Source organism: Sphingobacterium sp. Lzh-3 (assembly GCF_046764375.1).
Classification (GTDB): Bacteria; Bacteroidota; Bacteroidia; order Sphingobacteriales; family Sphingobacteriaceae; genus Sphingobacterium.
On sequence record NZ_CP177226.1, the window covers coordinates 2,133,502 to 2,364,187 of the forward strand.

Here is a 230,686-nt window from a genome sequence, read left to right on the forward strand (position 1 = left end):
GAGTATATTCCGGTCATGGTTGCTGAACATGAAATACCGTTAATTGTTGGGGCATACCAGATGGGGATTAGAGACTACGATGCTGAAAAGGCATTTGAAGCTGTTAAAAAAATGCAGACAACAAGTCCATTGAAATTTGAAGGCGGTTTTGCGGGTAATAGGGATTTGGATGTCTATTTAAAATATAAGTACGTTCCTTATGATTTGGGGCGGTTTTCCAATTCTATGGAATATAGTTTTGACGATTGGACAGTTGGGCAGTTTGCAAAATCGTTAGGAAAGGAACAGGAATATCGCTATTTCAATGATCGCGCAAACTGGTGGAAAAATGCGATAGATGTCAGTAGTGGCTATGCTCGGATGAAGGATTCAAAAGGAGAATGGTATAAAGATTTTGACCCTTTTAAATCGGGGGCTAACCATCATTATGTAGAAGGAAATGCATGGCAATTGACCTTTTTTGTGCCACAGGATATTCCTGGACTAGCTAAAATGATCGGCCAGGATGTGTTTTTAAAACGATTGGAATGGGGATTTCCAGAAAGTGAAAAATGGCGTTATAATGGCCCTAATGATCAATATTGGGATTATCCTGTTGTTCAGGGAAATCAGCAATCAATGCATTTCGCCTATATTTTTAATTGGTTGAATAAGCCCTGGTTGACACAAAAATGGAGCCGCTCCATAGGTGAACGCTATTATGGCCAAGGGGTTTCGAATGCTTATCTCGGCGATGAAGACCAAGGGCAAATGAGTGCTTGGTATATCATGAATGCTATTGGTTTATTTCAGATCGATGGCGGAACAAGGGTCAAACCAATTTATGAAATAGGAAGCCCACTCTTTGAGGAGGTTAAGATTAGATTGGATGGTAAATATGGAAGAGGTGAACAGTTTATTATCAAAGCGAAAAATGCAAATAAGAAAAATATGTATGTACAACGCGCAACGTTAAATGGAAAACCGCTCAATACCTTTTATTTTGATGCTTCCGAACTGCTAAAAGGAGGAGAGCTTGTCTTAGAAATGGGCGCTACACCGAATAAACAATGGGGACTGTATCAATAAAAAACATGTTTACTGCTGGATTAAAATAGAGCGAGTTGAACGATAACAATGATTTGTTAAAATTTGGTTAAACTTAGCGGCCCGATATAAGAAACTCGTTTTTGATGACGTTATATCAGTAGTTTCATAATTTAGGTTAATAATTGGTTAGTTAGTAAAAGCCTGAAGTTCCCCACTTCAGGCTTTTGTTGTTATTGGTCATCATAAATCTCTTTGCTTAACATGTATAGTTTTGCTAAATCCTATTAACAAACGTAAAATCATCGATATAACCAGTTGTAAGATTTGTAAATCTTTGCGATTATCTGTAGTATTGTAGGTACACGCTAAAATGAGCGGCCTATGGTGTTTGCTTGAATGAAAGCAATTAACAATGTCGTCTATCAAGATTATATGATCAAATCTATTCGTTTTTTACTTTTAGGATTATTTCTTTGGGAGAATGTTTCTGCCCAAAAGCTTCCTACAGACTATGTCAACCCGTTTATCGGTACCAGCAATTATGGAACAACTAATCCGGGTGCTCAGGTTCCCAACGGCTTGATGAATGTTTCTCCGTTTAATGTAATGGGATCATCACTTAATGCATTTGATAAGGATGCGAGATGGTGGTCTACTCCCTATGAACATAGCAACAGTTATTTTACAGGTTTTTCTCATGTTAATTTAAGTGGGGTAGGATGTCCAGACATGGGAAGTCTGTTGTTGATGCCAACCTCAGGTAAATTAGAGGTTTATTATCATCAATATGGAAGTACCTATACGCAGGAGGTTGCCCATCCGGGGTATTACAGCAATGTGTTAAAGAAATACGGTATCAAGGCCGAAGTTTCAGCGACAACCCGTGTAGGTGTTTCTAAATTTACTTTTCCAAAAGGACAGGCAAATATCCTGCTTAATTTGGGCGAAGGTTTAACAAATGAAACGGGAGCAACAGTTCGTTATGTAAGTGATACCGAAATAGAAGGTTCTAAGTTGTTGGGCTCTTTCTGTTACACGAACAATCAGGCTGTTTACCCGATCTTCTTTGTTATGCGAGTCAATAAAAAACCGTCAAAAAGAGGATATTGGAAATTCCAACGTGCCGGAGAAAAATGGGAAAACGATTGGAATAAAGATGCCGGAAAATATAAAATTTTTACGGACTATACCGATCAGCTTTCCGGCGATGATCTTGGCGCATATTTTAGTTTTGATGTCAAAGAAAATGAAAGCTTAGAAGTACAGCTTGCCGTATCATTTGTGAGCGTTGAGAATGCGCGTAAAAATCTAGATGCTGAACAAGCAGACTTTAGCTTTGAAAAAACACAAAAGCACGCAGCTTCGCTTTGGAACAATGCATTGTCAAAGATACAGGTAGAAGGCGGTACAGAGGACCAAAAAACAGTGTTCTATACGGCTTTATATCATGCTATGATTCATCCAAATATCTTGCAGGATGTAAACGGAGAATATCCGGCAATGGAAAGTCGGAAAACACTTGTTGCAGATCACAAGCGTTACACCGTGTTTTCGCTATGGGATACGTACCGAAATGTTCAGCCTTTAATGTCACTGGTTTATCCCGATAAGCAGGTGGGCATGATACGTTCCATGATCGATATTTATAAGGAAAGTGGTTGGATGCCCAAATGGGAGTTGTATAGCCGAGAAAGCTATACCATGGATGGCGATCCGGCAGTTCCAGTGATCGTTGATGCATGGATGAAAGGCATTCGGGATTTTGATATCAATACAGCTTATGAAGCGTTTCTGAAATCGGCAACGACTACGGACTCCACGAATAAAATTAGACCCGACAATGCGGACTATGTGAAGTATGGGTATGTTCCACTGCGCGATTCATTCGATAATTCGGTATCTCATGCCATAGAATATTATGTTGCCGATTGGAACTTAGCCCAACTGGCCGGTTCATTGGGGAAAACCAAAGATGCCCAGCTTTTTGCTAAGCGAGCGCAGGGATATAAACATTATTATTCTTCGGAGTATGGGACTTTCAGACCTATTCTTCCTAACGGCGAGTTTTTAAGTCCATTTAGCCCATTGATGGGCGCCAATTTTGAACCTAATCATGGTTTCCATGAAGGTAACGCTTGGAACTATAGTTTTGCCATACCATTTGATATACCTGGTTTGGTGAAATTGATAGGTGGAAAGCAAAAATTTGTGGATAGACTGCAGGCAACGTTTGATAAAGGGTATTTTGATGTTACCAACGAACCAGATATGCTGTATCCACATGTGTTTTCAGAAATCAAAGGAGAAGAGTGGCGTACCCAAAAACTGGTTAAAGAAATTCTGGAGAAACATTTTACAAACAGTCCCGGAGGTATACCAGGAAATGACGATACGGGAACAATGTCTACATGGGCTTTAATGAACATGATTGGAATCTATCCTTTTTGTCCAGGTAGACCAGATTATACCGTTGTAACACCTGTATTCGACAAAGTGACCATCCAACTCGATAAGAAATATTATCCAAACGGCGACAAAGTGACGATAAGACGTCAAAAAGCGGGTGCTGGTGATTATATCAAAAAGATCGTTATCGATGGAAAACCATTCAATGGATTTAAAATCAACCATCAGACTTTGGTCAACAGTAAAGATATTCTAATCGTTACTGGAAATAGATAATTAGGCAAACTAAATTGAAAAACTGATCTACACGATGAAATATATTAATTATGCGGTCTGTGCAGGCCTTTTGTCCTTAATTGGTTGCGCTTCAATAAAAAAGTCCAATGAGACTTCTTATGTAGAATATGTAAATCCTTTTATCGGAACGGATTTTACGGGCAATACATATCCTGGAGCACAGTCGCCTTTTGGGATGGTGCAGCTCAGCCCAGATAATGGACTACCTGGCTGGGACCGTATTTCCGGATACTTTTATCCCGACAGTACGATTTCCGGCTTTAGCCATACACATCTAAGTGGAACTGGTGCCGGCGACTTGTACGACATATCTTTCATGCCGGTTACCTTACCATATCATGAAGCTGCTGCTCCCTTAGGTATACATTCCAAATTTTCGCATAAAGACGAAAAGGCTCACGCCGGATACTATCAGGTAAAACTTACTGATTACGATATAAATGTGGAGCTGACAGCAACGGCACGCTGTGGTATTCAACGTTATACCTTTCCAAAAGCCGAGTCTGCTGTATTTTTAGACTTAAAGAAAGCAATGAATTGGGATGCTACCACGGATTCGCACATCGAAGTGGTTGATTCTGTCACTATTCGTGGTTATCGTTTTTCGGAGGGCTGGGCAAGAGGCCAACGCGTTTATTTTGAAACTCGGTTTTCTAAGCCTTTTATGGCCGTTCATATCGATAGTTCAGCAATATTATCCAGCGCTGATACAACGGCAAAAGGCGCAAAACGAATTGGTACAGCATTCAAAGCACGTTTTGATTTCAAGACAGCAGCTGGAGAACAAGTGACTTTAAGTACGGCCCTTTCGGGAGTAAGTATGGAAGGCGCTTCCAAGAACTTAAAGGCAGAAGTTCCAAAAGATGACTTTGATTATTATTTAAAGGAGGCCGAGCAAAATTGGAATCATGAATTGGGGAGGGTATCGATCGAGACCAAAGACAAAGAGGAGCAGGTTAAGTTCTATACAGCGTTATATCATTCCATGTTAGCACCGACGATTTTGGGTGATGTTGATGGTGCGTATATGGGGGCTGACCGGAAGGTACATCAGGCCGAAGGTTGGACTAATTATAGCACATTCTCACTTTGGGACACTTATAGAGCTTCCCATCCGTTATTTACCTATATCGACCCTAGCCGAGTAAATGATATGATTAAGTCCTTCATAGCCTTTTATGAACAGCACGGCCGATTACCGGTATGGAATATTTATGGGAGTGAAACGGATATGATGATTGGGAATCATGCCATTCCTGTCATTGTAGATGCATATTTAAAAGGAATTGGTGATTTTGATGCATCAAAAGCGTTAGAAGCCTGTGTTGCCACAGCTAATATTGACAATTACCGGGGTATAGGTCTGTATAAAAAGCTAGGCTATGTGCCTTATGATGTCAAAGATGAATACAATGCCGAAAACTGGTCCCTATCAAGAACACTTGAATATGCCTATGACGATCATTGCATCGCAATGATGGCCGATAAGATGGGAAAGAAAGAGATTGCGGGAACATTCTTTGCAAGAGCTCAAAATTATAAAAATGTGTATAATCCGGCTACTTCATTTATGCAACCTCGAGATAGCCATGGTAAGTTTATTACTCCATTTGATGCGGAGGAATATAGCGCGCATATCTGTGAAAGTAATGCATGGCAATATTTTTGGTCTGTACAACATGATATCCCTGGATTGATTAAACTCGTTGGTGGACAAGAGCGCTTTGGACAGAAGTTAGATAGCATGTTTACATTTCATCCTTCTGACACCAGCAAACTACCAATTTTTAGTACAGGAATGATTGGCCAATATGCACACGGTAACGAGCCAAGCCATCATGCAATCTATTTATTTAATGCGGTTGGACAGCCTTGGAAAACGCAGCAATATGCAGCGGAGGTAATGAACAAGCTTTACTTGAATACACCTTCTGGATTAAGTGGAAATGATGACTGCGGGCAGATGTCGGCTTGGTATGTATTCAGCTCATTGGGATTTTATCCTGTAGATCCCATAAGTGGAAAATACGAAATCGGTACACCTTTATTTGAAAAAGCTGAATTGAAGTTGTCCAATGGAAAGAAATTTACCGTGAAAGCTAAGCATGTCAGTAAATCCAATATTTATATACAAGCCATTACGATCGATGGTAAGCCTCTTGAAACAAGTTATATCACACATGAACAAATTATGTCCGGAGCGACATTGGTGCTAGAAATGGGCGAAAAACCGGGACCGGTATGGTACAAAAATAGATAGGGTCTATAGGTAGATGGAGTTTCTTATGTGAAACGCCCAAATAATTAAGAGAAGCCTCCAAATGAATATTTAATTATTTTAAAGGCTTTTTTATTTTGCCGGCAGAATTAAGCTTTTGTAAAAGTATGTCGTGCTACACCATGTTCCATTCGGGAAGAGCGCATAATTTGGGATATCTCCGACTATCGTCCAGCCACATTTTTGATACATAATATAAGCCGGGCTATCGGTTACAGTATCTAGTACCAGTAGTGTCTTATTTAGATCAATGGCTATATTTTCAATGTGTTGAAGTAAATTTTGTGCAATACCCATTCTTCGAAATTCAGTATGGACTAACATTTTGGCTACATCTGCACGATGTGTCTGATTTGATGGGAGGTCGATTTGCAGTTGAACAGTGCCTGCGATTCGATTTGTAAAAGTATTTTTAGCGACAATTAATACTGTTTTCTGTAGTTTGACTTTGCTCAGTACCTCAGTCCAAAATTTTCTTGCCTGCTCAACTGTTAGATCTTCCATAAAACCTACGGAGGCACCTCCTTGGACAATATTAAATGTCAGGTCTACTAGTTCGGAAATTAAGTTAATGCTAGATTCTTTGACTTCTTCAATGACAAAATCTGTATGGGAAATAGGTGAGGAACTCATGTGTTTGATTGGGGACGAGATATAGAAAAGGAATTGATCGCGATGTTATTAAGAAAAGACATTTTGGTCATGATCGGCTTGGCTCTTCTGGTGAGAATTATATTTAATAATCGTTACTCGTTGCGGGTGAAGGCATAATAGATGACGTATAACCAACCTAGTATTCCATGAATTAAAGCCCAAAGTATAGATTTGTTGCGATCCCATGAGGTGACAACGGCAATTACGGAACCGAGTCCAATACCCGATTGTGTGATCGTCTGTGTCGTTGATTTACTTATCTCTTGACTAAATGCGATATCCGCGATGAGAATAAAGAATATGAATAATGAGAGGTGCTTCATGACGACGCTATTGAGCTCCTCTTATTTTGAGTTCTTCATTGATTTCTTTTATTCTTTTAAAATTCAGAATAACAATGGGAGATAAGGCGAAAGGAATAGCCATTAATGCACTGAATCCTTTGCTAATTGAGGTGTAGATTCCCATGCCTAATAAGATCAAGAGCATGGCTGTGAGCATCCAAGTAATTACCTGAGCATTTTTTTTGTTGGTTTGAAGCTCTTCGTTGGTCATTCCGTTTAAAGGTCTATTATTCATATTTCGGTGGTTTATTCGCTCTAAGTTCCGTAATTCTTTTTAAGAAACAAAGTTTTCTGCGTTAAATGATGTGTGAATCTTGTTAAATATAGTCTTTTTCTTGTTTTTTTTAAAAAAGGGTTAATTAAATGGTAAAATAGTCGGTTTCGAAGGGTCTTTTTTCTTAATAACACAGCATAAGGTGATTTTTATGGATTCCGTTTTTTAAAAGAGCAACCTTTTCATCTTTCAGGGTAACGAACATTTTGTACAAAGTAGGTATAAGCGTATTGTTTTGAGCAAGTGGATTGTGCGGAAAATAACGAATCTTAAAACAAAGACCACGAATATTAAACGAAACGGAAAGACTGTTTTAAAAAGCTGTTATTTGTAAAAAAAAATCAAGAAATGAGAATGCTAGCTTTAATCTTTATGATATTTACCATGTGTTCCTGTAGGGGTAATTTGGAATCGGGGTACAACGAGAAAATGGCTAAGCTATTGCATAGCTGTCGAGAAAAAATGGATGAGAGCTATGGAAAATTGCTGGAAGGTGAATATGATGTCGACAAATCAGACTATTCTTATCCTATGAAATTGAATGAGGCACGCGCTTTGAGTAGTTACATAAAAGGAATAAAATGTGAAGCCTCTCAATTGGAATACAGTAAAACTGCCGAAAGTTTTCACATCGCTACAGTTGGTTACATGACAGAGATCGTTGATGGATATGGTGTTTTATTAATTAAATATATTGATGAACAGAAAAAAGGGGGTCGGAAAAGTCTGTTGCGGGAGATTACTGATGAAAAAGAGAAAATTGCAGCCTTAGCTGAGTCGTGTTTAGGACATCAAATAGCCTTCATGAATCAAGCTGGAATAAAAGTAGATAGTCAAACAGGAAAGTAGTTGAAATATATTTTAATTTTATAACAATGTTAACACTAAAAAATAAGTGGTATTTGCTTATCATTTTACCCATGATGGCATTGTCCTGTAAGAGCAAAATAGCTGCGCATCAGTCAATACCCCCGTATTCATTAGCTGATACTGTGAAACCCGATTGGTATCGCGAATACTATGGTCAGGTTGTGATGATCGACAATGATTTTGTGACTCAGAAAAATGGCAGTTATTTAATAGATCTTCCTTTGCAGATCGTCCCAGATTCCACTTACGTTTTCTTTTTGAGTACTAGAATTCCAGTGGAGTTACTAAAGAGGTCAACTGAATTCTATCCCGATCTTCAGCATTTTGTACTGATTGTCCCCGATTGGAGGTATTATGATGAGGTTGCCAAAGAAGCCTCGAAAAACGGAATGTGTATAGAACCTGCGACGACCAATTTTTATTATTCCATAAAAAGAGAGGATGGTGGGGTTAAAGTCGACAGCATCCGGCTTTCTGGCGAAGATAACGCGAGGTTCGATTTTGTTAAACCAATTTCCCCAAAAGGCATGCTTACCGTTTATCGAAGAGAAAGTTACGGATCGGTTTGTTGCCCACGTGACCCCAAATGGGATAATGTCGATAAAGATGAGCTCTTTCTACGTGATTTTGAACACCGCAGTCACCTGAATGTGACCAAAGGGAGGTATGTGCAGATGGAAGGGAAAGAAGGCGAAAAAAGTATCTATTATACCTTACCAGGATTATCTTCAGCACAGCGAATACAATTTTTAGTAGATAAATATGCGCAATGGATTGTCAATAAAGATATGGTGGCAGGGGCGTTTATGCCACAGTTATTTACACCGCAAATTGTACCTATGGTAACCGAAGGTTTTAACAAAATGAAAGAATTACCATAAAGTTAGCGATACCGCAATTTGGATGTTTCTGGAACAATATGTTGTTTTTTTGATGGAGATAAAGCTATTCTGTTAGCTTTATCTCGAACATTTTATCCCAGTTTTTACCGGTAACAAAGAAAGTGTTTGATCTTTTATTGTAGGCGATACCATTTAATACATCTAAATCCACATGTTGTGTTACATGTTCACGTAATTTAGATAGATCGACTAAAGCTTCCACTGTACCAGTTTTAGGGTCGATCCGTCCAATGACATCCTCCATAAAGAAATTTGCATAGATTTTTCCTTTTACCCATTCCATTTCATTGATTTGATCCACCATGGCTGTGTTCGTTGCTGCACGGATATAGTCCATTTTTGAGAAGTCATTTGGATTAAGCGTATAGATATAATCAGAACCATTGGACATGTATAAGTTTTTACCGTCAGAAGTTAAACCCCAGCCTTCCATTGGCTGAAAGTAAGGAAGTGTCTTAATAACAGAAAGGCTGTTTATATCGTATAGGTAGGCTAGATTGTTTTTATAAGTCAACTGATATAATTTTCCATTTAGTACGGTGGCACCTTCGCCAAAAATTGAATCATCCAATTCAATTTTTTTGATGGGCTGACCCGTTTTTGGATTAACAATGCGAACACTCGATTTACCCTTATTTCCGCTTGGACCAACCCCATTCCCGGTACTTTCGATCAAATTATCCCCATAAAACTCCAATCCTTGTGTGAAAGCTTTGATATCATGGGGGTAAATATTCACAATGCTATAGCTTAGCAAAAGCGGAGGAGTGGACGCGAATAGATCGATGTTGACTGAATTTTCTTCTCGTTTTCCATCACTAAATACGACAGCTTTAATAATCTGCTTGCCAAATTTCTCCTGTTTTAATGAAAAATGGAAAGGTTCATTTCCGATTACTTGACCAATCTTTTTATCGTTTATAGTGTAAATAACAGAGTCTATTTTCGGCGTTTTTTCGCTGTCCATCTTTAAGATCAGATCCTCGCCCTGCGAATAGCTCTGTTTAATGTTGTCAAAGGTAAATGTCGGATTTTCATCGGCATATTCGGGCTGAGAGCTTGAAGTTGTATTTGTATTGTTACTTTTATTTCCGGTACAACTGCCCAAAATGGTGCCAATAACGAAACAAATGAGGTAAGATTTTTTGTGCATTGATAGAGGGTGATTGATTAATTATCCGCTAATAAACTAGAAAACGAGTTGATTATAAATAGCTGTTGCTAATACTCGTTTCTCAAACTTAGATAAATTGTTTTTTATATGCAATTCAATTGCTGATCAATACAAAAGATAATTTGTCTTTGAAAAAAAAATGAACAATTCTATGCTAGCCGATTGTTATAAAGGTATGGAAAGATTATATTTTACTGGAACGAGCGGTATCCTTTTGCCTTACAAGAATAAAAGCTACTATCCTGAGGAGTTTCAGGATAAAAGTCGATTGGCTGTATATAGCTTATTATTTAATTCATTGGAAGTAAACAGCTCTTTTTATAAAATCCCCAGAGAAGAAACCGTCAGAAGATGGTCCGAAGAAACGACCGATAATTTTCGTTTTACGTTTAAACTATGGAAAGGAATTACACATCAAAAAGAACTCAAATTTGATCCACAGGATGTCGCCAGATTTCTATCCGTTATTGACGCTGTCGGCCAAAAGAAAGGGTGTTTGCTCATACAATTACCACCATTTTTTAAATTTGCTTCTATTGGATTGCTTGCTGAATTGCTGGATTGTATTGCTCAGAACAATAGAAGTGAAGGGTGGTCGATCTGTGTAGAATTTAGGGATCCCGTTTGGTATAGGGAAGAAACTTCTGAACTGTTAAAATCTTATAATATGAATCTGGTTATTCATGATAAGAATATGCAAGGTATGCGTCTTCAATACGCAGATGCAAATGCAAACATAATCTATATGCGATTCCATGGCCCAAATGGTGACTATAAAGGAAGCTATACGGACAACATATTGTTTGAATACAGCACCTATATTAACGACTGGATTGCAGAGGGAAAAGAAGTCTATACTTATTTTAATAATACAATCGGAGCGGCACTTTCTAATCTGAATACATTAGCCAAGTATATCACAGCGAGCAAAATATTTCCTGCTTAAAAAGTGTCTTTTTTAAAGTGTACTGCCACGGATATATTCAGTTCCCATGTAGCCGTCCCAGCCTTCATGTTCACGCATAATCCGCTGATAAGCTGCGGTCAATGCCTGAACCTTCGTAAATAAGGGAATACCTCTCCGGATGCAGTCGTGATCAGCGTAAGTCCCGGCATTATCGTACCATTGTAGCCACGCAAGTAATTCTTGTCTCTTCATAAGCGTTAATCTATCGAATAGTGTCTTATCTTTTAAGCTCATAAGCTGATAACGCCAATCCTTGCGATGCGATTCCATGGCTAGAATTTTTGGAAGCTGATGCGCTATGATCTGTTTAATAAGAGATTCCATAATTTGAAATTTTAGTTGTTAAAGATGAGTTGTGCGTGCGTATTCGAAAAGTCATTATATCTTCTTTTCATGTGGATTCGCAGGATTTCTTTATGTACATACGCGACAGCCTTTAATTTGGAAAGCTGCTGCACGCCATTTTCAATACATTTGCGATCTGTATAGTTTCCTTTTGGATCATGCCATTGCAGCCAATCAAGGAGTATTTCTCTTTCTAATTTCTCGAGTCTCTGATGTAAGCCGACTAATTCACTTTCCCGAAGTTGTTCGCGCCAGTCAGACCAGATCGGACCTGACACTATACCTCGCTTCTCTTTGAATTTGTTTTCCATATTTTACGTCGAATTTGAAGATCTAAAATTTGTTAGATGACTAGCTTACTGATAATAGCATTACCAAGTTTACTTTTCATAAATAGCTCAATTTGTTTCAGCAATTCTGGACTTACTTCGGGAACTCTTTCTAAATCTCGTATAAACCACTTCTGAATAACAGGCGTTTGTTTGGAACTTTGGTCAAATTTAACTAGTTCCGCTCGTGAGGATTTTCCAGCGGGATCGTAATATGACCACAGTACAATGAAAATCGTATTCGGATCTTCATCGGGATAGGGGGTATGAAAGCGAACGATGTCACCTACGTGTAAATCCTTATTGTCATATGCTGCGCTGTGTTCCATAAAAAGCGTTGTCTAAAACTGATATTCAAATATACTAAAAATATTAGTATTACAAATTTTTTGCTAAAAATTTTATACTTTATCTAAGAGGCCTTTGTTTTTTATAATTGGAGGCATGTCTTGGTGATTTGTGCTTTTACTCCGATTTAATTGTTTTTATGGCGTTGAATTTCAGTGTCTTATCTTGTAAGTGGAAAGGGTGGATAAATAGAAAGGGGAACTATTCGAAGGGAATTTTGTTAAGGCTGCGCACGGGATAATACCTAGGTAAAAAGTAGATGTGTTAGCGCGAGTTTTATGCTTCAGAACTTCACTTGTTGTAACATTCTTCTCAAAATTTCGGTAATTTGACTTTAAAGACATAATATGGCAACTCTACCTTATCAACTCCTTTATTCCATTGTGGGTCTTTAAAGAGTTGTGCACAAGAGAAATAAAGGTATCCATCTCCGCTGATGCCCATAGAATCGGGCCAAAGTATTCGGGAGTCCTGTACCAGGGTATTCACATTTCCATCAGGATTTAAATATTTAATACTATAATCTATTGACGATGTTAGGTAAATATTTCCATCAATGTCTGCTAGTAAGCCATGCGTGATTCCCACTTCTCCTTTGTCTTCCACTTTTGCCTCCAATTCTTGATCCGTCAGCCTTTTATTTGCTAAAAATTCTGTTGCAATACAATACAGATGGGTTTGATTGATCGGTTTGAAATATAAATATTTAAAATCGGGACTCAATGCTATGCCATTCACGTTGGAAGAAAAAGGCTTTCCATTTTCACTGCGCATTTCAATACCATTATAGCTTAATATTACATCAGGATCAGCCAGCGTAAAACGGCTTCCAGTTAAAGCCTTTCTAGTCTGTCCAGTTTTGAGGTCTAAAATAATGATGGCCGCTTGGCCGGGATCGGAGAGATAGGCTAAATTTCGCTTCTGGTCAATGCGCATATCATTTAGACCTGATTTGGTTTTATCAAGGTCGTCGAAACGATAAATATGCTCAATTTTATTTTTTTTTGTATCGATTTTTAACAATTTAAATTGGCCTTGAGTCGATTTTTCATCTTTTCCAAAAATTGATCCGGCAGAAGATGGTTTAGAATCCAATACCCAGAGATTGTCCTCGGTATCGACAAATATATCCTGGACATTTACAAAGTGGGAACTCTCTTTTCCTTTTAAATTCCATTCTTCATTTGGATAAGGAACAGGTTTTCCATTGATGATTTCAGTAAGTGCATACTGATAATTTTTCGCTTGTTTTGGGAAGGAAACAAATAATCGATTGTTGGATGTAACGCTCACACCGATCGGACGGTACGGACCTAAGGCTGCTGCGACCTCCAGTTTCGAAGCTGTAGTATTATTGATTTGTGCCAGCATAGTGAGAAAAAAGATGTGACAGAATAAAAAACTTAATATGAGCCGTGTTCGCATACTCTTGTTATTATTTAACCTAACTATATCGCTTTTGACTGTTCCCACTAAGTAATAAAGTGAGACTTTTAGCTTCCATATAGAGACCGCGCTCTCATAGAAGAACCTTCTATTCTCAATTATTGTTTGTCCTTTTCTCCAAATAATAATTTTTTACACTGATCAGCATGTCGTGCGACTAATGCCGATACGAATCCACGTGGATTTAATTTTCTGAGCGACTAGAAAAGTTGGGATAGGTCTCGGTGATTAAAAGTTGGTGATTTACGAACAAATTTCTTGCAAGAGTTTTTCAACTTCCTGGGCATGAGTGACCGTCATAAAATGTCCCGCACCCTTGATGATAAAGTTGGGCTTTACATTTTTGATGGGGATAATACGATCGCTACTACCGTGTATATGAATTAAATTGTCCGGAACCGAATTGTTTTTCCATTGTAGAATTTGATGTATTGCCCAGGCCATAAAGATTGGATCTGTATCCTTTAGGATTTGTTTTAGCAGTAAAGAATCTTCCTTGCGGCGTATACCAAAAAAATAATCCGACAGAAAGCTATGGGTCTTGAGCAATGAATTAGGGACAAACACGTTCAGCTTGAGTCTACCCGCTAATCGATACAGTATGGGTAATTCATGTCGTCCTTTGGCCGAAGCTAGCAGAATAACCCGTTGAACAGTTATAATTTTGGCAATTTCCATTGCAAGCATTCCGCCGAAAGAAAGCCCAATAAGGATGGGTTGCTCTGCGGTAATTTTAGCAGATATTCTTTTTGCATAAATAGATAGTGGTTCATTAGGATTTGGTGTAATCCAATCCAGATAGGTTATATCAAGCGAGCCAAAGTCTATCTTGCTGAATACACGTTGATCTACACCCAAACCGCTGATGACATATACTTTGGTTGCAGTGATTTTCATTTAAGCAAGTGTTTGTATCCATTTTTGGAGACAAGTTACTGAATTATCGCTCTAAAACAGGGGCAAAAAATTGATTTTCGAATCAATTTTTTGCCCCTGTTTTATAATATTGAATAACGTAATTTTAATCCACCTAATCGCGCGAGCTTACTAAGATAAGCTCGCCAAGCTCTTAGCTTCAAAAGTCGATAATTCGTTGTATTTTTCGGCTTGCACTTTCTTCACCCAATTGGGGTCTTGTAAGATGGCTCTGCCTACTGCTACAAGGTCGAAATCGCCACGTTCATAACGACGAACCAGTTCGTCCAGTGAGGCGGGAGAGGACCTGAACTCAGAATTTGTAAATACTTCACCAAAGTCTTTGTCAAGACCTACAGATCCAACCGTGATTGTGGGCTGTCCTGAAATCTTTTTGAGCCATCCAGCAAAATTTAAGTCACTGCCTTCAAATTCCGGCTCCCAATAACGACGTTGGCTTCCATGAAAAATGTCGACACCTGCATCGGTCAATGGTAGGATCCAATCTTCCATCGCTGCAGGGGTAGGAGCAAGCTTGGCTGTATAGTCCTGCTGTTTCCATTGTGATAAACGTAGAATAATCACAAAATCAGGTCCGACCGCTTTTCGCATTGCTTTTACGACCTCAACAGCGAATTTAGAACGCTCCTTAATTGTTTTTCCACCAAATTCGTCTGTTCTGTGGTTCATCCCTTCCCAGAAAAATTGGTCAATCAGATAACCATGGGCCCCGTGGATTTCAAAAGCATCAAAACCGAGGTCTTTTGCAGATTTTGCAGCGTCAGCATAAGCTTGTATTGTGGCCTCTATATCCGCTAATGTCATTGTATCTGGGCTTTCAAACGCAGCAGGCGGAGTCCATTGCATAGGGGTATAGCCAACATGCCATAGTTGAGGGGCTATTTTTCCGCCTTTTTCGTGCACAGCGTCGACGATATTTTTCCAGCCGTCCAATGCTTGGTCACCGTAAAAGTTTGGAATATCCTTTAAATTCTTTGATGAAGGTCTTTCAATAACTGTACCTTCCGTCAAAATTAAACCGACATCCCCCGCGGCACGACGCTCGTAATAACCCGCTACAGCGCTGTCGGGAACCCCATCCTTAGAAAATGCTCGCGTCATTGGCGCCATTACAAAACGGTTTTTGAGCGTTAAGTTTTTGTACTCAAATGGATTAAAAAGTGTTTGTATGCTCATTTTTCTTGTTTTAAATCGTGAATCTTCACAAAGATATTTTAAATAGTGTATATTTGTAACTATTATTGGTATAAACTAGTTACCTTTGCGTAACTATTTTGAATATATTCAAATGAAAAGGACTGAATTTAAAAGTTGTTCCTGCGCCATGCAGCGTTCTATGGCAATTTTAGGTACCCGATGGAAGCCTGTGATTATCTATACTTTGCGCGATCGAAAAGCCCGATTTGGTCAATTGGATGCGCTTATCGAAAACATTTCTCGGAAAGTCCTGACCAGTTCATTAAAAGAATTGGAAGAGGATGGTGTAATTTTGAGAGAAGAGTACAGGGAGCTTCCACCACGTGTAGAGTATTCTTTGACAGAAAAAGGCAAGGCATTAATACCTATTATGTGCCAATTGGCAAAATGGAATGAAGCCTACTACCAAGAGCCTGCGTCAACAGAATTGATCGCGTAGAAATTTTAATTTAAATACATAGATCTTGCTTCGCATTTACGTTAATCGCTGCCGAATACAATAGTATCGTCTCAACCCGTTTGGCTAGTACGTTTTCTATCACTTGCCAGCGCGGCATTGTTGATCACAATAAATGAAATTTTCATATTTATTTAAAATTTAAGTAATATTGAATTGTGAAAAACAAGGTAAACCAAGAATTTAGCAAGCAAGATTTTTTAAAATCTTTTCGAGAGGGCAGAAGGGATGGTTTACAGTTTCTGTACAAAACTTTCTATAGTCCAATGTGCTATTTTTTAGAAAAGATGAATCTTGATAAAGGTACCATCGAAGAAATAGTGCAGGATGTATTTTTAAAGCTTTGGGAGCGCCGGATTGATTTTGATCATGTTGAATCAATCCGTGGTTTTCTCTACACAAGCTGTAGAAACGCCGCTTTAAACATGATTCAACAAGAAAATCGGATTCAACAAAAAAACAGTTTTTATACGTCACAGGTTGATCTGGTCGATTTACCGATCAGCCATCAAATGATCTATATGGAAACGCTTCGAACGATCCATGATGCCATTGATACGCTGCCTGAGCAGTGTAAGCAAGTGATGCGTAAGTTGATTGTTGAAGATCTAAGCCCACAGGAAGCAGCAATCTCCTTAGGACTAACCACTAGTACGATCTACAATCAAAAGAAAAGGGGAATTGAACTTTTGAGATTAAGACTCAAGCCTGACCAGTTTTTTTGCCTACTTTTGCTTTTACTCTATTATTAGAAAATTTATACTTCTGATACATAGGTTTTTGTGAAAATATCTACCCTCTTTTTAGAGAAACGAAATCAAAATATTGTTTTAAGTATATAGAGCAATATGGAGCAATTACCCCAACATATCATTTATTTACTGAGCAAATCCAAGCTGGAAGGATTGCGCGATGACGAAAAATTGCAGTTGGACTTATGGAGGTCCGAAACGGATGCAAATAAGGGGCTATGTGATCTGATTGACAACAAAGTTCAAATGCAAGCGGATTTAGACGGGATAGCCCGTTATGATTGGGAGGAATCATTTGCCCTCTTTGAACAAGATTACCTCAATACCTCATACACTAAACCTTTTTATAAACGCATGTGGTCTTACGGTATTGCAGCAGTACTGATTGGATTATTGGTGTTATTTTTTATCCATAATCTTTCGGATACGGTATATCAGGAGACTCCGGATAAAGATATTCAACCCGCTCAAATGACGGGGGTAGTTCGTTTGAGAGATGGACATTCAATTTCGATGGTTCCCGGAGATACTTTATTATCGTTTGCTGCTCCCACGAAAAATAAATTCAGCCAGACGGATAGCTTATTCGCGGCAACACCCAAAGGGGGTAAAATGACCATGGTATTACCTGATGGAACCAAAGTGTGGATGAATGCGAAAACGCAGTTAGATTACTATGAAGTAGATAGCATGCGGGAAGTTCGTCTAGTGGGAGAGGCTTACTTCGAAGTTGCCAAGAAACATTTGCCATGGGGAGGTGAGGTCCCAAAACTGAAACCTTTCGTGGTGCAAGCAGGGAAGATCAATATCTCCGTATTAGGGACACATTTTTATGTGAAATCAACCAAGAATCTAGAAGACTTTAGAACGACATTATACGAAGGTAAAGTTCGGGTTCGACAGGGCGACAGGCAAATTATACTGTTGCCAGGGGAAGAATCTTATATCAAACTCGGGCAGATCGAACGACGAATAATTGATCTTGACGTGCGTAATGCATTGAAAGACGGATATTTTGTGTTCAATTCGGAGACTTTAGGGGTTATTATGGATGAGTTGGCATCCTGGTATAACATAGATGTCGTCTATCTCGATAACAAAATAAAATCGGAAAAATTTGAAGCGATGTTGTCGCGTAACAGCAGCCTGAAAGATATCATCAACGTACTGGAGAGCACAGGAAAAATTAAGTTTAAATTTAAAGGAAAGACCATTTATGTAGAAAAAACAACCTAAATGAAAAGAAGAAACCCTAAACGCTTGCAACATTTAGGGCTTCAGATCAAGTAATTCTAACTGTAACAGAATTTTAATTCTTAACCTAAAACAAATGTATAAAAATTATGCACAACTTGGTCGTGCCCTACACGATCAAACGCAACAAATGAAAAACAGCGATCGCCCAGATATTTGGGGTAGGCCGCAATGGAGGGGAAACATTATGCGCATATCGCTTACAACCATCATGATGTCTTGTTGTCTGCTTCATGTTGGAGCTAAAACGTATGGACAGGACATATCGATACATGAGAAATCAGTTTCATTGAGAAAGGTTTTTTCAGAGATCAATAAGCAGACCGGCTATTCTTATGTATGGGCAGCGACAACCATCGATCCAGATACAAAGGTTAACTTAACTGTTAAAAAAGAATCGTTGGGAAATGCACTTGGGAAGTTATTGGACGATTTGGATCTCGATTTTGAGATCAAGGGGAAGATTATTGTCGTACATGAGAAATCTCAACAAACACAACGTTCGATCGCTAATCAGTTAATGACGGTCAAAGGTTTTATTGTCGATTATAACAACAGACCGCTTCAAGGTGCAACCATTCGTGTTAAAGGTGTTCCAAAAGGGACCGTTACAGATCAAAATGGACATTTTGAAATTAACGGTGTTAGTTCAAATAGCTTTTTGGACATTACCATGGTCGGATTTGCTCCGCTTACGATTGCAGCTAAGTCCGATTTGAATAGGATTACCTTAAGAGCCTTGGATGAGCAGTTGCAGGAAGTGAACATTACGGTCAATACAGGATACCAAAAAATAAGCAAAGAAAGAGCAGCAGGTTCAATTGCGCAGGTCACTGCCAAAGACATGGAAGGGCGGCTCCAGCCTAATTTGCTGGATCGGATCGATGGATTGTTGCCAGGACTAAATTTGGTGCGAAATACCTCAAGTCCGCAGAATAATAAAAATAATCTGGGTATCGAGGTTCGCGGACGATCTACAATCAATGCGCAGGCTGCGCCTCTGATCGTTGTTGACGGTATGCCTTTTGAAGGCGACTTAACAGCAATCAATCCCAATGATATCGCTTCCATAACCGTTTTAAAAGATGCGTCGGCAGCCTCTATCTACGGCGTACGTTCATCCAATGGTGTCATTGTGATCACAACAAAAATAGGCTCCGCAGGTAAAACGAAGATCGACTATAGCAATACCCTTTCTTTTAGGGGACTTCCAAGCCGTAGCTATCTTAATCAGATGAGCAGTGCTGAACTGGTCAACTTTCAAAAAGAAATGTTTAATTATCGTTCGGGCGATTATGCTGTTATTGATCCTAGAAAAGCAATGAATGATGTGTATCGGATTTTGTACGATCGTAAAGGTGGCGTGATTTCGGAAGAAGAGATGGAAAAACGTCTGGATGTATACCGAAATCGTGACCGCTTCAGTCAAATGGATAAGTTTCTGAACACTACTCGATTCGATCAGCAACATAACCTGGCTGTTTCGGGAGGCTCCGATCGTTATACCTATCATTATTCCCTCAATTATACCCAACCAGGAGATTATAATAAAGGCCGTGCAACAAATAAGGAACTGGGATTCAGTCTGAAAAATAATTTTAAGTTTACCGATTGGTTTAGTTTACGCGCAAACGTATTAGGGAAAAATCAAAATAGAGAAGGCGATATTGGTTTTAATTTCTACGATAACTATATGGGGGGCAAGGCATCCTATTATCTTCTTGAGAATGAAAACGGTTCTCCGGCGCAATGGTATAATTCAAAATCGCAATTTGAGATTGATCGTTTGAATGCCATGGGACTGGAAGATGAAACTTATATTCCTTTAAAGCACGTAGCAGCGATTCATGAAAAATTTTATAATAAATACCTCAATTTAAATTTTGCTGCCAACTTTAAGCTACTTAAAGGGTTGGACTTCGATCTATCCTATCAAAGTGAAAGAACAGAAGGGTACAACGGAACTTTAAATAGGAAAAATTCCCAGTCCGTTGTAGGTATGGTCAATGACGCGACCCAAATTGGAAAGGACGGGTCAATCAAGCGCAATATTCCGCAGGGGGGACAATTTGCCGAACAACGTAACGATGTCAACAGCTATACCTTACGTGGTCAATTCAATTATCAATATAACAGTCGGGATAAACATGAAATTATAGCTATTGCAGGTGCTGAGCGCAGGCAAATTAACAATCGTTATACAAATATTTATAAATACGGGTACGATGAAAGCAGTTTAGTCTATAAGGGGATTAATGAAGAGCTTTTTGGTATTCAGATCCAAAATACACAGGCACTTTTTAATAGCTATACTATTTCGAAAAAAGAGACTGGATTTAAGGATCTAGTCGATAGATTTGTTTCCTTCTATGCTAATGGCTCTTATACCTATGATCGCAAGTTAACACTGAGTGGAAGTATTCGAATAGATCAATCCAATTTATTTGGTACGGATATCAAAACGCAATACAAACCTCTTTGGTCAATCGGTGCTTTGTATCATTTGCCAAAAATCAAATGGGAACCATTAGATCGTTGGGCTTTGCGAATGACCTATGGCGTTAACGGAAATGTGCCAAAAGATAACGGACCATATTTAATTTCAAGGGTGAATAACAATCTGAACTACTTTAATGGTGAAATGCAAGCCTACATTGATTCTCCGCCTAATCCATTGTTGCGATGGGAGCGAACAAAAGTATTCAATGTTGGCTTTGATTTCTCACTATTTAAAGATAGACTTACAGCTACCCTTGATATTTACAATAAGAAAACTTCTGATTTATTGGGGAATACGCCGTTGGATCCAACCTTGGGATGGGATATGGTGTTGCTTAATTATGCGGATATGCAGAATAGAGGGATCGAGTTGGGGCTGAATGGTAAGGTGATTCAACGTGAAAACTTCAGTTGGAACAGCACATTGAATTTTAGTTACAACAAAAATAAGATTACGAATCTCTATGTTGAACAGAACACGCCGTACTATTACTATTATGCTCCTCAAAATCGCGTTGGAATTCCAATGGGTAGTTTGTATAGTATAGACTATGCGGGATTAAATGATAAGGGGAGACCTTTAGCAAGAAAGGCCGACGGTAGTCTGGTCGAGACAACACAAAAATTGACGGTCGATGATTTAATCTATGAAGGTACGACTGTACCTCCCTACACTGTTTCTTTCAGAAATGGATTTCGATATAAAGATTTGACGCTTTCCTTTATGTTCATTTTCAATGGTGGTCATGTGATGCGGGGAGTTCATCCAGAGTTCCTGAGTAAATACGCGGAGCTTAACTACAATAGTAACTTCGACAAATTATGGTTGAATTATTGGAAGAACCCTGGTGATGAAAGTAACCCTGATATTGCTCCTGCATTTGTTTCTGCTGCTTCAGGCAATATTTCCGATATTTTCAATGCTGCACATAAATTTGTTCAGAAGGCTGACTATATTAAATTGCGCGATATTTCATTATCCTACAACCTGCCTGCACAATGGATTGCACCGACAAAACTTTCTTATGTGCGTCTAACAGGACAGGTATTGAATGCATGGCGTTGGGTCGCTAACAAGGATAATCTCGATCCCGAGGTTTGGGCTGGGTATAGTACGGTAACGAGTCCAAGTAGAGGTATACAAGCACCAATAATTTACAATTTAGGTGTATCTGTAGGATTTTAATAAGAAAATATCATGAGAAAAATATATATAGGATTGCTATTCGGGTTATTGACATTGAATAGCTGTAGTAAATATCTGGATATCAAACCAAAAGGTTTTACAATTCCAGAGAATCTGAATGATTACAAATTGCTGCTAAACGATCAATCTTTAGTAAGAGCTTCCGCTGTTTATCCGAACTATTTAGTAGATAATTTACAGTCCGGAGACCCTCAGGATGTACAATCAGCAGCAAGCTATGACTATTATGACTATGTGAAAAAACAACTCTATAGCTTTGCCCACGGTGCTATATTTGAAGATGGCCAGTATGATCCATACTGGGAATCGGCTTATAGCCATATATTCACTTACAATGTTGTTATTAATAATGTATTGGCAGCAACAGAGGGCTCCGAGGCAGAAAAGAAAAGGGTTTGGGCTGAGGCTAAGGTCGGTCGTGCATTTGAGTACCTTAGTCTAGTGAATATCTATGCCGCGCATTATAATCCTGCAAGTGCAACAAAAGATCTAGGGGTACCTTTGGTGCTGAAAGAGGATATCAATCAAAAATATGAGCGTGTGTCTGTTCAGGCGATCTATGATCAGGTAATTAGCGATCTTAATGATGCGCTGCCAAATTTAAGTACAGTGCAGTCAAATAGATTTCAGGCAGTGCGTTCAGTCGGCTTCTCTTTTCTAAGCCGTGTTTACCTCTATCAGGGAAAATACAAAGAGGCCCTTGAGAATGCAAAACAAGCACTTGCGGTCAATAAAACGCTCATCGATTATAGTTTATATACCAATAAGGATAAGACAACTTGGGGACGGGTTTGCCTAAAAACAGATAATTCTGTCCAATTTCCCGACTCCAGAACGAATACGGAGGCCGTATGGTCTCGGTTAGGAACAAGTTCCTTAGGTAGTCCGAATGCCGAATTTTATGCCTCTAAAGAGCTGATTGACACTTATGCAAAAGATTTGCCTGCAGGTGCAAAGGACAAACGTTATGAATTATTTTTCTGTCGCGATCAGGCTTCTTTAGGCGCTACTATTGTAAAATTTCCAGGGCGGGTTCTTTTTGCTCCATACGTCGAATTTAGTACTGGATTTAATACACCTGAATTGTTTTTGATTGCTGCAGAAGCAGCTGTTCGGACGGGGAATACAACAGAGGCACTAGGTTTCTTGAATACATTACGAAATAGTCGAATAGAGAATAATAAAGCGTTAACCTCAACGGATCCAAAAGTTGTTTTACAGACGGTACTTGACGAAAGACGTCGCGAAATGCCATTTATGGCATCCGATAGGCTGATTGACTTGAAACGACTCGCAATAGCAGACAATTTTAAAAAGTCAATCCAACATCCATTGGCAGGGAAAATTTTCGAAATGGAATCCACGGATGCCCGGATGATACTTCCAGTTCCGCCCAAGGTACTTTCGTTGAATCCCGGAATTCCTCAATACGAACGATAACAAAATTAGATGTAGACCGCTCATCCTAATCAATTTCTATCATCATAGAAATTGATTAGGATCTTAATAAAAAAAAATGAAAAAGATATTATTGACAGCACTGGCTTTTTCACAGTCGATGCTATTGCTTGCACAAGAACATATACAGTTTCAGAAGATCACTTTTGATCAGGCAAAGGAATTGGCCAAGCAGGAAAATAAGCTGATTTTCCTGGATGGATTTACCTCCTGGTGTGCTCCTTGTAAATGGATGGAAGGGAATGTGTTTTCACAGCCTGAAGTGGCTCGTTATTTTAACAGCAGGTTTATCAATACTAAATTTGACTGTGAGATAGGAGAGGGCGTAGATATTGCTAAATTATACCAAATCAGAAGTTTTCCTACTTATTTATTTTTAGATGGACAGGGAACATTAATCTATAGAACCCAGTCTCGTATGGAAGCCGATTTGTTCCTGAAACAGGCACAGCAAGCTAATGACCCTAATTTTCAGATCCCCAATTTGCGTAAATCGTATGATTTGGGTATGCGGGAATCGAATTTCCTGATCCGCTATATTAAAGTGATGGAACAAACCGATAATCAAGCGGCAAATGGAGCAAAAAAGGCATTGGACAGTGTAGCTACCGATGAATTTTTGAAGAGCCCAAATGGATGGGAGACCATAAAAATGATGGCACAAAGCCTGGATGATCGCTACGGTAAATTTTTTGAGTCGAACAAAGCCTATTTTAAAAGTATAGCGACGCCTGCAGATTTTGCAAAAAAGGAGGCCCAGCTGCTACGATATGCTATGTATGGCTATATTAGAGAGCATAAAGTAGATGAATTTAACGCAGGAGTAGCCTACTTTGAAGGGTTAAAAGATCCAGAACAAAAAATTGAAGCAGCATTATATAAAGTAGAGTGGACCGCAGCACATGGAACCGATAAGGAGTTTGTTGTCCTTACGAATACATTGAGGAAAGGCCTGCTCAAGAATGAAGATGAACGGCTGAGTTTTATTGCCCGCCGCAATGCCAATGCGAAGGGAACTGTTGCAAATCCAGTTATCCTAAAACAATGCTATGTGCTGGCTAAACAGGCCGTTGTATTGAATCCATCAAGTTATTCCAATCAAGGAACATTGGCTGATATTTGTATCGCATTAAAGAAAAAGAAAGAAGCCGTTCAGGCGGCAGAAGCTGCACGTGGCTTGGCTGAACTGGAAACTTCAAAAATTATTAAACTGGCCGATGCTCTTGTGGCGCGTGCTAAAGCACTGTAATTATCAACATGAAAAAAATAGCTACATCGTTATTCTTGGTTTTAAGTTGTCTTGGGACAGTATTCGCTCAAGGACAGCGTTTTCAATTAACAATAAAGGGGAAACAATTTCCCGCAAAATCTAAAGCATTTGTTCGCTACATCGTGGACAGAAAATTGACAATTGACTCTATTAATTTTGGTCCCAATGATGTTATCTATAAAGGGGAAATCATGGAACCAACGCAAGTGATGTTATTTTATTCCAAAGATGGAGCTTCCTTCTTTAATCGCAAAGGTGGACCGATGGAGCGTCTCACATTTTATGTAGACCCTCAGGAACCCAATACGCAAATCACCGTTCAAAGTCCTTTCGGGTCTTCACAGGTACAAGGCGGGAAACTGCAGGTAGCCTATAAGCAGTATCAAGACTATCTAAGCACCTATGAGAAGAAGCTCATGGTTCAGCAATCTAAAAGAGCTGATCTGTATCAAGCAAAAAATCGTGATGAAAATGCACTCAACCAAATTGGGCTAGAAATAGATAAGATCGAAACACAGCGTAAGAAGGCGCAACGAAATTTTATAGTCAATAATCCAGACAATTACTTCAGTTTATTGGCCTTGCAGGAAGTTGCTGGCTACGATGATAATGTGGTTACCACTGAACCTTTGTTTTTCAATTTGTCATCAAGATTAAGGCAGACTGCAATCGGGAAAAAATTAGAAGCAGATATTCAACTGGCAAAAAAGCTAGGAATTGGACAGCCAGCTTTAGATTTTGCACAAGTAACTCCTGAAGGTAAAGAGTTAAAACTCTCAGATTTTAAAGGTAAATACCTGCTATTGGATTTTTGGGCGTCATGGTGTGGTCCTTGCCGTGCTGAGAACCCTAATTTGGTTAAAGCTTATCAAAAGTTTAAGGGATCAAGATTTGAGATACTGGGTGTTTCACTAGATAAACCCGGGAAGAAAGATAACTGGATGAAAGCGATTGAACAAGATGGATTAACCTGGCCCCAGGTGTCGGATTTGAATGGCTGGCAAAATCAAGCCGCTCAATTGTACGGTATTCAGGCTATCCCGCAAAATTACCTCATCTCTCCCGAAGGTAAGATTGTTGGAATTAACTTAAAAGGAGTAAAGTTGATAGAAAAACTCGAAGAGCTCCTTAAATAAATTTAAGGAGGGGCAAGTCCCCCTCCTTAATTATGAACCTTTGATAGCTGTTATCGCTATGGGGTCAGTTTTCTGTTATAGCGCTGCTCTTTGGGGGGCTAAGGCAAAGGCTTGCAGCTTATTCGCCATTTCTCTGCTATTTCTCTGCTATTTCTTTGGTGTTTCTTTGGTGTTTCTTTGGTGTTTCTTTGGTGTTTCTTTGGTGTTTCTCTGCTGTTTCTTCGCTATTCCTTTGGGATTGCTAGGGGCCTGATTCGCTTATTCTTTGCTATTTCTTTGTCGTTTTATTGGTGTTTTATTGGTGTTTCTTTGCTTTCAAAGCAAAGAAAGGGTAAGCAAAAAGTCAATCCTATGCAAAGTAAAATGTACCTAGTACATAACATTAGTTGTGCAAAACCCACAAAAGGGAAATAGATTTTTAGCGGAATGCCGCTAGGAGGAAATTTGTTGCTTAAAGTCCGCTATTTTTTCCTTTAGACTATTGAGGTGTTCAGGACTGATTACGCCATTATCCTGATCAAAATTTTCGTAAAATTTGGGAAGCGAAAATGTTTCTTTAATGATTGCTCCAAACTGCGGGAAAAATTTCTGCGCTTCGGCCATCACATTTCCACCACCATAACCTCCTGGCGAAGTTGTCATAAGCAACATGGGTTTATCCTGGAAAACTTTAACATTTATTCTAGATGCCCAGTCAAATACATTTTTAAATGCTACGCTATAGGAGCGATTGTTCTCTGCGAGAGAGCAAATGATCATGTCACTGGAGGCTATATGATCTAGGAAAAGCTGTGCTTCCTGTGGGAATCCATTCTTTTCTAGGTCTACAGAAAAGACAGGCATGTTATAGTCATTCAGGTCGATCAAATTAATCTCGTGCCCCTGGAAGCTTTTGAGTACAAATTTGACCAATTGTTTGTTAATTGATGTGGAAGAATTACTCCCAGCGAATGCAAATATTTTCATGTTTTATCCTTTATGATTATCAGTTGTTTAAATTTAGTCAATTTCTCGAAACAATTAGAGATTTAGACTTGACTTGTCGTTTCTGATAGGTTTTGATTATATGGTATAATTTTTTGAAGTCCTCGCTATGCATATTTCGTTCATTTATTATCATGATTAAATTATCTGTTGCCTGAAGTTTTATGGTTCTGAATTTAAAATATTTTTTCTCCTTACTAAATAACTTTATGATATTAAACGGATTCCAAAAGTGATTCATATCAATCACTTTTTTTGTATATCTGGTTATATGACACATATTTAAATCCTTTCGATATAATCCACCTAAGTTTACTTTGGTAAGTGTATCTCCAGATATTTCGAAGTGCTCAAATCTCCAAACGCCTGTAAATATGATGAGCCCACAGCAAGTATCCCATATTATTCCTAACAGAGAAATAGAATACTTAGAAATTATTATTGGGAATATAGCAATACAACCAAAAAGAAGAATAAGTATAGGAAATGTATGATCACAGCGCAACTTGATATTCTTTTTATCCATGAGAAATTGCTGTTTTATTTTTCCGATTTAAAAATAGCGTATAATGGGATATCGTAATACCGGCCATCTTTCTTTAAATGTTGTTTTAACAGTGCCTCTTTTTTCATTCCTATTTTTTCCATGACTTTTCCCGATGCTGGATTATGGGGGAAGTAGGTCGCAAAGATTTTGTTAAAGTTTAATTCTTTAAACCCAAAATCAATGATTGCTTTTGCAGCTTCAGTGACATAACCTTTATTCCAGTAAGGAATAGCAATCCAGTATCCCAACTCAGCCTTATCCGAGCCTTCATCATGCAGACCAATAGCTCCGATCAGTTTTTTATCTTTATTTCGAATAGCAAAGGTGAATCCTTTACGATTGACAAATGCTTCTTCCGCTAATTTAAGCCAGTATTCAGCATCCTCCTTTCGGTAGGGATAGGGGATGTTCGATGTGAAGTCCGAATAGACCTTATCTTGCAGATAGTCTACAATCTGTGGAATATCAGTCGGGTCTATTGCGTTAAGAATAAGTCGTTCTGTCTCTAATTGTGGGAAATCTTTCATCTGATTAAGTCTTCAGTATGGCTAAAATGAAATTAGGGGTTATTTAGTTTTTATAAATGTAGGAAAGTTTTATGAGATTCTTTTACTAATATTTTTTCGGGTGTGATAACTATAAATTCCAGTAATAGTGATTAAGATCAAAGTTATCAATAAGCCTATATATACGTTGAAGAACATATGGACCAGTGTAAAACCAATGAGTCCAATTAGGATTTCTAAAAAAGCTTCCTTTATACGGGACGGAGGATTTGAGTTCTCAAGGTATCGGGTATACTCTTCTACAATTGGTCGATCGGTATCGGTCCAATCAAAATGCGATAGTTCTACAGAGGAGACCCAAATTGCTTGGACATATTCTAGCATGGCAACTTCGCCAGAAGAAAAGGTGCAGAGAACAGGATAGCGGCATAGTGCCAGATTTTTATGGCCTTGTTGCGTCATTTCTAAGGGCCTTCCGACAAGAACATCTATACTTAGCTCTTCCCTGATTTTGAGCGATAAATTTGCTTTCGTTGGCAGGTGGGATTCGGTTATGCGACCAGGAAATTCCCACTTTAAAGCATGCGTCGCCGATGGCGGGCGCTGACAAATGAGTACCTTATCGTCCTTCCTTATGATCGCACAAGTCAAATAATGCATAACGGTTTAAAGATAAACATTAGGAGCTAGATTCTTTACTTTCAATCTGATGACTTTCAAACAGCTCGATGCGGCCTTCAATAACCAATAAATAAAAGTTTTCAAAACAATCCTGATAGATCTTTTGTTCCAATGATTTTATTTCTTCAAAGAGATGTTCTTTCGCTACTGCAGCGTAACATAGCTCATTTTTTGATGTTGTTATCGTTTCTTGGCAAGGTGTATCGTGAAGCTGCTTGTACAGGTCGCCTAAATCTGAAATGTCTTCACTGCGGTGGTAGGAGGGATGAAACCATACCCAAAAGTCTTCTTGATTTTTATAGGGATGCGGTAATAATTGAACAGACGTATTTCTGAATAGATCTCCTGGATGCTTTTTATAACGGAAATGAGTGGCTGTGGTCTTTAAACTATTCATAAAGTTAATTTGTTTGTAGGTTTACAAAAAATAATTCAAGAATAAAGATGTCATCTTAAATATAGGTATTTTTTTTAATATTAAAAATTTACAGTTGACGTTAGCACTAATTAGATCGCGATATGATACATAATACCATAGTTACAAAGCTGCACTTGAGCTATTCCGCTAAAAAATGTAAATCGTATTCATTGTATGTTATCATCCCCAGAGCATTTTGATGAGAACGGATATTGTGAATACGAATAATCCGATATAGAATATGTTTGTCCCATGTTTTCTGTCATGATCTGAATAGGAAAATATCCGTTCGCCATTCGGTAGGCTCTTTCTGGAACTAAACAACATATAGCCGATTACAATTCCTAAAAGTCCACCTAGAAGAGCTGAAATATAGCCGAAAATAACCCAATACTTCTGCTGCGGTTCCGGTTCCCGTAGTTGCATGAGCCGTTCCTGTTTCAAAAGATCAAGCTTTTGCTGATCGATCTCTTTCCCTCTTTTTAATAGAATTTCTCTAGCCAGTGCGTAGTCTAATTTGTTCCATTCGTCGGGTTTTTGAAGAATTTCTAAGAGCTCTTGGTCGGAAAACTGATACAGATAATGGTCGTCTTCAACCAAGGGGAGAGACTGCATTTCCTGCTCTTCTAAAATAGATTCTGCATTTGCAAAATTGGCAGGATCTATTTGAATCTCATATTGAAATCCAACCGTGTTTCCAGAAAATGTAATATCCACAGGGGGTACATTATCTGCCAACCGCGTTGTTACACCTTTTTCCGAAAGTAGTTTATGACATTTTTGAGCTTCTTCTAAACTAGAGAACCTTTTTAACACGATATATGTATCCATGTGATCAATTATTTTTTAATCCCTGTATTTATGATCATTTGACAGTCCAATGTTGTATGCAATCTTGGCTATTTGCCGTAACACCGCAAAATCGGACGTGAATGGTTAAATAATGGATTAATTATGTAGTGTCTTTTTTGAATAAAGTTAATAAAGCCGGTTTGATACTCTTCAGCTTAAAGTAGTAAAATCAAATTCTATTTTATAGAAATAAAAATAGAATCCCAGCTAAAAGATGAAGAAACATTTGATTCATCACATTTTTGCTGGTATTCGTCACATTTTTCTGTTTTATGTTTTTAAAATAAATTTAATACTTTTGCAGCAATAGATCATTTGTGTTGTCATTTTTTAAAATTAAAGTCATGTAATGCATTGTCGATATTTAGGAAGAAAGTAAACAACGGGATGTACCCGATTTGTTTACCCTATACCTATGTCTTCAATTTTTTAATATGGATTTAAATTTTAAAAATGGAATCAACAAAATATGGTCGTACCTATCATTTCCCATTTTCGCCAGGGACAAGCAGCGACGATCGTTTTAATCAACATTATTGGAAGGATATACAATCTTTCCATAAACTGTTATTTACAGAAAAATTAGATGGTGAAAATAATTGCCTTTCACGGCGTGGAGTATTTGCACGATCCCATGCAGCTCCGACCACGTCGCCATGGACGGCTCAGCTTCGGGAGCATTGGTCTAGATTAAAAAACGATCTGGATGATTTAGAGTTTTTTGGTGAAAATCTTTATGCTGTGCATTCTATCGAATATGTGCAACTTGAGCACTATTATTATGTTTTTGCTGCTCGAATTAAAGATCAGTGGCTTTCATGGGAAGAAGTTACTTTTTATGCCAGTTTATTTGATTTGCCTACTGTGCCTGTTTTAAAACTCGAAATTGTAAAGGATTTGACTGAGTTAGAACTTCGGCGTTCAGTCGAAAATTTGGCCATGCAGTCTTCTAAATTTGGATCGGTTGACCCTAAAACTGGAGAAGCATGTACGATGGAAGGGTTAGTCTGCAGAAATGCTGATGCGTATACTGTCAGTGAATTTCAGCACAATGTTTTTAAATATGTTAGAAAAGGACATGTGCAGACCGACGAACATTGGACAAAATCATGGCGAAGAACAAAAATGATTTGGGAAAGGAGGGATTTCTAATGGAATGGACAATAGCAGTAAATAAGAATTGGTCGGCTTTAGGGAAGCAATTTTCTTGGGTCAGGGATATGGAACAGGTACAACAAGACCCTTTACATCATGCCGAAGGGAATGTCGCGATTCATACCCAAATGGTATTACAGCAGCTGGAAGGATTGCCTGAATACCGGAATCTGGATTATCAAAAGCAGGAGCTCCTCTGGGCTTCCGCTTTATTGCATGATGTCGAGAAGAGATCAACGACAATTGTCGCTGCAGATGGTCGTATCAGCTCTCCAAATCATGCCAAAAGAGGAGCACAGACCGCACGGGAGATTTTATTTCGTGATGTGGAGACCCCTTTTGCATTACGGGAGGAAATTGTCGCATTGGTACGCTATCATGGATTGCCATTGTGGTTGATGGAAAAAGTCGATCCAATGAAGAGCGCCTTGGAGGCGTCATTGAGTGTCAATATGGGCCAACTTAAGTTGTTGGCCGAAGCAGATGCTAAAGGAAGGTACTGTGCCGATTTGGATGCTTTGCTCTACGCATTGGATATGTTCGAACTGTATAGTAAAGAGATTGGCTGCTGGGATGCCACACGTTCTTTTTTGTCCGAAAATGCACGATTTACATATTTTAATGGAAACAATAGCTATGTTGATTATGTGCCTTTTGATACATTCAAATCCACCGTGACTGTACTTTCAGGTTTGCCGGGAATGGGAAAAGATTATCAGATTTTAGCGATGAATACTGACCTCCCTGTTATTAGTTTGGATGACATCAGACGCAAATATCGCATTGATCCTACTGATAAAAAGAGAAACGGATGGGTTGTACAGGAAGCAAAAGAGCAGGCAAAAAAATACTTACGCTGTGGACAGGATTTTATCTGGAATGCCACCAATATAACTTCCCAGATGCGAAAACAATTGATCGATCTTTTTGTCAGCTATCAAGCTTATGTGAAATTGTTATACGTTGAAAAACCCTATAAGATTTGGCGCGCGCAGAATAGCGATAGAGAGTACCCACTACCAGAAACTGTCTTGGATAAAATGCTTCATAATTTGGAAGTTCCCCAGTTAACAGAAGCCCATGAGGTTATCTATATTACCGCGTAGATGGTTTTTTACGGTTGAACCGCTAATATTTTTGAATTGATTTTAAGAATTAAATAAAGTACTAAATCTCAAAATTTTGCGTTTTTATAGCAAGGATATTTTCTGATGTAACCGTGTTAGATATAATAAATGCGAATCAGCCCACTTATATGGATAAGGGGCTGATTTTTTTAGACTACCTTTTTTGGGGAACGCCGATGTACAGCTACATTTTTAGTCGCTGTAGCAACAGAGCCATAAGCTCCTTTTCTTTGATATCGATGACATCTATATCGATCCAAAAAGATGCAGGTTTTGTTGATAGATTACGGTCAATAAAGCTTAATAAATGAATTAGACGGCTTGTTTTTTCTTTTTTTAGCGATGAAAGGTCATTTAGTTTTATAAAAATAGAATTTGTCCGATATAAACCAGTAACAAAATAATCGATATCCGTCCATGGGATTTGCTTCGGTTTCAATATGCTGTTGTTTAGTAATATATGCTCATCTATAATGAGTGCGGCCTCTCCTCTTCGATAGCGGTTTAACTGTTGTAGTTTAAGATAAAAAATCGATGCGGCCACGAGTACCCATATCGTCGAGGTTAGTTTAAAAATAAAATCATAGTATAACCAGGCATATAACCCAATGACTGCTGGAAGAAAACATAGCAGCATGCTAATGATAATTTTTCCTTTGCTAAAATTAATTTTGATCATTGCTTTCTCTTTTTTCAAAAAGTACAAACTCTGCAAAAAATGGAGCCTGCCATTTTCATCATAGCTCCAATCTGTTAATCATATTATTGGAGCACCTGTTATAAAGGTAGGGGGTAAAAGCCATTGAAACTATTCCGATTTATGAATCGTGCTTGTTGAATGATTATTCGTATTACTTGAATTTATCTTGTCATCCCTTCCGTATTGGCTTAATTGAAATGGTACCGCGTGTCTTTTTTTTGATAAAATGAATGAGTAGCTTTGTTTGTACAATAAATTGATGGACTGTTGGAAGAACTTAAAGAACATTTGAAGAAATTTATCGATATCGATCCGATTGAATTAGAGGAAATATTGAGTTACTTTAAGATGAAATCGGTCGCGAAAAAAGAAAACATACTGGAAGAAGGTCAGGTTTGCAAATATCATTTTTTTGTATTGAAAGGTGTTTTACGTAAATTCTTTGTCAATGAAAAAGGTGTTGAACAAACAACTGAATTCGCTATAGAAAATTGGTGGATGACAGATAATATGGCTTTCGAACATAAGCTTGTCACTTCGTTTTACATTCAGGCGGTGGAAAAGTCCGATGTGGTTTATATCAGCCAAGAAAATCAGGAAAAATTGCTCGCGGCATTTCCTGTCATGGAACGATATTTTCGCTTTGTGTACCAAAGAGCATATGCTGCGGCACAAATGCGGGTTAAGTACCTATTTTCGTTATCCAAAGAGGAATTTTACCATGATATGCGCCGTAAATATCCCCAATTTGTCCAACGTGTTCCGCAATACCTCATTGCCTCATACCTGGGGTTCACACCAGAATATTTAAGTGAAATCCGAAAAAAAATAAACTTCTGAAAAACCTGCTAAAATCTTACTGTAATTACAGGTTAATAGCATTGGTCCGAATCTGCAATACGGAAGGGTTGAATTTGAAATTGAATGTTGTGTTCGTTAGCATAATCTTTAGCTAATTTCTCGAATTTTTCCATTGCCTTTTCTTCCGAAACTGCAAAACAATGCAGGTTTAATTCCAGCGGTTTCTCAGAGGTTGCTGGATCGATGCGCAGTTGCTCAACTTCAGAGAGGACGACGGCAAAAGAAGTCTTACAGATCTCAACTTCTAAATGTGGCCCCATTAATTGAGATGAAATGCTATAATAAGAATCGTTATTTTGGATTTCTTCTTGAAAGGGGTCTAAATAGGTCGTAACAATAGATCGATAACCATATTTAGCATTACCAAAAAAGTGATCAATATATTCCTGTGCTTTTTCATATGTTGAGAAGACACCTTCCAGATTGGTGAATAAATCTGGATCTTCTTTTACTTCTTTTGAAACTACTGTATATACCTTAATGGGGTTGGTTGTCATATTTTATATGCTACTGTTTGTACATTAAGTAAAAGTAAGTTTTTCTGCAAAAAAACTAATTTAGACTTTTGTCTATGAGCGATTCTAAGATAAAATCCTCGTTTTAAAATAAAAAATTTCCTTTGTTAACTTTTAGCCTGTTTAGAGCAGGTGTTTGTGCTTTAAAGTTGTATATAATTTTCGTATTCTCCAAATTTTTTACTGATTGTTTTTATTTGCTTTTCCAATATAATATAAATTGCTCGTATAAGTACCTCAATGAACGAATTATCGCATTTTATTTGAAGTTTGTAGCATCTCTCCATATTTATGGGGGATTAGTTAGGTACCATCTCATTACTTTGGTATGATCAAATTCGTACTGTAAGCAGGTTGAGTCCACAGTGATTCCACTTTATAACTGTGCATTCACTGTGGATCCATATTACTTACATAGTAGGAGCATAGGGGTGTTGAACCTAATTTGTCCATACGCTATTATAGGTAGTAACCGAGGCCTATTTTGCATAATTTATCCGGAACATTGTTGTGTCCCTTATTTGACAGGTCATAAATAATTGGGCTTGACTGTGCTCGCTCTATGTTTGAATGAAATGATCTGTTTGTTATACTGATTCAAACGTTTTCGTAAATAAATCATATCATTTAATTCATTTCGCTTATATTAATTAATATATTGTTTGACTAAGTCAATTGAATCAATAGCCAATAAGTAAATAAAGTCCTATCCGGCTTGAAAGTTACACGTAGCACCGTCTACAGGTTTTCAATTTAGGAGGTCTCGATTTTGTTCTGATTGACGAACCAATGATGAATAAATAAACCGGGTTGATAGACCCAAGATTAAATTTTACAATGAAAAGAAATGCACTATTTAAATCTGTTTTAATGGCAGCTATGGTCAGCAATGCTGTCTTGTCGTATGCTCAGGCAGATAAAAGTAATGAGAAAGGTTGGACAAACCTTTTTGATGGAAAAACGCTAAATGGTTGGAAATCTGTTGGAGGAAAAGCTCCTTATTCTATAGAGGGAGATGCTATCGTAGGTCGAATGACAAAAGGTACGCCCAATTCTTTTTTAATCACGGAAAAAGAATATGGTGATTTCATATTGGAGCTGGATGTTAAACTTGAGGGTAATGAAACAAACTCAGGTATTCAGACCCGAAGCCATCTTGATCCAAAGGCTAACGATGGGCGCGGACGTATATATGGAAGGCAAGTAGAAATAGACCCCTCTGCCCGTGCATGGACAGGTGGAATCTATGATGAGGCGCGTCGTGGATGGATTTATCCACTCGATTTAAATGAAAATGCTAAAAAAGCTTATAAAGTAGAGGAATTCAATCATATTCGAATTGAAGCCATTGGTGATGAACTGCGCACTTGGATCAATGATATTCCTGTTGCTTATGTCGTTGATACGATCGATAGGTCTGGTTTTATCGGCTTGCAGGTGCATGGTATTCCACCTAAACTGGACGGAAAGAAAGTGTACTTTAAGAATATTAAAATAAAAACAACCGACCTCAAATCAAAAGGTTTTCCAAAAGATCTTTATATCGTGAACTTGAAGCCAAATGACTTGGCTGATGCTGAAAAGAAGAAGGGGGTTAAGCTTTTGTTTGACGGTAAAACCAATAAGGGCTGGCGGAGTATACATGGCGATAAATTTCCGGAACGTGGCTGGGAAGTTAAGGATGGACAAATGACTGTTCTGAAATCCGACGGTGGAGAATCAACCAATGGTGGTGATATCGTCACAAAAGATAAATACGCTGTGTTTGATCTTTCATTTGAATTTAAGCTTAGTCCGGGAGCAAATAGTGGCGTTAAGTATTTTGTGACTTTAAAAGAAAAATCAAAAGGATCTGCTATTGGTTTGGAATATCAGGTGCTGGATGATGCTTTACACCCTGACGCGAAGTTGGGACGCGATGGAAATCGTACGTTGGCATCGCTTTATGATCTCATTACGTCCAATCGTGATGATCGCGCACGTAGACCGATCGGTGAGTGGAATAGAGGTCGGGTTGTTGTTACAGCAGATAACAAAGTTGAACACTATTTAAATGGAATTAAGATGCTGTCTTATGAGCGGGGCTCAAAAGCGTTTAAAGACTTGGTTCAGATCAGCAAATATAAAGATTGGGAAAACTTTGGCGAAGCGAAGGAAGGTTTTATTCTTCTCCAGGACCACGGTGATCGTGTGTCATTTCGCAGTATCAAAATCAATACACCGAATTAAGCTTATCTCTTATGAATCATTATTTATCGCGCAGAAGCTTTGTTAAACAGTCTGTTATCGCTGCAGGAGCTGTGATGTTGTCTAATAGCGTCTTGGGAAATGTCAATTTGGCCAAGCCAAATGAGCGTGTCAATCTGGCCTGTGTAGGCTTGGGAAATAGGGCTGCCGACATCATTAAAGAGCTCTATAAAACAGGACTTTGTAATATTGTTGCGCTCTGTGATGTTGATCTTGGTGCGAAACATACGCAGGAAATTTTGGGAATGTTTCCCGATGCACCTAAGTTTAAGGATTTTCGGGTGATGTTTGACAAAATGGGAAATCAGATCGATGCTGTAAGTGTCGGGACTCCCGACTTCTCGCACTTTGCCATAACAATGCTTGCACTGGATTTGGGTAAACATGTTTACGTGGAAAAACCTATGGCGAGAACATTCCTAGAAGTTGAACTGATGGCAAATAAAGCCCGGAAAAACCCTAAACTTGCTACCCAAATGGGAAATCAGGGGCACTCCGAAGCCAATTACTTTCAGTTTAAAGCCTGGAAAGATGCCGGTATTATTAAGGATGTGACGCGCATTGATGCACACATGAATATGCCGCGTAGATGGCATGGCTGGGATGTGAATATGAAGGGTTTTCCTGCCGCTGAAATGGTGCCCGAAACATTAGATTGGGATCTTTGGCAAATGCAGACCATAGGCCATAATTATAATAAGGATTTTGTGAATGGTCAATGGCGCTGTTGGTATGATTTTGGAATGGGTGCATTGGGCGATTGGGGTGCACATATATTGGATACAGCGCATGAATTTTTAGATTTGGGGCTTCCGACAGAAGTGTCCGCGGTGAAGCTCGATGGGTATAATTCCTATTTTTTCCCCATGTCTTCGACCTTGAAATTTCATTTCCCAAAAAGGAAAAAGATGCCAGCTGTAGATATCAATTGGTATGATGGACTGGATAATTTGCCACCTATACCGGAAGGCTACGGTGTATCCGGACTGGATCCTAATATTCCTGCACCAAGTACAGGGAAATTGGAACCCGCCAAATTAAATCCTGGGAAAATTATCTATAGCAAGGATTTGATATTCAAAGGTGGTTCCCATGCCAGTACCTTGCAGATTATTCCCGAAGCGAAAGCTAAGGAAATGGAGTCTCGGTTACCGGAAGTGCCAAAATCACCGTCAAATCACTTTGCTAATTTCTTAAAAGGTTGTAAAGGCGAAGAAAAGACCCGCTCGGCTTTTGAAATTGCAGGTCCTCTGAGCCAAGTATTTTGTTTGGGTGTAATTGCACAACGCTTAAACAGCAAGTTGATCTTGAATACACAGACAAAAGAAGTGACGAATGATAAGTTTGCCAATGCACTCTTAGCTGGACCTCCACCTGCGAGAGGCTGGGAGCAGTATTATAAGATGTAATGGACCATTAACTGGGCATAGAAAGTAAAGGGCAATGTGAACATTGCCCTTTTTTTTTGAAATGAAAAGTCTTTCCTGAAATGTACGATTTGCCTGCTCTTTATATAAAAGAGCTGGAAAGTCGAAAAAAGCTGATAATCCTAAGCAAATTGAGACAAATCAGCGCTATTTTGATCAGTCCTAGTAGAAAGTAATTCTCCTCCCTTAGGTATATTTGTGATGCAGCAATTCAATTTTTAAACCTTAACGTCATGTATAAAGTATCCCTGCTCTTTATAAGCATTGTAGCATTGGTCCTTAATACCAATGGTCAAAATTTATCAACCCAATCTTTTCAGGCAACCCATCGGTATCTTAAAATTCCAATTAAAAATGGTGCTCCCAAACGTCATGTTGAGGTATGGCTGGGAAACGATAAAGTAAGGTGGTTTGATGTCGAACTGGCAGATAGTACCTATGATTGGATAGCCTATCTTGATATAGGGAAGTGGAAGGGACATCAGCTTAAGGTGGTAGCAAATACATCAGACAAAGAAATTCCTTTGTTTAATCCTATTGCACAGAGCGATACCGATGATAACGATAAGGTCTATGCTGAAGATCGAAGGGGACAATTTCATTTTTCGGCCAAGAGAGGTTGGTTGAACGATCCGAATGGTCTGGTCTTTTTTAATGGACAATATCACCTGTTTTTTCAACATAATCCCTATGGAACCAATTGGGGCAATATGCATTGGGGGCATGCCGTGTCCTCCGATCTGTTGCATTGGAAGGAATTGGGAGAGGCTTTATATCCAGACGAATCTGGCGTCATGTTTAGCGGTGGAGCTGTCGTGGATAGTAACAATACCGCTGGTTTTGGAAAAAATGGGGTAACAAACCCCATGATCCTGTTTTATACGGCTGCGGAGAAATCATGGGGACAGGGATTGGCATACAGCTTGGATGGTCAGAAATTTGAGAAAATGCCAAACCATATTTTGGATAAAATAACAGCAGGAAACCGAGATCCAAAAGTAATTTGGCATGCCCCCTCAAAGCAATGGGTTCTTGTACTTTATGTTGAAGAGGAACAGGAACAACACACGATGCAGATTTTTACCTCAAAGGATTTAAAAATATGGACATTTGCGAGCAAAATAAAAGGCGGGCGGGGTAATGACCGTTATTTATTTGAGTGTCCCGAATTCTTTGAATTGGCGGTAGACGGTAACCCGAACAATAAAAAATGGATTTTGACGGGGGCTAATAGCCAATATGCGATCGGAGAGTTTGATGGAAAATCTTTTCATCCTGAGATCGAACGCCTGTTTAGTCAATATGGTCGTGATTATTATGCCGCGCAAACTTTTAGCAATGAACCGAAGAAGCGACGCATTGAAATCGGCTGGTGGCGCGCACATACCAATCAAGGGAACTCCGCTTTTAATCAATCCATGAGTATTCCAATGGAACTCAAATTGAAAAGTACGGAAAAGGGTATTCGCCTTTTTCGGGAGCCGGTGACAGAATTGCAAAAATTAAGAAAAGAAAAACTCAGCATCAGCCGAAAGAAAATTAGTTCGAACGATTCAAGTTTGTTTCAGCAGTTCAACGCTGAAATTGCTGAATTGGATTTGGTCATCGATCCACAACAAGCCAAAAATATTCAGATCAATGTGCGGGGCCTGGCAATTAATTATAACGTTTCGACGGAAGAGCTCCTTGTTGATAATGTAAGGGCTCAAGTACCGCTGCGAAATAAAAAACTCGCATTGAAGTTGCTTGTAGATCGGACAGGACTCGAGCTTTTTGCACAAAATGGAGAAGTTTACATGCCCATAAATTATAATTTTGATCGGAATAATTTAACTTATGAACTCGTCACTTTTAATGGTGAAGCCGTATTGGAATCTGCTGACCTCTATGCGCTTGACAGTATATGGTTTAAATAAGACTTTTATGATATAGCGACAATGGAGAGACTGTTTCTCTCAATTCGGTAAGTTGATAAAAATGGTGCTGGAAGATTATACTTTTTGGTCATAAAAAAAGGTTTTCAAACGGGGAGAATGAAAACCTTAAATAACCAATTATAAACCTAAATTATGATGATACAAAGGTAAGTGTATTTCCTACACTATGCAAATTTATTTTAAAAAATAATTTAATCTTCTTTAAACAAGCTATTGGAAGTACCTATTTTTATAGGAGTAAACTGTATTTTTACCGAAAACGGACTGCCCGCTGTATTCTTTTTGCACGCTTTGGCTTCGTGGATTTTAAAAAGCATCAGTTGCAGACAATTAGCTATTTTAGAAGCATGGAAAATTTAGAAGTATGGATGCGTGGACCTATTGAAGGGGTTCCTGCTCTTCTCCAACCTGTTGCTCATACACTCTTGCAGGTTGAAGAAGATGTTTTAAAGTATACTGCACAACTATCTTCAGCCCAACTTTGGACAAAACCGGGGGGTAATGCCAGTATAGGTTTTCACCTGCAACATATTCGTGGGGTAATCGATCGCATGTTTACTTATGCCGAAAACAAATCCTTGTCGGATGAGCAATTTGACGACCTCCATAGGGAAGGTATAGAAAATAGCGATGTGAGCGTAACAGCGCTTGTAGAAAACTTACACCGACAGATTCAGCAATCTGTGCAAAAACTAGCGTTAATTGATCCGGAAACCTTGACGGAAGTGCGTTTTTTGGGTAGAAAACGAATTCCTACGACCTTGATTGGTTTGTTGTTCCACGCTGCCGAGCATGCACAGCGCCATGTTGGCCAATTACTGGTAACGGCACGATGTATCAATTAAAAACAAACTATATTTTTGTCCGCTAGAGGTTATGATTTTTGAACTTGTTGTAACTTTTCTCCCCATTTCCCAAGTTCTTGAATAATTGGTTTGAGTTCATAACCCAGCGCAGTCAGCTCATAGAGTACGCGTGCCGGTACCTCTGCATATACAGTACGTTTTAAAATGTGATCCTCTTCCAGCTTTCGCAATTGTAGGGTGAGCATACGTTCAGTGATACCTGGTAAACATCTTTTGATTTCAGAATACCGTAGCGCGCCATTGATGAGATAACAACAAATGGCTAGCGCCCATTGACCACCAATCACATTAGCGGCAAAGACTTCGGGGCAATTATGCTCAAGTTGCTTTTTATTTGAAAAGTTAGTGGAACTCGTCTTGATTTTAGTCATACGCACATTTTTTATAGTACCTAACATTGGGTTACAGATAGGGCAAAATAAGAATTATGTCGCTACTTTTAAATCACAGTCATGTCGTTTATTAAAATTGCCGCAATGAATTGGCTAGACCTGCTGACTTGTGCATAGATACATAAATAAAAATATGAAAACATTAATAGTCGTTATTCACCCTAATTTTGGGACCTCCCTCGTGAATAAAAGTTGGGTTGAGGCATTGCAAAACCAATCCGATCGTTATGATATCCATCAGTTGCATCAAGTCTATGCTGACGGTAAAATTGATGTCGTGGCTGAACAGCAGATGATGGAGAAATATGATAAAATTGTATTTCAATTCCCCTTTTATTGGTTTAACTGCCCGCCTTTTTTTAAGCAGTGGTTGGATGAGGTGCTTACCTACGGATGGGCTTACGGTAAAAAAAGTGGGTATAAACTGGAAGGAAAGAAAATCGCATTAGCGATTTCGGCTGGGATAGACGAGCAGGAGTATGGGGTTACGGGTAAGTATAAATATAGTATGGAGCAATTAACAAGTCCTTTTGAAATTACTTTTGACTATGTTAAAGCGAATTATCAAAAGCCTTTCGTCTTTTACGGAATAGAAAAAGAGTCATCCAAAGAATGGATAGCGCAAAGTGTTTCGCAGTATCTCAGTTTTTTGGAGCAGTTATAGTCAGTGAATCCATATGTCAACAAGGCTGCTCTCATGACTTCTTTTCCTGTTGGAGCGCGATACTGTGTTCATATTGATTCCTCGCCGAATTGTTAAGCTAAATATAAACAAATTATAAGATGCGCAATATTTTACACCTGAATTGGGTTGGCATTGGTCGTGATGTCGTAACCAAACCGCTATGGGGCACTGAGTGATTAAATTGTAAATTCGTATACTTGTAGAATTCCGGGAGGAATTCGCAATTTTTATAATCCCGCATAAAAATAAACAGCGTATAATATGCAGATACTTTTAGTAGAGGACGATCGCCGGATTAGCAGCTTTGTGGTGAAAGGTCTGGAAGAAATGGGGCACCAAGTCATTTTAGTTGAATCTGCGGAAGCTGCACGTGAATGGATCAATGCAGATTCTTTGGATATTATTGTACTTGATATCATGCTGCCCGGAATAGATGGTATCCAGTTTACGAAGATGGTCAGGTATCGAAAAAACCATATTCCGATATTGATTTTGAGCGCCTTAGGGGAGATTGAAGATAAGGTCGAGGCCTTGGAAAGTGGTGCCGATGACTATCTCGTCAAGCCTTTTTCCTTTAAGGAATTGGTGAGCCGTATAAAAGCCCTGGTACGTCGGGACAATTATAAAAACGTGCCAAAGGATAGCAGCGTAGAAATTCGTGATTTAAAAGTGGATCTTGAACGTTATGAAGTTCATAAGAATGGTAAAAATGTCGATCTCTCTCCCAAAGAGTTTAAACTATTTAAGTATCTGATCGAAAATCGGAATAAAACGCTTTCACGGACTGCAATCTTGCAGGCCGTTTGGGGAATCGATTTTGATAACAGCACCAATGTCGTCGATGTGTACGTTTCTTATCTAAGAGGTAAGGTTGATGAGGGGAGCGATACCTCCATTATCAAAACGGTGAAAGGAGTCGGTTATATGCTTACAACGGACTGACAATGAATTTAAAAATTAGGCTTACACTCTTTTCTACGCTGGTATTCACCATTATTTTTGGGCTTGCAACGCTAGTCATCTACTGGATATTTTATAATTCCTCGGAACGACATCTGATCAGTTCCCTCGAAAAAAATGCAAAAATAGCCGGCATTTATTACCTCGAGGCAGATGAGCAGAGTCCTCTAAAGCACCTGGAGTCCAAAAATCAATATGAAAGTTTGGTCAAGCGTGCGATGGTAGCTGTGTATAATGCCGAAGGAAAAGTAAGTTATGGCGGTATGCGTTTTGATAGTCGAATTAATAAGGATTTACTGAACCAGCTGAAAACAGACAAAACGATTTATTTTAAAACAGAAGATAGCTTTTATTTTGGTTTGTATTATCCAGATAATCAGGGCGATTTCTTTGTGTTTGTCAAAGAATCTAGTGCTGACTTTGATCATCAGTTGAATCGTTTGCTCATTACACTTGTCTTTGTTTTTCTCGTTGCATTGATCAGTATTGCCTTGCTGTCGGTTTGGTTGAGTAAATATGCTTATCTACCCATTCGTAAAGTGATCCAAGAAATTCAGCATAAGGATTTAAACACGATTCAGGAGCCTCTAACGACTATAAAAACGAAGGACGAACTACAAGATCTTATTGAAAGTTATAATGCGCTCCTACGTCGGATCAGTGAAAACATGATTATTAGAAAGAACTTTGTCAGTTATGTTTCACACGAGTTTCGAACACCTTTGGCGGGAATTTTGGGCTCAATGGAGGTCTTCGGTACAAAGGTCAGAAGTGAAGCAGAATATCATGAATTGGCCGAAACCATTACTGAGCATGTGAATTTTCTGAATCAGCTTATTGGTAATTTTCTATTGCTGACCGAAGATCAGGCCCTGAAACGTTCACTGGAAACCTTTCGCATAGACGAGATCGTATGGGATCTTGTTCCTAAGTTTTCGAGATCATTTGCCGTGCCATTGAAAATCGATATACAGGTAGAAGAACCACAATACTTTAATTTTCGCGGCAATAAGATGCTCGTCAGCCTGTCTATTTCCAATTTAATCGAAAATGCACTGAAATATGCAAATGGGCAGGAAGTTCTTGTCCGAATGACAGGTGTAAATGGCAGACTGTCTTTGCAAATCATAGACCATGGTATTGGTATCCCACAAGCCGAGCTGGAGTCTGTGAAACAGACTTTTTATCGAGGATCAAATGTTGGTAAAGTTAAGGGCAGCGGCATAGGTCTCTCTTTTGCGCAGATTGTATTTAAGGATCAAGGGGTAGACTTTGATATTCGTTCAAATGATCTAGGTACAACGGTATCCCTATTATTCCCCCAGTTCTAATCATTTTCTAATCCCTTCTAATCAAACTTTAATTTAACCTAAAGTTGCCTGTAATCCCTGTCATTTAGTTTTGTGGAAATTCAAAATTAAGTGAGAAAACTACATATTACATTATTTTTACTTCTTGGCCTGAATAGCAAGCTATTTTCGCAGGCGGCGGTTGAAAACCGTTTGCGAAAGGCGGAGATCGAGCAGGTATTCCTTGCTCATAACCTGACCTTAATGGCACAGCGTTTTCATATGCAGCAAGCCGAAGCTGCCGTGCTTCAGGCAAAGTTGTGGCCCAATCCAACGATTTCCATCTCCGAAGTCAATCTTTGGAAAAACCCTTCCAGCGAATCCTTTCCGGCACTGATCGGAAATTACGGTAAGTACCAGCAGGTAGCGGTCGAACTGGAACAGACCATCGAAATGGCTGGCAAACGAAAAAAAAGGGTGCAATTGCAGCTTCTTGAAAAAGAAAATGCCCAGCTCCAATTTGAGGAATTGCTGCGGAACCTAAAATATGATCTCCGGAGCCAATGTCTCGAATTGCAGATCCTGCAGGAAAAGGAGAAGTTATACAATAGTCAGGTGGATATCTTTCAGACGTTGACAAAATCATACCAAAATCAGTGGAAAGAAGGCAATGTAAGTGAGATGGACTATCTCAGGATTCAAAGCGAGTCTATCGCATTTGGTAACAAACTGAATGAAATCCAACAGGAAAAAATCACAAAAATGAATGAGGTTGCGCGCTATCTCGGAGACAAGGGGACCGCACTCACTATATCAGATACGATCGGCATACCGCATTTTCTCCAGAGAAAAACACAGGAGTGGAAAATGATGGCCCTCGACAATCGCAGCGACTATAAAATCATCCATAACGAATTGAAAAAAAGTGATGCTCAGCTGAAAATAGAAAAGGCCGAACGTATACCAGATTTGCAGGTTTCCATGAATTACGACCGTGGCGGAAATATCATGCGCGATTTTATAGGGCTTGGGGTTGCTATGGACCTTCCTCTGTTTAACCGAAACCAGGGGAATATCAAAATCGCTAAACTGGAGCTTGAGAAAAATAAAGTGGAAATCGAGCAATTTCGTATCGACATCGAACGGGAGATCGACTTCCTTTCGGAGCGGCTCAGCAACCTTGAAACGAGTTTGAAGACAACGGATATCGGCTTTGATGGTAAATTGGACGTAGCGCTAGAACGCTATGTGCGCAATTTCCAACAACGCAGACTGACCATCGTTGAATTTATAGATTTTATCAATAATTATATGGAAAACAAAGAATCAATATTGGAACGCAGGGCGAAATATCTTCAGTATAAGGAGGAACTGATGTACTTGATCGGAAAGGATATTATCTCATGAAAAGTAATTTTTTAACGCCATTGACACTGCTATCTATTTGTTTAGTGTGGAGCTGTCAGCCGGCGAAAAATGAAGAGCAGCCTATTCCTGCTGCTAAAGGCTTTTGTCTTAGCGCCGACTTTAAAAATCAAATCAAAATTGATTCAATACAGAGGCGAACGGTATTTGAACAGATCGCTTTAAATGGGGTCATTCAATACGATCAGGATGAACTTGCTGCGTTAAAGAGCCCTATACCCGGTATCGTGCAGTCTGTTTCGGTCAAGATGGGCGATTATGTAGAAAAAGGACAGGTTCTGGTATCGCTTAAAGGGACCTCGGTGAATGATTTAGGAAAGGAGCTGCGGGAACTGGAAAATAGCAAGCGGCTGACGGAGAGTAAATTGCTTAGCCTGCGTAGCCTGCTGAAAGATGGTATGGCTTCCCAGCGGGAGCTGGAAGAGATGGAAAGTGAATTGAAAGCCGTGCAGATTGGAATCCGCCATGTGAAAGCGAACATGAGTTTGCTGAATGGCTCCTCGGAAAATGGTGTGTTTTACATCCGTGCACCCAAAGCTGGCTATATCGTAGATAAAAAGGTGAGTCCTGGTATGACTGTTGGCGATGACGCCGATTTGTTGTCGGTCAGTAAACTGAATGAGGTGTGGGTTTCGGTCAATATCTATGCAAATAATTTACCTTTTGTCAAAAACGGGGCTCCTGTCAAGATCACTACACTGGCTTATAAAGGTGAAACTTTTGACGGTTATATTGATCAGGTAGCCAACTTCTTTGATCCGGAAGAACGTGTGGTCAAAGCGCGCGTAAAGTTGTTGAATAAAGACCTGAGATTGAAGCCGGGCATGAGCGTGGATGTGCTGGTCGAAAAGGCCGTTTCGGGACAGGAAGAGCGTATGCTGGCAATTCCGAAAGATGCCATTATCCTCCATAACAATCAGAATTTCGTTGTACGCTACAAAAATGACTGCGACTTGTCGGTTAAAGCAGTTGATATTGTCGCTGAGAATGAAACATATGCTTTTGTCAAATCTGGTGTGGCCGAGGGAGATCAGGTGCTGACCGAAAATGAGCTGATCGTATTTGATGAACTGATAAATAGATAGGATGAAGAAAGTTGTACAAAATATTGTTTCATTCTCATTGAAACATTCCTTGGTTGTCCTGTTTTTTACGCTGGCATTATTGTTCGGCGGTATATATGCCTACCTCCATACGCCGATAGAGGCTTTCCCCGATGTGACCAACACACGGGTTAGGATTATCACACAGTGGCCCGGACGCAGTGCTGAAGAAATAGAGAAGTTCGTTACACTGCCTGTTACAAAAGAAATGAATACCATTCCAAAGAAGACGGATGTAAGATCTATCTCTTTGTTTGGTCTATCTGTGGTAACAATTCAGTTTGAGGATGGGGTAGCGGATTTCTATGCGCAGCAATATGCGGGTAATAAGATGCGCTCCATTGATTTACCGGAAGGTGCTGAAAGCTCCATCGAACCACCATCTGGTGCGACAGGAGAAATTTTTCGTTATGTTATCAAGAGTAATCTTCCGATCAAGGAAGTCTCCGCTATTCAGGATTGGGTGATTGAACGGGAGCTTGTCGGTGTGCCCGGCGTGGCGGATGTCGTCAGTTTCGGGGGCGAGGAAAAGATCTACGAAATAAAGATCAATCCAACAGAATTGGCCAATTATAACCTATCGCCACTGGATGTTTATGAAGCCGTTTCGCGTTCGAATATCAATGTGGGGGGCGATGTGATCCAGAAAGGAAATCAAGCCTATGTTGTGCGTGGGGTAGGCCTATTGGATAAGATTGATGATATCGGTAATATTTTGATCAAGGTGGTCGGCAATACACCGATTTTAGTCAAGCATGTAGCCGAAATCGAACTGGGGGCAAAACCGCGACTTGGGCAGGTGGGACTCAACCAGGAAGATGATCTTGTCCAGGGAATCGTCATTATGCTCAGGGGAGAAAATCCATCTGCAGTTGTGACAAAGTTAAAAGAAAAAATAGCGGAGCTGAATGAACGTATTTTACCTGCAAATGTGAAGATTGAACCCGTTATTGATCGCACAAAACTGGTAAATAATACCGTGCATACGGTTTCCAAAAACCTGATAGAAGGGGTTCTTCTGGTTTCGATTATTGTCTTTATCTTTTTAAACAATTGGAAGACAACCTTTATCGTTGCATCGGTGATACCATTGGCCTTCCTATTTGCGATTATTTGTTTGAAAATACAGGGGCTCCCTGCAAATTTGATTTCCATGGGTGCATTGGACTTTGGATTGTTGCTCGAAGGAACGCTGGTCATCGTGGAGACTGTTTTTGTCTCTTTGGAAAAAGAGGCTCATCGGCTTGGGACGGAACGCTTTAATAAAATCTCCAAGCTAGGAATCATTAAGAAAAGTGCCGGCTCTGTAGCAGGCTATATCTTTTTTGCCCTACTGATCTTGATTGTCGCATTGACGCCGATTTTCTCTTTTCAAAAGGTGGAAGGAAAGATGTTCTCACCATTGGCTTTTACGCTCGGTTATGCCTTGTTGGGTTCCTTGATCCTGAGTTTGACCTATGTGCCCGCGATGTGTAAATACTTATTGAAAAAGAATATCAAAGAAGATGAGAATAAGATCACCAAGGTCAGCCGCAATGCCATTTTTAAAGGTTTTAGGAAAGCTTTCGACCATCCAAAATGGACATTGTCGATTTTTATTGCTGCTTTGCTCGTCTGTATTTTTCGGTTTAGCCATTATGGCTCAGAGTTTCTTCCGAAACTGAATGAAGGTGCAATTTATGTCCGCGCAACCTTACCCAATAGTGTCAACCTGGAGGAATCTGTGAAGCTGACCAAAACCATGAAAGCAAAATTGATGAAGCAGTTTGACGAGATTGATTTTATCATGACGCAAACAGGCCGCCCCAATGATGGTACAGATCCAACCGGTTTTTTCAATATTGAATTCAATATTGAATTGAAACCCGAAGGCGAGTGGAAAAGAAAGCTGTCAAAAGAGAAATTGATCGGTCAGATGCGGGATAGTCTACAGACTTTTCCGGGAATAAATTTTGGTTTTAGCCAGCCGATCCAGGATAATGTAGAGGAGTACGTAGCCGGAGTAAAAAGTCCGCTGGTCATCAAAATTTTTGGTGAGAATTTACAAGATTTAGAAAATAAAGCCAATAAGTTTGCCGAATCACTTAAAAAGGTGAACGGTATTACGGACATCAATGTTTTCAAAAATATCGGTTTGCCTGAACTAAGGATTCAGCTGCATGATTCAAAAATGGCCAAATATGGTGTTTCGACCAAGGATGTGCAATCTGTGATCGAAATGACTATTGGCGGGCAATCTGTGACACATTTCTATGAAAATGAGCGCATCTTTGATGTACGTCTCCGCTTCCAAAAATCGTATCGTGACAATCCTGAGAAGATCGGAAATATCATCATTCCGACGATGAATGATCAGAAAGTGCCGCTACGTGAGATCGCAACAATAGATTATCATACCGGCCCGGCATTTATTTACAGAGAGGGCAATTCCCGTTATATCGGTGTTGGCTTCAACATTGAAGGGCGGGATTTGGGAAGTACAATTACAGATGCAAAAAAACAAATAGAAAAAGATGTTAAATTGCCCAAATCTTATAAGGTCGTGTGGGCCGGAGAATTCGAAAGCAAAGAACGGGCTACAAAACAGCTGATGAATGTTGTGCCAATTTCTCTTATTTTGATTTTACTCTTGCTGTATGCCAATTTTGGCAACGTCAAAGATACGTTGATCTCTTCGCTGACACTGGCATTTGCTTTTATAGGCGGTTTTGTATCGCTGTGGGTTACTGGGACAACATTTGGAATTTCGGCGGGTATCGGATTTATTATTCTCTTTGGCGTAGCCACGATTGACGGCATTGTTTTAATAGGGATAATGAAAGATAATCTGTTGAATAAAATGAGCTTGAAACCCGCTATTTATGAAGCTGTAAAAAGCCGGATCAGACCCATCCTAATGATTGCGTTAATGGGGGCAATGGGACTGTTGCCGGCTGCACTTTCAAACGGAATGGGATCTGAAATCCAAAAACCCTTGGCTATTATGATTGTCGGCGGATTGATTATTTGTATGATTCTATCGTTTTCCGTACTGCCAATCGTTTTTTACTTCTCTTATAAAAAGGAGAGCCGCGATTAGTTACCCATTTTTAATTATTATATACGATACAAAGGTTGCCTGTCAGACAGTGCAACCTTTGTTATTTCTAATCTGCAGCTATACATTCCATAATAGTTGTCAAAATTTTATGCCGATAAACATGTATATATATCTTTTACATGCTATTTTTTGTAAATCTTGTTATAAATGTTGAACTTACATTTAAGTTACTGAAATCAAATTTCAAATTACAAAGCACTAATCTGAAGTTTTGCTGAAATAAGTTATAAATCTGTATTTAAAATTAGAAAGCCATTCTTCCGCTTTTTCTTGAGTTGTATTTACTAGAAAAGGTCAATATTAGGTCAGTGTTGATTAATTCATAAGAAGATTGACCTCGCTATTCCAAATAGATTTGTGATAAAGAAATATTAAAATAATACGCTATGGCACAATTTAAATGGGAAGGAATTTATCCTGCAATGTTATCACCATTTGATGAAAATGGAAATTTGGATTTTGATATGTTTGGTAAAAACATTGAAGCACAATTGGATGGAGGTGTTCACGGTTTGATTATCGCTGGATCATTGGGTGAAGCAAGTGTTTTGAGTACAGAAGAAAAGTATGATTTATTGACATATGCGTTGAAACTTGTTAATGGACGTGTACCGGTGTTGCTAAATATTGCCGAAAATACAACTGCTGCAGCGATCAAAGTAGCTCAGACCAGTGAAGAATTAGGCGCAGATGGTTTGATGTTATTGCCACCGATGCGCTATAGAGCTGATGATAGAGAAGCGGTCGCTTATTTTCGTGCTGTTGCGCAAAGCACCAAATTGCCAATCTTAATCTATAACAACCCTGTTGACTATAGTACTTATGTATCGCTTGATATGTTTGAGGAACTCTTATTGGAACCAAATATTCAGGCAGTGAAAGAGTCTACACGAGATTTAACAAATATCACGCGTTTGAAAAATCGTTTTGGTGATCGATTAAAGATTATGGCTGGTGTAGATACGTTGGGGCTTGAGTCCTTGATGTTAGGGGCTGATGGTTTAGTTGCTGGACTGGTCGACGCATTTCCAAGAGAAACTGTGGCCATGTACGATCTTGTAAAGGCTGGCGAGTACAGTAAAGCTGTAGAAATATACCGTTGGTTTATGCCTTTATTGGAATTGGATATTCATCCTAAATTGGTCCAATATATTAAATTGGCGGCGACAGCAGAAGGAATTTCAACACCTTATACACGCGCTCCCAGATTGCCATTGATCGGCGAGGAAGAACAACGTGTTAAAAAAATTATTGCAGATTCAATCGCAACTAGACCACAATTATAGGAATGCTTCTGAACTTTCTGGACGGAGGTTCAGAAAATTTCTTTTTTAGGACCGGGTAAAAATAGGCGAAAAGGACCTTCTTATTATATTTAAAGCCGCAAGGAATAAAGATATCAGGAAGGTTTTTATTGATTTTTGAAGATAGATACTTACAATAAAAACAAAAGGAATGGATAGAAACGAAAATGAGATTGATTACGTCGTAAAACAGGCGGAGGCTGGATTTCAGTTTCTTCAAAAAACTGATGTCATTGAACGGGCGGAATTGATGTATGCCATTGCCGCTGAAATTGAGGCATTGGGAGACATCCTGATTGAAACGGCCCATCTGGAAACGGCCCTTCCTTTGGGTAGACTGCAAGGTGAAAAAGCGAGAACGGTCAATCAATGGCGTCGATATGCCGATGCTGTGCGAACTGGTTTATACAGTGAAGCACGGATAGATCGTGACCCAAATGGTCAATTTGATTTACGGAAGTATAATAAAGGGCTTGGTCCTGTTGTGGTTTTTGGCGCAAGCAACTTTCCTTTTGCTTTTTCAACGGCAGGTGGGGATACAGCCAGTGCCATTGGTGCCGGCTGTTCGGTTATCGTAAAAGCACATCCCGCTCATCTTAAAACTTCGCAATTAATGGCTGACGCTATTGATCGGGCGATTTCAAAACAAGGAGCCCCAAGTGGCGTTTTTAATCATGTGTTGTCGGATTCATTTGCTGCTGGACAACAATTGGTCCGCCACAGATTCGTAAAAGCAGTCGCATTTACAGGTTCTTTCCGTGGCGGGAAAGCTTTATTTGACCTGGGCCAGTCAAGACCTGATCCTATTCCTGTATTTGCCGAAATGGGGAGCGTAAATCCGGTTTTTCTTTTACCGGACTACTTAGGGAATAATCTGGAACCTTTTGCTAAGCAGTATATTGCCTCATTGCTTTTAGGTGTTGGTCAATTTTGTACCAATCCAGGTGTTTTAGTAAGTATCGGCGGCGAACAGCTGGATCGACTTAAAGCGGAGTTGAAGAAGGAACTTCAAGCTGCCGCTACCGGCAAAATGCTGCACGCAGGAATATTGGATAGCTACAACCGTTTAAAAGGGGAAATGGTTCAATACGATGGTGTCAGTATATTGGAAGAAGGGCAGGATAATACAGCGCAAGATTTTGCGCAGGCCCTGCTTGCTGAGGCGGAAGCAAGCCAAGTTTTGGCTAATCCTAAGTTATTGGAAGAGGTTTTTGGACCTTTTGGGCTAATTATATCCTGTGCGGACCTCAATGAAATGAAAAATGTAATGGAGCAGCTCGAAGGACAGATAACCATCACTTTTGCGGCATCGGCGCAGGACATTCACGAATGCCAGGCACTCTTTTCAATTGCACAGGACAAATGCGGAAGGCTTTTGTTTCAGGGTATGCCAACTGGGGTTGAAGTACAGTATGCTATGCATCATGGCGGACCTTATCCGGCAACCACAGATGCGCGTTTTACTTCTGTCGGGCCCGATGCGGTAAAGCGCTTTATTCGCCCCATTAGTTTTCAAAATTGGCCAAATGAATTTTTGCCTAAAGAACTACAGGACGGAAACCCATTACAAATTGACCGTTTGGTCAACCAGCAATGGACTAAAGCATAATAGAAACAAATGACCATATAAACAAGTGATCAGAAATGAAGAAGACTTTTTTTTGCATTGATTCGCATACCTGTGGTTGTCCCGTGCGATTGGTGGCAGGAGGAACCCCATTATTACAGGGGAATTCCATGATGGAGCGCAGGTTGCATTTTATACGTGAGTACGATTGGATCCGTATGGGATTGATGTTTGAACCAAGAGGGCATGACATGATGAGCGGCAGTATGCTTTATCCGCCCTTTGATCCGCAAAATGATATTGGTGTCCTTTACATTGAAACCAGTGGTTGTCTGCCGATGTGTGGACATGGAACGATCGGTACGGTGACGATTGCCATTGAGGAAGGGCTCGTTCAACCTAAAGTTCCCGGAAAATTAAGGCTGGAAACTCCGGCTGGACTTGTACATATCGACTACGTCCAAGAGGGACTTAAGGTGAAAAGTGTAAAGCTTACGAACGTCAAGTCCTTTTTATATGCTGAAGCCTTAACGGTCGATTGCCCGGATCTAGGCAACATCAGCGTCGATGTTGCCTACGGTGGAAACTTCTACGGCATTATTGATCCGCAGACTAATTTTCAAGATATCAGTTCCTATTCAGCCAGCCAGCTCATTCATTATGGAAAAATAATCCGTCAGCTGCTGAACGAAAAATATTCTTTTGTTCATCAAGAAGATGCTAATATACATGGATTGACTCACATCCAATGGACAGGGGATCCTAAACTACCCAACTCGTCGGGACGCAATGCAGTACTGGTTGGCGACAATGCATTGGACCGTTCACCATGTGGTACAGGTACATCAGCCCGTATGGCGCAATGGTATGCTAAAGGGAAACTCAAGAAAGGGATGGAGTTTATACATGAAAGTTATATCGGTTCACAATTTACCGGTAAAATTGAGGCTGAAACAACCGTGGATGGCAAACCGGCCATTGTCCCATCCATCGAAGGCTGGGCACGGATAACAGGCTATAATACCATTTTTTTGGATGATGAGGATCCTTATTTTGGCGGTTTTCAGGTGATTTAATAGTTCAGGTGATTTAAAAAATTAATAAGACAAGAGCAACGTGAAAGAAAATAATAGAGGTACGGTTGTCGTCGTTGGTGCAGGAATTGCAGGACTTGCTTCCGCCTATTACCTTGTAAGAGACGGATGGGATGTGAAAATCCTCGAAAAAAATACCTTGGACAATAACTGTTCTTATGGCAATGCCGGCATGATTGTCCCCAGTCATTTTACGCCCTTGGCTGCCCCCGGTATTGTAGCGCAGGGGATAAAGTGGATGTTCAATAGTAAAAGCCCTTTTTATGTACGGCCTTCGCTAAATCCACGAATGATCAATTGGGGATTGAAGTTTTTAAAACATGCTAATCGCTCACACGTAGAACAGCATGCGACTGCAATACGTGATTTGAATCTCTACAGCAGCAGATTATATGATGAATTGGCGCAGGAGGAGGGGTTTGATTTTGAACTGAAGCAGAACGGGATCCTGATGATGTATAAATCCAAGGAAATGCAGCATGAAGAAATTGAATTGGCCCATCGTGCCCAGGATCTTGGACTTGATGTCGATATTCTGGAGGGGAATGCCGTTCAAGAACTGGAGCCTAATCTGAAGCTGGATGTTTTAGGTGCTATACTTTATCGCTGTGACGGAAAATTATATCCACCAAAGTTAATGCGGCAATTGATTCAATATTTGAAAGCCGCAGGCGTAGCTTTTTTCGAAGAAACTGAGGTCAGTAAATTTATAACAGCCGAAAATAAGGTGAAAGAGGCGATCAGCAACAAAGGGAGTTTTCAGGCGGATGCTTTTGTCTTGACTGGTGGCGCTTATTTGCCGCAGCTCACATCAAAGTTGCACGTAAATACACCGCTTATGCCGGGAAAAGGGTATTCCTTTATGTATCAACCCGAGAAAGAGAATACATTGAATCATGCGGCATTATTACTGGAGGCTCGTGTTGCTGTAACACCCATGAATGGCCAGATCCGATTCAGCGGTACGATGGAATTGGGACCAGCAAATGACAAAATTTATGAAAATCGTGTCCGCGGAATTGTGGAATCCATTCCAAAATATTATCCGGAATTGAAGGTCGATTACCCAAGCGAAAAAATATGGTATGGTTACAGACCCTGCTCGCCTGATGGATTGCCCTATCTGGGAAGATTGAAAAAATTTGATAATGTCCTAGTTGCCGGTGGGGGTGGTATGATGGGCTTGAGCTTGGGCCCTGCCTATGGGAAAGTTGTTGCAGATTTATTGGCAGGACAGAAAATAGAGTCTGAAATCGCTGGTTTTAGACCTGATCGTTTCGACTGATAAAATTATGCTGTAAACCAACACCCGAATTATGAATCGTTCTTTTTCTTTTATAGCTCCCAAAACATTGTTTTATGGACTGCTCTTTCTATTCCCGGTCTCCATGCATGCACAAAAGATGAAATTATACGACCATACAACTCCTATAGAGCCTTATATTGTACAATATGGGCATGATGTTGAGGCGATAAACTATTTTTATGGCCCTATGCCCAAAGGCTGGGGCAATCAGCGGGCTGCCGCTTCGCCCGAACAGTTAGCACGTCTTCAGCGTTTGGATAACGAATATTTGAACAAGCTGGACAAGTTCCCCTATGAAGAACTCGAAACATCGGGGCAGGTAGATTTTATCTTACTGAAGCGCAAACTAAAAAGTGATCTCCTTTCATTGAAAGAAGATGAGTCGAATTACAACCGATTATCCGTGTATTTACCTTTCGCACAGCGAATTTTTGCACTTGAAAAGGAACGCCGTAGGGGGAAGCGTCTGGCAGGAGAAGATGTCGCGAAAGAGCTGACGCTGGTTGCCGGCGAAATCGATCGGTCAATAGCTGCGCTTCAGGAAAAGACCAACATTCCTTATTCAGATGTTAACTTTCTGGTTGCCTTATTAAATTCACTGGACTTAAGGATCACCAGCACCTTCGATTTTTATAATGGATACGACCCTGAATTTACTTGGTGGGTACCGGCTATATTTCAGCAGGTGAAAGGCAAGCTCTCGGATTATAAGGAGAAATTGGCTGCAAAAAGTGATTGGAAAGTGTTTGATGACGGTAGTCAGATTGCTGGTTGGCCTATTGGGGAAAAAGAGATAAACCGAAGGCTCAAAGCAGAAATGATCAGTTATACAGCTGCCGATCTTTTAAAATTGGCTGACCAAGAGTTTAAATGGTGTGAGGTCGAGTTATTGAAAGCGAGCCGTGAAATGGGGTTCGGCGATGACTGGCGGGCTGCACAGGAAAAGGTTAAAAACTCCTACGTACCCATTGGAGAACAGCCGGAGCTCATCATGAGATTGTATAACGATGCACAGCAATTTATTGAACAAAATAAACTCATGACTATTCCTGAGCTGGCAGATGAGACTTGGGGCATGATCATGATGACACCTGAACGGCAACGAGTCAACCCCTTTTTTACAGGCGGACGGGAAATTAGCATATCCTATCCGACAAACACAATGGATCAGCAGGCGAAACTGATGAGTATGCGTGGCAATAATCCTTATTTCTCCCGTGGCACAGTCCAACATGAATTGATTCCTGGTCATCATCTTCAATATTTTATGAATAGGCGTTACAAGCCTTACCGCGAAGAGGCATTTAACACACCATTTTGGACGGAAGGATGGACATTGTACTGGGAATTGCTGCTGTATAGCAAGGGATTTGCAAAAACTCCGGAGGAGCGAATCGGGATGTTATTTTGGCGCATGCATCGCTGTGCAAGAATAACCTTTAGTATTAAATTTCATTTAGGGGAGTGGACGCCGCAGCAATGCATCGATTATCTCGTAAACCGCGTGGGATTTGAGTCGGCTAATGCGCACGGTGAAGTAAAGAGATCGTTTGAAGGTTCCTATGATCCTCTATATCAGCTGGCCTATCTCGTAGGCGGCTTGCAATTGATGCGTATCAAAGAGGAGGTCGTAGATCAAGGGAAAATGTCATTTGCTGCATTCCATGACCGTGTGATCAAAGAAAATTATCTACCGATGGAAATGTTGAGAGCGATTATCAAGGGCGAGAAGTTAACCCCCGATTATGAGACAAACTGGAAGTTTTATCATTTTAATAACTAGGTGTTTATGAGTGAGTCGAAACAAACTTTTCAAAAGTCTCTCGGGTTACTGGATGCCACTATGCTGGTGGTTGGAAGTATGATCGGTTCTGGGATTTTTATTGTATCTGCGGATATTGCGCGCAACACGGGGTCTGCAGGCTGGATGATGGTCGTATGGCTGATTTGTGGTTTTATGACTTTGACTGCAGCGTTGAGCTATGGTGAATTGAGTGCGATGTTTCCAAAGGCAGGAGGACAATACATTTACCTACGGGAGGCTTATGGGCCAGTGTTAAGTTTTGTATTTGGCTGGACATTTTTTGCCGTTATACAAACTGCGACTATAGCGGCTGTGGGGGTAGCTTTTGCGAAATTTACAGCCTATCTCTTCCCTTCTATGGATGAAGATGTTTACCTGCTAGAATGGTCAGATTATCGGGTATCGGCAGCGCAGCTGCTGGCAATTGCCGTCATTATTGTATTAACCTATATTAATTCAAGAGGCGTAAATAGCGGAAAGCGCGTACAGACATCCATCACATTGATCAAGATCGGGAGTCTGTTGCTCTTGTTGCTCTTTGGATTCCTGGCTTTGAAACATGAAGTTTGGACTTGGAACTGGGACAATATATCTCTTTGGTCAATGCGTCGTTTAAATACGGATGGAACGTATGCATCTTATGATGGATTTTCAGCAATGGGTGCTTTTTCTGCGGCTATGGTCGGTGCGCTCTTCAGCAGCGATTCCTGGCACTCATCTTCCGCAGTGGCTGGCGAAATTAAAAATCCACAACGTAATATCGGGTTGAGTCTTGCATTAGGGACTTTACTGGTTACCGTAATCTATCTCCTGACTAATTTGATGTACACTGGCATATTGCCTTTGGAAGTTATGGTCAATGCACCAAAAGACCGTGTAGCCATGAGTGTCGCTCAAGAAGTTTTTGGCCCTTTTGGGATTACTATTATAGCGATTATGATCATGATCAGCACCTTTGGCTGTAATAATGGGATTATCCTGGCAGGAGCGAGGGTGTATTATTCTATGGCCAAAGACGGTTTGTTTTTTAAAAGGGCGGGTAAGCTCAATGCGCATGCGGTACCTGCCTGGGCACTCTGGATACAATGTGTCGCTGCGTCAATATGGTGTTTAAGCGGAAAATATGGTGATTTATTGGACATGATTACCTGTGTGGTAGTCATATTTTATGTACTCGCGATTGCGGGTATTATTCGTCTCCGTATCACACGTCCAGATTTGAACAGACCCTATAAAGCATTTGGCTATCCTTTTCTTCCCGTTCTTTATATTCTGATGGGACTTGCTTTTATTGGGTTGATGGTCATTTTCAAACCTAATTATACCTGGCCAGGCATTATCATTGCACTATTGGGTATCCCGATCTATTATTTAATCAATCCTAAGCGAAGAAAGTATGAAGTTTCTTAGTACAGCGGTTTTGTTGTTGTCGGCACAGTTTCTGTTTGGTCAAGGAACTTTGGCAGATTATACACGTGCACAAAACTTAAAAAAACAATTGACCAACAAAATTGAAAATCTGCCCGGCCAATTTTATTGGAATGATAAGGGGGATCTCTTTTGGTATGATCGAAATACGTTGCAGGGAAAAGAGTATATTTTGGTCAATCCCCAGGCAAAAACAAAAGAACAGCTGTTTGATCTGACGAAAGTATTTTCGTTAGTGGATGAAAAACTGGGGCGGAAAATCGAAAATCGTATTATTTCCAATGATCAGATAAAATTGCTGGACGAGGATCAAGTGTCGCTCGATATCGCGGGCTACCTGTGGATCTGGAACCGCCGTTCCTCGCAATTGAGCCAGGGTGCTGCAAGTGGAAATAAAGATCGAAATACGCGCTATTGGGGGCAGCGTGAACAGGAAAATGCCTATAGGGAAGTTGAGTCTCCAGATAAAAAACATGTGGCATTTATCCGCAATAATAATGTATTCCTGGCAATAAAGGGAAATACAAACGAGGCGCGACAAATTACCTTTGATGGCAACACGGCAAATTATTACAGCAATGATATTCAATGGGCACCAGATAGTCGTAAACTGGCTACAGTAAAAACTCAAAAAATAGAGATCAGGCAACTGACGCTTATTGAATCTTCTCCTAAAGATCAGCTGCAGCCTAAAATTCAGACACGCGATTACGTGAAGCCCGGAGATGAGCTGGCGCAAAAACTACCTATTTTATATGATCTTGAAAAAGACCGACTGTCGGTGTTTGATGCTGCGCTCATACCAAATCAATTTTACCTTTCGGATCTTTCCTGGCGCGATGACAGCAGAGCATTTACCTTCGAGTATAACAAACGGGGGCATCAAGTCTATGGCGTCATGCAGATGGATGCAAATAGCGGTACCTCGAGTTTTCTGATTCAAGAGCAGAATAAGACCTTTATTGATTATAGCGGCAAGAAATACCGGGAAGATCTGGCCGATGGAAAGGAGATTGTATGGGCCTCTGAGCGTGATGGATGGAACCACCTGTATCTCTATGACGGAATTACTGGAAAAGTAAAAAGCCAGATAACGAAAGGAAACTGGGTTGTTCGGAAAGTTGTGCATGTTGATGCTGTAAAACGAAGGGTTATTTTCGAAGGCAGCGGAATGAATGCCGCAGAAGATCCCTATTTGGTCCACTATTACGCTATCGGTTTAGACGGAAAGGGCTTAAAACTGCTGACCGAAGAAAATGCAAATCATCAAGCTTTTTTCAATAAAGACTATTCGCAGTTTGTGGATACGTATTCCCGGGTCGATCAGCCGCCAATTTCAGTATTGCGCGACAAAAATGGCGGTATTGTCATGGAGTTGGAGAAAACAAACAGTAGTCTGCTCGAAACTACAGGGTGGCGTGCACCAGAGGTTTTTAAAGCGAAGGGACGTGATGGCGTAACGGATATCTGGGGGATTATTATTCGGCCGACGAATTTTGATCCCGCTAAAAGCTACCCTGTCATCGAATACATTTATGCGGGACCCCATAGTTCTTTCGTGCCAAAATCATTTTACAGCAACCCGAGCGGGATGTACGAACTCGCCGAATTGGGCTTTATTGTGGTGCAGATCGACGGCATGGGGACCTCAAATCGTTCAAAGGCTTTTCATGATGTATGTTGGAAAAATCTGAAAGATGCGGGCTTCCCGGATCGAATTGCCTGGATGCAGGCCGCGTCAAAGCAATATAAATACATGGATATCGGCAGGGTAGGGATTTATGGCACATCTGCTGGGGGGCAAAGTTCAACCGGCGCGTTGTTATTCCATCCCGAGTTTTACAAAGTTGGCGTTTCCTCCTGTGGCTGTCACGATAACCGAATGGATAAAATATGGTGGAACGAGCAATGGATGGGCTGGCCTGTAGGTCCTGAATATGTGGCTAGCTCGAATATTGAAAATGCCGCTAAGCTGGAAGGAAATCTTTTGCTGATTGTTGGTGAACTTGATGATAATGTGGATCCTTCATCCACTTTCCAATTGGTTGATGCGTTGATCAAAGCGCGTAAGAATCATGATTTTATCATGGTTCCTGGGATGGGGCATTCTTCAGGGGGAGATTATGGTGAACGAAAAAGAAGGGACTATTTTGTAAAACGTCTTCTTGGTGTAGATCCGCCTGCCTGGAATCAGTATTGATCTTTCATCAGGACAATAATCCGCTAATGCAGGCCTATTTCCTGTTTTTCCTGAACGAGTCTGGATCTTATTGAAAGGACCTTCGGTATGCTTTTATTGCTGTTAGAGTCTGCGAAGTCATGAAGGTTTTATTTCAATTGGGAATAGGTATGAAGCGATAAGAGTGGTTCAAAAACACAGCGCCCCGGAAAGTAGCTAACTTTCTGGGGCGCTGTGTTTATTTCATGTTGGTAACGTTGAAGCTGTTTTTATTCGATCAATACGCCGACATAATAGTTAAACGTATCAATATCGATATTCTCTTTTGTTAAACCGGCCACTTTAATCGGTCTGAAACGTTGGTCCAACTGGATAAGTTCTCTTTTTTGACCTTTTACGCCAATATGTATGGGCATATGGAAGCCTTTGACTTCGCTGATCCAGCGACCCAATATTCTGCCTGAAGGATCTTGTTTGATCTCCAGTGTAGGAATGGCAGTATGTTTTACATACTGTTCAAATACTTTTAACAGGTCTAGACCGGACTTCTGGCTTACGTAGTTGACAACATCAGTATAATCGACTTGTTGGTGATAAAACTTGCTGTTTAATCCCCTGAGAATATTCCGCCACTTTTCATCATTGTCGATCATCGTACGGATCATGTTAAGCATAACACCGCCTTTGGGATACATATCCCCAGATCCTTCTTTATTTACGTGGTAGGGGCCCTGGATGGGGCTATCATTTTGGATCCCGCTCCGGATACCATGGGCGTAAGCCTGGCTGGCTTCCTTACCATAGAAATAGTCGATAAATAAGCCTTCGGAATAATTAGTGAAGCTTTCGTGGATCCACATATCTGCCAGATCAGCTGAAGTAATATTGTTGCCAAACCATTCATGACCAGATTCGTGGACCACAATAAAATCCCATTTATGTCCCCAGCCGGTTCCAGACGCATCCCCGCCGCGATAGCCATTCTGGTAATGGTTACCGTAGGCGATGGCACTCTGATGTTCCATGCCGGTATGGTAGGTTTCAACAAGTTTATAGCCATCTTCATAGAAGGGATATGGACCAAACCAATGTTCAAAGGCTTCTAAGGTCTGGTTGGCGTTTTTTTGAAGATGGGCTTTTTTTTCTGCCGTATCGTTTTCGCGCAAAATATAGTAGTCTATATCCAATGGTCCTTTTTCACCTTTGTATTTTTCCTTAAAATGAACGTAGTCGCCGATGTTGATGGCGACATTGTAGTTGTTGATTGGATTGGCAACTTTCCAGTGGTATTTGGTGTAACCATCCTTCATCTTTTCCACCTTGACCAAACGTCCATTGGATACATTCATCACCTCTTTTGGGACAGCGATGGAAATCAGCATACTATCCACTTCATCGGATTGATGGTCTTTGTTTGGCCACCAGACACTCGCGCCCATACCCTGGCAGGCCGTTGCCACCCATGGCTTTCCATTGCTATCTTTTTTCCAGTCAAAGCCGCCGTCCCAGGGAGCTTTGACCGCTTCTGTAGGATGGCCTTCGTAATATACCGTAAACTCTTCCTGTATTCCTTTCTTAATAGTTGCAGGAAATTCGACAAAGACAGCATTGTGTTCTCTGGTAAAGGAAAGTTCTTTCCCTTTATATACGACTTTGTCTACGTTGAGATTTGCAAAAAGATCAAATTGCAGGCGATTAAAATCAGTTGTAGCCTTGAAACGGAAAAGGTTTGAACCCGAAATAAACTTATTGTCTATATCTACCTTAACATCCAAATGGTAGTATTGGATATCGTAGCAGGTTCGCAGCGGTGACAGATATCCGCGCAGTGAATCCGCTCTTGTGAAGTCATTTTTTTCTTTCATCAGCTGCGCTGCTGATTGCTGTATACCTGCGGTCAGTAGACCACAGGTTCCCAGTGCATATAATAGTATTCTTTTCATCTGTAAATGATAACTATTCGGTCTATCTTCCACCCGGAGGGCAATGTAATTTTAGATAGTTTGTAAATAATGTTTTTAAATGCTCATGCGTACCTTGTCCCTCGCTGATCGAATGGCTGCGGTTGGGGTAAGACATCAACTGGAACTGCACGTTATTTTTGATCAGTTCATTGATCAGGACTTCTGCATTTTGATAATGCACATTGTCGTCTCCGGTTCCATGGATATAGAGTAAGTTACCTTTGATGTTTTTTGCATATTTCAGCGGCGAGCCGTTTTCAAAGTCTGCAAGATTTTCCTGAGGGAGGCCCATGTAGCGTTCTTGGTATACGTTGTCGTAAAGTAACTGATTTGCTACAGCTGCAATAGCAATACCCGTTTTATAGATTTGAGGATATTGTCCCAGTAGGTTAAGCGTGCTTGATCCGCCACCGCTCCAGCCCCAGACGGCCACACGTGAACTGTCGACAAAAGGCCATTTCAGAATTTCTTGTGTTGCCGAAGCCTGGTCGCGAATATTGAGCTGTCCGATATTGCGGTAGATGCTTTTTCGCCACAAGCTGCCTTTAGGAGCAGGAGTTCCGCGATTATCCAAAGAAATATAAATGTAGCCATCCTGCGCCATATTTCCTTTATATAAACTGTTATAACCTGCACCAAAATTGTCTAATACAGTTTGTGATGCTGGTTCGCCGTAGACCATAAAGACGACAGGATACTTTTTATTGGGATCGAAATCAAGTGGTTTTACCATCCAGCCGTCTAACTCAATACCGTCCGTTGTTTTAACTTTAAAAAACTCGGCAATACCATCGCTGACTTTCTTTTCACGTTTAAAATCAAAGTCTACGAGTATTTTGTGTGTCGGTAACTCAATAACGGCATTGTGTTTTAAGGTTGCCCGGTTGCTAAAGCTGAAGATGGCAATTTTACCGTCTTTTGAAATATCATAATCGCAGGTGCCTTCGTATGAGGCCGGGGTCAGTCTTTTTGGAATTCCGCCTTTCGTTGATACACTATACAGATACTTCTGCGTTGCATTGTTTGGAGAGGCGGTAAAATAAATCGTTTCATTTTTCGGATCGAAAAAGTCAAGATTGATCATATCATAGTCCGCTTTCATAACCAGCTTCTCGTTGCCCGATAAATCAATCTGATAGATTTTGCGCCAGCCGTCCTTTTCCGAGACCCAGATGAAGGCCTTGCCACCTTGAACCCAGTCCCATCCCGAAGGATCATTGTTGTTCCATCGTGCTTTGATATCAATCCATGAGTCGCTTTGCTCCTGGTGTATATTTTGCGCTTTATTATCGGAGAGAGCGACGGTATAGATTTTGCTCTCATTTTGTTTTCTGTTGAGCTGCTCTAGGATAACCTGCTTGCTATCAAGACACCATTCCATGCGGGGAATATAGTGCTGGTTGGGATCTCCCGGGATATTCAGCATGGTATTTTTTCCAGTGGCGATTTCATAGGTCCATATCGAACAGGCACTCGGCGATTGTCCAACTTTAGGATACTCCACGGGAATGGTATAGGAGTAGAGGCTATCCGTATTGTTGATCATCAGAAAATTACGGATGTTGCGGGCATCAAGCTTCCAATAAGCAATGGAAGCACCGTCCGGCGACCAGCGGAAACCATCTTTACAGCCAAATTCTTCCTCGTATACCCAGTCGAAAGTACCATTGATTAAACGGTCTGTTCCATCTTTGGTAACGGAAACGATGCTACCATTAGCGAGATCTTCCACGTAAACATTATGGTCGGCTTTATTAACGTAGGCGACTTTATCTGCTTGTGGGTTAAATTTCGCAAACATCAGTTGTGAGGTCGGGAATTTTTGGCCTAGTTGTTGCAACTGATTGGTCTTCTTGTTGTAAACCCAATAATCGCCTCTTGTATTCTCGCGCCAAACTCTTTTACTATTGGTATAGATCAATATAAGCTCCTTGTTTTTGGAAATGGAAAAATTTTCGACTTTCAAGGCGACCGTTGCGCCTTTCGGAATAAGCGATTGCTGTGAAAGGAAGATGGAGCGCACCCCATTTTTAGGGTTGACCATTTCTATTCCCTTGTCGGAAAATTCATAATATTGATCACCATGATCTGTCCAGAGTCGCTGCGCAAAAAGGGAAGCTGGAACCTGAAAAATCAGTATTAGAATAATAAAGATCGACTGTTTAATGCTGTTCATTTGTTTATCTGTTTGAGTTGACCCCAAAAGAATTTAAGTTTACTTTTTGGGTTTATCATTATGTTAGTTGTTCGTTAATTAATCAATTGGATTGTCTTTGAGTTGATAGATCTCCTGAATCTCGCGTTCAAGGTATTTTCCTAAACGACGGTATCCATCTGTTTCAATAAGATAATTATCTTCAATACGGACCCCGCCGAAATCGAGATGTTTTTTTAAGAAATCATAATTGATAAAGTCCTTGTGTAAATTTTGCTGTTCCCAAAGCTGCGTTAATTCAGGAATAATATAGATGCCGGGTTCAACGGTGACCACATTGCCAGCCTCCAATTTCTTACCTAGCCGCAGCGATTTGATTCCAAAAGTCTTGGTATCTTTTGGCTCAGCTTCGGTATAGCCTACATATTGTTCACCAAGATCCTCCATATCATGCACATCAAGACCGAGCATATGGCCTAATCCACATTGAAAGAAAAGCGCATGCGCGTGATTCGTGACTGCATCTTGCGCGTTGCCTTTCATGAAGCCAGTTTGTATAAGTCCATCTACAAGCGCTTCACAGGCTTTTAAATGTATTTCTTTAAAACGTATTCCGGATGTCAGCAGCTGCTCTGCAGATTTAAACGCATGTAAGACAATCTGGTAAACTTCCTCTTGTAAAGCCGTAAATCGTTTTCCTACGGGAAAAGTTCTGGTCAGGTCCGAAGCATAGCCCATAGCGGTCTCTACGCCGGAATCATTGAGTAGGAGATCTCCTTCATAAAGTTGGTGAAATTGCATATGATTGTGCAAAATTTCACCCCGTTTTGTGACTATCGGAGGATAGGATAAGGAGGTTCCCTGATCTTGCGCAAAATGTTGCATGGCATTGCTGATCTGATATTCGTAACGATCAGGTTTTGTCATTCGCATAGCAATGCGGTGCATATCAACAGCAATATCTACGGCTTTCTCTAATTCGATAATTTCTTCGGCCGATTTGATGTTCCGTTGCGCAACGACAGCTTTAATCAAAGCCACAGAGGGCTGAAGCCGATTTGCGGGACGGCCGGTTAGCTGCTCAAGTAATAACTTATTATGCGACTGATAAGGAGGAAGATAGTGAATATCTTCCTGTTTTCCTTTGCTAAGGTAGTCGAAGAGTTGATTGAAAGGAAGGACCTTGCTGATACCAGAAAGATCTGCTTTTTCAGCTAAAGTCTGTTGTTGCCCCATCCACACAATATCGTCAATGGTCATTTCATCGCCGAATAGGATGGTCTCGTTTTTTTCGGTGTCCAATACAGCCGCCAAACGTGGACTTTTGACACCGATATAATATAAAAAGCTACTGTCTTGACGGAAGGGATAGGTATTGTGCTCAAAATTGATCGGATTTTCAATGTTGCCTAACAAAAGAATTTTGCCAGTTGTGAACGTTGATAACAGATTATTTCGGCGATTAAGATATATTTCTTTTTTGAACATAAGTTTGGAAATTAAAGGAAGTACTGTTTTTGTTGTGCTAGAATCATGAATTGTTTGTAATCTGCTTCGGCTTGAAGTAGAATTGTCTACCTAGCGGGTTATTGTCTAATACGAATATCGTAAAATTTATGCATGTCAAAATCATTTATTTAAAGGTCTATCTTTGATAGTGTAGTGTTTGCTGTTGTTACAAATGAATATGCTCGCCATTTTGTCTCTAAAAAGGTCAAACAACGAAATTAAATAAAGTTCAGCCTTTCTGTTGAATAATAATTTGCACAATTTATCAAAGTCTAATTGTATTTTAACCCATTTTTTTACTGCTGGTGAATTTTTAATGTGAATTCTTTGTTTTGGTTTGCGTATTTCTTAGGGATTATTAAATATTGTCGAATTCTAAACATATTTTGGTATAGTATTTTTATGTTTTGTTTGCAAGAAGTAATCTTCCATTGTAGTTGTTATATTTATATTACTAAACAGTAAACATAAAACTAAATAAACTATGAAAACGCTTCAATTTAACGTGCCAACAACCCGAGGGCAAAGTTTAACTGTTCAAGAAGATGTTTTGGAAACTTTCTATCCTTATTTTCACCGTCATCAGGAAGCTCAGTTAATGTGGATAAAAAAAGGTAGTGGAATTTTGATTGTTGAAGATACGCTACATCCCTTTAAGGAAAATGATATATTCTTTTTAGGTGCGAATCAACCTCACGTTTTTAAGTCAGCGTCTCAAGACGGTCTTTCCAATGAATCACGTTCTGTTTCTATCTTTTTTGATCCCAATGGTAAGCTGAAATCACTATTTTCTTTGGATGAATTTGAATCGCTGAATCAATTTATCTATAATAACTCCAGAGGATTTAAGGTACCGGAGAGGTATTTTGAGCAGATATCGGAACGGGTTTGTCAATTGAATTCCGCTGATCAGATGGAGAAGTTAATGCACTTTTTTTATTTACTAAGAGCATTGGCAAATATTTCACGGGAGGCAGATGCGCTATGTAACGAGCGGGTAGAAGTGGCCTTTGATACAATGCATGGATCAAACCGCATTAATTTCATCTGTAATTATATTAAGGAGCACTATAAAGACGAAATTACGCTGGAAGATGTTGCTGATCATGCAAATCTTACTCCGCAGGCATTTTGTCGATATTTTAAAAAGCATTGCGGTGTTACTTTTGTGACTTATCTTAACCGGATAAGAGTGAAGGAAGTTTGTAACCAGTTAAATGAGGATCACTTGGATAGCGTTTCTTTTATTGCCTACAACTGTGGGTTTAATAGCATCACTAATTTTAATCGGGTTTTTAAGCAAATTGTGGGCTGTAATCCAAAGGAATATGTGCAGCAGTATAAACAAACATTGTATTCTGTCATTTAGGACAAATAATTCCAGTCGAGATTTAGATCGTGAATATTTAGTAGCGATTAAATAAGTCTATATTTCTTATGAATTGCGGTACTGGCGCGATTGGTTAAACTTTGAAATACAGATAGTATCTGAGCTGAAATTCTGCTAAAAAGAGAGCGTTATTGCTATTTTTAGCAGAATTTTGCTCTTTTTTTATTTATATATCTTTTTCTTCCTCATCTACCTAAACTTCTTTAAAAGCGATTTATCTTAAGTTTTTTTTGAAGTATCTTATAGAAAATTCGGGTAATTCTCTTTTTCGGGTATTTATTTTTTTGTTTTTTCAAGTTCTTGCTAATAAAATTCTCGAAAAATTATAATAAAATAAATTAGATTGGTGTGTTTCTGTGGTTTTTCTTGCAAATCGGTGTATGGGAAGCGAATAGGTAGGCTATTGTTGTGAAAATGGGTTTATATAAAATTTCTTTTTGTTGAGATTGGGATGTTGATTTCATTATTTAACATTTTGGGTTAAATATTGGGCAATACTGGTCAAGATTCGGTTAACAATGAAAGGTCTGTACTTATAACTTAGTTCTTATTAAAAGCACTATAAACTAACACATCTGAAACTAAACTTATGAACAGAAAAAGCATTGCTATGCTAGCCGCTACTGTCTTGGTAAGCTCGGCAGTATATGCGCAAACAGTTTTAAAGGGGAAGGTGGTCGACCAAGACGGGAAACCTATCCCCGGAGTTACAATCACGCTTCGGGATGGAACAGCAACACAATCAGGACAAAATGGTGAGTTTACAATCAATTACAAGCAGGCGGGGGCATTAAGCGTCTCGGCTATTGGCTATGCTCGTAAAGAAGTTAATTTGACCAATCAGACCACAATTCAAGTCACTTTACAATCTAATGAGCAGAGCTTGGATGAGGTAATCGTGACGGCTATGGGAATTACCAGAGATAAAAAGTCGTTGGGGTATGCAATCCAGGAGGTAAAGGCAAAAGACTTGACAGATGCTGGACAATTGAGCGTAACGAGTTCTTTATCGGGGAAAGTTGCGGGGGTTCAAGTCAATCAGTTTGGGGGTGCCGTTGGGGCATCGGCTAGGATTTCGCTAAGAGGAAACTCTTCGCTACAGGCGGATCAACAACCTTTGATAGTTGTGGATGGAGTTCCAATTACCAATAATACGCAACGTTCCGGAGATAATACTTATGGCGGTGTTGATTACGGATCTGGTCTAAATGATATCAACCCAGAGGATATCGAGGATATCCGTATTTTAAAAGGAGGTTCAGCGGCGCTATATGGTATGCGTGCAGGGCGAGGAGTTATTGAAATCACTACGAAATCTGGTAAAAAAGCACAAAACGGAGTAAGCTTGTCTTATGACGGGAATTTTACCGTCGATCAGGTGGCGACCTTACCCAAATTCCAAAATTTATATGGACAGGGATCGCGAGGAGATGAGTATCATTACAATCTAAATGGGAAAGGATTGACTTATCAGCAATATGCAGAGCAAAAGTCTTTTAACTATGTTGATGGTACTGGGGAATCAGATGATGGTGTAAATGATGGCTTTGATGAATCATGGGGTCCGCGTTTGGATATTGGCTTGAACTTACGACAATTTGACAGTCCGGTTGTAAATGGGGAGAGACAAGCGACTCCTTGGATTTCGCATAAAAACAACGTGCGAGACTTTTTTCAATTAGGGCATTCACAAAACCATAATCTTTCTTTATTGTCTAAAGGAGAAAAATCTTCTACCAGAGCAGCTTTATCTTATAGAAATCAAATTGGAACCGTACCTAATACGGATCAGACTAGATATTCCATGCAACTCAATAATTTTTATCAGTTATCAGATAAAATATCTTATGATGTAATGGCGAACTATTCAAGAACCCAAAGTGACAATTTGATTATGCAAGGGTATGATGGGGCCAATCCAATCAATGGTTTTATTTGGTTTGGTCGGCAGGTGAATATGCAAAGTTTAAAAGATAATTGGGATCAAAGAGATCCTGAAACAGGAAACTACACCTATTACAACTGGAACTCATCTTATCATGTGAATCCGTATTTCACAATGAACAAGACAACAAATTCTTTGAATAAAAATCGCGTTTTTGGAAAGTCTTCATTGTATTATAAACCTTACGAATTTTTGAAATTTGAGGGACGCGTAGGATTAGATTATTACAATGCGAAGATGTTCCAGTCTAATTATTTCAACTTTGATAATCCGAATGGTAGTTTTCGAGATCTTAAAACCAATAATACAGAGTTGAATTTAGATTTTATTGCTACGTTCAATAAACAATTTGGTGATTTTAACTTGCTAGCGAGTGCCGGTGCAAATTATAGAGATGCACAGAATGAAAATAGTACAGTTGGGGCAGATGCCTTAACGGTGCCAGGGGTTTATACGATTTCTAATCGAGTAGGGGATGCTATCAATCTAATGGATCATAGTCATATCCGTTCAAATTCTATCTATGGATTGGCTTCATTAGGTTGGAAAGATCAGATATATGTAGATGTGACGGCAAGAAATGATTGGTCGTCCACCATTACAAAATCATTTTTTTACCCCTCGTTCAACTTAAGCTGGTTGCCGACAACCACTTTTGAAGGTCTGAAAGGTGATGTGCTTTCCTTTTGGAAATTGCGCTTCAACTTAGCTGAAATTGGTAATGCAACTTCAGCATATAGAAATAAACGTTATTATTACGCGCAAAATAGTTCGTTTAATGGAGTTGCCCAAATCTATAAAAGTATGACTTATCCAAGTCCTAATTTGGAACCGGAAAGTATACGGACTTGGGAGGTCGGTACCGAACTTGGTTTTTTTAAGGATCGATTACATGCAGATTTTACGTATTACCACAAAAATGCGAAAAAGCAAATCCTACCGGTTACAACTTCAAATGTTGTTGGATTTAGCAGTATGGTCTTAAATGCGGGTAATATTGAAAGTAAAGGGGTGGAAATCCAGTTACGTGGTGATATCCTGAAAAGTGAGACTGGTGTAAATTGGACTGCATCGTTCAATTTTGCAAAAGATAAGAATAAGATTTTGGAACTCTATCCGCAATTGAATCTGGATACCTATCAAATTGGTTGGACATGGGGAATTGCCAACATGGCGAAGGTGGGAGAATCTTGGGGAGCTTTGGTTGGTCCCGGATATAATCGCGTTGAGGATGGTCCAATGAAAGGAGCTATTAAAGTGACTGAGGAGGGATTTGTTGATAATACAAAATCTACTGAAGTCATTGGACATGTCACACCGAACTATATGATGAGTCTTAGAAACGAATTTAAGTATAAAGACTTTACCGTAGGTTTTATGCTGGACTTTAGAAAAGGTGGAGACATTTGGTCACAAACGATGAGTCATGCTTATGGTTCGGGGATTGCTGCTATCACTGCTGAAAATGGCGTGCGTGAGCGTGCTATTGTTGCAGGAAAAGATGTGATGAAAAATGAGCGATTTGCGATGCCTGATGGTAAAGGAGGCTGGGTAGAAAATACGATTGCCGTAAATACGCAAGATTGGTATGAATCAGGAGGAATAGCAGAAATGTATGTATTTGATGGATCTTTCCTGAAATTACGTGAAGGGTATATTACTTATACTATTCCTCAGCATGTCTATGGTAAAATTAAAGGAATCAAACGCGCAAATGTGTCACTGATAGGCTCCAATCTAGCATTATTGTGGGTAGATAAATCCAATACAATGCGCATTGACCCAGAAACCAGTGGTGTATCGAGTGATAGTAGAGGGGTTGGTTTTGAGCAAGCATCAGTTCCAAGTTCGCGCAGTATAGGATTGAAACTAGGTATTACTTTTTAACTAGATTTTAGGAATTTTTATTCTTAACAAATACAATGAGTATGAATAAGATTATTAAGAAAACAGGATTAGCGACTTCGGTGCTATCACTTCTGTTATTATCGGGATGTACTAAGAATTTCGAAGATATAAATACGAACCCAGATGCATTGCCTTATAGTCCACCAAACAATACGCTGGTTAATGTGCTCCGCAATACGGGCGAGCAGTTTGGGGGGGATGTGGATGGTTATGGTACGTTTGCCGGCTATATTGTTAAAATTCAATACATGGATTTTATGTCTGGATTGGTGCCTACAAATAATACTTATGGCAATCGTTGGTATGCGTGTTACTATAACAATACGCAGCTAAAAGATATGTTGGAGTATACCGAAAAAACTGCTGCAGGCTATAAGAATGTTCGCTTTGTAGCAAGGATCTGGCAAAACTACATGTGGTCCTATCTAACGGATGGCTGGAGAAACATCCCTTTTACGGAGACGTTTCAGGGAACTGAAGCGCAAGGTGGGGTTTTAAGAGCAAAGTATGATAAGCAGGAGGATATTTATCCCGCCATTTTGAAAAGTTTAAAAGAGATCGCTGACGAGATGGCACAAGGCTATGGAACTGATGAATTGGAAGGAGCAGATGCAATTTATTTTGATTCAAGCAATAAAGATCTTGACTCGGAGATGTTGAAATGGCGTAAGTTCTGTAATTCCTTGAGGCTTCGCATAGCTATGCGCATTTCTGGAGTAGCACCAGATTTAGCTAAATCCACTATAGAAGAAATTGCAGGTAAACCAGATATGTATCCCGTTATAGCCGACAATAGCGAAAGTTGTCAGCTAGCTTACCCTGGAGCACCACCATATTATGAACCGTGGTATAATTCTGGAATGATAGGAAATAGAAGAAATAACTGGGCGCTGTCTGATATTTTTATCGATCATTTAATTGATACGAAGGATCCTCGTATTGCTGCGGTGGCTTTAAAAGCAAATGACGGTGAATATCGAGGTTACCCTAACGGGGCAAAACAAGGTCCTTCGAGCCTTACATCTGTTTCTTGGATAGGTGATCGTTATATTACCAATGCAGCTGGTGCGACACCTTTTTTTAAAGCCTGTGAAACTTACTATATTTTGTCTGAGGCAGCAATGCTAGGGTATAACGTAGGTATTTCTGCTCAAACAGCTTATGAGAAAGCTGTGAATTTATCTATGGCTGATAACGGTGTTTCTGCGGAAGCTACAAACGCGTATTTAGCAGGAGCTGGAAAGTGGAATAATACAAAAGAACGTATCTGGTGGGATATGTGGGTAGCGTTGTTTAAAGAAAATTTTGAAGCTTGGAGTTTGTACCGGAGAACTGGAGTGCCAACAACAAATTACCCTTCGTTAAATTCTATATTTGGGAAGAAGCACAATGATCAGCCTTGGCGATTGCCTTACCCGAATAATGAATATTTATATAACAAAGCGAATACCGATGTTGCGGCGGCAAAAGTAGTTGACAATGTGTGGGGTGAACAGATGTGGTGGGATAAACGAACAGGAAAATTTTAGTTTCATATGTTTATTTTTATGCAGCGAGGCAACTTCGGTTGTCTCGCTGTTTTTTTTATAGCCCTTAAATCGCATCAGTAAATCGATATTTTGTTTACTACATTCTGAATTCAAATGTGCGTGTATCAGTTAGAATGTCTTCTTTTTGATACTGACCAATAGTGGATCCCGTTCTATCCACTGCAGACCTTTTGCGGATAACTAACCATGCGGGCTAATTCCACGACCAAGCTTAGTAATACCAAAGGGATTCTGTAGCATGCAAGAATGAATAGGAAGTAATGCGATTTTTTCGAAGCAACTATGGAGATCAAGTAGGTACTAATTTATCTCTTTCGACAATACTTGTTCAGTGTTCGTTCAGTGCTCGTTCAGTGCTTGCTCAGTGATGACTCAGTAGGGACTGAATAATTAGTGACTAATTACTGTTTAAACATTGATTGAAAATTGTGATTAGTTAAACGTTGATATACCTATGTAACTGCTTTAGTGTTTATCTTAATTATTTATAAAGGACCGCGCCAATGGTTAAAAGGGCGGTATCTCTTATTCCACAGAATGTGCTCTCCAGCATGCTGTTCTCAAGGCGCGAGCAAACTTAACTGAATAAATGTGGAATTGATTGTCAACCTAGGCTCTTCCAGAAATAGGGTTAAAGTAATTTGGGCATTAACAAGGATGGCGATCCAAAAAAGCAGATATAAAAATAACAGTTGGTGAAAAAAAAGGCATAAAAAAAGGTTTTCAAACGGGGAGAATGAAAACCTTAAATAACCAATTATAAACCTAAATTATGATAGTACAAAGATAGTGTGTTTATTACACTTTGTCAAGAGTTATTTCAAAAAAAATTAAATCTTTTTGAAAACGATACTCGAATTGTGCCCACCGAAACCAAAAGCATTGCTCATCGCAGTCTGAACAGGTTTTTCTAAGGGCTGATTGATTACAATTTGAATTCCCTCGGGAATCTCGGGATCGATATTTTCGATATTAATTGTTGCCGGAATTACATGATTGTTGATGGATTTTATGGCAATGATTGCTTCGATAGCGCCGGCTGCCCCAAGTAAATGTCCTGTCATTGATTTGGTAGAACTGACCCAAAGATTATTTAGATTTCCAAAAGCTCGTTGTACGGCTTTAAGTTCGGCGATATCTCCAACTGGGGTTGAAGTCGCGTGAAGATTTAAATAGTCGAGCCCACTAGTATTAATTTTAGCCTCCTCCAAAGCCAGAGACATGGCTTTTGCTGCCGCTATCCCTTCTGGATGGGGTGAGGTCATATGGTAAGCATCTGCCGTCATTGAAGCTCCGACAAGCTCTGCGTAAATTTTTGCACCTCTTTGCTTGGCATGTTCGTATTCTTCCAAGATGAGTGCTCCAGCTCCCTCACCCATAACAAAACCATCACGATCCCGGTCAAAGGGTCTGCTTGCAGTCTGTGGGCTATCATGCCGGCTCGACATGGCTTTCATGGCAGAAAAGCCGCCAACGGAAGCCGGGGTAATGGGGGCTTCGGAACCGCCGCTTATAAAGACTTTGGCTTTGCCGAGCCTAATGTAATTAAAAGCATCCATAAAGGCCGTATTGGATGTGGCGCAAGCCGATACGGTCGTGTAATTGATTCCTTTTAAACCATACTTCATTGAAATCATGCCTGAAGCCATATTGACGATAAGTCTAGGAACAAAGAAAGGGCTGAATCGTGGTTTGTAATCTCCTGTCACGTAGCCTTCTACTTCTTTTTCGAAAGTTTCCATGCCGCCCTGACCAACACCCCAGATGACACCGATATCAAATGGATCTATGGCATCGAGATCTAGTCCCGAATCTTCCATTGCCTGCGCTGCACTGTATAAAGCATATTGCGTAAAGAGATCACTCCGTTTAATCTCATTTCTATCTAAGTATTTTTCAGGTTGAAAGTGTTTAATTTCACTTGCAATCTGTGTTCGAAACAACGAAGCATCAAAACGGCTAATAAGCGTTGTGTGGTTTTCGCCCCGCAAAATGTTATCCCAAAATATGTCTATGTTTTCTCCCAGCGGGTTAATTGTTCCCATGCCAGTTATTACAACTCTTTTCATCTCTTTTTATTTTAATATAAACTTATAAATATACCAATTGGTATTTGTTTTGGTAAAAAAAATTAAGCCTTGATCTCCCGATCCACCATTTCCTTCATTTTATCCAATACAATGGCAAGATCTTTTCCTCGGCCGGAAATCTTGGAAAGCAAGATTCCGCCTTCGACCATCGCCATAAACGTAATGGCATAATTTTCAGCAGAAATATGCTGTTTAAATTCACCGCTGGCAACTCCTTCTTCAAGAATTAGGATTAGCCGCTGTCTCCAAAGGTCAAAGGAACGTCTGACTTTAGGCGTTAAAAAAGACAGCGAATCATCAGCTTCGACGGCCGCATTCATCATGGGACAACCTCCTGAAGCTGCGATGTTTTTGAAATTATCTTTGTAAAAATCAAAAAAAGACAATAGCTTCTTTAAGGATGTTTTTTGTTGAGTAATCTGTTGATTAACAGCTTCTGATATTTTTCTGCTCTGATAGGTGTAGACATGGGTGGCTAGGTCATCTTTGTCTTTGAAATTACCATAAATACTTCCTTTTGTTAAGCCTGTTGCGGTAGTGATGTCCGAGAGAGAAGTTGCAAAGTAACCTTTTTTATTAAAGATGGGCGCGGTTTTCTCAATGATATATCGTCGTGTCTGTTCTGCTTTTGACATGATTATTCCTGTTCTTTTAATGCAAATATAAAAAATACTTTTTGGTATATTAATAATTTGTGCAAATGCCTTAGAAATTGGATTTATTTCGCCTTTGAAATGCGATAGGTACAGCGTGGGGCGTTTTCGATGATGTATTCTGTTCTACAGATACGATAAGCCGGACCGATAAGTTGCTGAAAATTATTCAGTTCTGAACGGCAAAAACCCTGACACTCTGTTGCTGCTGCACATATGGGGCAATGATTTTCAATGAGCAGATAATCGTCGGCCTCTTTTTTCCATTCTGCCATATAGCCTTCTTCCGTTCTTTTTGCGGCAATAACTTCAAGTTTTTTTTCGATGGATTCAATATCCGATAGCGCGTCAGTATATTTTTGATATACTTTAGACTCCCGATCACTGATAAGTAGATCCAAGGCATTCTCGCCAAGCACTTGTTTAATCGACTGCAACAGTTGTACTGTAATGTCGGCGTGACTATCTGGAAATCTTGCCATGCCCTGTGGTGACAGACTGTAATAAGTTGAGGGGCGGCCTATACCTTCGCTCCGGGCATTGGAGACAATCAGGTTTTGATTCGCGAGGTTCAATAAATGTTTACGGGCTCCTTCTTTTGTTATAGCCAACTCTGTTGCAATCAAAGCTGCAGTGGCTTCTCGGCGCATTTTTAATAACATTAATATTCGATCAGCTGGATTCTTCTGCATTTGACAATAAAAAAGTTGTTTTATATAACATCAGCAAAGATAGTGTTTTTATTTTTTGTCCTAAAATGTGTTTCAAACATAGGTTTATCCTTTTTGATTTATTTTTATGACTTTAATAAAACAACTATTTAGTTGTTTTATTAAGTTTGATTCTCTAGTTTTGACTTATCATAAAAACAATAAAACTATGCACAAATTTCAATTACCCCAGTTAGGATATGCCTATGCGGCGCTTGAACCATATTTTGATCGCGAGACCATGACGATTCATCACCAAAAGCATCATCAAGCTTATGTTGACAATCTAAATAAGGCATTGGAAGGAACAGCAGGCGAAGCTGACGATCTATTGGATATATTAACAAGCGTAAGTAAATATAGCCCAGCAGTACGCAATAACGGCGGCGGTCACTTTAACCATATGCTATTTTGGGAAATTTTATCGCCCAATCCAAAAACTGTACCCACAGGGAAGTTAGCCGATGAGATAAACGCTGCCTTTGGTTCTTTGGAAGAGCTCAAAGCCCAGATCAAAAATGCTGGACTTGGGCAGTTTGGTTCGGGCTGGTCTTGGCTCTATGTAAAACATTCCGGCGCCTTAGCTATCGTAGCTACTCCCAATCAGGATAATCCGCTGATGGATACACAATCGATCGGAAGAGGTTTCCCTATTTTGGGGGTCGATGTTTGGGAGCATGCGTATTATTTGAAATATCAAAATAAAAGAGCCGATTATTTGGATGCATTTTGGTCGCTTTTGGATTGGTCTGTTGTTGAACAGAAATACGATACTGTGATTGCAGGCTTGGTTTGATATGTTTATCAATAAAGTTGAAAACACGGGTATATTGGCTTTAGATCTAATTGATTTTAAGACCAATCTTGCTATCCTAAGTTTTGATATCAAAACATTGTTGTATCAGGAAGCAATCGTTAAAGAAAAAGAATTCAGAGAAGCTTTGGCGGCGGTGGACTGGTCTGCTTTTCGAAATAAGGCGGTTGCCATTAGCTGTTCTGTGGACGCAATTATCCCGCCTTGGGTCTATATGGCCCTGGCGGAAAAACTTCATCCTGTTGCAGCGTATTACGATTTTAAGGCGATGGAGGATTTGGAAATAGACCTGTGGATGCAGGCTTTGCAAGCGATGGATTTCTCGCATTTTCAGCAGCAAAAAGTTGTCATAAGGGCCCGCCCTAATATTCCGGCGTCACTTTATATGTTGGCGACAGAACGTTTGATTCCTATTGTCCAGACGTTGATGTATGGTGAGGTTGGTATGCCAAAAGTTATTTTTAAAAAAGGGAAAGTATAATGAAAGCATTAATATTCAATGGCGCCTTGGAAAGAAGGCAAGAATCTACATCGGGAAAATTGTCACACTATTTTTCCGACCAACTGAACCAAAGGGGTGTTGAAAATACTATTTTTAATTTGGCTGATAGCGGAATACCCTTATTTGATTTGAGCCTCAATCGGGTACCCAATGCGGTCAAGATTATGAATAACTTATTTCTTGAGGCAGATATACATTTTTGGTTGTCTCCGCTTTATCATGGAAGTATTCCCGGTGTCATGAAAAACTGTTTGGATTGGCTTGAAGTCAGTGCTAAAAATAAACCGGCTTACCTGACGGATAAACATATCGGACTGGTTTGTTGGGCCGATGGTGTACATGCACTACAGGGCATTAATGCAATGGATGCTATCGCGAAGTCGCTCCGCGCCTGGACATTGCCCTTTAGTGTGCCCATCATGAAATCTGCGCTTTTTGAGTCCGACAATCCAAATGTGCTGTCTTCGGCTTACCAGTGTAAGCTGGACTTGCTGATCGATATTGCTACGAAAAAGAGTAGCGAATATCGTTAATAAAAAAGCCTCTCGAATTATCGAGAGGCTTTTTTATTAACGAGAAATGTTTTAGCCTATATTTAAATAGATTAGCCAAGCCCTATCTGGACAATTAATTTCAAAAAAGTAAAAGAATGTCTTTAGCAATTCATCGCGGAGATATATCTTTGTTTTTTGGACCCGCCATTTGATTACGCGGTTTTCCGATCTATATTTTCTATTGTCGACTTTGAAGAAGCCTCATCGACGGCAAATTTAGAGGTAGAGAGAAGTCTTTAACCACCGTAAGACTTTCTTATTACATATTATGAAACCATTGGCTGAAAAGGCCCCATTTAGTTTAATTGTTTAAATGATTAAGATATTGGATTAATGATGTTTCAGTTGAAAGAGTTAACGAAGATAATTGCATTTTTTATAGTATATTTTACTGTACATGCTGTAGCTGCACAGAGTTTTTTGCCATTGGATGAAAATAAATATCGATCTGATGCGGAAAAATTATTGCTATCGAGCTCGGGGGACAGTGTGAAAGCAATGCAGCATTTTTATTTGGCAGATTATTATAGATTTAGAGATACGAGCAAATTTTGGGATCATATGCAACAGGGGGAGCGGTTAGCCAAACCGTTCCGGAGCTTACAGGCGATGGGGGCACTTTACAAAAGCTTTTATTATGGGCAATTTCTGGATAGTAAAAATGCAGGAGTTGAAGCCCAACGATGTGTAGACCTCCTTGGAAATGCACAAAAGCCTTTTCAGCAGGGGCTTTTGGCCAAAGCTTGGTATAATCTGGGCTTAATTCGATTTCCTAAAAAAGGATTTGCTGATTTTCTGGATATCCTTAACGGGAAGTGTCTGCCTTATGCGAAAGCACATGATCCCATCATGGAAGGTAGTATAAATACGATGATCGGCATGACGTTTATGTCGTCCAATCAGCTTGCAAAAGCCGATGAATACCATCAATTGGCCATAAAACAGCTCGAGCAGCAACCGCCGAGTGCTGCACTTGTGGTGGCTTATCTCAATACAGTCAGTAATTATTGTTATCAGGTGAAATCCAAAGAAGCAAGAGTACTGTTGGACAAAGTCAAACAGCTCCTGAACGATTACCCGAATTCTTCTCAATTACCCAACTACTATTACAATGAGGCGCTTTATTTTACCACAAAGCAACAAACTGATGAAGCCCTTCGCCTGTTGGATATCGGTTTGGATTGGTCGGTGAAAATGAACAATTGGAAATTATTTCAGATGATGCGGTTCAGAAAATTTAATGTGTATCTCTTGCAGAAAAAGTATGCTGATGCTAAACTGCAGTTGGAGGAAATCGTGAAAAATGGATTATTAACGCGAGATCTCTACAACAGTAAAATTGTGTACAGTCAACTGGCGGGTGTGAATGAGCTGATGGGTAATTATCAGGATGCGCTGAAGATGTCCAATATGGCAAATAAACTATCCGATAGCATTCAGAAGGTCCAATTGCTGGAAAAAATGAATGAGATGGAGACGAAATATAAGACCGTTGAAAAAGAAAAAGAAATTTTGAATTTACGCGCAGAAAAGGACCGTAACCAATTTCGGATTTTTCTCGTTTTGGGTATTGCCGTTTTGCTTTTTTGTATTGTGCTTTTTGTTGCTTTTTTCTATCGAAAACAACGGAAGCTCAATACACAGATTCAGCTCAACCACGAAATCGTGTTGGACAAATTGGAAAAGGAAAAACAGCTGCAAATTTCGGAATCTATGCTCAAGGGGGAGCAGCAGGAGCGTCAGCGTATAGCCCAAGATCTGCATGATAGCATAGGAGGTATGTTAACAGGTCTAAAATTTAAGATTGCTGGTGATGTAGGAAAAGCTACGCTCTTGACTGATGAAGTGCCGAAGAAGTTGAACGACATCTTAGGCGAAGTAAGGCGCATATCCCATAATCTAATGCCCGAATCGTTGCGTCAGTTTGGATTGATAGCAGCATTGGAGCAATTGTGTATAGCAATGAAAAATAGTCATATTTCGATCCAATTTGAAAACTATGAACCTGAATTGAATGTGGATTTTCAAAAAGGATTGGCCATATATCGAATTGTTCAAGAGGCTATTTCAAATGCATTAAAGTATGCAAACGCAGATGCAATTATCGTTCAGGTAAGTAAATCGGACGAAGTACTGCATATCCTCGTTGAGGATAATGGCAAAGGCTTTGATTCCGCTGTGTTAAATTATGGATTGGGTTTGAATAATATGGTCAATAGGGTGAAATGGATCAATGGATCAATTGATATTCAGAGTAAGCTCGGATCCGGAACTCAAATCGAAATTGGTGTAACTGTTTAAATAGGCTGAGTCATGAAGATAATTGCAGTGTTAGACGATCATCCTTTATTGTTGGAAGGTGTTGCCTCTTTTCTCAATAATCAGGATGGGTATTTTGTATATCCCTTTTTGGAAGAGATTGCGTTAATTGAATTTTTAAAGGTCACGAAAGCGGATCTCCTACTTATGGATATGCAACTGTTGCAGACAAATGGAGTAGATGTCTGTACTCAGGTGAGGAAGCTGTTTCCTATGATTCCTATTGTTGCATTGAGCAATTTGGCCGATGGTAATCTTATTTTTCAGTTTATGCAGGCTGGCGGAAATGGCTATATCTTAAAGGATGTTAGCAACGAAGAATTTCTGGGCTGTGTACAGCTCGGCCTGGACGGCAAAGAAGCAATTTGTGATCGGGCAAAAGAACTTTATCGTGGTGCAATTTCTACGATCAGCAGTCTCCCCAGGCTTACACAGCGTGAAAAAGAGATTTTGACGTTGATCTCCAATGGACTTACCACGAACCAAATCGCCGAGCAGTTATTTTTAAGTCCAGTTACTGTGGAAACGCATCGGCGCAATCTCCTGACTAAATTTAAAGTTAAAAATATGATTGAACTTGTACAGCTTGCGATGAAACATAAATTGTTGGGACTCGAATAGAGACCGCTCTTAGTGGTCACCGTAACCGACGTCATCAAGCTTACCTTTGAAGACCCTAAATTGGATAATAAAATAAGCAACCACCAGAATTGCTGCAAACATAAACCAGCCTAAACCAACTGAAAGACCATATTCATGTGCTGCAGCATTTTGAATCGTCAAGGAAGGATTTACGTCATTCGTTGAAGGCAATAATATAGGGAACATGGAAGCAACGGTCGTGGCAAAGCTCCCCAGTATAAACAGGGATGAAAATAGGAAGCCAATACCATCTTTCTTAAAGGTCTTGATCCAAAATTGTCCAAGTAATCCAACAGCAGCAATCAAAGGAAATATCCACAGCCAATAATGATTTTGAAGATTGTTTAAGGAGATGGGTTTCACATAATGCCATACATAGGCCGATAGTAGGACGAGAATAAGCAAGACAAAGTTGAGTTTAAAAACAATATTCTTTAATCTAGTATTTAGTGTGCTGGATGTTTTCAGAATGACCCAGCCTGCACCGTGGATTGTTAATGTAACGACGGCAACTAAACCTAATATGATGGTGAACCAGTCTATAATGCCTTGATGTTGGGCTAATGGGTCAAATGTCGGGTTCCAAAGTGCTAAGAAGAAATAATGTGGCTCTTGGGTCGATACACCATTTTCTACCATACCTAGGTTTACTCCGCGAACGACATTGCCTAGGGCAGCGCCAAAGAAAAGTGCCAGCAACAGGCTTGCTAGACCAAAAGCTTTATCCCATAAAGCCTCCCAAAGCCGATGGTGAACCTGCCCCCTGAGTTCAAGACTTATCGCTCTAAAAATAAGTAACCATAATACAAGCATGAGCGGTAAGTAAAATCCACTGAAAGAGGAGGCATAAAGCGTTGGGAAAGCAAAGAATAGGACACCGCCGGAAGCGATGAGCCAGACTTCATTGGCATCCCAAAACGGCCCAATCGCGTTAGTAACAGCTTTTTTCTCCTGTTCGGTTTTAGCAAAGAATAGATGGACAATTCCCGCCCCAAAATCGTACCCATCGAGTACGATATAAATTCCCAGCATGAAAGTTAATACGATAAACCAGAATATTTCCATAGCTAATTAGGTTAATGCAACTGTCGTTTCAGGACCTTTTCTAATGATCTTCAAGACTAACATCAGAAATAACAAACCCAAAAGAATGTATAAACCAACGAAGCCGAGAAAGGTAAATAATGTATTTCCAGAAGATACGGTAGGGGATACACCGTCTACCATGCGCATGAGATTATAAACTAGCCAAGGTTGTCGTCCCAGTTCCGCCGTATACCAGCCTGCAGTATTCGCGATGTAGGGGAAAGGAATCATAAACATAATGATCCACAACAACCATTTCGTTTGATACAACCTGTTCCGCCAAAGCAGTAGCGCTCCGAGGACCATAATGCCAATGAATATGGTGCCCAAACCTACCATGATGTGATAACTGTAATACAGTCCGGGCACGTTCGTTGGATGTAAAGATTGGTCAAATTCATTTAATCCTTTAATTTCTGCATCCCAACGCTGGTAGGTCAGGAAGCTCAATACATTCGGCACGGCTATCTTATTGTCCAATTTTTTGTTTTCCATGTCCGGTTGACCGATCAGAATAATCTCTGATCCCCCTTTTTCAGTTTTGAAAATTCCCTCCATGCCAGCAAAGGCTGCGGGCTGATATTTGACTACATTTTTGGCTGCAAGGTCTCCGGTAGGAAACGCCAGTATAACGGAGGAAATAGCGCCAAAAATAACACCGCTTTTAACGAAGATCTTTCCAAACTTACTATGCCTGTCACTTAACAGATAGAAGGCTCCAATAGAAGCAACGAAAAACGAGCTGGTCACCAATGAAGCGGCTTGATTATGTAGATAAGATGGCCATAACCATGGATTACTGAATAATGCACTAAAATTGTTCAGTACAAATTTGCCATTTTCGAGAATCTCGTACCCAACAGGATGCTGCATCCAGGAATGCGTGGCGATAATCAGGAAACCACTGGCCCAAGATCCAATAAAGACCATGAGTCCGGATAAAAAATGGAGCTTATGCCCCAGCAACTTTTCTCCAAAAAGAAACATCCCCAGAAATGAAGATTCCAGGAAAAAGGAAAACATACCTTCCATAGCTAAGGTTTGTCCGATAATACCACCCGTAAGTTCAGAAAATTTGGCCCAGTTGGTACCAAACTGAAATTCCATGGGAATGCCTGTTACAACGCCCATGGTGAAATTAAGCGCAAAGATTTTCATCCAAAACTTGGAAGCATGGTTGTAGTCTTCATTTTTTGTTTGCAGAAATTTCCATTTGAAATAGACGATCATTAAGGATAAACCCATGGTCAATTGAGGGAATAAATAATGGAATGTAATTGTAAATGCGAACTGAAGTCGATTATAGAGAATCATATCTTCCATGTAGCCGAAGTTTTGGTTAAAAGACAGTTAAATATAGCCATTTTATTTGCGTATATATCCATGAAACTGTTTTATTTTTTGATAAAATAACTGGTTTTTTATTGTTTTCTGTCCTAAGTGTAAAATCTGAAAATCAAAACAAGGCATCCACCGCTGTAATCTCTTTTTTATCTTATCTTCGTCCGAATTTAAGATAACGGTGGAGGGGTATAAGAGCATTAGGGAAATGAAGAAAGTGCTAATTTTGATGGGTGTTTTATTGATCCCCATACTTTTTATTATACTGAATAATACGGGCCGGGGAACAGTCGCTAAAGATAATATTGTGTTTCGGGATAAATTATCTGATTACAATTTATTCAAGGGCAAAATTGCTGATCTTGTTCCAAATGACCAGGGGGTTTCTTATGAATTAGCTTCGGCCCTATTTACAGACTATACCGATAAAAAGCGTGTCATCTTTCTTCCTAAGGGAGGAAAAATGATCGCCTCAGACGATGGTTTGCCCAGCTTCCCCGATGGTACCATCATTGCCAAAACTTTTTTTTATCCCCCGAGAGATGCGGTGGGCGATGCGAGACAGCGGCTGCTTGAAACGCGTCTTTTGATTCATAAAGACGGACAGTGGAACGCAGCTACCTATCAATGGAATGCGACCCAAGATGAAGCTTTTCTGTTGATGGACAGTGCTTCCATGCATGTCTCGTTTTTGGACAACAAAGGTGTCGAGCGACAAACAAATTATATTATTCCTTCGCGAAAGGATTGTATGGCATGCCATCGACAAGGAAATCAGCTGCTCCCGATAGGTCCGAAGATCAGAAATCTAAACCGGATAATCGTTCACGATCGTGACAGCATCCAACAACTGGTCCGGTTGACCCAGATGGAAGCGCTCGATCTGAAATCGTTGAAAGTTTCCAATAGTTTACCCGGTTATGAAGATATTGGACAATCGACTGCAAATCGTGCCCGAGCTTATCTCGAGATCAATTGCGCCCATTGTCATAACCCTAAAGGAACCGCTTATATGACCATGCTGGATTTGAGGTATGAAAGTCCGTTCAATGAAACTGGAATTTGGTTGAAACAAGCTAAGATTATTGGACGGATGTCTACATTGGGAGAGATGCATATGCCTCAAAAGGGAACCACTGTACTTCATGAGGAAGGAATACTACTGATTAAAACCTATCTAAAAACACTACAATAGAAGCTTCTTGCTTATCCCTAATCGACAATCTTTTAAGCCTACCAGCTCGCTTTTATAGCCTCGCTGCATATCCTATTTATTTCTTTTAATAAAATCTATAGAATTGGTAGATTATATTGAAATTACTTCTATATTTGTGAGAAGATAACAGGTCGCGGTTGAAAACATGTATTACTTTTCAGCGTGGCGAATTAACACATTATTATGGAACATATCAATATTAGTAAAAGCACATTTTTCGTAAGTATTACTGTAAAGTCTTTGAAGGCTAAATCCCCTGATGTAAGAAAGATGCGAATGTGCATATAGGATAATTTCCCTTATCTTTTCTCAAACTGACAGCAGGGGAAGCGCTCGCTTCCCCCCATGTCTTCAAAATAAAAACAAGTTTTCGATTGGCGTTGGCACTTGTTCGTATTCACCATTAATACTTTATCTATGAAAAATCTTAGGGTACTCCGGTATTCTACCTTGTCGCTATGTTTACTATTATCTGGCGTTGGGCATCAGGTATATGCGCAAACAGATGTTAGACCGATTGTCAATGCATCCTTATCGGGATATGTATATGATGGCCAGCTTAAACAACCTCTTGAAGGCGTAACCATTCAACTCGAAGCCGTAACTCACGTTGTTACAACAGATCAAAAAGGTTTTTTTCAAATTGTAACGGGACAGAAATTACCCTTTTCGATTACACTCTCGCGCATTGGTTACAAAAAAAAGACCGTGTTAGTTTCCGAATCTCCCACGAAAATTGAATTGGATCCAGTTACACAGGACCTTGATGAAGTGGTCGTCGTTGGCTATGGAACGCAGAAAAAAATCTCGTTGACCAATTCAATCGCCAGTATTGATGGTGATAAACTGACGAAAAGACCGGTTTCTAATACGCAGCAAGCTTTACAGGGCCTATTGCCGGGGGTAACTGTACAAGACCTTGGTGGAAAACCAGGACAATCAGCTGCCAATATTCGAATCAGAGGACTGACTACATTTAATACCAATTCGAGCAGCACCAGTGGCTATGATCTCAGCAAGAATAATGCTTTGGTCATCGTGGATGGAATCGAACAACCCTGGTCCAAGTTAAACCCCAATGATATCGCCTCAATTTCAGTCCTGAAGGATGCTGCTTCCACGGCTATATATGGATCACGCGCGACCAATGGTGTCATTATTGTAACCACCAAAAGTGCAAAATCTGGACATGTTGTGATTGATTATAATGGTTATTACGCTTTACAGAAATCAATTAATAAGCCAAAGCAAATGGATGCCGTATCCTACCTCCAACTGCAACAGGACGCTTACCGCAATGCGGGACTGACGGTACCAGCACGATTTAGTGATGAATCCATTACGGCTTACCAAACGGCAACTGATCGTGAAAAATATCCTTTACCGAATACATGGTTTGACACGTTGTTGAAAACGGCTCCTCAGCAAGACCACGCTTTGTCATTCGCTGGTGGAAATGAGATCCTGCGCTCTAGATTGGCGGTTCGTTACAACAAGCAGGATGGTATTATTGAGCATTATGGGGCTGAATTGGCGGATATTCGGCTAAACAACGATTACAAAGCAACTTCTTGGCTTAATTTTACGGGAAGTATAAACTACCGATATAGCAAAGCCGCCGAGCCCGGACGTGATCCGATCAATAACTTTCTCCATGGCTCGATGTGGGTGGTGCCTAAATATGATGATGGTACCTACGGATTAAGTACACAAGGAAATAATCCTTTAATGTTGATTGAAAAAAGTGGTTTTAAAAAGGTAAATGAAAATTACCTAAGCTCCATCGTTAAAACGGACATTCAATTAGCGAAAAACTTGTTGTTTACTTCCCAATTTGGTGTTAGGGTAAACCTCAATAACAGCAAAACCTTTTTGAACGCTTTTGACAATAAAGACCGAAATACAGGTATCGTAAAGAGCTTTCCGATCAATTCATTAACCGAAATTCGTGATAATAGCAGCGAGTATACATGGAACAACCTGTTGACCTATCAGTTGACGGCTGGGCCAAATCATATCAAGGCATTAGCTGGGTATTCACAGATTCACAATTACCAAAATTATCTTACGGCCTATCGCGAACGATTCTACAACAATGACATTACCTCTATTGGGCAGGGCGCTGACGACGCTACAAAAAATAATAGCGGCTATGATGTGCAGTATGGCTTGCGCTCTTTTTTTGGTCGGGTAAACTACGATTGGAAGGGCAAGTACCTGCTTGAAGTGAATGGTCGCTATGATGGTTCATCCCGTTTTACGGGAGACAAACAATATGGTTTTTTCCCTTCGGCATCAGCGGGATGGCTCTTATCAAAGGAAGGGTTTTGGGAACCTATCCGAAATTGGTTGAACGAATTTAAGTTGCGTGCTTCCTGGGGAAAGACGGGAAACCAATCTGTCGACTTGTATAGTTATTATTCGGCCTTGATCGCTGCAGGATATGATTTTGGGGGTAAATCTGTACAGGGCTATCGGCTGGACAGTTATGCCAATCAGCAATTGGGTTGGGAGTCTACGACACAGTATGACTTGGGTTTGGATGCCGCTTTCCTAAACAATCGCTTGACGTTTACCTTGGATTATTATAACAAGGTTACCGACGATATTTTACTGAATCTGGATATTCCTGCCGTTTTGGGATTAAAACCTTCGCCCCAAAATGCTGGAACGGTACTGAATCGTGGCTGGGAATTTAGTGCAAATTATCAGAAAAGACCAAGCGCTCCTGGGGCTTTTGCTTACCAATTAAATGCAAATTTTAGTATCAACCATAATGAAGTAACAGATCTAAAAGGTACAGGACCCTATATCGCAGGGTCGGATATCGACCCAAGGTATATCATTGCCAAAGGGCTACCGATCAATACCCTTTGGGGATATAAGACCGACGGCATCTTCCAGTCTGCGGAGGAAATTAAAGCTTATGGTGCTACGTATGCCACCAATACGAAGCCCGGAGATGTGAAATATGTGGATTTGAATGGCGATGGTATAATCAATGCAAATGACATGGCCGCCATCGGAAATTCCTTTCCCAAATATACCTTCGGAATTAATGGGAGTTTCAGTTTTAAAAATTTTGATCTTGATCTCCTTTTTCAAGGAGCAGCGAAAGTCGATACGCGTTTGTCAGGTGCTTTGGCGGAGATGGGAAATCAGGAAGGGTTTACACATGAAATATTCACAGGCAATTATTGGACACCGACACATACCGATGCACGCTTTCCACGCGTGGTCAAATATGATTTGCGTAATGTCGCAACGTCGGACCGTTTAGTGGTCAATGGTTCTTATCTGCGTCTGAAAAATATACAGGTTGGGTATACAATACCCCTAAATGCAATCGGAAAGACAGCAATCAACAAACTACGGGTATACCTATCCGCGACAAATTTATGGACAATTTCAAAATTGAACGAATGGAATTTGGATCCCGAAGCGGAATCTGGACGGGCAGTATATTATCCGCAAACTGGACTTTATACACTGGGTGTGAATTTGACCCTGTAGTGTGAATGTTACTATACTATTTAATTGAAAACTCATGAATTTTTACAAATATCTATATCAAAAAGGAAACTGGATTTTCAGTTTCGGACTGTTTTTGCTTATGCTGATTGGCTGTGATAAGAATCTGTTGGATTCCGTACCAACAGACCGTCTGTCAGAAAATATATTTTGGAAGAGCCAAGCCGATGCGGAGCTTGCTGTAAATGCGCTCTACAATGATCTTGATGGAGCGGAAATCTTCTATTCGGATGCATTGACGGATATAGCGCATGTCAATCAGCCTTTCGCTGTGGATGCGTATATCGAGCTTGGTACTTATGACGCTTCAAGCTCCCGATTGTACAATACCTGGAGTAGCGCCTATAAAGGAATCGGGGCGGCCAATTACTTTTTAGCGAATATTGGTAAAATCGAGGGCAGCCGGGATGAAGCACTAATCGCCAGATTTATCGGCGAAGCTCGTGTGTTAAGAGCCTATCAATATATCAAATTGGCCTATTTATTTGGTGGGGTACCTTTGGTAAAAGCACCGCTGACCTTGGAAGAGGGAAGGGCGGTACAACGCGCTGACCTTAAAGAAATTTACGATTTTATTGACACCGAATTAGAACTGGCTGCGGCAAGTTTGCCTGAAAGCTACTCCAGTAACGATATCGGGCGCATAACCCGTTGGGCCGCATTGGGCCTGAAAGCACGGTCAGATTTATATGCAGGACGATTTGCAGCAGCAGCAAAAGCCGCAAAAACGATTATCGATAGCAAACGATTTGAGCTTTACCCCTTGTATGCAAATCTGTTTACGTATGCGGCTGAAAATAACAAAGAGGTGCTGTTGGATAAGCAATTTCTGGAAAATATATACACGCAAAGTGTTTTTAACCTCTTAGCCCCCTATAGCCAGCAAAATGGGCAGAGTACCTATGTGCCTACCAAAGCCTTGACAGATAGTTACGAGACTTCCAGTGGGTTGGTAATTACGGATCCCAATAGTGGTTATGATCCCAAAAATCCCTATAAAAATCGCGACCCGAGGCTTACTTTTTCAATTTTTTTGGATGGCGATCCGCTTCCCAATGGAGCTATTTTTCATCCGGCACCCAATAGTGTCACTGCAGATGCTGTGGGGAGTACCTATATTGCTTCCACAACAGGTTTCAATATAAAGAAGTATATCGATAAAAAAGATTTGGCAAACCCTTCAAAAAGTGGATTGAATATCATGCTACTGCGTTATGCTGAGATATTATTGACCTATGCGGAAGCAAAGATTGAGCTTGGCGAAATTGATGGCAGTGTTTACGAAGCCATCAACCAAATTAGAAATTCACGCACTGATGTAAAACTTCCTATAATAAGTAATCAAGTAAATCAAGAGCAACTCCGCCAGTTGGTTCGTCGCGAGCGTACGGTTGAACTGGCATTTGAGGGATTGCATCTCGCGGATATAAGACGATGGAAAACGGCCGAAAAGGTTGTTCCTGGTAAAGTGTATGGCATCACGTATCAAAATAATAACGGCGAAGCAGTTGTCGTTGAAGCAGCCTCCGAAAGCCGTGTTTTTGATTCTAAAAAGCATTATCTCTGGCCCATTCCTCAACGGGAAATTAACCTCAATCCGAATCTAAAACAGAATCCAAATTGGTAAAAATTGTTATCTTGTGGCACGAATCCAATTAACTCATGCAAATATGATGCGATACACTAAACTTATGACCTCTATGGCTTTATTTTTACTGGTGGCTTTTGCCAATGCCCAGCAAAAAAAGCCTAATATTATCTTGATTCTGACCGATGATCTTGGTTATAGCGACATTGGTTGTTATGGAAGTCCGAATATCTCAACCCCTTTTTTGGATTCGATCGCCAGTAAGGGCGTGAGAGCAACAAACTTTATGGTTTCTACGCCCTCCTGTACACCGTCAAGAGCTTCTTTATTAACAGGAAGATATGCTTCCCGTTATAATCTTCCCGCACCGATCGGTCCGGGCTCCAATTTAGGTTTGCCTGATGACGAGGAAACGATTGCTGAATTATTAAAAAAGGTAGGCTATAGAACTGCGTTAATCGGGAAGTGGCATTTAGGGGATAAACAGACTTACCATCATCCTAATCAGCAAGGCTTCGATTCTTTTTATGGCATGCTGTATAGCCACGACTACCGCGATCCTTATGTAAAGACAGATTCTGTCATTAAAATCTTCAGGAATCGGAAACCCGAAGTAGTTGCGCCCGATGATTCGGACCTGAGCTCACTTTATCACAAAGAAACAGTGAAGTTTATAGAAGATCAAGATAAAGATCATCCATTCTTTTTATACTATGCACATAATTTTCCGCATCTTCCTTTGGCATTTGCCAATAAAAAGAACCGATTTGCAGATCAGCAAAATGCTGGCCCACTTGGTGCGGTGATGCAGGAGTTGGATCATAATTTTTCGGAGCTCTGGAAAACGGTTGAGCGAAAAGGCCTCGCCGATAACACCATTTTGATTTTTTCAAGTGATAATGGCCCCTGGATATCCTATCCATCGCGGATGTCTGACGATCATGCCACAAAAAATTGGCATGTGGGTACTGCTGGAGTCTTCAAAGGTTCGAAAGCCGAAACAACAGAAGGTGGTGTCCGTGTACCTTTCATTGTTTATGGCAAAGGCTATGCACAAGAAGGAAAAGTTATTCGGCAGGCAATTAGCAACTTGGATGTATTGCCTACGATAGCCAAATGGACTGGTGCATCCTTGCCGAAGAAATCCATTGATGGCCAAGCGATCGATTCTTTGTTGAACGGGAAATCGGAAGACTTAAAAACAGCACATAGACCGATATTTTTTGTGAATTATGGACATGTTGAGGCTGTTCGGTCAGGCGACTGGAAGTATCGGCGGATAGCAGCCGGAGTCAATCAGATTTCGGGCAAACCCTATGATGCTATTGAAGAATTACATAACATTGCCTGGGATCCGAGTGAAAGAACCAATATTTTAAAGGACTATCCCGAAAAAGCGGCGGAATTACGTGTATTGTTTGAAAGCTTTGATGGAAATATGAAATAGGTAGACATAACGACAACCTAACATAAACAAGGCGGCCCTTATTTCCTAAAGGCCGCCTTGTTTTTTTATACAGATGCAATAGATTTAAAGCAATTCAAATTCTTTTTCTTTTACATCGCGACTGTTCGAACCAATATAGACTTTGAAATTCCCTGGTTCGGCAACATAATTGAGGTTGTTGTCGAAGAATTTAAGATCGTCTACTTTGATATTAAAGTTTACAGTTTTTTGTTCGCCTTTTTTGAGGAATATTTTTTGAAATCCTTTTAATTCTTTTACGGGACGAGTGACAGAGCCAACTAAGTCCTGGATATAGAGTTGCACGGTTTCTTCCGCATCATAATTTCCGGTATTTCTGATGTCGATACTTGCTTGAAGAGTACCTTTATCGTCAATTGTGTTGCGGTCAAGACGGATGTCACTATAGGTAAAAGTTGTATAACTTAATCCATAACCAAAAGGATAGAGTGGGGAATTGCTTACATCCAGGTAATTTGATTTGAATTTTTCAAAATCACCCGAGTTTCCATAAGGTCTGCCCGTGTTTTTGTGCGCATAATAGATCGGAATCTGACCGACATTGCGTGGGAAGGTGGCCGTAATCTTTCCTGAAGGAACGACGTCCCCAAATAAAACATCGGCAACTGCTTTTCCTGTTTCCGTTCCACCAAACCAAACGTTTAATATTGCGGGCACGTGAGCATCTTCCCAGGTAAGGGTTAACGGTCTACCTGTAAATAATACCAGTACAACTGGTTTTCCTGTTGCTAATAGTGCTTTTAACAGATTTTGTTGATTTTTCGGAATATCCAGTTCTGAGCGACTTGAGCTTTCACCTGACATTTCAGACGCTTCACCAAGCGCGGCCACAACGACGTCTGATTGTTGGGCAACTTTCAGTGCATCTGCAATGATCTCTTCTTCTTTTCGGGAATCGCGTGCGATGGTACGGCCGAACATGGTTGCGTGGTTTTGGTAAATAGGATCTTCCAACAGATTACTTCCGAGATGGGTGAGTATATTTACTTTATTGCCTAACACGGCCTTCATTCCCTCAACTAAAGAGGCTGTTTTGTCCAATTCAGCACTGACACTCCAGGTTCCGGGCATATTTGGACCTGAATTGGCTAACGGGCCAATGACAGCAACTGTTCCTGTTTTTTTTAATGGAAGCGTTTGGTTTTCGTTTTTCAACAAAACAAATGACTTTGCTGCAATTTCTCTGGCTTTGGCATGATTGGCAGCCGATCCGATCACAGTTTTTGCACGTTTTTCGTCACAATAGCGATAAGGGTCGTCAAATAAGCCTAATTTATACTTGGCTTCCAAAACAAAACGGCAAGCCCTGTCAATATCCGCAATTTTGACTTTTCCAGCATCCAAAGATTTTTTTAGCGTCGTCAGAAATCCTTCACCGACCATATCCATATCAACCCCAGCATTGAGGCTTAAGGCAGAAACCTGCTGGAGGTCACCGAGGCCGTGTGCCGTTAATTCGTTTACCGCAGTGTAATCGGTTACGACCAATCCTTTAAAGCCCCATTGCTTGCGTAAGACATCAGTCATTAACCATTTGTTTGCCGAGGCAGGGACACCATTGATATCGTTAAAGGATGTCATGATACTTCCTGCACCGGCATCTAAAGCCGCTTTGTATGGCGGTAAGTATTCATTGTACATGCGGTGGAGGCTCATATCGGTGCTATTGTAATCACGGCCACCTTCAGCGGCACCATATAAGGCAAAATGTTTCACGCAGGCCATCATGGTGTTGTGTGCTGCCAGGTTATCCCCTTGGAAGCCATGGACGATGGCTTCAGCAACCCGAGAGCTTAGATAGGTATCTTCACCCGCACCTTCGGAAATACGGCCCCAGCGTGGATCGCGCGAGATATCTACCATGGGCGAAAATGCCCAATTAATTCCATCGGCGGTCGCTTCTTCGGCTGCTATACGTGCAGATTGTTGAATCAAGTTCATGTCCCAGGTAGCGGCAAGACCTAAAGGAATTGGGAACACCGTACGATACCCGTGAATAACATCCATCCCAAAAATGATGGGTATTTTTAACCGGGATTGCTTGATCGCTATTTCCTGTGTTTTGCGGATTTTCGCTGGTGTACTCATGCTGAAAATCCCGCCGATTTGACCATTTTTAATTTTCGCTTCTACACCCGTGGATACTGTGGTTCCAGTGGTCGCTTCACCACCGGTTACCAAGTTAAGTTGTCCAATCTTTTCGTCAACAGTCATCTTAGCCATAAGCTGATCAATGAACGTGTCCATTTTCTGATTGGATTGCGCCGGACTGGTATGCCAGGCGAGCAATGCAAGAAGGAAAGTACCTACTACTTTTTTCATCGTATTATTTTTTTTGTGCGCATGGATTTTGCTTCCTTCGCTACATGGTAAGTTTATGTAAAGTGTTCAAGATGACTCTTGAACCTCTTTGATGGGATGTCCTGTTGTTTTCGTGGAAGGAACCATTCTCAACGTGTGACGGATTGAAAATGATTCCACAGACCACTATTTTAAATAAGGACTTGTAAAACCGAGTTTCTTTAGTCCTTGTTGAATTTCTGGGGCCTGCATAAATAGCTCCCAGATTTTACCTGTTCTATAGTTTTCGATCATGACGATAATAGGCCCCTGATCGATGGCTAGATAACGTTGTGGATACCAATTTGCCGTTTCACTGTAGGCATCATAGTAGCCATATTTACCCCAGACTTTATTGCCGAGTTGTTTGTCTAGGTATTGCGCAAACTGAATGCTTTCATGTGGGGTATAGGGCATGGAAGACAAAGCTGCTGTAGGCGAGATCACCCCAGGGTCGTTGTCTGGGTGATGTGCATCGTAGCCGTTAATGGAATAGCTGGCTGTCCAGCCCCAGCCTTTATCCGAACCGTAGCCTTTATAGCCTTTTGGGTTTAGATCTGCATAAGCCAAATTTATCTTAGCATGGTTGCCTGTCGCTTCCCAATAATCTGCATATTGGTCTTTTAATCCTTTGGGACTCAATCCTAAATAGGAGTAATGTTCCCAGAATAGCGGCCCCACTTCACCTTCTTTGGCATTGTGCTTTAGTACGAGTGGAATGTCATATTTTTTAGCGGAGCTTTTAATTGCACCAGATCTTGCCCAACCCTCATGATACACTTGGGGTGCAATAGGGTAAGTAGGAGAGGAGGCTGCTAAAATATAGGTAATCAGACATTCGTCGTATCCTCTGACGGGATGATTTTGCTGGAAGTTAAATTTAGGACTCCAATGCCAATAGATAACATTTTGCCCATTTGTATAATGATTCCAATTGATTTCTTTCCATAGTTTATCTGCTTTTTGGGCAACTAGTTGGGCAGAATCATCTTTATCTTTTAGATATTCCCGAATGGCGATTAGGCCTTGGGCTAAGAATGCAGTTTCAACAATGTCACCGCCATTATCTTTTTCACTGAAGGGTTTCGCTGTCCCCAGTTCTCCATCGTACCAGTGTGCCCAGGCTCCTTTAAACCGTTCGATTTTGCCTAGATAATCCATGATGTGATCCAGCTTTTGAACGCCTTGATCCTGGCTGATAAACCCGCGTTCCATCGCGACAATCATACCCATGAGTCCGAAGCCACTACCACCTATGGTCACGACATTACGGTCATTTTGAGGGTAAACACCATCCATATGGATGCGTTCCCTGGCGAGACCGGAAGTAGGTTCGGCACCTTCCCAAAAATATTGAAATGTATGTTGCTGAATATTGGTCAATAGCGAATCTTCATTGATCTTGCTTCCGCTGGTTGAATCAATTTTTGAGGGACTGTCTGGACTGCTATTAGTAGCGTTTTGGCACGAACTGCTGAGAATAAGCGCCAAAGCTATACCGCTAAGTGCTGGATATGCTATTCGTTTTCTCATGGATATGTTGTTTAATTCTTGAAAAAATGTTCAAACGACCATAGGTCGTTTGAACGGAGTTATTTTACTTATATAGTTACCAACCTGTATTTTGCGGCATTTCTGGTGTTTGAATACGTTGATCTTCCGGAATTGGGAAAAGCATCATTTTATCCTGGAACGTTTTTCCATTGGCAGCCATGGCTGTTTTTGCCTGTTTTGTGCGGATGAGATCGAACCATCGATCATGCTCAAATGCTAATTCAAGGCGTCTTTCCTTCCAGATCAATTGACGGAGCTGCGCTTGGTCTGTTGTCGTTACGTTGGCTAATTTTACCCGTGCACGGACAGTATTCAGTGCATTCAGTGCTTCGCTGCTATTGCCAACCTCATTTGCGGCTTCGGCCAGGATAAGATAAATTTCACCTAGACGGAGATAGCGCACGTTTTTATCTGTGTCACCTGCTCCGCCGTTCGCAGAAGAATACGCTTTTTCATTATACATCGGATTTTCTACACCATTGTCAATCAGACGACCATCGTACAGTGTTTCACCCCTGAAAATAATTGTTGCATCACGGCGGATATTATCTTTTTCGGCATTAAATGCATCCAATAGGTTTTGACTTGGGATATTAAAACCCCAGCCTAAATTGACTGCTCCTCCACGAGGCGCTTGCACTTGACTATATTGCTGAATACCATGGGCAATTGAACTACCTCGGGCCTGCCATTCAAAGAGCGATTCAGGACCATTTTCCCCTTCTAATCGCCAGATTTTTGCATAATCAGTTTCTAGGCTATAGCCCCCAGAATTAATAACAGCTTTTGCCATATCAGCAGCTTGTTGCCATTTATTTTGGTATAAATATACCTTCGATAGCAGCCCTTGCGCAGCGCCTTTGGTTGCCCTCCCCAAATCTTTTGCTGCATAAGCAGATTTCACAGGTAAGTTATCAATAGCGAATTGTAGATCAGCTTCAATATAGGCGTATACTTCAGCTACGGGTTCTCTCTTTATCAAATCACGGTCCTGTATAGGAATATCACCCCATCCGCGCACAAGATAAAAATAATTCAGGGCACGCAAAAATCGGGCTTCAGCGATCAATCTGTTTTTATAAGTTTCATCTGTTAATCCAAATTTTTCGGTATATTCAATTGCCTGTGTTGCTCTTCCAATTGATTTGTACCAGCGGATCCACATCGATTTGAATGAACCTGCAGTAGATGTGTAGGTCAGATTGTCTAATAATAATTTGTCTCCTCCTGCGTCGGTTGCTGAACTACCTTTATCAGCGTTGTCAGAAATCATTTCTGTTATGCCTAAAAAAGAAAAAGCGTAATCCCAATCGGTAAACATGCCATAGACGCCGTTAACGAATTGTTCGGGTGTATTTACAGTTTCGCTATCTTCGGCTTCTACACGTTCTTTTGACGGAACATCAAGAAAACTATTGTCTTTACAAGACTGCATCGCAATGCCCCCACTTAGAAGAATTGCTATATAAAGTTTGTTAATTTTCATTGTCTTCAAAACTAAGGTGATTAAAATTGCATGTTAAGTCCAAAAAGGAAATTACGTGTGGTTGGATAAGCTGAGAGCTCTATCCCGGATGTTAGATTGGGGCTTCCATCTCCGGCCAGTTCAGGAGAGAAGCCACTATACTTCGTAAACATAAAAGGATTTTGAGCTGTTACATACAACCTCAATTTAGATTTTGAACTATATAAATTATTAAATGTATAACCTACAGTTATATTGTTGATACGGAAATAACTACCTGACTCTAAGTAATAGTTGGAAGGTAGATATGACCTATCTGCGCCGGGGTGTGCATTCGTGTGGTTCTCTGGTGTCCACCGGTTTTCAAAAGTCTCTAGGTCAACATTTTGACCGGCGTTCATGCGCGCACTTTTTAATCCATTGTATACTTTGTTGCCAGAAACCCCATATCCAGATAAATTGAAATCTATCGCTTTATAGTTGATCCCTAAATTAATCCCGTAAGTGGAAGAAGGTAAGAATGAACCAAAGAAAACACGATCACGGGTGTCAATGATACCATCCTCATTCTGATCTTTAAATTTCAGATATCCTGGCCTGGCGGGACCGTTTGATGGATAATTTTTTACATCGTTGTCATCCTGGAATACGCCGTTTGTTTCATACATCCACCAGCCATAAATAGGCTGACCTACCCGGAGCTGTTTTGTTAATTCGCCATTGTTCAAACTACCACCTTGATCGCCATCATAGGCAGCTTTTACTTCCTTAACAGTATTTTTGTTGTAGGCATAATTTATACCTACGGTATAGCTGAAATCTGGGGAGATTGATTTATTCCAGTTTAAAGCAAGCTCAACTCCCTGATTCAGGATTTTTGCTCCATGGTCATAAAATTTTTCTTCATAAGCAGAAGTATATGTCGGTGTAACCAACAAGATCGCATTGGTATTCATCTTATGATAATAGTCTATGGAACCTGAAAGTTGGTTGTTAAAAAATGCAAAATCCAGTCCGGCGCCAGTTTCCTCTGTGACCTCCCAGCTTAAATTTTTAGCAGGGGTCCCATAGGCACTACCAAACACCATGTTTTGTTCTGGGCCAAATACATAATTGTAGTTGGAACTTTCTGGGCTTTGTAAAATTGTGGAAACATTGAGTGGAATATCTTGGTTACCAAGTTTTCCCCAGTTTCCGCGTACTTTCAAGAGATTGATCCAAGTGGCATCCTTCATAAAATCTTCGTTGGTTACTGTCCAGCCTAATCCTACGGAGGGGAATGTGCCCCAGTATTTGCCTGTATTACGAAATACACTAGAACCATCACGGCGTAATGTTGCTGTCAAATAGTATTTACTATCGTAATTATATTGAACACGCCCGAAATAAGATGCCAATGCACGCGGGGTATAATAAGTCTGAAGGGCAATCCGGTCGTAATCTGAACCTTGGGTACTATTCGCGAGATTGATATTCCAATATTGCTCTTTTTCCGGAACATCGTAACCCGTCATACTGCTCATACTATTGATGTCATACTTTTCGCGGGACATACCTAATACCGCTTCAATATGATGTTTGTCAAAACTCTTGTTAAATGTTAAAAAGTTTTCCCATGACCAACGGAACTGTTCTAGATCAACGTAATTCAAACTGTTGTTGGCAAACTGAATGTCATCGGAAGATGCTGCCTTATTTGCCGCGAAGTCTTGGTCAGTTTTCTGTGGATTAGCATTTAACCAACGGTCTTTTATATTTGTAAAAACACGTTGTTTAGAATAAAATTTATTTCCACCAATACGTGAATTCACTTTTAGATAATCGGTGATTTTAAATTCTCCTTCGAAGCTACCTTGAAGACGAAGTGTATTTATTTTTTCATTTTGGCGAAGAACCTCGTATAATGGATTGCCTTCATCATTTAATTTGGCCATAATATCGTTAGGAGCGCCAGTTAAACCGCCTACTCCCGTAGTTTGATTATAGTAGCCCGTTGCGTATCTACCATTGTCATAACGAATAGGCATTATAGGGGCTTGTCGGTATGCCGTGTTAAATGCACTGTAAGGTTTTGGTGTAGAGTTTGTTAATGTTAAATTTAGATTTTGACTAAATTTCAGACGGTTATTTAGAAATTTGTATACATTATTGTTTCGTATGGTATTTCGAACATATTTCGAGCCATCTAAAATACCGTTTTCCGTAAAATTGTTGGCCGATACGAAATAGTCAATTTTTTCGGTACCGCCGGAAATATTTACAGCATTGTTGAAAACCGAACCCGTTTTTAATAGTTCGTCGTACCAATCCGTATCGTAGGTTTGTTGGGGAGCTAAACTAAATTTTTCCCCAGTGGAAGCCCAGTATTCATTTGCATACTGCGAAAATTGAGAAGCATTCGCCATTTTTACTTTATTCAGGACGGTCTTTAATCCAGCATAACTTTCATAATTAATACTAAGAGTTCCGGTTTTACCTTTTTTCGTCGTAACGATAATAACACCATTTGCGGCCCGAAGACCATAAATTGAAGCCGAAGATGCATCTTTCAAAACATCCATGGATTCGATATCGGATGGATTGATATTATTGATGTCCGTCTGTGCGATACCATCAACGATATAGAGTGGATTTCTTCCGCCTAGAGCTGTTCCCAGACCTCTGACAATAACGTTGGGTGAGGAGCCTGGAGCTTCGTTGGCAATAATATTGATACCGGCAGCTTTACCCTGTATGGACTGCATAGCAGACATGGCCGGTTGCTTTGTAATATCGGATGATTTCAAGGAGCTGATCGATCCGGTCAGATCCGCTTTTTTTTGCGTACCGTAACCGATAACCACAACCTCTTCCAGTGCTTGGTTTTGATTTTCTAAGAATACATTGAGTTGCGTTTGATTGCCAATGTAGACGGTTTGTGTGCGATAACCCAGAAAGTTAAAGACCAATGAGTCGGTAGGAGAGGCGTTGATCTGAAATTTCCCCGTTGCGTCGGTTTTTGTAGCTACTGCTTTCCCTTTGATACTGATGGTGACGCCTGGCATGGAGATCATGCTTGAGCCATCTTTGACCACTCCTTGTATGGAAGTTTGTCCATAGGCAACAGATACGACCATGGATGTCAAAAATAATGCGGATAGATTCCTCATATCGTTAATTTTTGGTGTTTGTTTAAAATACGTTGGTTATTTCCCTGAAGCAAATATGTTGATGTAGTACAACTTTGCCAAAGTTTAACATTTTCACATCACTACTACATGAAATTTTAGCTTGCTCAGTTTATCTTTTTTTGTATTTTATATTTTTGATAGTCAGTTTTTTATGTTGCTTTTTTATGCAAAATAATACGAGCTTTAGTGTGTTTTATACACTAAAGCTCGTGTGTGGTAATGATGTAGTGATTGTGATGGGAATTTAACGTTCCATCAGGAATTCAGAGAGGTTTTTGTCTGTGGGAATGCCCAGCTTTTTGCGTAATCGATAGCGTCTAATCTCGACACCGCGCGTACTAATGTTAAGTAATGAGGCAATTTCCTTACTCGACATATTGAGCCTTAAATAGGCGCATAATTTGAGATCATTGGGGACTAGATCAGGAAATTCTTGTTTCAGTTTCTTGAAAAAATTCTCATGTGATTCGTTAAAGCTTCTTTCAAAAATATGCCAGTCACGATCGTCATTATGGGCATCGTCGATGAGCTTGTTTATTTTTTTCAATTCATCTGAACTCAGTTTGTTGCCATCAGCATCTTTAAGCTGTTTTAGCTCGTCGTGTAAATTGTTCAACATCTCATTTTTGTAAACGATATTGAGTGCCGCATTGGCCAGTTCTTTATTTTTTAATTGAAGCTGATCTTCTAATTGCTGATTTTTAAGTTTGATCCAGGCCTTCTCTTTTTGCTCCGTTTCGCGTTCCAAGGCAATCTTTTTCTCTTCCAGCCATTTTCGCCGTATTTGAAACTGACGCTTGCGCTCCCGCTGAAGATTAAGTCGATAAGCTAAATAGATGAGCGCTAGCATAGCCAGTACATAGCATGTCTTTGCCCACCAGGAGAGGTACCATGGATACCGAATAGTAAAGGAAAAAGTTTGGATTTCTGAAACCAAGCCCATATTGTCCCTCGCCCTTATTTTAATTTGAAATTTTCCATAAGGTAGATTCGTGAAATCTTGATAAGCAGTCTCACTCCATTCGGACCAATTGTCCGAGTAACCTTCGAGATAATATTGGTATTGAATCGGTGAAGACGAATAATATGGACTTGAAAAGCTAATTCTAAGATTATTGTCCGATGATGATAGTTTAAACGCTGAATCTGGAATAATAACCTGTCCTGTTGTCAAGTTGATAAGTTGTGCTATTTGTGGAAGTGGCAACCGATATTTTTGTGATTTATCGGAATGACGATAGATCGCAAATCCATCATCTAAACCGATGAGATAGTATTGGTTTTCAATAGGGAGGATGTTTTCATAGTTATTCATCATTCGATCCTGTAAGGGACTGAGCAGATTGGAGTCAATATGAAGTTTGCCCTTACTGTCAAAATCTACTTTAGCAATTTTAGTCTTCTGAATAAACCAGTAGCTGTTTGTATTGATCGGTATGACCTTATTTGAATTTTTATAGGTGCCTAATGCTGTGTTTAATTCATCGGCATAGCTGAATCTTTTTACAATATTGTCGAACTGGAGAAATCCGCTGTCTGTCGCAAATACAAGATTATTTTCTAATGTGTAAATCCCCGTAAATTGCCTTTTTGAAGCGATACTGTCCTGTTTGGAAGAAAATAAAATGTTTGCCTGTTGGAAATTCCCATCAAATCCGAGTAGTTGTATCTGGCCCCAATCGCCAATCCAAAAGGTATGGTTATCTTTTTGCGCTAAAAACCGAACCGGTTCTTTAACGCCTGCGAATTGCTGGACGAACTGGAGTTTAATGCCATCGAAAGTGAATTTCGAAAGACCTGTATAGTTGCCTTGAAGGATGTTTTTCGTGCCAAATATAGGCTTGAATATCCAGCCGCCAGTGATCTGTGAAATCTTTTCGAGTCGCCCATTAACCAATTTGAAGGTTCCATCATTATGTCCACAAATCAACTCATCACCAAATAGCGCTAATGTCCAAACCTGACCATTAGAATTTGGAATCTGGGAGAAATTCAATGAATTGTAATTGGTCAATCCTTTCCATTCACTTGAAAATAATCCCTTATTGGTTCCAAGATAGATTTTTCCCTGATAGATAATTGATGTATAAACCGTACCAATTTTTCCGACAAAATCTGTGTAAAATGATAAAGGCGAGTTGATTTCAATGCGGTCTATACCATTATCCAGTCCCACCCATATATTCTTCTGATTGTCCTTCACAATACTGAGTACGGTATTGTTTTGGAGACCATTGTTTTTATTGATATGCTGAATGACCTGACCATTTTTATTGATGACAATAACACCATTTTGGATGGTGCCAAAAGCATATTGTCCGTCATAGAGGTATAAGCCATTGTTTATTTGTGATTGGCTCAAGAGCTGGTTTGCCGGAACAGACCAGGGTAGGATGGTTCCATCGGCTTTCATCAGGTAAAGGCCGTTTCGCGAAGTAGCAATAAGCGAGGTCGTTGCGTCGAAAGGTAAGATGGCAAGTACATTTTTGTCTTTCAAGGCATCTTTTCCTTTTACAGGGATAAGTTTATCCTGTTTAAATTCATGCAGACCACTTGGCAGCTGTTCGAAAAATAGCTTGTTATTGAGCTGATGCGGAAATAAAAAGGGTTCACCTTTAGCCGTTAGCTGCCGTATACGATTGTTTTCCCAAATATAGGATTTGGAAAATGTATGAAAAAATACCCGTTGGCCCTCAACAATGATTTTCCAGATTTCTTCGTTTGGAAAATAGGTTTTGTCCTGCACAAGTTTAGAGAGACTATGATAGGTCAAGTTTCCGAAAGGTTTGGAAGTCCAATAGCCAAATTCACCTCTTCCACCTGTGTAAATCTTTCCGTCTTTACCTATTGCAACACTTCGGACTGTTGAGTGATTTGGTAGTGGAAAGATACGCCAGTATTGTCCATCAAATTGTAACAGCCCCTCGGTATTTGCACTATAAATGCGACCATCTTTATCGACCGCCAAAGACCAGTTCTGATTTCCAGCCTTGTATTGGTCTTTTTTGTATTGTTTTACAAAAGGTGTTCCTGTAGGTATGATTGTCTGGCAATAGCCAGGGTGCATTAAAAAAAATAAAATGCTGCAAAACCAAAAGATATAGACGTTACTATATTTTTTTGTTGTCATCGACTCCCTCACTTTAAACTGATTTTGGGGACAATATATCGATTTTATCGCAGAATTGATAATCTCCCTCGTCGTACGGAGCGCTGGGAGCTCCGGCAGATCTCCATCTTATTTTGGAGCTGAACCGATGGAACCATTTAATTGTGTTGAAAATCAGGAATGAAGCTATTTATTCCACCTATTTGAACAAAAAATACTCCTTTTGCTGTGAACGATTTTTGATATTTGAGTTCATTTACTTTGTTAAATAACCAAATAAACCAAAACAACTATGATAACACCGATAACCAAAACGGTAGGGAAGGGGTTACTTTTATTTTCGTTGATGAGCATGTCTGCACCAGTGGTGCTTGCCCAGTCGCAAATAAAGATATCCGGAAAAGTAAGCTCCTCAACAGGCGAGCCTCTTGCGGGGGTTACAGTACAGATAAAGGGGGTGAAAAACGGCACTGTAACCGACGGGGCCGGCAATTATCAGATTCTTGCGCGAGATATTGATGTCCTGATATTTTCGCTGGTAGGCAAAGAGAAGGCCGAAGTCCAGGTCAATAAGAAAGATCACATTAATCTCGTTCTCCAGGAGTCCAGTAGTCTGATTGACGAAGTGGTTGTTGTAGGCTATGGTACCCAGAAAAAAAGTAATTTAACCGGTGCTGTTGCTGCTGTCGATGGAAAGGTGCTTAACAAACGTATCGCTACAAATCCAACGCAATTACTTCAAGGTCGCATGCCCGGACTTCGTGTTACGCAAGGATCAGGAGAAGCAGGGAATGAAAATGTGAATCTCCAGGTTCGCGGATTGGGGTCGTATGGGGCTTCGTCTGCGCCATTGGTTATCGTAGATGGTATTCCCGGGAGTTTGGAAAATTTAAATCCTCAAGCAATTGAGAATATCACCGTATTGAAAGATGCTGCCTCAGCCGCTATCTATGGGGCAAGAGCAGCAAATGGGGTTATTCTGGTAACGACAAAACAGGGTAAAGCTGGAAAAACACAACTGAGCTACGATTATAATGTCGGAATTACCAAAGCCTCAGCTCTTCCAGACCTCGTGTATAATTCCGTTGATTATATGAACCTGTATAATCAGGCAAATAAAAACTCCGGTGTCACAAATCCAAATGCTTCCTTTAGCCAGGAGATGATTGATGCCTACAAAAATACAACAGATAAAAAATTATATCCCGATTTTAATTGGCTAGATGCTGTCTTTAGAACTGTCCCGGTGCAAACGCACAATTTAAGCTTAAGTGGTGGTGCCGGAGGAACAAATTACAACGTCATACTGGGCTACGTCAATCAGCCTGATATTATGATCGGGACTTCTTTTAAAAAGTATAATCTACAGCTTAACCTAGGCTCTAAAATCAATGAACGGATAAGTTTTGGTTCAAGTATTACCTTGAATTATGGCGATCGGAAATACCCTAGAAATGGTAGTGAAGATCAGTTTTTGTCTACCATTAGTCAATCACCACTTTATGGACCTGTATTACCAGATGGTAGTGGTCGTTATACGTCTAGGGCATATCCTTTTCAGTCCCCAAATAAAAACCCTGTTGCAGTTGCTGAAAATGCATTTACAAGACTGAACAATTATTTTATGCAAGGCAATATTTTTTTAAATGTGAAAATATTGGATGGACTGGATTGGAAGACTAGCGGCGGATTGACGTATGGCTTTACAAAAAACTATACCAACAAACCTGTAATTAATCAATACATGTGGTTCGCCAAACCCGATGACCTACCCGCCAGACAGCTTGATGTAGGTGGTCAAGGACTAGAAGTAACGGACGACAACAATGTGTACCCGGTGGGCTATACACAACTGACTTACGATAAGTCTTTTGGAAATCATAACATGAAAGTACTGGCAGGAACCCAGGCAGAATATAATAAAACGCAAAAATTGTTCGGAAGTAGGTTGCAATTTCCCAACAATGATTTGCTTGAGCTTGATGGTGGCGGAGCTGGCCAACAGTCTAATAGCGGTGTAACCAATGAATGGTCATTAAGGTCTTACTATGGTCGATTAAACTATGACTACAAAGGTAAGTATCTACTCGAAGGTAATGCGCGTTACGACGCGTCTTCACGTTTTCCTGAAAATAGAAAATGGGCATTTTTCCCTTCGTTATCCGGAGGTTGGAAAGTTTCGGATGAAACCTTTTATGGACCGAAATTGAAGGCGGTCGTTAATGAACTAAAATTAAGAGCCTCCATTGGAACACTGGGTAATCAGAATATTGGTAACTATCCTTATCAGATTGTTTACAATTCTTCTTTTGCTTATCCTTTTGATGAAACACTCCAACAAGGGGCTCGTCAGGTAGCCATGGCTAATGACAGGATCAAATGGGAGAGTACCAAAGTCCTGGATTTCGGTGTGGACTTCGGACTATGGAACAACAAATTGACCGCTTCTTTCGATTGGTATAACAAAGTAACATCAGATATTTTATCCGCATCTACGGCTTTCCCTTCTTATATTGGGCTGACTGCACCGACCGTAAACTATGGTGAATTGCGTAACAGAGGTATAGAGCTCGGTCTTCAGTACCGTGATAAAATTGGAGCGGTATCGCTGACCCTCAATGGAAATATTCAGGCCAATCGCAATAAGGTGATGAAATATGGAGCCGAACGTATCTCGGGCAATACCATTATCCAGGAAGGTTTACCTTATGGTAGTTTTTATCTTTTGGAGAACACGGGTATATTCCGATCTAAGGAAGAGGTGGCAGCCTCTCCGGTGCAACAGATTCCAGCACAACCGGGTTATCTGAAATTTGCCGATGTAAATGGCGATAAAGTTGTGGACAATAATGATCGTATTGTCGTGCCGGGCGCTTATCCAGATTTCGATTATTCCTTTAATGCGACGGCTGTATGGAAGAATTTTGATTTTACAGCCTTTTTCTTCGGTTCTCAGGGGCAAAAAATATTTGTAAGTGAATGGGGAATAGTCCCTTTCAGGCAAGGTGGTACATTCACCCGCGACTGGATGGACGCTTGGACTCCAGAAAACCCCAATGCATCGCTTCCAATCGTTGGTGCTGAAAATACCCCTGCCGCAAATAACGTACGGACCGCGTCGACTTTCTTTTTAAAAGATGGATCGTTCCTGCGTCTTAAAAATATTCAGGTAGGCTATTCTATTCCACAGAGCACCTTGTCCAAAGCTGGTATTTCTGGCCTTCGCATCTATTTTGCGGCGGATAACCTGGTCACATTCTCCAAGTTCCCCGGTTTAGATCCCGAACGCGGCGTTTCATCAAGCGGTGGTGCAACATCAGGGCGTTATGTGACTCATCCTCAGAATAAAGTATTCGCATTTGGAGCGAGCATCACATTCTAATCTAGTGGTAACTAAAAAAAATTAAAGATGAAAAATAGCGTAAAAAAAACATATCTATACCTAAGCTTAGCTGCCCTAGCTTCACTAGGTAGTTGTACAAAAGATTTTTTAAATAAAAACCCAACGGATAAAATTTCGGAATCAACCTTTTGGAAAACGCAGACTGATGCTGATTTGGCACTATCGGGCTGTTATGAATTTCTTTGCCGGGGATACAATTCGACATCTTCATCGAATGCACGCGGTGGTTGGGGGGGAGCAAGTATGTTTTGGGATGGGCTTTCAGACGATGCCTTTGTGTCCAGTACCTCCAATAACTTCAATATTATTTCGCGATCCGGAATCTCCTCAACAACCGGCGGAATGCAATCTGAGGGGTATGAGATTTCGTATCAGGCCATTGCGGCATGTAATAAATTGATTGCCAATATTGACCGCATTACAAGCATGAGCCAGCAGGACCGTGACCGATATAAAGCAGAGGCTCGTTTTATCCGCGCCCATTACTACTTTTTGTTGACCAATCTGTACGGTGATGTGCCATTGACTTTAGAACCCCTAGGTATGGACGATGCGAGTATTCGGCTGGGTAGAACACCTAAAACCAACGTTATCGAAGCGATTTTAGCAGATTTAGATTACGCGAGTGAAAAACTGCCAAATACAGGCTATAAGGGACATGCGGTGAGAGGATCTGCATTAGGTTACAAAACAAAGGTGTTATTGACTTCAAAAAAATGGGCCGAGGCAGCGGCAACAGCGAAGATTGTTATGGATGAAAACAAGTTTTCGATCTATCAGGGTGGTTACCGTGATCTGTTCCGAAAACCTGGACAAAATAACAATCCTGAAATCATGTTCTCCGCTCGATTTTTACCACCCAATATGTATAGCCCGGCAGATATGATGTATTCTTATCTGAAGACGATACAACCGTTGAGGTATCTGGTGGATTCTTATTACGCCATTGATGGAAAGGATATTAAAGAATCGACGGTTTACGATGCTAAAAATCCTTACGAAAATAGAGATCCACGGTTGAAGTCGACAATCATGTACCGCGGTGTGTGGCGAGGTACCACAGCATCTTCTGCTTTTGATCCGGTTGCCGAAGGGGTTTTGGGTGGTTTTTTACCGAGAAAATATATCAACGAATCGAAATGGCCAACAAGTTACGCGACACAAAGCGATCAGGATTGGGTATTCTTACGTTATGCAGATATTTTATTGATGTACGCAGAAGCGAAAAATGAAAGTACCGGGCCTGATCAGACAGCCGTAGACGCATTGAATAAGGTAAGATCCAGGGCTGATGTGAAAATGCCGCTCGTACAGTTTAGCGGTTCCTTGACAAAAAATGAATTCCGCGATATTATCCGTCATGAACGGAGGATTGAATTGGCTTTGGAAGGGCAACGTTATTTTGACTTGAAACGCTGGGGGATGATCAAAGAGGTGATGGATAAAACCAAGGATCCAGATGGAGCTTCGCGGTTATTTATGGCCAGAGATACTTTATGGCCAGTACCTCAATCTGAGGTAGATATGGCCAAAAGTTTAGGGAATGACAATTTTAAACAAACACCAGGTTTCTAAATGAAGAACTGTGAAAAATTAAGGTATGAAAGCTCTATATAAAATGTTGCTGGCACTTGTCCTCATCATGGGAATGAGTAAGGGATTATTGTATGCGCAAGTAAATCGCTTGCCCGATAGTGTACGTATGAAATGGTGGGAGGAGGCCCGGTTTGGCATGTTTATCCATTGGGGAGTATATGCGCAGTTTGGCGGTGTTTATCAGGGGCACGAACAGGCACGTGGTGGAGCAGAATGGATTATGAACCGCTCTAAAATTCCGGTTGATGAATATCAGGCGATGGCAAAGCAATTTAACCCCACGCAGTATAATGCAGACGAATGGGTACGCATGGCGAAAGATGCCGGGATGAAATACTTGATTATCACGGCCAAACACCACGATGGTTTTGCGCTCTTTGAAACAAAAGCGAGTAAGTGGAATATGGTGGATGCGACGCCTTACGGAAAAGATGTTTTGAAACCTTTGGCCGAAGCCTGCCGAAAATATGGCCTGAAACTTGGCTTTTATTACTCACAGGCGCAGGATTGGAATAACCCTGGTGGATCGGCTGCCCGTAAATTAATGCGAGAAGGCTGGCCTAATCCAGATTCAACCCGTATAGATGATTACACACTAGCACATCATGGCCATTGGGATCCCAAACAAGAAACAGCGAGTTTTAGTGACTATATTAAAAATGTATCTGTACCTCAGGTCAAAGAATTGTTGAGTAACTATGGGGATATTGCTGTGCTATGGTGGGATACACCAACCAACATGACCGACGAAGCCGCAAATATGCTTCAGAACCAATTGGCATTACAACCCAATATTATCACAAATGATCGATTGAAACGGCCTAATTTTCCCGGCGATACAAAAACGCCGGAGCAAAAAATTCCAGATTGGAGTGAACTCGAAGGCAAACATTGGGAAACCTGTATGACCATGAATGGCACTTGGGGCTACCGCACATCGGATCATAAATGGAAGTCTGCCGAAACCTTGATCCGCAATCTCGTTGATATTGCTTCCAAAGGTGGAAACTACCTGTTGAACGTTGGTCCAAAACCCGATGGATCCTTTCCAAAGGAGAGTATAGAACGTTTGGCTGTAATTGGCCAATGGATGAAAGCCAATAGTGAAGCAGTCTACGCGACCAAGAGTAGTCCTTTACAGCCATTTGAATGGGGGAGATGTACCATGAAGGAAGATGGAAAGCGGACTTATTTGTATGTCTCTGTATTTGACTGGCCAAAAAATGGGATAGTTGAACTTCCGATTGAAAATAAAGTTTTAAAAGCTCGTCTTTTAGCCAATAATCAAGTGTTAAAGGTAAAATCGAATGCCAATGGTATTCAGATTGCCGTGCCTGAGCAAGCCATTGATGCTGTTGCTACAGTGATTAAGATCGAAGTGGCTGGCAAATTTAAGCGCGAAAAAGGGCCCGGAGCAAAGAACATGAAAACTGGAGCTTTGGACGAGTAAGGCCGAAGATGAAAAGCAGATACTAAAATAGCATAATGAAGAAAAGTAGATTGAATAAAATAGTTGCGTTGTTGCTGACTTTTGGAGTTGCTCAGCTCCACGCTCAGGAAGTTAAGCGGATTGATCAAGGCTGGGATTTCTTAAAGAGCGATCTGGGGGGGATCTGGGAAGCTGTAAGACCGGTGGGAGCCGGTAATCCCGAGTCTGTCCCACTTTGGGAGCAGATAAATCTGCCGCACTGTTATAATGCGCTGGACGCTGTTGATCCAGCTATCAATTATTATCAGGGGCCAAGCTGGTACAGAAAATCGCTGGAGATCGATAACCCCTATTTAAATGGTCACACCCTTCTTCATTTTGAAGGAGCCGGACAAAAGACAGCTGTTTATATCCATACAATTAAAGTTGGGGAGCACGTTGGCGGATACGACGAATGGACTGTGGACATTACAGATGCCGTTGAAAAGTTTAAAAAAACAGCTGCTTTTAAAAAACAGTTTAAGGGCAAAATACCGCTTTCAATTCGTGTGGATAATTCACGTGATCTCGAAATGATCCCTTCTGATCTGTCTGATTTTAACGTCTATGGAGGTATTTACAGACATCTAAACCTCAAATATGTTCCGCAGACAGCTTTGGAGCGTGTATTTGTTGAGGCGTCGGTAGGGGCCGATGGTAAGCAGGGAGTGGTCAACGTCCGCGGACGGCTGATGCCATTTTCGGCTCAGGCAAATTTTGAAGTCGAAACGCAGCTCTATGACCCTGCTGGAAAAATCGTGCAAACCCAGCAACCAAAAGTTAATAAGGGAGCATTAAATTTTGAATTTGGACAATTCCTGGTTAAGAAGCCACAGCTTTGGAGTCCTGATCAACCGGCTTTATACCGCTTAGTTACGACAATCAAAAGCAATGGACAAGTATTTAAAGAAGAGAGCATCTTTGGCTTTAGACATGTAGCGTTTAAAGAAAAAGGTCCTTTTCTGCTGAACGGGAAAAGGCTTTTGCTTCGCGGTACCCATCGTCATGAAGACCATGCCGGTGTTGCTGCAGCAATGACTGACGATCAGATTCTACAAGAGATGACCCTGATGAAAGAGATGGGCGTAAACTTTATACGCTTGGGACATTATCAGCAGAGTCGTAAAGTGCTTGAGGCCTGTGATAGTCTGGGTATCTTGGTTTGGGAAGAGATTCCATGGTGCAGAGGTGGATTAGGTGGTGAGGTCTACCAACTTCAGGGAAAACGGATGTTAACCAATATGATTGAACAGCATTATAATCATCCATCGGTCATTATCTGGGGGCTTGGTAATGAAAATGATTGGCCCGGTGATTTTACGGAGTTTGATCAGGCGAAGATAAGGGCTTATATGAGTGAACTCAATGGCTTAGCTCATCAATTGGACCCGAGCCGGAAAACAGCGATACGACGTTGTGATTTCTGTAAAGATATTGTTGATGTTTATTCGCCCTCCATTTGGGCGGGTTGGTATAGAGGTGTTTATACCGACTATAAAACAGCGTCCGAAGAAGAAATGAAAAAGGTAAAACATTTCCTTCATGTGGAGTGGGGCGGGGATAGTCATGCAAGACGACATGCAGAAGACCCTGATCGCGCTTTAGCTAAAATCAAAGGTGATGGCACAACAGATGAACGGGCAGGCGATGCGTCGCTCATTGGTGGTGCAGCACGGGTTTCTAAAGATGGCGATTGGAGTGAAAGCTACATCTGTAATCTCATCGATTGGCACTTAAAGGAACAAGAAACAATGCCTTGGCTCACGGGAACAGCCTATTGGCCATTTAAAGATTTTTCAACTCCGGTACGGCCAGACAATCCGGTGCCTTATGTTAATCAGAAGGGTGTTGTTGAACGGGATTTTACCAAAAAAGAATCGTACTACGTATTCCAGTCGTATTGGACCGCTAAACCAATGCTGCATATTTATGGCCATACTTGGCCGATCCGTTGGGGTGAAAAAGAGGAGTTGAAAATGATAAAGGTATATTCCAATGCCAGTGAGGTTGAGCTTTTTGTCAATGGAGAAAGTCAAGGATTAAAGAAAAGGAATAGCCAAGATTTTCCAGCGGCAGGTTTGCGCTGGATGGTGAAACTGAACGAAGGAAACAATCAGATTAAAGCTGTCGCGAAAAACGGACGGGAAATTCTAGTGGATGAAATTGAACAGCAATATCAGACAAAAAAATGGGGTAAACCAGCCAAATTGCTTGTCGAACAGATTGCTGCGGAAGGCGAAGTGATCACTGTGCAAGCCCAAATTGTGGACGATACCAATACCCCCTGTCTCGATGCAAAGGATTGGATCTATTTTGGTTCAACAGGCGATGGTCAGTTGATCGTCGATCAAGGCACTTCTACGGGGTCGAAAAAAGTACAGGCCTACAATGGTCGTGCATTAATTAAACTTCGACTGCCTTCGGGGAGCGCAGTGATATCGGGCCGGATGGAAGGATCAAAGAGTACCTTGTTAACGATAGAAAAATAACACAAGATGTTAAAAGCAACGAATCATTTGAACTTCTTTTTACTGCTCGGCCTCCTGGGGACGATTGCTCCATGCCGTGCACAAAGCAATTCGCCGCAGCTGAAGCTTTGGTATAATCAACCGGCCACACTGTGGGAAGAGGCACTGCCACTTGGAAATGGCACAACAGGAGCGATGGTCTTTGGAGGGCTAAGTAAAGATAGGTTTCAAATTAACGATAATACGCTGTGGTCGGGTGAACCCGATGCGGGCAATAATCAAAACGGCCCGCAGGTCTTACCCCAAGTGCGCCAAGCCATCTTTGCTGGAAAATATGAAGAGGCAGCAGTTCTTTGGAAGAAAATGCAAGGACCTTATTCTGCTCGGTATCTACCCATGGGCGATTTATGGTTGGACTTTCATCAGGACGAAAAAAAGGTCAAAGATTATAAACGGGAGCTGGATCTTGAACGAGCGATCAATCAGGTGAGCTATTCGTATCAAGGTGTTCGATACCAAAGGGAAAGTTTTGTCAGCTTTCCGGATAAAGCATTGGTGGTTCGATTGAAAGCAGACAAGAAAAAATCAATTACCTTGGATCTTTCCTTGACCAGTAAGCTCCGATATAGCGTTTCGACCCAAGGGGATAATCAACTGACCCTTCAGGGTAAGGCGCCGAGTTTTGTCGCCAATAGGGATTATGAACCCCAACAGGTGGTGTACGATAGTGTTGGCGGAAAAGGGATGACCTTTGCGATGCAGGTCAGTGTAAAAACTACCGGTGGTGTGGTGAAAAAAGAGCCGGATAAGCTTAAAATTATAGGCGCTGATGAGGTGATTTTATTTTTGACAGAAGCGACAAGCTTTAACGGTTTTGATAAGTCTCCGAGTCAGGAAGGTAAAGATGCCACGCTGCTCGCAAAAAACCGCATGAATACGGTCTCCAAAAAGAATTTTCAGACCTTACTTGCGAACCATCAAAGGGATTATCAAACGCTATTCAATCGTGTAGCCTTTGCGCTGACCGGTACTTCTGCTCATGATAAATTACCTACAGACCAGCGTGTCATGCAGTTTTCCAAAGGACCGGCCGATTTGGGGCTTCTGACGCTGTATTATCATTTTGGACGCTACTTGCTGATAGCCAGTTCCAGGCAAGGAGGAAGGCCTGCAAATTTACAGGGGATCTGGAATGATCATGTGCAGCCACCGTGGGGAAGTAATTACACGACCAATATCAATACAGAAATGAATTATTGGCTTGCGGAAAATACCAATCTTGCAGAATGTCATCAGCCTTTGTTTGATTTTATGGAGGAGCTGGCGATCAACGGGGCTAAAACAGCATCGATAAATTATCATGTCGATAAGGGCTGGGTTGTGCATCATAATTCCGATCTATGGGCTAAAACTTCCCCTCCGGGCGGATATGATTGGGATCTCAAAGGAATGCCACGCTGGTCGGCATGGCCTATGGCAGGTGCCTGGTTGAGCACACATTTATGGGAACACTATCGCTTTACGGGTGACAAAACTTTCTTGAAGGAGAAGGCCTACCCATTGATGAAAGGGGCGGCCCAATTTATGCTGCAATGGCTGATTGCAGATCCCGGAAGTAAATATCTCGTGACCAATCCTTCCACTTCACCTGAAAATACAATTAAAATAGCAGGTAAAGAATATCAATTGACCATGGCCTCTACCATGGATATGGCGATCATTCGTGAGCTTTTTACCGCTGTTATTCGTTCATGTACGATATTGCGTGTTGATCCTGAATTTAAAACTGCACTAGAAGCAGCGAAGGAAAAGCTTTATCCCTATCAGGTGGGCCAATATGGACAATTACAAGAGTGGTTTAAAGATTGGGATGATCCAAAAGATCAGCATCGGCATATTTCCCACTTATTTGGTTTATACCCGGGCAATCAGATCAGTCTTGCGGAAAACAAGGCTTTGGCTGCGGCCGCCAAGCGTTCATTGCTTTTAAGGGGCGATGTCAGTACCGGCTGGTCGATGGCCTGGAAGACAAATTGGTGGGCGAGGCTTCAGGATGGAAATCATGCCTATAAAATCCTCAAGGATGCCTTAAATTTTATCGATCCTAAATTGGATCGTGCTCAGATGAGCGGTGGTGGAGCCTATCCGAATTTATTTGATGCACACCCACCTTTTCAAATTGACGGTAATTTTGGTGCTACGGCCGGAATGACTGAAATGTTGCTGCAAAGTCACGATGGTGCTGTTCATTTATTGCCGGCTCTACCTGATGAATGGTCTGCTGGGACGATTAAAGGAATTAAGGCCAGGGGAAACTTTACCGTAGACATTGCCTGGAAAAATAACGTATTGACCGAAGCAATGATCATATCCAATATTGGAGGTGTTTGTCGTTTGCGTACACCTTTACCCGTTAAAGTTGTCGGCATCGAATCAAATCAGGCAGTTGTCACAGACAATACGCTATTATATAAACCGGAACAACTACCGTATACGATCGCTGATCCGTCCAAATTGCCATCGTTAGCAGCTGCGAAAGCATTCGAAGTTCAATTTGAGACCATAAAAGGTAAACGGTATCGTATTGTTCCGCTATAAATCAAAATACAGGAAAAATGAAATCTAAATCAATTGTTAGCATCATGGGCTGTCTTCTCGGGATCGTAATTTCCCCCTTATTTTTGAAGGCAAAAATTAAGGAAGGTGTTTTTGAGCAGGAGATCATCCAGACGCTGCGTCCTGTTATTCTAAAGCAGTCCAAATGGGCGATGAAGCAGAAACCATTGACTGTGACAGCATATAGCGCGGTCCGGAGTGCCGGGGGTATTCATGATTTTTATTCTGAAGGCGATTATTGGTGGCCCGATCCCAAAGATCCAGCTGCACCCTATATCCAACGGGATGGGATGACTAATCCGGCCAATTTCGTTGAACATCGTAAAGCAATGATCCGCTTCAGCCGAATCGTGGGCGCACTGGCCTCAGCCTATCGTTTGAATCCGGATAAAAAATATGTACAGCAGGCACTTCGTCATTTAAAGGCTTGGTTCGTTGATGCAGAAACGATGATGAATCCGAATCTTCTTTACGCGCAGGCTATACAAGGGCGTTTTACAGGACGAGGAATAGGCATTATTGATACCATTCATCTGATGGAAGTTGCACAGGGCGTAAAGATATTTGAAAACGACCCCAATTTTCCACAGGCAGCCAAGGATGCCATACATCGCTGGTTTGCGGCCTATTTACGCTGGATTACAACGCATCAATATGGTATCGATGAAATGAATGCCGCCAACAACCATGGTACATGTTGGGTGATGCAGGTAGCCGCATTTTCGAGTTTAGTGCAAGACACTGTATTACTCAATACATGTGCAGATCGTTATGCGCATGTGCTGCTGCCGAATCAAATGGACGCTAATGGTAGCTTCCCGAGGGAATTACAGCGGACAAAACCTTATGGATACGCGTTGTTTAATCTGGATGCGATGACCATGATCTGCCAGATTTTGTCCAAGACCAACACCTCCCTTTGGCAGTATACATTGTCTGATGGGCGGAACATAAAAACGGGAATTGATTTTATGGTCCCCTATATTGCAGCTAAAGAAAAATGGCCTTACCAGAAAGATGTCATGTATTGGGATCAATGGCCAATTGCACATCCGGCACTTGTCTTTTCGGCAGCGGCTTTCCAGAATAAAGACTATCTGCAGCTTTGGGAAAAGCTTGACCATGCCCCCGAACAAGAAGAGGTTATTCGAAATTTACCCATTCGCAACCCAATTATATGGCTTTGATTTTCCTAGCCCCCTTATAAAATAATTTAACCATTTCACCTTAAAAACCTACAGATAACATGAATGTTAATGCGACGTCTTTGCGAAGATATACCCTCTTTTTGCGCTTTCGAAATTTAAAAAGGTCATCTATTGCCAAAGCACTCTTTTTGACTGGAATTTTGTGTGCTTTTCAACATGTTGAGGCACAGAGCACAAAGCAGCTGCAAAAAGCTTGGGGGCTTGCAGATCAACAAGCTGAGCTACTTTATAAAGAATTGCAGCTCTTGAAAAAAAGTGATTCATCCTTGGTATCGCCACGTACGCTTTCCTCAGATAACAAACTGGTCGCCGTGAAAAGGGGGGACTGGACCAGTGGCTTTTTTCCTGGCGTCCTGTGGTATCTCTACGAAAAATCGGGAAAACAAAAGTGGAGAGATCTTGCTTCAGAAACGACACGTTCGATCGAAGCGGAGCAATTTAATGGAAAGACCCATGATATGGGCTTTAAGATCTACTGTAGTGTAGGAAACGGTTATCGGTTAACCGCAAATCCACAGTACCGGGAGGTGCTTGTTCAGGCTGCCAAAACGCTGGCAACCCGCTTCAATCCCACAGTCGGCTGTATACGTTCGTGGGATCACAATAGCCATCGCTGGGATTTTCCGGTCATCATCGATAATATGCTCAATCTAGAATTGCTGTTTGAAGCAACCAAACTTACGGGAGATTCTACTTATTATCATATTGCGGTGAGCCACGCCAATACAACGCTAAAAAATCATTTTAGGCCAGATTACAGCACATACCATGTAATAGACTATAATCCGAAAACAGGAGCTGTGCAGCATAAAAACACCCATCAGGGCTTAAGTGATGAATCGACATGGTCGCGGGGTGAAGCCTGGGCACTGTATGGCTATACGATGTGTTACAGAGAAACTGGAGATCCGAAATATCTGCAGCAAGCCGAAAAAGTTGCGCATTGGCTGTTTTCACATCCCAATATGCCGAAAGACTTGATCCCTTACTGGGATTTCGATGCGCCGAATATTCCAAATGAACCACGGGATGTGTCGGCAGCGACAGTCATAGCGTCGGGGCTGTTGGAATTAAGCACGTATAGCAACCAAGGGAAAGATTATCGTGCAAAAGCACAGACCATATTGGCGAATCTGATAGACAATTACATGTCGCCACCAAATAAAAGTAGAGGTTTTATATTGTTACACAGTACAGGATCGAAACCTTCCAATACTGAAGTGGATAAACCATTGAGTTATGCCGATTATTACTTTTTGGAAGCACTGCATCGGCAAGAAGATCTACAGTCCGGAAAAGTTCAATCGGATCTGGTCCGGAAAAATCCAGCGGGACAATTGATCTATTTTCCAGATGCACAGGGAAATGTAATCCCCGACTTTAGCCATGTGGGCTATCATCAAGGTGATCAAAAGCTGCCCAATGTACCTGTTGTGATTACTGTAAAACCCAGTGTGAATGGCGATGATCAACAAATTATACAGCAGGCTATCGATGCTGTATCTGCAAAACCACTTGATAAAAATGGTTATAGAGGGGCTATTTTGTTGAAAAAAGGCCTGTACAATATACCTGGAAGCTTGGAAATCCACGCCAGCGGTGTCGTGTTGAGAGGGGAGGGCGATGCAATAGGGCAAACCCTGCTTAAAGCTACAGGACAGCACCAACGGAGCTTATTGAAGATTTCAGGTACAGGTAATTATTCAGTGGACCAGGCAAGAAAACAGTTTGTTAAGAATGGATATGGACCTGTAGGGGCTAAATATGGCCTAATCGATCATGCGAAGGAAAGGAAAGTGGGCGAGCAGGTACTGCTCTCGTATGAGATGAACGACGCCTGGATCGAAGCGCTTCGAATGAACCAAATTGAAAAGAGAGAAGGGACGAAACAGTGGACCGCGCGGGAATATAAGCTAAATTTTGAACGTACTATTTTGGCCATTAAAGGTGACTCTGTATTTTTTGATAATCCCTTGGTGATGGCGATTGATCCGAGGTATGGAAAAGTGGCTGTCATTCCTTACACCTTTGACGGACGTATAAGTGAAGTTGGAATCGAAAATATACGTTTCGAATCCGATTTTGTAAGTGATGAAGACGAAAACCACGGCTGGATTGCAATTGATATGGATAAAATAGCGAATGGTTGGGTGCGCAATATTACCGCGCGTTATTTTGGTTATGCAGCGGTGAGTCTTGGCGCTTTTGCCAAACAGATTACAGTAATGAAGTCGCGGTGCCTGGATGGAAAATCTCAAATTACAGGTGGCCGAAGGTATTCATTCAATAATGACGGTCAGCTTAATTTATTTAAAGAACTTTATACCACGGAAGGACGCCATGATTACGTAACAGGGGCTAGGACCCTCGGTCCAAACGTTTTTAGCCTTTCTAGCGCGGAGCGAACACATGCGGATATCGGTCCACATCATCGATGGGCTGTTGGAACCTTATACGATCAAATCGTAACGGATGGTGAAATTAATGTTCAGGACCGCGGTAACTGGGGAAGTGGACATGGCTGGGCTGGGGTGACACAAGTCTTATGGAATTGTACGGTCAAAAGTGCTACCGTACAACAGCCCTGGGCTTCCGGACAAAATTTTGCCATAGGAGTAAAGGGAGAAAAAGTAGCTGGAAGATTGAAAAATAGAAATGCTGGTTACTGGGAAAATCAAAACAGAATAATGTCGATCGGCTCACTTTATGAGCAACAATTAAAAGATCGATTAAAGTGATTCTTGTTCGTATTTATTCAATGGAATGATTATTTTTATCATCCATTTCAATTATATACCTTATGATGCCATTACGTGTTTTTATGCGCTGTTTTTGCTGTGCGTTAGCTTTAATTTCTGTTTTGCATGCGCAGGAAAAAAACTATCGTTTTTTACACTTGGATGTCAACGAAGGTTTGTCTCAAGGAAGTGTTTTCGCTATAGCCCAAGATCATTTGGGTTTTATGTGGATCGGTACCCGTGATGGCTTAAATAAATACGACGCCCGAAAGTTTACAATTTATCGCAGTAATCCGCAAGATAGCCTTTCCTTAGAGCACAACTTTATTCAAGCGATTACGGAAGATAACAAAAGGCGGCTTTGGATAGGGACAATGACAGGTCTGAATTTATACAATCGAGAATCAGACAATTTTAGCCGTATACCATTACCTACGGTAGAGAGTAGCAGTGGGAAAATGGATGTCAACGTTCACCAGATTTTTCAGGATTCCAACGGTAAGATTTGGATTGCGACAAATATAGGCTTGTACAAGATCAAAGAGGGCCGGCATCCTGAAGCGGAATTGGTCTTCAATGAGATTACCGTTGAAAGAAGCCAGGGAAAAGAATACTATCGTAATTTTCGCACCATGTATGAGGATCGCAGAAAGCGATTATGGTTTTGTACCGATGATGCCATTGTACTCATGCAAGCCGCATCGAAAGATGGAAATAGCTTAAAGGTGCTACGGACTTACTTCAAAGAGAAATCGGTAGATAATAAGGTTAATCAACGGTTTCAGGCTGTTTTGGAAGTTAGTCCAGGTATATTTTGGGTAGGTACAAAATATAATGGTATTCGGATTATCAATGAGAATACAGACGAAATATCCTCGTTAACCGAAGAGGGAAATCATACAGGTTTGGCCAATCAAGATGTGCGGTCCTTAAAAAAAACAGATGATGGAAAGATTTGGATTGGAACATTCAATGGCCTATATGTTTATCAAAACGGAAAATTGCTTTTTATCCAGGCAGACGATGGAAATCCCAATAGCTTAAGCAATAATTCCATTCGCCCTATATTTCAAGATAAGCGGGGGTCTATTTGGATTGGAACCTATTTTGGAGGGGTTAATATTTATGACAAGGATATTCCTAATTTTCAGAATTTCACCCATCAATCTAAACGCAATAGCTTAAGTTACAATGTGGTGAGTGCATTTGTTGAAAATGCTATGGGAGAACTGGTGATTGGAACTGAGGGGGGAGGATTAAATTATTTTAATCGGCGTACGAATTCTTTTTTTAGTGAACGTCACGATAAAAATAACCTGAATGGCCTAAGTCATAATAATGTGAAGTCTATCTGTTTAGATAAGGAAGGGAATTTATGGGTAGGTACTTATGATGGTGGGTTGAATTTAAGACGAAAGGGACAGCAAGGCTATGAACATTTTCGTTTCGACCCCAATGTAAGTAATGGCCTGGCAAATAATAATGTGTATGCGATCTTAGAGGATCGCAATGGCGATATTTGGATTGGCACTTTCGGCGGAGGACTACAGGTACTTCGTAAAAACCAGAAAGTAGGAACTTTCCAGACATTTAACGTTGCCAGAAAGCAGTTGAGTTCCAATATGGTGCGCGCTTTACTGGAGGATTCAAAAGGTAATCTATGGATTGGTACTTCAAATGGTTTAAATATAAAATTAGCAGGGACCGATAAATTTGTTTCCTTTCTAAATGACAAGAAGGATTCCCTTTCAATTAGCGGAAATGATATTGTGAGTATCCATGAAGATCGGAAAGGACATATTTGGATCGGTACGTACATGGGCGGGCTGAATCTTTATCTTCCAGAGAAGAAAGCGTTCAAAAGGTTTAATGAGCGAAACGGATTGCCGATCAACAATGTTTTTGCTATTCTAAGTGATCTGAAAAACAAATTGTGGTTGAGCACCAATACGGGGATTTCTTGTTTCGATCCCCTATCTGGTCATGTACGAACCTATACGAAGATCGATGGTCTTCCCGGTAACGAATATATTCAAAATGCAGCAGCAATGTTGCGGGACGGAAAACTTGCCTTTGGAAGTTTCTCTGGCTTCACCCTATTTAATCCGGATAGTTTAAGTGTCAATAATTACATTCCCCCCATTCAGTTTACGGAGTTGAAATTATTCAATAAAACAGTTCTCCCGGGCCTCGATGGTGTTATTCCTAAAGATATATCCATGATGGATGAATTAATTCTTGATCACAATCAAAATGTTTTTAGTTTGGAATTCAGTGTATTGAATTATGTTCATCCGGAGAAAAATCAATATGCTTATTATCTAAAAGGCTTTGACCAAGACTGGAATTATGTGAGCAATCCCGTGGCTACTTATACCAATTTAGACCCCGGTACTTACGAGCTTTGGGTAAAAGGGGCCAACAACGACGGGGTATGGAACGAAAAGGCAACGGTTTTGAAGATTAAAGTGCTGCCCGCGCCATGGAGGACATGGTGGGCCTATAGCGGCTATTTTCTTCTTTTTGCTGCGGTCAGTTTTTTGGTTATCCGATTTTTCCACGGTAGAAACAAATTGAAACAAGACCTTTTGATTCGGAAAATAGATTCGGAAAAACAGGAGGAGCTTCATGAAGCAAAACTGAATTTCTTTACCAATATCTCCCATGAATTCCGTACGCCATTGTCATTAATTATTGGGCCGTTAAATCAATTAAAAGACGATCGCTCGCTTTCAGCATATGCACAGGAGCATCTCGGTTATGCAACAAGAAATGCGAATCGCTTGATGAATCTGGTTAATCAGCTGCTTGATTTCAGAAAACATGAAGGCGGAAAGATGAAATTGTTTTGCCAAAAGGTTCATGTTGCTACGTATTTGGAAAACATTCGCCAGAATTTTCACTTTATTGCCGAGAAAAATAATATTCAGTTTTTCCTGGATAATAAGGTAAGCCCTGATTATGTTGGAGGTTTTGATCCGGAGCAATTTGAAAAAGTCCTTGTCAATTTGATTTATAATGCGTTTAAATTTACGGACAAGGGGGGTAAAATAAAGATACAGGTTGAGCTAGAAGGAGAAGGCGAGTTGGAGAAACTGCTTGTTTCCGTTTGGGATTCGGGGCGTGGAATCCCATCCAAAGATATACCTTTTGTATTTGAACAATTTTATCAGGCCAATGCAAAAGGCCTATCGGCTACCAATGGCGGAATAGGTTTGGCACTCTGTCGTTCGATCATACAGCTGCACGGCGGAAAACTCACTGTTGAAAGTAATATGGCACAGGAGCCGGCAGACTTCAATACAGTATTTCGGATCAGCCTGCCCCAAGGTAATGTCCTCGTCGAAGAGCTTATGGTTTTAGACGGTACTGCAGCGACGATATGCTCAGACCCTGCGGATGCCGATATGCCACATGTGGATGCTACAAAAACAGAAATTGAGCCTTCTGCAGCGGATGAAGATAAGCCAATCATACTTGTTGCCGAGGACAATGTGGAGCTTCGTTGTTTTCTGTGTGAAAACTTACGGAAAAAATATATTGTTTTAGAAGCTAATGATGGTATTGAGGCGCTGGAATTGGTACAAGCAAGACAGCCCGACATTATCATTTCAGATGTAACGATGCCCAACTGTGATGGAATCACACTTTTGCAGCAGATTAAAAAGGATAGTAGTTCAAATCATATTCCTGTGATTCTTTTGACAGCCCGTACAGCTGATCCTTATATCACAGAGGCGTTTGAAATCGGTACAGATGACTACATTACCAAGCCCTTCAGTATGCCACATCTCATTCAGAAAATTTCAAACATCATACAGACGCGGAAACGATTGGAGGAAAAGTTTGTACAGAATTATCTTCTTGGAGCACAAGGAACAGATCTGCCCGAAAGAACTCGTTTCTTGGATCAGGTATTGAAGGTTGTCGAAGAAAATCTGGGCTGTGAAGATTTTGGAGTGCAGGATCTTACAAAAACCATCGGCGTGAGCCGCTCTGTTTTGTACCGCAAGATTAAGCAGCAAACGGGACTGAATTTGGTTGAATTTATTAATATGGTACGTCTTAAGAAAGCAGCCTATATTTTAGTGAACGATACTGGTTTGAGTATCAGTGAGGTGGCTTATCAGGTCGGGTTCAATGATCCAAAATATTTTAGCAAAACATTTAAGAAATTCTATAAGGAGAGTCCACGTACCTATGTTGAAAAATTCGGTATCAAGGAAAGCAGCAATTAAAAAATAAGCAAAGGTCTCCACGATTGGGTAAGCATCAGCAGCCCTAAAAGCAGACCGAAGGTTTTTTTGGAGGCAAAAAAAAGGTTTTCAAACGGGGAGAATGAAAACCTTCAATAACCAATTATAAACCTAAATTATGATGCAACAAATATAGTTGTTTTTAATACTATTTTAAAAATAATTCACCTTTTAAAAACTGTTTTGTAGTTGGTCAGCTACAGGTTGTTGTTGCCCTGTCGCTGGAAGAACCAGCGCATAGCTTATACGCTTTTGACCAGCTTACGAATAACGTATAAAGTGGTCAATCCCAACAGCGCAAATATGCCATAACCTAATCCAATCTGAAACTGCGAAGAAGGGTTTACCAAGCTGACGGTGATGTAACTGAGTGAAGAGGTAAGGAGGTAGGTAATTCCGCCAACCAATCCACCGGCGATACCTGCAGACAGTGGAAACCTGCCCAAACAGTAGCTGAAATAATTGTTAAAAATAAATCCTGCAGTGCAATGTACGGCAAATGCGAAAAATGTCAATGTATATAAGTTTGACAGGTAAGTTGAGACGATCAGCATACATACAATCAGGCTGATCTGAATAAAATTGGCGATTCTCAATTTTGGAACCAAGGCTCTTTTAATAAGGGCTTTACCAATAAAACCACCACACATCCAAGCCAAACCCATAATAAGTGAGGTATAACCGGTTGTAATCGCACTATATCCCAGTTGATGTTCAATAAAAAACGGGCCGCTGAGATTGTAGAACATAACGAGACCGTAGGATATACCACACATGACTATTCCAAAGGTGAAATCATTGCTTTTAAGCATCATTTTAAATTCGCCGATTAGGTAGCTGATATGGAGTGGTTTTTTCTGTTTGATTGTTTCGCCAGAGAAGATCAGTTCAAGGATAAAAAGTAGGGCGCTGTAAACGGCCAGAACCATAAAGTTAGAACGCCAACCAAATTGTGTTTGGAGGTAGCCACCAATAAAAGGAGCGACAATGGGCCCGATCGACCAGACGATGGTCATAATGCTGAGGTAGTGTTTGCGCTGCTCGCCTTCATAGACATCCACAAAGTAGGCTCGTTTTGATATGACCACAAATGCCGATAAGATTCCCTGAAGGATGCGCATCAGGTAAATAACCCAAATATCGTGTGTGCTTGCTGTGATCCAAAAGCTGACAATGAAAAGGAAAAGCGATATGAGGTTGATGCGATATCTTCCCCAAGCGTCAACCAGTGCCCCTGTAAAGAACTGTGCAACACCATAACTGATTAGAAAAAGCGAAAGTGTTAACTGGATTTTGCTTTCGTTCAAGCCAAGCTCCTGGGCCATTTGTGGCATTGACGGAAGATAAATGTCGGTGGCAAGTCCCGTAATCGGAACAAGTGCAAATGCTAGTATCGTCGGGATAAAAGATTGCTGTGGTTTAGTGTTTTTTTCCATCCTCTAATTTTTTAAATTTCCCGTCTCTATGGACGTTTATGCTGCCAGCCACTTTTTTCTCTTTGGCTGGGTAAATATGATGTCGACAAAAGTAGTATCATTGCCTGTTTCGAAAGCTATAGAATTCAAACAAATTATTGTGAAAATCAAACAGACTTATTGCGAAAGGCTAAAGGTGGTACACCAGCATGTTTTTTGAAATAATTACTGAAGTTCGCCGGTTCTTCAAAACCTAAGGCATAAGCGATTTCATTGATGTTCCAGCTGCTATGTTGAAGGAGTGCCTTTGCTTCCTGTGTGATGCGCAGTGCGATGAGTTCTTGCGTAGTTTTTCCTGTATTTTGTTTCAAAGCCCTGTTTAGTGAATTGACATGGATGTTGAGCTGTTGCGCGTAATCCGTTGCATTTTTAAAACGAAGTAAATTTTCGGTGTCAATCGGAAATTGGCGTTCCAAGAGTTCTAGGAAAAGGTGGGAAATACGCTGGTTTGCATTTTGGTAAGGTGATATGCCCTCATTTGGTGCTAGTTTTAACGTTTCTAAAACGAGTAACTGTAACTGATTCCGGATAATTTCATATTTGAACGCAAAATCAGAGCGCAGTTCGGTATTCATACGCTGAAAAATGTGATCGAAAAGATCGACCTGCTCTTTCGTTAAGAAATAGACTGGGCTACCACTAGGGTTGAAAAAATGGCTTTCGAGAATGTTATGGTTATAATGTTTGTCTTCCTGAATGAATTTTTGCGTAAAAAGACAGAACCATCCTTTCTGATCCGGATTGTCTGTTTCCCAAGAGTAGGGAACGAGCGGACTTGAAAATACAAGTGCGGGACGGTCAATAGGGATCCATTGATCGCCATAATGCAATTGACCCTGGCCGATCATGAGGGATATTTTGAAGTAATCTTTTCTATTGTAAGGTGATTTTAAGGGACAATGCTCACGTGAAAATATGTTAAAATGAGAAATTTGTTCGGGCGAGGAGCCAAATGGGTAATTGGATTCTCGAAATACCCGCTGATAGAAATCAATAATATTTTCGGAAGTTGTCATGATGCAAAGTTATAAAAATCAAACATTTCATGCCTTGTGCTATTTCTCCTAATCGGTCATTGATTCGTAAAATATGAATTGGAACAAAAAGAAAGGTCCCATCACGTCGTTAGCTATGACTAGCCCGGGTGATGAGACCTTATAAAAGGAAGCGACTATAAGGAAGCGATTATTAGGATCTCGATTTTAAAAATTCCTTGACAAATTCATCGTCGTTTAAGTCTGGGTAGTCTTTATATACACGATCAATTTCTTCTTGCTGTCCGATGGATAGATTTTCGTTGGGGTTTAGGCACCAGGTCCCTTTCATCAGGCCTTGTCTGCGGAGCACCTCATGTAAGCCTGGTATACAGCCATGGAATGCATTTGCTGGGTCAAAAAAAGCTGCATTGCTGTCTGTTACAGCAATCGCTTTGCTCAGGAGATGACTCGCATGGAGGTTATTGGGGTCCTGTTTGTATGTTTTTATTTCCTGAAGGAGTTCAACAGCTTTTGCCGTCCAAACAGCCCAGTGGCCTAATAGTCCACCTTTAAACTCTATGGCGACGTTTTCTCCCGCTACGGGGAAATTATACACGCTCATCAGATCGTTGACAATATTGTCATCATTGCCCGTGTACATAGCAATTTGATCTCGTCGGCTGGAGTTGGCTATAGCACGCATAACGTCTAATGTTTGGTAGCGGTTGAACGACGCACATTTGATAGCGACAACGTTGTCGATTTCGGCAAACTGCTGCCAAAAGGAATAGGAGAAAATACGGCCACCAACGGCGGGTTGAAGATAGAATCCAAAGACAGGAATAATGGCTGCTATTGCTCTGACTCGATCTAATATGGCATTTTCAGTCCAGCTCTGCAGGCCGCCCATACTCAATAGTCCAATATCATAACCGTATTTAAGTGCAGTCGTTGCCTCCTGTTCAGCTTGTTCTGTGTCACCGCAGATGCCCGCAATTTTGATAAATGGTCGTTGGAGTGCCGCTTTCTCGACTTCTTCGCTAGCCCATCTCAATACGGTTTCAAAAAGGTTGATCTCGGGGTCACGGATTTCAAATTGGGTTGAATGTACAGCTACGGCGATTCCACCGGCTCCACTGGCTATGTAATATTGCGTCAGGAGCCGTTGATGCGTCTCGTCAATGCTGCGGTCCTCATTTAAGGCAAGGGGGTGTGCCGGAATAACCGTTCCTTCCCAAAGCAACTGTTGTAATTTGTTGTCTAAAGTTTTCATTAGAATTTTCCTTTTCGTTCTTGAAAATGCGTGTCCTTATTCCATAGTTCGCCGCCTTGGGTCAACCATTTGGCAGTAATGTCTATCGCTTCGCGTATGGTTGTTTTCGGATAGCCAAATAAACGATGGCATTCGGACGCATTGTTGAGTAAAGCGGTTCCGGCGGGTTCATTTACAAATATCGGCCTTGTGTTGAAATGCTCAGCAAAACGCTCTGCGATCCATCGTGTAGAAAGGATTTCCGGTCCCGTGACATTCAGTATTTTGGCTGGAGACTGACAGTGCAGTAATGATCTTAAGGCAATTTCGTTGGCATCTCCCTGCCAGATGACGTTGACGTTTTCGGTTGTCAAATCTATTGGGAGCTGCCCTTTGACCGATTTGGCAATTTCTACGAGCACACCGTAGCGAAAATCCACCGCATAATTCAATCGGTAGATCAGGGTAGGTGTACCGTTTTTCTTCGAAAAATACTCGAATATACGCTCTCTTCCCAAACAGGATTGCGCGTATTCGCCGACAGGCTCCGGAGTTCTTTCCTCAGAAACGCCGCCATTGCTTATCGGTACAAATGGAAGTACGTTACCCGAAGAAAAAGCAACAATGTTGGAATCTTGAAAATGAGAAGCCACCATTCCGGGAAGATAGGTATTCATCGCCCAGGTAAAATCTTCATTTCCTGTGGTGCCGAATTTATGTCCTGCGAGGTAAATGACGTTCGGAATCTGCGGGATCTTTTTGAGTTCTTCCTCATTCAATAGGTCACAGGCGATTGTCTTTATGCCTAGATCCTCCAGTTCCTGTTGAAGTTCCTTGGTTGAAAAACGCGAAACACCAATGACCTTTTTGTCTATTCCTGCAGCTTGAATAGCCCGCATGGCTAGTTTTGCCATGCTTGGCCCCATTTTTCCGCCAATACCTAGGAAAAGGATATCACCTTGTATCTTTTTTATATCTTCAATTAGATCTAATGATGGTGCAAGCAGCTGCTGTTCCAATTCCGCTAAATTGTTATGGTCCATGTCTGAATTATTTGATTAAATTATAGAGATTACTAAAAGCAAGAAAAACGAGTAATATGAGTCCGAGTATAGCCCATAATCGCGTTAAGGGGCTGTTTCTGAGCGTGCCCATAATTTCTTTGTCGTTCGCGATCAGAAAGAGGATGATACCAATAAAGGGAACTAAAAAAATGGTGATGCTTTGCGCAAAAACAATAAGCTCCAAGGGAAGGTTTCCGAAGATAAGCGCGATGGCAGATCCAAAAATCATGACCAAAGAAATAAAGAGTTTCACTTTAGGGTGATTGAGATCGTTGCCGAAGCCAAAGGTGTCGCCCAGTAAGGATCCGCCTAATACGGCATTGCCGATCAAGGAGGAAAAGGAGGCACCGAAGAGACCGATAAAAAAGAGGTGTGAAGCATAGGTTCCCAAAAGCGGTTCCAGTGCACGGCCCATCTCAGCGGCAGAATTTAACTTGATCCCTTGGGGATGAAGCGTATTTGCCGCACAGACCATAACGGCTGCACTCATGATGCCAAGAATAATAATACCTATTCGGCTACCGATTATCTGTCGTTCAGTACGCTGTTTGTTGGCCGATAATTTTCTTCTTGATTGAACAAGATAACTTTGATAAAATGCGCCCACAATCGAAAAGCAAGAAGCCGTAAAAGCGATGATCAAACCTACTGATGAAGGTGGGATGCTGGGAATAAAACCTAAGAAAAAGTCCTGTGCGGGTGTCTTTATCATAATGGCTGTAGAAAGAAAAGCAAATAACATCAGGATGATAAGTCCAAGCATAAGCTTTTCCAATAGCGCGTAGAAAGACTTAAAGAACAACAGTAGGATACCGATGACATTAAAAACGATGATCCATATTTTGGGGTTTGTCCCCGTGGCTTCCGAAACGGAAATAGAGACACCTGTCGCATTCCCCGATTGAAAACAGGTTGCAACGAGGAAGATTCCGAGGCCAATGATGATGGATGTTGTTTTACCAAATTTCTGGCGAATTAAAACAAGTAAAGATTCGTCTCTCGCGATACCGATACGTGCCGCCATATTGGTGAAAACCATCATAAAAAAGATGGCGACGACGACAACCCATAATAGAGAGAAGCCATAGTCTGCACCCATTTTTGATGTGATGGTCATTTTGCTGGGCCCGAAAACCAGGGCGGCGGTAATGATGCCGGGACCCAAGATGGATAGCCAACTTTTCAATAAAGAGGGTTTTGGCTCGAGGTTATTTTCCATGAAATTTATCGTAATGAGGTTAAATGCTGTTGGTTGATTTTAGGGGCAGAATTGCCAAAGTGTGTGCGGATATAATTGGTGATTTCAATGACCTCTTCATTTTTCAGGAATGAAAAAGATGGCATTGCACTTTCGTATTTGACGTTGTTTATTGTTTTGTCTTTCAGTCCATGGAGGATAACCTGCAATAGCGGTGCTGGGTCGCCTTTGACAAGAGATGAATTGGCTAACGGGGGAAAGGTATTTGTAAGTCCCTTTCCATCTGCTTTATGACAAGATGCGCAATAGGCTTCGTATAATGCCTGACCACTTTTGGCAGGGGAGTTGGCCGTGTTGGCTGCAAGGGGTTTAATCATTGGTGCAGAGGCTTTATCGGTAATGCGGAGACGATAGATCACATCGTCATCGGGTTTTGGAAATCCCTTTTGCGGATTCCAGTCACGGTTGCTTGAACAGAAGTAAATGTCTCCATTGGGTAAGGTCAATACGGATCTTAGCCGGCCAAGTTGATCTTTGAATAGGATCTTCTCATCGATGATCTGTTGACCATCGGCGGATAATTTTAGGATACGTAAAGACTGATTTTTTAAAGTCGCGAGCAATAGACTATGTTGCCATTCAGGGATAACATTGGAACTGTAATACGCCATACCGGATGGTGCAACGACCGGAGTCCACGATTTAATAGGCTCCTGTCTTGGGGAGTTTTTGGCAATAGTTTTTTCCTTTTCCGTATCAATCATACCTTCGATCTGCGGCCAGCCATAATTTTTTAGGGGTTGGATCAGGTTGATTTCATCCTCGATGGCATCGCCATGTTCGGATGTGTAAATTAAGCCTTTTGCATCATGGGTAAGTCCCTGCATGTTCCGAAATCCCCATGCATAGACATAGCTGTTTGCAATTGGATTGTCTTTTGGGATGCTCCCGTCGAGATTGAGGCGTAAGATTTTGCCATTTAATGAGGTGCTGTCTTGCGCAAAGGTATCACTTGCTGCATCTCCTGTAGCCCAATAGACTTTTTTGTCTGTCGAAACAATAACCCTCGAACCGTTGTGTCCGGTGTTTCCAGGAATCTGTAAAAGCAATTTTGGGTCTGACAACTTGCCTACCGGACTATAATCGTAGCGGTATAAGTTGGAGAAAATGAGACTGTCCTTTTTGCTGGTGTAAGAAAGGTAAAGATAGGCCTGTTGCTGTTCGGGTTGATACAGTGCCATTCCCAATAGTCCCAACGTGCGCTGGTGGTAAACGTCGGTGAGGCTGTCCACTAAAGTAACAGCTTTTGTTTTAGTATCCAGTTTTCGTATACTTCCTCCGATTTCAGAAAACAGAATGGCATCGTTGATCCGGTCATATTGTAAATCCCATGGCACATGGAGTTTTGTAGCTTCTTTTGATAGCGATAGTATGCTGTGCTCCAGTTGGATGTTATTTATTGGCTTACTTTCTCTTTCCGTCTCGGAAGAACAGGAGGATAGTAGCGGGATCAGCGATACAAGCCAAATATAGGTTTGTTTTTTCATATAGGATCTACGGTTATTCCTTTGATTTATTTGGTTAGTCAAATGTAGTTGAATAAAAATAAATATACAAAAAATAAGTAAAATTGTATACAAAAATATTTTATCAGCCTAGGCTAAATACGATTTAGTTTATAATTACACAGCTAAAAGAGCGGTGTTGTGGAATTGTCACGAACTTGTTAGCCAGCCTATTTTTGTAAAAAAGTAAAAAAAATATTGAATTGTATACAAAAAATATATATTATTGTATTCACTATGATAGCGATGGAAATACAATTTAGACCATATTAGGGTCGAGCGTTATGTTTCCTGAAAAAATACCAATAAACTAAAGAGCTTATAAATCATTTATTTAACCACTTTAACCTGAGTATTCATGATACTAAAGCAGATTAAAATCCGGGATGTAATAAACAGGAGTTGCCTTTTGGTGGGGCTACCTTTTATTTCGATGGCTGCATTGGCAAATGTACCTTCTTCCCTTAACAATGGAAAGATTCCGATCTCGGATGTTTTAAACCCTTCGTCGGGTTTAGCTAAATTTCAGCAGCAGCTTGTCGGGCAGGTGCTGGACGCCAAAGGGCAGCCACTGTCCGGTGTAGAAGTGCGTAACCTTAAAAATGCAACTGTTACCGTTACGGATCAAGAAGGTCGTTTTAAATTAACGGGGTCCGTTTCAGATCAGATTCAATTTCGGTTAATCGGTTTTAATACAAAAGTGGTGTCGGGGAAAGATGTGCAGGCTTTGGTGCTTGATGCGAGCGAAAATGCACTGGATGAGGTTGTTGTGGTGGGGTATGGTAAGCAGAAAAAAGGCAACTTGACGGGTGCTGTGGCCAGTGTCAATTTTGATCAATCGACCTCGAGTCGGGGTCTTTCCAATGCCTCGCAGGCATTGCAAGGTGTTATTCCTGGTTTGGCCGTAAGTCAAAACTCCGGAATGGCCGGAAATAATGCTGCGGATCTTTTGATTCGGGGATTGGGGACGGTCAACAGTGCTGGACCGCTGATCGTGGTTGATGGAATGCCCGATGTCAATATGAATCGTGTGAATGTGAATGATATTGAAAGTGTGACCGTACTAAAAGATGCTTCTTCGGCTGCAGTATACGGTTCCAGAGCGGCCAATGGGGTTGTATTGATCACGACAAAGTCTGGTAAAAGAAACAGTAGGACGGCTATTTCCTTTAGTGCCAACAAATCGCTGGTGAAACCTACCCGCTCTTTTGATTTTGTCAATAATTATGCAAAAGCGATGACGGCTACTCAAAGGGCACAGGCCTATAATACGGCCGCATCTGCATTCAATTTTAAGAATGGAACCATCGACGAATGGTTGGCATTGAGTATGATCGACCCGAGATTATATCCAAGTACCGATTGGTGGGATGTTATTCTCCGCAATGGTCAAAGTGGGAATTATAATGTTTCCATTAATGGGGGGACTGAAAATAATAATTACTATTTGTCTGTCGGTATGCTGGATGAGAAGGGGATACAGATCAATAATGATTTTAAACGTTATAATGCTGCATTTAACTTCGAAACCAAAGTAACCAACACCATCGGTGCTGGAGTGCGGTTCTCCGGAAACTGGTCCGATTACCGTTATAACTACGAAGACGGTATGACTGCCAACTCGACAAGTGGGATGGATCTGTTTACCTCACCAGCAGGTATATTGCCTTATGATCCTATTACCGGTTTTTATGGCGGTGCAATGTCTTACAATGAAAGTCCGCAGGCCAATAATATTTATGCAGATTACATGACGCGCAACCAAAACCACATGAATCAAAAGCAGGCTTTGGTGAATGGTTATTTAAACTGGAAGCCATTTAAAGGATTTGAGGCTAAAGTGGATTATGCCCTAAATTATGATACGCGTTTTCAATGGAAGGCAGATATGCCGACAAAATTATATAACATCCGGACGGGATTGTCTATCCGGGATCTTGTGCCGACAAATGATGGGATATATAATACAGACCGAAACAATTACAAAACCCAGCTGAACTTCAAATTGAGTTACGATCATAAGTTTGGCGCTAACCATGATTTCTCTGCTTTGGCCGTGTACTCAGAAGAATATTGGAACAATCGTGTTTTGGCAGGTAGTCGCTTAGATCGTTTGCATCCTAGTTTACATGAAATTGATGGCGCTTCTGAAGACGTGCAAAATGTGTCGGGATCATCATCGGCAGAAGGTTTGCGTTCTTATATTGGACGATTAAATTATACGGCCTTCGGAAAGTATATGTTTGAAGGGAACTTCCGGGTAGATGGTTCATCACGTTTCTTGCCGGGTGATCAATATGGCTTTTTTCCATCAGCGGCAGTGGGCTGGCGGATTTCAGACGAGGTATTTATGTCGGCATTTAAGGAAAAGATCAGGATGAGTTCGGCCAAATTTAGAGCTTCTTATGGTTCTTTGGGGAATAATAGTGGTGTCGGATTGTATGAGCAGAAGCAATCTTTGGTCTCTAGTCCTTATTATTTGATTGACAATAGTACAGGAACAGGGTCTGTTGTCAAAGGGTTGATCAATAAGAAACTGATCAACTATGACCTTACCTGGGAAAAGACACGTGTGTTTAATTTGGGTTTGGATCTTGGATTCTTTAAAAATAAACTGACTGCGGAGCTGGATTATTACGAAAGAAAGACGATTGGTATGAACAGGCCTTCGGATGTATCTATGCATCTGACGGGTTTATTCACTGCCCCCCGACGTAATATTGGTGATATGGTGAATAAAGGGCTGGAAGCAAATGTTACCTGGAATGACCGAAAGGGCGATGTGGGTTACATGCTGAACTTTAATGTTGGGTATAACAAGAACAAGCTGCTGTCCTGGAATGAGCAGTTGCAAAGAGGTTCGGTATTTATTGATATGCCTTATAATTTTATCTATGCTTTCGAATCGTTGGGCATTGCTCAGTCTTGGCAGGATGTCTATAATGCTGTTCCTCAGGGCGCTTCCCCGGGAGATATTTTGTTGAAAGATGTCAATGGTGATGGCAAATTGGATGCGAATGACCGTGTAGCATATCCAGCTTATCAACTGGGTAGACCAAAGGTGAATTACGGATTTAGAGGTTCGGTGGACTACAAAGGTTTTGATTTTTCTTTCCTGTTGCAGGCCGCCACAGGAAGAAAGGAATTTTGGATGAACAAAGCGAATTCGAACTTTTTAGGAACGGCAAATCAGGCTATTACTGAGGACCAGTGGAATAATATGTGGAGCCTGGACAATCGCGATGCTGATTATCCTAAGTTGCTTCCAAGTACATTAGGATCAACGAGTCCAAATGCGTATTTGAGCACATTTTGGCTGCAAAACATGTCTTATTTAAGGGTGAAAAATCTGCAGCTTGGCTATACTTTTAAGAAAGAATTACTGATGAAGCTGGGCATCCAGAAGTTACGTGTATTTGGTTCGGTCGATAATTTAGCGGTATTGACAAGTTTTAAAGGCTTAGATCCGGAGAAAAGTACCTATACCAATGATGCTTATCCGATGACGAAGAGTTTTGTGGTTGGACTGAATGTTGACTTATAATATTTGAACTTATGAAATCGATATATAACATATTGTTTATTTCTTCTTTGCTGCTTCTTGGTTTGTCCGCATGTCGCAAAGATTTGTTGAATCAGAATCCAACAACAACGCCAAGCTCCGAAACGTTCTGGGTGGACGAAAATGACGCGCTTGCTGCGTTAATGGCGAACTATTCCATATTTAGGCCTTGTTTTGATCGCGACTATCATTTCGATGGACATGGAGATTTCCTTAAAATGTACAATACTGGTGCGGCGCCTATTTCATTAACGGTCAATAGTCCGATGAATTATGGCTCCGGTGCATCGGCAATGTATAGAGCATTGTATGGATCTATATTCAGTTCTAACTTTGTGATCGAAAATACCAATGCGCGTTTGTTGCCCGTAGCAAAAACTGATGCTGTAAAACAAACCCTGGAAACTATCGTGGCGGAGGCCAAGTTGTTGCGCGCCATTGCATACTTTAGATTGATTTCCCTATGGGGTGATGTGCCTTATTTTTATAAATCGGCACCAGCTCCCGCAGAGGCTGATACGGTGCGGAGAATGCCTATTGCACAGCTGAAAGATTCTATTATGGCTGATTTGAACTATGCGGTGGACAAATTGCCCAACAAGGGGTCTGCAATTGGTCGTGCCGGTAAGCCTGCTGCATTGGCCTTTCGTGGTAAGTTTCAATTGTATTGGGGTTCGTGGAAGAAAAACGGATGGCCTGAATTGGATGGATTTGTACAATCTGCTACAGAGGCTAAAACGGCATATACTGCGGCCGCTGCTGATTTTAAACGTGTAATCAATGATTTTGGCATCAAAATGTTTAGAAATGGTGATCCAGGTCAATGGGGTGAATTGGGGAAGGCTGATGTGCTCCCAAATTATTACTACATGTTTATACCTTCTACCGGCAACTTGAGCCAAGATGAGGAAATGGTCATGGTGCTTACCCATGGCGGTGTGGGAACAAAACAAAGTGAGGAATATCAGCGGGTATGGACGGGGCCATTGGTGTCTTTAGGACAGAATCAGGCGATTCCGCGCTATGAATTGGCCGATCGTTACCAATCTACCATTACAGGAGATTTCTTGCCAAAGATGGTTCAGTTAGATCCGGTGAAAAATCCTGCAGCACGTACTACGGCAAATTCAGCGGTGAACCCTGAGTCGTACCGTAACCGCGATTATCGCATGAAAGCGACTTTGTTGTGGGATTACGAATTGATTATGAGTATGAGCCCTACGGAGACCACAGGTTATATTCCCTTTATCTACAAAACTTGGGGAGCTGCGGTGACGGTTAACGGTGTCTCCTACAAAACTTCCTTTACCGATAATACCACAAATCTCTCGGGATTGCAATCGCGTAAATTTGTGCGCAATTATGGTGGTGTGGCACGTAGTGATGGAAATTACAATTGGCCTTTGATGCGCATTGCTGACGTATACCTGATGTATGCTGAAGCGACCAATGAGATTGGTGGTCCACAGGCGGACGCAATTGATTTGGTTAATAAGGTTAGGCGTCGTGGTAACCTACCTGCGCTTGCTGGAGCTAAAACCTCGTCTCGTGATGCATTTTTCGATGCCATAGAGCAGGAAAGAATTGTTGAGTTGTTTGGCGAAGGGCAGCGCGCATTTGACTTGAGGAGATGGCGTAAACTGGAAACAGTGTTTGGCAAACCTTATGGTGATGGAAAATGGTTCCAGGATAGTTTTGGAAATAATTGGGAACGCTTTTTCTTCAATGAGTCTGAATTGACTTATCAAAAGTGTTATATCTATCAAATTCCGGAAACAGAACGTTCGCGGAATCCGAATTTAACACAAAATATACCTTGGAAATAATATGGTAACACTTGACTGTAATAAAATGAAATATACATTATTTTTAATCGGTATGCTGTTCGTTAGCTTGTCCGGTTGTAAGGATGATTATCCAATGGATGAGGATGGTTTGTTAATCACGACCAGGTCGGAATGTTATGTCAGTAGTTTTGAACTGTTGGGCGCCGATTTTCAGACGGTACGTACAAAAGCTGCGTTGGTGGATACCGTTGAGCAAACCATAAAAGTGGAGGTGCTCTTTGGTACGGATTTGAAAAATCTATACCCACAATTTTCATTGGTCACCGATGCGGTGTTAGATCCTAAGATTTTAGGAAAACAAGATTTTTCCAATTTGGATACGCCACGTGAATGGACTGTCGTGTCTGGAAATAGAAAGGTTCGTAAGACGTATAAAGTTTATTTGACAGTACAAAAATAAGTAAGCTGATGAAAACAAATTATTTAAAAATAGGGCTGTTGTCCATCGGATTTGGGCTCTTGTTGTTCGGTTCCTGTAAAGAAGAGGCTTATGAAATTCCAACAGCAAAAGATGGTTTGCAAAACGATATTATTAAGCGCTCTTTAGGACCAAATGTGGTTGGGGCTACCATGGACTTTGCTTATGCTGCGGCGATTTTGCCGGATCAGGGGAAACTTACATCAATTTCTGTAGAAGCCAGTATTGCGGGCGATGAAGGTACTGTACTTGAAAACAAATCGTATTACACCAGTAGTACGGGGGCAGATGTGGGTGTTGTTGTTGGCGACCCTGCTACAGTAAATGGGAATAGCATGGAGGTGAAATTTACAAAAGATACCTCCGCTTCAACGCTGCGTTATAGCTACAAAATACCGGCAGCAGCAAAAGGTAAATCGGTTACTTTTACGTTCAGGGCGAGGTCCAGTAATGGGCAGGAAATTGCGTTGAAGACCGAAGCTTATGCGATTCGTAATATGGATATGGCTTTGGACTTGATCGGAAAAGACGGCGCGGCCTGCTTTTTTTCTGTGGCCGACCTAAAATGGTATACTGCTACCGAAGCGGCAGCAAACCCGGATAAGATTGATTTGGTCTATTTGTACCGGGCATTGCCAACGGTGACTTATGCACATTCTTTGGTTGCTCCCACGACGGATGCTGGCTATTTGCCGAGCTTCACCTTACCTGTAGGGTTGACAAATAAAACGAAAATTGTGAAGGCTTGGACGGTGCGCGACCAGCAACTGGCACGATTGCAATACAGTGTATTTGTGGACGATGTGGATTTGAAAGATAAATCGTTTGTTGATGCGCCAGATTTTGCGATTAATCTAAAAGCTGAATCCGGGATATGGGTACAAACGGCTGATGGCAAATACAATGCTTATGTATATGTAAATAGCGTCAATAATACCACGAAAGAAATGAAGATCAGTGTAAAAAGGCTGCAAGTAAAATAAGGATATGGGTGTAAGGATATGGCTAAAAGTTAAAGGTACTATGCTGGGGGTCGCTTTTATAGCGATCCTTGGAACCTCCTATGGACAACAGGCAAAGGTTACTTCAATAAAAGGAAATGGACAGCGCCTACGGGTGCAGGTGGATGTTCCGACAGCAGGTGTCTATACCTTGGTTTCTGAAGGTGAGGTTACCGATTTGGATAAAATTAAGGCTGCAGATAAAACAGGTATGATGACGCTGTACGCGAGTATTGATGTTCGCGCTGCACGATCGACCAAAAGAATTGTATTTGATAGTTTTAAAGGTGCGAAGCAAGATCTTGGTAAATTTTATTTTGAGAAAGGGAAGCAGACGGTGGGCATGCGATTGCCCGCTTATTTTAAGATGAAAGCTGTTTCGATTAATGCCTTTGTGCCTCCGGTTGCACCAGCTGCAGCAGAAAACTATAAACCAAAGATTGTTCCGCCCGCAGGTCACCCGAGACTATGGGTTAACAACGAGTCTTTGCCCGTCGTTAAAGGGCGGTTGGAAGAAGCGGAGCATCTGGAAGCTTGGGGGAAAGTGAAAACACTTGCGCAACAACATGTTCAATTTGTTTTTGATTCGAATAAGGAAATGTTTTACGATGAAAAGCTCGAACGTGCTATTGAATCAAAAGCGTTTTATTACCTCATGTCCGGTGACGAAAAAATAGGCAGGGAAGCGGTCAGGCTGGCCGATCAATACTTGACGATGTTGGAGTTCGGGAATGTTTCCTATGGTGATATTACACGCGAGTTGGGACGTGCAATTTATACGGGTGCACTGGTGTATGACTGGTGCTACGCATTATTGGATGTGCACGTTAAGACCAGTCTGCATAAAAATATGATGCGTCTGGCGCAAGATATGGAAATTGGCTGGCCTCCCTTTTTTGGTATCGAAAGTATTATCAATGGGCATGGGAATGAGGCGCAGGTGTCGCGCGATCTGCTGGCAATGAGTATTGCTTTATATGACGAGGATCCGGTACCTTACAAGTATACTTCGTATTCTATTTTGGAAGAGTTGGTGCCCATGCGCAAGTTTGAGTATCAGTCTCCGCGCCATAATCAAGGTGTTGATTACGGTGGCTATCGTTTTGGGTGGGAAATGCATGGAGCCTGGTTGTATTATCGCATGCTCGGTTATCCGGTTTTTGACGATAATATCAAGAATATGCCCTATTATTGGCTGTATATGCGTACTCCTGACGGAAAAATGTTACGCGACGGCGATATGTTCAATGTAAAGTACAACAGCAGTGCTGATTTTTATTGGAAAAATCCACAGACCATGCTGCTTTGTTATGCCTATTCAGGCAATCCGGTAATTAAGGCTGAGTTTGTCAAACAGGGCGGTTTGCCCGACAATCCAATCTTGTTTCTCCTCTTGGATGATCCAAAATTGAAGCCTGATTTTGATCGCAAGAAAATGCCGTTGACGAAAGATTTTGGACCTATTTTAGGGGCTATGGTAGCCCGGACAGGCTGGAGCGAAGAGAACGGAAGTTCCGATGTGGTTGCAGAAATTAAGGGTGGCGGTTATCATTTCGGCAATCATCAGCATGCCGATGCAGGTGCACTGCAGATTTATCACCATGGTATTCAGGTTGGTGATCTTGGTCTGTATCTTTCGTATGGTTCCCCTTATGATTTTAACTTTAATAAACGGTCGGTTGCACACAGTATGCTGTTGGTGCGTGATCCTGCGGAACCGCTTTTATTCAGGACCAAAACAAACGATGGTGGGACTCGGTTTAGCCAGCGTTTTCCGCGCACGGTTGACGAGGTGTTAAATGATTCCTGGTACCATACGGGAGAGATCAGGGCATCCGCATTTGGTATCGATCCCATTCAGCCGAGCTATAGCTATTTCAATATGGATCTAACGGCGGCATATACGGCTAAAGTAAAATCCTATGCAAAAAGTTTCCTGTTTTTGAATTTGAAGAGAAAGGATGTGCCTGCTGTCATTGTCTTATTGGATGAGCTTAAGACCAATGATAAGAAATTCGAACCCTATTGGCAGATCAATACGCTTGAAAAGCCGGTACGAAGTGAAACAGGTTTTGTGTTAACTAGTAAATTTAAAAACGCAGCCGGTTCTACTTATGTTGATTTGCTGAAGCCACAGTTAACAGAGTGTGCAGTGAAATTGTATTCGGGTGATTCGACTGCTTTTGTTTTTGGTGATCTTTATCAGGTCAAGTCTCCTTGGCCGGAGGCTAGGGGAACACGGATTATGGTTTCACCCAAGCAGGAAAGTGATCAGGCCAGTTACGCTTCGGTTTTTCAGATGACAGAGAGTGGCTCTTCAAAATTACCGGTGTATTCGGAGGAAAAAGCGAATTATTACCTCATAAGAGTGGCTGATCGTCTACTGGTGGTGGCCAAACCAAATCAATATCTTGATGAGCCCATTGAATTTGTGGTGCCGGGAGATCAACAGTATGAAGTTGTTGTGGTTGGTTTGAAAGATGGTTTCTGGAATATGAAAAGTTCATTAAAAAATAGTAGCTTTAATATAAATGTCCTGAAAGGAAATCATACCACCAGTTGGAAATCTAAAGCCGAAACTATTTATTTGTCGCCGGGAAGGCCGTATGAAGCCCAAGAGGGAACGATTAATTAAAGAATACATTGTTTAAATTTTTTTAATGATTTTGTATTCTTATTTTTGCATAAAATTGTATACAATATGAAAGAGGATTCGCTTGCCTATAAAGTTTATTTAGAAGTACGTAAGAAAATTTTGTCCAGTCAGCTGGCTGGCGGGGCAAGATTGGTGGAGAGTGCTTGGGCGGATAAGATGGCGGTGAGTAGAGTTGCTGTTCGTGAGGCTTTTATGCGTTTAGCAGGGGAGAGTCTGGTTGAGTTTGGTGAAAAAGGTGGCTGTTTTGTGAAGAAAATGACGGTCGAAGATGTGAAGGATATTCGTGAGCTGCGTGAGCTGTTGGAGATAGGTGCATTAAAGATTCTGTTTTCAAAGAAAAGTAAAGAGCTTATCGAAGATTTGGAACTGATCTGCAACGATTTTTCTGACATGGTCAGTAAAGGTTATTATGGGGGGGCTTGCGAGGCGGATGTTCGTTTTCATGAGCGGATTATTGAGGGAACTTGCAATTCAAGGTTGATTGCTATTTACAAGAATAGTAACATCCCCTTATTCCATATGAAGCTTGGGGCTATTATGGGGCAGATGGAAGATTATCTGGATACGGAGAAGGAGCATCGAGCTATTGTTGATGCGCTGAAAGCGGATGACTGGAATAAAGCTTATACCACTTTGGTTCATCATTTGGATCGGGGTGAGCAAGAAGCCTTGGAACTGGTTTAATATTTTTTTGGATTTTTATAATGGGTCTATTGTTTACAATAGACCCTTTTTTGTGCTGTCCCACTGCAACAATTGTCCTTTTTCAGCTTCTGTAATCATAAGTCCCTGAATGCCTTTTGGGTCTAAAGCACAATTTGTTGGATTCTTCCCCGGCGTAGGTATTTTCTCGGTCGTCTTGTTTTTGGTATCAATGCATAGGATATGTTGCGATCCATAAATCGCTGCAAAAAGATAATTGTCCTGCGTGAGAGCTATGCCGTCCGGACCGATACTACCGCCTGTTTCTATGAATTTTTCGATGTTTTCCACCTGTTGTGTCAAGCTGTTCCAGTGCATTTTCCAGAGCCATTTTGTGCCTGTTTCAGCGACAAAAAGTGTGCAGTTGTCTGCTGCAAAGGCCAATCCGTTTGGGTAAAAAAGGCCTGTGTGGATCTTCGTAAGTGCACCATGTTTATGTAGACAGCAGATGTAACCTGTGCCATCTTCGAGGTCACTTCCCGGACAGGAGAATAGTAGGTTCCCTTCGGTATCAAAACATAAGTCGTTGGGCATTTTTAATGGCTTTCCTGCGATTTCCCTGACTATTGTCGTCGTGGTTTTGTCGAAGGGATCATAGCAACGGATGCTGTTTTGTTGTGAGTCGCAAAACCATATTATCCCGTTTTTATCGATTGCAATTCCGTTGGGATGTCCATTCACAGCTATTCTGCTATACTGATTGTCTTTGTAATAGATCAAGTTTCCTGCTTCTTTCTCCACAAGCCATATACCACCCTCCCGGTCGAAAGCGGGGCCTTCTGGAAAAAGAAGTCCTTCAATGAGAATATTCATTTTTAAAAATTTTAAAATTTATTTTAAATGTATACAAAAATATTGTAATTTGGTATACATAAAATAAGGTGTATTAAAATACAAATTATTGATGACTGCAACATGTGTGGCGGTGATCGTCCAATTATAACAATAACAAATAGCAAAACTTTTAATAGGCATGCAAGAAAATGAAAAATCAGCCGCGATACTGCGGGAGAATGCAAGATGGATACCTGGTGGAGTGGTATCGTTAAATCGGAAGTCAGATCCGAATATCTGCTTCGTCAAAGGGAATGGTAGTTTGGTCGAAGATATTGACGGGAACAGCTACATCGATTATCAGGCTGGATTTGCAGCATCCTTTTTGGGGCATAATGATCCTGATGTGAACGCCGCAGTGTTACAGACATTGCAGGAGCAGCAGGTATTGATGGGGGCTGGGCCAACGTTACTGGAAGGTGAGTTTGCGGAGCTTTTTTGTCAGTCTGTTCCGTCGGTAGAGAGTGTGCAGATTACAACTACAGGATCGGAAGCGACTTACCATGCGATCCGTATTGCCCGTGCAGTAACAGGGCGTGATCATGTGATTGTTATGCAGGGGGGCTACAATGGCTGGCATAACGATGTGGCCTGCAATGTGATCAGTCAACGTGCAGATGTTGGCTCATATCAAAGTCCGGGAGAATATCCATTCGATTCATTAAGTGCTGGCGTTCCCAAAAATCACAGCGATTTAGTCCACATTGTCAACTATAACGATTTGGAAAGTGTGCTGTATGTGGTTCAAAAATATGATGTTGCCTGTATTTTGTTGGAGCCTATTCTTCAGAATATCGGTATTGTAAAGCCAAAGGAAGGTTACCTGGAAGGCTTACGCAAGATGGCGGACGAGCATGGGTTTCTGTTGATCTTTGATGAAGTGAAAACTGGATTTAGACATGCGCTGGGGGGCTATCAGTCGATCTGTGGTATTCAGCCGGATCTTTCAACTTTCGGAAAGGCGGTTGCAAACGGCTACCCATTGGGTGTTATTGCAGGAAAGAAAAAATACATGGATTACTTTGTAGATCCTGATAAGTCGAAGCGGGTGATGATTGCCGGTACTTTTAATGCTTTTCCTTTAACGACTGCCGCGGCAATTGCAACATTGAAAAAATTAGGCAGCTCGGAGCATCGAGTTTATGAGCACGTAGAAGCACTTGGTGCGCGTTTGGAACAGGGATATAACGAAATATTTCCTAAATTAGGCGTACCATTTTATGTCGCACGTCAAGGATCTGCCTTCTGTACATATTTTATGGACCATGCGCCAGTCAATTTTCATGATATTTTGGATAACCACAACTTTGAACTGGATACCCAATATCGTAAAAAGCTTATTAAAGAAGGGATTTTCAATTTCCCGGCACCAATTAAACAAGGCAGTATCTCCTTTGCGCATACGGAGGATGATATTGATCGGACTTTAGAAGCAACTGAACGCGTAATAAAAAGTTTGTAAACCCTAACTATGAAAATAACCGCTATTGAAACCTTTGTGTGCCATGCGCGCATGCGAAATTGGATTTTTGTCAAAATTATTACCGATCAGCCCGGACTTTGGGGCTGGGGCGAAGCCACCTTGGAATGGCATACGCAAAGTGTGGTCGGAGCAATCAAAGATATTTCTCAATTGTTGATCGGTGAAGATCCGCGTCGTATTGAATACCTGTGGCAGATGATGTATAGACAACACTTCTGGCATGGAAACGGGATCGTTCGTGGCACGGCCATCAGTGGTATTGACATCGCCTTATGGGATATTCTAGGTAAAATTCACAATGTCCCTTGTCACGAGCTGTGGGGAGGCCGTGTGCGTGATTATATCCGTTTGTATTGTCATTTAGGTGGAGGTCGCATGGAGGATTTTTATGAGACTGCTCCGGATGATGCCAAGCGGTTTGGTGATCTTGCGCTGAAAGCTGTTGATGAGGGTTTTACCGCTTTTAAATCGATGGCTGTCCCAGAGACCATGTCGTTGGAAGGTCTCCGTCCAATTAAATATGCTGAAGCTTGTGTGAAGGCCATGCGTGACGCTGTTGGCGACGATATTGATATTATGGTGGATTGCCATGCGCGGCCAAGCCCACGTATGGGGATGCAATTTGCGAAAGCATTGGAGCCATATGGCCTGTATTTCTTTGAAGAGCCATGTTGGCCAGAAACCATGGAAGATATTGCCTTGATTCAACGGGCAGTGACGACACCTATTGCTTCAGGCGAACGTTTGATCGGAGTGCATGCATTTCGGGATATGCTCGAGAAGCGGGCAGTGAGTGTGATTCAACCTGATATTACCCATTGTGGCGGTCTCTCTGAAGCGCGTAAGATCGCAGCTTTGGCTGATGCTTACCGTGTATCTATGGCGCCACATAACCCGCAGGGACCTGTGAGTACGGCCGCCTCCATTGAGCTGGGATTTGCAACACCATCCTATATTATTTGCGAAAGTGTGCATAAGGACGTTGAATGGCGCCAGGACGTGGTTACCGAAGGGTTTACAGTTCAAGAGAAAGGGCGGATTGTTCTGCCGAATAAGCGCGCCGGTTTGGGTATTGAAATCAATGAAGAAGAGGTAAAGAAGCATCCTTTTCAACAGGAAATATTGCAGCGAACCTTCTATAAAGACGGTAGTGTAGGGGATTGGTAGTCTAAAAATAGCGATAATGGAGGAATATAAGAATAAAGTCGTATTGATCAGTGGGGGACTTGGTGATATCGGAAGGGCTATGGCTGAAGCATTTTTGACCCAGCAGGCAATTGTATGCATCTCGGATCGGTTTGAACCACAGGCGGCGAGAGCGCAGTGGCCCTTGTTGGATGATGCTGGAGCACGTTTGTTTTATGATCAGGTCGATGTTGCAGACGCCAGGCAGGTGGACGCCTGGGTGAAACGCATAAGGCAGGAGTTGGGTGCAATATCCATCTGTATCGCGAATGCCGCATGTGTCACTATTAAAGATTTCAGCACGTTAAGCAACGAGGAATGGAAGAATGAAATGGCCGTTAATCTCGACGGTTCATTCTTCCTGGCGAATGCCTGTGCGAAGTCATTTGTGGAGACTGAGCTTGCGGGCTCGATCATTTTTATGGGTAGCTGGGCTGCACATGCCGTACATCAAAATTTACCGGCCTATAGTGTCTCTAAGGCGGGCCTGCGGATGCTTTGCCAGGCCATGGCTCTTGAATATGCAGCATACGGAATTCGTGTCAACGAGATTGCACCAGGTTATGTCAATGCCGGGTTGAGCAAAGTGGTTTGGTCATCAAACGCCGAACTTCAAATGAAAGCAAAGGCTGTGGTGCCACTTGGTCAGATTATAGAAGCCGAAGAGGTTGCTAAACAGGTGCTATGGATCTGTTCGGACAATTGTAAACATATGACTGGTACCGCAATTGTAATGGATGGTGGACTGTCTTTGATTAGACCTTAGTGTATGAAACAGAAAGACCTCTTGAAAGAAACGACGGGTAGTCTGTACGGACGATTTGGACTTAGCCAATGTGATATTACTCCTCCGATCGGCATCTATTCCCGTAATTGGGGGGCGGCTGCATTTGACCGGGCAACGGCTGTTCATCAGCCTTTGATGATGCATTGTCTATATATGCAATCCTGCGATGGCTTGCCTGCAATTCTGTTGACCGCTGATTTAGGCTGGTGGAAAAATGCCGCTGATGAACAAAATTTACGATTAGCATTGCTCAGTCATTTCAATCTGGCTGAATCGCAGCTGATTTTTGCGCTATCGCATACTCATGCGGGGCCTAGTATCTGTTCGACAGATGCAGCGCAACCTGGAGGTGAACTGATTTTGCCGTACCTTGAATTCCTCAAACAACAGGCGATATCTTGTGTTGAAATGGCACAAAATGGGCTATTTAAGGGAAGTTTAACCTGGAACTATGGTGTATGCGATTTGGCCAGCAACCGCGATCTCGAAGTAGATTCTCATTATCTGATTGGTTACAATCCATTGAAAGCAGCAGATACAACCTTGTTGGTCGGACGGCTGTATGATGAAACTGAAAGCTTGAAAGCGGTTATTTGTAATTATGCCTGCCACCCAACCAGCTTTGCTCACGAGAATGATCTGCTCTCGCCTGATTTTGTGGGCGAAATGCGAAATACTGTAGAGCGTTCGTTATCCGTGCCTTGTCTTTTTTTACAGGGCGCATCAGGTGATTTAGCTCCAAGGAGACAGTATGTAAAGGATCCAGCACTGGTCGAAGCTAACGGAAAGCAGTTGGGTTATGCTGTTCTCGCGACGCTGGCCCAGGAACAGCATAGTCATAAAAATTGGGTTTTTAAGGAATCCTTGATTTCGGGGGCTCCACTGGCCTGTTGGGGATTTCGGGAACAGACCGCTCCAATCGATTTTAAGCAAAGGGTATTAGCTGTTAAAGTGCCTTACAAAAAACTGCCTAGTCCCGAAGCAATTTTGAGTGAATACGAACGCTGTACGGATCGTGTTATGAAAGATCGCCTTTGGCGGAAATATAATACCCGTAAATCCATTGGAGATCAACAGGAAGCTATTATTCCGGTGTGGATCTGGAAAATGGGCGATGCCGTGTTGGTGGCGCAGGCCAACGAAGCCTATTCCTGTTATCAAATCGAAGTGAGAACCCAATTTCCAGATCATACGATCGTTTTTATCAATATCGCGAATGGCTATGTGGGGTATCTCGCACCGAAGGAGCTTTATGATAAGGATATTTATGCTGTGTGGCAAAGCCCCTATGCCAGCGGCGGTCTTGAAATACTTATTGAACAAACTAAATTAGGAATTCAAACATTATTGACCGATGAAACTCGATTGGATTGATGTCGTTATTTTTGCCGTATATATTATTGGTATAGTGGTATTGGGCTTATATGCTTCGAAAAAAAACTCCGCCTCGAAGCGGGATTATTTTCTTGCGGGTGATAAGCTGCCCTGGTGGATGATCGGCGGAAGTATCATCGCGGCAAATATCAGCAGCCATCATCTCGTTGGCGCCATGGGGGCTGCTTATAGTCGCGGTTTTGTGGCGATCACCCTGGAATGGGGAGCGATTCTTATCGGTTTTAATGCATTGTTATGGATATTTCTCCCTTTTTATATCCGTAACGGTTTCTATACGATTCCTGAGTACCTCGAAAAAAGATACGGCAACGCTACCCGCGTGTTGTACGCTATTTTGATCCTGTTTACCTATGTTTTTGTGGAGATTGGCGCCGTTCTTTATTTGGGCGGTCTGTCGCTGCACGCTTTATTCGGCATTCCTATTTTATACAGTATTTTTGGAATGGCAATTTTGACCGGTTTATATACCGTTTTAGGCGGCCTAAAAGCGGTGATATGGACGGAGATGGTACAGCTTGTCATTTTGGTGCTGGGCGGAATAGTATTAACTTTTGCCACCATCGATGCAGCAGGAGGTTTTCAGTCTGTGGTAGAATCCTCCAAGGATTGGAAAATGTTTTATCCCGCATCTGATCCTGACTTTCCCTGGACCATGTATTTAGGTGGACTGTTGTGTATCAGCGTGTTTTATTGTGCTACGAACCAATTTATTGTGCAGCGCGTATTGGCGGCAAAAAATGAATGGCATGGGCGCATGGGGGTCATCTTTGGTGACTATCTTAAATTTTTGGTTCCCTTGATTATTACTATTCCGGCATTGGTGGCTCCAAAATTCCTACCGCATCTCGATCAGCCCGATTTACTGTTTGCGACACTCGTTGAAACCTTATTGCCCAAAGGTCTGGTTGGCTTGGTGATGGCAGGGTTAATTTCGGCCATCATGTCCCATATTTCAGGAGCGATCAATTCCTGTACAACCATTCTGACCGTCGATATCTACAGCCAGTATATTAATAAAAATGCAAGTGACTACGAAGCAGTCCGTTTTGGTAAGCGCGCCGGAGTCGCTATTATCGTGCTCGGAATCATAAGTGCGGTTGTACTGATCAGTTATTCGGATAAACCAGTTTTCCTTTATTTGATGAATCTATACGGTCTTTTTACGCCAGGCATTGCAACAATGTTTTTAATGGGGGTTTTTTGGAGAAGAACCACATCGCAGGGTGCTTTGACAGCAGGTTTACTGACAATTCCGCTTTCTTTACTTTTGGAATACGCCTTACCTGAAATGCCGTTTTTTAATAGGACAGGTATTGTATTCTGGACTTGTATGATTGCTTGCGCAGTAGTCAGTTTGTTGACACCTGCGGTCTCAGAAGCAAGGTTAAAAAATCTTGTGTTGACCGGCGATTCTTTTCAGGTACCGGTTCAGGATAAAGCCGCTTACCGTGGATTTCGAAATCCGACGGTATGGTGGATAATTATAACGGTATTGGTGCTCTATTTTTATGTACGTTATTTTTAGCTTAACTTGTTGAAGTGTTAAACTTTTAAAACTTATCCAGATGATCGAGCCAATACTGAAAGAATTAAATACCAAGATAGAGACCATTTTTCCGAAAATCGTTGCAATACGCCGACATATCCATCAGCATCCTGAATTGTCCTTTCAAGAATACGAGACAAGCGCCTATATTCAGCAACAACTCGGGGAATTGGGTATACCATTTGAGATTGTCGCTCAAACAGGTGTTGTAGCTGTGCTAACCGGTCAAAAATCGGCGAGTGATGATATTGTGGTATTACGGGCAGATATTGATGCTTTACCGATAGACGAGCAAAATGATGTGGGATATAAATCGAAGAATAGTGGTGTCATGCATGCTTGTGGCCATGATTTTCATACGGCTAATCTATTGGGGGCGGCGTCCATATTAAATGATTATAAAACGGAGTTTTCCGGTAAAATTGTTCTGCTATTTCAGCCTGCTGAGGAAAAGATTCCTGGCGGAGCGATTCAGGTTTTGGAATCCGGGATTCTGGAATCTTTTGGTGGAACGATTAAAGCTGTGCTGGGTTTACATGTAAGTCCCCGTGTTTCTGTAGGAAAAGTCGGTTTACGTTCCGGGCGATTTATGGCCTCGAGCGACGAGTTCTATTTCACCATTAAGGGACGTGGTGGCCATGCTGCGGAGCCACATCGGGCTGTTGATCCCATTATGATCGGCGCGCAGTTACTCACCACATTACAGCAAGTTGTCAGTCGGAAAGCCAACCCTGATGTACCGTCTGTATTGACCTTTGGTCGTTTTATTGGAGATGGTGCTGCCAATGTTATTCCCGAGGAAGTTAAATTAGCCGGAACATTTCGTACAATGGATGAGGTGTGGCGCAAGGAGGCGCTGGAAATGGTTGCTGAAATAGCGGCAACGCTTCCTGTATCGCTTGGTGCAAAGGTAGAAGTTGAAGTCCGGCATGGTTATCCCGCGCTTTATAATGATCCCGCGTTAACGCAAAAAGTCAAAACAATTATTGCGGAGACGATGGGGAATAGTGTGCCACAAGATCTCGAAATCTGGATGGCAGCCGAGGATTTTGCTTATTATTCTTATCGTTATCCCGCGCTGTTTATGTTGATAGGTACAAATAATGACGATTCTACCATACAATATGGTCTTCATAATCCACAGTTCAATCTGGATGAAAAGGCTTTCGAAACATCAATCGCTGTTTTAGTCAATGCAGCTATTTCCCTTTTGAATGAATCAAATGAATAGAAAAAAATTCTTGATGTCCTCCTTTGCATTTGGATTATCCTATGCCGTTAATGCGAATAATAAGGTGTTCTCTGGGCATGATAACGTAAAAAAGATAGGGATCATTGGGCTAGACATTACACACGCTGTTGCTTTTACAAGAGCGATTAATACGGCTGCTAGCAACCATCCCTACGGAAAATACAGGGTTGTTGCGGCTTATCCCTACGGAAGCAAAACAATTCCCTTAAGTATTGAGCGTATTCCGAAAATTACAGCTGAAGTGCAACAGCTCGGTGTTTCGATTGTATCAAGTATTGCCGAGCTATTGAAAAAAGTAGACTATGTGTTTTTGGAGACAAATGATGGAAATCTTCATCTGGAGCAGGCACTTCAAGTAATCAAAGCTAAAAAACCTTTATTTATCGATAAACCAATAGCGAATTCCTATAGGGACGCTTTCCAAATTTTTCAGGCGGCAAAAAACTACGGTTGCCCTGTTTTTTCATCAAGCTCCTTGCGTTATATTACCGGACTTCAGGAGTTGGATAGGACTAAGGTAATAGGCGCAGATGTCTATTGTCCGGCAGTAACGGAGCCTTCGCATAAGGATCTGTATTGGTATGGTATCCATGGGGTCGAAATGTTATTTGCATTGATGGGACCGGGATGCCGCTCGGTAAAAACGATTCAGGAACAAGGTACCTCGTTTTATGTTGGGGAGTGGGCGGATGGAAGAATTGCCTCACTTCGGGGCATTCGCGAGGGAAAGGATGATTTTGGCGGAACGGTTTTTTTGAAAGATCAGATTGTCCATTTGGGACAATTTATGGGATACGGCCCATTGTTGGATAAGATCCTTCCGTTTTTCGAAACAGGTGTAAGTCCGGTTGACGAAAAGGAAACCCTGGCAATATGCGCATTTATAGATGCAGCCGAAGAAAGTAAATTAAATGGCGGAAATGTTGTTCAACTTCAAAAATAGGGGGCGAGCCTGCTTAATAATTACTCGTCACCGTAATCAACAATGGACTATTAAAAATTGAGGCGGGTGATATGACCGTTTCATTCAGCGGAACGCTGTTACCATAACGCTCTTTCAGCTTAGCTTTCACTTCGGGGCTGCTTAAATCAAAATCTTTCAGTTTCTCAAGTTTCCCGACTTCGATGCCTGCTCCACGCTGGTATATTTTCCAGATCAATTCCGAGCAATAGATCTTATCGTCTGACCATTCGAATGTCGCGTCGTAATTTTTGCCGATAAAATCTTTGCCGATTGCTTTCATTTTGGCCAGTTTCGAATTGGTCAGTAGCTGGTCTGCATTTTTGAGGCGCTTGACCGCGTAATGCTGCTTTTCGCCACGCTGAATCCAGTGTTCTAACTTCGTAACAGTTACGGGCTGTACGGCTTCCAGTACGTAAGGTTTGCCCTGCTCGTAAAAAATAATCCCACAATGGGAATACAGAGAACGCGTTGCTAATTGGATGGCCTTGCATTGCGGTGAAATAGAAGACTGAAAGATCATATCGCCATCGTTGAATTGGGGTAGTTTTGAGTTAGCCTTCGATTGCTTAGGACCCATTGGCTTTTTTTGCGCATGAACTGGCAGTGTTAGCGCTGCGGTGATCACAAGATAACGAACAAGGGATATCAGGTAAATAAGTGTCTTTTTCATTGTTTTATTTCTGAATTTACTGAAATAGTTTAATGATTTTCTTCGACTTGGTCCTTTCGGCGAGTTGAAAAGCAGATAATACGTCGGATCCATACTGATATACTTTCTCTTTAGCGGCACCTTTCTGCAAAAGATACGCTATGGCTATGTTGTTTTTCGTTAAGATCGCTTTTCCTAGTAGTGTACATTGTGTGAAGCTATAATCGGCTTTAACTTCATCTATACCCAGACGGTTCAGACTATTTAAAGAGCTTTTACGGATAAAATCCATGTCGTTTTTTTCTATCGCCGCCTTCAGTACTTCGAAATCATCGACTTGTTTGTTTCTGGTCAGAAATAAGTGATGAAATTGTTTGGCAATAGCATACTGATCCTTTTCTAAAATCCGATGAATGGCATTGCTGCTAAACTCCTCCACTGTAGAAAATCCATGCAGCTGACTAAAAAATAAAAGTATATTTTCAAAAGGGAGCTTGGTTGCTTCCAGCTGCATTAGGCCGTTCAAATCGTTCGTGTCGAATAAGTTCTCCATGTGTCTGAGGCTGTCCAAAGCGATGAATTGAAATTCAGGTTGATAGTCCGCGAGCCAATTGGAGGATTTTGGTATTACAAAGTTGTTTTCAGTAACCCTATAGTTGATGGAGATAGCCGGTTCGGCATAGTTGATTATTGTTATTGTGCTGTCTGATAGTTTATAATATTTTGAACGAAGATGCTCCGCAGTTGCGGTCGGGAAAAGTCTGTTGAGATTGATCTGTATAGCGTATACGCCCATGGTGTCCACAGGCAAATTATAACAAAGCGTCCCTTGGTCCGTAATGTAAAAGGGTAGACTGTTTCCTGGCTGCTGCTGTGACTGAAAAACGATCTTGTTTTGATCTGCAAACAACGATGTTGCAAGGCCGGCTAGTAAGTAAAGAAGGCAAAGACCTCTTTTTAACCCTAAGCGATTCATTGGATAAAATGATCGCATGACTAATCGTGGTATTGTTCTAAAAACTGATTGATCTGATTGGTTAATCCAAACGATTCGGTTTCCAGTAAGTTGATCTCAGCTTGTATCTCAAGTGTAGTCGGCGACAAGATTTGTTTTTGATAGACCTGAATGTCCAGTTCCAAAACCGCTAATTGCAATGCTAGAAGCTGTTTGCCTTCTGTTGTATGGAGTTGTAGTTCATTAAAAGCATGTTTTAATCGTTCCAATTCAGCGATGGATTTTTTGACGTCATTTTCATCGGCCTTGCCAAAGTTTGGATAGGCTTCTCCCAGCGTACGAAAAGCATCCAGGTATTCTTCCTCGGACATTTCGTAAATATTCGAATAGAGCATATTGTACGCATCAATGGCGTCATAGGTATCCGCATCCATTAAGTCTTCGCGATAGTCCTCGACCAATTGTTTGATGTCTTGAGATTCAATTTGTAAGATTGACTCAATATCCTGTTTGATAAGATTGGCTAATTCCATGCTTTATGCTTAAGTAATTCAAATTCTTTGCTAGCACATTTGTGGGCTGACAAAGAATTTTGTGACTTTGGTATAGACAAAGATCATGTTTTATCGCAAAATTTCAATCCCTATAATCAGCTAATTTTTATTGAAACTGTCTCTCAGCGGTTTTTTATCATCTGAACATTTCCTATAGGCCTGTGTAGTCAACATTTGCATCGCATTTTTCTGTCTTGTAGTACGTGTTTTTCTTTTGACCCGTTATCAAACGAAGAGCGGAAAGCCGTAGTAGCAAAAAAAGGGATCAGAGCGGCATCAAATTTTACCTTTTAACATTGTTTGTTCATTGCTTGTTCAGTGATGGCTCAGTATATACTGTATAATCAATGACTAATGACTGTCTAAATAGTGATTAAAAATTGTTATTAGATATGAGTTGGTATCCGTATGTTTCGATTTAATACTTATCCTGATTAGCTATATGCTAATCAGGAAATCAGTTTCATGTTCACTATTTAGAAATGGGGGATGAATTTTTTGCTACGTTGTTTTATTTAAATTATTTTACTGATATACAGTGTTATATGTGTTGTTGTTTGATTTTATGAGTAAAAAGTACTCAACATATTTTGCAAGCTTAAATTTAATCTTCATATTTGTTGAGTAAAAAGTACTCAATAGTGAAAATCAAAATTAAAAACTATGATTGTATTAAATAAGCATCAGATAGTCACAGAGCAATTTCCAAATGGGGAGACAAAAGTGAAAGATTTTGATCAGTTGATCTTAAAGAACAATCTCATTGAATTTACTTATCAGGAGGACGGGGATTTAATCCGCTTGCTTTTTGTCAAAAAGCGATTGGATGAAACCGAAGCTGAAACTTGTCGGTTACTGATCCGTTATATGCCTTATAGCCGTATGGATCGCAAAATTGAAGGTGATTTATTCACATTGAAATATGTGTCGGAGTTTATCAATAGTTTGCAATTTGATGCAGTATCTGTTGTCGAACCGCATTCCAATGTGACGCTGGAGCTGCTGGCGAACAGTGTTGGGATTTATCCGGCATTGGACTGGTTGCCACAATTAATGGAAAAACTTGATTTTTCGGAATCAGATCGGATTGTTTTCCCGGATAAAGGAGCTGCGGCACGTTACATCAACAGCGGCTATGAAAATAGCTGTGTTTTTGAGAAAAAGCGGAATCCACAAACAGGCCGGATCGAAGGGATGGAACTTAAAGCCGGAGATATTCCGCTCGGCGCAAAATGTATTATTGTCGATGATCTGTGTTCGGCAGGGGGAACATTTCTTTGGGCCGGGAAAATATTGAAAGAAATGGGAGCCAGTGCAGTCTATCTTTTGGTCACACATTGCGAACCCCGAATTTTTAAAGGGAATCTGCTGGATGATGATTCACCCATAACCAATGTCTTTACCACCAATTCCATGATGGATACCGAGCACCCCAAAATAAATTATATCAACTTAACGACTGAAAGTTATGTTTAAATCAATGAGCATGAATCCAATACTTTGGACAGATGGTTATAAATTGTGCCATAAGGATCAATACCCTGCACATACGCAATGGGTTTATGAGACTTGGACGCCACGCATGTCACGCATAGAAGGCATTAGTCATGTTGTGTTTTTTGGATTACAGGGGGCCTTGGCCGAAATCACGAATTCATTTGATGCAAACTTTTTTGCTCAACCGGAAGAAGAGGTCGTGGCGGCTTACGAAGAGGCAATAGCAGCTGTTTTTGAAAATACAAACGCAAAGTTCGCCTCGATGCATGAATCGAAACATATTCGCGACCTACATCGACTGGGGTACCTTCCAATCAAAGTAGATGCTTTGCCGGAAGGCAGCCTGGTGCCTATTGGCGTGCCAATGTTTACCATTGAAAATACACATCCCAATTTTTTCTGGCTTCCGGGTTATCTGGAGACACAATTATCGGCCTATATCTGGTCACCGATGACAGCAGCGACAATTGCAGATCGCTATAAAAGATTATTGACGGGTTTTGCCGAGAAAACGGGCGACGTCAATAAAGTCTTTACCCAAGCTGGTGATTTTTCCATGCGTGGCATGGGCTCTCCTGAAACGGCTTATCGTACAGCTGGGGGGCATCTGTTGAGCTTCGGTGTCTCAGCTACGCTTTCCGTTAGGGAGTATCTGAAATCCTACTATCATGCAGAAAGTGATGTGATGATGTACACCCCGTCTACGGAGCACAGTGTGATGTGTTCCTACGGTGAGGATGAATTGGAAGCATTTCGGCATCTGATTACCAAGGTATACCCAAGTGGAAATATTTCCATCGTATCGGATACGTATGACCTCTGGAATGTAGTTGACAATGTATTGCCGAAACTGAAAGATGTTATTATGGCTAGGGAAGGAAAAGTTGTTATTCGCCCCGATAGTGGCGATCCTGTAAAAATTATCTGTGGTGATGTGGCATCTGATCGCAGTACTGTTCAGAAAGGTATTGTCGAACGTTTATTTGAACTTTTTGGCGGTACGACCAACAGCAAGGGATTTAAGGAGCTGGATCCACATATCGGAGTGGTTTATGGTGATTCCATTACAGTGGATAGAGCCGATAAAATATGTCAAGGTCTGCTCGATAAGGGCTTTGCTTCCACCAATACCATATTGGGAATAGGCTCTTATACCTATCAATATGTTACACGCGATACTTTTGGTTTTGCGTTAAAAGGAACTGCCGAAATTATCAATGGAGAATTTAAAGCAATTCAGAAACGTCCGGCTACAGATACGGGAAACTTTAAGAAGTCACAAAAGGGTATGGTGGCTGTGGTATTTGAAAATGATGAATTTCGTTTAATAGATAACCTGAATCCACAAACTATAGCTGAACTGGAAAGTAGAAACCTACTCCAAACCTGTTATTTGGACGGTGAATTTACACACACAACGCGTTTTGAAGAAATAAGGAATAGATTGAAAACTGAAACAATTCGAGTATATGGAAAATAGCGTAAACAAACCGTTTTTCATCCAGGATGAAAACGTTGCACAGTATGCACAATTGATGGCATCCTGGATTGCTCAGCAAGTGAAATCTGCCGGCCGTCAGGGACTTGTACTAGGAATGAGCGGTGGTATCGACTGCAGTGTTGTGGCCTGCTTATGCCGTCTGGCACAAGTGGATGTTCACTTGATCATGATGCCCTATGGCAGCGATATGAATAATAGTAAAAGCCATCAGCATGCGATGGAGCTTATTCAGAAGTTTGATTTTCCGTTTCATGTGTTTGACATTCAGCCTGCTGTGGATGCCTTGGCAATTCACCAAGAACAATTTGTCGCCGGAGCCACAGCCGCTAACCGCGCCTTGAGCCTAGCAAATATTCGCCCACGTGTGCGCATGACATATTTGTATCAATTTGCGCAACTGGGCAGTAGATTTGTTATTGGTACGGGGAATATGGCCGAAGCTACAGTAGGTTATTTTACGAAATGGGGCGACGGCGCCTACGATCTGAATCCGTTGGCAATGGTGACCAAACAGGAAGTATATACCTTGGCAAAATACCTGGGCGTACCCGAATCTATTCAGTATAAAAGTCCGTCTGCCGGCCTTTGGGAAGGACAGACCGATGAAGATGAACTGGGAATGACTTATGCGCAAATCGATGGGTTTATTTTGAAAGGTACATCGGGCGACCCGGTTATAGATGAACTTATTCGTAAACGTATACAACAATCTGCGCACAAGTTTGCAGCAGTGCCTACGTTCAAGGGTTAATTTTAACTAGTTAAGGCAATCGACGCAAGCACTCCATAGCAGCTAACAGGAGACAAAAACAATGTTTTAATGAAGATGATTTTTAACTGGAAGAAAAGTTTAATGGCTTCATCGTTTTGCGTAATAAATGCGGCGTTGAAATAGATATTGATTAAATAAAATGAATAGCATGATAACACCATTTGATCAGATTGTCGATGTGCAGCATATTGCCAGCGGCAAAAGGGATAATATACCGGCAATGCTGGCATTGGCAGAAAAGGAGCAGGTCCGGCCTGCAGCTTTAGACGTGAAACGGACGCTGCTTTTGGCAATAGATGTTCAGAACGATTTTATGGAATCTATTGGGAGTCTTGCGGTCAATGGTTCCAAAGCAGATGTTCTGCGTCTAACACAATGGATGTATCGTAATTTGGGCTCCCTGACACAAGTGATGTGCAGTCTTGATTGCCATTCGATGATGCAGATTTTCCATGCCGACTGGTGGCTGGATACGGAAGGAAATCATCCGGAGCCATTTACCATCATTCGCTATGCTGATGTCCGCGACGGTATCTGGCGTGCTGTGAATGGTCATACAGCCTTAGCGCTGGATTATCTTCAGCATTTGGAAGCTGAGGGAAAAAAACAATTATGTATCTGGCCATACCACTGTTTGGAGGGGACCTCTGGCGCACAGCTTGAGAGTCAATTTACGAATATGCTCTATTTTCATAGTGCTGTGCGTCAGGTAAAACCAGTTTTGGTTTACAAAGGACAGGATCCGAATACGGAAATGTATGGTATTATTAAAGCCGAGTATGATGGTAATAAATTTGTCAACCATGCTGTGCTTGAAGCAATACGGGCACACGATGCCATTTATATTGCGGGAGAGGCCTCAAGCCATTGCGTATTGGCTTCTGCGGTGCAGATTTTGGAATATTTTGCACATGATTGGTCCATCACCTCCCGTATCACCTTGTTGATCGACTGCATGTCGCCGATTGCCGGATTTGAAGAGCAAACCCTTCTGCAGTTTGACGCTTTAAAAGAAAAATATGGGATACAGATCAAATTGTCAACCGAAGTAAATTTGTAGTACATGGCAAGCTCAGCAAAAAAATATGTATATGAATATCCGAGACCTGCGGTAACGGTTGACTGTGTGATCTTCGGCTTTGATAAAAACCAGCTTAAGGTATTATTGACCAAACGTGCAATAGAACCTTTCTTGGGAAAATGGGCGTTTCCTGGAGGTTTTATTCGGGAAGATGAAAGCGCCGACGACTGTGCGCTTCGTAAACTGCAGGAGGAGGCCGGTCTCGAGGATATTTTCCTTGAACAGCTTTATACATTTTCAGACTTAACACGTGATCCGCGCGGAAGAGTGATCAGTATTGCTTATTATGCGCTTGTCAAGCCTGAAACGTATATCTTGGAAGCGGGTGCGGATATTGAAGCTGTAAAATGGTTTGGCATTGATGAAAATAAAGACCTCGCTTTTGACCATAAACAGATCTTGAATACCGCCATCGAAAGGCTCAAAGGGAAAATACGTTATCAGCCGATCGGTTTTGAGCTTCTGCCCGAACAGTTTACCTTGCCCGATTTGCACAATTTGTATGAAACTGTTTTGCAACGGTCAATTGACCGTGGGAATTTTCGAAAAAAAATCCTCAGCATGGGTTTATTGATCGACCACAGTGATAAGCAGAAAGATCGGCGTGCCAGGGCTGCGAAGATTTATAGTTTTGACAGGGTAAAATATAAAGAACTTACTGAATCGGGGTTTTATTTTGAATTATAAGTTTTATTTTGAAGTATAAGTAGAACAGGGGGAGCAGGCAGAAATGAAATACTGCCTGTTCTTATCCTGTCTAATTCGTATAAGGTCAATCTATTAATAATCGGGATTGTTTTATTCTCCTGATCTGTTGCTATTCGTGAACACCAACGAAATCAAGCCGGTGCTAACCCTGAAAATCACCACAATCATGTACTTCAAATTGATCGATCAAAGATTTTTGGGTGTAGTATTTTGCGATACGTTTATTCTTTAACAACAACGAATTCCCTTTGATTTGTAATTCGAAAATAGGCTCTTTCTCTATTTTCTTGAAGGAAAACTCCTGATTTTTGGTCTTAATCGTGAGACTGCTATCACGAACATTATACGTGAAATCTTTAATTTGATAGATTTCATTGGAATCACAGACATTGACCAAAAGCAGCTGTTTTTTATTTATTTTGATTTCTGCAAGATCACAAGCATAACATATTCCTGAAAATTCGATACCATATTTCTTGAAACTATTTTTGCTCTCCGGCTGAAGAATAGCAATCGGATAAAGCTGATTAAAAAGAGCCAGGTCATCATTGGATGTGGATTTCATCGCCTCCTTTTTCTGTAAAGTGTCTATACTGACGGGAGTACTAACTGCAATGGCTGTTTTTTTAGCCTCATTCTTTTGTTGGCAGCTAAAAAGCAATGCTATACAGGGTAGAAAAATAGTTTTTATAGTGAACTTCATGGTTGTTTTAGGTTAGTTGTACTTTTTTGAAATAGGTTATACTTGTTTTTTATTCGATATCGACCCATTTTTTTTCAAAATAGATCGTGCATACCGGTATATCTGTCGAATCGATGAATTTAGCTTGCACAAAATCACCCTTTGTGTCCACATATTTTAGTTTTGAGCCCTTACTGTCTAAGCCAGAGGTATCGTAATATGCACCCAGTTTAAGTTGGTAAGGATTATCTGCCACATCGTTGGTAAAGATGGAAAATAAAAGCAGCTTCTTAGCCTGTGTGTCTGCTTGCTCGTAACCAAAGAAGCGATGATCTATACGTATATTGGAATGCAGGCGTATAATACTGTCTTTAGCAGTCAACTTCACGTAAGCTTTGGTGACTTTATCAGATTCCAGTACACTTTGCGCATTGGCATGGTCAATACTATCCAGTTTGGCGTGTTTTGGCAATGCGGTGTCTTTTAAGACAGTATCTTTGACTGGCCTTTCCGTCGTTTTTGCGGGTGCTAGGTGTGCTTCCTGTGGCTTTGATTTTTCCTGACAGGCAATTTGCAATGAAAGAAGTATCAATGCGCCGATATAATAACTGTATTTGAAATGATTCATTGTTCTTTCCGTTACAAAATCCAAACCAAAGTTGCCTGAAATAGGCTGAGAAAAAAATCCCTGTTTTCCGCTAAATAAAAAAAATGATAAATACGGTATTTTTACAGCATTCGCATGATTCTTGTCGTATGGAATGGATTACTGCGATACAACGACAAACAGAAAAATTAGCACATGGCACATCGTATTTATATCTATAATGTAAATCTCAAGACCAAAGAAACATATCCTTCTTATCTGGCCGAATGGAATTATGAAATTCCTTTCCTGATGCTACCTTTATTTTCCGCCAATATCCGGTCCAAAGGCAGCCAGCTTTATGCAAACAAGGAAGATGGGATCGCACGACTGCGCTATTTTTATGCGTTGTTGGCTGATAGGTATCAATTGCATTATAAAAAAATATATTTTGAGCCTGTCAACAGAATGTTTGATTTTTTGGAGGCTTTGCCTTTCGATACTTTTCAAATCGATGGACGCGATGTTTTTACCATGAATGAAGAAAATGACGCGGAGCAGGCCAAAGATTGGGTGTCGGAAATAAGAATGAAGGCCGCTTTGTATGAACAAGCGGTCGAAGAACAGTCCTTAGATCTGCTGGCCCCGCTTGTGAAAGAGTCTGGTTATACTTCATTTTTAGATGCTCTTCAAACCGATTGGATTGATTATGGCTTGGGCTTATGGGCAGAGGAGCTTGTGCAGGAGAAAGGAGCAGAGGTTTTCGAAGTGGAAGGAAAACAAGGATTAAAAAATGCCAAAGGTGATATTTTGGTTGAGGCGGTTTACGATGAGATATTTGAATTCAATGACCAGGGGATTGCGGTCGTTGAATCAAATGGACTATATGGCTATATCAATGCTAGTGGCGCTGAACTGCTGTCCTGTCTATATAGTGACGCTTTCGATGCCCGGCATATCAATGGGAACAATTACGCTGAAGTGGAAGTGGCAGGAAAACGTGGGGTACTGCATTTGGATGCCAAACAGCTGAGTATACCTGCAATCTATGATGAACTCGACTGGATCGCCTATGGATTTATAAACGCAAGACAAGAAGATAGCCACATTCTCCTTTCGGCTGAAGGACGATTGATTATTTCAGATCCTGCACCCGAGCCGTTTATGTATGACTATAACAAGCTGTTCTATAACCGGCAAAAAGGAACGATAAAAAGGAAATATTACCGAATGGACGGTCAGTATTTAGGGACTTTTCTGGAAGGTAGTCTGGAGCCGCTAGCCAATCGATATTTTTGGATTAAACCCAATAAGCTACAGCCAAAAATTGCCGTCATTCAACCCGATGGTAATATCTTGGATGAAGGAATTGACCGAATCATCGTGTTGGATGGCTATCGAAGTATTGCCTATCTCAAAAATAAAAGATGGCAGATTTACTCGCTTGAGCAGGGGGTATTTCGACTGATGGATAGCCTGATAGATAAAGTAGCTGTAGATAGCATACAGCAATACCGTAAAGATATTTTTGTCGTGAGCTGTGCTCAAGGACTGGGGATTTATGATGCTCTTCGAGGGGAGTGGTTACTTGAACCTGCTATTGACCGTCAGAAAATCGAACATTGCTTTTTGGATTTTATGCGCATACACTGTGCTGCTGGAATGCGCTATTTCGATACGAAGCTTAACTTTTGCAGTGAGCTTTACGATTATATTTGTTCGCCTTTTCATTATCCAGCGCTTGAGGCAATCTCAGGCGAACTCCTGTTGCTTTTTAAGGGCGAGAAGATCTTTCATCTCGACCTAAACCGGAATGTGATAGAGATGCCCGAAACAGCATTCGGGCATTTATATACAGAACGTTATCAGTTACAGGGGCGTGATCAAAGCTATTTTGTGCAGTTTTACCAAGCCTGGACGAAACGCAAGGGTGATGGATATGAACAGTATTTCGATAATGACACACTTCTTGAAAAGGGGAAGAAGCTCGATGCTGAAGGGAAGGTATCCGAAGCCATTCGGCTGCTCAAAATCGCGGCCGATCGGGGCAGTGCAGACTGCCAATATTTCCTTGGAAATATCTATACCGACACAAGCTACGAAGGGATGGATATCGCAAAGGGAAAGTTCTTCTATGAACAGGCAATGGCGCAGAACCACGCTCAGGCATGGAATAACTGGGCCTTTCTCTATGCGACAGCGCATGGTGTTGAATTGGATATTTCGAAGGCCTTAAAAGGGTATCAACAAGCTGTTACGCTTGGAGAGGCGCAAGCCATGAGCAACTTAGGGAATTGGTATTACGAAGGAGCCTATGTGGAGCAGGACTATGCCTTAGCTTTAGATTACTTTAAACAAGCTGAAAAAGCGGGTATCCCCAACGATGCGCAAATGGCAGAAATCTATTATCAAAAACAAGATTACGCGAACTTATTGCGTTATTTAAAAAGGGATACCACAAATCAATTTGCTGCTATTTATTATGGGATTTTGTATGAGGAAGGACTGGGCGTTAAACAAAGTTTGCCAAAAGCGATCCGTTACTATGAACAAGCCAATGAAGAAAACGTGTATGCCTATGCTGTCAATCGTTTGCTGCAGCTGTATGCTGCGCATGGAGCTGCAGCAAACGCGGATAAATACGAGTTTTGGTTAAATTTTGCTAAAGAAAATACTGTTGAAATTGATCAATAGGAAGAGAATTATTATCCCATAGAAAATGGCTCATCGCATATATATTTACAATACAGATAAGAAGGATCAAGATTACTTTCCGCATTATTTAGGGGAATGGAATTATGTGATTCCGCCGCTTTTTTTACCCTTATTTGCTGCTAATCCGAAGGCAAAAGGTACCTTGGTTTATTCCGAAAAGGAGCCTGGAATCCGTAAGCTTCGCGCTTTTTATGATTTGCTCATTCATGAATATAGGTTAAATTCAGATGCGTTGGCCATGGCTGCTATCGGGAAACTGTTCGATTTTTTGGACGGTTTGCCCTTTGATTACTTCCAGCTAAACGCGAGTGATGTATTTAACATGAGCGATGTTAAACATAGTCAACAGGCAAAAGATTTTGCATTTGAAATCTATGAGAAGAATTTGCCCTATGAAAAAGCAATCGAAAAACAATCCATAGCTGAGCTCGAATCTATTTTGATACCCGCTGGTTATACCTCTTTTTTAGCGATGCTCGAGCTGGAATGGGGCAACTATGGCTTGGGCTGGTGGAATAGCGAAGCGATTGATAGTCTCGATAATCAATTTTTTGAAGACCAGGGGCTTTGGGGGATACGCAATGCAAAAGGGGAGGTGAAGGTCGAAGCAAGCTATCAGGAAATTGGTGATTTTGACTATGAAGGGATCGCTGCCATAAAGAAAAATGACCTGTTCGGTTATTTGAATAGGGGCGGCGAAGAAACTATTCCCTGTATTTATTCATCGGCAGCGCCAGCCCAATATGGGGCTGGATCAACCGTTGGTAAGGTGAGCTTAGCTAAAAAGTACGGATTGATCAACATCGGAAATGGAGAAATAATCATACCGCTTGAATATGATGAACTCGAAGATTTTGCTTACGGTTATTACCAGGGAAAGAAAGATCAGCAATACTACATTATCGACGCCCAAGGTCGGTTCTTTAATGTGGTGGGTGCAGACAAACCGTTTGACATAGATTATGATGGATTTATCTATCAAGATATTCCCGAAAATAAACTGCGTCATTATTATTCCAACAGTGGTATTTTACTTGGTGCTTTTGCCAGTGGTGCACTGAGCGAACTGCTGTTTGATTTTTATGCGGTCAATTTGAATAACAAAAAGAAAAAATCTGTTTTGTCTCCAGATGGAACTATCCTGGTCAAAGATGTTGATATACTCAATGCTGGAAACGGTCGCGGTGCATTATTCTTTGCCGATTCCGGCAGCATTCGTTTGTACGATCTGGAAGCCCGTGCCTATGTACTGCAAGACTTGGTAATGCAATCCGTTCAAGGGGGAACTGATTTCGGTAATGGTGCCTGGGATTGCTATATCATCCAAACAGCTGCCGGAAGTGGGATCTATCAGGCTGCTGAAAAGGCCTGGCTGATCCCGCTCTCAACGCACTATGTGAAAATTGTATATGCTGCTGTGATGGATTATTTTATTCTGAAAGACCATTCGGGAAGATATTACTATTTTGACGCAGTGCAAAGGGCCCTCAGCTCCGCCTATGATTATGTCTGTGCAAGCGTCAATCACTATCAGGATCTGATGTTATTGCAAGGTGACCTCTTATATAAAAAAGGCTACGATGGTGTGGAAGTAATTCAAGAAGAACAATATGGCCAATTTCTGAAGAAGCTGGATCAATTGTCAGGGGAAGATTTTGATGTATGTAGTCGTTTTTTTGAACGATGGAAGAGTGCAAAGGGCGATAATTTTGAATCCAGCTATGATAGTTATACCTTGTATCATATGGCCTTAGACTGCTACCGGCAGGGCGATGTTGAAAAGGCGATGCGCTATTTTACCTTTTCTGCCAACCAGGGAAATGAAAGCAGCATGCATGAACTTGGGAATATCTTTACGGATACCGATAGCGAAGACAATCGTTTTTTAGATTTGGACAGGGGAATTCAATATTATGAACAGGCCGCCCAAAAAGAATATGCCCCTGCCTGGAATGCAATTGGCTACCTCTTTCAGTATGGAATCGGCTATAACAAAGACTTGAAAAAGTCATTTGATGCTTACATGAAAGGAGCCGAATTGGGGAATGGCTATGCTTTGTCCAACTTAGGTTACTTTTATTCAAGTGGGACCTATGTTGAAGAAGATCTGGAAAAAGCCCTCACTTATTATCAGAAAGCGGAATTAAAATTAGTTGAAAATAACAGCAATATAGCCGCTATCTATTACAGTTTGGAAGATTATGATCGTCTATTGGTTTACTTGAAAAGAGATAAGGAAAATAGTTATTCCAATATCTATTATGGATTGCTCTATGATCGGGGACTGAAATTTAAAAAGGACAGTAAAAAAGCGATCCACTATTTTGAGCGTGCCAATGACTACGGCGTTTACGAAAGTGCCACAGCGCGCTTATTGGATTATTACAAGAATGATCCTACATTTAGAAATCAGGAAAAATTTGTCCATTGGTTAGGTTTTGCAAAAACCAATGAACTGGATATCGAACAGGATTTATTGCAATGGGATAATCAGTCCGAAGATTCAAATGTAAGTTCTTCCTTTTTTAGTAAACTATTTAAAAAGAAAAATTAAATCATGTTATCATCAGCAAATATTGATTTTAGTGGCATTCTGATCGACTTGATCATGATTGTTTTTTTTGGATTTGGAACGATTTATACGTTAACGGTAGGTATTGTTCATATCGTAAAGAAGAGAACACGAACCGCGGGGTATTATTTTCTGTCGTTTTTTCTGTCGGGCCTTATTGGACTCCTGATTGCAGGATTGCTGGCCTTTTTGTGGGCGATGTCATTGTCGTAAAGTGAAGGCAATAAAGTGAATTTAGCACAATGATCTTTTGACTGCCAGTCAAAAGATCATTGTGCTATGTAATTCCATCAATGGTTTTTGGCGTTGACAATATGCATGAGGTGGTGGTTACAATGCCATGCATACAGGCCTATATTAACCTTTAAAGAAATTAGTCTTTTGGTAACGGGGTGAATAAAACCCCTTTCAAGTTGTTCAGCTGAAAGGCTTTTCAGCAGTATGACCCAACGTTCATGTAGACCTTCAAGCAATTTTACCGAACTTTCTATGGGAATTATTTTGGCGTCGGGAAGTTCGGCCCACAATTTTTCTTCATATAATTTGATGGTTGGATCTTCTTCCGTTAGGGCCAATTTGAAGCGGACAAAGCTATTCATATGGCTGTCGGCACAATGGTGAACGACCTGACGTATCGTCCAGCCGTCAGGACGGTAAAGCTTCTCTAGCGCACTGTCCGTAAGGTCGCCGACTTCGGATTTTAACCGAGCCGGAAAATCTGCAATTGTCTTGATCCAGTCATTCAACAGGGAGCTGTCAATTACATCGGGTATCGCGAAACGACCTATGGGGTATCTGAGTTTTTCTAATTCATGTTGCATAATCTAAAATTACTTAAAATAGATGCAAGGTTCCTAATCTTTATGTTCATGTTTTCGATGAATATTTTTTTTCGATACGTTCTTGTGCAGGCTGTAATTTGGATGCGATAAAGAATTGTGGTAATTTCGGCAAAATTGATAGAAACAGGAAGTCTCCCGGTCGGTTGGAGGATAGTTGACCAGGGCATATAAAAGCACAAGAAATGAAAAGTCTAAAAGAACTGATTGATACAAGTAATTCGGGATGGAAGCTGGTTGAGGGCTGGTTGAAGGAAGCGACAAATTCATATGAAGTGCTTCCTCAAAACCCTAAGCGGGCCGATGAGGAACTTTTAAGGGCACAAATTACGACAAAATCTCCGATGGGAGCCATTATTCATCGGAGCGGTGGTATACTGATCGATGATGGCTGGCTGCGGATTTTAGGCTCCGGTTCGCCAAAGTTGAACCGCGGAATTATGGAGTGGAATAAGGGCAAGAGTTTTGACAAGGAAGGCGAAAAAGGAGGATTTCTTCTTATAGCTGACGATGTTTTGGGTGGTTATTTTGCCATCAATGCCGGCGCTCTGGGAGATGCTATTGGACAGGTCTATTATTTTGCTCAAGATACCTTGCAATGGGAAAGTTTGGAATGTGGCTATTCGGACTTTGTTTTTTGGGCTTTGAAAGGGGATATCAGACAGTTTTATGAAACATTTAAATGGAAAGACTGGAGTGAAGACGTCAAATCCTTGACTGGTAATCAAGTTTTTTCGTTTTATCCTTTTCTATGGACTGAAGAAGCACGCGACTTTCGTAAAGTAGATCGCAAGCCAATGGCAATCGATGAGAACTACCACTTTACGATGGAATTTGCAGGAAGACGCTAACCCTTGTCGTGTTATTCTAATACGATAAGCAGGCAGCTTATGGTAAATAAGACCGAATATGACGAAGACCGAATATGACGGCCACGGAAGCACTCCTGGCCGTTTTTTTATCGCTTTTATTTTCAATGGTGGAATTTAGCTTATTCCCAATCTCCTATCAGATTCCTCATTAATAACGCTGTTACACTACTTTTGCAAGGTAATAACAGGGGGTTAACAGGGATTTACCCCTGCTAACCCCCTGTTAACCCCCTGTTATCCCCTAGTTATCCCCCTGTTAAAAGATAAGATGATAATAAAATCGTAATACTTTGTGCTATACACAAAGAAGTTGGATTTTCCATTTTTTTGCGTACAGATTATAGACGATTTTTGAATCTGTGATTCAATGAAGGGACAATAGACGAGCAATTGGCGTTTGTCTACTAATTACTGTTACAGGGAAGAAGTAGGGGATATAATAAGTCTTTTGAAAAGGGTGCTTGATATGCGCTCATGATGTGGGCAAATTGATTTGAATCCAAAGATCTTATCCGGTTGGGGAAGATGATCTTACAAAGTCTGGAAAGCTAGTCAAGCGTACTGTTTTTATTCTTTTATTAGGCGATAGGAAAATGTGTTGTTGTCCTATCGCCTAAGTAGTTAAGGGGATTTGCGAACTGAAATCTATGCAGATTTATTCTGGAGACTAAAGCTAACCTCGTTTAGTCTGACAATTTGTATTTGGATCCCCTCGATGAGTCCTAGTTGGGTGGCCGCTTCTTTTCCTAATTTGAGGACGTGAAAACCTCTGCCCCGATAGGTAAAATTACATTCGTATTCTCCAGCATTGATCATAATCCTTAATTTTTGGGATTTGGTCGGAAATAAAGGTTTGAATTCTTTTGTGATTCTTATTTGTGACTTTTTTACATCATCTGCAGTAATCTTGTTGCCTTCAGAAGGAAACAGCATGCTTGTTGGTGAAATAGCTGCTGCTGGGGCTGTCGTTTCTGTTTTTTGTTCCTGTGACTCTGCGCTTTGCGTAACCTCTTTTTCTGTTGTTAGAGGGACTGTTTTATCTTGATGTTTTTTCTCCTGTCTTCCTTTTTTTCTGTTGTTTTGATTCGCTGGTTTTTCAGTTGTATTTACAGCCGCGGCCGGAATAATTTTGTTCGTAGTTTCTATCGGCGGAGTAGGTGCGACAGCCGATAAAGGACGTTTAATAATATTACGGATATAATAGTGTTTTATGCGGGATTTGTCGGTGTTCCGCTCTTCAATTTCAAAATCTTCCTTGTAGGCTTTAAAAAGGTGGGACATCTTGTCGTATCCGTAATTTCGCGCATCAAAATCAGGTTTCCTTTTATTGAAAAGACTTCCGATTTCACCTAGGAAAGCCCAGCCATTTTCATCAGCTGTATCATCGACAGTGTCTTTTAAAAGTTCTAGGGTGTCTTCATCCAGTACCGCTATACTTGCCGGGTTGTCAACCGGGGCAGATTTGGGTTGAATTAGCTGTTTTTTCTTTATGACTGTTTCTTTCTTTTGATTTTTTTCGAAAATTTCCACATAGATAAACTTGTCACAAGAGGCGATAAAGGGTTTAGGTGTCTTTTTCTCACCTATACCGATTACAAGTTTGCCTGATTCCCGGAGGCGCGTGGCCAAGCGGGTGAAGTCGCTGTCGCTCGATACAATACAAAATCCACCCACTCTGTCTGAATGCAGAATATCCATGGCGTCAATAATTAATGCGGAATCAGTAGAATTTTTGCCTTGGGTATAACTGTATTGTTGTATGGGGGTAATCGCGTGGGTAAGAAGTTTGTCCTTCCATTTTTCAACATAATGGTTGGTCCAGTCTCCGTAGATGCGTTTGATGGTTGGAATTCCGTATCTTTTGACTTCATTCAAAATCTCTTCGATCTTTCGATAAGATACATTATCCGCATCGATTAGTATTGCGATTTGCAAATCCCCATGTTCTGCCATATATGTTTAGATTATTTTTTCAATATTTGAACTCTTTTCTATTCGTGTGACCTTTCTGATCTGAATATATTCGTTAAAAATACAGTATTGTTAAAGAATTTCTTTAATTTTTTAGAATTAATTTGAATGCTATTTTTTAGAACATGCTATCTGCTGCTTTTGTTTGGGTGTAGGGGGGATTTATTACGTTTGTGGAGCGGTGAAATGATTTGAGGGGCGGTGAAAAAAAAAAGGTTTTCAAACGGGGAGAATGAAAACCTTAAATAACCAATTATAAACCTAAATTATGATGATACAAAGATAGTGTAAATATTACACCTGTGCAACTATTCATTACTATTTTTTTAAAACGTTCTGGATTTTGTGGCTGTTCAGCTACAAGTTGCCTGTAGCTGTGCTGAAACTAGTCCACCATGAAGCTCGAAGGTCTATATTTCATTACAGCATAAAAGCTATTGGTGAACGCTTGCACGCTTTTATAACCGACTTTATATGCAATTTGGGAGATGGTGAATTGTTTTGTGCTAAGAAGTTCCAAACTCTTGATAATGCGGAGTAACTGCTGATATTTTGCAAGTGTCATTCCGGTTTCCTTTTTAAAAAGGCGCTCAATAGTTCGGAGCGAAAGATTGGACAACAGGGCAATCTCGTCTAAGGTGCAGGCTTCTGTGTAATGGTCATGTAGGTGATTTAAGACGGCTTGAAGTCTATTCTCCTGAGGAAGGGTGATCCCAAGTTGGAGCAATTGTGCGGCGAAATAGGGGAGTTCATGGAGTAAAGCACCCAAGAAAACTTTTTCATGTTTATCTTCTTCAATCAATTTCGACCATTTTTCACAATACAAAATCATTTCCCGTAATACTTTAGGCGCAGAAAATAGCTGCACCTGACTGAAAAACAACTGGTCTTGTACGCTGTCAAATTGTGGAGTATCAAAAAAAAGTACCATAAGCTTGATGCGCTCAGAGTGCGTGTTGGTCTTGTGTAATGCACCAGAGGGAATCCAGGCAACGTGATTTTGGGGGAGTAAATACATTTTTCCTGCGACGGTAAGGTATTGGAAACCCTGTTCGACATAAATCAACTGGCCTTTGCGATGACTGTGCAGCTCGTTGTCGTGTATCCAGTTTTCTTCAAACCAGACAAAGGTTGATTTCTGAATGCGTTCAATTGTCAATGTATGATTTGTTTGATCCATGTCGTTTTAAATTAAATTAATGGCAAATTTAATTAAAATTTCAGGTATATCTTTGCGAACGATCATTACATGTATAGCGCGATTTTATTATGAAAGAAAATATAAAAGTATCCACAGCTATTTCTTGGACCTGGTTATCCATATTAGTTGTTGTTATGGTCTCAACCAATCTGCGGTCGCCAATTACAGCCGTTGGCCCTGTACTGGGGCAAATCAGTGAAGATTTACAATTAAATAGCTTTCAAAGCAGCCTATTGACGGCAATTCCCCTTTTTATGTTTGCGAGCTGTTCTGTCGCAGTAAGTCGATATTCGCATAAACTGGGCATGCATCGTTTTTTATTGTTTGGTTTAATGCTATTGAGTGTTGGGATTGTGCTTCGGGTCTGGGGCAATATGCCAACGCTGTTTGTGGGATCTTTTTTAATTGGACTTGGGATCTGTGTGGGCAATGTCGTTACACCTGGCTACATAAAAACCAGTTTTCCAAAGCAAATTGGGTTGATGACAGGGATTTTTGCGGTAGCAATGAATCTCACTGCTGCTTTCGCTTCGGGTTTTAGTTTACGATTGGGCGAATGGACTGGTCTTGGGTGGCAAGGCTCACTGGGTGTTTGGGTGATCTTAGCCTTGTTATCCCTTATTGTTGTTTTTTTTGATGGTTTAGGCCGAAAGAAAGCTCAAGGTACTACTGAAAATAGACAAGCGGCAAGTGGAATCGGGCATATCTTTAAGTCTAGATTGGCCTGGTATATCAGCCTATTCATGGGTATTCAGTCCCTGATTTACTACAGCTTGATTTCTTGGTTGCCCAAAGTATTGGTCGATTATGGTATGCCAAAGGAGGATACGGGCTGGTTGCTGTTTTTGATCCAAATTGCCATGATTCCCATTATGTTCATCGGACCTATTTTGGCTCATCGGATGAAGGATCAACGTTTAATGGCAACTGCTGTTGCGATAGGCATGCTTGGAAGTATCTTTATATTCTGGCATTACAAGCTTCAGGGAATTTATGTTGCCGCCATATTGTTGGGACTTTCCAATGGACTGTCTTTCAGTTTGTCTATTCTCTTCTTTACCCTGCGAGCTAGATCAACGGCAAATGCGATCAAAATATCGGGCATGGCGCAGTCTGTTGGCTATTTTATTGCGGCTTTTGGTCCGCCGGTCTTTGGTAGGCTGCACGAAATAGATGCTACCTGGAATTACTCGTTCTACTTTTTGGCGGGGAGTATCGTACTTTTATTGTTTGCAGGATGGAAGGCCGGCGAAGATAAGTATGTAGCGGAAGATTAAAGATAAGGCTACATCAGGCATAGGTGTTTAGCTGATGTAGCCTTTTTCAGTTAGCTCTTAAGCGCTGGCTTTCGAATTTACCTGTTAATCTTTGAGGACAGAAAATTCGATGTATGTGGCATTGTTCACATCGTGAAAAATACGTTGGGTAGCTTTACGGAAATCAGCTTTGGTGGCTGTATAAGACGGTAAAAATACCTGTGGATTTCGTTCTGCCAACGGAAACCATGAGTTTTGTACCTGAACCATAATGCGATGTCCTTTTTTGAAGGTATGCGCAACGTCTGGCATTTCAAAATTCACCTTTTCGACCATACCTGGAGTCAAGGCCTGCGCTTTATCGAAACCATTTCGGTATTTCCCCGCCATGATCTCACCACGTACCATCATTTGATATCCAGCCATTGTTTTTCCTTGATAACTTGCAGCATCGTTCGGGTATACATCAATCAGTTTGACAACATAGTCCGCGTCTGTGCCTGTTGAAGAGACTTTGAGAAAGTTTTTGATTGGGCCTACTATCGTCAGGTCCTCGGTCAACGGTTCTGTTTCATAAACCATGACATCAGGGCGACTAGCCGCGAAACGTTGATCATCTACCATATACTCCCGTGTTCGGTTTTGAATTAACCCACCTTGATGCGGAACAGGTTTATTAGGGTCTGTTACATATTCATCCCAGGAGTCTGTACGTTGAACTTTGTCAAATCCAAGTTTCCCCTGAGGTTGGAAGTATAGTTTTTTTGTCTCTACATTTTTTGGTGGCCATTGTTCGAAATGTTTCCATTCGTTGCTGCCTGAGACAAAAATGTTAGCTTCGGAAGGGGCGAAGTTTCCTTCATCTTTTAGGTAATATTTGAAAAACGGTTGTTCAAATTGTTCCTGATAAGTAATACTGGTTTTTTTCTCAAATTGGATATCACCTAAATAGTTTCCTTCTGCACGAACCCAGCCGCCATGATACCAAGGTCCCGCGACTAAAATCGAGTTGTTTTTTTTGCTTTTATCCTCAATCGATCGGTAGGTCTTAAATGTTCCATAAGCATCTTCCGCGTCAAAGAAACCACCAACCACCATCACAGCTGGTTTTACCTCCTGTAAAGAATTGGTGATCACACGCGATTTCCAAAAATCATCATAGTCGGGATGTTTAAACAGGTCATTCCAAAATTGTACGGAGTCACCAAAGTATTTTTCTTTGAGTTCCCGTGCTGTTCCTGCTTCTGCAAAAAAGTTATATTTATCGGCTTCTTTAATCTGAATTTTGCCCTTAAATTGATCCGGTGTAATGGGTTTTGGACGAGGGACACCAAAGGTTGACATGAATGTAAATGCATCCTGAAGAAACAATACGCCATTATGGTGGAAGTCGTCGCCGATATACCAGTCTGTTACGGGAGCCTGTGGGGAGACTGCCTTCAAGCTCGGGTGTGTTTTGACCAATCCGACGGTAGAATAGAATCCTGGATAGGAAATCCCATAGAGCCCGGCTTTGCCATTATAGTTTTTGAGATTTTTTTGTAACCATTCAAGCGCATCATAGGTATCCGTACTTTCATCGATTGCTTTTTTATCTTTGCTGTACGTGGTCGGACGTATATCTTCAAAATCACCTTCGCTCATCCACTTGCCACGGACATCCTGGTAAACGAAAATATAGCCATCATGCATCATTTGGGGAAAGTTTCCCAAGCTTTTTTTGTATTCGTTCTGTCCATAAGGAGAAACCGTGTAGGGCGTTCTATTGAGCAAAACTGGATATTTCTTGGATTTGTCTTTTGGACTGTAGATCGCAGTAAATAATTTTTTCCCATCTCGCATGGGGATTGCTACTTCGGTCTTTTCATAATGATCTCTAACATAAGCCGAGTCGGCAGCTGTTTGAGCATGTAACTGGCTTGCGCTTAAAAGCGCTAAAGTTAGGCACGAAATTGTATTTTTCATTCAGATAATTATTTGTTCAGTACATTCTTTGGTGTAAATTATAATTTTACACTTGGTTTCAGTTTTTGCAATGCTATGGATACTCTTATGCACCTTAGGCGCTATGCGATACAGTTAAATTTGTCATCGCGTTATCGTTTGGCAGACCATTTCTCCAGCTACTATGAGCGGATCAACAGCTGTTCGTTTATAAATTGAACGATAGATTCATTGCCTGTATTTAGATTTTAGGCTAAAGTTAGTGCTACCAAAACCATTTTCCAATTTTATTGTCATATTTATAGCGAATAGAAAAAGAAAAATTGACCAATTTTTAAGAAAGAAAAACTTTTTTTGGATGGAATTTGGATTAGTTTTCGAATCTTAATATATTGAGTAAAATTAAGGAGAATTATTTTTTGGGTTAACAGCTTTAGCTAAAAACGTTAAATTTCAATCAGATGGATTAGTAGAACACTAAATAATAATTCATTTTCAGATTATTTCTTTAGGTTTCGAATGGGGTTTGTATTGGTATTTGTCACGATTTTATAAATTAAGTGGGCGGTGGTATGAAATATGTTTTTTTAAGCTAATTTTAAGAATTATTTTATCATAATACATCAATTAAATAACAATTTAAGTATATAGAATTAATATGGGACAACAAGTGAAAGATGCCAATGGAAAATTGGGTATTCTTATTCCGGGATTAGGTGCTGTGGCTACAACATTAATCGCTGGTGTGGCATCTATAAACAAAGGTTTTTCAAAACCAATCGGATCTGTTTCTCAATTGAGCAGAATCCGTCTGGGTAAACGCACTGAGAACAGAAATCCATTAATTAAAGATTTCGTCCCTTTAGCAAAATTGGAAGATGTTGTTTTTGGTGGATGGGACGTATATGAGGATAACGTATACGAGGCTGCATCAAAAGCACAGGTATTGGAGCAAGGCCAATTGGATGCTGTTAAGGCCGAATTGGAGGCAATCCAACCAATGAAAGCTGTGTTTGACCGTAATTTTGTGAAAAATTTGGACGGAACGCACATCAAATCTGAAAAAACTCGCCGTGAATTGGCAGATGCCGTGCAACGTGATATTCGTGAATTTAAAGAGAAAAACGGATTAGATCGTGTTGTATTGGTATGGTGTGGATCTACTGAGCGTTATATTGAAACAAACGAAGCTTTTTCAACTTTAGCTAAATTAGAGGAAGCATTAGACAATGATGATCAACGCATTCCACCAAGCATGATCTATTGTTATGCGGCATTGAAAGAGGGAGCTCCGTATGTAAATGGTGCACCAAATTTAACATGTGACGTTCCAGCTATTGTTGAGTTGGCGCATGAAAACGGTGTGGCAATTGCAGGTAAAGATTTTAAAACAGGTCAAACATTGATGAAAACAATTGTTGCACCTGGTCTTCAAGCGAGAGCTTTGGGTGTTGAAGGTTGGTTTTCGACGAATATCTTAGGTAACCGGGATGGATTAGTATTAGATGATCCTGAAAATTTCAAAACAAAAGAGGTCTCTAAATTATCGGTATTGGAAGAAATTCTGGATGCGAAAAAGAACCCTGAGTTATACGGTGATCTTTACCATAAAGTACGTATCAACTATTATCCTCCACACGGCGATAATAAAGAATCTTGGGATAACATCGATATCTTCGGTTGGTTGGGTTACAAAATGCAGATTAAGATCAATTTCTTGTGTCGCGATTCAATTTTAGCAGCTCCGGTTGCGTTGGATTTGGCTTTGTTTATTGATTTGGCTCAACGTGCGGGTATGTCGGGTATTCAAGAGTGGTTATCATTTTACTTGAAATCTCCTCAAACAGCTCCGGGATTACCTCCTGAACACGATATCTTCAAACAATTGATGAAATTGCAAAATACATTGCGTCACATTATGGGTGAAGATTTAATCACACATTTGGGATTGGATTATTACCAGGAGCTAGTAGATAGTATTCAATAAACTACCTTAATAAGAGAGGGGAAACAATTGTTTAAAAACAGTTTTTCCCCTTTTTCTTCAAAATCTTTACGATATTGAAGATTTGTGATATAACCCTCTGTAGACTTTTGCGCTTACGAACGCTGAGATAGTGACGGGGGTTTTGCTTTTTTATAAATGATTTTATTTTGCAATTAAAAGAAATGGAATTTGCAATTATAGCGGCGGGAGAAGGTTCTCGATTGCGAAAAGAGGGATTTAATTTACCGAAACCCTTGCTACCATTACATGGAGTTCCATTAATTGAGCGATTGATTCGCGTGTTTGTTAAAGAAGGGGCGCAAAGAGTTCATGTTATCATCAATAAACAATCTCCGGAGCTGAAATTGTTTTTGGAAAAAACAACGTTTGAATTACCTATTGTGCTAATAGAGGAAGATACTGCAAGTTCATTGCATAGTTTTGCCTTGCTTGTCAAAAATAACCCCGATTGGTCGTCCTGTTGTCTGACAACAACAGATACGGTTTTTAGACCACACGAATTTCATACCTATTTGGAAGCATTTCAGCAACATCAACATGCAGATGCTTTTATGGCAGTCACGCCTTTTGTCGACGATGAGAGTCCACTCTATGTGAACACAAATTCACAGCTTCGGGTGGAAGCTTTTTTGGATACAGCGACCGCAGAAACGAAGTATGTTTCTGGCGGAATTTATTGCTTCCGAAAAGCAGCTATGAATTGTGCATTAAGCTCCGTTGAAGCAGGTAATTCCAGAATGCGTAATTTTCAGCGTGCTTTATTGGAAAACGATTTACAAGTAGAAGCATTTGTATTTGACAAGGTAGTCGATATTGATCATTTAAAAGATCGTGTCGTCGCAGAACAATTTTTGAGTGAGGAGGTTAGTTAGTAAAATGAGCGATATGATTTCTATTTTAGGCGTAACTCGAAAAAATCGCTTTTCACCCAACCATGTGGGGAATGATGCCGCTATATTTAATGAAGTAGTTTTAAAACTGACTGAAAAAGGTGCTTCGGTGGAGGTGTGTAATGAAGATGAATTTTTGTCTTCACCATCCGTGAAGCAGGATCATATTCTGACTATGGGGAGAACGAAGACTTTAGTGAAAAAGTTGCAATCTCTTCAAACTAATGGGATCAATGTTTTGAATTCAGGATTTGGAATTGAAAATTGCTTTCGGAAAAACATGACCCTTAAGCTTTTAGAAGGTGGAGTTCCTTATCCGAAGAGTATCGTGATCTCTACCGTTGCAGATATTCAATCTATTTTCGAAAAACTGAAAGGAAAGGGTGTATGGATCAAGCGTGGCGATTTTCATGCGATTCATAAGGAAGATGTTACCTTTGCTGCTAGTCTGAAAGAAGCGCAACATATCTTGAATGAATATGCACTTCGTGGGATTAAAGAGGCTGTGATTTCTGAACATCTTGCCGGAGACTTACTCAAGTTTTATGCAGTGCGGGGAACGGATTTCTTCTTTTATTTCTACCCATATGAACACAATCATCACAAATATGATTTGTATGAACAAATTAATGACGAAGTCGTACATTTTCCTTTTGATCTCGACAATCTAAAAGAAGTTGCTAATCGTGCTGCTGAGGTCCTGGATGTACATATCTACGGCGGCGATGTGATTATTGATGCAAATGGAGACTTCCATATTATTGACTTAAATGACTGGCCAAGTTTTGCGCCATGTCGGGCAGAGGCCGCTGAGGCCATTGCTCAAATGGTTTACCATAAATTTACTGAAAAGAACCACAATGCAGAAAGAACAAGTTAATGTAATCGAAGAAGATAATTTGAGTGCATTCGAACAATCTTTAAAATCTAATGATACAGAAGAGCGAATTGATATTTGGTTTTATCGACCGATAGGGTATCGCATCGCCCAAGTCTGTGCTAAAATCGGTATTACACCCAACGCTGTGACAATTATTAGTATTTTCTTTGGCGTTGCGGCGGGTATTTTATTTTATTACCCTGCATTATGGATTAATGTGATTGGCATGCTTTTATTGGTTTTTGCCAATTCTTTAGATAGTGCTGATGGACAGCTGGCAAGAATGACGGACAATAAAAGTCGCTTCGGTCGTATTTTGGATGGTTTTGCTGGAGATTTTTGGTTTGCTTCTATTCATATTGCGATCTGTTTACGCAGTATTAATGAAGGATGGCCACAATGGCTATGGGTATTCTGTGTACTTGCAGGTGTATCGCATATGCTTCAGTCGGCAATGGCTGATTATTATCGTAATGTACATTTGTATTTTATAAAAGGTAAAGCTGGAAGTGAGCTGGACAATACACGTGATTTGAAAGTTGACTATGATGCGTTGTCTTGGCGCAAGAATTTTTTTAGCAAATTTGTGTTGAATGGCTACATGGGCTATACACGTAACCAGGAAAAGCTTTCTCCAAAATTGCAAAAACTACTGCATATTGTTAAAAATCGGTATAAAGATGAATTACCGAAACAACTGATGGTCGATTTTAGAGCTCAGAATAAACCATTGATGAAGTATACAAATATTGTACAGTTCAATACACGAGTGATTTTCCTATTTGTTTGGTTGTTTATCGGTCAGCCTTGGATTTACTTTTTCTTTGACATGTTTGTCCTAAATCCGATATTGATATACATGTGTAACCGACAAGAAAAGGTGAGTGGTTATTTTGTTGATAAATTAACAAATGATCCAACCTATGGGTAGTAAGATCTATAAAGTACTCTTTATGCTAATCGGTATAGGTACACTGGCCTATATGATTCAAGCAATGGGAATTGATGAGATTTGGAACAACCTCGAAAAAATTGGCTGGTGGTTTTTGCCCGTCCTCGGTAGCTGGGCAGTACTCTACTGGATGAACGCAATGGCATTTAAGGCAATTATTCAGGAACCCGAATTGCCACAGACGGACGTACCCTTTTGGAAGGTCTTACAGTTGACAATATCGGGGTATGCCATTAATTATATAACGCCCTTTGTTGCGTTAGGTGGTGAGCCTTATCGTATTATGGAGCTTAAAAACTATGTCGGTAGTTCGAAGGCAGGCTCTTCCGTGCTGTTATACGGTGTCATGCACATTTTGTCGCATATTTTATTTTGGGTAGCCTCTGTTTTTCTAATTCTTTGGTTCGTCCCGGCAAGTACAATGGTTGATGTGGCCTGTGCTGTGATTTTTGTGATGGCTATCATTTGTACTTGGCTATTTACGAAGTTTTATAAGAAGGGAATTACGGTTTCACTATTGAAGGCTTTGTCTAAACTACCTTTGGTAGGCAAGAAAGTTGGTCATTTACTGGAGACGAAGTTTGAAACGTTGAATGACGTCGATCAGCAGGTGAAAAATCTCTTTCAAAATCGTCGCGATCGTTTCTATAAAGCCCTGTTTTGGGAATTTGTAGCACGTGTTGTGGGCTGTTTTGAGATTTATTTTATTGGTTTAGCCTTAGATATCAATATTGATTTTATTGATGCCATGATCATTAGCTCGGGATCTTCCTTATTTGCCAATCTTGTTTTTTTCTTTCCAATGCAATTGGGAACGCGGGAAGGTGGGTTAGCAATGGCTGTGATGAGTATAGGATTACCTGCGAAAGTCGGTATTTTTATGGGTGTTGTGACACGAATTAGGGAAATTGTCTGGATTATGATCGGTTTGGGGTGGATGAGTTTAGTAAAAAAGAAATAACATGAATAAGTTTAATATTAAAGGGATTATTTTTGATTATGGTGGAACCTTAGACACTAACGGGGGCCACTGGGGAGCTGTTATCTGGTCGGGTTATGAAAAATATCAGGTTCCTGTAAATTTGAACGCTTTTCAGGAGGCCTATACCTATGCGGAACGTCAGATGGCTTTACAGCCTATCATTAAACCGCAGTTCAATTTTTTAGAAGTACTTGAAGCAAAGCTCAATGTACAATTTGATTATCTTATTGCTGCAGGGTACGACCTAGATCGGTCACTAGCGCATAAAATAGCCTTTGACGGTTATTCGCTGGCGAAAAATACAGTTGAGCAGGTAAAACCACTGTTAAATTCACTTTATGCAAAATATCCAATTGTCATGGTGTCCAATTTTTATGGTAATTTGAAATCAGTACTTGACGATTTTGGTATCCTTCCTTATTTTCAGTCTGTTGTGGAGTCGGCCATAGTCGGCGTACGCAAACCTGATCCTGCAATTTATGCTTTAGGTGTGACTAAAATAGGTCTTCCTGCGCAAGAGGTATTGGTTGTGGGTGATTCCTATAGTAAAGATATGGTACCTGCCAAAGCTGTCGGCTGCCAGACCTTATGGTTGAAAGGACAGACTTGGGGTGAGGATAAATTGCAAGATACATCCGCTGCAGACCAACAATTTACAAGTATCTTTGATTTAATCGCCTTTGTTTAAATAAAGATTCTGACGAAATTCTTTAGGCGAGATTCCAACATTTCGCTTAAAGAATTTACCAAAAAAGGATTGATCCGAGAAATGCAATTTCACCGCAATTTCTCCGATGGAAAGCCCCTGGCAAAGTAACGATTTTGCTTCCTCCACTAAGACGTTCTGAATAAGTTCTATTGCTGATTTTCCGGTTAGTTCTTTCGTAATTACGGATAGGTGTTTTGCTGTGATACCAAGTTCCATCGCATAAAATTGCACCATGTGTTCTTTATGAAACGACTTCTTTAGGAGCAAATGGAAATTGGCAAGTATCTCTCTTTTTCGAGAGGGAATAGCTGGCGTATTTCGCATATTTTGGCTTCCTAGACGGGCTATTTCGCAAAATAATATTTCCGTTAATGACTTTATGATCTGATTTTTGAAAAGATAGCTAGGCCCTTGTCGATCGTAATGAATAAACTGTTTAAATAAGTTGGATAAGTTCGTCGAATCTTGGCTCGATAGCGACCAAATGTAGCTGTCATTTAAGGCCAGAGACTTCTTGGTGACTTCGAAGAAATCCTCCTGGAAATCCAGTTTGAAGCTAAAATCCAGCGTAAAGAAAATCAAATAAACCTCACAATCCCAAGATTTGACGACCGAAGAGCCATTAACTCGCGAAGAAGGATTGGTCAACAATAGGTGATTTTGAGCAACTTGTACCCGTTCATTATTAATGATGAAGGAAGTTTCACCTTTTTTTATTAAACAGAGCGAATAGAGCTCACCTTTTGATAAAATGTGCTGCTGCTCGGAACTAAAGACGGGTTTTGATTTGTTGCCTTTAAAATGAAAGACATAAAAGCCCTTGTGTTCGATGGAAGTTTCCTTTACAGACATGTTTATTTTACGATAAAATCAAAATAGGTTTTACGATAGGGTTCATCTTGCAAGGTGTAATGCCACCATTCCTTATCATAAGCTTTAAAGCCAAATTTAGCCATTGCTTCTTTTAAGATCTTTCGGTTCTCTTTCTGTTGGGCTGTCAGATCCGCGTACTGATGATGTGAGACTGCGCCGAAAAAATCAAAAGGTCCACCCATGTCAATCTCTTTTTGATCTTTTAAGCTAATGAGCGTGAGATCTACTGTACTGCCCCGGCTGTGGCCCGATTTGGAGGCAATAAAGCCTAGATTGAACAAATTCTTCTTATTGATAAGCGGGTAGAACTCCTTTTTTGCAATTGTATCATTGGTGTTTAAAGACCATGTTTTAAAGTTGTCAACAGCACGTTGCGGGCGGTAGGCGTCGAATATTTTCAAGCCAAGACCTTTTTTATTTAAATGGTTCTCGACCTGCTGTAGTGCTAGCGCCGCACGTTTAGTTAAAATAGCGACTGGTTTTTCATAACCTTTAATCGGCCTTCCGGTGAAGTTGTGACTGCCGAAATAACGCACTTCTAAGCTTATCGTGGGGATAATGTCCTTGACGTATACAAAATCTGAAGGCATGATCTTTTCCTGCCCACGGAGGCAAAGTGTGAAAAGGCTGAAGCCAAATGTAAGACACAAGTTGAATTTCATGGAATGAAGATACAACTTGTGTCTTAATTAATATAATAAAAACGGTGATTCTCGTCTGTATCAATAGGTATAAAACCCAGTTCGGTTTATTGATCAATTTGCGCTCCTATTGATAGACAGACTGCTAATGATCAGCTAATTTTTTTTTCAGGTATTTGTATATTTCTATCTGTGAACGACATGGTGCCTCTTTATTCTCGACGTAATGATTGCTCAGAGAATTATTGAGTATCCGCGCTTTGACATTATCTTTGAGCTGGATTTGAAGCATTTCTTTTAAATCCTCCTTGATTTTTTTGCTTGTTATTTTTACTGCGGCTTCGATACGATGATCCAAGTTTCTTGTCATCCAGTCCGCTGAGGAAATAAATAGTTGCTCTCGACCAGCATTATAAAAATACATCACACGTGCATGCTCCAAATATTCATCTACGATTGAAATGGCGTTCATTTGCAGTTTAAACGTTTTTTGATTTGTTGCACAGTAGATTCCCCGGATAATAAGATCTATTTTGACACCAGCTGTTGCTGCGTCATAGAGCTTTTTAATCATCTCTTTATCGCTGAGTGAATTTACCTTGACAATGATGTATGCTTTTCGACCAGCCTTTGCTTCGGTAATTTCCTGGTCGATGTAGTGTAGAAGTTCTCTACGCATATCGGTTGGGCATATCAAAAGACTTTTGCAATTTTTGATAATTTCAGCCGGATTTGATTTGGGACGTCTTAGGTAATTGAAAACCTTATTTATATCGGCAATAACATCCCTATTACTCGTTAAGAGGCAATAGTCTCCGTATAATTTAGCCGTTTTCTCGTTGATATTTCCTGTGCTGACAAAGCCATATTGGATCGTTTTCATTCCAATACGTTTTTTTATCACACATAGTTTTGCATGAACCTTTTTATTTGGGATACCGGTAAGTACTTTAATGCCTTCGAGTTCAAGTTTCTCTTTCCAGTCCAAATTGTTTTCTTCATCAAATCTTGCACGAAGTTCAAGCATCACAGTGACTTCCTTGCCATTGCGGGCTGCGTTAATCAAGGCATTTGCAATTTTGGAATTGGAAGCTAAACGATATGCTGTAATCTGGATCGTTTTTACATCGGGATCCATTGCTGCTTCCCGAAGTAAATCGATGATCGGTCTAAACTCATGATATGGAAAGGAGAGCAGTACATCTTTTTTTAATATGGTATCCGTTACACGTTCGTAGTTTTTGAAATAAGGATGTGGAAAAGACGTTCGTTCCAAGGGCTGATTGTAGGATTTAAACACATTGGGGAAATCCATGAAGTGTTTGAAGTTGTGTATTTTTTGTCCTGGAATGATGCTGTCTTTTTTTGAAAGGTTAAGTTTCTTGATCAGGAATTCTACCAATTTATGGTCCATTTCTTGATCGAAAATAAACCGGGTAGGTTTACCTTTTCTTCTGTTTTTTACCCCTTTGCTTATCTTCTCAACGAGCGTCGTGTTGATGTCATTGTCAATGTCAAATTCGGCGTCTTTTGTTACTTTAAAGACATGTGCATTGAATACATCAAAACCGAAATAGGAAAATATTAATGGAAGATTAAACTTGATAACATCCTCCAAAAGTATAATATGCTTTTCATCTTTTGGCGAAGGTAATTGTACGAAGCGTCCATTTTGACTGGTAGGGATTTCGATGAGTGCAAATTTAGTTTCATACTGCCATTCCTGTTTTCCCATCGCAATACCCAAGTAAAGGCTCTTATCCCGAATATAGGGCATAGGTCGTATATCGTCCAATATCAAAGGAATGACGTTCGATTCCACCTCATCCTGATAATAGTCACTCACAAATTGTTGTTGTTCGGGATTCAGTTCCTCACTGGTCTTAATATAGACATTCTGTTTGGCCATATCTTTTTGGATACGATTCCACGTATTGTCAAATTTCTTTTGCTGCTTGATTACCCGGATATTGAGCTCTTCCAATATGAGTTGTGGGTCTTCGTAGAAGGATTGGTTGGCACTTTTGTCTTTCAGGTCTATAGCCCGTTTTAGACCTGCAACACGTACACGGAAAAATTCATCGAGGTTATTGGAAAATATACCTAAAAATTTGATTCTTAAGGGTAAAGGGACAGTCTCGTCCGCAGCTTCCTGAAGTACTCTTCCATTAAAGCTCAGCCAACTAACGTCTCTAGGAATAAATTTTTTCGCCATAGCTAAATATACGTAAATTTAAAAAGCAAAACTATAGCTCTACAGGGGATAATCGAACTTTTTTGTGTTAAAGAATTATTAAGTTATTTTTTGTTCATGTGTGTAGACCATAGTTTTAAAGGTGCATTTTTGCCACTGCTCTTTTTCCTGGGAAATAACCGCCACAAGGTGTTGCACTGCATGGCAAAAAAAATCCCCCAAAGGTCTATTCAGACTTTGAGGGATATGTCATTATGTTTGGTTTCGTCTATTTCTTCTTTCCGTATTTTTTGGAAATTTGAATCGCTTTGTATTTCGTCGTGTCAAAATGTGGCGTGTCAATTGACAAGTTTGTCGGATAAGGAGCACTTCGATCGAAGAAATACACGGTTGTTGTACTTCCGTAATCATTAACAGGCATTAAATCAAGACAAGCAGAATAATCCGCATTCAACAGGTCGCCTACAGTAACGGCATAAATGCGTATGATACCACCTTTATTTTGTTCATTTCTGACGAAAGCGACTTCCTTAAAACCTCCCGGTAGATCCTCAATACTTTTCTGATTGAAGCTATCTTTTAAAATAAAACCCAACAGCACTAAAATCGGTATGACCAAAAGCCATAGCCTTTTATTCTTCTTCATTAAAAACACTTAAATTGTAATTGTTATACCTAATAATTTGTAAAACTCTTTTAAAATTGCCTGATGTCCCGGCCATGCAGGAGAGGTGACCAAATTGCCGTCTACCACCGCTTGATCCGCAGGGATGTTTTTCCATGTGCCGCCCGCTAATTCGATATCAGGGCCTACAGCAACATATGCTGTCAATGTACGTCCTTCAAGTACTTTTGCCGCTGTCAACACTTGGATGCCATGACATATTGCCGCAACAGGCTTATTGTGCTCAAAGAAATGTCTTGTAATCTCTAATACACGTTTGTTGAGTCGAATATATTCTGCCGATCGGCCACCAGCAATATATAGGCCATCATAATCTTCGACATTGACCTGATCGAAATCTTTATTGATTGCAAAATTATGTCCACGCAGTTCTTTATACGTCTGGTCACCAGTGAAATCATGAACTGCAGTTGGAACTACATCTCCGCTTTTGCGGTCCGGAGCAATCGCATCTACCGTCAATCCTATTGAACCCATTGCTTGAAATGGAACCATTGCTTCGTAATCTTCTACAAAGTCTCCTACAAGTAGTAATATTTTTTTTGCCATATCAAAAAACCTCTTTTAATAGGTTTTCAATTTACATATTAAAAGAGGTATTCGCAATGATTATTTGTTAATCTTTTGTTAACCTTGCACGGCTAATTTTTCGGCCAGTGCACGTTTTGTTTTGCGCACTTTAGCTTCTAATTGACTTCTTAAAGTGGGATCGATAATACCTTTACCTTCTTCAAAGTTTTTGTGGAATTCAGGGAGGGAGAAGGAGTCTAATATATCGGCGCCATCCCAAGTGATTCGGTTTACTGCGGTGTTCAATACTGTGGCACCACCCATTGGACCCGGTGCAGTAGCCAATAAGAAAACAGGCTTGCCATTGAATAATTTACGGTTAGGAATACGCGAAACCCAGTCAACGATATTTTTGTAAGCTGTGGTATATGAACCATTGTGTTCCGCTAAAGAGATCAAAAGGAAATCTGCTGCATCCATTTTAGCTGCAAAGTCATGCGCTAATTGAGGAATACCCTGCTCCACTTCTTTGTCGTAAGAATAGATAGGCATTTCAAAATGGTTTAAGTCTAGCAATTCGATCGTGTCGTCAGCTTCTTTGTAGTATTTGGATATACTTGTGACGAATGTTTTGTTGATTGAGTTTTTGTTGCTTGTTCCTGCAAATGCTAATATTTTCATCTTTATATCATTAATTTTTGAGGTGTTAGGTAAGGGCGAAACCACATGATACCTACCTCGTTTTTACCTTTGGGAAATCATGATTTCCTCCTGTTTTCTTTTAAAATCTGGTCAAACTTACGATATAATTGCTGAATAAATGTCAATCAAATGTCTCTGTACGGCGTTCTAGCGTATTTATTGATGTAGATCAATAAAATTGAAACGTTCGTACATACCAAGTAGGCCTGTAAGTCCGCCAGTATGAATAACGAGTACCTGATCTGCGGGGGTAAAGTAGTCCTTTTTGATCAGATCATCTACGGCATAAAGTAATTTGCCGGTATAGGTGGGTTCGATCATGATTCCTGTCGCAGCTATAAAATGCTGAACAAAGGCGAGTAAGTCGGTATTGGATTTTGCATAACCACCAAAATGATAATCAAGATGTAAAATAGGAGGAGTGATGTTGGGGTAAAGCTGATCGACTTCCTCCTGAATAAATCCTCCATTTTTTAAAACAGGTATGCCGTGTACGCGGGTAAATAGATCTCGTTTTTCTATCGCATTGGCTATTCCAGCTAATGTTGTTCCTGTGCCGCAGGCGGTAAAAATATGCTGGTATTCATGTTGGAGTTCATCAACGAGTTCAGAGCAACCTTTTGCTCCCAGTATGCCGTAACCACCCTCGTGTATATAGAACGTCGTTGGATCCTGACCAAAATAGGTGTTGTATAAACTTTCTTTATCTCGGTAAGATTCGCGGTCGACGTAAATGAGCTGCATCCCAAAAAGGCGGCACATCGCTAAAACAGGGTTGTTAACCCCTTCTTCACCTCGAACAAAAGCGGTTGTTTTAAACTTAAAGGTAGCTCCGGCGCAAGCGGTAGCTATAAGATGGTTGCTCCATGCGCCACCAAATGTAACAAGATGATTTTTCTGAAGCTGCAGGGCTTCTTCCAGATTATATTTTAATTTTCGCCATTTATTGCCTGAAATAAACGGATGTATGAGGTCATCGCGCTTAAGTGTTACTTTAATATGCTTCTTCTCCCAAGCCGGGAGGCACAATTCAGTTTCGGGGCTATGGATTTTGAAGGGCAACATAACATTAAATGAAAACAAATTTAACGAAAATTGTTTCATTTGGTTTATTTTTGTAGCATGACAGAACAAATAGGATCGCAAGATCAGGAAGAACAAGAATTATTTGAGCATCTACGTATTGAAGTGGATAAGGGACAAGCATTACTCCGCATTGATAAATACTTGATGAACAGAGTGGAAAATGCGACGCGGAGCAAAATTCAGCATGCTATTGAAGCAGGTTCTGTCATGGTTAACGGTAAGGAGATCAAGGCGAGCTATAAGGTTAGACCTGATGATGTGATTACATTGGTGCTACCTGACCCACCACGGGATAACGAAGTTTATCCAGAAAACATTCCATTAGATATCAAATACGAGGATGACGACGTGCTGATTGTGAATAAAGAAGCGGGTATGGTCGTACATCCAGGATATAATAATTATACGGGAACCTTGGTAAATGCATTGACGTATCATATACAGCAGTTGCCGCAGTTACCAGGAAACTCCGATCGCCCGGGGTTGGTGCATCGAATCGATAAAGACACTTCCGGACTATTGGTTATTGCTAAAAATGAAAAATCAATGGCCTTTTTGGCAAAACAGTTTTTCGATCACAGCATTACCCGTAAGTATATTGCATTAGTTTGGGGTGATTTAAAGGAGGACGGAACAATTACAGGTTATATTGGACGTCATCTAAAAGACAGACGCATCATGGCGATGTATGACAGTGAAGACAAAGGGCGTTGGTCGGTGACACATTACAGAGTTTTGGAGCGATTGGGCTATGTTACTTTAATTGAATGTCAGTTAGAAACAGGGCGTACACACCAAATTCGTACGCATATGCAGTCTATTGGTCATCCGCTATTTAATGATGCAATGTATGGTGGAGATAAGATTTTAAAAGGTACCGTGTTTTCAAAGTACAAGCAGTTTGTGGATAACTGTTTTTCATTACTGCCGCGGCAAGCACTTCATGCGCAGGTATTGGGATTTATCCATCCTACGACAAAAGAAAATATGTATTTTGAGGTACCATTTCCAGAAGATTTTCGTTTAGCTTTAGAAAAGTGGCGCGGATATGCGGCAAATTCAATGGCTATAGAAAATGATTAAAATTTAGAACAAAATTAAGATGCCAACAAACTATATCAATTTCAATGGCAGTGTAGTGCCGGAAGATCAGGAAATATTTAGCATTGAGAATAGAGGTTTCCGTTATGGGGATGGATTATTCGAAACGATGCTGTATAAGGATGGTGATATCCGCTTTCTAAATTTTCATGTCGAGCGTTTACAGAAAGGAATGGAGTTGATTCATTTGGATGATGCGAATCTATTCGATGAATTTTTTATTCGTTCGAGATCCGAAGAATTAATCCGTAAAAACAATATGTTGGGGCAGCAGGTTCGTATCCGATTGATCGTGTTTAGATCTGGAGGCGGATTGTACAGTCCAACGAGTAATAAACCTGGTTTTGTTTTGCAGGTGCAGCGCATAGAACCTAATCTTCGCGATAAGAAGGTCGGTTTGATTGTAGGACTTTACAATGAATTCAAAAAACCGTATAGCGATCTTTCCAAGATTAAATCTTTAAATGCGCAGATTTACGTGTTAGCTGGCATCTATAAAAAGAAAATGGCTTTTGATGATGTATTGATTCTAAATCAGGAAGGCTATCTATGTGAATCCTTGATTTCAAATATCTTTGTCTATTATGAAAAGGTACTTTATACACCAGCGCTATCCGAAGGATGTATTGAAGGAATAATGCGCCGGGTAGTCATGGACATGGCACAGGATGAAGGTATAGAGGTGGTTGAGGCACAGATAAGCCCCGAAATCATGAAACGGGCGGATGAGATTTTCTGTACCAATGCTGTACAGGGTGTACAATGGGTAATGGGCTATAAGCAAAAGCGCTATTTCAATAAGATATCGCGGATCTTGCAGGAAAAATTACAACATTGGAACTATGACGTCAGTGATGAACAGGACTAGAATAATTTGATTATACATACAAAAGGTCAGGATTTAATCCTGACCTTTTGTATGTATAATTCGCTCAGCCCATTGCTCAAAGGCATTTTTAAAGCTGCGTAGAAAATCTTTGGTTTTTTGTGATTCAATAGCCCCAGTGGGACCAATACATGTTGTTATATTGCCCAAATAAGCTTCGGGTTGCTGCATGGTTAAGATATTGACGAAGACCAGCGATTGACGTAAATGGTGGTTGGCGCCAAAGCCACCGTAAACTCCCGTTGATGAAGAAATTATTGCGCCAGGTTTACCATCCCATTTATTTTTTCCATAGGGTCTTGAACCTACGTCAATCGCATTTTTTAAAACTGCAGGAATAGAACGATTATACTCTGCGGTAATAAAAAGTATTGCATCCAGGGACGCGACCTCTTTCCGAAATCGTACATAGCTCGGAGGAGGATTTCCTACATCGTCAAAATCCTGATTATATAAGGGAAGTTCGCTGATATCAATTATGCGGTAGCCAAATTTAGATTCCTCTTGTTCAAGAATAAACTGCGCAATTTTTTTGTTGTAAGATTCCTTTCGTAAGCTACCGACCAATATTCCTACGTTATATATACTCATTGTGATTAGTTCATTAAAGTCTGTATGATCTGAACAACTGATCCTACTAAAAAGTTTGCGGTTTTATTGTTTACTATAATCATGTTCAACCTATTTAAAATGAAGCTCTTATTGCTGTGTTAACAAAAATTAACATTTGAGCATTAATCTTTTGCACACTGTTTGTTGTCGTATTGTAAAGAAGAAATTACAAACTAGAGGGAGGAGCTACTTATGAAAAAATTGTTTTACGCGGCGGCGATTATTGCAGGCCTTTTTACGGCAGGAGCTGCACAAGCGCAAGTCAGTATTAGTGTCAATATTGGGAGTCAGCCAAGCTGGGGGCCAGCAGGTTATGATTATGCCCGCTATTATTATATTCCTGAGTACAATATGTATTACGATGTACCTGCAAGATGTTACGTTTATTATGATAATGGCGGCTGGGTAAGAAGAGCAAGTTTACCGAGGAGATACAGGCATTACGATTTTTATCGGGCTCATAAAGTGGTTATTAACGATCGCACACCTTGGCATCACCATGATCGGTATAGAAGCCGTTATGGCGGTTACCGTGGAAGACAAGTATCTATCCGTGACAACCACCACGGTGGTAGCGGGTATTCATTTGCCAGCGAACGTAGTGTAAGGCGCGAACATTCATGGAGTGAAAGCCGTCGGTATGATAGAGGGAATGGTCATGGTCGTGGCAACGATCATGGTCATGGACGCGGTAAAGGTCATGGTGGAAGACATAGAGATTGATCCGGTATTTTGAATTACATGAACAAAAAGGAATCTATATCGTATAGGTTCCTTTTTTCTATTTTACTGATTTGTGTTTCTTTTAGGTATCAATGCGCTTGTCGAGATCGGTTACTGGTCGGAAATAACTTTCAGTCTACTTTCATGGCTAATTGTGCTAGCGGATCATGAAGTTTTATTGTGCATGCACAATAAATTAAATAACATAACAGCCTGATTAATGAAAAATATATTAATTTTGCGCTACAAGTGATTAAAATCAGCTCATTTATTGCGATTTTAAGTGTTGGAGAAATAATTGTAATGTGAAAGTTAATTTTTGTGATGAGAAAAGTGGTTAATTCAGGTGTTGTATGGGTTGGGTTGAGTATATCTATTTTGGGATTTTACTCCTGCAACCAAAGTGGAACAAATAAGGTGCAAACTATAGGGGCTGTCGATTCAATGCCACCAAAAAAAGACAGTTTATTGGTGGTACAAGATTCGATAAGTAAAGTCGATTCCCTCCGTAAGGATACCATTACAAAAATGGAAGAAAATGTGGCTTATAAGGGAGCTAAAGATACGACTGTTTTATTGACCGATACTGTTTCTCCTCGTTATATTTATCTCACCTTTGACGATGGTCCCCTGAATGGAAGTCAACACCTTGATTCCATTGCGACGGCGAAAGGCATTAAAATCAATGCTTTTCTGATTGGTAATCATGATAAAATGAGTAAAAAATTGCACAGCTTTACGGAACGCTATAAGAATAATCCTCTAGTGGATTGCTATAACCATAGTTACTGGCACGCGCACAACAAATACACTACTTTTTATTCGAACGCTCAGACGGCTTTTGAGGATTTTGAACTTGCTGAACAATCACTGGGTTTGGAACATAAAATCGTACGTTTACCAGGACGAAATATTTGGTATATTGGAGACCGTAAAAAGGTGGATTTGAAAAGTGGGGCTTCGACGGCTGAGTTATTACATCAAAACGGTTATAAAGTAATTGGTTGGGACTGTGAGTGGAAAATAAATGGGGTAACTGGGAAACCGGATTTATCTGTGAATCAATTGTATACCCAGATGAAGAATTTGCTTCGTAAAGGTACATCTTATACGAAAAATAATGTTGTGCTATTGACACATGACAATATGTATCAAACGAAAAAAGGACAGCGTCTTTTATCGGATTTGATCGATAGTCTTAAACAACATCCAAACTATCGTTTTGAATTTGTACGGAATTATCCGCAATAGTGAGAGCTATCTCGCTAAATAATAAAGGCTTGAACGGGAGTGAACCCCAGTTTAAACCTTTATTATTTAGACGAAAAATCTAGTTTAATTTTGTTTACGGAGATATTTGGTCAGTATAACGATTGTTTGACCCTCAATCTTTCCTTCAATTTGTTCGATATTGTCTGCTACCAGTCGAATATTCTTAACCACGGTGCCTAAAGTCGCTTTTAAGGAGGAACCTTTCACGTCAAGCGTTTTTGTCAGAACAACTGTATCGCCCTCCAATAGTCGTTGTCCGATGCTATCTTCATGAAAAGAAACATAGCCATCATTTTCATGATCTCCAGTTTTCTTCGCTTCCGATAGTGTTTCATCGTCAAGATAGAGGATATCCAGTGCTTCAGAAGCCCAGCCTTCATTTTTTAATCGATTTAACATGCGCCAGCATACAATTTGTACCGATGGGTTTTCGGACCACATGGCATTAGGAAGAAACTTCCAGTCGTCGGGATTTAATTGTTCCGTTTTGTTGAGCTGATTGACCAATGTTTCTGAAATCAGTAAAGTATTGTCCAAATTTGATGTTATTTCCAGAGGTAATGTGTAGGCAATTAAAGTGGCATCTTCGCCTGTCAGCTCACATTTTCCGCCAGCTCTCGCTTGTAATTGTTCTTCTAATTTCATGTCAGTTTTTTTGAAAGCCCAAACTTAGCCAAATTTGCTTTGATGTACAATGACGAATATCACGACTTAGGGAAATAATTCCTGTTTTTACTCTTATAAAGCATTGTTTTTGCTTATGGCTTTCATTTGTTTGCTGGTAAATTTATTTATAGGATGCGGGCTATGAGGTAAAGTGGAGTAAATTTTTTCTTCAAATAAATTTACTCCATGTAGAAGATTGGTACCGAATTTGTGTTTAACCAACATTAGAAAAGATTATTAACTGTAATATAGGAATACTATGAAATGGCAAGGAGGCAAGCAAAGTGGTAATTTTGAGGACCGTCGCGGAATGTCGGGGGGAGGAAAAATTGCTTTAGGAGGAATTGGTGGAATTATTGTTTTGGTCATTGGATTTTTGATGGGTGGAGATCCGATGCAACTCTTACAGCAAGCCCAAAATATGGGGGCGCAAACTGAACAGTCGGGACAGCCGCGTGAGTTAAATCCTGAGGAAAAAAGACTAACTGAATTTTCGTTAACTGTACTTCAGAGTACCGAGGATGTTTGGGCAAAGCTCTTTAAAGAGCAGATGCAGAAAAATTATACCCCTACAACACTTGTATTTTACGATGGGGGAACACAAACGGATGGTTGTGGTATGGGGCAGGCTTCTTACGGACCTTTTTATTGTCCGGGTGATCAAAAGATTTACCTGGATCTGAGCTTTAGTAGAGAACTTTCGGATAAATTCGGTGCAAAAGGAGAGTTCGCCATGGCGTATGTAATTGCGCATGAAGTCGGACATCATATCCAACAATTGGTGGGATTATTGCCGAAGACCAATCAAGCCCGTGGGAAACTGAGCGAGCGTGAAAATAACAGGATCTCCGTTATGACCGAGCTGCAAGCGGATTTTTATGCTGGTGTATGGGCGCATTACATCAATGATTTAACCGATATAAAAATTGATTATAATGATATTATGGATGGTATGAAAGCTGCCGAAGCTGTTGGGGATGATAAATTACAAACAGAGGCCCAAGGGTATGCTGTTCCTGAATCATTTACACATGGTACATCTGCACAACGTATGGCCTGGTTTAAAAAAGGATATGATTCGGGCGATATGCGATCGGGCAATACCTTTGAGGATCCGAGTTTGAAATAGGAGGATATTCTTATACTAAAAAAGACACCTGGTCATTACGTCTGAGCAGGTGTCTTTTTTTTGATATTGGCAATTGTGATGTAATCGTATCTAATATGGAGCTAATCTAATACAGGGCTAAACTTTAATTTTAGTTTTCCTCGGAGGAATGATACTCATTGGATAAATCCGGTTCGGTTGATAATTACAGATCGTTATTGAACCAATAGATTACAACCGCGGATGTCACTTTGGTCAAAACGCCCTAATATTTCAAAGGAACCATCTTGATAAACCTTGCCCAAATCTTGTGTTGCTATAAATGAGCAAGAATAACGATTCGCGAGATCAATGACATTAATTCCGCCGGTTTTATTCAAAGGAATCAAACTCAATGGATCATTTGTGTCGCGTATTAATATCTTCATCCATTTCGGTAGCTGAAAAATCCCTTGTCCCACAGAATAGCCCTGTGATAGAAGTTCTGTCATACCATATTCAGAATGAATTCCTTTTACGGAAAATGCATCTTCCAGAAGTTTATGAATTTTCTGTTTGACCATTTCCTTACGCTTACCTTTCATACCTCCAGTTTCCATGATAATCAATTCAGGGAATTTGAAGGCATAGTGTTCGATGAAGTCGAGCAGCGCGTAAGTCACTCCAAAGAGGATTGTTTTTGTTCCTTTATTTTTGAGTTCAACAAGTGTATCGTATAGTTCTTGATGGTTATAGAGGAAATAGTTACTTTCTGGTTGCTCACTTTGCTTCATGAGATCATCAATCATATAGATTAGAGAAGAACCGCTTCTTTCGAGGTAAGAGGGTAGAAGTGCCAGAATTGCAATATTACTCAGCGGACCATAAAAATCTTCAAAAATCCGACGAAAGGTACGTTCGTAAATATTGAGGTCGGCGACCAAATGTTTTGAGGTAACCATACCTGTTGTCCCCGAACTCGAAAACACAATTTCGGCGTCCATTCCAGCTGCGATAACCTGTTGGGTTTTAAAAAATTCGATAGGCAAGAAGGGGATCTCGGTATAGTGCTGTATCGGGGATTTTTCTTTTCCTAGGATCCTTATATAGTCACGGTAAATCTTACAATGCTGACTTTGGAATTGGTAGGTATCTAAACAATGTTGATTAAAATCATCCTCGGTTTTAATCTCAAAAAAATCCTTCCAGTTCGTCATGGCATTTAAAAATTTAATGGACAAAATTAACTAAAATTTGGAAATATTGTGAGGACTTATAGATTCCTTCTTATCGGAGATCTATTGAAGCTATTTGCTAGTACTAACAATACAGGTATGCAGAGGTTGTAAATTCTGTAATCAGAAGGAAAGGGAAAGCCCTCTGTGTTCAGTATATTGAGGTTTAAGGGATAGATCGGAGTAGGGCAGTAAAGATAAATAAGGGGCAATGTGAGGTCAAATTTAAAAAATTTGACCTCACATTGTTAATTTTTATAACATACCACCATCAACAGGTAGAACCTGTCCGGTTACGTATGCCGATAAGTCAGATGCTAAATAGAGACAAGCATTGGCAACGTCTTCTGGATCTCCAGCACGTTTCAATGGAATCCCGGCTTCCCATCCAGCCACAACTTTAGGATCCAATACATCTGTCATTTCGGTGCGTATAAAACCTGGTGCAACTACGTTTGCACGGATATTACGAGAACCTAACTCTTTTGCGACAGATTTTGTGAACCCGATAATACCGGCTTTTGATGCCGCATAATTTGCCTGACCAGCATTTCCTTGAACGCCCACAACTGAAGACATATTGATAAATGAACCTTTACGGTTTTTCATCATAATTTTCGAAGCGGCTTTTGTAACGTTAAAGACGGATTTTAAGTTGACATTTAATACATCATCCCAATTCTCCTCGGTCATGCGCATTAACAAGCCGTCTTTTGTGATACCGGCATTATTTACAACGATATCTAATCCTCCAAAATCGGCAACGATCGCGTTGATTAATTGTTCTGCTTCTTCGAATTTTGAAGCGTCAGAGCGATAACCAATCACTTTGGTACCGAAAGCCTGAAGCTCCTGTTCCAGCGCCTGTCCTTTTTCGACAGAAGAAAGATATGTAAAAGCGACGTTAGCACCATGTTGTGCAAACACTTCTGCAATTTTCCTTCCGATTCCTTTTGATGCTCCTGTTACTAAAGCAATTTTTCCTTCAAGTATTTTCATCTGTATAAGTTATTTGTTCTTCAATTATTCACACTTAGGCATTTATGTCCATTTTCAACGCCCTGTCTTTCTCTCACAGCCTGTCTGTTACTGGAATTCAATACGAAACATGAACTCGTTTCCATTTGGTTTATCTTGGTTATGCCACAGTGCTTGTGTTTTTTCGATACCATCGTATCAGCGAATAAATGATCTTGTTTTTTAGCTATTGTATACACTATTGCCTTTCGATGTTCTGCAAAAATGTTAAAACTATATTATAACACAAAATCTTTCGATAAATAACGGTTTAAAATAGGAAAACATTGTGTGCTGACCTTGTGTTTATCTTGGAGTGGGGGAGTGTTTTCCGGAAACAATTTTAGAATTTTACGGTAAGCGATCACTCACTTAGGATTATTTTAATAAATCAATGGTATTTTTGAATAAGTGGTTCTAAAAAGTACAGTTTTTTGACAAAAGACTTGGACGTTTACCAAAAACTATATTAAATTTGCATCAATCACAAAAACATGAGCAAAAAATCAAATAAAGAAGTTGACGTTGTTCTGATCGGCGCCGGTATTATGAGTGCTACTTTGGGTACTCTAATCAATGAATTAAGCCCAGACGTTAATATTGAAATTCTTGAGCGTTTGGATGTTGTGGCTGCTGAAAGTTCTGACGCTTGGAATAATGCTGGCACGGGTCACTCTGCCTTATGCGAGTTAAATTATACCCCCGAACAGAAAGATGGTTCTGTAAAGATTGATAAAGCAGTTAAAATTGCTGAGCAATTTGAAGTGTCTAAGCAATTTTGGTCCTACCTCGTTGATAAAGGCATTATTGCCCAACCTGAAAATTTTATCCGTAGTATTCCACACATGAGTGCGGTTTTTGGTGAAAAAGATGCTAAATTCCTAAAGACAAGATGGGAAACATTGACGACCCAAAACTTGTTCAAAGGGATGGAGTATACCGAAGATACGGCATTGTTGAAATCGTGGATTCCATTGATGATGGAAGGACGCGAGGCCGATGAAAAAATTGCTGCGACAAAAATGGATCTGGGTACCGATGTTAATTTTGGGTCGTTGACACGTGATTTGATCGCTAACCTTGAAAATAAAGAAAATATTTCGATCTCCTTAAACCATGAAGTAATCGACATCGAACGTGAAGACGATGGCCGTTGGGAAGTGGAGGTCAAAGATTTAAAGACAGGAACAAAGAGAGAAATCAAAGCAAAGTTTGTATTTATTGGGGCCGGTGGCCACTCGTTGTTGTTGTTGGAAAAATCTGGAATACCAGAAGCGAAAGGCTATGGCGGATTTCCTGTAGGGGGCCAATGGCTACGTTGTGTAAATGAAGAGATCATAAATACACATCATGCGAAAGTGTATGGAAAAGCTTCTGTTGGTGCTCCTCCAATGTCTGTACCGCACTTAGATACACGTTATATTGATGGCAAACAAGCGTTATTGTTTGGACCATATGCAGGTTTCTCGACTAAATTCTTAAAACAGGGGTCTTACTTCGATCTACCTGCTTCCATCAAATTGTCCAATATCCGCCCGATGTTATCCGCCGGACTTGACAACTTACCTTTGACGAAGTATCTTATTACTGAAGTCATGAAGTCACCAAAAGATAAACTAGAGTCTTTAAAACAATTTATGCCTACAGCTAAATTGGAGGATTGGGTTATCGAGAAAGCAGGACAACGTGTTCAGGTCATCAAGAAAGATGAAAAGAAAGGTGGAATTTTGGAATTTGGTACAGAGGTTGTTTCTAGTGCAGATGGTTCTATTGCTGCGCTATTAGGAGCTTCTCCTGGTGCTTCGACGTCAGTTGCTATCATGATCAGCCTGTTGAAGAAATGTTTCCCTGAACGTGCGAAGTCAGATGAATACCGTAAAAAACTACGTGAAATGATTCCTTCACATGGGAAATCATTGAACGATGATGCGCAACTATGTAAAGAAACGCGTACGCGGACGCACAAAGCGTTGAAATTGATTGATATAGAATAATCAATTCGACAGAAAATATACTTATGGGGTGCTTGGAATGACCATGGTCATTCTCGGCTGAGATTATACCCAATAAAAGCGATTGTAACTCCTTATACAATCGCTTTTATATACCTGATCCAGGTAATGCTGGCGTAGGGATTTAATTTCAATAAAAACGTCCGTTTTTCTCCCATAGGTTTATTATGAATTACACGAAATAATAAACAAGGCGATGACTTCTGAAACAATTTTCGAAGCTTTTATAAAACAGATCCAACAGGCCACCATCGCGGAATGGTTAGGGGTATCCTTTGGTATTTTACAGGTTTGGTTTTCCCGTCAAAATAAATCGATCAATTACATTTTTGGGATTATTGGTATCTTAATTTCAGTATACGTACTCTTCCATGCGAAACTATATGCAGAAATATTGCTACATCTCTATTATTTGGTCATGAGCATCTATGGCTGGATCTATTGGAAATATAGTAGTGATGTTGCTGCTCCCATAACGCATTGTGAGCCGAAAGAATGGTGGATAGTAGGGGGAATCTGCGCTCTCGCTTTTCTGTTGTTTTATTTCGGATTGGTACATTTAACGGATTCGGATGTACCGCTTTGGGACTCTGCAGTTTCCTGTACCGCTTGGGCAGGGATGTGGTTATTGGCAAAACGGAAGATAGAAAATTGGATATTGTTGAATATTAGTAATCTGATGGCAATTCCTTTATTGATCCATAAAGGGTTATTTCTTTATTCGGGTTTGACTTTGTTTTTATTTGTAATGGCATTTAGCGGATATTTTAATTGGAGGAGAATAATAAGTGAAGAAAGATATGCAACTCTGTAGCGAGGATATCGCCGCACTGAAGGATAATCAGGTTAAAGGAATAAAGCAGAAAACATTGTCGGATGAACAACTCGAGCTCATTTATCGCAAAAAGTGGTTTAAGATCTGGGTTCCACCTGCATTGGGTGGATTGGGATTAAGTCTACCTGAAGGGTTCAATTTATTGGCTGACCTGGCTTATTGGGATGGGGGATTAGCCTGGACAGTAACGTTATGCTCGGGAGCAAATCTCTTTGTCGGTTTTATTGATCCGGTTTTAGGAGATCAGATTTTCAAAACGGATCGGGTTTGTTTTGGCGGCAGTGGGCAGGCATCAGGTACAGCTACACGTGAAGGGGAACATTATCGGCTCCGCGGTTTTTGGAAATATGCTACCGGAGCTCCTCATTTAACCCATTTTACCTTAAATGCTGCAATTCAGGAGGCAGGAAAACCCGTTTTGGACGAAAAAGGTGAACCACTGATAAAATCATTTTTTGTGGATCGTGACCATGTACTGGTGCATTACGACTGGGATACATTTGGATTGGAGGCTACGGCTTCGCATTCCTTTTCGCTGGAAGACATACTCGTTGATGGTAGGCAGTCTTTTGAGATTGATGCGGCAAAAAGTACACGTAGCGAGCTGTTGTATCAATATCCCTTTATGCCTTTTGCGGAATTAACCTTATTGGCCAACTTTACGGGAATGTATAAGCGCTTTCTGGATTTAATCGAAAAACTATTTGTGTTAAAAAGCAATCAATCCAAATGGGAGAAGACTGAAAGTAAAGAAGCGTTTAGGGTACTCGATGACTTTCAGCAAGATTATGTTAATCGGAGGGAGGCAGTAATGAATTTGGCCGCTCTTTCTTGGGTAAATCTTCATGATGGCAATGATAATGCAGCGATTTATGAACAGATAGGGGTGCAAAGTCGAGATTTTGTGGAATCTATCTTGACAAATACAATAAGGCTCTATCCGCATACCGGAATTTCGGGGGCCGCCATTGATCATGAAATCAATATAATCTTCCGGAATATTTTTACCGCTTCGCAGCATAAGTTATTACAGAAGGATTTGTAATAAGAAGGACCATCATTTGATGGTCTTTCTTATTATTTAGTAATGTAAATTTATGCGGTGAATACAGCGCCTCGCTGAGTTTGTGCCAATTTTTTTTTTTTGGATTCACCAATTAAGATTCTTAGAACTCGCATTTTTAAGCTGTATTGATCCTTTTTACAATCTATTTATAATTTTACACTTTTACTCATAAACCAGGCCAACATTATCAATCCAAAGGCGGCTCTCGGTATTTCCAATATAAGCACCGCCATTACTAGAAGAAAACTGTACAATTAAATGAGTTACGGCGTCATCTTTAGTTCCCCAGCCTACTTCATGGATTGGAACGATAGCACCTTTGCTATTTTTAGTATAATAAGCATCTGAATTATCTCTTAGCCGCATATCTGATGTATAATAGCCTTGTTTACTGATATCTCCATAATTCACGAGTAGACGATATTGGTTTATCCAGTTGCTTACGGTTTTATCCAATAATTTCCATCCCGTAGCAATGCGTTTCGCATACACATTACCATCTTTATCTTCCCATCTTTTCTGTAGAAGAATCTGTATTTCGGCTTTGTCGGTTCTTTTTGCATCCGAACCGTTCCCCATGCCGTTGACGTATCTAGAAGCTCCTCCAGTGATGACTTTATAGTCAAATTGTAAGGCTTTTGGTTTTTTTGAAAATGGAATACCGGTTATAAGTTTACTTTGAGGATTCTTTGTACTTTTTATGGGTTCAAGCATCTCTCCTAAAAAAATGGTTCCAGATGCTAAGACATTAATGTTTATAACACCAAATACTTTTACGCGCTCAATCCGTGTTTCGAGCCGAGCAGCATAGCCTTTGTCCCGAATTTCCGGAAATACTGTCACACTACCTTTGGTGATCCCACTAACAGTGGCCAATACGGACGACGTTGCCCATGGTGAGTTTTTATTTTGATAAGGCGTATTGATCGGAAGCTTCTCTTTGGAACCTGTAATTTCATAGAGGTATTGTGTCTTCCCGCCTATAACAAATGATTCTTTCACTTCCCGCTTTAGCCATTGGTCCATATGACCTAGGGGTAGGGCCTCTACTTTCTCGTTTTGGGCTTTTGTCGCAGCAGGAAGTAAGGCTAGGACTAAAAGCCATGATTGTAATTTTATATTCATTATATTTTTAATTTTCGATAATACTATTCGCAGTGGTAAACTGACGCTACAAATTGTTTGTTAATTTTTAATACCATTCTTTTCAAGCATTTCGATATCCATTTGCTTCAGGTTCATCTTTCGATAAGGAACAGCGATATCGTGATCGTTAAGATAGAGGCGCGGGGCAATCTTAAAATCTTTATGAATTAATGATAGTGTGGTATCCAAATAAGGGCTGTACAGCTGGGCCGCATTCAGCATTGTGTGGAAGACGGCATTGCTTGAAATCGGTTTTTTACTGTTTATACTTGCAGCCTGTATGGCATTTTTATGGTCGGCTACATAGGAATCTGAAAACCACATAATAAACGGAATTCTTAATTGATAATATGTAGGCGTCGGTGAAGCATGTAAAAATTTGTTTCTATTATCATCCATCAAGTCTTCACCATGATCAGAGGTGTATAATAGGGCGACTTTTGCACCCGTTTTGTTCAAGGCATCAATGGTTGATGATAAAAAGTGATCAGTATACAAGATGGTATTGTCGTAGGCGTTGACCAGTCTGTCCTGTTCAGATCTGCTGACATTACTGATATGGTCGGGCATGTATTTTCTGAACTGTTCGGGATAGCGATCCATGTATTTAAAATGCGATCCATAGGTATGGAGTAAAATAAATAAGTCACCTTTATTTTCCTGGATCTGCTTTTGCATTAAAGGGATAAGCTCTTCGTCATAATGATTTTGAGTGACTCCGGTTTTTTTGTTCGTCGTGCGAAGCGTTTTATACACTTTTGCACTCTTGGTAAAATATTCGATAAAAGAGCCATTTTCAGCTTGATTGGACAGGGATATCGTGGTGAAGCCCGTTTCATTAAAAGCTTCAACAATACCTTTTCTTTTGTATATGCTATTATAATCAGTGATTTTGACATCCGATAAGAGGATCGACACACTCTTATGTGTTGTATTGGACTGAGTTAATGCATCTTTAAATACGATCAAGTTTCTTTGCCGCTTTAAGCAGGGGTTCGTTTCTCTATGATATCCATATAGCGACCAATTGTCGGCTCTGCCAGTTTCGCCAACGACTAGTACATAAATCTGTCTTTTTGAAAGATCTGATGATTCCCTTTTTGCATCGAACTTAAACAAATTTGAAGTTTCCCGATAGTGTTTTATTTTATCTATCTTTCTAATAGCCAAAACCAGATTGTTTATCGCATTAATCGGATATATGTCGTTTTTGAAGATAAGAGGATCGTTATTTTTTAGTGTACTGAATGCGGATAACAATAGAGCCAATACTAAAAATAATGTTGCTGACAGTTGAGTCTTCCTTCTAAAGATATTGCTTAAATAGCTCTTTTGGATCCATTGGCGTATAGCGAAAACCAGAACCGGGACGTAGAGCACGAGTACTAAGGCGATTGAGGGTAATAGGCTGCTGAGCAGTTCATTGATCTCCGAAGTATTGGTGGAGGCTACATTGAGGAACATATCCACCGCGATTCCGTCCTCACCATACAGGTAGAAAAGTACGATCTGAAAAGCATGTAAAAATAGGAGTGGAAAGGTTAGCAGCAGGCTAAATCCCGTATTTTTTAACACAGAAAAAATTAGCATGTACAGTCCCAACGGAAAGAATAAGATAGTCAACTTTCCTAATCCATCTACGGGTTGGGTCATAGCAAAATAGAAACTGGGAGCCATATTTACTAAAATGTAGTACCAGAATAGAACAATTGGATTTTTTGTAATTGTCTTCATTAAAATGCTTCGTAAATATTGAAATAGAAACCGTTTTGTCCTCTACCAAAGCCGTAGTCAAGGCGCACGTTTACTCTGTTTTTGAATTCCCATCGGTAGCCTAGGCCATAGGTAGGAAGGGTATGTGACCAGTCGATTTTTTTTATGGATTCGAAGACGTTTCCGGCTCCGCCCCATAACGCGGCACCATGACGGCCATGTATTTTTTGCCGTAATTCCACCTGGCTATTGAGCTGGTTACGATCACGGTATTGCCCTAAAAAATAACCCCTCATCTGCCGCGGTCCACCTAGTTTTGATATCATTGTCCAAGGAGTTTCCCTACTGTTAAATTCTCCGTTAAAATCGAAGGCAATAAGGCCGTTTGTCCATAAATTTTGATATGCTCTTGTCGTGAACTTTATTGCATTAAAGAAATTCCCGTTTCCAAAAATAGCCGGGAAGAATGTTTGTTCATATTGAATAAATAAGCCTTTACTTGCATTAGGAATAAAGTCTCTACTGTCGTAGGATGCTAGAAGACCCCAGCCTATCGCCGTATTCGTCGTATTTTGGTCAGGCTTAAAGGAGATATCCTCAAAGTTTTTGCTGCGAATATTCTGCGCCGAGAATATTAATCCAACATACGTATTGCGAAGTATTTTTCGCTGTAAGTCGAATTTTAGTCCCAAGTGGTATTCATCATATCGCGAATATAGACCTGATGCGCCGGCCTCATAGCCAATCCCATAGAATCTGGTCGGTAGGTATTTAAAATTCATATCGTAATTCAGGCGATATTTATTCTCGGGAAAAATTGTTGTATTCTGGACACCGATTGAGAAAAAGCCACTTGTGGTAATATTGGCGTATACTGCAACATCTGAGGGCGGGAGACTTAAATCATGTTTATCAATTCTGTAAAGTCCTGAGGCCATCAGGCCTAAGCCAAGTTTTGTATCAACAGAATAGTTTGGCCCACCTATAAATGAGATGTCAAATTTACTTTGTGACTTGTCTTTTTTTGCCTCTTCAAAATAACTCGTAATTCGTTTGAAAAGATTTTTTTTAATATGTAAACTGTCTTGTAATACTATTACGCTATCCTGCTTCGTTGGCTTTGAATATGTCAATTCCTGAGCAGATGAAATTGTAATGGAAAATAGAAAAATTGTGGATAATGCAATCCAGGTAAGTGTTTTTGTCATTGTAAAATTTCGTTGGTAAACGATGATGATAGGAAGAAAAACCTAGCATGATATTAAACGGGATGTTAAAAGAACAATTTTCAACATCGATTTATACCCTAAAAAGAGTTAAGGATAAAAGAAATAAAATATATGTTTAAACACATAAACAAAGGTAAGACTTTTTAGTCGATCTGTATCGCTGTAAAGTCAAGGTAAAGTAAAAACGACTGCGATTTACTTTAAAGTAGAAAACGCCAGCACGAATTATGATGTTTTCGCTAGAACCAATTATTCAAATTTGAGGAATGGCGGTCTGAAGTTTTTCCTTTCTTACAGCTGCTTTGAAATTGAACAATATGCATCGATCAGAAATCGAATAGCAACTTCTATATTTTTATTGACAGCTAATCGGTCATAACAATTTATCATATAGTAACCAACGATATATAGCTATTCCATTTATTTTCTGTCATTCAATTTTCTAACTGGATAGATGTTATTCATGTTAAAGGCCGGTATGGTGTGATTCATTCATTCCAATAGGATTGGAAGTCCTATCATTTTGAGAAAAATGCTATCAAAATGATAAGGTTTTTTTTAGTCGTTATGTGTTGTTTTTATATTCAATATGTTGTTATTCAGCTTGTTGTTTGTTTTGTTTTGTTGTTGGAATACAATTTGGCATAATGGATTTAAAGAAATGTAAAAATGAACAATACAAATGTTAAATGGGAACAGAGACAAGAGCCGCCTTCGTTTCGCCAATGGCTAGAATCGTACCACCTCATGCTGATTGTCATGCTAGCGGTATTGAATGTCGGTGCAATTATAAAACATTTTAGTGCAGTTTAATAAAATAAGAAAATGATAACGTTTGTATTAATTATCGCAGGTATAGCCTGCTTCGGACTATTCATCAAGTCTATTGGCTTTTTTGAGAAAATTTGAAAAATGAACGAAATAAATGAAACATTGGCAAGTCACTATCTGGCCAAACACTATGGTGAAATAAGGGAACAAATCGACACATTGTCTTCCCGGAGAAATTTCGCCGGAATATTTCAAGCTATTGTAAACCACTTCAATCTACTGGTTTCAGAAGGACAGCTTGAAAAAATAGGTGTTCGGTTAAAATACATGAGTTGGCTCTACAAAAGAGGAAATGAACATGTGCGTGATATTATTGAAAACCTATTTGTACGCTCTTTTCGAGGCATGAGAAGAAGATGTACGACAGAACAGTGGATTTACATGTACCAACATATTCCGCAAAATCTTAAACAAATATATCTGCTGCAGAACAGCAACAGTTATATCACTCAAAAATCTTTTATATGACAGCATTATTTGTGGTAGCTATCGGTGTATTTGTATACATCTGCTATGTACTACTAAAACCAGAGAAATTTTAAAAAGCTATGACCGATGGGAGGTGGATGAGGTAAGCCCTCATTTTACAGGATTTCATCGGGTAGTTTAAAAGAAAAAACTGAAATAATATCAATAAAAAATGAATACAGAAATTTTAGGAATAATCGTCATGTTTGTCGTATCGGTATTACTAGCAATACCGTTGGGCAAGTACATTGCAAAAGTATATGCTGGCGAAAAAACACTGCTTGACCCCATATTTAATCCCCTGGAAAGGATCTTTTATAAGGTTAGTGGTATCAATCCTCAGGTTGAAATGAACTGGAAACAACAGATGGTGGCGATGGTCACGATTAATTTGATCTGGTTTTTACTTGGAATGCTCATTTTAATGACGCAGGGTAGTCTACCCTTGAATCCGGATAATAATCCGAGTATGTCTGCTGACCTTGCGTTCAATACCGTAATCTCTTTTGTTGTTAACTGTAATTTGCAACACTATTCGGGAGAAACAGGGCTGAGTTACTTGGGGCAATATTGGTTGATGTTCTTACAATTTGTGAGTGCTGGCATCGGTTTGGCAGCTGCTGTAATTGTTTTCAGAGCATTCCGCGACCGCACAGCAAATACATTGGGAAATTTCTACAATTATTTTGTTAAGTCTTGTACACGTATCCTACTTCCGCTTTCATTCGTGGTGGCTATCATCTTAGCTTTTGAGGGCACACCTATGACTTTCGAAGGAAAGGATACCATAATTTCTTTACAGGGAGATACCGTTGCCGTCTCTAGAGGGCCTGCAGCGGCATTTATAGCGATCAAACATATTGGTACAAACGGCGGTGGTTTTTTTGGAGTAAACTCTGCACATCCCTTTGAAAACCCTTCTTACCTTTCCAATATGGTCGAAATGGTTGCGCAATTCATCATTCCTTTAGCCATGATATTTGCCATGGGCATATTTATCAAGCGGAAAAAATTCGCCTGGATGGTTTTTGGCGTGATGACCGTCGGCTTCCTTTTGCTTGTTATTCCGAATATTATCATGGAGACCAAAGGCAATCCAGCGATAGCTGCAATGGGGATTGATAATTCTCTTGGCGCGATGGAAGGTAAAGAAGTTCGCTTTGGTGCGCCTGCGTCTGGTTTTTGGAGTATCGTAACCACAGTGATTTCAACAGGATCTGTAAATGCAATGCATGATAGTACCATGCCACTATCCGGAATGAATGAACTGCTCGCTATGATGATTAATGCTTTTTATGGTGGTTGTGGTGTTGGGATTTTAAACTTTTTTATTTTCATCATTCTCGCAGTATTTATCAGCGGCTTGATGGTGGGGAGAACTCCAGAGTTTCTAGGTAAAAAAGTGGAAGCCCGGGAGATGAAAATAGCAATGATCATCGCCTTGTTGCACCCTTTTCTAATTTTGGTCGGTACGGCTTTGGCGGCCGCAATGCCACAATACACAGCTTCAACATTGAACAATCCCGGATTTCACGGATTTGGTGAAATGCTTTATGAATACACTTCATCGGCTGCAAACAACGGTAGTGGTTTTGAAGGATTGGGAGACAATACCATCTGGTGGAATGTCAGTACAGGTTTTGTGCTCATTCTGTCTCGCTTCTTGCCGATTATTGGACCGGTAGCTATCGCGGGTTTATTGGCCGAAAAGAAATTTATTCCTGAGGGAGATGGAACATTGAAAACAGATACAGCAACTTTCGGACTTATGGTCTTTGCTGTTATCGCCATTGTTGCTGCGCTATCCTTTTTTCCAGCGCTGGCATTAGGTCCCATCGCAGAATACTTTTCACTTTATTAAACGTTGATTAAAGACATTAGAAATGAACAATAATACATCACTGTTTCAAAAAGATATGGTACAGGAAGCACTGAAACAGTCTTTTGTGAAACTGAATCCGAAAACAATGTTTCGTAATCCAGTCATGTTTACTGTATGGATCGGAACAATGATTATGCTGATTGTCAGCTTATGGACATTGGCGGGGGCAAAGGGACAGGGTAGCTTTGGTTACAACTTTGCCGTATTCATTATCCTATTACTCACACTGTTGTTTGCCAACTTTGCCGAAGCTATCGCTGAAGCGAGGGGAAAAGCGCAGGCGGATAGCCTGCGCAAAACAAGAGAAGAAACTCCGGCTAAACTTAAAAATGGCCATACCATCTCTTCTGCTCAGTTAAAAAAGGGTGATATTTTTGTCTGTGAAGCTGGGGATGTTATTCCCTCTGATGGTGAAATTATTGAAGGTCTTGCTACCATTGATGAGAGTGCAATCACAGGGGAGTCTGCACCCGTCATTCGGGAAGCGGGCGGTGACAAAAGCTCCGTAACAGGAGGAACGAAGGTTCTTTCCGACAGAATTGTTGTTCAGGTAACAACACAGCCTGGCGAGAGCTTCCTCGATAAGATGATTGCCTTGGTAGAAGGTGCTTCAAGACAAAAAACACCGAATGAAATTGCTCTAACAATCTTGTTGGCCGGTTTTACATTAGTATTTATCATTGTATGTGTCACACTAAAACCATTTGCTGACCATGCGAATGTAGGTATCACAATTGCTTCCTTTATCTCGCTGTTTGTCTGCCTTATCCCAACTACTATTGGTGGATTGCTTTCAGCGATAGGTATTGCCGGCATGGACCGCGCTTTGAGAGCGAATGTTATTACAACAAGTGGTAAGGCTGTGGAAACCGCCGGCGATATTGATGTCTTGCTATTGGACAAGACTGGCACGATTACAATTGGTAACCGCAGAGCAACCCATTTTTATGCTGCGCATGGTATTGATGAGAATAAATTAATAAAAGCAGCTGTATTGAGCTCCATGGCGGATGAAACACCGGAGGGCAAATCCATTATAGAACTGGCGGGTATCAATCCGTTGAGTTATGATGTGAAAAACCCTGAATTCATCAAGTTTACAGCTGAAACACGAAGTTCAGGTATAGATTATGAAAACATACGTATCCGAAAAGGTGCAACTGATGCGGTTAAAAATCTTGTTACAAGAGCTGGCAATACATTCCCGGAAGAAGTTGAAGAGAGAGTCAGAGCAATCTCCCAAAATGGAGGAACGCCTTTAGTCGTTTCTGAAAATGAAGTTGCACTCGGCGTAATTGAGTTGCAGGATGTGATCAAACCGGGTATTCATGAACGGTTTGAACGCCTTCGCAAAATGGGGATCAAAACCGTGATGGTAACCGGTGACAACCCCTTAACAGCAAAATTTATTGCCGATAAAGCAGGTGTGGATGATTACATCGCTGAAGCTAAGCCTGAGGACAAAATGAACTATATCAAAAAGGAGCAATCTGAAGGGCGTTTGGTCGCAATGATGGGCGATGGAACAAATGATGCTCCTGCTTTAGCTCAGGCCGACGTGGGAGTAGCGATGAATTCGGGTACACAGGCGGCAAAAGAGGCGGGGAATATGGTCGACCTAGATAACGATCCGACAAAATTGATTGAGGTGGTTGAAATTGGTAAGCAACTTTTGATGACGCGGGGAACATTAACAACGTTTAGTATCGCCAATGATGTGGCTAAATATTTTGCCATTATCCCGGCTTTATTTATAACTGCCATCCCGGCTTTGCAAGGACTGAATATCATGAAATTGCACAGTCCCGAAAGTGCAATACTATCGGCGGTAATTTTCAATGCGATCATCATTCCGATGCTCATCCCATTGGCGCTGAAAGGTGTTGCCTATAAACCAATTGGAGCAAGTGCATTATTACGTCGAAATCTGCTCATATTTGGATTAGGTGGGGTTGCCGTTCCTTTTTTAGGTATTAAGGTGATAGATATGTTAATATCTGTTTTCTTCTAATTATTAGATACATCTGGATTTTAAACTTCATAAAGGACAAGTTTCCTTCGGATTTTATCTCCATAACATATAAAAAAATGAAAAAAAATATTCTATCTGCATTCATGTTGACCTTCGTCATGATTGTATTCTTTGCGGTTATCTATCCACTTGCTGTCTGGGGGGTAGCTCAATTTTCATCCAATGCTGGAAAAGGAAAAATTATCCAAAATCATGGCAAAAAGTACTATGCTAATATTGGACAATCTTTCACAGCTGACAATTATTTTTGGTCAAGACCTTCGGCCGTAAATTATAATGCAGCAGGTTCGGGCGCGAGCAACAAGGGACCTTCAAATGCCGAATACCTAACACTTGTAGAGGCGCGCATTGATACATTTTTAATGCACAACCCTGGCATCAAGAAATCGGAAATACCAGTGGACCTGATTACGGCTAGTGGAAGTGGCTTGGACCCCAATTTCTCGATTCAAGCAGCGAAAATTCAGGTCAAACGTATTGCAGCAATACGAGGTGTCGAAGAGCACAAAATAAATCAACTGATTGAAGACAATACCGAAAAGCCATTGTGGGGAATGTTTGGCCCAGAGAAAATCAATGTGTTAAAACTCAATATCGCCTTGGATAATATCGGAAAACAGAATTAGAAAACTCCAACCTTGAAACTATCTGGCTCTGTCTAATTCGTCTTCGTGCTGATCAGAGCCGGTAGTTTTTTAGATAAATTATTTGTAATAAATGAAAAAAATAGTGATGTTCTCTACCCTGATGGTGGGAGCAACTGGAAGCCTATTGGCTCAGGAAGAATCAAAAAAAAGTCTGCTGATCAGCGGTTACGCAGAGCTATATTATCAGCAGGATTTCAATAATCCTAAATCGAATACTCGACCAGGGTTTGTTTATAGCCACAATAGAAATAATGAAGTCAGTTTAAACTTGGGTATGATCAAAGCAGCCTATGAAACACCATATACAAGAGCGAATCTCGGTTTCGGTGTAGGCTCATATATGAACGCGAATTATATAGCCGAACCGGGGGTCTTAAAGAATATTTATGAAGCTAACATAGGGGTCAAGCTTTCCAAAAATCATAATCTGTGGTTAGATGCAGGTATTTTACCTTCACATATTGGTGTTGAGAGCGCCATAGGTGCGGACTGTTATACATTGACAAGGAGCATGATGGCCGATAATTCTCCTTATTTTGAAACGGGAGCAAAATTGTCCTATGGTACGGCGAATGGCAAATGGACCATGGCGATTTTGGCACTAAATGGATGGCAGCGTATCCAGCGGGTGGATGGAAACACTACCCCTGCGTTTGGACATCAACTGACTTTCCGTCCTTCGGCTAAGGTGACCTTAAATAGCAGCTCCTTTATCGGAAATGATTTTCCGGAGAGTGAACGACGAATGCGTTATTTCCACAATCTGTATGGACAGTTTCAGGTCAGTGGACAATTTGCGCTGATTGCCGGATTTGACATTGGAGCACAGCAAAAAGAGAAAGGAAGCAATAAATATGCAACATGGTACACTCCGGCATTAATTGCGAAATACAGCCCTACTGACAGGATGAGCATCGCCGCTAGGGGTGAATATTACAAGGATAAGAGTGGGGTCATTGTCACTACGAAGACGGAAAATGGTTTTCAGACATTTGGTGCATCGCTCAATGTCGACTATCAGATTTTACCGAATGTGGTCTGGCGAACTGAACTGAAAAATCTGAATAGTAAAGACGCTGTATTTGCTCAACGGGATAATCAAATGAAAAAAAATAATTCTTCATTGGTTACTGCATTGACAGTTCGTTTTTAATTATCCCTCTATTTTTAGTGGTTCCCCTTAGCGAATTGTCTAAGGGGAATTTGTAAGTTTATAAAACATAGTAATTATATATTATGGATGAAAGAAAGAGTGCCGAACATTTTTTGAATCTGATCGAGAAGTCCCGGAGAGGTAAATTTAAACTCTATATCGGAATGAGTGCAGGAGTAGGGAAAACGTTTCGTATGCTTCAGGAAGCCCATGCGCTATTACGGAATGGTATTGATGTTAAAATTGGTTATATTGAGACGCATTTTCGTGCAGAGACACACGCATTACTGGAGGGCCTGCCCTTGATTCCCCGTAGAAGGCTTTTTTATAAAGGTAAAGAGCTGGAGGAGTTGGATCTGCAAGCAGTTTTGAGTCTTCGTCCAGAGATTGTAATTGTTGACGAGCTTGCTCATACCAACATAGAAGGAAGTAAAAATGAAAAAAGATGGCAAGATGTGATGGATATCCTTGATGCTGGTATCAATGTGATCAGTGCCGTCAATATTCAGCATATTGAAAGCCTTAATAACGAGATTCGTGATATCACAGGTGTTGATGTTCAAGAACGGATTCCAGATAGTGTCGTGGCACAGGCAGATGAAGTTGTCAATATAGACTTAACAGCAGAGGAATTAATTAATAGGTTGAAGGAAGGAAAAATTTATGAAAGTTCGAAAATCGCGTCGGCGCTAAGTAATTTTTTTAAAAGTGAACATATCCTCCAATTAAGGGAACTCGCATTGAAGGAAGTCGCCGCACAGGTTCAACGCAAAGTCGAAACTGAGGTCGTTCTCAATCGAAATGTCAAAAAGGAACGTTTTCTGGCCTGCATCAGTTCCAATGATAAAACAGCTAAAAATGTGATTCGGAAAACTGCCCGTTTAGCCAATTATTACAATAGCAAATGGTATGTCATGTATGTACAGGTTCCAAAAGAAAGTGTAGATAGGATCGCCTTGGATAAACAGCGGCACCTCATCAATAATTTTAAACTGGCGACTGAACTTGGGGCCGAAATTATTAAGGTAAAAGCAAAAAATGCCACTAAAGCCATTATGAAGGAATGCGAAGAGCGTATGATAACAACAGTGTGTATTGGCAAGCCACATATCAATTTGATCCGGATTATCCTTGCGACAGATACTTTCAATGCATTGTTAAATAAATTATCACAAGAGAATATTGATCTCGTAATACTGTCATAAGATGAAAATTAAAGCAAAATTGACATTTGGGGTTGGGCTCCTATTTATTTTAATAGTGGCCTTGGCTGCTATTAGTGGTTGGTATATTAATCAGCTCAAAAGAGATACGAATAATATACTTGTCGCAAACTACAATACACTGCTCTATTCACGGAATATGCTCTTGGCATTGGAAGATATCGGGAAGGATGATGCAGCGATTGATACATTTCAACATAATTTGAGCCTACAAATGAGAAATGTAACCGAAATAGGTGAGATTGAAACGACAAACCTTGTTGTCAAGCATTTTGGCTTACTTAAAAATAAACCGAATGATATAGCCCTGAGTTCTTTCATCAGAAAAGATATCACTCAATTGATGCGGTTAAACATGGATGCAATCAGTAGAAAAAGTAGTATTGCCGATGAAACAGCCCGAAAGGCAATATTGATCATTTCATTTACAGGTGGATTATGTTTTTTGATCGCTGTCATTTTACTGGTCAATCTTCCGTCCAATATTGCCAATCCTATTCGGGAATTAACGGAAAGTATCAAAGAGATTGCCAGTCAAAATTACTCCAAACGGGTGAATTTTGGGGGACATAGTGAATTTGGGGATCTGGCCCGGTCATTTAACACCATGGCAGAAAAGCTGGAAGAATATTCGGAAAGCAAGCTAGAAAAGATCCTAAAAGGGAAAAAGCGTATTGAGGCGCTGATCGACAATATGCACGATCCGGTTATCGGGATTGACGAAAACAAAATCGTACTTTTTGCCAACGACGAAGCGCTCAATATTTCGGGCTTGCGCAAAGAGGATTTCATTGGAAAGGCCGTTCAGGACATCGCGGTGAACAATGATTTGATCAGAGATATTATAAAAGATATCTTTCTGCCAGAGTTAAAGAGCAATAAAGCAGAACAGCTAAAAATCTATGCGGATGGCAAGGAAAGTTATTTTGAAAAAGAAGTAATTGACATCAATATCATTCCAACAGGAGAGACAGAGAGCAAGTTTATTGGTCAGGTGATTCTATTGCGTAACATAACACCATTTAAAGAGCTTGATCTTGCAAAGACAAACTTTATGGGAACTGTCTCGCACGAATTTAAAACGCCTATTTCATCTATCCAGATGGGGGTACAATTGTTGGAGAATGAAAAGGTTGGTCTTTTGAATGGAGAGCAAAAGGATCTGATCAACGGGATTAAAGACGACACGGAGCGGCTACTTAAGATAACCGGAGAGCTGCTCAATATCACGCAGGTCGAAAGTGGCACAATACAAATAAACCTGCTCCCGTCTGAGATCAAGCCGATTATTGAATATGCGGTAAATGCCAATAAGTCCTCCGCTGACAATAAAAATATACAGATCGAAATAGAAATGGCTCCAGATGCATTGACGGCGATAACCGATAGCGAGAAATCGGCCTGGGTGCTTACCAATTTAATTTCCAACGCGATTCGGTATTCTTATGACAATGCTAAGATCTATATTAAAACCGAGACTGAAAATACCCAGATTAGGTTTTCGGTCACCGATACCGGTCAGGGAATCCAGTCTCAATATCTAAAAAAGATTTTTGAACGGTATTTTCGTATTCCAGGGACTAAAAAAGAAGGTACCGGCTTGGGTTTGAGTATTAGTAAGGAATTTATCGAAGCACAAGGCGGTACAATTTGGGTCGAAAGTGAATATGGTGCGGGAAGCACTTTTTGTTTTACACTTAATAAGGATAAAAAAGTGGGTGATAAACTGTATGTATAAGCCTTTCAATTAGGTTAAAATAAAGCACTATTCTCGGGCAGTATAGTGCTTTATTTTATCGTTTAGCATAGCGCTATTATACCTCACTGTTTCATTACGTATTGTAATAGTTAGTCGAGGAGGGTTATACCTGTCAAGTTTGCTTCATTATTCTTTAGAAAAGCGTAGGTTAGACTGTCAACTTTACAATCGACGAATGTTACTTTTTTTAATTTTCTATTGTATTTAAAGAAGGTATTTAAAATTATAGCACGCTGGAATTTGACTTTGTAAAATCCACAACCTTCGAAATGGCAATCTTCAATCCTACCTTCAAAAATAACATCACTTACCCCTGTATTTATAAATGAAGTGCATTTCAATAGCGTATTGGTCATCTCATTATGCTCAAAATAGCCCGTATCAAATATGGCACCCGTCAAATCGGCATCAGAGAAATTACATTGACCAATATTGCTTCTCGAAAAATTGGCATCTCTAAATGAGCATTGGTTAAATTGATTTTTTAATAGATTGGAGGATTGTATCTTGCTGTTGGTGAGGTTTGAGGAAGAGAAATCACATAACTCGATATTATTCTTGCTAAGTATCAGCCCCGATAGATCTGCATTTGTAAACTTACAATTTTTGATATTAGAAGAGCTGAATTGTTCCTCCAGATTCTTCAAACCCGAGAAGTCCGCATTTTCCCAATTACCTTTCGACATATTCCAGTGGCGGCCAGCTTGATTTTCGGATTTTGATCCGATATCAGTTAGATGGTGGTTTGGATGGCTAGACTCCTGTTCTTTAGGATCGGTTAGATTCTTATGGAAGCTTTCAGAGAAATAGTTGAGGTCTACGGTAAATATTTCTGCAAGTCGGTTCAGCGTTATGATATCCGGCATAGACTCTCCTCGTTCCCATTTACCGACCGCCTGTGGACTGATCGAAATTTGCAGGGCAAGTTCTGCCTGTGAAAGATTTATTCTCTTTCTAGCTTCGGCAATTTTATTGCCAATTGATTTAGAATTTAGCATCATTTCTTTATACTTTTTGATACGACAAAGTTAGTTGGCCTATGATAGATCATGGGATAAATAGCGCTACCATTAGTTGTATTGACACTACTTCTTGTTGTAATGGACAATGATTCGTTGTATGACCATCAAATTGACGAAGTTTCCTTGATCAAAAGCAGCTTTTTATGTGAAAATAATTTCGCTGATGTTCCTTGGTAATTTTATAGCGATTTTCTCTCTTTGGTCGACAGAAATCGATCCAAAAGATTTGTCAAATGGAAGAGTATGTAGATTCGCTGTTTGCATGAACTTATTATTTGCCTTTTGTAGAATGAAGTTTGAAGTTTAGTCAGGGTCGTTTCGTTACATATACCTATGTTAGGATTCTGATTTAAAATTAACAATATTTTAATGAACTTCATTTATAAATAGCCTTATTTTTAATGTAAAAGCCCCTCTGTTTTAGTAATAAAACAAGGGGGATGTAAACCTGGGCAGGAATATTTTACAGATTTCTCGATATCTGTTTTCCAAATGCTTTTTTAGAAGGAGTGTCTATTATTTGTGATTACAGACAGGAGCGAGAAATCTGAGATATATAAACAGTATATAAGTCTATTGGTATCCAGCTGATGAAAGATTTTCTTTGGCGCGGACCACAGCAAAATAACAATAGATCCAAAGAATAAATAAATATTTGCTCTACAGCACGCTGGAGAGGGGAATCGCCTTTCTGATAAATGGTATTCATTAGGGAAAGTGATTTTTGGTATCTTTTATTCGATTTATCCTCAATAAAATATTTTATATGGGCTGTGAAGATCTTAATGATGGTATATGCATTCTTATCGGATTCGGCTTTTTTCATTTCTGCTTCCGATTCGGGAACTACTGAAATGATTGCCGAGATTGTTTGTTCAATATCCATGGGTTGTATCAATTTGTTGTAATAACGTTATTCTGTGGTATAGCTGGATCAAAAAGCATAGCGGTGCAATAACATAGCTTAAATTCTTTTTTCTTTAAATCAGGGTAATTCATACAATTTTGACACTTATTCCAGAAAGATGGTTCCTGGGTGATTTCAGAAAAAGTAACGGGCGATAGGCCTAGTTTAGCGTTTATTTTCATAGTCGCTAACGATGTTGTTATTCCGAATATTTTTGCATTTGGATACTTTGATCTAGAAAGTTCAAATAACTGTTTTTTCATAGTCGTTGCGATACCCTTCCTTCGCCATGATGGTGAGACGATAAGCCCACAATGGGAAATAAATTCTCCTTCTGCATAGGTTTCCAGATAAATGTAACCGATCCATTTGCCTTCTTCGGTTATGGCAATGACTGCATTACCTTCAAGGATTTTATGACAGATTGACTGTGGGGTTCTTATCCCTATTCCTGTACCACGGACTGGTTTCATTGGAAATTTCAGTTGCATATCTGAGATCAGCTACTGTAGCTGTACGCACAATTATAGGATCAGTAGACCGGGTATCAATAGCTGGTTCACAAATATCTTTCATATCAAACTTCAATTTTTAAATTGTTCATCTTTTTTATTTACTTGCATAAGCCGATGCTCATTGCGCAAAATTATTGGGAGCTTCTTTTCGATAAGTGTCCACTCATTTGGGCTACATACCCTTTTAAAATCTTCAAATGCAGCGATAAATATGGTTTTGATTTTAGATTGTACTTCCAGATCTCCACGAATGTACGTGTAGTTCATCACCTGCATTGTCCATGCCAGACGGTGCCATTCTTTGGCAGATAGTATTCCCTGCGTAAATTCAATAATTACTTGAAGTATCTTTCCTATCTTATCTTTTAATTCTGGCCGTTTTAACTTCAAATAAAGTTCCGGAATCACAGATACAATAAAATCTGTTGACTGCATTGTATCCCATTGTTTGGTTACATCCATTGTTTGGTTACATCCATTGTTTTGGTTCATATTTATTTGGCTAGATGCCAAAAGCATTCCAATGGACATGGATTTGTTTTAAGTGTTTGATAGTTAGTTTGTTTTGTGGTTTTTCAAAAAGACGATGATAGGAAGTGTCTTTCATTTTGATAACAATATTCCCATAATGAGAAGGGAAATGAACTTCATTTTGCGGATAAGATAGAATTTCAGATCTCTAAAAATTATGGTAAAGGAAATTTCGTCATGCTTTCAGCCTCTTTCAACCAATACAACGAAATTGATTAATCTGCATAATGTGAAAACATATTAACTAATTTATATTAGCCGATCTAAATTAAAAATCACCAGCACCAGAACTTATGATTTGATTCTCAGTTTTTATGGACATAAAAAAGGAGGCAACTTTTTTAAAGTGCCTCCTACTGTGTTCCCGGCGGGGGTCGAACCCACATCGTCAGAACCGGAATCTGAAATTCTATCCATTGAACTACGGGAACGTCTCGCAAAGATATACTATTTTCTAAATCTAACAAATAATCTTTGTGATAAAATTCAATCTTTTACCAGGCAATTTTTAACGCGTTTTATCGTCATTATTTTTATGTTTGCATTTCGTCAATTCTTCATTTATTTACGCTGGTTCTAATGGTTTGTATATGAATGCTTAGCATCTGCCTGGGATGTTTGACGAGATCTAATTGGCTGTTCATGTTATGGTAGAGTTTTGCCTCGTATGCTAAATTTCTACCAACTTTCTCGCTTAAGCCCCATTCGGTGATATGCAGCCATGTCCATGACGTTAATCGACCGCTAGGGCAAAAAGGTAGTCTGATTTCTTTTGATATATTGGAAACGCAGGTTTGGTTGTGGAGAATTCCATTGTCCAGTGGTAATACTTCTCTTGGAAGTGTGGGGCCAACTTCGTACACCGAAAACCCGGAGGTGAAACGTAGCATTTGTGCAATATTAGCGGGATACGTGTGGGATAAAAACAATCCATTCGTTTTGAAACACGATCGTGTGGTGAAAAATTTGGCACATCTTATCCGAATGTCCAAGCAGGAGAAATCGATATAGTTAAGATCTGGGGTGATATTGCGTAATAATGGAATGAAGGTAATCCCTATCGATGTGTGTATATATTTCGGTCGTGGTAATACTTTCATGACCGAGCATATCTTGTACAGCTCTTAAGTCGGCGCCGCCTTCCGCCAGGTGTGATGCAAAGCTATGTCTAAAGGTATGTGGGCTGATGGTTTTTTGTAACCCGATTTTTGCGGCAAGTTCCTTAATGATCAAGAAGATCATAACCCGCGATAATGCGGCGCCTCTTCTGTTGAGGAATACAATATCTTCATTTCCGGCCTTAATCTTGATATGAGGTCTGACCGTTTCTAAGTAGATGCGAAGGTGTTTAATGGCGTGTTGACCAATTGGAATTAGACGTTCTTTGCTTCCTTTGCCCTCAACTTTGATAAATTCTACATCTAAAAAAAGGTTTGATATTTTGAGGGTGATAAGCTCGGAAACACGGAGACCACATCCGTATAAGATTTCGATGATCGTTTTATTACGTTCACCTTCGGGTGAAGAAAGATCGATTGCCGAGATTAATTGATCGATCTCCTGTATGCTCAAAACGCTGGGCAGCTTGCGTGCCAAGCGTGGCGCCTGAAGGAGATCGGTCGGATTGTTGACGAATTCATGCTCGATCATCAAAAAGCTAAAGAAAGTCTTAAGGCCAGATATCAACCTGGATTGTGTGAAGGGCGAAATATTAAATTCCTGCAACCAAGCCAAAAACTCCTGTATATTCTTTCTCGTTACGGTATTTAAAACCAAATGATTGTCTTCACAGTAGATCTGAAATTTGGATACATCATTTAAGTAAGCATCAATTGAATTAATGCTCAAGCCTCTTTCGAACTTTAAGAATTGTTCGAATTCCTTTTTTATATCACTCCAGTTTTCAAAATCCATTTGCAACAAAATTACAATTAACTGTTGTTCTTTTCGAAAGTTATTCTGTATTTTTAGCTGGAATTATTACAGATTAAAAGTAACACAAAGAGACGTTCCCTAATGGAGGGGCCTGATTCCTCCTTGGATAATGAAAAAAGTATTGATCTGTCATTTACTATTTATCGGGACAATTGATCTCCAGTTCCGTTTACCCTAATATAAAACAATTAGCAAAAATAGCTGACTAAAAAAAAGACATTTTTTTGTATGAAATTCATTAAACCACTTGCATTAGCTTTTCTGTTACCGGCTACATTCTATATAGCAGAAGCAAAAAAGCCAACTACGTTAACCGCGGAAGCACGGGCGATTCTATCCCAAGATAGTTTGGCCCTGAATCAAAAATTACCCTTCGACAACGAAGTCATCACGGGGAAGCTGAAAAATGGATTTACATACTTCATTCGTAAAAATAGCGAGCCTAAGGGTCGTGTCACCATGTATTTGGGCATGAAGGCCGGCTCTATTCTGGAAAATGAAAAACAGCTTGGTTTGGCACATTTTTTAGAGCATATGAACTTCAATGGCCTGAAGCATTTTCCAAAGAATGAATTGGTTAACTACTTGCAAAAGGCAGGAGTCCGATTTGGCTCGGATCTGAATGCCTATACGAGCTTTGATCAGACAGTTTATCAGTTACCAATTCCTTCTGACGATCCTGAACTTTTAAAAAATGGTTTGCAGGTGATGCGCGACTGGGCTCAGGATGCTTTGTTGGATGGCGAAGAAATTGACAAAGAACGTGGCGTTATCCTCGAAGAAAAACGTGGTGGAAGAGGAGTGCAGCAGCGTTTACAGGATCAATACTTTCCGATGCTCCTCAATGGCTCCCTTTACTCCAAACGTTTGCCTATCGGAACTGAACAGATCCTGAAAACATTTCCTTATACAGAAATACGCAAATTCCACCAGGACTGGTATCGCCCAGATTTACAGGCTCTAATCATTGTTGGGGATATTGATCCTAAGGAAATGGAAGAAAGGGTGAAAGTTTTGTTTTCCGATATGAAAATGCCCAAAAAAGCATTGGAGCGTAAAAAATATCGTGTTGATTTGTTAAACAAGAACCAGTTCTTGGCAATTTCAGATCCGGAACTGCCTTATACCGTCGCGCAGATTTTGATTAAAAGTGAGAAAGAAAAAGTTTCCACCGTAGGAGATTATAGAAACGAGTTGTTGAAGAGTGTTTTCAATCAGATGATTGCAGGTCGTTTTTCTGAATTGATGCAGCAACCGAATCCACCTTTTATGCAGGCAGGTGGAAGTATCAGCGATTTTGTTGCTAACCTCAATACTTTTTCATTGCTGGTGGTCCCAAAACCGGGCGAGTTGGAATCCGGATTTAAAGCGATGCTAACAGAATTTGAGCGTATTCAAAAATACGGTTTTACACAGACGGAGTTGGATCGTGCCATCGCAGATATGAAAAAAGGTAACGAGATGTCTTATATCGAGCGTGATAAAAAGAAATCGGATAGTTATGTCAATCGTTATCTAAATTATTTTATTGATGATGAACCCGCTTTAAGTAATGAAAACTCTTATCGTTTGACTAAACAGCTGTTACCAACGTTGAAGCTGTCAGAAGTAAATGGCTTGGTGAAAAAATATTATACCGATCTGAACCGCGATGTTCTGGTTATGGGGCCAGAGAAGGATAAGGCCAGTTTACCGGCTGAGTCTACCGTAATGAGCTGGGTAAAAGCAGTTGAAGAAACTCCTGTGACAGCTTATGAAGATAAAGTTTCCAATCTTCCCTTGCTTTCAAAAGAACCGGTGAAAGGCGCTGTTGTATCGTCAAGAAATATTGACGCCGTTCAAGCGAAAGAATTAACCTTAAGCAATGGCGTTAAAGTGATCTTAAAGCCTACGGACTTTAAAAATGATGAGATACAGATTATGGCGTATAGTCCAGGTGGAACATCAGGCTATAACGATGCAGATTACTTTTCGGCCTCCAATGCATCCTCTTTAATTGATGCAAGCGGCGTTGGACAAATGAACAACGTTGAGCTTACGAAGTATCTTTCGGGAAAAGATGTTTCCATCTCTCCTTACATTTCTGAACGCTACGAAGGTATCTCAGGTAGCACAGATAAAGAAGGATTAAAGAATGCTTTTGAATTGATTTATGGTTATTTTACTGAACCTCGCTTGGACGAGGATATTTTCCAGAGTACCATGACCCGGGCAAAAGGATCTTTGGAAAATAGATTGAGCAATCCAAATAATGTATTCTCGGATAAAGTGAAAGAAGTGCTTTATGGCAACAATGTCCGTCGGCAAAACCCAACGGTAGAAACGATCAATAAAATTGATCGGGAGCGTGCTTTGGCAATCTACAAAGAACGATTTGCGGATGCTTCGGATTTTGTGTTTACAATTGTGGGGTCATTTGACGAGAATCAGATCAAGCCTTATTTAGAAACCTATCTTGCCTCATTGCCGGCCCTTAAAAGAGGGGAGAGCTATAAGGATTTAAATATTCTGGAGCCGAGCAAGGGAGAGCGCGTGGTTGTTCATAAGGGAAAAGAAGAAAAGGCAAGTACGCAATTGGCCTACTATGGGGACTATACCTATAATGAAACTGAAAATGTTAATATGGAAGCCTTAGAGAGTGTTTTGACGATCAAATTGCTTGAAAGACTCCGTGAAAAAGAAGGTGGTGTTTATGGAGTGGGCGCTCGGGCAAGTTTTAGTAAGCTGCCAAAAGCGCGTTATGCTTTCTCCATTGGTTTTGGTTCCGCAGTAGATAAAGCTGATGCTTTAATCGCTTCGGCATTGGATGAGGTAAAAAAGATTCAGGAACAGGGGCCCGAAAATGGAGATATTGAGAAGTTTCTAGCAGAACAACAGCGACAAAATGAGTTAAATCTTCGTGAAAATGGCTATTGGCTGAATTATATATCAAGTTCATATCAGAATGATCTTGATCTTACGCGATATACACGAAGAATAGACAATTTGAAGAAGGTAACTTCAAAGTCGGTGCAGGACGTTGCCGGGAAATATTTGAAAAGAGATCGACTTTTTGAATTTATTTTGATGCCGGATTCTAAATAACAGGAGTCTTGGAAAATAGAAAAAGGGTTGCCTGCTCAGTAGGCAACCCTTTTTCTATTGGACAAAAAATTATGGACAAAAAAAATCCCAACCATTTCTGATTGGGATTGCCAAAATGTCTAATAAGTATCTCTTGTTAACCCAAATAGGATTTTAAGATTTTGCTTCTTGAAGTGTGTCTCAAACGCTGAAGAGCTTTGTCTTTGATCTGACGAACACGTTCACGTGTCAAATTGAATTTCTCTCCGATTTCCTCTAACGACAATTGGTGATTGGAACCTAAGCCAAAGAAAAGTACGATAATTTCACGTTCTCTTTCTGTCAATGTTGCCAATGATCGTTTGATTTCTTCCGATAGAGATTCATCAATCAAAGAACTGTCTGTGTCTGGATCATGGTTCTCCAAAACGTCCAAAAGTGTGTTTTCTTCACCTTGAACAAAGGGAGCGTCCATAGATACGTGACGGCCAGAGTTGCTTAGGGTATCCGAAACCTTGTCTACTGTGGTTTCAAGGATATCCGCCAATTCTTCTGGAGATGGTTCCCGTTCGTATTCTTGTTCTAGTTTTGAGAAAGCCTTACTGATTTTGCTCAATGAACCGACTTGGTTCAATGGCAGACGTACGATACGCGATTGTTCAGCAATTGCTTGAAGAATAGATTGGCGAATCCACCAAACGGCATAAGAAATGAATTTAAACCCCTTTGTCTCGTCAAAACGTTTAGCTGCTTTAATTAAGCCTAGGTTACCTTCATTGATTAAATCACCTAAGGTTAAACCCTGATTTTGATATTGTTTTGCTACTGATACTACGAAACGAAGGTTGGTTTTAGTCAATTTTTCCAAGGCAACTTGATCGCCTTCGCGGATACGCTGTGCTAATTCTACTTCTTCTTCTGCTGTAATTAAGTCTACTTTACCAATTTCGTGTAAGTATTTGTCCAAAGACTGTGACTCACGATTGGTGATAGATTGTGTAATTTTGAGCTGTCTCATTAATTTTTATTAATTCTCCTCTCTAAGAAATGTTTGCGAAAATACGAAAAATTTTTGAATTATTAATGGAAAATTGATTATCTAGCCACTCATATTTAATGAGTTAGGTTTTTTTGAGTTTCAATTTTTAATCATCAAAAACTATTCCATTTTAATATTTTTTTTCTTCTTATCTGTTGCTGTAATATTCAACTGTTTGATATTTAAAGTGCTAAAGGGTTTAATTTTTTTTTCTTATTCTAGACAATTTAACTCAACGGTAGCTGATTTATTGTACAATATGCATTCCTCAAATTTATTTTAAAATGATAATTTTATGATAAAACAAAAAGATGGATCTTTTGTTTTATTAGTGACATTAAATAAATTTAAAAGAATAAAAATTATATTATGCCAATCTTAATTCACTTGGATAAAATAATGAAAGAGAAAAAAATGTCGCTTAACCAATTGAGTGACAATGTCGGAATTACCCTTTCCAATCTTTCAATCATCAAGAATCAAAAAGCGAAGGCATTGCGATTAGATACCCTTGAAGCGATATGCAAAGCGCTAGACTGTCAGCCTGGTGATCTGCTGCAATATTATGATGGTGGTGATGAAAAAGGCTAAAATCGATAACCTTTTAAAAAATCGACTACATTCATTCTTTTCTTTCCTTCGAGTTGAAGGTCAGAAATGACAATATAGCCGTCTTGCGCTGCAATTTTTAAGAAACTTTTCTTGTCAGTTTCTATGGTTCCCGGTATTGTAGCTGTATTGACAAGTTCTTTTTCTGTGCTATAGATTTTTAGGACCTTATCATTTAAGAAGGTAAATGCCGCTGGATAGGGGCTTAAACCGCGAATGAAGTTATACACTTGTGCCGTGGGCTGATCCCAGTTTATTTTACAGTCTTCTTTGAAAATTTTTGGAGCATGTTTGAGTGGCCCCGTTGTGAGAAGGACTTCCTGAGGTTTGGGCTGCAGTGTTCCAGCCTTTAGTTGCTGGATGGTTTGCAGAAGAGTTTCTGCTCCGGCCACCATGAGATTATCGTGAAGATCGCCCGCGTTGTCGGTTTCTTTGATCGCAACTTTTTTCGACAATAAGATGTTTCCTGTATCGATTTCGTGCTGTAGTAAAAATGTGGTTACGCCCGATTCTTTCTCTCCATTGATGATTGCATGATTTATCGGTGCTGCGCCCCGGTATTGTGGAAGGAGTGAGGCGTGGACATTGATTGTTCCAAATTTAGGCATATTCCAGACGATCTCGGGAAGCATGCGGAATGCTACCACAACCTGTAGGTCCGCCTGAAAACTTTTCAGTTCATCTAAAAATGCCTCATCACGGAGTTTCACTGGTTGAAGAACTGGGATATTATGTTGCGTAGCAAATATTTTCACAGCAGATTCATGTATTTTTTGTCCACGTCCTGCAGGTTTGTCCGGTACCGTAACCACAGCGACAACTTGTTCGCCAGACTGAATCAGTGCTTCAAGTGAAGCTACAGCAAAATCGGGAGTACCCATGAAAATAATACGCATAATACTTGTAATTTTTATAAAACCCTTTAAACCAGTACAGGGGCCTCCTCGTTGAATAGCCCACTGAAAAACGCCTAATTATTTGTCATTTCAGTTTTGTAAATAACAAATTTTTATAACTTTGCGAAGTTACATAAATATATTGAAAGCTTGAATTTTCCTTATTTTTTAGCAAATCGGATCGCATTTTCTGGAAAAAGAACGTTCTCAAAATTGATCGTTCGGGTGACTATTGGTGCAATTGCTCTTGCTATTGCAGCGATTATCATATCTATTGCGGTATTGCGCGGATTTAAGGGAGAGATTATCAGTAAGCAACGGAGTTTTTTTGCCGATGTATTGGTTTTACGTTACGACCTGAATAAGTCTTACGAAAATTCACCCATAACACTTACACCGGAGGTTCGTAAGTCCATATTGGCGATTCCCCAAGTCAACTCAATCAGTTCCTTTGCAACCAAGGCCGGGATTATTAATGTCAACGATGAAGTTGAAGGAGTGGTTCTTAAAGGTATCGATTCCTTGTATAATCAAAAGCCCTTTCAGCGTATGCTGGTGGAAGGGAGCATGATAGACTTTAAATCGGATAATGCGGATAATCAGATTTTGGTGTCCAAGTATCTCGCCGATCGACTGCTCCTAAAAGTCGGTGACGATTTTATTATGTATTTCGTGCAGGATCCTATACGTAAACGTAAATTTGTCATTAAGGGCATTTTCAATACAGGCTCCGAAGAATTAGATAAGGTCTATGTGATCGGGTCTCTCAATGTCATTCGTAAACTGAGCAACCTCGATGATCATGAAGTAGGGGGCTATGAGATTCGGATTAAAGATTTTAGTCAGCTCGAACAGACAACGAACAAGGTTGAAGATCTGTTGCCTATCGATATGCAGGCAATCAATATCAAGGATCAGGTCCCTGATATTTTTCAGTGGCTGGAATTGCTTGATATGAACACCAAAATCATTTTTATACTGATGACGGTCGTTGCTATTATCAATATGATCTCCGCCTTGCTGATCACCATTCTTGAGCGGACTTCAATGATCGGTATCTTAAAGGCGTTGGGGTACCACAATGCCGGGATTCGCCGCGTCTTCATGTACAGTGCCTTGTATCTCATCGGTCTGGGATTATTAATCGGTAATCTTATTGGCTTAGGTTTTTACTTTTTTCAGGATTTTACCCATTTCTTTAAATTGGATGAAAAGACCTACTATATCTCCTATGTTGCCGTTCAACTTCAATGGTCTGATGTGATTTTGGTCAATTTGGCTGTCGTGTTTATCGGAATGATCTCATTATTTATTCCGTCGATGCTAATTACCAAGATTAGTCCGATCAAAGCCATTTCTTTTAAGTAACACTACTTTTAGGCTTCGCTTTCTTGAAAAAATCGTATTTTTAGTGCTGTTAACTATTTTTCGAGCTGTATAGAAAAATAAGTATATACATATTGCAGCTAGTATACAAGCACTTATGAATAAAACTTTTGAGCATATTTCCCACGCTTTCGAAGCGCCTTTACAAAATCCTGTACTTATATTTTCGCTGGTACTTTTTATTATCCTGTTATCACCGATCGTACTGCGACCGATTAAGGTTCCGGGTATTATTGGATTAATTATATCTGGTGTTATTATTGGACCACATGGACTCAACTGGTTGGAAAAAAACTCGGCTATCACACTGTTTTCAACAATAGGCCTGCTCTATATCATGTTTATCGCTGGTTTGGAGTTAGATATGAATGAGTTTAAAAAGACCAAGAATAAGAGTTTACTTTTTGGCTTTTTAACATTTATTGTTCCGATTAGTATTGGCTATCCCGTTTGTCATTTTTTATTGGGCTACGGTGTTTTACCGAGTTTGTTGATATCAAGCATGTTTGCTACCCATACGCTGGTTTCTTATCCCATTGTAAATAGCTATGGTATTTCTAAAATGGAGGCCGTTGCGATCACCATAGGCGGAACAATTCTGACGGATACGGCCGTGCTGATTATTCTTGCAGTGATTACCGGCGTTTCTCAGGGAAATATTGGTAATGAATTTTGGATTACCCTGACAATTTCCTTTGCTATTTTCCTGTTTATCATGTTTGGTGTTATTCCAAGGATTGCAAAATGGTTTTTTGAACGCTTGGGGAGTGAGAAGACATCCAATTATATCTTCGTGCTTTCCGTCGTGTTTTTTGCTGCATTTTTAGCGGAAATTGCCGGCCTTGAGCCGATTATCGGGGCTTTCGTTGCGGGTCTGGCCCTCAACAAACTGATACCACACTCTTCCGCTTTGATGAACCGAATTGAGTTTATCGGCAATGCGATTTTTATTCCTTTCTTCTTGATATCTGTGGGGATGATTGTCGATGTCAGCGTGATTTTGAAGGGGCCGCAGGCACTTATTATTGCTGGAACACTGACCGTTGTGGCTATCGTCGGTAAATATGTGGCCGCATGGTTGACGCAGCTCGTTTTTAAATATAGCCGTGGTCAGCGCAATCTGATATTTGGTTTAAGTAGTGCTCATGCTGCAGCAACACTGGCTGTAATCATGGTTGGACATAAGAATGGTATTATCGATGAGAATGTGCTTAATGGTACAATTCTATTGATTTTGGTTACCTGTATTGTCGCTACGGTGGTTACGGGAAATGCCTCGCGTAAAGTGGTGATGGATGGTGAACAGGACGAAGAACATACAGATGTTGTGAAGGAAAAAGATGAAAACATTTTGATATCTATCGCTAACATGGATAATATGGAGCCTATTTTGGATTTTTCAACCTATATTAAAAGTAAGAAATGTTCCTATCCCGTCAATATCGTGTCCGTTGTGAAGGATAATGAACAGGCTCAATTAAACATGTCAAAAGCACGGAAGAACCTGGATAATATGGTCAGGTATGCTTCGGGGAGTGAGACGAACGTTAATATAAGTGCTACAATAGATTTAAACATCGCCAGCGGAGTTGCACGGTCGGCAAAAGAAGTTTCTGCCAATTGTATTGTTTTGGGCTGGCCGAGTGCGGCCAATTTTATGGATAAGTTTGTCGGAGAAAAAACGGAAAGTATCTTAAACAGAACCTCGGCTAATGTGATGTTATGTCATTTTAAAAAACCTTTTATTTCTAATAAATCCATTGTCGTTTTTGCACCACCCATGTGCGAGGCAGAATTTGGGTTCGAGTATTGGCTGGAGAAGGTTCTTAAACTGGCGCAGGAGCTATCCGTTCCGGTAACATTTGTTGTCGATGAACGCTCTGCTGCCGCCATTAAAGAACATCTTGTTGAGCTGAAAAATTCTGTTCCTGTTACCTTTGAACATTACGATGCCTGGGACAATTTGCAGGGCCTTAAAGCGTTTAAGGAAGAAGATGCGATGTTTATTTTTGTTTCGGCCAGAAATGGAGAAGTTTCCTATCGTGATTCTCTGGATGGGGTAGCAAAGAAATTAGATCGTATTTATGCAAACGAAAATCTTGTTTTAGTGTTTCCTAGTAGAGTGGAAAACGCACACATCGACGAGTATGAAGATGTCGAAGCTGCTCCAATCTTTAGAAAAATTAGCAAAGAGATCGGAAATATGTTTAATAAGGGATAGTAATTGTCCGTTAAAATTGAAGGTTATGTCAAATAAGATTACAATGTCAAGTGAAGGAACTTTACAGGTTCCAGATTTTCCAACAATTCCTTTTATTATCGGTGACGGTATTGGTCCTGATCTTTGGCATGCGGCAGTGCGTGTTTTTGATCAAGCGGTGGAGAAAGCGTATGATGGAAAACGGAAAATAACATGGAAGGAGGTGCTGGCAGGTGAAAAAGCTTTTAATGAAACAGGCGAATGGCTACCAAAAGATACCCTAAATGTACTAAAAGAATACCTCGTTGGAATTAAAGGGCCACTAACCACGCCAGTAGGCGGTGGAATCCGTTCTTTGAATGTTGCTTTGCGTAAGGATTTGGATCTCTATGTATGTCAACGGCCGACAAAATGGTTTGTGGGCGTACCTTCGCCAGTCAAACATCCGGAATATGTGGATATGGTGATTTTTCGTGAAAATACGGAGGATATTTATGCTGGAATAGAGTTTCAGGCGGGAACAGCTGAAGCCAATAGGTTTCAGGATTTCTTGCATGATGAGCTTGATATTGATTATAATTTCTCGGCCACGACAGGAGTCGGTGTCAAGCTGGTTTCTGAGGAAGGGTCAAAAAGACTGGTCCGTGCGGCAATAGCGCATGCTATTCATCACAGTCTACCTTCAGTGACGATTGTTCACAAAGGAAATATCATGAAATTTACGGAAGGTGCTTTTAAGATTTGGGGGTATGAGGTTGCTGAAACGGAATTTGCAGACAAAACGTATACCTGGGGACAATGGGAGCGAACGAAAGCAGAAAAAGGTGCGGAGGTAGCTAATCAGGAACAAAAAGCCGCATTGGATTCAGGTAAAATTTTGATTAAAGATATTATTGCCGACAATTTTTTACAGCAGATCTTACTTAATCCACGGGATTTTTCTGTTGTGGCAACTTTAAATCTGAACGGTGATTATATTTCTGATGCGCTGGCCGCAATGGTTGGCGGTATAGGGATCGCACCGGGAGCTAATATCAATTTTAAAACAGGGCATGCTGTTTTTGAAGCTACTCACGGCACAGCACCTCGTTTTGCAAATACCAATACCATGAATCCTTCGTCGGTTATTTTAAGCGGTGTTATGCTACTCGAATACCTTGGATGGACAGAAGCTGCGGCGGCAATAGTTAAAGCCTTGGGCGAAACCATAATTGCCAAGACCGTGACGGTAGATTTTTACAATTTGATGGATGATGCTACATTAGTCAAAACAAGTGAATTTGCCGATCGAATTATCGAAAAAATATAAGAATTTTATTTTCTGAGATATTAAGCAGAAATTTGAATAAAATTTCTGCTTTTTTATGGATTACAATCAGCTTCCTCCTTTTATAAGGGAATCGAATATTTTTACGCAAAACGAGAAAATTACGTTGGCTCAGATCGAACGTTTACCCACTCCACAGGAGGTAGATGATATAACTAGTCTCCCTGAAATTTACGAATTGCTTAATGCCTTTATTGGCGATCAATCCGCCCGTAATACCCACCTTCAACTTAAAGCTAAAGAGTATTTGCAAGATAATCAGGTAGATATGGCATGGAAAGTACTGCTTATTTGATGTTTTTTGCATTGAACTAGGTGTTTGTTGTGCGATCTTTTTATTGAAATCATTTAGAATTTTATAAATTTTCAATAAAAAAACAGATTAGTTGAAAAATATATAATTTTATTTTACCTTTGGTTTTTAAACAACGGATTGCTTAGCTAGGGTTAAAGAATAGCAATCAAACAAACTATAACATCAATGAAACATAATTTTGGAGCAGGTCCATGTATTCTGCCAAAGGAAGTATTTCAACAAGCCTCAGAAGCTGTAATTGATTTTAACAACACCGGTTTATCAATTTTAGAGATCTCTCACCGTTCCAAAGAGTTTGAAGCAGTGATAGACGAAGCCACACAATTAGTACGCGAGTTATTGGCAGTACCGCAGGGATATTCGATTCTTTTCCTTCAAGGAGGGGCTAGTTTGCAATTTGCAATGGCGCCGTTGAATCTTTTACCTGAAGGAGGTAAGGCTGCTTATTTGGATACTGGTGTCTGGGCTACAAAAGCATTAAAAGAAGCTAAAAAATTCGGTACAGTAGATGTTGTAGCTTCGTCGATTGATAAAAATTATTCCTACATCCCTAAGGGATATACCATCCCAACAGATGCTGCATATTTTCATTATACAGCTAACAATACCATTTACGGTACTGAGGTTTTTGATAAACCTGAAACAGCATTGCCAGTGGTTGTTGATATGTCTTCTGATATTTTCTCACGTGAGATCAACGTTGCTGACTATGATTTGATCTATGCTGGTGCTCAAAAAAATATGGGCCCTGCAGGTGTTACACTCGTGATTGTTAAAGATGACATCTTAGGTAAATCAGGACGTATTCTTCCGTCGATGTTGGATTATCAATTGCATATCAATGGTGGTTCAATGTACAATACTCCACCGGTATATTCGATCTTTGTTTCGATGTTAAACCTTCGTTGGTTAAAAGCAAAGGGCGGTGTTTCTGTATTGGAGCAAGAGAATATCATCAAAGCACGTGCTTTATACGATGAAATTGACCGTAACCCATTGTTCAAAGGTACTGCAGCAGTTGAAGATCGTTCACGCATGAATGTTACTTTTGTAATGGATACACCAGAGTTGGAAGCTGAATTTTTGGCTTTGGCTAAAGAGCGTAATTTGATCGGAATCAAAGGTCACCGTTCTGTAGGTGGATTTAGAGCTTCGATATACAATGCTTTACCATTAAGCAGCGTAAATGCGTTGATTGATGCAATGAAAGAATTTGAGGACACGCATACCGCCTAAGGGACTGTGCATGTTGCTGAAATTTAGCAGTTGACAAACAGATAATTAGTTAGATTAAGAATTATAGAGGTCGTATCGTATTCACCTGGTTGGATCTTCCGATGAGTTGAACGGCACTGATACCTTTAAAAACGAATTATAAAGATGAAAATATTAGCGAATGACGGTATCGATCCACTAGGAAAGAAAATGTTGGAAGATGCAGGTCATAGTGTAGATACAACTCATATTCCGCAAGAAGAGCTTCCTGAAAAGCTCCTTGCTTATGATGCAATCACGGTACGTAGTGCAACTAAAGTACGTCAGGCCCTGATTGATGGCTGCCCTAACTTGAAAGTTATCGGCCGTGGTGGAGTAGGCATGGATAATATTGATGTAGACTACGCGCGTTCAAAAGGGATTGCTGTTGTCAATACCCCTGCAGCATCTTCTTTATCAGTTGCTGAGCTGGTTTTTGCTCACCTATTGAATGGTGTACGTTTCTTATACGATTCTAATAGAAAAATGCCTGTAGAGGGTAATACAAAATTTGGCGCCCTTAAAAAAGCTTATGGAGCTGGTACTGAGCTTCGTGGTAAAACGATCGGTATCGTTGGATTTGGTCGTATCGGTCGCGAAGTTGCCAAAATCGCCATTGGTCTGGGGATGGATATGGTTTACACGGATTTGTTCGAAGGACCAAAAACATTGACCATAACACTTTCAGGTGGTATCCAAGTTGAGGTACCTATTCAACAAGTGGAGATGGACAACTTATTTAAAGTTTCAGATTTTATCTCTTTACATGTTCCATTTTTGGATAAACCTGCTATCGGAGCTGCAGAGTTCCCATTATTGAAAGATGGTGTTGGCTTGGTTAATGCCTCGAGAGGCGGCGTTATTGATGAATTGGAATTAGTGAAAGCATTGGATTCGGGTAAAGTTGCATTCGCTGGTTTAGATGTATTCGATAATGAACCTACTCCACGCGAAGAGATCTTAAAACATCCAAAAATTTCGTTGACGCCACATATTGGGGCGGCGACCAATGAAGCTCAAGAAAGAATCGGCGAAGAATTGGCCGGTCTACTGATCGAAAACTTGAAGAAGTAATTCTTCCGCATAACATATAAGATATGCGGCACAAAACTTTCATGATTTTGTGCCGCATTTTTTTTAATATAAATTCATGAATTGCCTATATTGGCACACAGAAATTTAATAATTGTAACTTCAGTATGAAAGTTTTAAAATTTGGTGGTACTTCCGTGGGAAGTGCAGCACGTATCAAAGGGTTGTTGGATATTGTAAACCCTGCTGAACGTCAGATCGTCGTATTGTCCGCAGTTGCTGGAACGACAAATGCTTTGGTTGAAATAGGTCAAGCTTATACAGCAGGTAAGAAGGACGAAGCTAAAGATTTGGTCAAGAAGCATAAGGATAAGTACGAAGACCTTATTAAAGAACTTTTCAGCACTGAACAAGGTTATAAAAATGGTAAAGAATTGATCGATTACCATTTTAATCTGATTTCTACCTTAGCCAATGAATTATTTACACCTATTGAAGAAAAAGTTATTCTGGCGCAAGGTGAATTGATGTCTACTGCTTTATGGCATTTTTATTTGAACGAAATCGGTATAAAATCCGTGTTGTTACCAGCCCTGGATTTTATGAAAATTGATGAGGATAATGAGCCTATGGTGGAATACATTGGCGAAAAACTAAGTCATATTTTGGCACAGAGCCCAGAAAATACGTTATTTATAACACAAGGTTTTATTTGCCGAAATTCATTTGGTGAAATCGATAATTTGCGCCGTGGTGGTTCAGATTATACGGCTTCATTGATCGGCGCAGCAATCCGT

The 230,686-nt window shown here is 40.5% G+C and carries 175 protein-coding genes, 1 tRNA gene and 1 riboswitch (2 of these 177 running past the window's edge); of the genes, 108 read left to right on the forward strand and 68 right to left on the reverse strand.

Annotated elements, in window-relative coordinates:
• The 3 genes from ACLCDV_RS08775 to ACLCDV_RS08785 all read left to right on the forward strand — a co-directional run.
• A protein-coding gene (locus tag ACLCDV_RS08775) for a GH92 family glycosyl hydrolase (RefSeq protein ID WP_411973446.1) crosses the window boundary here: on the forward strand, positions 1–1,068 show its 3' end. The gene continues 2,070 nt to the left of window position 1, outside the view; the window shows 1,068 of its 3,138 coding nt (coding positions 2,071–3,138); the start codon falls outside the window, past its left edge; the stop codon is at positions 1,066–1,068.
• 357 nt (positions 1,069–1,425) lie between these two features.
• Positions 1,426–3,711 carry a GH92 family glycosyl hydrolase gene (locus ACLCDV_RS08780; protein WP_411973447.1) on the forward strand — a complete coding sequence of 762 codons (2,286 nt, stop codon included), beginning with the start codon at positions 1,426–1,428 and terminating at the stop codon, positions 3,709–3,711.
• Between the two features lie 34 nt (positions 3,712–3,745).
• Positions 3,746–5,992: a GH92 family glycosyl hydrolase gene (locus ACLCDV_RS08785; protein ID WP_411973448.1), complete on the forward strand. Its 2,247-nt coding sequence runs from the start codon at positions 3,746–3,748 to the stop codon at positions 5,990–5,992.
• Positions 5,993–6,082: 90 nt separating this feature from the next.
• Here ACLCDV_RS08785 and ACLCDV_RS08790 read toward each other — a convergent pair whose 3' ends face one another.
• The 3 genes from ACLCDV_RS08790 to ACLCDV_RS08800 all read right to left on the reverse strand — a co-directional run bounded on the left by ACLCDV_RS08790 (position 6,083) and on the right by ACLCDV_RS08800 (position 7,243).
• On the reverse strand, positions 6,083–6,643 hold the full coding sequence (locus ACLCDV_RS08790) for a GNAT family N-acetyltransferase (RefSeq protein ID WP_333575645.1): 561 nt from the start codon (positions 6,641–6,643) through the stop codon (positions 6,083–6,085).
• 113 nt (positions 6,644–6,756) lie between these two features.
• Complete coding sequence (locus ACLCDV_RS08795; protein ID WP_317667618.1) at positions 6,757–6,987, reverse strand: hypothetical protein; 231 nt, start codon at positions 6,985–6,987, stop codon at positions 6,757–6,759.
• A 7-nt stretch (positions 6,988–6,994) separates the two neighbouring features.
• Complete coding sequence (locus ACLCDV_RS08800) at positions 6,995–7,243, reverse strand: redox-active disulfide protein 2 (RefSeq protein WP_317667617.1); 249 nt, start codon at positions 7,241–7,243, stop codon at positions 6,995–6,997.
• A gap of 387 nt (positions 7,244–7,630) precedes the next feature.
• Here ACLCDV_RS08800 and ACLCDV_RS08805 point away from each other — a divergent pair, with 387 nt between their 5' ends.
• Together ACLCDV_RS08805 and ACLCDV_RS08810 are read left to right on the forward strand one after the other, a co-directional pair.
• Positions 7,631–8,131: a hypothetical protein gene (locus tag ACLCDV_RS08805; RefSeq protein ID WP_317667616.1), complete on the forward strand. Its 501-nt coding sequence runs from the start codon at positions 7,631–7,633 to the stop codon at positions 8,129–8,131.
• A 26-nt stretch (positions 8,132–8,157) separates the two neighbouring features.
• On the forward strand, positions 8,158–9,033 hold the full coding sequence (locus ACLCDV_RS08810) for a hypothetical protein (RefSeq protein WP_411973449.1): 876 nt from the start codon (positions 8,158–8,160) through the stop codon (positions 9,031–9,033).
• A gap of 64 nt (positions 9,034–9,097) precedes the next feature.
• On the opposite strand, the gene ACLCDV_RS08815 is transcribed toward ACLCDV_RS08810, so the two are convergent.
• A complete protein-coding gene (locus ACLCDV_RS08815) occupies positions 9,098–10,207 on the reverse strand; it encodes a glutaminyl-peptide cyclotransferase (RefSeq protein WP_333625217.1) in 1,110 nt (369 codons plus the stop codon).
• Between the two features lie 196 nt (positions 10,208–10,403).
• Here ACLCDV_RS08815 and ACLCDV_RS08820 point away from each other — a divergent pair, with 196 nt between their 5' ends.
• Positions 10,404–11,174: a DUF72 domain-containing protein gene (locus ACLCDV_RS08820; RefSeq protein WP_411973450.1), complete on the forward strand. Its 771-nt coding sequence runs from the start codon at positions 10,404–10,406 to the stop codon at positions 11,172–11,174.
• A 12-nt stretch (positions 11,175–11,186) separates the two neighbouring features.
• On the opposite strand, the gene ACLCDV_RS08825 is transcribed toward ACLCDV_RS08820, so the two are convergent.
• From ACLCDV_RS08825 to ACLCDV_RS08850, 6 genes are all read right to left on the reverse strand, one after another.
• Entirely contained in the window at positions 11,187–11,519 is a 333-nt protein-coding gene (locus tag ACLCDV_RS08825; protein ID WP_346068517.1) for a hypothetical protein, read from the reverse strand.
• Between the two features lie 11 nt (positions 11,520–11,530).
• A complete protein-coding gene (locus tag ACLCDV_RS08830; RefSeq protein ID WP_336834688.1) occupies positions 11,531–11,851 on the reverse strand; it encodes a hypothetical protein in 321 nt (106 codons plus the stop codon).
• Between the two features lie 32 nt (positions 11,852–11,883).
• Positions 11,884–12,198 carry a hypothetical protein gene (locus tag ACLCDV_RS08835; RefSeq protein WP_317667610.1) on the reverse strand — a complete coding sequence of 105 codons (315 nt, stop codon included), beginning with the start codon at positions 12,196–12,198 and terminating at the stop codon, positions 11,884–11,886.
• A gap of 331 nt (positions 12,199–12,529) precedes the next feature.
• Entirely contained in the window at positions 12,530–13,588 is a 1,059-nt protein-coding gene (locus ACLCDV_RS08840) for an L-dopachrome tautomerase-related protein (RefSeq protein WP_411973451.1), read from the reverse strand.
• 318 nt (positions 13,589–13,906) lie between these two features.
• Positions 13,907–14,560, reverse strand: coding sequence for an alpha/beta hydrolase (locus tag ACLCDV_RS08845; protein ID WP_317667608.1), 654 nt, complete (start codon positions 14,558–14,560; stop codon positions 13,907–13,909).
• Positions 14,561–14,710: 150 nt separating this feature from the next.
• Positions 14,711–15,775 (reverse strand): NADH:flavin oxidoreductase, encoded by a 1,065-nt coding sequence (locus tag ACLCDV_RS08850; RefSeq protein WP_333625213.1) that lies wholly within the window; start codon positions 15,773–15,775, stop codon positions 14,711–14,713.
• A gap of 112 nt (positions 15,776–15,887) precedes the next feature.
• On the opposite strand from ACLCDV_RS08850, the gene ACLCDV_RS08855 reads away from it, so the two are divergent.
• From ACLCDV_RS08855 to ACLCDV_RS08885, 7 genes are all read left to right on the forward strand, one after another.
• Positions 15,888–16,235, forward strand: a complete 348-nt coding sequence (locus ACLCDV_RS08855; RefSeq protein ID WP_317667606.1) for a helix-turn-helix domain-containing protein — start codon at positions 15,888–15,890, stop codon at positions 16,233–16,235.
• 176 nt (positions 16,236–16,411) lie between these two features.
• Positions 16,412–17,005 (forward strand): RNA polymerase sigma factor, encoded by a 594-nt coding sequence (locus ACLCDV_RS08860; protein ID WP_317667605.1) that lies wholly within the window; start codon positions 16,412–16,414, stop codon positions 17,003–17,005.
• Between the two features lie 96 nt (positions 17,006–17,101).
• Positions 17,102–18,241, forward strand: a complete 1,140-nt coding sequence (locus ACLCDV_RS08865) for a FecR family protein (protein ID WP_411973452.1) — start codon at positions 17,102–17,104, stop codon at positions 18,239–18,241.
• A gap of 94 nt (positions 18,242–18,335) precedes the next feature.
• Positions 18,336–21,944 carry a SusC/RagA family TonB-linked outer membrane protein gene (locus tag ACLCDV_RS08870; RefSeq protein ID WP_411973453.1) on the forward strand — a complete coding sequence of 1,203 codons (3,609 nt, stop codon included), beginning with the start codon at positions 18,336–18,338 and terminating at the stop codon, positions 21,942–21,944.
• Positions 21,945–21,956: 12 nt separating this feature from the next.
• A complete protein-coding gene (locus ACLCDV_RS08875; RefSeq protein ID WP_411973454.1) occupies positions 21,957–23,405 on the forward strand; it encodes a RagB/SusD family nutrient uptake outer membrane protein in 1,449 nt (482 codons plus the stop codon).
• Between the two features lie 76 nt (positions 23,406–23,481).
• Entirely contained in the window at positions 23,482–24,672 is a 1,191-nt protein-coding gene (locus ACLCDV_RS08880; RefSeq protein WP_336834681.1) for a thioredoxin family protein, read from the forward strand.
• A gap of 8 nt (positions 24,673–24,680) precedes the next feature.
• Positions 24,681–25,829: a TlpA disulfide reductase family protein gene (locus ACLCDV_RS08885; protein ID WP_336834680.1), complete on the forward strand. Its 1,149-nt coding sequence runs from the start codon at positions 24,681–24,683 to the stop codon at positions 25,827–25,829.
• A 432-nt stretch (positions 25,830–26,261) separates the two neighbouring features.
• Here the strand turns inward: ACLCDV_RS08885 and ACLCDV_RS08890 are convergent, their stop codons facing one another.
• From ACLCDV_RS08890 to ACLCDV_RS08910, 5 genes are all read right to left on the reverse strand, one after another.
• The gene (locus tag ACLCDV_RS08890) at positions 26,262–26,795 is read right to left on the reverse strand and encodes an NADPH-dependent FMN reductase (protein WP_336834679.1); all 534 of its coding nucleotides are present in this window, start codon (positions 26,793–26,795) and stop codon (positions 26,262–26,264) included.
• Between the two features lie 558 nt (positions 26,796–27,353).
• Complete coding sequence (locus ACLCDV_RS08895; protein WP_317667599.1) at positions 27,354–27,887, reverse strand: GNAT family N-acetyltransferase; 534 nt, start codon at positions 27,885–27,887, stop codon at positions 27,354–27,356.
• 69 nt (positions 27,888–27,956) lie between these two features.
• The gene (locus ACLCDV_RS08900) at positions 27,957–28,526 is read right to left on the reverse strand and encodes a hypothetical protein (RefSeq protein ID WP_317667598.1); all 570 of its coding nucleotides are present in this window, start codon (positions 28,524–28,526) and stop codon (positions 27,957–27,959) included.
• 19 nt (positions 28,527–28,545) lie between these two features.
• Positions 28,546–28,944: a hypothetical protein gene (locus ACLCDV_RS08905; RefSeq protein WP_333575629.1), complete on the reverse strand. Its 399-nt coding sequence runs from the start codon at positions 28,942–28,944 to the stop codon at positions 28,546–28,548.
• A gap of 201 nt (positions 28,945–29,145) precedes the next feature.
• Positions 29,146–29,796: a hypothetical protein gene (locus ACLCDV_RS08910; protein ID WP_411973455.1), complete on the reverse strand. Its 651-nt coding sequence runs from the start codon at positions 29,794–29,796 to the stop codon at positions 29,146–29,148.
• A 474-nt stretch (positions 29,797–30,270) separates the two neighbouring features.
• Here ACLCDV_RS08910 and ACLCDV_RS08915 point away from each other — a divergent pair, with 474 nt between their 5' ends.
• The gene (locus tag ACLCDV_RS08915) at positions 30,271–30,969 is read left to right on the forward strand and encodes an RNA ligase family protein (protein WP_411973456.1); all 699 of its coding nucleotides are present in this window, start codon (positions 30,271–30,273) and stop codon (positions 30,967–30,969) included.
• Complete coding sequence (locus tag ACLCDV_RS08920; RefSeq protein WP_411973457.1) at positions 30,927–32,078, forward strand: AAA family ATPase; 1,152 nt, start codon at positions 30,927–30,929, stop codon at positions 32,076–32,078. Before ACLCDV_RS08915 ends, ACLCDV_RS08920 begins: the two co-directional genes overlap by 43 nt.
• A 205-nt stretch (positions 32,079–32,283) precedes the next feature.
• Here ACLCDV_RS08920 and ACLCDV_RS08925 read toward each other — a convergent pair whose 3' ends face one another.
• Positions 32,284–32,778, reverse strand: coding sequence for an STM3941 family protein (locus ACLCDV_RS08925; protein ID WP_411973458.1), 495 nt, complete (start codon positions 32,776–32,778; stop codon positions 32,284–32,286).
• Positions 32,779–33,066: 288 nt separating this feature from the next.
• Here ACLCDV_RS08925 and ACLCDV_RS08930 point away from each other — a divergent pair, with 288 nt between their 5' ends.
• The gene (locus tag ACLCDV_RS08930; protein ID WP_317667593.1) at positions 33,067–33,639 is read left to right on the forward strand and encodes a Crp/Fnr family transcriptional regulator; all 573 of its coding nucleotides are present in this window, start codon (positions 33,067–33,069) and stop codon (positions 33,637–33,639) included.
• A 32-nt stretch (positions 33,640–33,671) separates the two neighbouring features.
• Here the strand turns inward: ACLCDV_RS08930 and ACLCDV_RS08935 are convergent, their stop codons facing one another.
• Positions 33,672–34,157, reverse strand: coding sequence for a hypothetical protein (locus tag ACLCDV_RS08935; RefSeq protein ID WP_317667592.1), 486 nt, complete (start codon positions 34,155–34,157; stop codon positions 33,672–33,674).
• A gap of 855 nt (positions 34,158–35,012) precedes the next feature.
• Between ACLCDV_RS08935 and ACLCDV_RS08940 the strand changes: the two genes are divergently transcribed.
• From ACLCDV_RS08940 to ACLCDV_RS08955, 4 genes are all read left to right on the forward strand, one after another.
• A complete protein-coding gene (locus tag ACLCDV_RS08940) occupies positions 35,013–36,404 on the forward strand; it encodes a DUF1080 domain-containing protein (RefSeq protein WP_411973459.1) in 1,392 nt (463 codons plus the stop codon).
• Positions 36,405–36,415: 11 nt separating this feature from the next.
• The gene (locus ACLCDV_RS08945) at positions 36,416–37,831 is read left to right on the forward strand and encodes a Gfo/Idh/MocA family protein (RefSeq protein ID WP_411973460.1); all 1,416 of its coding nucleotides are present in this window, start codon (positions 36,416–36,418) and stop codon (positions 37,829–37,831) included.
• A gap of 251 nt (positions 37,832–38,082) precedes the next feature.
• A complete protein-coding gene (locus tag ACLCDV_RS08950) occupies positions 38,083–39,765 on the forward strand; it encodes a glycoside hydrolase family 32 protein (RefSeq protein WP_411973461.1) in 1,683 nt (560 codons plus the stop codon).
• A gap of 368 nt (positions 39,766–40,133) precedes the next feature.
• A complete protein-coding gene (locus ACLCDV_RS08955) occupies positions 40,134–40,631 on the forward strand; it encodes a DinB family protein (RefSeq protein ID WP_317667588.1) in 498 nt (165 codons plus the stop codon).
• A gap of 29 nt (positions 40,632–40,660) precedes the next feature.
• On the opposite strand, the gene ACLCDV_RS08960 is transcribed toward ACLCDV_RS08955, so the two are convergent.
• Positions 40,661–41,023, reverse strand: a complete 363-nt coding sequence (locus tag ACLCDV_RS08960; protein WP_411973462.1) for a winged helix-turn-helix transcriptional regulator — start codon at positions 41,021–41,023, stop codon at positions 40,661–40,663.
• Positions 41,024–41,177: 154 nt separating this feature from the next.
• Between ACLCDV_RS08960 and ACLCDV_RS08965 the strand changes: the two genes are divergently transcribed.
• The 13 genes from ACLCDV_RS08965 to ACLCDV_RS09025 all read left to right on the forward strand — a co-directional run bounded on the left by ACLCDV_RS08965 (position 41,178) and on the right by ACLCDV_RS09025 (position 60,309).
• A complete protein-coding gene (locus ACLCDV_RS08965; RefSeq protein WP_411973463.1) occupies positions 41,178–41,708 on the forward strand; it encodes an NAD(P)H-dependent oxidoreductase in 531 nt (176 codons plus the stop codon).
• Positions 41,709–41,990: 282 nt separating this feature from the next.
• Positions 41,991–42,671, forward strand: a complete 681-nt coding sequence (locus tag ACLCDV_RS08970) for a response regulator transcription factor (protein ID WP_088160929.1) — start codon at positions 41,991–41,993, stop codon at positions 42,669–42,671.
• 2 nt (positions 42,672–42,673) lie between these two features.
• On the forward strand, positions 42,674–44,020 hold the full coding sequence (locus tag ACLCDV_RS08975; protein ID WP_411973464.1) for an ATP-binding protein: 1,347 nt from the start codon (positions 42,674–42,676) through the stop codon (positions 44,018–44,020).
• 90 nt (positions 44,021–44,110) lie between these two features.
• Positions 44,111–45,385 carry a TolC family protein gene (locus tag ACLCDV_RS08980; RefSeq protein ID WP_343567203.1) on the forward strand — a complete coding sequence of 425 codons (1,275 nt, stop codon included), beginning with the start codon at positions 44,111–44,113 and terminating at the stop codon, positions 45,383–45,385.
• Positions 45,382–46,488 (forward strand): efflux RND transporter periplasmic adaptor subunit, encoded by a 1,107-nt coding sequence (locus tag ACLCDV_RS08985; RefSeq protein WP_343567202.1) that lies wholly within the window; start codon positions 45,382–45,384, stop codon positions 46,486–46,488. The genes ACLCDV_RS08980 and ACLCDV_RS08985 overlap by 4 nt, the downstream gene beginning before the upstream one ends.
• Position 46,489: 1 nt before the next feature.
• On the forward strand, positions 46,490–49,585 hold the full coding sequence (locus tag ACLCDV_RS08990) for a CusA/CzcA family heavy metal efflux RND transporter (protein ID WP_343567201.1): 3,096 nt from the start codon (positions 46,490–46,492) through the stop codon (positions 49,583–49,585).
• Positions 49,586–49,992: 407 nt separating this feature from the next.
• The gene (locus ACLCDV_RS08995; RefSeq protein WP_317667580.1) at positions 49,993–50,892 is read left to right on the forward strand and encodes a dihydrodipicolinate synthase family protein; all 900 of its coding nucleotides are present in this window, start codon (positions 49,993–49,995) and stop codon (positions 50,890–50,892) included.
• A gap of 169 nt (positions 50,893–51,061) precedes the next feature.
• Entirely contained in the window at positions 51,062–52,519 is a 1,458-nt protein-coding gene (locus tag ACLCDV_RS09000; RefSeq protein WP_343567200.1) for an aldehyde dehydrogenase (NADP(+)), read from the forward strand.
• Positions 52,520–52,554: 35 nt separating this feature from the next.
• Positions 52,555–53,553: a 4-hydroxyproline epimerase gene (locus tag ACLCDV_RS09005; protein ID WP_343567199.1), complete on the forward strand. Its 999-nt coding sequence runs from the start codon at positions 52,555–52,557 to the stop codon at positions 53,551–53,553.
• A 40-nt stretch (positions 53,554–53,593) separates the two neighbouring features.
• Positions 53,594–54,856 (forward strand): NAD(P)/FAD-dependent oxidoreductase, encoded by a 1,263-nt coding sequence (locus ACLCDV_RS09010; RefSeq protein WP_317667578.1) that lies wholly within the window; start codon positions 53,594–53,596, stop codon positions 54,854–54,856.
• A 31-nt stretch (positions 54,857–54,887) separates the two neighbouring features.
• On the forward strand, positions 54,888–56,660 hold the full coding sequence (locus tag ACLCDV_RS09015) for a DUF885 family protein (RefSeq protein WP_343567198.1): 1,773 nt from the start codon (positions 54,888–54,890) through the stop codon (positions 56,658–56,660).
• A gap of 6 nt (positions 56,661–56,666) precedes the next feature.
• On the forward strand, positions 56,667–58,091 hold the full coding sequence (locus tag ACLCDV_RS09020; RefSeq protein WP_343567197.1) for an APC family permease: 1,425 nt from the start codon (positions 56,667–56,669) through the stop codon (positions 58,089–58,091).
• Positions 58,078–60,309: a DPP IV N-terminal domain-containing protein gene (locus ACLCDV_RS09025; RefSeq protein WP_411973465.1), complete on the forward strand. Its 2,232-nt coding sequence runs from the start codon at positions 58,078–58,080 to the stop codon at positions 60,307–60,309. Before ACLCDV_RS09020 ends, ACLCDV_RS09025 begins: the two co-directional genes overlap by 14 nt.
• 248 nt (positions 60,310–60,557) lie before the next feature.
• Here the strand turns inward: ACLCDV_RS09025 and ACLCDV_RS09030 are convergent, their stop codons facing one another.
• The 3 genes from ACLCDV_RS09030 to ACLCDV_RS09040 all read right to left on the reverse strand — a co-directional run bounded on the left by ACLCDV_RS09030 (position 60,558) and on the right by ACLCDV_RS09040 (position 65,895).
• On the reverse strand, positions 60,558–62,231 hold the full coding sequence (locus tag ACLCDV_RS09030; RefSeq protein WP_411973466.1) for a M1 family metallopeptidase: 1,674 nt from the start codon (positions 62,229–62,231) through the stop codon (positions 60,558–60,560).
• A 22-nt stretch (positions 62,232–62,253) separates the two neighbouring features.
• A complete protein-coding gene (locus tag ACLCDV_RS09035) occupies positions 62,254–64,428 on the reverse strand; it encodes a S9 family peptidase (protein ID WP_317667571.1) in 2,175 nt (724 codons plus the stop codon).
• A gap of 78 nt (positions 64,429–64,506) precedes the next feature.
• Positions 64,507–65,895, reverse strand: coding sequence for an aminopeptidase P family protein (locus ACLCDV_RS09040; RefSeq protein ID WP_411973467.1), 1,389 nt, complete (start codon positions 65,893–65,895; stop codon positions 64,507–64,509).
• A gap of 505 nt (positions 65,896–66,400) precedes the next feature.
• On the opposite strand from ACLCDV_RS09040, the gene ACLCDV_RS09045 reads away from it, so the two are divergent.
• The 3 genes from ACLCDV_RS09045 (at position 66,401) to ACLCDV_RS09055 (ending at position 72,688) form a co-directional block, all read left to right on the forward strand.
• Entirely contained in the window at positions 66,401–67,285 is an 885-nt protein-coding gene (locus ACLCDV_RS09045) for an AraC family transcriptional regulator (RefSeq protein ID WP_317667569.1), read from the forward strand.
• A 610-nt stretch (positions 67,286–67,895) separates the two neighbouring features.
• Positions 67,896–71,138, forward strand: coding sequence for a SusC/RagA family TonB-linked outer membrane protein (locus tag ACLCDV_RS09050; RefSeq protein WP_333625180.1), 3,243 nt, complete (start codon positions 67,896–67,898; stop codon positions 71,136–71,138).
• A gap of 41 nt (positions 71,139–71,179) precedes the next feature.
• Entirely contained in the window at positions 71,180–72,688 is a 1,509-nt protein-coding gene (locus ACLCDV_RS09055) for a SusD/RagB family nutrient-binding outer membrane lipoprotein (RefSeq protein WP_333625179.1), read from the forward strand.
• Positions 72,689–73,539: 851 nt separating this feature from the next.
• On the opposite strand, the gene fabF is transcribed toward ACLCDV_RS09055, so the two are convergent.
• The 3 genes from fabF to ACLCDV_RS09070 form a co-directional block, all read right to left on the reverse strand.
• Entirely contained in the window at positions 73,540–74,778 is a 1,239-nt protein-coding gene (fabF, locus tag ACLCDV_RS09060; RefSeq protein ID WP_411973468.1) for a beta-ketoacyl-ACP synthase II, read from the reverse strand.
• Positions 74,779–74,840: 62 nt separating this feature from the next.
• The gene (locus ACLCDV_RS09065) at positions 74,841–75,434 is read right to left on the reverse strand and encodes a TetR/AcrR family transcriptional regulator (RefSeq protein WP_411973469.1); all 594 of its coding nucleotides are present in this window, start codon (positions 75,432–75,434) and stop codon (positions 74,841–74,843) included.
• Between the two features lie 83 nt (positions 75,435–75,517).
• Positions 75,518–76,144 carry a helix-turn-helix transcriptional regulator gene (locus ACLCDV_RS09070; RefSeq protein WP_088160946.1) on the reverse strand — a complete coding sequence of 209 codons (627 nt, stop codon included), beginning with the start codon at positions 76,142–76,144 and terminating at the stop codon, positions 75,518–75,520.
• A 187-nt stretch (positions 76,145–76,331) separates the two neighbouring features.
• Here ACLCDV_RS09070 and ACLCDV_RS09075 point away from each other — a divergent pair, with 187 nt between their 5' ends.
• From ACLCDV_RS09075 to ACLCDV_RS09095, 5 genes are all read left to right on the forward strand, one after another.
• Positions 76,332–76,958 carry a superoxide dismutase gene (locus tag ACLCDV_RS09075; RefSeq protein WP_411973470.1) on the forward strand — a complete coding sequence of 209 codons (627 nt, stop codon included), beginning with the start codon at positions 76,332–76,334 and terminating at the stop codon, positions 76,956–76,958.
• Between the two features lies 1 nt (position 76,959).
• Entirely contained in the window at positions 76,960–77,457 is a 498-nt protein-coding gene (locus tag ACLCDV_RS09080; protein ID WP_411973471.1) for a DUF2480 family protein, read from the forward strand.
• Positions 77,457–78,011: an NADPH-dependent FMN reductase gene (locus tag ACLCDV_RS09085; RefSeq protein ID WP_411973472.1), complete on the forward strand. Its 555-nt coding sequence runs from the start codon at positions 77,457–77,459 to the stop codon at positions 78,009–78,011. Before ACLCDV_RS09080 ends, ACLCDV_RS09085 begins: the two co-directional genes overlap by 1 nt.
• 354 nt (positions 78,012–78,365) lie before the next feature.
• Positions 78,366–80,333 (forward strand): sensor histidine kinase, encoded by a 1,968-nt coding sequence (locus ACLCDV_RS09090; protein ID WP_411973473.1) that lies wholly within the window; start codon positions 78,366–78,368, stop codon positions 80,331–80,333.
• Positions 80,334–80,345: 12 nt separating this feature from the next.
• Entirely contained in the window at positions 80,346–80,972 is a 627-nt protein-coding gene (locus ACLCDV_RS09095; RefSeq protein WP_411973474.1) for a LuxR C-terminal-related transcriptional regulator, read from the forward strand.
• Positions 80,973–80,981: 9 nt separating this feature from the next.
• On the opposite strand, the gene cydB is transcribed toward ACLCDV_RS09095, so the two are convergent.
• Both cydB and ACLCDV_RS09105 read right to left on the reverse strand, forming a co-directional pair.
• Positions 80,982–82,058, reverse strand: coding sequence for a cytochrome d ubiquinol oxidase subunit II (cydB, locus tag ACLCDV_RS09100; protein WP_294184595.1), 1,077 nt, complete (start codon positions 82,056–82,058; stop codon positions 80,982–80,984).
• A 6-nt stretch (positions 82,059–82,064) separates the two neighbouring features.
• The gene (locus tag ACLCDV_RS09105) at positions 82,065–83,402 is read right to left on the reverse strand and encodes a cytochrome ubiquinol oxidase subunit I (protein WP_411973475.1); all 1,338 of its coding nucleotides are present in this window, start codon (positions 83,400–83,402) and stop codon (positions 82,065–82,067) included.
• A gap of 226 nt (positions 83,403–83,628) precedes the next feature.
• Between ACLCDV_RS09105 and ACLCDV_RS09110 the strand changes: the two genes are divergently transcribed.
• The 4 genes from ACLCDV_RS09110 to ACLCDV_RS09125 all read left to right on the forward strand — a co-directional run bounded on the left by ACLCDV_RS09110 (position 83,629) and on the right by ACLCDV_RS09125 (position 91,202).
• Complete coding sequence (locus ACLCDV_RS09110; protein WP_411973476.1) at positions 83,629–84,615, forward strand: hypothetical protein; 987 nt, start codon at positions 83,629–83,631, stop codon at positions 84,613–84,615.
• Between the two features lie 438 nt (positions 84,616–85,053).
• Positions 85,054–88,149: a SusC/RagA family TonB-linked outer membrane protein gene (locus tag ACLCDV_RS09115; RefSeq protein ID WP_411973477.1), complete on the forward strand. Its 3,096-nt coding sequence runs from the start codon at positions 85,054–85,056 to the stop codon at positions 88,147–88,149.
• 34 nt (positions 88,150–88,183) lie between these two features.
• On the forward strand, positions 88,184–89,794 hold the full coding sequence (locus ACLCDV_RS09120) for a RagB/SusD family nutrient uptake outer membrane protein (protein ID WP_411973478.1): 1,611 nt from the start codon (positions 88,184–88,186) through the stop codon (positions 89,792–89,794).
• Between the two features lie 73 nt (positions 89,795–89,867).
• Complete coding sequence (locus tag ACLCDV_RS09125) at positions 89,868–91,202, forward strand: sulfatase-like hydrolase/transferase (RefSeq protein ID WP_411973479.1); 1,335 nt, start codon at positions 89,868–89,870, stop codon at positions 91,200–91,202.
• Between the two features lie 84 nt (positions 91,203–91,286).
• Here ACLCDV_RS09125 and bglX read toward each other — a convergent pair whose 3' ends face one another.
• The 5 genes from bglX to ACLCDV_RS09150 all read right to left on the reverse strand — a co-directional run bounded on the left by bglX (position 91,287) and on the right by ACLCDV_RS09150 (position 102,900).
• The gene (gene bglX / locus ACLCDV_RS09130) at positions 91,287–93,563 is read right to left on the reverse strand and encodes a beta-glucosidase BglX (RefSeq protein ID WP_411973480.1); all 2,277 of its coding nucleotides are present in this window, start codon (positions 93,561–93,563) and stop codon (positions 91,287–91,289) included.
• Between the two features lie 165 nt (positions 93,564–93,728).
• The gene (locus ACLCDV_RS09135; protein ID WP_411973481.1) at positions 93,729–95,114 is read right to left on the reverse strand and encodes a glucoamylase family protein; all 1,386 of its coding nucleotides are present in this window, start codon (positions 95,112–95,114) and stop codon (positions 93,729–93,731) included.
• 76 nt (positions 95,115–95,190) lie between these two features.
• Complete coding sequence (locus tag ACLCDV_RS09140) at positions 95,191–96,621, reverse strand: RagB/SusD family nutrient uptake outer membrane protein (protein WP_333625167.1); 1,431 nt, start codon at positions 96,619–96,621, stop codon at positions 95,191–95,193.
• Positions 96,622–96,641: 20 nt separating this feature from the next.
• Positions 96,642–99,749: a SusC/RagA family TonB-linked outer membrane protein gene (locus ACLCDV_RS09145; RefSeq protein ID WP_411973482.1), complete on the reverse strand. Its 3,108-nt coding sequence runs from the start codon at positions 99,747–99,749 to the stop codon at positions 96,642–96,644.
• Positions 99,750–100,014: 265 nt separating this feature from the next.
• Entirely contained in the window at positions 100,015–102,900 is a 2,886-nt protein-coding gene (locus tag ACLCDV_RS09150) for a triple tyrosine motif-containing protein (RefSeq protein ID WP_411973483.1), read from the reverse strand.
• Positions 102,901–103,171: 271 nt separating this feature from the next.
• Here ACLCDV_RS09150 and ACLCDV_RS09155 point away from each other — a divergent pair, with 271 nt between their 5' ends.
• From ACLCDV_RS09155 to ACLCDV_RS09190, 8 genes are all read left to right on the forward strand, one after another.
• Positions 103,172–106,261, forward strand: coding sequence for a SusC/RagA family TonB-linked outer membrane protein (locus ACLCDV_RS09155; protein ID WP_411973484.1), 3,090 nt, complete (start codon positions 103,172–103,174; stop codon positions 106,259–106,261).
• Between the two features lie 27 nt (positions 106,262–106,288).
• Positions 106,289–107,857, forward strand: a complete 1,569-nt coding sequence (locus ACLCDV_RS09160; protein ID WP_411973485.1) for a RagB/SusD family nutrient uptake outer membrane protein — start codon at positions 106,289–106,291, stop codon at positions 107,855–107,857.
• 25 nt (positions 107,858–107,882) lie between these two features.
• Entirely contained in the window at positions 107,883–109,328 is a 1,446-nt protein-coding gene (locus ACLCDV_RS09165) for an alpha-L-fucosidase (RefSeq protein ID WP_343567178.1), read from the forward strand.
• Between the two features lie 35 nt (positions 109,329–109,363).
• Positions 109,364–111,835, forward strand: a complete 2,472-nt coding sequence (locus tag ACLCDV_RS09170) for a glycoside hydrolase family 2 TIM barrel-domain containing protein (RefSeq protein ID WP_411973486.1) — start codon at positions 109,364–109,366, stop codon at positions 111,833–111,835.
• A 6-nt stretch (positions 111,836–111,841) separates the two neighbouring features.
• A complete protein-coding gene (locus tag ACLCDV_RS09175) occupies positions 111,842–114,412 on the forward strand; it encodes a glycosyl hydrolase family 95 catalytic domain-containing protein (protein ID WP_411973487.1) in 2,571 nt (856 codons plus the stop codon).
• A 17-nt stretch (positions 114,413–114,429) separates the two neighbouring features.
• Positions 114,430–115,617 carry an alginate lyase family protein gene (locus tag ACLCDV_RS09180; protein WP_411973488.1) on the forward strand — a complete coding sequence of 396 codons (1,188 nt, stop codon included), beginning with the start codon at positions 114,430–114,432 and terminating at the stop codon, positions 115,615–115,617.
• Between the two features lie 59 nt (positions 115,618–115,676).
• Positions 115,677–118,376: a glycoside hydrolase family 88 protein gene (locus ACLCDV_RS09185; RefSeq protein WP_411973489.1), complete on the forward strand. Its 2,700-nt coding sequence runs from the start codon at positions 115,677–115,679 to the stop codon at positions 118,374–118,376.
• 62 nt (positions 118,377–118,438) lie between these two features.
• Positions 118,439–122,614, forward strand: coding sequence for a two-component regulator propeller domain-containing protein (locus ACLCDV_RS09190; RefSeq protein WP_411973490.1), 4,176 nt, complete (start codon positions 118,439–118,441; stop codon positions 122,612–122,614).
• Positions 122,615–122,874: 260 nt separating this feature from the next.
• On the opposite strand, the gene ACLCDV_RS09195 is transcribed toward ACLCDV_RS09190, so the two are convergent.
• The 6 genes from ACLCDV_RS09195 to ACLCDV_RS09220 form a co-directional block, all read right to left on the reverse strand.
• Positions 122,875–124,068 (reverse strand): MFS transporter, encoded by a 1,194-nt coding sequence (locus tag ACLCDV_RS09195; protein WP_411973491.1) that lies wholly within the window; start codon positions 124,066–124,068, stop codon positions 122,875–122,877.
• A gap of 146 nt (positions 124,069–124,214) precedes the next feature.
• Entirely contained in the window at positions 124,215–125,123 is a 909-nt protein-coding gene (locus tag ACLCDV_RS09200) for a helix-turn-helix domain-containing protein (RefSeq protein WP_317667525.1), read from the reverse strand.
• 172 nt (positions 125,124–125,295) lie between these two features.
• Positions 125,296–126,357 carry a dihydrodipicolinate synthase family protein gene (locus ACLCDV_RS09205; protein ID WP_317667523.1) on the reverse strand — a complete coding sequence of 354 codons (1,062 nt, stop codon included), beginning with the start codon at positions 126,355–126,357 and terminating at the stop codon, positions 125,296–125,298.
• Positions 126,357–127,379 (reverse strand): NAD-dependent epimerase/dehydratase family protein, encoded by a 1,023-nt coding sequence (locus ACLCDV_RS09210; protein ID WP_294184578.1) that lies wholly within the window; start codon positions 127,377–127,379, stop codon positions 126,357–126,359. The genes ACLCDV_RS09205 and ACLCDV_RS09210 overlap by 1 nt, the downstream gene beginning before the upstream one ends.
• 7 nt (positions 127,380–127,386) lie before the next feature.
• On the reverse strand, positions 127,387–128,619 hold the full coding sequence (locus ACLCDV_RS09215; protein ID WP_294184576.1) for an Nramp family divalent metal transporter: 1,233 nt from the start codon (positions 128,617–128,619) through the stop codon (positions 127,387–127,389).
• Positions 128,620–128,624: 5 nt separating this feature from the next.
• Positions 128,625–130,145 (reverse strand): PQQ-dependent sugar dehydrogenase, encoded by a 1,521-nt coding sequence (locus ACLCDV_RS09220; RefSeq protein WP_411973492.1) that lies wholly within the window; start codon positions 130,143–130,145, stop codon positions 128,625–128,627.
• Between the two features lie 376 nt (positions 130,146–130,521).
• Between ACLCDV_RS09220 and ACLCDV_RS09225 the strand changes: the two genes are divergently transcribed.
• The 6 genes from ACLCDV_RS09225 (at position 130,522) to ACLCDV_RS09250 (ending at position 140,331) form a co-directional block, all read left to right on the forward strand.
• Positions 130,522–133,707 (forward strand): SusC/RagA family TonB-linked outer membrane protein, encoded by a 3,186-nt coding sequence (locus ACLCDV_RS09225; protein ID WP_411973493.1) that lies wholly within the window; start codon positions 130,522–130,524, stop codon positions 133,705–133,707.
• Between the two features lie 11 nt (positions 133,708–133,718).
• Entirely contained in the window at positions 133,719–135,551 is a 1,833-nt protein-coding gene (locus tag ACLCDV_RS09230; protein ID WP_294184570.1) for a RagB/SusD family nutrient uptake outer membrane protein, read from the forward strand.
• A 25-nt stretch (positions 135,552–135,576) separates the two neighbouring features.
• Positions 135,577–135,972: a hypothetical protein gene (locus tag ACLCDV_RS09235; RefSeq protein ID WP_046676362.1), complete on the forward strand. Its 396-nt coding sequence runs from the start codon at positions 135,577–135,579 to the stop codon at positions 135,970–135,972.
• Between the two features lie 8 nt (positions 135,973–135,980).
• Entirely contained in the window at positions 135,981–136,973 is a 993-nt protein-coding gene (locus ACLCDV_RS09240) for a DUF4466 family protein (protein WP_293955354.1), read from the forward strand.
• 4 nt (positions 136,974–136,977) lie between these two features.
• Positions 136,978–139,626, forward strand: a complete 2,649-nt coding sequence (locus tag ACLCDV_RS09245; RefSeq protein WP_411973494.1) for a hypothetical protein — start codon at positions 136,978–136,980, stop codon at positions 139,624–139,626.
• Between the two features lie 66 nt (positions 139,627–139,692).
• On the forward strand, positions 139,693–140,331 hold the full coding sequence (locus ACLCDV_RS09250; protein WP_201670606.1) for a GntR family transcriptional regulator: 639 nt from the start codon (positions 139,693–139,695) through the stop codon (positions 140,329–140,331).
• A gap of 33 nt (positions 140,332–140,364) precedes the next feature.
• Here ACLCDV_RS09250 and ACLCDV_RS09255 read toward each other — a convergent pair whose 3' ends face one another.
• Positions 140,365–141,162 carry an SMP-30/gluconolactonase/LRE family protein gene (locus ACLCDV_RS09255; RefSeq protein WP_294349130.1) on the reverse strand — a complete coding sequence of 266 codons (798 nt, stop codon included), beginning with the start codon at positions 141,160–141,162 and terminating at the stop codon, positions 140,365–140,367.
• Between the two features lie 160 nt (positions 141,163–141,322).
• On the opposite strand from ACLCDV_RS09255, the gene ACLCDV_RS09260 reads away from it, so the two are divergent.
• The 7 genes from ACLCDV_RS09260 to ACLCDV_RS09290 are packed head-to-tail and all read left to right on the forward strand — an operon-like array spanning position 141,323 to position 149,774.
• Positions 141,323–142,645: an aspartate aminotransferase family protein gene (locus ACLCDV_RS09260; RefSeq protein ID WP_075991900.1), complete on the forward strand. Its 1,323-nt coding sequence runs from the start codon at positions 141,323–141,325 to the stop codon at positions 142,643–142,645.
• Positions 142,646–142,654: 9 nt separating this feature from the next.
• Complete coding sequence (dgoD, locus tag ACLCDV_RS09265; RefSeq protein WP_075991901.1) at positions 142,655–143,833, forward strand: galactonate dehydratase; 1,179 nt, start codon at positions 142,655–142,657, stop codon at positions 143,831–143,833.
• Positions 143,834–143,849: 16 nt separating this feature from the next.
• Complete coding sequence (locus ACLCDV_RS09270) at positions 143,850–144,617, forward strand: SDR family oxidoreductase (protein WP_317667510.1); 768 nt, start codon at positions 143,850–143,852, stop codon at positions 144,615–144,617.
• Between the two features lie 3 nt (positions 144,618–144,620).
• Positions 144,621–146,012 carry a hypothetical protein gene (locus ACLCDV_RS09275; protein ID WP_411973495.1) on the forward strand — a complete coding sequence of 464 codons (1,392 nt, stop codon included), beginning with the start codon at positions 144,621–144,623 and terminating at the stop codon, positions 146,010–146,012.
• On the forward strand, positions 145,993–147,558 hold the full coding sequence (locus tag ACLCDV_RS09280; protein WP_411973496.1) for an SLC5 family protein: 1,566 nt from the start codon (positions 145,993–145,995) through the stop codon (positions 147,556–147,558). The genes ACLCDV_RS09275 and ACLCDV_RS09280 overlap by 20 nt, the downstream gene beginning before the upstream one ends.
• 40 nt (positions 147,559–147,598) lie before the next feature.
• The gene (locus ACLCDV_RS09285) at positions 147,599–148,810 is read left to right on the forward strand and encodes a M20 metallopeptidase family protein (RefSeq protein ID WP_411973497.1); all 1,212 of its coding nucleotides are present in this window, start codon (positions 147,599–147,601) and stop codon (positions 148,808–148,810) included.
• Positions 148,803–149,774, forward strand: coding sequence for a Gfo/Idh/MocA family oxidoreductase (locus ACLCDV_RS09290; protein WP_317667504.1), 972 nt, complete (start codon positions 148,803–148,805; stop codon positions 149,772–149,774). Before ACLCDV_RS09285 ends, ACLCDV_RS09290 begins: the two co-directional genes overlap by 8 nt.
• Positions 149,775–149,787: 13 nt before the next feature.
• Here the strand turns inward: ACLCDV_RS09290 and ACLCDV_RS09295 are convergent, their stop codons facing one another.
• Genes ACLCDV_RS09295 through ACLCDV_RS09305 form a run of 3 tightly spaced genes read right to left on the reverse strand, consistent with a single transcriptional unit; the run spans position 149,788 to position 151,932 of the window.
• A complete protein-coding gene (locus tag ACLCDV_RS09295) occupies positions 149,788–150,465 on the reverse strand; it encodes a YiiX family permuted papain-like enzyme (protein WP_317667502.1) in 678 nt (225 codons plus the stop codon).
• A gap of 16 nt (positions 150,466–150,481) precedes the next feature.
• Complete coding sequence (locus tag ACLCDV_RS09300; RefSeq protein WP_411973498.1) at positions 150,482–151,438, reverse strand: hypothetical protein; 957 nt, start codon at positions 151,436–151,438, stop codon at positions 150,482–150,484.
• A gap of 2 nt (positions 151,439–151,440) precedes the next feature.
• Positions 151,441–151,932 (reverse strand): hypothetical protein, encoded by a 492-nt coding sequence (locus ACLCDV_RS09305; protein ID WP_336834612.1) that lies wholly within the window; start codon positions 151,930–151,932, stop codon positions 151,441–151,443.
• Between the two features lie 684 nt (positions 151,933–152,616).
• On the opposite strand from ACLCDV_RS09305, the gene ACLCDV_RS09310 reads away from it, so the two are divergent.
• The 5 genes from ACLCDV_RS09310 to ACLCDV_RS09330 all read left to right on the forward strand — a co-directional run bounded on the left by ACLCDV_RS09310 (position 152,617) and on the right by ACLCDV_RS09330 (position 157,491).
• Entirely contained in the window at positions 152,617–153,429 is an 813-nt protein-coding gene (locus ACLCDV_RS09310) for a hypothetical protein (protein WP_411973499.1), read from the forward strand.
• 10 nt (positions 153,430–153,439) lie between these two features.
• Positions 153,440–154,930, forward strand: coding sequence for a nicotinate phosphoribosyltransferase (locus tag ACLCDV_RS09315; protein WP_411973500.1), 1,491 nt, complete (start codon positions 153,440–153,442; stop codon positions 154,928–154,930).
• Positions 154,920–155,702, forward strand: a complete 783-nt coding sequence (nadE, locus tag ACLCDV_RS09320; protein WP_317667495.1) for an NAD(+) synthase — start codon at positions 154,920–154,922, stop codon at positions 155,700–155,702. The genes ACLCDV_RS09315 and nadE overlap by 11 nt, the downstream gene beginning before the upstream one ends.
• A 169-nt stretch (positions 155,703–155,871) precedes the next feature.
• A complete protein-coding gene (locus tag ACLCDV_RS09325; protein WP_411973501.1) occupies positions 155,872–156,783 on the forward strand; it encodes a hypothetical protein in 912 nt (303 codons plus the stop codon).
• 3 nt (positions 156,784–156,786) lie between these two features.
• Complete coding sequence (locus ACLCDV_RS09330; protein ID WP_411973502.1) at positions 156,787–157,491, forward strand: NUDIX hydrolase; 705 nt, start codon at positions 156,787–156,789, stop codon at positions 157,489–157,491.
• A 163-nt stretch (positions 157,492–157,654) separates the two neighbouring features.
• Here the strand turns inward: ACLCDV_RS09330 and ACLCDV_RS09335 are convergent, their stop codons facing one another.
• Together ACLCDV_RS09335 and ACLCDV_RS09340 are read right to left on the reverse strand one after the other, a co-directional pair.
• Entirely contained in the window at positions 157,655–158,215 is a 561-nt protein-coding gene (locus tag ACLCDV_RS09335; RefSeq protein ID WP_411973503.1) for a hypothetical protein, read from the reverse strand.
• A gap of 49 nt (positions 158,216–158,264) precedes the next feature.
• The gene (locus ACLCDV_RS09340; RefSeq protein WP_411973504.1) at positions 158,265–158,822 is read right to left on the reverse strand and encodes a hypothetical protein; all 558 of its coding nucleotides are present in this window, start codon (positions 158,820–158,822) and stop codon (positions 158,265–158,267) included.
• A gap of 174 nt (positions 158,823–158,996) precedes the next feature.
• Here ACLCDV_RS09340 and ACLCDV_RS09345 point away from each other — a divergent pair, with 174 nt between their 5' ends.
• From ACLCDV_RS09345 to ACLCDV_RS09355, 3 genes are read left to right on the forward strand one after another with little or no spacing between them, the layout of a single operon-like run.
• A complete protein-coding gene (locus ACLCDV_RS09345; RefSeq protein ID WP_411973505.1) occupies positions 158,997–161,474 on the forward strand; it encodes an SEL1-like repeat protein in 2,478 nt (825 codons plus the stop codon).
• Between the two features lie 25 nt (positions 161,475–161,499).
• The gene (locus tag ACLCDV_RS09350) at positions 161,500–164,049 is read left to right on the forward strand and encodes a WG repeat-containing protein (RefSeq protein WP_411973506.1); all 2,550 of its coding nucleotides are present in this window, start codon (positions 161,500–161,502) and stop codon (positions 164,047–164,049) included.
• A 3-nt stretch (positions 164,050–164,052) separates the two neighbouring features.
• Positions 164,053–164,280 carry a hypothetical protein gene (locus ACLCDV_RS09355; protein ID WP_343567153.1) on the forward strand — a complete coding sequence of 76 codons (228 nt, stop codon included), beginning with the start codon at positions 164,053–164,055 and terminating at the stop codon, positions 164,278–164,280.
• 77 nt (positions 164,281–164,357) lie between these two features.
• On the opposite strand, the gene ACLCDV_RS09360 is transcribed toward ACLCDV_RS09355, so the two are convergent.
• Entirely contained in the window at positions 164,358–164,888 is a 531-nt protein-coding gene (locus ACLCDV_RS09360; protein ID WP_411973507.1) for a YfiT family bacillithiol transferase, read from the reverse strand.
• Positions 164,889–165,091: 203 nt separating this feature from the next.
• Between ACLCDV_RS09360 and ACLCDV_RS09365 the strand changes: the two genes are divergently transcribed.
• A complete protein-coding gene (locus ACLCDV_RS09365; RefSeq protein ID WP_411973508.1) occupies positions 165,092–165,757 on the forward strand; it encodes a DUF2625 domain-containing protein in 666 nt (221 codons plus the stop codon).
• 666 nt (positions 165,758–166,423) lie between these two features.
• On the opposite strand, the gene ACLCDV_RS09370 is transcribed toward ACLCDV_RS09365, so the two are convergent.
• The gene (locus ACLCDV_RS09370; RefSeq protein WP_333575538.1) at positions 166,424–167,731 is read right to left on the reverse strand and encodes an NYN domain-containing protein; all 1,308 of its coding nucleotides are present in this window, start codon (positions 167,729–167,731) and stop codon (positions 166,424–166,426) included.
• Between the two features lie 403 nt (positions 167,732–168,134).
• On the reverse strand, positions 168,135–168,929 hold the full coding sequence (locus ACLCDV_RS09375; protein ID WP_343567148.1) for an AraC family transcriptional regulator: 795 nt from the start codon (positions 168,927–168,929) through the stop codon (positions 168,135–168,137).
• Between the two features lie 89 nt (positions 168,930–169,018).
• On the opposite strand from ACLCDV_RS09375, the gene ACLCDV_RS09380 reads away from it, so the two are divergent.
• Entirely contained in the window at positions 169,019–170,227 is a 1,209-nt protein-coding gene (locus tag ACLCDV_RS09380; protein WP_411973509.1) for a CynX/NimT family MFS transporter, read from the forward strand.
• An 84-nt stretch (positions 170,228–170,311) separates the two neighbouring features.
• On the opposite strand, the gene ACLCDV_RS09385 is transcribed toward ACLCDV_RS09380, so the two are convergent.
• A complete protein-coding gene (locus ACLCDV_RS09385) occupies positions 170,312–172,171 on the reverse strand; it encodes a CocE/NonD family hydrolase (protein ID WP_317667480.1) in 1,860 nt (619 codons plus the stop codon).
• A 637-nt stretch (positions 172,172–172,808) separates the two neighbouring features.
• On the opposite strand from ACLCDV_RS09385, the gene ACLCDV_RS09390 reads away from it, so the two are divergent.
• The 6 genes from ACLCDV_RS09390 to ACLCDV_RS09415 all read left to right on the forward strand — a co-directional run bounded on the left by ACLCDV_RS09390 (position 172,809) and on the right by ACLCDV_RS09415 (position 178,550).
• Positions 172,809–174,137 (forward strand): inositol-3-phosphate synthase, encoded by a 1,329-nt coding sequence (locus ACLCDV_RS09390; RefSeq protein WP_046675789.1) that lies wholly within the window; start codon positions 172,809–172,811, stop codon positions 174,135–174,137.
• A gap of 182 nt (positions 174,138–174,319) precedes the next feature.
• Positions 174,320–175,030 (forward strand): NDP-sugar synthase, encoded by a 711-nt coding sequence (locus ACLCDV_RS09395; RefSeq protein ID WP_411973510.1) that lies wholly within the window; start codon positions 174,320–174,322, stop codon positions 175,028–175,030.
• Positions 175,014–175,928 carry a hypothetical protein gene (locus ACLCDV_RS09400; protein WP_411973511.1) on the forward strand — a complete coding sequence of 305 codons (915 nt, stop codon included), beginning with the start codon at positions 175,014–175,016 and terminating at the stop codon, positions 175,926–175,928. Before ACLCDV_RS09395 ends, ACLCDV_RS09400 begins: the two co-directional genes overlap by 17 nt.
• Entirely contained in the window at positions 175,909–176,859 is a 951-nt protein-coding gene (locus tag ACLCDV_RS09405) for a CDP-alcohol phosphatidyltransferase family protein (RefSeq protein ID WP_336834597.1), read from the forward strand. Before ACLCDV_RS09400 ends, ACLCDV_RS09405 begins: the two co-directional genes overlap by 20 nt.
• A complete protein-coding gene (locus tag ACLCDV_RS09410; RefSeq protein WP_317667476.1) occupies positions 176,852–177,841 on the forward strand; it encodes a lysylphosphatidylglycerol synthase transmembrane domain-containing protein in 990 nt (329 codons plus the stop codon). The genes ACLCDV_RS09405 and ACLCDV_RS09410 overlap by 8 nt, the downstream gene beginning before the upstream one ends.
• 1 nt (position 177,842) lies before the next feature.
• Entirely contained in the window at positions 177,843–178,550 is a 708-nt protein-coding gene (locus ACLCDV_RS09415; protein ID WP_411973512.1) for an HAD family hydrolase, read from the forward strand.
• Here ACLCDV_RS09415 and ACLCDV_RS09420 read toward each other — a convergent pair.
• From ACLCDV_RS09420 to ACLCDV_RS09450, 7 genes are all read right to left on the reverse strand, one after another.
• Positions 178,533–179,423: an AraC family transcriptional regulator gene (locus tag ACLCDV_RS09420; protein WP_201670649.1), complete on the reverse strand. Its 891-nt coding sequence runs from the start codon at positions 179,421–179,423 to the stop codon at positions 178,533–178,535. The two genes, ACLCDV_RS09415 and ACLCDV_RS09420, sit on opposite strands and share 18 nt — an antisense overlap.
• A gap of 2 nt (positions 179,424–179,425) precedes the next feature.
• A complete protein-coding gene (locus tag ACLCDV_RS09425) occupies positions 179,426–180,106 on the reverse strand; it encodes a M15 family metallopeptidase (RefSeq protein WP_317667468.1) in 681 nt (226 codons plus the stop codon).
• A 124-nt stretch (positions 180,107–180,230) separates the two neighbouring features.
• A complete protein-coding gene (gene ppk1 / locus ACLCDV_RS09430; protein ID WP_317667467.1) occupies positions 180,231–182,300 on the reverse strand; it encodes a polyphosphate kinase 1 in 2,070 nt (689 codons plus the stop codon).
• Positions 182,301–182,547: 247 nt separating this feature from the next.
• The gene (locus ACLCDV_RS09435) at positions 182,548–182,925 is read right to left on the reverse strand and encodes a hypothetical protein (protein WP_317667466.1); all 378 of its coding nucleotides are present in this window, start codon (positions 182,923–182,925) and stop codon (positions 182,548–182,550) included.
• Between the two features lie 9 nt (positions 182,926–182,934).
• A complete protein-coding gene (locus tag ACLCDV_RS09440) occupies positions 182,935–183,513 on the reverse strand; it encodes a DJ-1/PfpI family protein (RefSeq protein WP_317667465.1) in 579 nt (192 codons plus the stop codon).
• A 78-nt stretch (positions 183,514–183,591) separates the two neighbouring features.
• On the reverse strand, positions 183,592–184,155 hold the full coding sequence (locus ACLCDV_RS09445) for an NAD(P)H-dependent oxidoreductase (RefSeq protein ID WP_317667463.1): 564 nt from the start codon (positions 184,153–184,155) through the stop codon (positions 183,592–183,594).
• 177 nt (positions 184,156–184,332) lie between these two features.
• The gene (locus tag ACLCDV_RS09450) at positions 184,333–185,280 is read right to left on the reverse strand and encodes a 1-aminocyclopropane-1-carboxylate deaminase/D-cysteine desulfhydrase (RefSeq protein ID WP_317667462.1); all 948 of its coding nucleotides are present in this window, start codon (positions 185,278–185,280) and stop codon (positions 184,333–184,335) included.
• An 18-nt stretch (positions 185,281–185,298) separates the two neighbouring features.
• Between ACLCDV_RS09450 and ACLCDV_RS09455 the strand changes: the two genes are divergently transcribed.
• The gene (locus ACLCDV_RS09455; protein WP_201670659.1) at positions 185,299–186,345 is read left to right on the forward strand and encodes an RluA family pseudouridine synthase; all 1,047 of its coding nucleotides are present in this window, start codon (positions 185,299–185,301) and stop codon (positions 186,343–186,345) included.
• A gap of 19 nt (positions 186,346–186,364) precedes the next feature.
• Complete coding sequence (locus ACLCDV_RS09460) at positions 186,365–187,231, forward strand: aminotransferase class IV (protein WP_411973513.1); 867 nt, start codon at positions 186,365–186,367, stop codon at positions 187,229–187,231.
• A gap of 33 nt (positions 187,232–187,264) precedes the next feature.
• On the opposite strand, the gene ACLCDV_RS09465 is transcribed toward ACLCDV_RS09460, so the two are convergent.
• A complete protein-coding gene (locus tag ACLCDV_RS09465; protein ID WP_411973514.1) occupies positions 187,265–187,840 on the reverse strand; it encodes an NADPH-dependent FMN reductase in 576 nt (191 codons plus the stop codon).
• A gap of 213 nt (positions 187,841–188,053) precedes the next feature.
• Between ACLCDV_RS09465 and ACLCDV_RS09470 the strand changes: the two genes are divergently transcribed.
• Positions 188,054–188,584, forward strand: a complete 531-nt coding sequence (locus tag ACLCDV_RS09470) for a hypothetical protein (RefSeq protein WP_411973515.1) — start codon at positions 188,054–188,056, stop codon at positions 188,582–188,584.
• 324 nt (positions 188,585–188,908) lie between these two features.
• Complete coding sequence (locus ACLCDV_RS09475; RefSeq protein WP_317669787.1) at positions 188,909–189,835, forward strand: polysaccharide deacetylase family protein; 927 nt, start codon at positions 188,909–188,911, stop codon at positions 189,833–189,835.
• A gap of 84 nt (positions 189,836–189,919) precedes the next feature.
• Here ACLCDV_RS09475 and ACLCDV_RS09480 read toward each other — a convergent pair whose 3' ends face one another.
• Positions 189,920–190,501 (reverse strand): alkylphosphonate utilization protein, encoded by a 582-nt coding sequence (locus tag ACLCDV_RS09480; protein ID WP_411973516.1) that lies wholly within the window; start codon positions 190,499–190,501, stop codon positions 189,920–189,922.
• A 280-nt stretch (positions 190,502–190,781) separates the two neighbouring features.
• Between ACLCDV_RS09480 and ACLCDV_RS09485 the strand changes: the two genes are divergently transcribed.
• On the forward strand, positions 190,782–191,651 hold the full coding sequence (locus ACLCDV_RS09485; RefSeq protein WP_317667458.1) for a neutral zinc metallopeptidase: 870 nt from the start codon (positions 190,782–190,784) through the stop codon (positions 191,649–191,651).
• Between the two features lie 194 nt (positions 191,652–191,845).
• Here the strand turns inward: ACLCDV_RS09485 and ACLCDV_RS09490 are convergent, their stop codons facing one another.
• Positions 191,846–192,826 carry an acyl transferase gene (locus ACLCDV_RS09490; protein ID WP_411973517.1) on the reverse strand — a complete coding sequence of 327 codons (981 nt, stop codon included), beginning with the start codon at positions 192,824–192,826 and terminating at the stop codon, positions 191,846–191,848.
• Between the two features lie 273 nt (positions 192,827–193,099).
• Positions 193,100–193,843: a 3-oxoacyl-[acyl-carrier-protein] reductase gene (fabG, locus tag ACLCDV_RS09495; RefSeq protein WP_317667456.1), complete on the reverse strand. Its 744-nt coding sequence runs from the start codon at positions 193,841–193,843 to the stop codon at positions 193,100–193,102.
• A 512-nt stretch (positions 193,844–194,355) separates the two neighbouring features.
• Between fabG and ACLCDV_RS09500 the strand changes: the two genes are divergently transcribed.
• From ACLCDV_RS09500 to ACLCDV_RS09510, 3 genes are all read left to right on the forward strand, one after another.
• Complete coding sequence (locus ACLCDV_RS09500; protein ID WP_333575523.1) at positions 194,356–195,855, forward strand: malate:quinone oxidoreductase; 1,500 nt, start codon at positions 194,356–194,358, stop codon at positions 195,853–195,855.
• Between the two features lie 14 nt (positions 195,856–195,869).
• Positions 195,870–196,014, forward strand: a riboswitch (TPP riboswitch).
• Positions 196,015–196,069: 55 nt separating this feature from the next.
• Positions 196,070–196,687 (forward strand): nicotinamide riboside transporter PnuC, encoded by a 618-nt coding sequence (pnuC, locus tag ACLCDV_RS09505; protein ID WP_411973518.1) that lies wholly within the window; start codon positions 196,070–196,072, stop codon positions 196,685–196,687.
• Positions 196,674–197,753, forward strand: coding sequence for an acyl-CoA dehydrogenase (locus ACLCDV_RS09510; RefSeq protein WP_411973519.1), 1,080 nt, complete (start codon positions 196,674–196,676; stop codon positions 197,751–197,753). The genes pnuC and ACLCDV_RS09510 overlap by 14 nt, the downstream gene beginning before the upstream one ends.
• A gap of 183 nt (positions 197,754–197,936) precedes the next feature.
• Here ACLCDV_RS09510 and ACLCDV_RS09515 read toward each other — a convergent pair whose 3' ends face one another.
• From ACLCDV_RS09515 to ACLCDV_RS09525, 3 genes are read right to left on the reverse strand one after another with little or no spacing between them, the layout of a single operon-like run.
• Positions 197,937–198,899, reverse strand: a complete 963-nt coding sequence (locus tag ACLCDV_RS09515; protein WP_411973520.1) for a PCMD domain-containing protein — start codon at positions 198,897–198,899, stop codon at positions 197,937–197,939.
• Positions 198,900–198,959: 60 nt separating this feature from the next.
• A complete protein-coding gene (locus ACLCDV_RS09520; protein WP_411973521.1) occupies positions 198,960–200,654 on the reverse strand; it encodes a phosphoethanolamine transferase in 1,695 nt (564 codons plus the stop codon).
• Positions 200,654–201,841 (reverse strand): BamA/TamA family outer membrane protein, encoded by a 1,188-nt coding sequence (locus ACLCDV_RS09525; protein ID WP_411973522.1) that lies wholly within the window; start codon positions 201,839–201,841, stop codon positions 200,654–200,656. Before ACLCDV_RS09525 ends, ACLCDV_RS09520 begins: the two co-directional genes overlap by 1 nt.
• Positions 201,842–202,774: 933 nt before the next feature.
• On the opposite strand from ACLCDV_RS09525, the gene ACLCDV_RS09530 reads away from it, so the two are divergent.
• The 8 genes from ACLCDV_RS09530 to ACLCDV_RS09565 all read left to right on the forward strand — a co-directional run bounded on the left by ACLCDV_RS09530 (position 202,775) and on the right by ACLCDV_RS09565 (position 211,836).
• On the forward strand, positions 202,775–203,161 hold the full coding sequence (locus ACLCDV_RS09530; protein ID WP_317667449.1) for a hypothetical protein: 387 nt from the start codon (positions 202,775–202,777) through the stop codon (positions 203,159–203,161).
• Positions 203,158–203,235, forward strand: coding sequence for a K(+)-transporting ATPase subunit F (kdpF, locus tag ACLCDV_RS09535; protein ID WP_120259290.1), 78 nt, complete (start codon positions 203,158–203,160; stop codon positions 203,233–203,235). The genes ACLCDV_RS09530 and kdpF overlap by 4 nt, the downstream gene beginning before the upstream one ends.
• Positions 203,236–203,333: 98 nt before the next feature.
• A complete protein-coding gene (gene kdpA, locus ACLCDV_RS09540; RefSeq protein ID WP_317667448.1) occupies positions 203,334–205,022 on the forward strand; it encodes a potassium-transporting ATPase subunit KdpA in 1,689 nt (562 codons plus the stop codon).
• A gap of 22 nt (positions 205,023–205,044) precedes the next feature.
• Positions 205,045–207,054, forward strand: coding sequence for a potassium-transporting ATPase subunit KdpB (kdpB, locus tag ACLCDV_RS09545; RefSeq protein ID WP_411973523.1), 2,010 nt, complete (start codon positions 205,045–205,047; stop codon positions 207,052–207,054).
• A gap of 77 nt (positions 207,055–207,131) precedes the next feature.
• Positions 207,132–207,701 (forward strand): K(+)-transporting ATPase subunit C, encoded by a 570-nt coding sequence (locus ACLCDV_RS09550; RefSeq protein WP_317667446.1) that lies wholly within the window; start codon positions 207,132–207,134, stop codon positions 207,699–207,701.
• Between the two features lie 91 nt (positions 207,702–207,792).
• A complete protein-coding gene (locus ACLCDV_RS09555; RefSeq protein WP_411973524.1) occupies positions 207,793–208,875 on the forward strand; it encodes a porin in 1,083 nt (360 codons plus the stop codon).
• A gap of 83 nt (positions 208,876–208,958) precedes the next feature.
• A complete protein-coding gene (locus ACLCDV_RS09560) occupies positions 208,959–210,080 on the forward strand; it encodes a sensor protein KdpD (RefSeq protein ID WP_343567123.1) in 1,122 nt (373 codons plus the stop codon).
• 1 nt (position 210,081) lies between these two features.
• Positions 210,082–211,836, forward strand: a complete 1,755-nt coding sequence (locus tag ACLCDV_RS09565; RefSeq protein WP_411973525.1) for an ATP-binding protein — start codon at positions 210,082–210,084, stop codon at positions 211,834–211,836.
• Positions 211,837–211,946: 110 nt separating this feature from the next.
• Here the strand turns inward: ACLCDV_RS09565 and ACLCDV_RS09570 are convergent, their stop codons facing one another.
• The 4 genes from ACLCDV_RS09570 to ACLCDV_RS09585 all read right to left on the reverse strand — a co-directional run bounded on the left by ACLCDV_RS09570 (position 211,947) and on the right by ACLCDV_RS09585 (position 215,263).
• Positions 211,947–212,858, reverse strand: coding sequence for a helix-turn-helix domain-containing protein (locus ACLCDV_RS09570; protein WP_411973526.1), 912 nt, complete (start codon positions 212,856–212,858; stop codon positions 211,947–211,949).
• Between the two features lie 915 nt (positions 212,859–213,773).
• Positions 213,774–214,259, reverse strand: a complete 486-nt coding sequence (locus ACLCDV_RS09575; protein WP_411973527.1) for a GNAT family N-acetyltransferase — start codon at positions 214,257–214,259, stop codon at positions 213,774–213,776.
• 111 nt (positions 214,260–214,370) lie between these two features.
• Positions 214,371–214,793 carry a hypothetical protein gene (locus ACLCDV_RS09580; RefSeq protein WP_411973528.1) on the reverse strand — a complete coding sequence of 141 codons (423 nt, stop codon included), beginning with the start codon at positions 214,791–214,793 and terminating at the stop codon, positions 214,371–214,373.
• A 398-nt stretch (positions 214,794–215,191) separates the two neighbouring features.
• Positions 215,192–215,263: transfer RNA gene (locus tag ACLCDV_RS09585), tRNA-Arg, on the reverse strand.
• Between the two features lie 277 nt (positions 215,264–215,540).
• Between ACLCDV_RS09585 and ACLCDV_RS09590 the strand changes: the two genes are divergently transcribed.
• Positions 215,541–215,843 carry a hypothetical protein gene (locus tag ACLCDV_RS09590; RefSeq protein WP_317667436.1) on the forward strand — a complete coding sequence of 101 codons (303 nt, stop codon included), beginning with the start codon at positions 215,541–215,543 and terminating at the stop codon, positions 215,841–215,843.
• Here the strand turns inward: ACLCDV_RS09590 and xerD are convergent, their stop codons facing one another.
• Entirely contained in the window at positions 215,844–216,746 is a 903-nt protein-coding gene (xerD, locus tag ACLCDV_RS09595) for a site-specific tyrosine recombinase XerD (RefSeq protein ID WP_411973529.1), read from the reverse strand.
• Between the two features lie 249 nt (positions 216,747–216,995).
• On the opposite strand from xerD, the gene ACLCDV_RS09600 reads away from it, so the two are divergent.
• Positions 216,996–219,851: a M16 family metallopeptidase gene (locus tag ACLCDV_RS09600; RefSeq protein WP_411973530.1), complete on the forward strand. Its 2,856-nt coding sequence runs from the start codon at positions 216,996–216,998 to the stop codon at positions 219,849–219,851.
• A gap of 136 nt (positions 219,852–219,987) precedes the next feature.
• Here ACLCDV_RS09600 and ACLCDV_RS09605 read toward each other — a convergent pair whose 3' ends face one another.
• Positions 219,988–220,848 (reverse strand): RNA polymerase sigma factor RpoD/SigA, encoded by an 861-nt coding sequence (locus ACLCDV_RS09605; RefSeq protein WP_028068906.1) that lies wholly within the window; start codon positions 220,846–220,848, stop codon positions 219,988–219,990.
• 390 nt (positions 220,849–221,238) lie between these two features.
• On the opposite strand from ACLCDV_RS09605, the gene ACLCDV_RS09610 reads away from it, so the two are divergent.
• The gene (locus tag ACLCDV_RS09610; RefSeq protein WP_046675813.1) at positions 221,239–221,460 is read left to right on the forward strand and encodes a helix-turn-helix domain-containing protein; all 222 of its coding nucleotides are present in this window, start codon (positions 221,239–221,241) and stop codon (positions 221,458–221,460) included.
• Here ACLCDV_RS09610 and fmt read toward each other — a convergent pair.
• On the reverse strand, positions 221,457–222,374 hold the full coding sequence (gene fmt, locus ACLCDV_RS09615; protein ID WP_411973531.1) for a methionyl-tRNA formyltransferase: 918 nt from the start codon (positions 222,372–222,374) through the stop codon (positions 221,457–221,459). The two genes, ACLCDV_RS09610 and fmt, sit on opposite strands and share 4 nt — an antisense overlap.
• A 150-nt stretch (positions 222,375–222,524) precedes the next feature.
• Between fmt and ACLCDV_RS09620 the strand changes: the two genes are divergently transcribed.
• The 7 genes from ACLCDV_RS09620 to ACLCDV_RS09650 all read left to right on the forward strand — a co-directional run.
• Positions 222,525–223,742 carry an ABC transporter permease gene (locus ACLCDV_RS09620; protein WP_411973532.1) on the forward strand — a complete coding sequence of 406 codons (1,218 nt, stop codon included), beginning with the start codon at positions 222,525–222,527 and terminating at the stop codon, positions 223,740–223,742.
• A 115-nt stretch (positions 223,743–223,857) separates the two neighbouring features.
• Positions 223,858–225,981, forward strand: coding sequence for a cation:proton antiporter (locus ACLCDV_RS09625; RefSeq protein ID WP_411973533.1), 2,124 nt, complete (start codon positions 223,858–223,860; stop codon positions 225,979–225,981).
• Between the two features lie 25 nt (positions 225,982–226,006).
• A complete protein-coding gene (gene icd / locus ACLCDV_RS09630; protein WP_411973534.1) occupies positions 226,007–227,269 on the forward strand; it encodes an NADP-dependent isocitrate dehydrogenase in 1,263 nt (420 codons plus the stop codon).
• Between the two features lie 55 nt (positions 227,270–227,324).
• Positions 227,325–227,582, forward strand: coding sequence for a hypothetical protein (locus ACLCDV_RS09635; protein WP_411973535.1), 258 nt, complete (start codon positions 227,325–227,327; stop codon positions 227,580–227,582).
• 186 nt (positions 227,583–227,768) lie between these two features.
• The gene (serC, locus tag ACLCDV_RS09640; protein WP_317667431.1) at positions 227,769–228,839 is read left to right on the forward strand and encodes a 3-phosphoserine/phosphohydroxythreonine transaminase; all 1,071 of its coding nucleotides are present in this window, start codon (positions 227,769–227,771) and stop codon (positions 228,837–228,839) included.
• Between the two features lie 144 nt (positions 228,840–228,983).
• Positions 228,984–229,931 carry a D-2-hydroxyacid dehydrogenase gene (locus tag ACLCDV_RS09645; protein WP_411973536.1) on the forward strand — a complete coding sequence of 316 codons (948 nt, stop codon included), beginning with the start codon at positions 228,984–228,986 and terminating at the stop codon, positions 229,929–229,931.
• A gap of 125 nt (positions 229,932–230,056) precedes the next feature.
• Positions 230,057–230,686 carry the 5' end (the start) of an aspartate kinase gene (locus ACLCDV_RS09650; RefSeq protein ID WP_088161047.1) on the forward strand. It continues 684 nt past the right edge of the window, so 630 of the gene's 1,314 nt are visible here — the first part of the coding sequence; the start codon lies at positions 230,057–230,059; the stop codon falls past the right edge of the window.

What these genes read in the sequence shown, in the direction of transcription:
- ACLCDV_RS09140 (WP_333625167.1), bottom strand. Translation starts at nt 96,621, where the DNA reads ATGAAAATTAACAAACTTTATATAGCAATTCTTCTAAGTGGGGGCATT.
- ACLCDV_RS09335 (WP_411973503.1), bottom strand. Translation starts at nt 158,215, where the DNA reads ATGAAGTTCACTATAAAAACTATTTTTCTACCCTGTATAGCATTGCTT.
- ACLCDV_RS09230 (WP_294184570.1), top strand. Translation starts at nt 133,719, where the DNA reads ATGAAATCGATATATAACATATTGTTTATTTCTTCTTTGCTGCTTCTT.
- ACLCDV_RS09530 (WP_317667449.1), top strand. Translation starts at nt 202,775, where the DNA reads ATGAACGAAATAAATGAAACATTGGCAAGTCACTATCTGGCCAAACAC.
- ACLCDV_RS08865 (WP_411973452.1), top strand. Translation starts at nt 17,102, where the DNA reads ATGGAGCAATTACCCCAACATATCATTTATTTACTGAGCAAATCCAAG.
- ACLCDV_RS09520 (WP_411973521.1), bottom strand. Translation starts at nt 200,654, where the DNA reads ATGAAGACAATTACAAAAAATCCAATTGTTCTATTCTGGTACTACATT.
- ACLCDV_RS08965 (WP_411973463.1), top strand. Translation starts at nt 41,178, where the DNA reads ATGAAAACATTAATAGTCGTTATTCACCCTAATTTTGGGACCTCCCTC.
- ACLCDV_RS09135 (WP_411973481.1), bottom strand. Translation starts at nt 95,114, where the DNA reads ATGAGAAAACGAATAGCATATCCAGCACTTAGCGGTATAGCTTTGGCG.
- ACLCDV_RS09395 (WP_411973510.1), top strand. Translation starts at nt 174,320, where the DNA reads ATGGAATTTGCAATTATAGCGGCGGGAGAAGGTTCTCGATTGCGAAAA.
- ACLCDV_RS09190 (WP_411973490.1), top strand. Translation starts at nt 118,439, where the DNA reads ATGATGCCATTACGTGTTTTTATGCGCTGTTTTTGCTGTGCGTTAGCT.
- ACLCDV_RS09225 (WP_411973493.1), top strand. Translation starts at nt 130,522, where the DNA reads ATGATACTAAAGCAGATTAAAATCCGGGATGTAATAAACAGGAGTTGC.
- ACLCDV_RS09160 (WP_411973485.1), top strand. Translation starts at nt 106,289, where the DNA reads ATGAAAAATAGCGTAAAAAAAACATATCTATACCTAAGCTTAGCTGCC.
- ACLCDV_RS09410 (WP_317667476.1), top strand. Translation starts at nt 176,852, where the DNA reads ATGGGTAGTAAGATCTATAAAGTACTCTTTATGCTAATCGGTATAGGT.
- ACLCDV_RS09000 (WP_343567200.1), top strand. Translation starts at nt 51,062, where the DNA reads ATGGATAGAAACGAAAATGAGATTGATTACGTCGTAAAACAGGCGGAG.
- ACLCDV_RS08905 (WP_333575629.1), bottom strand. Translation starts at nt 28,944, where the DNA reads ATGAATAGTTTAAAGACCACAGCCACTCATTTCCGTTATAAAAAGCAT.
- kdpA (WP_317667448.1), top strand. Translation starts at nt 203,334, where the DNA reads ATGAATACAGAAATTTTAGGAATAATCGTCATGTTTGTCGTATCGGTA.
- ACLCDV_RS08875 (WP_411973454.1), top strand. Translation starts at nt 21,957, where the DNA reads ATGAGAAAAATATATATAGGATTGCTATTCGGGTTATTGACATTGAAT.
- ACLCDV_RS09085 (WP_411973472.1), top strand. Translation starts at nt 77,457, where the DNA reads ATGAAAGCATTAATATTCAATGGCGCCTTGGAAAGAAGGCAAGAATCT.
- ACLCDV_RS09560 (WP_343567123.1), top strand. Translation starts at nt 208,959, where the DNA reads ATGGATGAAAGAAAGAGTGCCGAACATTTTTTGAATCTGATCGAGAAG.
- ACLCDV_RS09455 (WP_201670659.1), top strand. Translation starts at nt 185,299, where the DNA reads ATGACAGAACAAATAGGATCGCAAGATCAGGAAGAACAAGAATTATTT.
- ACLCDV_RS09340 (WP_411973504.1), bottom strand. Translation starts at nt 158,822, where the DNA reads ATGAATCATTTCAAATACAGTTATTATATCGGCGCATTGATACTTCTT.
- ACLCDV_RS08885 (WP_336834680.1), top strand. Translation starts at nt 24,681, where the DNA reads ATGAAAAAAATAGCTACATCGTTATTCTTGGTTTTAAGTTGTCTTGGG.
- ACLCDV_RS09360 (WP_411973507.1), bottom strand. Translation starts at nt 164,888, where the DNA reads ATGCAACATGAATTAGAAAAACTCAGATACCCCATAGGTCGTTTCGCG.
- ACLCDV_RS09575 (WP_411973527.1), bottom strand. Translation starts at nt 214,259, where the DNA reads ATGAAACCAGTCCGTGGTACAGGAATAGGGATAAGAACCCCACAGTCA.
- kdpB (WP_411973523.1), top strand. Translation starts at nt 205,045, where the DNA reads ATGAACAATAATACATCACTGTTTCAAAAAGATATGGTACAGGAAGCA.
- ACLCDV_RS08820 (WP_411973450.1), top strand. Translation starts at nt 10,404, where the DNA reads ATGGAAAGATTATATTTTACTGGAACGAGCGGTATCCTTTTGCCTTAC.
- ACLCDV_RS09480 (WP_411973516.1), bottom strand. Translation starts at nt 190,501, where the DNA reads ATGAAATTAGAAGAACAATTACAAGCGAGAGCTGGCGGAAAATGTGAG.
- ACLCDV_RS08800 (WP_317667617.1), bottom strand. Translation starts at nt 7,243, where the DNA reads ATGAATAATAGACCTTTAAACGGAATGACCAACGAAGAGCTTCAAACC.
- xerD (WP_411973529.1), bottom strand. Translation starts at nt 216,746, where the DNA reads ATGGATTTTGAAAACTGGAGTGATATAAAAAAGGAATTCGAACAATTC.
- ACLCDV_RS09125 (WP_411973479.1), top strand. Translation starts at nt 89,868, where the DNA reads ATGGCTTTATTTTTACTGGTGGCTTTTGCCAATGCCCAGCAAAAAAAG.
- ACLCDV_RS09635 (WP_411973535.1), top strand. Translation starts at nt 227,325, where the DNA reads ATGGATTACAATCAGCTTCCTCCTTTTATAAGGGAATCGAATATTTTT.
- ACLCDV_RS09030 (WP_411973466.1), bottom strand. Translation starts at nt 62,231, where the DNA reads ATGAAAAGAATACTATTATATGCACTGGGAACCTGTGGTCTACTGACC.
- ACLCDV_RS08780 (WP_411973447.1), top strand. Translation starts at nt 1,426, where the DNA reads ATGAAAGCAATTAACAATGTCGTCTATCAAGATTATATGATCAAATCT.
- ACLCDV_RS09015 (WP_343567198.1), top strand. Translation starts at nt 54,888, where the DNA reads ATGAATCGTTCTTTTTCTTTTATAGCTCCCAAAACATTGTTTTATGGA.
- ACLCDV_RS08975 (WP_411973464.1), top strand. Translation starts at nt 42,674, where the DNA reads ATGAATTTAAAAATTAGGCTTACACTCTTTTCTACGCTGGTATTCACC.
- ACLCDV_RS08960 (WP_411973462.1), bottom strand. Translation starts at nt 41,023, where the DNA reads ATGACTAAAATCAAGACGAGTTCCACTAACTTTTCAAATAAAAAGCAA.
- ACLCDV_RS09260 (WP_075991900.1), top strand. Translation starts at nt 141,323, where the DNA reads ATGCAAGAAAATGAAAAATCAGCCGCGATACTGCGGGAGAATGCAAGA.
- ACLCDV_RS09080 (WP_411973471.1), top strand. Translation starts at nt 76,960, where the DNA reads ATGTTTATCAATAAAGTTGAAAACACGGGTATATTGGCTTTAGATCTA.
- ACLCDV_RS09450 (WP_317667462.1), bottom strand. Translation starts at nt 185,280, where the DNA reads ATGAAACAATTTTCGTTAAATTTGTTTTCATTTAATGTTATGTTGCCC.
- ACLCDV_RS08835 (WP_317667610.1), bottom strand. Translation starts at nt 12,198, where the DNA reads ATGGAACACAGCGCAGCATATGACAATAAGGATTTACACGTAGGTGAC.
- ACLCDV_RS08900 (WP_317667598.1), bottom strand. Translation starts at nt 28,526, where the DNA reads ATGCATTATTTGACTTGTGCGATCATAAGGAAGGACGATAAGGTACTC.
- ACLCDV_RS09460 (WP_411973513.1), top strand. Translation starts at nt 186,365, where the DNA reads ATGCCAACAAACTATATCAATTTCAATGGCAGTGTAGTGCCGGAAGAT.
- ACLCDV_RS09500 (WP_333575523.1), top strand. Translation starts at nt 194,356, where the DNA reads ATGAGCAAAAAATCAAATAAAGAAGTTGACGTTGTTCTGATCGGCGCC.
- ACLCDV_RS09485 (WP_317667458.1), top strand. Translation starts at nt 190,782, where the DNA reads ATGAAATGGCAAGGAGGCAAGCAAAGTGGTAATTTTGAGGACCGTCGC.
- ACLCDV_RS09370 (WP_333575538.1), bottom strand. Translation starts at nt 167,731, where the DNA reads ATGGCAGAACATGGGGATTTGCAAATCGCAATACTAATCGATGCGGAT.
- ACLCDV_RS09445 (WP_317667463.1), bottom strand. Translation starts at nt 184,155, where the DNA reads ATGAAAATATTAGCATTTGCAGGAACAAGCAACAAAAACTCAATCAAC.
- ACLCDV_RS08840 (WP_411973451.1), bottom strand. Translation starts at nt 13,588, where the DNA reads ATGCTGGCACAAATCAATAATACTACAGCTTCGAAACTGGAGGTCGCA.
- ACLCDV_RS08850 (WP_333625213.1), bottom strand. Translation starts at nt 15,775, where the DNA reads ATGAGCATACAAACACTTTTTAATCCATTTGAGTACAAAAACTTAACG.
- ACLCDV_RS09610 (WP_046675813.1), top strand. Translation starts at nt 221,239, where the DNA reads ATGCCAATCTTAATTCACTTGGATAAAATAATGAAAGAGAAAAAAATG.
- ACLCDV_RS09420 (WP_201670649.1), bottom strand. Translation starts at nt 179,423, where the DNA reads ATGTCTGTAAAGGAAACTTCCATCGAACACAAGGGCTTTTATGTCTTT.
- ACLCDV_RS08825 (WP_346068517.1), bottom strand. Translation starts at nt 11,519, where the DNA reads ATGGAATCTCTTATTAAACAGATCATAGCGCATCAGCTTCCAAAAATT.
- ACLCDV_RS08795 (WP_317667618.1), bottom strand. Translation starts at nt 6,987, where the DNA reads ATGAAGCACCTCTCATTATTCATATTCTTTATTCTCATCGCGGATATC.
- ACLCDV_RS09120 (WP_411973478.1), top strand. Translation starts at nt 88,184, where the DNA reads ATGAATTTTTACAAATATCTATATCAAAAAGGAAACTGGATTTTCAGT.
- ACLCDV_RS09220 (WP_411973492.1), bottom strand. Translation starts at nt 130,145, where the DNA reads ATGAAAAAACAAACCTATATTTGGCTTGTATCGCTGATCCCGCTACTA.
- ACLCDV_RS09155 (WP_411973484.1), top strand. Translation starts at nt 103,172, where the DNA reads ATGATAACACCGATAACCAAAACGGTAGGGAAGGGGTTACTTTTATTT.
- ACLCDV_RS09510 (WP_411973519.1), top strand. Translation starts at nt 196,674, where the DNA reads ATGCAACTCTGTAGCGAGGATATCGCCGCACTGAAGGATAATCAGGTT.
- ACLCDV_RS09570 (WP_411973526.1), bottom strand. Translation starts at nt 212,858, where the DNA reads ATGATGCTAAATTCTAAATCAATTGGCAATAAAATTGCCGAAGCTAGA.
- cydB (WP_294184595.1), bottom strand. Translation starts at nt 82,058, where the DNA reads ATGGAAATATTCTGGTTTATCGTATTAACTTTCATGCTGGGAATTTAT.
- ACLCDV_RS09425 (WP_317667468.1), bottom strand. Translation starts at nt 180,106, where the DNA reads ATGAAATTCAACTTGTGTCTTACATTTGGCTTCAGCCTTTTCACACTT.
- ACLCDV_RS09090 (WP_411973473.1), top strand. Translation starts at nt 78,366, where the DNA reads ATGATGTTTCAGTTGAAAGAGTTAACGAAGATAATTGCATTTTTTATA.
- ACLCDV_RS09105 (WP_411973475.1), bottom strand. Translation starts at nt 83,402, where the DNA reads ATGGAAGATATGATTCTCTATAATCGACTTCAGTTCGCATTTACAATT.
- ACLCDV_RS09200 (WP_317667525.1), bottom strand. Translation starts at nt 125,123, where the DNA reads ATGACAACTTCCGAAAATATTATTGATTTCTATCAGCGGGTATTTCGA.
- ACLCDV_RS08790 (WP_333575645.1), bottom strand. Translation starts at nt 6,643, where the DNA reads ATGAGTTCCTCACCTATTTCCCATACAGATTTTGTCATTGAAGAAGTC.
- ACLCDV_RS09245 (WP_411973494.1), top strand. Translation starts at nt 136,978, where the DNA reads ATGGGTGTAAGGATATGGCTAAAAGTTAAAGGTACTATGCTGGGGGTC.
- ACLCDV_RS09290 (WP_317667504.1), top strand. Translation starts at nt 148,803, where the DNA reads ATGAATAGAAAAAAATTCTTGATGTCCTCCTTTGCATTTGGATTATCC.
- ACLCDV_RS09045 (WP_317667569.1), top strand. Translation starts at nt 66,401, where the DNA reads ATGAAAACGCTTCAATTTAACGTGCCAACAACCCGAGGGCAAAGTTTA.
- ACLCDV_RS09350 (WP_411973506.1), top strand. Translation starts at nt 161,500, where the DNA reads ATGGCTCATCGCATATATATTTACAATACAGATAAGAAGGATCAAGAT.
- ACLCDV_RS09475 (WP_317669787.1), top strand. Translation starts at nt 188,909, where the DNA reads ATGAGAAAAGTGGTTAATTCAGGTGTTGTATGGGTTGGGTTGAGTATA.
- ACLCDV_RS09025 (WP_411973465.1), top strand. Translation starts at nt 58,078, where the DNA reads ATGAAGTTTCTTAGTACAGCGGTTTTGTTGTTGTCGGCACAGTTTCTG.
- kdpF (WP_120259290.1), top strand. Translation starts at nt 203,158, where the DNA reads ATGACAGCATTATTTGTGGTAGCTATCGGTGTATTTGTATACATCTGC.
- nadE (WP_317667495.1), top strand. Translation starts at nt 154,920, where the DNA reads ATGGAAAATAGCGTAAACAAACCGTTTTTCATCCAGGATGAAAACGTT.
- ACLCDV_RS09115 (WP_411973477.1), top strand. Translation starts at nt 85,054, where the DNA reads ATGAAAAATCTTAGGGTACTCCGGTATTCTACCTTGTCGCTATGTTTA.
- ACLCDV_RS08990 (WP_343567201.1), top strand. Translation starts at nt 46,490, where the DNA reads ATGAAGAAAGTTGTACAAAATATTGTTTCATTCTCATTGAAACATTCC.
- ACLCDV_RS08805 (WP_317667616.1), top strand. Translation starts at nt 7,631, where the DNA reads ATGAGAATGCTAGCTTTAATCTTTATGATATTTACCATGTGTTCCTGT.
- ACLCDV_RS09525 (WP_411973522.1), bottom strand. Translation starts at nt 201,841, where the DNA reads ATGACAAAAACACTTACCTGGATTGCATTATCCACAATTTTTCTATTT.
- ACLCDV_RS08920 (WP_411973457.1), top strand. Translation starts at nt 30,927, where the DNA reads ATGGCGAAGAACAAAAATGATTTGGGAAAGGAGGGATTTCTAATGGAA.
- ACLCDV_RS09175 (WP_411973487.1), top strand. Translation starts at nt 111,842, where the DNA reads ATGTTAAAAGCAACGAATCATTTGAACTTCTTTTTACTGCTCGGCCTC.
- ACLCDV_RS09380 (WP_411973509.1), top strand. Translation starts at nt 169,019, where the DNA reads ATGAAAGAAAATATAAAAGTATCCACAGCTATTTCTTGGACCTGGTTA.
- ACLCDV_RS08985 (WP_343567202.1), top strand. Translation starts at nt 45,382, where the DNA reads ATGAAAAGTAATTTTTTAACGCCATTGACACTGCTATCTATTTGTTTA.
- ACLCDV_RS08970 (WP_088160929.1), top strand. Translation starts at nt 41,991, where the DNA reads ATGCAGATACTTTTAGTAGAGGACGATCGCCGGATTAGCAGCTTTGTG.
- ACLCDV_RS09645 (WP_411973536.1), top strand. Translation starts at nt 228,984, where the DNA reads ATGAAAATATTAGCGAATGACGGTATCGATCCACTAGGAAAGAAAATG.
- ACLCDV_RS09185 (WP_411973489.1), top strand. Translation starts at nt 115,677, where the DNA reads ATGAATGTTAATGCGACGTCTTTGCGAAGATATACCCTCTTTTTGCGC.
- ACLCDV_RS09375 (WP_343567148.1), bottom strand. Translation starts at nt 168,929, where the DNA reads ATGGATCAAACAAATCATACATTGACAATTGAACGCATTCAGAAATCA.
- ACLCDV_RS08870 (WP_411973453.1), top strand. Translation starts at nt 18,336, where the DNA reads ATGTATAAAAATTATGCACAACTTGGTCGTGCCCTACACGATCAAACG.
- ACLCDV_RS09555 (WP_411973524.1), top strand. Translation starts at nt 207,793, where the DNA reads ATGAAAAAAATAGTGATGTTCTCTACCCTGATGGTGGGAGCAACTGGA.
- serC (WP_317667431.1), top strand. Translation starts at nt 227,769, where the DNA reads ATGAAACATAATTTTGGAGCAGGTCCATGTATTCTGCCAAAGGAAGTA.
- dgoD (WP_075991901.1), top strand. Translation starts at nt 142,655, where the DNA reads ATGAAAATAACCGCTATTGAAACCTTTGTGTGCCATGCGCGCATGCGA.
- ACLCDV_RS09110 (WP_411973476.1), top strand. Translation starts at nt 83,629, where the DNA reads ATGAAGAAAGTGCTAATTTTGATGGGTGTTTTATTGATCCCCATACTT.
- ACLCDV_RS08895 (WP_317667599.1), bottom strand. Translation starts at nt 27,887, where the DNA reads ATGAAAGATTTCCCACAATTAGAGACAGAACGACTTATTCTTAACGCA.
- ACLCDV_RS09405 (WP_336834597.1), top strand. Translation starts at nt 175,909, where the DNA reads ATGCAGAAAGAACAAGTTAATGTAATCGAAGAAGATAATTTGAGTGCA.
- ACLCDV_RS09625 (WP_411973533.1), top strand. Translation starts at nt 223,858, where the DNA reads ATGAATAAAACTTTTGAGCATATTTCCCACGCTTTCGAAGCGCCTTTA.
- ppk1 (WP_317667467.1), bottom strand. Translation starts at nt 182,300, where the DNA reads ATGGCGAAAAAATTTATTCCTAGAGACGTTAGTTGGCTGAGCTTTAAT.
- ACLCDV_RS08925 (WP_411973458.1), bottom strand. Translation starts at nt 32,778, where the DNA reads ATGATCAAAATTAATTTTAGCAAAGGAAAAATTATCATTAGCATGCTG.
- ACLCDV_RS09195 (WP_411973491.1), bottom strand. Translation starts at nt 124,068, where the DNA reads ATGGAAAAAAACACTAAACCACAGCAATCTTTTATCCCGACGATACTA.
- ACLCDV_RS08950 (WP_411973461.1), top strand. Translation starts at nt 38,083, where the DNA reads ATGTATAAAGTATCCCTGCTCTTTATAAGCATTGTAGCATTGGTCCTT.
- ACLCDV_RS09365 (WP_411973508.1), top strand. Translation starts at nt 165,092, where the DNA reads ATGAAAAGTCTAAAAGAACTGATTGATACAAGTAATTCGGGATGGAAG.
- ACLCDV_RS09065 (WP_411973469.1), bottom strand. Translation starts at nt 75,434, where the DNA reads ATGTCAAAAGCAGAACAGACACGACGATATATCATTGAGAAAACCGCG.
- ACLCDV_RS09605 (WP_028068906.1), bottom strand. Translation starts at nt 220,848, where the DNA reads ATGAGACAGCTCAAAATTACACAATCTATCACCAATCGTGAGTCACAG.
- ACLCDV_RS09440 (WP_317667465.1), bottom strand. Translation starts at nt 183,513, where the DNA reads ATGGCAAAAAAAATATTACTACTTGTAGGAGACTTTGTAGAAGATTAC.
- bglX (WP_411973480.1), bottom strand. Translation starts at nt 93,563, where the DNA reads ATGAAAAAAGTAGTAGGTACTTTCCTTCTTGCATTGCTCGCCTGGCAT.
- ACLCDV_RS08845 (WP_317667608.1), bottom strand. Translation starts at nt 14,560, where the DNA reads ATGAAAATCACTGCAACCAAAGTATATGTCATCAGCGGTTTGGGTGTA.
- ACLCDV_RS08785 (WP_411973448.1), top strand. Translation starts at nt 3,746, where the DNA reads ATGAAATATATTAATTATGCGGTCTGTGCAGGCCTTTTGTCCTTAATT.
- ACLCDV_RS09205 (WP_317667523.1), bottom strand. Translation starts at nt 126,357, where the DNA reads ATGAAAACTTTAGACAACAAATTACAACAGTTGCTTTGGGAAGGAACG.
- ACLCDV_RS09355 (WP_343567153.1), top strand. Translation starts at nt 164,053, where the DNA reads ATGTTATCATCAGCAAATATTGATTTTAGTGGCATTCTGATCGACTTG.
- ACLCDV_RS09580 (WP_411973528.1), bottom strand. Translation starts at nt 214,793, where the DNA reads ATGAACCAAAACAATGGATGTAACCAAACAATGGATGTAACCAAACAA.
- ACLCDV_RS09490 (WP_411973517.1), bottom strand. Translation starts at nt 192,826, where the DNA reads ATGACGAACTGGAAGGATTTTTTTGAGATTAAAACCGAGGATGATTTT.
- ACLCDV_RS08955 (WP_317667588.1), top strand. Translation starts at nt 40,134, where the DNA reads ATGGAAAATTTAGAAGTATGGATGCGTGGACCTATTGAAGGGGTTCCT.
- ACLCDV_RS09035 (WP_317667571.1), bottom strand. Translation starts at nt 64,428, where the DNA reads ATGAACAGCATTAAACAGTCGATCTTTATTATTCTAATACTGATTTTT.
- ACLCDV_RS09435 (WP_317667466.1), bottom strand. Translation starts at nt 182,925, where the DNA reads ATGAAGAAGAATAAAAGGCTATGGCTTTTGGTCATACCGATTTTAGTG.
- ACLCDV_RS08915 (WP_411973456.1), top strand. Translation starts at nt 30,271, where the DNA reads ATGGAATCAACAAAATATGGTCGTACCTATCATTTCCCATTTTCGCCA.
- ACLCDV_RS09040 (WP_411973467.1), bottom strand. Translation starts at nt 65,895, where the DNA reads ATGTTCAAAAAAGAAATATATCTTAATCGCCGAAATAATCTGTTATCA.
- ACLCDV_RS09020 (WP_343567197.1), top strand. Translation starts at nt 56,667, where the DNA reads ATGAGTGAGTCGAAACAAACTTTTCAAAAGTCTCTCGGGTTACTGGAT.
- ACLCDV_RS09280 (WP_411973496.1), top strand. Translation starts at nt 145,993, where the DNA reads ATGAAACTCGATTGGATTGATGTCGTTATTTTTGCCGTATATATTATT.
- ACLCDV_RS09055 (WP_333625179.1), top strand. Translation starts at nt 71,180, where the DNA reads ATGAATAAGATTATTAAGAAAACAGGATTAGCGACTTCGGTGCTATCA.
- ACLCDV_RS09345 (WP_411973505.1), top strand. Translation starts at nt 158,997, where the DNA reads ATGGCACATCGTATTTATATCTATAATGTAAATCTCAAGACCAAAGAA.
- ACLCDV_RS09600 (WP_411973530.1), top strand. Translation starts at nt 216,996, where the DNA reads ATGAAATTCATTAAACCACTTGCATTAGCTTTTCTGTTACCGGCTACA.
- ACLCDV_RS09295 (WP_317667502.1), bottom strand. Translation starts at nt 150,465, where the DNA reads ATGAAAAAGACACTTATTTACCTGATATCCCTTGTTCGTTATCTTGTG.
- ACLCDV_RS08945 (WP_411973460.1), top strand. Translation starts at nt 36,416, where the DNA reads ATGAATCATTATTTATCGCGCAGAAGCTTTGTTAAACAGTCTGTTATC.
- ACLCDV_RS08940 (WP_411973459.1), top strand. Translation starts at nt 35,013, where the DNA reads ATGAAAAGAAATGCACTATTTAAATCTGTTTTAATGGCAGCTATGGTC.
- ACLCDV_RS09250 (WP_201670606.1), top strand. Translation starts at nt 139,693, where the DNA reads ATGAAAGAGGATTCGCTTGCCTATAAAGTTTATTTAGAAGTACGTAAG.
- ACLCDV_RS09165 (WP_343567178.1), top strand. Translation starts at nt 107,883, where the DNA reads ATGAAAGCTCTATATAAAATGTTGCTGGCACTTGTCCTCATCATGGGA.
- fabG (WP_317667456.1), bottom strand. Translation starts at nt 193,843, where the DNA reads ATGAAAATACTTGAAGGAAAAATTGCTTTAGTAACAGGAGCATCAAAA.
- ACLCDV_RS08995 (WP_317667580.1), top strand. Translation starts at nt 49,993, where the DNA reads ATGGCACAATTTAAATGGGAAGGAATTTATCCTGCAATGTTATCACCA.
- fmt (WP_411973531.1), bottom strand. Translation starts at nt 222,374, where the DNA reads ATGCGTATTATTTTCATGGGTACTCCCGATTTTGCTGTAGCTTCACTT.
- ACLCDV_RS09180 (WP_411973488.1), top strand. Translation starts at nt 114,430, where the DNA reads ATGAAATCTAAATCAATTGTTAGCATCATGGGCTGTCTTCTCGGGATC.
- ACLCDV_RS09275 (WP_411973495.1), top strand. Translation starts at nt 144,621, where the DNA reads ATGAAACAGAAAGACCTCTTGAAAGAAACGACGGGTAGTCTGTACGGA.
- ACLCDV_RS09255 (WP_294349130.1), bottom strand. Translation starts at nt 141,162, where the DNA reads ATGAATATTCTCATTGAAGGACTTCTTTTTCCAGAAGGCCCCGCTTTC.
- ACLCDV_RS08810 (WP_411973449.1), top strand. Translation starts at nt 8,158, where the DNA reads ATGTTAACACTAAAAAATAAGTGGTATTTGCTTATCATTTTACCCATG.
- ACLCDV_RS08830 (WP_336834688.1), bottom strand. Translation starts at nt 11,851, where the DNA reads ATGGAAAACAAATTCAAAGAGAAGCGAGGTATAGTGTCAGGTCCGATC.
- ACLCDV_RS09465 (WP_411973514.1), bottom strand. Translation starts at nt 187,840, where the DNA reads ATGAGTATATATAACGTAGGAATATTGGTCGGTAGCTTACGAAAGGAA.
- ACLCDV_RS08880 (WP_336834681.1), top strand. Translation starts at nt 23,482, where the DNA reads ATGAAAAAGATATTATTGACAGCACTGGCTTTTTCACAGTCGATGCTA.
- ACLCDV_RS08910 (WP_411973455.1), bottom strand. Translation starts at nt 29,796, where the DNA reads ATGGATACATATATCGTGTTAAAAAGGTTCTCTAGTTTAGAAGAAGCT.
- ACLCDV_RS08935 (WP_317667592.1), bottom strand. Translation starts at nt 34,157, where the DNA reads ATGACAACCAACCCCATTAAGGTATATACAGTAGTTTCAAAAGAAGTA.
- icd (WP_411973534.1), top strand. Translation starts at nt 226,007, where the DNA reads ATGTCAAATAAGATTACAATGTCAAGTGAAGGAACTTTACAGGTTCCA.
- ACLCDV_RS09515 (WP_411973520.1), bottom strand. Translation starts at nt 198,899, where the DNA reads ATGAATATAAAATTACAATCATGGCTTTTAGTCCTAGCCTTACTTCCT.
- ACLCDV_RS09235 (WP_046676362.1), top strand. Translation starts at nt 135,577, where the DNA reads ATGAAATATACATTATTTTTAATCGGTATGCTGTTCGTTAGCTTGTCC.
- ACLCDV_RS09385 (WP_317667480.1), bottom strand. Translation starts at nt 172,171, where the DNA reads ATGAAAAATACAATTTCGTGCCTAACTTTAGCGCTTTTAAGCGCAAGC.
- ACLCDV_RS09330 (WP_411973502.1), top strand. Translation starts at nt 156,787, where the DNA reads ATGGCAAGCTCAGCAAAAAAATATGTATATGAATATCCGAGACCTGCG.
- ACLCDV_RS09390 (WP_046675789.1), top strand. Translation starts at nt 172,809, where the DNA reads ATGGGACAACAAGTGAAAGATGCCAATGGAAAATTGGGTATTCTTATT.
- ACLCDV_RS09285 (WP_411973497.1), top strand. Translation starts at nt 147,599, where the DNA reads ATGATCGAGCCAATACTGAAAGAATTAAATACCAAGATAGAGACCATT.
- ACLCDV_RS09215 (WP_294184576.1), bottom strand. Translation starts at nt 128,619, where the DNA reads ATGGAAAATAACCTCGAGCCAAAACCCTCTTTATTGAAAAGTTGGCTA.
- ACLCDV_RS08815 (WP_333625217.1), bottom strand. Translation starts at nt 10,207, where the DNA reads ATGCACAAAAAATCTTACCTCATTTGTTTCGTTATTGGCACCATTTTG.
- ACLCDV_RS09470 (WP_411973515.1), top strand. Translation starts at nt 188,054, where the DNA reads ATGAAAAAATTGTTTTACGCGGCGGCGATTATTGCAGGCCTTTTTACG.
- ACLCDV_RS09300 (WP_411973498.1), bottom strand. Translation starts at nt 151,438, where the DNA reads ATGCGATCATTTTATCCAATGAATCGCTTAGGGTTAAAAAGAGGTCTT.
- ACLCDV_RS09050 (WP_333625180.1), top strand. Translation starts at nt 67,896, where the DNA reads ATGAACAGAAAAAGCATTGCTATGCTAGCCGCTACTGTCTTGGTAAGC.
- ACLCDV_RS09095 (WP_411973474.1), top strand. Translation starts at nt 80,346, where the DNA reads ATGAAGATAATTGCAGTGTTAGACGATCATCCTTTATTGTTGGAAGGT.
- ACLCDV_RS09070 (WP_088160946.1), bottom strand. Translation starts at nt 76,144, where the DNA reads ATGCAGAAGAATCCAGCTGATCGAATATTAATGTTATTAAAAATGCGC.
- ACLCDV_RS08890 (WP_336834679.1), bottom strand. Translation starts at nt 26,795, where the DNA reads ATGAAAATATTTGCATTCGCTGGGAGTAATTCTTCCACATCAATTAAC.
- ACLCDV_RS09415 (WP_411973512.1), top strand. Translation starts at nt 177,843, where the DNA reads ATGAATAAGTTTAATATTAAAGGGATTATTTTTGATTATGGTGGAACC.
- ACLCDV_RS09325 (WP_411973501.1), top strand. Translation starts at nt 155,872, where the DNA reads ATGATAACACCATTTGATCAGATTGTCGATGTGCAGCATATTGCCAGC.
- ACLCDV_RS09145 (WP_411973482.1), bottom strand. Translation starts at nt 99,749, where the DNA reads ATGAGGAATCTATCCGCATTATTTTTGACATCCATGGTCGTATCTGTT.
- ACLCDV_RS09315 (WP_411973500.1), top strand. Translation starts at nt 153,440, where the DNA reads ATGAATCCAATACTTTGGACAGATGGTTATAAATTGTGCCATAAGGAT.
- ACLCDV_RS09550 (WP_317667446.1), top strand. Translation starts at nt 207,132, where the DNA reads ATGAAAAAAAATATTCTATCTGCATTCATGTTGACCTTCGTCATGATT.
- ACLCDV_RS09150 (WP_411973483.1), bottom strand. Translation starts at nt 102,900, where the DNA reads ATGACAACAAAAAAATATAGTAACGTCTATATCTTTTGGTTTTGCAGC.
- pnuC (WP_411973518.1), top strand. Translation starts at nt 196,070, where the DNA reads ATGACTTCTGAAACAATTTTCGAAGCTTTTATAAAACAGATCCAACAG.
- fabF (WP_411973468.1), bottom strand. Translation starts at nt 74,778, where the DNA reads ATGAAAAGAGTTGTAATAACTGGCATGGGAACAATTAACCCGCTGGGA.
- ACLCDV_RS09310 (WP_411973499.1), top strand. Translation starts at nt 152,617, where the DNA reads ATGATTGTATTAAATAAGCATCAGATAGTCACAGAGCAATTTCCAAAT.
- ACLCDV_RS09565 (WP_411973525.1), top strand. Translation starts at nt 210,082, where the DNA reads ATGAAAATTAAAGCAAAATTGACATTTGGGGTTGGGCTCCTATTTATT.
- ACLCDV_RS08855 (WP_317667606.1), top strand. Translation starts at nt 15,888, where the DNA reads ATGAAAAGGACTGAATTTAAAAGTTGTTCCTGCGCCATGCAGCGTTCT.
- ACLCDV_RS09270 (WP_317667510.1), top strand. Translation starts at nt 143,850, where the DNA reads ATGGAGGAATATAAGAATAAAGTCGTATTGATCAGTGGGGGACTTGGT.
- ACLCDV_RS09240 (WP_293955354.1), top strand. Translation starts at nt 135,981, where the DNA reads ATGAAAACAAATTATTTAAAAATAGGGCTGTTGTCCATCGGATTTGGG.
- ACLCDV_RS09075 (WP_411973470.1), top strand. Translation starts at nt 76,332, where the DNA reads ATGCACAAATTTCAATTACCCCAGTTAGGATATGCCTATGCGGCGCTT.
- ACLCDV_RS09170 (WP_411973486.1), top strand. Translation starts at nt 109,364, where the DNA reads ATGAAGAAAAGTAGATTGAATAAAATAGTTGCGTTGTTGCTGACTTTT.
- ACLCDV_RS09210 (WP_294184578.1), bottom strand. Translation starts at nt 127,379, where the DNA reads ATGGACCATAACAATTTAGCGGAATTGGAACAGCAGCTGCTTGCACCA.
- ACLCDV_RS09305 (WP_336834612.1), bottom strand. Translation starts at nt 151,932, where the DNA reads ATGGAATTAGCCAATCTTATCAAACAGGATATTGAGTCAATCTTACAA.
- ACLCDV_RS09005 (WP_343567199.1), top strand. Translation starts at nt 52,555, where the DNA reads ATGAAGAAGACTTTTTTTTGCATTGATTCGCATACCTGTGGTTGTCCC.